The 188,819-nt window shown below is 61.4% G+C and carries 145 protein-coding genes, 1 rRNA gene and 8 pseudogenes; 88 read left to right on the top strand and 66 right to left on the bottom strand.

Annotated elements, in window-relative coordinates; translation table 11 throughout:
• Together rrf and mrdA are read left to right on the top strand one after the other, a co-directional pair.
• Positions 1–87, top strand: a 5S ribosomal RNA gene (gene rrf / locus AC1D1M_RS25705); the annotation flags it as partial.
• 211 nt (positions 88–298) lie between these two features.
• Complete coding sequence (gene mrdA, locus AC1D1M_RS25700; protein WP_477777799.1) at positions 299–2,191, top strand: penicillin-binding protein 2; 1,893 nt, start codon at positions 299–301, stop codon at positions 2,189–2,191.
• 12 nt (positions 2,192–2,203) lie between these two features.
• Here the strand turns inward: mrdA and AC1D1M_RS25695 are convergent, their stop codons facing one another.
• Entirely contained in the window at positions 2,204–3,163 is a 960-nt protein-coding gene (locus AC1D1M_RS25695) for a LysR family transcriptional regulator (RefSeq protein ID WP_477777798.1), read from the bottom strand.
• Positions 3,164–3,317: 154 nt separating this feature from the next.
• Between AC1D1M_RS25695 and AC1D1M_RS25690 the strand changes: the two genes are divergently transcribed.
• The 3 genes from AC1D1M_RS25690 to AC1D1M_RS25680 are packed head-to-tail and all read left to right on the top strand — an operon-like array spanning position 3,318 to position 6,297.
• Positions 3,318–4,619 carry an MFS transporter gene (locus AC1D1M_RS25690; RefSeq protein WP_477777797.1) on the top strand — a complete coding sequence of 434 codons (1,302 nt, stop codon included), beginning with the start codon at positions 3,318–3,320 and terminating at the stop codon, positions 4,617–4,619.
• Positions 4,616–5,371 (top strand): class II aldolase/adducin family protein, encoded by a 756-nt coding sequence (locus AC1D1M_RS25685; RefSeq protein WP_477777796.1) that lies wholly within the window; start codon positions 4,616–4,618, stop codon positions 5,369–5,371. Before AC1D1M_RS25690 ends, AC1D1M_RS25685 begins: the two co-directional genes overlap by 4 nt.
• A complete protein-coding gene (locus tag AC1D1M_RS25680; RefSeq protein WP_477777795.1) occupies positions 5,368–6,297 on the top strand; it encodes a 2-hydroxyacid dehydrogenase in 930 nt (309 codons plus the stop codon). Before AC1D1M_RS25685 ends, AC1D1M_RS25680 begins: the two co-directional genes overlap by 4 nt.
• 178 nt (positions 6,298–6,475) lie before the next feature.
• On the opposite strand, the gene AC1D1M_RS25675 is transcribed toward AC1D1M_RS25680, so the two are convergent.
• The 8 genes from AC1D1M_RS25675 to AC1D1M_RS25640 are packed head-to-tail and all read right to left on the bottom strand — an operon-like array spanning position 6,476 to position 15,464.
• Entirely contained in the window at positions 6,476–7,606 is a 1,131-nt protein-coding gene (locus AC1D1M_RS25675) for a glycosyltransferase family 4 protein (RefSeq protein WP_477777794.1), read from the bottom strand.
• Positions 7,607–8,737 carry a glycosyltransferase family 4 protein gene (locus AC1D1M_RS25670; RefSeq protein WP_477777793.1) on the bottom strand — a complete coding sequence of 377 codons (1,131 nt, stop codon included), beginning with the start codon at positions 8,735–8,737 and terminating at the stop codon, positions 7,607–7,609.
• Positions 8,721–10,088: a glycosyltransferase family 4 protein gene (locus AC1D1M_RS25665; RefSeq protein WP_477777792.1), complete on the bottom strand. Its 1,368-nt coding sequence runs from the start codon at positions 10,086–10,088 to the stop codon at positions 8,721–8,723. The genes AC1D1M_RS25670 and AC1D1M_RS25665 overlap by 17 nt, the downstream gene beginning before the upstream one ends.
• Complete coding sequence (locus tag AC1D1M_RS25660) at positions 10,085–11,338, bottom strand: ABC transporter ATP-binding protein (protein ID WP_477777791.1); 1,254 nt, start codon at positions 11,336–11,338, stop codon at positions 10,085–10,087. The genes AC1D1M_RS25665 and AC1D1M_RS25660 overlap by 4 nt, the downstream gene beginning before the upstream one ends.
• Entirely contained in the window at positions 11,338–12,135 is a 798-nt protein-coding gene (locus AC1D1M_RS25655; protein WP_477777790.1) for an ABC transporter permease, read from the bottom strand. Before AC1D1M_RS25655 ends, AC1D1M_RS25660 begins: the two co-directional genes overlap by 1 nt.
• The gene (locus AC1D1M_RS25650; RefSeq protein ID WP_477777789.1) at positions 12,136–13,578 is read right to left on the bottom strand and encodes a mannose-1-phosphate guanylyltransferase/mannose-6-phosphate isomerase; all 1,443 of its coding nucleotides are present in this window, start codon (positions 13,576–13,578) and stop codon (positions 12,136–12,138) included.
• A gap of 3 nt (positions 13,579–13,581) precedes the next feature.
• Positions 13,582–14,553, bottom strand: a complete 972-nt coding sequence (gene gmd / locus AC1D1M_RS25645; RefSeq protein WP_007988274.1) for a GDP-mannose 4,6-dehydratase — start codon at positions 14,551–14,553, stop codon at positions 13,582–13,584.
• A complete protein-coding gene (locus tag AC1D1M_RS25640; protein ID WP_477777788.1) occupies positions 14,550–15,464 on the bottom strand; it encodes a GDP-mannose 4,6-dehydratase in 915 nt (304 codons plus the stop codon). The genes gmd and AC1D1M_RS25640 overlap by 4 nt, the downstream gene beginning before the upstream one ends.
• A gap of 422 nt (positions 15,465–15,886) precedes the next feature.
• Here AC1D1M_RS25640 and AC1D1M_RS25635 point away from each other — a divergent pair, with 422 nt between their 5' ends.
• The 5 genes from AC1D1M_RS25635 to AC1D1M_RS25615 are packed head-to-tail and all read left to right on the top strand — an operon-like array spanning position 15,887 to position 21,621.
• Positions 15,887–17,464, top strand: a complete 1,578-nt coding sequence (locus AC1D1M_RS25635) for a glycosyltransferase (protein ID WP_477777787.1) — start codon at positions 15,887–15,889, stop codon at positions 17,462–17,464.
• Positions 17,458–18,753, top strand: coding sequence for a glycosyltransferase (locus AC1D1M_RS25630; protein ID WP_477777786.1), 1,296 nt, complete (start codon positions 17,458–17,460; stop codon positions 18,751–18,753). The genes AC1D1M_RS25635 and AC1D1M_RS25630 overlap by 7 nt, the downstream gene beginning before the upstream one ends.
• Positions 18,750–19,640 carry a class I SAM-dependent methyltransferase gene (locus AC1D1M_RS25625; RefSeq protein WP_477777785.1) on the top strand — a complete coding sequence of 297 codons (891 nt, stop codon included), beginning with the start codon at positions 18,750–18,752 and terminating at the stop codon, positions 19,638–19,640. The genes AC1D1M_RS25630 and AC1D1M_RS25625 overlap by 4 nt, the downstream gene beginning before the upstream one ends.
• Positions 19,637–20,794 (top strand): acyltransferase family protein, encoded by a 1,158-nt coding sequence (locus AC1D1M_RS25620; RefSeq protein ID WP_477777784.1) that lies wholly within the window; start codon positions 19,637–19,639, stop codon positions 20,792–20,794. The genes AC1D1M_RS25625 and AC1D1M_RS25620 overlap by 4 nt, the downstream gene beginning before the upstream one ends.
• Positions 20,788–21,621: a class I SAM-dependent methyltransferase gene (locus AC1D1M_RS25615; protein WP_477777783.1), complete on the top strand. Its 834-nt coding sequence runs from the start codon at positions 20,788–20,790 to the stop codon at positions 21,619–21,621. Before AC1D1M_RS25620 ends, AC1D1M_RS25615 begins: the two co-directional genes overlap by 7 nt.
• A 74-nt stretch (positions 21,622–21,695) precedes the next feature.
• On the opposite strand, the gene AC1D1M_RS25610 is transcribed toward AC1D1M_RS25615, so the two are convergent.
• The 5 genes from AC1D1M_RS25610 to AC1D1M_RS25590 all read right to left on the bottom strand — a co-directional run bounded on the left by AC1D1M_RS25610 (position 21,696) and on the right by AC1D1M_RS25590 (position 26,920).
• Positions 21,696–22,484 (bottom strand): SDR family oxidoreductase, encoded by a 789-nt coding sequence (locus tag AC1D1M_RS25610; protein ID WP_477777802.1) that lies wholly within the window; start codon positions 22,482–22,484, stop codon positions 21,696–21,698.
• A gap of 46 nt (positions 22,485–22,530) precedes the next feature.
• Entirely contained in the window at positions 22,531–24,078 is a 1,548-nt protein-coding gene (locus AC1D1M_RS25605) for an amino acid ABC transporter permease/ATP-binding protein (RefSeq protein ID WP_477777782.1), read from the bottom strand.
• Positions 24,079–24,142: 64 nt separating this feature from the next.
• Positions 24,143–24,937 (bottom strand): ABC transporter substrate-binding protein, encoded by a 795-nt coding sequence (locus tag AC1D1M_RS25600; protein WP_477777781.1) that lies wholly within the window; start codon positions 24,935–24,937, stop codon positions 24,143–24,145.
• Between the two features lie 46 nt (positions 24,938–24,983).
• The gene (locus AC1D1M_RS25595; protein ID WP_477777780.1) at positions 24,984–26,054 is read right to left on the bottom strand and encodes an isopenicillin N synthase family dioxygenase; all 1,071 of its coding nucleotides are present in this window, start codon (positions 26,052–26,054) and stop codon (positions 24,984–24,986) included.
• Positions 26,055–26,068: 14 nt separating this feature from the next.
• Positions 26,069–26,920: a sugar phosphate isomerase/epimerase family protein gene (locus tag AC1D1M_RS25590; protein ID WP_477777779.1), complete on the bottom strand. Its 852-nt coding sequence runs from the start codon at positions 26,918–26,920 to the stop codon at positions 26,069–26,071.
• 370 nt (positions 26,921–27,290) lie between these two features.
• Here AC1D1M_RS25590 and fos point away from each other — a divergent pair, with 370 nt between their 5' ends.
• Positions 27,291–27,701, top strand: a complete 411-nt coding sequence (fos, locus tag AC1D1M_RS25585; RefSeq protein WP_477777778.1) for a fosfomycin resistance glutathione transferase — start codon at positions 27,291–27,293, stop codon at positions 27,699–27,701.
• Between the two features lie 18 nt (positions 27,702–27,719).
• Positions 27,720–28,020, top strand: a pseudogene (locus tag AC1D1M_RS25580) (tetratricopeptide repeat protein); the annotation flags it as partial.
• Positions 28,021–28,177: 157 nt separating this feature from the next.
• On the opposite strand, the gene AC1D1M_RS25575 reads toward AC1D1M_RS25580, so the two are convergent.
• Both AC1D1M_RS25575 and AC1D1M_RS25570 read right to left on the bottom strand, forming a co-directional pair.
• Complete coding sequence (locus tag AC1D1M_RS25575; RefSeq protein WP_477777777.1) at positions 28,178–31,177, bottom strand: multicopper oxidase domain-containing protein; 3,000 nt, start codon at positions 31,175–31,177, stop codon at positions 28,178–28,180.
• A 509-nt stretch (positions 31,178–31,686) separates the two neighbouring features.
• Positions 31,687–32,034 (bottom strand): hypothetical protein, encoded by a 348-nt coding sequence (locus tag AC1D1M_RS25570; RefSeq protein WP_477777776.1) that lies wholly within the window; start codon positions 32,032–32,034, stop codon positions 31,687–31,689.
• 184 nt (positions 32,035–32,218) lie between these two features.
• Here AC1D1M_RS25570 and AC1D1M_RS25565 point away from each other — a divergent pair, with 184 nt between their 5' ends.
• The 3 genes from AC1D1M_RS25565 to AC1D1M_RS25555 are packed head-to-tail and all read left to right on the top strand — an operon-like array spanning position 32,219 to position 36,381.
• Entirely contained in the window at positions 32,219–33,127 is a 909-nt protein-coding gene (locus tag AC1D1M_RS25565) for a peptidyl-prolyl cis-trans isomerase (RefSeq protein ID WP_477777775.1), read from the top strand.
• Positions 33,127–34,125: a HupE/UreJ family protein gene (locus AC1D1M_RS25560; protein ID WP_477777774.1), complete on the top strand. Its 999-nt coding sequence runs from the start codon at positions 33,127–33,129 to the stop codon at positions 34,123–34,125. Before AC1D1M_RS25565 ends, AC1D1M_RS25560 begins: the two co-directional genes overlap by 1 nt.
• A gap of 39 nt (positions 34,126–34,164) precedes the next feature.
• On the top strand, positions 34,165–36,381 hold the full coding sequence (locus tag AC1D1M_RS25555; RefSeq protein ID WP_477777773.1) for a DUF3604 domain-containing protein: 2,217 nt from the start codon (positions 34,165–34,167) through the stop codon (positions 36,379–36,381).
• A 361-nt stretch (positions 36,382–36,742) separates the two neighbouring features.
• Here the strand turns inward: AC1D1M_RS25555 and AC1D1M_RS25550 are convergent, their stop codons facing one another.
• Positions 36,743–37,687, bottom strand: a complete 945-nt coding sequence (locus AC1D1M_RS25550; protein ID WP_477777772.1) for a DMT family transporter — start codon at positions 37,685–37,687, stop codon at positions 36,743–36,745.
• A 90-nt stretch (positions 37,688–37,777) separates the two neighbouring features.
• On the opposite strand from AC1D1M_RS25550, the gene AC1D1M_RS25545 reads away from it, so the two are divergent.
• Positions 37,778–38,713: a LysR substrate-binding domain-containing protein gene (locus AC1D1M_RS25545; protein WP_477777771.1), complete on the top strand. Its 936-nt coding sequence runs from the start codon at positions 37,778–37,780 to the stop codon at positions 38,711–38,713.
• Positions 38,714–38,780: 67 nt separating this feature from the next.
• Here the strand turns inward: AC1D1M_RS25545 and AC1D1M_RS25540 are convergent, their stop codons facing one another.
• On the bottom strand, positions 38,781–39,482 hold the full coding sequence (locus AC1D1M_RS25540; protein WP_477777770.1) for an alpha/beta fold hydrolase: 702 nt from the start codon (positions 39,480–39,482) through the stop codon (positions 38,781–38,783).
• Between the two features lie 311 nt (positions 39,483–39,793).
• Here AC1D1M_RS25540 and AC1D1M_RS25535 point away from each other — a divergent pair, with 311 nt between their 5' ends.
• The 8 genes from AC1D1M_RS25535 (at position 39,794) to qhpG (ending at position 47,954) form a co-directional block, all read left to right on the top strand.
• The gene (locus AC1D1M_RS25535) at positions 39,794–40,015 is read left to right on the top strand and encodes an AzlD family protein (RefSeq protein WP_477777769.1); all 222 of its coding nucleotides are present in this window, start codon (positions 39,794–39,796) and stop codon (positions 40,013–40,015) included.
• Positions 40,016–40,089: 74 nt separating this feature from the next.
• Positions 40,090–40,728, top strand: coding sequence for a LysE family translocator (locus AC1D1M_RS25530; protein ID WP_477777768.1), 639 nt, complete (start codon positions 40,090–40,092; stop codon positions 40,726–40,728).
• A 93-nt stretch (positions 40,729–40,821) separates the two neighbouring features.
• Positions 40,822–41,091 carry a hypothetical protein gene (locus AC1D1M_RS25525; protein WP_477777767.1) on the top strand — a complete coding sequence of 90 codons (270 nt, stop codon included), beginning with the start codon at positions 40,822–40,824 and terminating at the stop codon, positions 41,089–41,091.
• Positions 41,092–41,109: 18 nt separating this feature from the next.
• Positions 41,110–42,135 carry a histone deacetylase family protein gene (locus tag AC1D1M_RS25520; protein WP_477777766.1) on the top strand — a complete coding sequence of 342 codons (1,026 nt, stop codon included), beginning with the start codon at positions 41,110–41,112 and terminating at the stop codon, positions 42,133–42,135.
• A 234-nt stretch (positions 42,136–42,369) separates the two neighbouring features.
• A complete protein-coding gene (locus tag AC1D1M_RS25515) occupies positions 42,370–44,274 on the top strand; it encodes a sigma-54-dependent Fis family transcriptional regulator (RefSeq protein WP_477777765.1) in 1,905 nt (634 codons plus the stop codon).
• Complete coding sequence (locus AC1D1M_RS25510) at positions 44,274–45,992, top strand: ABC transporter ATP-binding protein (protein WP_477777764.1); 1,719 nt, start codon at positions 44,274–44,276, stop codon at positions 45,990–45,992. Before AC1D1M_RS25515 ends, AC1D1M_RS25510 begins: the two co-directional genes overlap by 1 nt.
• The gene (qhpE, locus tag AC1D1M_RS25505; protein ID WP_477777763.1) at positions 45,982–46,659 is read left to right on the top strand and encodes a subtilisin-like serine protease QhpE; all 678 of its coding nucleotides are present in this window, start codon (positions 45,982–45,984) and stop codon (positions 46,657–46,659) included. The genes AC1D1M_RS25510 and qhpE overlap by 11 nt, the downstream gene beginning before the upstream one ends.
• On the top strand, positions 46,656–47,954 hold the full coding sequence (qhpG, locus tag AC1D1M_RS25500) for a flavin-dependent monooxygenase QhpG (protein WP_477777762.1): 1,299 nt from the start codon (positions 46,656–46,658) through the stop codon (positions 47,952–47,954). Before qhpE ends, qhpG begins: the two co-directional genes overlap by 4 nt.
• Before the next feature lie 139 nt (positions 47,955–48,093).
• Here the strand turns inward: qhpG and AC1D1M_RS25495 are convergent, their stop codons facing one another.
• Entirely contained in the window at positions 48,094–49,584 is a 1,491-nt protein-coding gene (locus AC1D1M_RS25495; RefSeq protein WP_477777761.1) for an aldehyde dehydrogenase family protein, read from the bottom strand.
• Positions 49,585–49,996: 412 nt separating this feature from the next.
• On the opposite strand from AC1D1M_RS25495, the gene peaA reads away from it, so the two are divergent.
• The 4 genes from peaA to peaD all read left to right on the top strand — a co-directional run bounded on the left by peaA (position 49,997) and on the right by peaD (position 54,568).
• A complete protein-coding gene (gene peaA / locus AC1D1M_RS25490) occupies positions 49,997–51,577 on the top strand; it encodes a quinohemoprotein amine dehydrogenase subunit alpha (protein ID WP_477777760.1) in 1,581 nt (526 codons plus the stop codon).
• Between the two features lie 95 nt (positions 51,578–51,672).
• The gene (gene peaB, locus AC1D1M_RS25485; protein WP_008056152.1) at positions 51,673–53,103 is read left to right on the top strand and encodes a quinohemoprotein amine dehydrogenase maturation protein; all 1,431 of its coding nucleotides are present in this window, start codon (positions 51,673–51,675) and stop codon (positions 53,101–53,103) included.
• A gap of 1 nt (position 53,104) precedes the next feature.
• The gene (gene qhpC, locus AC1D1M_RS25480; RefSeq protein ID WP_008016081.1) at positions 53,105–53,428 is read left to right on the top strand and encodes a quinohemoprotein amine dehydrogenase subunit gamma; all 324 of its coding nucleotides are present in this window, start codon (positions 53,105–53,107) and stop codon (positions 53,426–53,428) included.
• Positions 53,429–53,449: 21 nt separating this feature from the next.
• On the top strand, positions 53,450–54,568 hold the full coding sequence (gene peaD / locus AC1D1M_RS25475) for a quinohemoprotein amine dehydrogenase subunit beta (protein ID WP_477777759.1): 1,119 nt from the start codon (positions 53,450–53,452) through the stop codon (positions 54,566–54,568).
• A 140-nt stretch (positions 54,569–54,708) separates the two neighbouring features.
• Here the strand turns inward: peaD and AC1D1M_RS25470 are convergent, their stop codons facing one another.
• Positions 54,709–55,110, bottom strand: a complete 402-nt coding sequence (locus AC1D1M_RS25470) for a lysozyme inhibitor LprI family protein (protein ID WP_477777758.1) — start codon at positions 55,108–55,110, stop codon at positions 54,709–54,711.
• Between the two features lie 62 nt (positions 55,111–55,172).
• Positions 55,173–55,571, bottom strand: a complete 399-nt coding sequence (locus AC1D1M_RS25465) for a GFA family protein (RefSeq protein ID WP_477777757.1) — start codon at positions 55,569–55,571, stop codon at positions 55,173–55,175.
• Positions 55,572–55,769: 198 nt separating this feature from the next.
• On the opposite strand from AC1D1M_RS25465, the gene AC1D1M_RS25460 reads away from it, so the two are divergent.
• The gene (locus tag AC1D1M_RS25460) at positions 55,770–56,258 is read left to right on the top strand and encodes an SRPBCC family protein (protein ID WP_477777756.1); all 489 of its coding nucleotides are present in this window, start codon (positions 55,770–55,772) and stop codon (positions 56,256–56,258) included.
• 286 nt (positions 56,259–56,544) lie between these two features.
• Here AC1D1M_RS25460 and inhA read toward each other — a convergent pair whose 3' ends face one another.
• Complete coding sequence (gene inhA / locus AC1D1M_RS25455) at positions 56,545–57,231, bottom strand: isonitrile hydratase (protein WP_477777755.1); 687 nt, start codon at positions 57,229–57,231, stop codon at positions 56,545–56,547.
• An 89-nt stretch (positions 57,232–57,320) separates the two neighbouring features.
• On the opposite strand from inhA, the gene AC1D1M_RS25450 reads away from it, so the two are divergent.
• The 8 genes from AC1D1M_RS25450 to AC1D1M_RS25415 all read left to right on the top strand — a co-directional run bounded on the left by AC1D1M_RS25450 (position 57,321) and on the right by AC1D1M_RS25415 (position 87,081).
• Positions 57,321–58,331, top strand: a complete 1,011-nt coding sequence (locus AC1D1M_RS25450) for a GlxA family transcriptional regulator (protein ID WP_477777754.1) — start codon at positions 57,321–57,323, stop codon at positions 58,329–58,331.
• 261 nt (positions 58,332–58,592) lie between these two features.
• The gene (locus tag AC1D1M_RS25445; RefSeq protein WP_477777753.1) at positions 58,593–59,765 is read left to right on the top strand and encodes an MFS transporter; all 1,173 of its coding nucleotides are present in this window, start codon (positions 58,593–58,595) and stop codon (positions 59,763–59,765) included.
• Between the two features lie 82 nt (positions 59,766–59,847).
• Complete coding sequence (locus tag AC1D1M_RS25440) at positions 59,848–60,582, top strand: thioesterase II family protein (RefSeq protein WP_477777752.1); 735 nt, start codon at positions 59,848–59,850, stop codon at positions 60,580–60,582.
• A 181-nt stretch (positions 60,583–60,763) separates the two neighbouring features.
• Positions 60,764–70,000, top strand: coding sequence for an amino acid adenylation domain-containing protein (locus tag AC1D1M_RS25435; protein ID WP_477777751.1), 9,237 nt, complete (start codon positions 60,764–60,766; stop codon positions 69,998–70,000).
• 52 nt (positions 70,001–70,052) lie between these two features.
• Positions 70,053–71,111, top strand: coding sequence for a TauD/TfdA family dioxygenase (locus tag AC1D1M_RS25430; protein WP_477777750.1), 1,059 nt, complete (start codon positions 70,053–70,055; stop codon positions 71,109–71,111).
• An 11-nt stretch (positions 71,112–71,122) separates the two neighbouring features.
• Positions 71,123–74,221 (top strand): non-ribosomal peptide synthetase, encoded by a 3,099-nt coding sequence (locus AC1D1M_RS25425; RefSeq protein WP_477777749.1) that lies wholly within the window; start codon positions 71,123–71,125, stop codon positions 74,219–74,221.
• Positions 74,218–86,055, top strand: a complete 11,838-nt coding sequence (locus tag AC1D1M_RS25420; protein WP_477777748.1) for an amino acid adenylation domain-containing protein — start codon at positions 74,218–74,220, stop codon at positions 86,053–86,055. The genes AC1D1M_RS25425 and AC1D1M_RS25420 overlap by 4 nt, the downstream gene beginning before the upstream one ends.
• A 60-nt stretch (positions 86,056–86,115) precedes the next feature.
• A complete protein-coding gene (locus tag AC1D1M_RS25415; protein ID WP_477777747.1) occupies positions 86,116–87,081 on the top strand; it encodes an alpha/beta hydrolase in 966 nt (321 codons plus the stop codon).
• Positions 87,082–87,228: 147 nt separating this feature from the next.
• Here AC1D1M_RS25415 and AC1D1M_RS25410 read toward each other — a convergent pair whose 3' ends face one another.
• Positions 87,229–87,588, bottom strand: a complete 360-nt coding sequence (locus AC1D1M_RS25410; protein ID WP_477777746.1) for a DUF6124 family protein — start codon at positions 87,586–87,588, stop codon at positions 87,229–87,231.
• Positions 87,589–88,156: 568 nt separating this feature from the next.
• Here AC1D1M_RS25410 and relB point away from each other — a divergent pair.
• The 4 genes from relB (at position 88,157) to AC1D1M_RS25390 (ending at position 90,055) form a co-directional block, all read left to right on the top strand.
• On the top strand, positions 88,157–88,348 hold the full coding sequence (relB, locus tag AC1D1M_RS25405; RefSeq protein ID WP_477777745.1) for a type II toxin-antitoxin system RelB family antitoxin: 192 nt from the start codon (positions 88,157–88,159) through the stop codon (positions 88,346–88,348).
• Complete coding sequence (locus tag AC1D1M_RS25400; protein WP_477777744.1) at positions 88,338–88,607, top strand: type II toxin-antitoxin system RelE/ParE family toxin; 270 nt, start codon at positions 88,338–88,340, stop codon at positions 88,605–88,607. Before relB ends, AC1D1M_RS25400 begins: the two co-directional genes overlap by 11 nt.
• 326 nt (positions 88,608–88,933) lie before the next feature.
• On the top strand, positions 88,934–89,470 hold the full coding sequence (locus AC1D1M_RS25395) for a glyoxalase superfamily protein (RefSeq protein WP_477777743.1): 537 nt from the start codon (positions 88,934–88,936) through the stop codon (positions 89,468–89,470).
• A gap of 78 nt (positions 89,471–89,548) precedes the next feature.
• Positions 89,549–90,055 (top strand): PaaI family thioesterase, encoded by a 507-nt coding sequence (locus AC1D1M_RS25390; RefSeq protein WP_477777742.1) that lies wholly within the window; start codon positions 89,549–89,551, stop codon positions 90,053–90,055.
• Between the two features lie 100 nt (positions 90,056–90,155).
• On the opposite strand, the gene AC1D1M_RS25385 is transcribed toward AC1D1M_RS25390, so the two are convergent.
• From AC1D1M_RS25385 to pvdM, 5 genes are all read right to left on the bottom strand, one after another.
• On the bottom strand, positions 90,156–92,573 hold the full coding sequence (locus tag AC1D1M_RS25385; RefSeq protein ID WP_477777741.1) for a TonB-dependent siderophore receptor: 2,418 nt from the start codon (positions 92,571–92,573) through the stop codon (positions 90,156–90,158).
• Between the two features lie 126 nt (positions 92,574–92,699).
• Positions 92,700–94,349: a cyclic peptide export ABC transporter gene (locus AC1D1M_RS25380; protein WP_477777740.1), complete on the bottom strand. Its 1,650-nt coding sequence runs from the start codon at positions 94,347–94,349 to the stop codon at positions 92,700–92,702.
• Positions 94,350–94,465: 116 nt separating this feature from the next.
• Entirely contained in the window at positions 94,466–95,332 is an 867-nt protein-coding gene (pvdO, locus tag AC1D1M_RS25375; protein WP_477777739.1) for a dihydropyoverdine dehydrogenase, read from the bottom strand.
• Positions 95,333–95,361: 29 nt separating this feature from the next.
• The gene (gene pvdN / locus AC1D1M_RS25370; RefSeq protein ID WP_477777738.1) at positions 95,362–96,642 is read right to left on the bottom strand and encodes a pyoverdine-tailoring periplasmic protein PvdN; all 1,281 of its coding nucleotides are present in this window, start codon (positions 96,640–96,642) and stop codon (positions 95,362–95,364) included.
• A 31-nt stretch (positions 96,643–96,673) separates the two neighbouring features.
• Positions 96,674–98,023, bottom strand: a complete 1,350-nt coding sequence (gene pvdM, locus AC1D1M_RS25365) for a pyoverdine-tailoring dipeptidase-like protein PvdM (RefSeq protein WP_477777737.1) — start codon at positions 98,021–98,023, stop codon at positions 96,674–96,676.
• A 251-nt stretch (positions 98,024–98,274) separates the two neighbouring features.
• Here pvdM and pvdP point away from each other — a divergent pair, with 251 nt between their 5' ends.
• On the top strand, positions 98,275–99,894 hold the full coding sequence (gene pvdP, locus AC1D1M_RS25360; RefSeq protein ID WP_477777736.1) for a pyoverdine maturation tyrosinase PvdP: 1,620 nt from the start codon (positions 98,275–98,277) through the stop codon (positions 99,892–99,894).
• A 129-nt stretch (positions 99,895–100,023) separates the two neighbouring features.
• Here pvdP and AC1D1M_RS25355 read toward each other — a convergent pair whose 3' ends face one another.
• Genes AC1D1M_RS25355 through AC1D1M_RS25345 form a run of 3 tightly spaced genes read right to left on the bottom strand, consistent with a single transcriptional unit; the run spans position 100,024 to position 104,572 of the window.
• A complete protein-coding gene (locus tag AC1D1M_RS25355) occupies positions 100,024–101,418 on the bottom strand; it encodes an efflux transporter outer membrane subunit (RefSeq protein WP_477777735.1) in 1,395 nt (464 codons plus the stop codon).
• Between the two features lie 7 nt (positions 101,419–101,425).
• Positions 101,426–103,399, bottom strand: a complete 1,974-nt coding sequence (locus AC1D1M_RS25350; RefSeq protein WP_477777734.1) for a MacB family efflux pump subunit — start codon at positions 103,397–103,399, stop codon at positions 101,426–101,428.
• Complete coding sequence (locus AC1D1M_RS25345) at positions 103,400–104,572, bottom strand: efflux RND transporter periplasmic adaptor subunit (protein ID WP_477777733.1); 1,173 nt, start codon at positions 104,570–104,572, stop codon at positions 103,400–103,402. It lies immediately after the preceding gene.
• A 373-nt stretch (positions 104,573–104,945) separates the two neighbouring features.
• Here AC1D1M_RS25345 and AC1D1M_RS25340 point away from each other — a divergent pair, with 373 nt between their 5' ends.
• From AC1D1M_RS25340 to AC1D1M_RS25310, 7 genes and pseudogenes are all read left to right on the top strand, one after another.
• Complete coding sequence (locus tag AC1D1M_RS25340; RefSeq protein WP_477777732.1) at positions 104,946–105,428, top strand: sigma-70 family RNA polymerase sigma factor; 483 nt, start codon at positions 104,946–104,948, stop codon at positions 105,426–105,428.
• Positions 105,429–105,561: 133 nt separating this feature from the next.
• Positions 105,562–106,818 (top strand): annotated as a pseudogene (locus AC1D1M_RS25335) (lysine N(6)-hydroxylase/L-ornithine N(5)-oxygenase family protein); the annotation flags it as partial.
• A gap of 517 nt (positions 106,819–107,335) precedes the next feature.
• A complete protein-coding gene (mgtA, locus tag AC1D1M_RS25330) occupies positions 107,336–110,050 on the top strand; it encodes a magnesium-translocating P-type ATPase (protein ID WP_477777731.1) in 2,715 nt (904 codons plus the stop codon).
• A gap of 151 nt (positions 110,051–110,201) precedes the next feature.
• Positions 110,202–110,918: an MgtC/SapB family protein gene (locus AC1D1M_RS25325; protein ID WP_477777730.1), complete on the top strand. Its 717-nt coding sequence runs from the start codon at positions 110,202–110,204 to the stop codon at positions 110,916–110,918.
• Positions 110,919–111,045: 127 nt separating this feature from the next.
• A complete protein-coding gene (locus AC1D1M_RS25320; RefSeq protein WP_477777729.1) occupies positions 111,046–111,447 on the top strand; it encodes a chemotaxis protein CheY in 402 nt (133 codons plus the stop codon).
• A 109-nt stretch (positions 111,448–111,556) separates the two neighbouring features.
• Positions 111,557–112,183: a response regulator gene (locus tag AC1D1M_RS25315; protein ID WP_477777728.1), complete on the top strand. Its 627-nt coding sequence runs from the start codon at positions 111,557–111,559 to the stop codon at positions 112,181–112,183.
• Positions 112,184–115,411 (top strand): transporter substrate-binding domain-containing protein, encoded by a 3,228-nt coding sequence (locus AC1D1M_RS25310; protein WP_477777727.1) that lies wholly within the window; start codon positions 112,184–112,186, stop codon positions 115,409–115,411. It abuts the gene before it with no gap.
• A gap of 3 nt (positions 115,412–115,414) precedes the next feature.
• Here AC1D1M_RS25310 and dkgB read toward each other — a convergent pair whose 3' ends face one another.
• The gene (dkgB, locus tag AC1D1M_RS25305) at positions 115,415–116,218 is read right to left on the bottom strand and encodes a 2,5-didehydrogluconate reductase DkgB (RefSeq protein WP_477777726.1); all 804 of its coding nucleotides are present in this window, start codon (positions 116,216–116,218) and stop codon (positions 115,415–115,417) included.
• Between the two features lie 255 nt (positions 116,219–116,473).
• Positions 116,474–117,382, bottom strand: coding sequence for a LysR family transcriptional regulator (locus AC1D1M_RS25300; protein WP_477777725.1), 909 nt, complete (start codon positions 117,380–117,382; stop codon positions 116,474–116,476).
• A gap of 104 nt (positions 117,383–117,486) precedes the next feature.
• On the opposite strand from AC1D1M_RS25300, the gene AC1D1M_RS25295 reads away from it, so the two are divergent.
• From AC1D1M_RS25295 to AC1D1M_RS25275, 5 genes are all read left to right on the top strand, one after another.
• The gene (locus AC1D1M_RS25295; RefSeq protein WP_477777724.1) at positions 117,487–118,353 is read left to right on the top strand and encodes a pirin family protein; all 867 of its coding nucleotides are present in this window, start codon (positions 117,487–117,489) and stop codon (positions 118,351–118,353) included.
• Positions 118,354–118,446: 93 nt separating this feature from the next.
• A complete protein-coding gene (locus AC1D1M_RS25290) occupies positions 118,447–119,130 on the top strand; it encodes an isochorismatase family protein (RefSeq protein WP_477777723.1) in 684 nt (227 codons plus the stop codon).
• Between the two features lie 55 nt (positions 119,131–119,185).
• Positions 119,186–119,812 carry an isochorismate family cysteine hydrolase YcaC gene (gene ycaC, locus AC1D1M_RS25285; RefSeq protein WP_477777722.1) on the top strand — a complete coding sequence of 209 codons (627 nt, stop codon included), beginning with the start codon at positions 119,186–119,188 and terminating at the stop codon, positions 119,810–119,812.
• 213 nt (positions 119,813–120,025) lie between these two features.
• Entirely contained in the window at positions 120,026–121,468 is a 1,443-nt protein-coding gene (locus AC1D1M_RS25280) for a mechanosensitive ion channel domain-containing protein (protein ID WP_477777721.1), read from the top strand.
• Positions 121,469–121,705: 237 nt separating this feature from the next.
• Complete coding sequence (locus AC1D1M_RS25275) at positions 121,706–122,146, top strand: carboxymuconolactone decarboxylase family protein (RefSeq protein WP_477777720.1); 441 nt, start codon at positions 121,706–121,708, stop codon at positions 122,144–122,146.
• A 12-nt stretch (positions 122,147–122,158) separates the two neighbouring features.
• On the opposite strand, the gene AC1D1M_RS25270 is transcribed toward AC1D1M_RS25275, so the two are convergent.
• Positions 122,159–123,751, bottom strand: a complete 1,593-nt coding sequence (locus tag AC1D1M_RS25270) for a DHA2 family efflux MFS transporter permease subunit (protein WP_477777719.1) — start codon at positions 123,749–123,751, stop codon at positions 122,159–122,161.
• Positions 123,748–124,869: an HlyD family secretion protein gene (locus AC1D1M_RS25265; protein WP_477777718.1), complete on the bottom strand. Its 1,122-nt coding sequence runs from the start codon at positions 124,867–124,869 to the stop codon at positions 123,748–123,750. Before AC1D1M_RS25265 ends, AC1D1M_RS25270 begins: the two co-directional genes overlap by 4 nt.
• Positions 124,870–125,251: 382 nt before the next feature.
• On the opposite strand from AC1D1M_RS25265, the gene AC1D1M_RS25260 reads away from it, so the two are divergent.
• Positions 125,252–125,980 carry a class II aldolase and adducin N-terminal domain-containing protein gene (locus tag AC1D1M_RS25260; RefSeq protein WP_477777717.1) on the top strand — a complete coding sequence of 243 codons (729 nt, stop codon included), beginning with the start codon at positions 125,252–125,254 and terminating at the stop codon, positions 125,978–125,980.
• 1 nt (position 125,981) lies between these two features.
• Here AC1D1M_RS25260 and AC1D1M_RS25255 read toward each other — a convergent pair whose 3' ends face one another.
• The 5 genes from AC1D1M_RS25255 to AC1D1M_RS25235 form a co-directional block, all read right to left on the bottom strand.
• A complete protein-coding gene (locus AC1D1M_RS25255) occupies positions 125,982–127,046 on the bottom strand; it encodes a GlxA family transcriptional regulator (protein ID WP_477777716.1) in 1,065 nt (354 codons plus the stop codon).
• A 9-nt stretch (positions 127,047–127,055) separates the two neighbouring features.
• Positions 127,056–128,717: a choline dehydrogenase gene (locus AC1D1M_RS25250; RefSeq protein ID WP_477777715.1), complete on the bottom strand. Its 1,662-nt coding sequence runs from the start codon at positions 128,715–128,717 to the stop codon at positions 127,056–127,058.
• 157 nt (positions 128,718–128,874) lie between these two features.
• Positions 128,875–130,044 (bottom strand): aromatic ring-hydroxylating oxygenase subunit alpha, encoded by a 1,170-nt coding sequence (locus AC1D1M_RS25245; protein WP_477777714.1) that lies wholly within the window; start codon positions 130,042–130,044, stop codon positions 128,875–128,877.
• Positions 130,045–130,238: 194 nt separating this feature from the next.
• Positions 130,239–131,420, bottom strand: coding sequence for an acetyl-CoA C-acyltransferase family protein (locus AC1D1M_RS25240; RefSeq protein ID WP_477777713.1), 1,182 nt, complete (start codon positions 131,418–131,420; stop codon positions 130,239–130,241).
• Positions 131,417–132,199, bottom strand: coding sequence for an enoyl-CoA hydratase-related protein (locus AC1D1M_RS25235; RefSeq protein WP_477777712.1), 783 nt, complete (start codon positions 132,197–132,199; stop codon positions 131,417–131,419). The genes AC1D1M_RS25240 and AC1D1M_RS25235 overlap by 4 nt, the downstream gene beginning before the upstream one ends.
• A 217-nt stretch (positions 132,200–132,416) precedes the next feature.
• Between AC1D1M_RS25235 and AC1D1M_RS25230 the strand changes: the two genes are divergently transcribed.
• From AC1D1M_RS25230 to AC1D1M_RS25205, 6 genes and pseudogenes are all read left to right on the top strand, one after another.
• Entirely contained in the window at positions 132,417–133,523 is a 1,107-nt protein-coding gene (locus AC1D1M_RS25230) for a polyamine ABC transporter substrate-binding protein (protein ID WP_477777711.1), read from the top strand.
• A 39-nt stretch (positions 133,524–133,562) separates the two neighbouring features.
• Complete coding sequence (locus AC1D1M_RS25225; RefSeq protein ID WP_477777710.1) at positions 133,563–134,981, top strand: aminotransferase; 1,419 nt, start codon at positions 133,563–133,565, stop codon at positions 134,979–134,981.
• A 53-nt stretch (positions 134,982–135,034) separates the two neighbouring features.
• Positions 135,035–135,886 carry a helix-turn-helix domain-containing protein gene (locus tag AC1D1M_RS25220; RefSeq protein ID WP_477777709.1) on the top strand — a complete coding sequence of 284 codons (852 nt, stop codon included), beginning with the start codon at positions 135,035–135,037 and terminating at the stop codon, positions 135,884–135,886.
• Positions 135,887–135,977: 91 nt separating this feature from the next.
• A complete protein-coding gene (locus AC1D1M_RS25215) occupies positions 135,978–136,478 on the top strand; it encodes a sigma-70 family RNA polymerase sigma factor (protein WP_477777708.1) in 501 nt (166 codons plus the stop codon).
• A gap of 40 nt (positions 136,479–136,518) precedes the next feature.
• On the top strand, positions 136,519–137,502 hold the full coding sequence (locus AC1D1M_RS25210) for a FecR family protein (protein WP_477777707.1): 984 nt from the start codon (positions 136,519–136,521) through the stop codon (positions 137,500–137,502).
• A gap of 98 nt (positions 137,503–137,600) precedes the next feature.
• A pseudogene (locus tag AC1D1M_RS25205) lies at positions 137,601–139,964 on the top strand (TonB-dependent siderophore receptor); the annotation flags it as partial.
• Positions 139,965–140,034: 70 nt separating this feature from the next.
• Here AC1D1M_RS25205 and AC1D1M_RS25200 read toward each other — a convergent pair.
• On the bottom strand, positions 140,035–141,186 hold the full coding sequence (locus AC1D1M_RS25200; protein WP_477777706.1) for an MFS transporter: 1,152 nt from the start codon (positions 141,184–141,186) through the stop codon (positions 140,035–140,037).
• A gap of 165 nt (positions 141,187–141,351) precedes the next feature.
• On the opposite strand from AC1D1M_RS25200, the gene AC1D1M_RS25195 reads away from it, so the two are divergent.
• Positions 141,352–142,344 carry a diaminopimelate epimerase gene (locus tag AC1D1M_RS25195; protein ID WP_477777705.1) on the top strand — a complete coding sequence of 331 codons (993 nt, stop codon included), beginning with the start codon at positions 141,352–141,354 and terminating at the stop codon, positions 142,342–142,344.
• 131 nt (positions 142,345–142,475) lie between these two features.
• Here AC1D1M_RS25195 and codA read toward each other — a convergent pair whose 3' ends face one another.
• The 4 genes from codA to AC1D1M_RS25175 form a co-directional block, all read right to left on the bottom strand.
• Positions 142,476–143,720, bottom strand: coding sequence for a cytosine deaminase (gene codA / locus AC1D1M_RS25190; protein WP_477777704.1), 1,245 nt, complete (start codon positions 143,718–143,720; stop codon positions 142,476–142,478).
• A 72-nt stretch (positions 143,721–143,792) separates the two neighbouring features.
• Complete coding sequence (locus AC1D1M_RS25185) at positions 143,793–144,650, bottom strand: alpha/beta fold hydrolase (protein ID WP_477777703.1); 858 nt, start codon at positions 144,648–144,650, stop codon at positions 143,793–143,795.
• 209 nt (positions 144,651–144,859) lie between these two features.
• A complete protein-coding gene (queD, locus tag AC1D1M_RS25180) occupies positions 144,860–145,216 on the bottom strand; it encodes a 6-carboxytetrahydropterin synthase QueD (RefSeq protein ID WP_008049817.1) in 357 nt (118 codons plus the stop codon).
• Positions 145,217–145,290: 74 nt separating this feature from the next.
• Positions 145,291–146,370, bottom strand: coding sequence for a patatin-like phospholipase family protein (locus tag AC1D1M_RS25175; RefSeq protein ID WP_477777702.1), 1,080 nt, complete (start codon positions 146,368–146,370; stop codon positions 145,291–145,293).
• A 244-nt stretch (positions 146,371–146,614) separates the two neighbouring features.
• Between AC1D1M_RS25175 and AC1D1M_RS25170 the strand changes: the two are divergent.
• The 4 genes and pseudogenes from AC1D1M_RS25170 to AC1D1M_RS25155 all read left to right on the top strand — a co-directional run.
• Positions 146,615–146,761 (top strand): annotated as a pseudogene (locus AC1D1M_RS25170) (PepSY domain-containing protein); the annotation flags it as partial.
• Positions 146,761–147,081 carry a PepSY domain-containing protein gene (locus AC1D1M_RS25165; RefSeq protein ID WP_477777701.1) on the top strand — a complete coding sequence of 107 codons (321 nt, stop codon included), beginning with the start codon at positions 146,761–146,763 and terminating at the stop codon, positions 147,079–147,081. The pseudogene AC1D1M_RS25170 and the gene AC1D1M_RS25165, both read left to right, overlap by 1 nt.
• Before the next feature lie 3 nt (positions 147,082–147,084).
• Positions 147,085–147,753, top strand: coding sequence for a response regulator transcription factor (locus AC1D1M_RS25160; protein ID WP_477777700.1), 669 nt, complete (start codon positions 147,085–147,087; stop codon positions 147,751–147,753).
• On the top strand, positions 147,750–149,066 hold the full coding sequence (locus AC1D1M_RS25155) for a sensor histidine kinase (RefSeq protein ID WP_477777699.1): 1,317 nt from the start codon (positions 147,750–147,752) through the stop codon (positions 149,064–149,066). Before AC1D1M_RS25160 ends, AC1D1M_RS25155 begins: the two co-directional genes overlap by 4 nt.
• Positions 149,067–149,232: 166 nt before the next feature.
• Here the strand turns inward: AC1D1M_RS25155 and AC1D1M_RS25150 are convergent, their stop codons facing one another.
• The 3 genes and pseudogenes from AC1D1M_RS25150 to AC1D1M_RS25140 form a co-directional block, all read right to left on the bottom strand.
• A complete protein-coding gene (locus tag AC1D1M_RS25150) occupies positions 149,233–150,909 on the bottom strand; it encodes an MFS transporter (protein ID WP_477777698.1) in 1,677 nt (558 codons plus the stop codon).
• Between the two features lie 247 nt (positions 150,910–151,156).
• Positions 151,157–151,750, bottom strand: a pseudogene (locus AC1D1M_RS25145) (methyl-accepting chemotaxis protein); the annotation flags it as partial.
• A gap of 264 nt (positions 151,751–152,014) precedes the next feature.
• A pseudogene (locus AC1D1M_RS25140) lies at positions 152,015–153,085 on the bottom strand (methyl-accepting chemotaxis protein); the annotation flags it as partial.
• Between the two features lie 459 nt (positions 153,086–153,544).
• Here AC1D1M_RS25140 and AC1D1M_RS25135 point away from each other — a divergent pair.
• The 4 genes and pseudogenes from AC1D1M_RS25135 (at position 153,545) to AC1D1M_RS25120 (ending at position 157,042) form a co-directional block, all read left to right on the top strand.
• The gene (locus tag AC1D1M_RS25135; RefSeq protein ID WP_477777697.1) at positions 153,545–154,861 is read left to right on the top strand and encodes a Na+/H+ antiporter family protein; all 1,317 of its coding nucleotides are present in this window, start codon (positions 153,545–153,547) and stop codon (positions 154,859–154,861) included.
• A 76-nt stretch (positions 154,862–154,937) separates the two neighbouring features.
• Positions 154,938–155,903: pseudogene (locus tag AC1D1M_RS25130) on the top strand (cache domain-containing protein); the annotation flags it as partial.
• 36 nt (positions 155,904–155,939) lie between these two features.
• Positions 155,940–156,761, top strand: a complete 822-nt coding sequence (locus tag AC1D1M_RS25125; RefSeq protein ID WP_414928548.1) for a methyl-accepting chemotaxis protein — start codon at positions 155,940–155,942, stop codon at positions 156,759–156,761.
• 119 nt (positions 156,762–156,880) lie between these two features.
• Positions 156,881–157,042, top strand: a complete 162-nt coding sequence (locus AC1D1M_RS25120; protein ID WP_007982401.1) for a metallothionein — start codon at positions 156,881–156,883, stop codon at positions 157,040–157,042.
• A 27-nt stretch (positions 157,043–157,069) separates the two neighbouring features.
• Here AC1D1M_RS25120 and AC1D1M_RS25115 read toward each other — a convergent pair whose 3' ends face one another.
• Positions 157,070–157,348: a hypothetical protein gene (locus AC1D1M_RS25115; RefSeq protein ID WP_477777696.1), complete on the bottom strand. Its 279-nt coding sequence runs from the start codon at positions 157,346–157,348 to the stop codon at positions 157,070–157,072.
• A gap of 34 nt (positions 157,349–157,382) precedes the next feature.
• Positions 157,383–157,610, bottom strand: a complete 228-nt coding sequence (locus AC1D1M_RS25110; protein WP_057714008.1) for a DUF6555 family protein — start codon at positions 157,608–157,610, stop codon at positions 157,383–157,385.
• A 146-nt stretch (positions 157,611–157,756) separates the two neighbouring features.
• On the opposite strand from AC1D1M_RS25110, the gene AC1D1M_RS25105 reads away from it, so the two are divergent.
• The 5 genes from AC1D1M_RS25105 (at position 157,757) to mnmH (ending at position 162,034) form a co-directional block, all read left to right on the top strand.
• Positions 157,757–158,536: an AraC family transcriptional regulator gene (locus AC1D1M_RS25105; RefSeq protein ID WP_477777695.1), complete on the top strand. Its 780-nt coding sequence runs from the start codon at positions 157,757–157,759 to the stop codon at positions 158,534–158,536.
• Positions 158,537–158,641: 105 nt separating this feature from the next.
• Positions 158,642–158,815, top strand: coding sequence for a DUF1427 family protein (locus tag AC1D1M_RS25100; protein WP_477777694.1), 174 nt, complete (start codon positions 158,642–158,644; stop codon positions 158,813–158,815).
• Between the two features lie 28 nt (positions 158,816–158,843).
• Positions 158,844–159,800 carry a quinone oxidoreductase family protein gene (locus AC1D1M_RS25095; RefSeq protein ID WP_477777693.1) on the top strand — a complete coding sequence of 319 codons (957 nt, stop codon included), beginning with the start codon at positions 158,844–158,846 and terminating at the stop codon, positions 159,798–159,800.
• 96 nt (positions 159,801–159,896) lie between these two features.
• The gene (gene selD / locus AC1D1M_RS25090; protein WP_477777692.1) at positions 159,897–160,931 is read left to right on the top strand and encodes a selenide, water dikinase SelD; all 1,035 of its coding nucleotides are present in this window, start codon (positions 159,897–159,899) and stop codon (positions 160,929–160,931) included.
• A complete protein-coding gene (mnmH, locus tag AC1D1M_RS25085; RefSeq protein ID WP_477777691.1) occupies positions 160,931–162,034 on the top strand; it encodes a tRNA 2-selenouridine(34) synthase MnmH in 1,104 nt (367 codons plus the stop codon). Before selD ends, mnmH begins: the two co-directional genes overlap by 1 nt.
• A 137-nt stretch (positions 162,035–162,171) precedes the next feature.
• On the opposite strand, the gene AC1D1M_RS25080 is transcribed toward mnmH, so the two are convergent.
• Positions 162,172–162,843, bottom strand: a complete 672-nt coding sequence (locus AC1D1M_RS25080) for a histidine phosphatase family protein (protein ID WP_477777690.1) — start codon at positions 162,841–162,843, stop codon at positions 162,172–162,174.
• Between the two features lie 368 nt (positions 162,844–163,211).
• Here AC1D1M_RS25080 and AC1D1M_RS25075 point away from each other — a divergent pair, with 368 nt between their 5' ends.
• Positions 163,212–163,922 (top strand): glutathione S-transferase family protein, encoded by a 711-nt coding sequence (locus AC1D1M_RS25075; RefSeq protein ID WP_477777689.1) that lies wholly within the window; start codon positions 163,212–163,214, stop codon positions 163,920–163,922.
• Positions 163,923–163,956: 34 nt separating this feature from the next.
• On the opposite strand, the gene AC1D1M_RS25070 is transcribed toward AC1D1M_RS25075, so the two are convergent.
• Entirely contained in the window at positions 163,957–165,492 is a 1,536-nt protein-coding gene (locus tag AC1D1M_RS25070; RefSeq protein WP_477777688.1) for an FAD-dependent oxidoreductase, read from the bottom strand.
• Positions 165,493–165,629: 137 nt separating this feature from the next.
• Between AC1D1M_RS25070 and AC1D1M_RS25065 the strand changes: the two genes are divergently transcribed.
• Positions 165,630–166,721 carry a DUF1615 domain-containing protein gene (locus tag AC1D1M_RS25065; protein ID WP_477777687.1) on the top strand — a complete coding sequence of 364 codons (1,092 nt, stop codon included), beginning with the start codon at positions 165,630–165,632 and terminating at the stop codon, positions 166,719–166,721.
• A 77-nt stretch (positions 166,722–166,798) separates the two neighbouring features.
• On the opposite strand, the gene AC1D1M_RS25060 is transcribed toward AC1D1M_RS25065, so the two are convergent.
• Positions 166,799–167,161 (bottom strand): hypothetical protein, encoded by a 363-nt coding sequence (locus AC1D1M_RS25060; RefSeq protein WP_108230278.1) that lies wholly within the window; start codon positions 167,159–167,161, stop codon positions 166,799–166,801.
• A 262-nt stretch (positions 167,162–167,423) separates the two neighbouring features.
• Here AC1D1M_RS25060 and AC1D1M_RS25055 point away from each other — a divergent pair, with 262 nt between their 5' ends.
• On the top strand, positions 167,424–168,047 hold the full coding sequence (locus AC1D1M_RS25055) for a glutathione S-transferase family protein (protein ID WP_477777686.1): 624 nt from the start codon (positions 167,424–167,426) through the stop codon (positions 168,045–168,047).
• A 64-nt stretch (positions 168,048–168,111) separates the two neighbouring features.
• Here the strand turns inward: AC1D1M_RS25055 and AC1D1M_RS25050 are convergent, their stop codons facing one another.
• Complete coding sequence (locus AC1D1M_RS25050) at positions 168,112–168,552, bottom strand: CBS domain-containing protein (RefSeq protein ID WP_007987990.1); 441 nt, start codon at positions 168,550–168,552, stop codon at positions 168,112–168,114.
• Positions 168,553–168,884: 332 nt separating this feature from the next.
• On the opposite strand from AC1D1M_RS25050, the gene AC1D1M_RS25045 reads away from it, so the two are divergent.
• Complete coding sequence (locus AC1D1M_RS25045) at positions 168,885–171,245, top strand: DNA polymerase II (protein ID WP_477777685.1); 2,361 nt, start codon at positions 168,885–168,887, stop codon at positions 171,243–171,245.
• Here AC1D1M_RS25045 and AC1D1M_RS25040 read toward each other — a convergent pair.
• Together AC1D1M_RS25040 and AC1D1M_RS25035 are read right to left on the bottom strand one after the other, a co-directional pair.
• On the bottom strand, positions 171,210–171,680 hold the full coding sequence (locus AC1D1M_RS25040) for a DUF1810 domain-containing protein (RefSeq protein WP_477777684.1): 471 nt from the start codon (positions 171,678–171,680) through the stop codon (positions 171,210–171,212). The two genes, AC1D1M_RS25045 and AC1D1M_RS25040, sit on opposite strands and share 36 nt — an antisense overlap.
• Positions 171,681–171,709: 29 nt before the next feature.
• On the bottom strand, positions 171,710–172,531 hold the full coding sequence (locus AC1D1M_RS25035) for an aldo/keto reductase (RefSeq protein ID WP_477777683.1): 822 nt from the start codon (positions 172,529–172,531) through the stop codon (positions 171,710–171,712).
• Positions 172,532–172,738: 207 nt separating this feature from the next.
• Between AC1D1M_RS25035 and AC1D1M_RS25030 the strand changes: the two genes are divergently transcribed.
• Together AC1D1M_RS25030 and AC1D1M_RS25025 are read left to right on the top strand one after the other, a co-directional pair.
• The gene (locus tag AC1D1M_RS25030; RefSeq protein ID WP_477777682.1) at positions 172,739–173,488 is read left to right on the top strand and encodes a hypothetical protein; all 750 of its coding nucleotides are present in this window, start codon (positions 172,739–172,741) and stop codon (positions 173,486–173,488) included.
• Positions 173,489–173,687: 199 nt separating this feature from the next.
• The gene (locus AC1D1M_RS25025; RefSeq protein WP_007988000.1) at positions 173,688–174,473 is read left to right on the top strand and encodes a sulfite exporter TauE/SafE family protein; all 786 of its coding nucleotides are present in this window, start codon (positions 173,688–173,690) and stop codon (positions 174,471–174,473) included.
• A 20-nt stretch (positions 174,474–174,493) separates the two neighbouring features.
• On the opposite strand, the gene AC1D1M_RS25020 is transcribed toward AC1D1M_RS25025, so the two are convergent.
• A complete protein-coding gene (locus tag AC1D1M_RS25020) occupies positions 174,494–174,862 on the bottom strand; it encodes a VOC family protein (protein WP_477777681.1) in 369 nt (122 codons plus the stop codon).
• 179 nt (positions 174,863–175,041) lie between these two features.
• Between AC1D1M_RS25020 and AC1D1M_RS25015 the strand changes: the two genes are divergently transcribed.
• Entirely contained in the window at positions 175,042–175,593 is a 552-nt protein-coding gene (locus AC1D1M_RS25015; RefSeq protein WP_477777680.1) for a DUF4174 domain-containing protein, read from the top strand.
• Positions 175,594–175,633: 40 nt separating this feature from the next.
• On the opposite strand, the gene ampC is transcribed toward AC1D1M_RS25015, so the two are convergent.
• The 3 genes from ampC to AC1D1M_RS25000 form a co-directional block, all read right to left on the bottom strand.
• Positions 175,634–176,743, bottom strand: coding sequence for a class C beta-lactamase (gene ampC, locus AC1D1M_RS25010; RefSeq protein ID WP_477777801.1), 1,110 nt, complete (start codon positions 176,741–176,743; stop codon positions 175,634–175,636).
• A 142-nt stretch (positions 176,744–176,885) separates the two neighbouring features.
• Positions 176,886–178,229 (bottom strand): glucarate dehydratase, encoded by a 1,344-nt coding sequence (gudD, locus tag AC1D1M_RS25005; RefSeq protein ID WP_477777679.1) that lies wholly within the window; start codon positions 178,227–178,229, stop codon positions 176,886–176,888.
• A gap of 24 nt (positions 178,230–178,253) precedes the next feature.
• Positions 178,254–179,600, bottom strand: coding sequence for an MFS transporter (locus tag AC1D1M_RS25000; RefSeq protein WP_477777678.1), 1,347 nt, complete (start codon positions 179,598–179,600; stop codon positions 178,254–178,256).
• 280 nt (positions 179,601–179,880) lie between these two features.
• Between AC1D1M_RS25000 and AC1D1M_RS24995 the strand changes: the two genes are divergently transcribed.
• Positions 179,881–180,591: a FadR/GntR family transcriptional regulator gene (locus AC1D1M_RS24995; protein ID WP_477777677.1), complete on the top strand. Its 711-nt coding sequence runs from the start codon at positions 179,881–179,883 to the stop codon at positions 180,589–180,591.
• Between the two features lie 147 nt (positions 180,592–180,738).
• On the opposite strand, the gene AC1D1M_RS24990 is transcribed toward AC1D1M_RS24995, so the two are convergent.
• The gene (locus AC1D1M_RS24990) at positions 180,739–181,650 is read right to left on the bottom strand and encodes a DMT family transporter (protein ID WP_477777676.1); all 912 of its coding nucleotides are present in this window, start codon (positions 181,648–181,650) and stop codon (positions 180,739–180,741) included.
• Between the two features lie 96 nt (positions 181,651–181,746).
• Here AC1D1M_RS24990 and AC1D1M_RS24985 point away from each other — a divergent pair, with 96 nt between their 5' ends.
• The gene (locus tag AC1D1M_RS24985; protein ID WP_477777675.1) at positions 181,747–182,610 is read left to right on the top strand and encodes a LysR family transcriptional regulator; all 864 of its coding nucleotides are present in this window, start codon (positions 181,747–181,749) and stop codon (positions 182,608–182,610) included.
• 120 nt (positions 182,611–182,730) lie between these two features.
• On the opposite strand, the gene trhP is transcribed toward AC1D1M_RS24985, so the two are convergent.
• Positions 182,731–184,056 carry a prephenate-dependent tRNA uridine(34) hydroxylase TrhP gene (trhP, locus tag AC1D1M_RS24980; protein ID WP_477777674.1) on the bottom strand — a complete coding sequence of 442 codons (1,326 nt, stop codon included), beginning with the start codon at positions 184,054–184,056 and terminating at the stop codon, positions 182,731–182,733.
• 160 nt (positions 184,057–184,216) lie between these two features.
• On the opposite strand from trhP, the gene AC1D1M_RS24975 reads away from it, so the two are divergent.
• Positions 184,217–185,278: an AI-2E family transporter gene (locus tag AC1D1M_RS24975; protein WP_477777673.1), complete on the top strand. Its 1,062-nt coding sequence runs from the start codon at positions 184,217–184,219 to the stop codon at positions 185,276–185,278.
• Here AC1D1M_RS24975 and AC1D1M_RS24970 read toward each other — a convergent pair.
• The 3 genes from AC1D1M_RS24970 to AC1D1M_RS24960 form a co-directional block, all read right to left on the bottom strand.
• A complete protein-coding gene (locus AC1D1M_RS24970) occupies positions 185,275–185,466 on the bottom strand; it encodes a hypothetical protein (protein ID WP_477777672.1) in 192 nt (63 codons plus the stop codon). The genes AC1D1M_RS24975 and AC1D1M_RS24970 overlap by 4 nt on opposite strands.
• Before the next feature lie 115 nt (positions 185,467–185,581).
• Positions 185,582–185,776: a hypothetical protein gene (locus AC1D1M_RS24965; protein WP_008052996.1), complete on the bottom strand. Its 195-nt coding sequence runs from the start codon at positions 185,774–185,776 to the stop codon at positions 185,582–185,584.
• Between the two features lie 234 nt (positions 185,777–186,010).
• On the bottom strand, positions 186,011–186,370 hold the full coding sequence (locus AC1D1M_RS24960; protein ID WP_477777671.1) for a hypothetical protein: 360 nt from the start codon (positions 186,368–186,370) through the stop codon (positions 186,011–186,013).
• Positions 186,371–186,616: 246 nt separating this feature from the next.
• Between AC1D1M_RS24960 and AC1D1M_RS24955 the strand changes: the two genes are divergently transcribed.
• Positions 186,617–187,435: a shikimate 5-dehydrogenase gene (locus tag AC1D1M_RS24955; protein ID WP_477777670.1), complete on the top strand. Its 819-nt coding sequence runs from the start codon at positions 186,617–186,619 to the stop codon at positions 187,433–187,435.
• A gap of 59 nt (positions 187,436–187,494) precedes the next feature.
• Positions 187,495–187,566 (top strand): annotated as a pseudogene (locus AC1D1M_RS24950) (cupin domain-containing protein); the annotation flags it as partial.
• A gap of 154 nt (positions 187,567–187,720) precedes the next feature.
• Here AC1D1M_RS24950 and AC1D1M_RS24945 read toward each other — a convergent pair.
• Positions 187,721–188,365 carry a YceH family protein gene (locus AC1D1M_RS24945; RefSeq protein WP_477777669.1) on the bottom strand — a complete coding sequence of 215 codons (645 nt, stop codon included), beginning with the start codon at positions 188,363–188,365 and terminating at the stop codon, positions 187,721–187,723.
• 305 nt (positions 188,366–188,670) lie between these two features.
• Here AC1D1M_RS24945 and AC1D1M_RS24940 point away from each other — a divergent pair.
• Positions 188,671–188,819 (top strand): glycosyltransferase family 2 protein (locus AC1D1M_RS24940; protein WP_477777800.1); only part of this gene is annotated, 149 nt, incomplete at its 3' end.

The following is a 188,819-nucleotide window of genomic DNA, read 5'->3' as shown; positions in this document are numbered from 1 at the left end:
TGATCCCATCCCGAACTCAGCAGTGAAACGATGCATCGCCGATGGTAGTGTGGGGTTTCCCCATGTGAGAGTAGGTCATCGTCAAGATTAAATTCCGAAACCCCTATCTGCGTACGCAGGTAGGGGTTTTGTTTTTGTCCGCAGGAAAGCAGGGGGCGAGCTGGCTCGTCCACTCAAGGTCAATTGTAAAAAAAATCACATAAACCTGACTCCGCGCTTTTGGTAAGGTGCAGCTCATTTTTAATGGACTGAGTTTGCGCCCACGGATCGGCATTCTTTTCAAAGAGTTGCTGCACAAGTGCCTGAACCGATACCGATCAAGGACCACGAAAAAGAAACACACCTGGTCAACAAGAGACTCATGGCCTGCGCCTTGTTCGTTGCCGCCATTACCTGTGCTCTGGTGGTACGTCTGTACGTCCTGCAGGTAGTCGAGTTCGACTATCACTCAACCATCTCCGAAAACAACCGCGTCCACGTCCTGCCAATTACGCCTACCCGCGGGTTGATCTATGACCGCAACGGCGTGCTCCTCGCAGACAACCGTCCCAGCTACAACCTGACCATCACCCGCGAACGTGCTTCCGATGTAAACGAAGAGCTGGACGAGGTAGTCAATCTCCTGCACTTGCCCGCTGAAGATCGCACGCTGTTTGACAAGGCGATGAAGCAGGCACATCACCCCTTCGTACCCGTGACGTTGTTCTATGAACTGAGCGAAGAGCAGATTGCCGTACTCGCTGTGAATGAGTTCCGCCTGCCGGGCCTCGATGTCGAGCCGCAGTTCGTTCGACACTATCCGTTGGGCGCGCACTTCGCTCATTCGGTCGGCTACGTCGGACGTATCAATGAGAAAGAGTCAAAGGCTTTGGATACGGTCGAGTACCGAGGCACCCAATCCATCGGCAAGACCGGGATCGAAAAATTCTACGAGACACAACTGCACGGCCATGTCGGTTATGAGGAAGTCGAAACCAATGCTCAGGGCCGCGTGCTGCGAGTGCTCAAGCACACTGACCCGGTGCCAGGCGAAAACATTGTCCTGAGCCTCGACGTCAAGCTTCAGGAAGCCGCCGAGCAAGCCCTGGGCGATCGTCGTGGTTCCGTGGTCGCGCTCGATCCGTCGACCGGTGAAGTGTTGGCCATGGTCAGCAACCCGAGTTTCGATCCGAATCTGTTCGTCACCGGTATCAGCTCCAAGGAATACTCCACGCTGCGCGACTCCATCGACCGCCCGCTGTTCAACCGTGTGTTGCGCGGTCTGTACGCGCCGGGTTCGACCATCAAGCCGGAAGTCGCGATTGCCGGCCTCGATGCGGGTGTCGTCACGCCACAGACCCGTGTGTTCGACCCCGGTTATTACCAACTGCCGGATTTCGATCACAAGTACCGCAACTGGAACCACAGTGGCGATGGGTGGGTGGATATGGATGCGGCGATCATGCGTTCCAACGACACCTATTTCTATGACCTGGCACACAAGCTCGGTATCGATCGCCTGCACGACTACATGGCCATGTTCGGACTGGGTGAGAAAGTCTCCCTGGACATGAATGAAGAATCCCCCGGCCTGATGCCATCCCAAGCCTGGAAGCGCGCCACGCGTCGTCAGGCCTGGTTTCCTGGTGAGACGGTGATTCTCGGTATCGGCCAGGGCTACATGCAAGTCACGCCGCTGCAATTGGCCCAGGCTACGGCCCTGATTGCCAACAAAGGTGTGTGGAATCGCCCGCACCTGGCCAAAACCGTGGACGGCGTCGCGCCGGTGGATGAGCGTCCGATGCCGAACATTCTGCTCAAGGACCCTCGCGACTGGGAGCAGGTCAACCACGGCATGCAGATGGTGATGCACGATGCCCGCGGGATTGCCCGGGCCGCAGCGTCAGGGGCGCAGTACCGTATCGCCGGCAAGAGTGGAACCGCGCAAGTGGTGGCGATCAAGCAGGGCGAACGTTACAACCGGGAGAAAACCCGCGAGCGTAACCGCGACAATGCCCTGTTCGTCGGTTTTGCCCCGGCCGAGCACCCGAAGATCGTGATTTCGGTGATGATCGAAAACGGCGAAGCGGGTGGTCGCGTCGCCGGACCGGTCGTGCGTGAGATCATGGACGCCTGGCTACTCGATCAGGACGGCCACCTCAAGCCGCAGTACGCCGCGCCGAGCAAGGCGCCGGGCGATCCTCACGTCTGAACCCCCATGGCTTCACAGCACAGGCTCACGGATGCTGAGCATGTGCTGGAAGCTCTCGAGGAACACGGTTTCGGCCTGGCTCATCTTCTGTTCGCGATTCCACAACAGCTGGATGTCGAAATCCACCACCCCGTCTTCCGGCGGCAAGCGCCAGAGCAGACCTTGTTCGACATCCCGGCGCACCAGATGCGTGGGCAAGGCGCCGATGCCGTAACCTGCGCAGATAAAACGATAAATTTCTTCGAAACTGGTGGAAGAGGCGACGATCTTGCCGGTGAAACCCTGTTGGTCACGGAACAGCGTCAGGGGTGAAAGATTGCCGCCTAATTGATCGCTGGTGAAGCTGACAAAGTTTTCCGCAGCGAGCTGTTCCAGGGTCAGATTCTCTTGCCCGAACAGCCTGTGTCGCTGGCCACAAAAGTAAGCATAGGTCTCTCGAAACAGCACCCGTTGCTCCAGTCGCGGCTGTGGCAAGCGGCACAGGCCGACGCCGATGGTCGCAGTCTTTTGCAGCAGCGAACTGATGATGTTCGAACTGCCCATCACCTCGACTTCCAGCTCGATTTTCGGATGGGTTTCATGGAAATCCGCGAGGAAATCATCGTAATGCCGCGCCTGCACACCGCTGACGGTGAGGATGCGGATCTTGCCCACCACGTCGTCGTGACGGCTCTCCACCACCGTCCCCAGGCGTGAAATGTCCCCATAGATATCCGCTGCTATGCGCAGGACTTCTTCCCCGGTTTCCGTCAGGTCAAAGCGTCGCCCGCTGCGGGCAATCAACACGCATTCCAGTTGTTCTTCCAGTCGTTTCAGCGCCTGGCTGACCGCCGACTGGGTGATGTGCAGGCGCGCGGCAGCGCGGCTCATGCTGCCTTCCTGGCCGATGACCAGATAGGTGCGCAGCAGGTTCCAGTCGAGGCGGTCATTGAGAAAGCGCCGGCCGACCCATGGGTTGGAAGTGGAGGGCATAAAACCTCATGCAGTAGCAGTGCTAATAGTAAAGATAAGAATTTGAAAATTGACTAATCCTTGCACGGAAGCGATAAAGCCCACAAGCGCCACAGAGCGCAACCGTTACCAGCCTCAACACCTGCCCAAAACTATAAGTACACAGGGTCCTTGCATGCACACTACCGCCCAACCGCGCCGAGCCGCGGCCGCTGCCTTCATTGGCACGACCATCGAGTTCTACGACTTCTACATCTACGCCACCGCGGCGGCGCTGGTCCTCGGGCAAGTATTCTTCCCCAGCAGCGACCCGGTGATGAGTACCCTCGCGGCGTTCGGCAGTTTCGCTGTCGGCTTCATTGCCCGGCCCATGGCCGGTATGGTGTTCGGTCATCTGGGCGATCGTCTTGGGCGCAAGAAAATGCTGTTGGTGACCATGGCCCTGATGGGGGTCGCCACCGCGGGTATTGGCTTGCTGCCGAGCTACGCCAGCGCCGGCATCTGGGCGCCGATCGGCTTGATCGTGTTGCGCTTGATCCAGGGCATTTCGGTCGGTGGCGAGTGGGGCGGCGCGGTGCTGATGGCCAGCGAGCATGCACCGGCCGAGCGCAAGACGTTCTACGCCTCGTTCGCCCAACTCGGCAGCCCGGCCGGCTTGTTGCTGGCACTGATCGCTTTTCGTCTGGTGACGTCCCTTGAGCCAGAGGAGTTCCTCGCCTGGGGTTGGCGCCTGCCGTTCCTCGCCAGCGGCGTGCTGATGATGGTCGGCCTGCTGATCCGTTCCGGCGTTCACGAGTCGCCGGAATTTGCCAAGGCCAGGGACAACAACGAGACCGCCAGGTACCCGGTGATGGACGTGATCCGCACCTGCTGGCGGCAGATCCTGTTCGCCGCCGCTGCCGTGACCATCGGCTCGGCCGGGTTCTTCTTCACCAACACCTTCATGATCACCTACGTCACCCAATATCAGGGCATTGCCCGTTCGACGATTCTCGATTGCCTGTTTCTGGTGACTGTCATCCAGTTGCTCTCGCAACCGCTTTCGGCGCTGATCGCCGAACGTATCGGCGAAGGTCGTTTTCTCAAATGGGTCGCGCTGTTGTGCATGGTCACGCCGTACCCGATGTTCCTGCTGGTAGGCACGCAGAACATTGTGTTCATGACTGCGGGCATTGCCCTGGCGGTGGTGATTCTCTCGGCGCTATACGCGGTGATCGCCGGCTACATGACCCAGGCCTTCCCGGTGCACCTGCGCTACTCGGGCATTTCCATCGCCTACCAATTGGCTTGCGCCGTGGCCGGCGGCACCACGCCGCTGATCGGCACCCTGCTGGCCAGCAAGTTTTCCGGACAATGGTTGCCGCTGGCGGTGTTCTTCACCTTGCTCTCGGCCCTGTCCCTGATCGGTGTTTGCGGCCTGGCCCGCCTGCGCGCCAACCCGGTCATCACCCACGCTGCCAAAGAGGTGTATTCGTGAGTAAACCTGCACACATCGACCCGGTTGAATGGCAAGCCCGTTGCGAACTGGCTGCGCTGTATCGACTGGTCGCGCACTTTCGCATGACCGACCTGATCGACACCCACATCACCCTGCGGATTCCGGGGCCCGAGCACCACTTTCTGATCAACCGTTACGGGGTGATCTTCGACCGCATGCGCGCCTCGGACCTGGTGCGCATCGATCAGGACGGGCGGGTGGTCGATCCAGAGTACGCAGGCCATCGGGTCAACGCCGCCGGCTTCGTGATTCACTCGGCGATCCACATGGCGCGTCCGGACCTGAACTGTGTGATCCACACCCACACAGCGGCCGGTATGGCGGTCGCGGCGCAGAAGCAGGGCTTGCTGCCGATCAGTCAGCACGCGCTGAAGTTCTACGGCAAGCTGGCCTATCACACCTATGAGGGCATCGCGCTGTCGCTGGATGAGCGCGAACGCTTGATTGCCGACCTCGGTCCGCACCGGGCGATGATCCTGCGCAACCACGGTTTGCTGGTGGGTGGTTCGGGCGTGGCCCAGGCGTTCCAGGAGATCCATTTTCTGGAGCGGGCCTGTCAGGCCCAGGTGCAGGCGCTGGCCGGTGGTTCGGCACTGCATTACCCGTCGCCGGAAGTTTGTGCGCACACCGCCGAGCAGTTTGACCGTGATGAGCAGGACAACATCATCGACCTGGCCTGGGAGGCCGCTCTGACCCTGATCGAATCCCAGCGCGAGTCCTATTTGTCATGAATACCGTGGTTCTGCTGTCCCGCGACACCTTGCTGCTCAAGCAATTGCAAGCGGCGTTTGCCCGCAGTGCGCCGCAGCTCACCGTGGTGCTGGCCGATGATTCCCGGGCCGCCAATGCGCAGATGGCGGCGTGCTGGTTTCCCTTGCCGGGCAGTCTCGGCGCATTGCCGAACCTGCAGGTGATTCACTCGGTGGCCGCCGGTATCGATCACCTCGATCACGATCCGTCATGCCCGGATCTGCCGATTTGCCGTGTGGTCGACCCGGGCCATCGCCAGGGCATGACCGAGTACGTGCGCTGGGCGGTGATTCACTATCACCGTGGTTTCGATCAGGTGTTGTCGCAACAGCGGGAGCAACGCTGGGAGCGGCCGCTGCAACGGGCGGCGGGGCAGTTCAAGGTCGGTGTGATGGGGCTCGGATCGCTGGGCAGCGCGATTGCTCTGGATCTGGCCGCAGCCGGTTATGACGTGCGCGGTTGGGCACGGCGCAGCAAGGACTTGCCGGGTGTGCGCACGTTCGCCGGGGCGGATGCGTTGCATCCGTTTCTCGATGGCGTCGAATTGCTGATCAACCTGTTGCCACTCACCGGCGAAACCCGCGGGATTCTCGGACGAGCCACTTTCGAGCAGCTCGCCAGGGCGGCGGCACTGGTCAACTGTGGCCGGGGCGGTCATTTGGACATCGACGATCTCGAACAGGCACTGGCGAGCGGGCACTTGCGTGGCGCCTTGCTGGATGTCTTCGAACAGGAACCGCTGCCGGTCGACCATCGGCTATGGAATATGCCCGGCGTAACGATCACCCCGCACATGGCTTCGGCGGCTTCCCATGACTGTATTGCCGAACAAGTGGCGGAAAACCTCCGTCGATTGAATATCGGCGAACCGTTATTGAACTGTGCGGACCGATTGCTGGGTTATTAAACGCAAGTTCGATCCACCTATTAAGGCGTGCCTTGCAAAATCGCGCGCCTGGTTGGGCGAGCGATAATAAAATTTCGCCTCAACCGTTTTCCTGCCAGTCAAAACAAGCGAGCCGTCGCGCTCCAACCGTCGAATCCAAAGCCGGCAACCACAAGACGCTTGAAGAATGGATGAAGCGTCAGGCGTAGGCGAGGGCTTTCTCTTCCAGCAGTTCCTCATACAATGCCGCCCATTTGCGACCCATTTCTTCCGCCGTAAACAGAGTTTGATAACGGGCCTGCGCCTTCTCGCCCATTTGCGCCGCCAGCACCGGGTTTTCCCAAAGCGTGCGCATCGCCTCACGAAACGCCGATGGATTACTCGGCGGCACCACCAGCCCGGTTTCGTTATGGATGTTGATGTAACTGGTCCCCGTGCCAATCTCACTGGAGATCATCGGTTTGCCGTACATCGCACCTTCCAGCAGCGAAATGCCAAAGGCTTCGGAGCGCAGGTGCGATGGGAACACGATGGCGTAGCTCAGTTGCAGCAGCGCTACTTTGTCCTCCTCCCCCAAACGCCCGAGGAAGTGGACATTGCGTAAACCCAAGGCGCTCGCCTGGGCATGCAGCTCTGCTTCAAGCGGGCCGGCACCGACAATCACTGTCGGGTAATCCAGGTCCTTCAGGGCGTCGAGCAGGATGTGCAAGCCTTTGTAGTAGCGCATCACACCTACAAACAGAAAGAACTTGTCGCCCAGCTTTTGCCGCCAGTGAGCCGTTCGATTGCTGTCCGGCTGTGGGTAACCTGCCTTGTTCAATCCATAGGGGATCACTCGGGTCTTGTGTTGAAACTGTTGCAACACATCACTGGTGTGCAGGTAATTGGGCGATGCAGCGACGATCCGGTCGGCGCTGTGCAGAAAGCGATTCATCAGCGGCCGGTAAAGTTTGAACAGGTGTTTCTGGCGGATGATGTCCGAGTGGTACGTCACCACGCTGGGTTTGTTCAGGCCGCTGGCGAAATGCACCAGGTCCATGAACGGCCATGGAAAGTGGTAATTGACCACATCGGCCTCGGCCGCCAGCTCGCGAAACTGTTTGAAGACGCTCCAGGAAAACCCTGTGGAGGCGAACTGAATGTCGAGCCTGGCTCGATGGACTTCATGTTGAGCGATCTGCATCACCGGCGGTGTCGGATCGGCACTGAGTGTCAGCACCTTGCCTTCAACGCCGTGCAGGGCACCGCTTTCGCACAACTGGAAAATCACTTGTTCGATCCCGCCGACCGAGTCAGGCAGGTACGTCTTGAAAAAATGAAGAACTCGCATTCAACCTCCCATTGCCTGGCGGTAAGCGCTGGCCGTGACTTGCGCGCAGCGTTCCCAGGTAAAAAGCCTTGCCTGTAGCAATCCGGCTTCTCGGCATGCCTGCCAATGCGCTAGATCCTCGATCAGACGACTCATTGCATCGCGCAAGCCGTCGGTTTCATCCGGTTCAACATAGTTACCCGCAGAGCCTGCCACTTCGGGCATGGCCGAACGTCTGGTCAGAATGACCGGCGTGCCGCAGGCCATGGCCTCCAGCACCGGCAGGCCAAAACCTTCGTAAAGCGACGGAAAAATCAATGCCCGGGCACCGGCCAGCAGCTGCGCAACGTGCTCGTCAGGCAGATAGCCCAGCAAACAGACATGACCGCAGGCCAGGGCCTGGTGCAATTCTCCGCTGAACTGCTCGCGCTGCCAGCCGGCCATGCCGACGATCAGCAATGGAAAACGCTGACGGACCGATTCCGGCAATCGGGCGTGGGCGCGCAGGGCTAGGGACAGATTCTTGCGCGGCTCCAGGGTACCGACACAAAGGAAGTATTCCCGCGCTTCAACGCCATGGTTCTTGAGTACGGCGTCGATAGCCTTGGGGGACCGCGGGTGAAAACGCGCGGCTACACCCAGCGGTGCGACGACAAATCGCTCGGCTGGTAACCCGAAATGCGCCTGGGCTTCGTCAGCAATGAACTGCGAGTCGGTAAGAATCAGGCTTGCCTGTCGCACGCCGTCGGCCACGCGCCGTTCGATTTCTCGCAAGCGCGCCGGTGGCTGCGTTTCGGGATAGTGCAGGTGAGTCAGGTCATGCAGGGTGATGACGGTCGGGCCGTCGAACGACAGCGGCCACAAACTTGGTTCGTGGTAGAGGTCGATGGCTTGCGCGCGGCCTTGATCGAAGCGTTTCTGCTCCAGCCACCGTCGGGCCTGATAGGCCCCTGGAATCTGCCGCAGCAATGGTGTCAGTCGGGAGTAACCGGGCATGGCCGCTTCAGGTAGAACAGCACTCCAGCCCCAGCCATGAAACAGCGCCAGTTCAATATCCGGTTCACCCGCCAGGGCGTTCGCCAGTTCGGCAACGTAGTGGCCGATGCCGGTGCGCGGCGCCTGGAGAATCCGGGCGTTAAGGGCAATGCGCATGTTGCCTCTCTTGTACGAGCGGCACGTCCGAGAGATTGCGCAGGGTGCGTTCGGCCAATTGCGCACTGGCTTCACGCCAGCCGATCCAGCGCCAGTCCGCGACGTCGCGCGTGGCCGGGAATTGACCGCTGCTCTCGAAACGAATGACCAGATCAGCCAGGCTTTGTGGCTCGGCCAGATCGAAGTACGCCATGAACTCGCCGCCGATTTCGCGAAAGACCGCAATGTCGCTGCCCATGGCCGGCAGTCCACGCTGCATGGCTTCTACCAGCGGCAGGCCGAAGCCTTCCACAAAAGACGGAAACACCAGTGAGCTGGCGTGGGTGTAGGCATGCTCGAGGCTGGTGTCGCTCAGGTCATTGAACATGAACAGTCGTTGGTTCAGCTGCGGGTGATTACGGACCCGAGCCAGCAGTGCATCGCATTTCCAGCCGACTCGCCCGGCAATGCACAGCCGGGCCTTGGAGCCTGTCGCCCAGGCCCGTTCGAAGGCGTCCAGCAGGTAGTCGTGGTTCTTGCGCGGCTCGATGGTACTGACCATCAAAAACACCGGCTCCGGCGTCGCGAACAGTCGGGCAAGACGCGGTTCCACGGCGGCGTTGACTTCGCGCAGATCGAGTTCGGAGCCCAGGTGGAAATAATCGAACCACAACTCGGTGGCCTTGGCAGAGCCCAGACGGCGCTCAACCTCCTCACGCACCTGATCGCGCACCGTGGCGGAAATGGCCACGTAGCCATCGGCGGTTTGAGTGATCCAGTCGAACCACTCATTGAAAACCTGCACCAGCCGCGTGTCGTAAAACTGCGGATGCGTCAGGGGAATCAAATCGTAGATCACTGAAACTATGCCCACGCCTTCACGTTTGAGCTGTTCGGCAAACGGGAAAAAGTCGGTGTGCCAGGACGAATCCAGCAGCACCAGTTGATCCCCTGGTTGGTGCTGCAACGGCGCGCAACGTTTGGGCAGTTGATACTGATTGAGCTGGTCGATCAGACGCAGCGGCACGCTGAAGCAGGTCAGCGCTGTCAGTCGATAAGTCACGTACACCACGCGTCGGGCGAGTCGCGACGTCAAGCGTTGGTCGAGCCGCTGGTGCCATTGCCAGAAACGATGTGCCAGCCGGCCAAGTCGCCCGCCGAACATCATCAACTGATCGAAAAACGGAATGTTCAGCGCACCGAGTTTCAGTACCCGATAGAGTTTGCCCTTCAGCATCACAACCGGGATGCATTCAACACCGTCGACCGATTCCGGTAGCTGGTTGACGACGTTGCGCACCACCCGCTGAATGCCCGAATTTACCTTGGGGTGCTGGAATACGTGCGTGCACTCCACCAAAAGACGCGTCATGGCGTGCTCTCCGAAGTGACCGGCGCGCTTGAGCGTGTGACAGTGGTCTTCGCGGCCAGCCACGAGCAGCCGACAAAATCTTCCTGGCGGTTGTTGATCACATGGAACACCAACCCGTAATCGCGCCACTCGAAGTTGCGGTCCAGGTGCGAATCCAGGCGAGACAAGCTCAACGCCACGGAATAGTTACCCTTGCCCAGCCCCATGACGAAAGCAAAGCGATAGGTCACGCGCTCGCCAGCCTGCAGATCGGTCAGCGCCTGATCCTGGCGATGGGTGTTGATGCCGTACATGGCCTGGCCCAGGCGATCCTTGATCATGAAGCCCAGTACCAGCCGTTCGATGTCCTGGCGAACCTCGACATTCACCTCCAGCACGACCGGCTGGCCGACTTCGGCGGCGTCGATGGAGCGTTCATGTTTGTCGAGCAAGCGCACGGTCAGAATCCTGGCTTCACCCGTTCCCGAAATGGTACTGACCTGACCACCAGCGAGGGCTTCCTGGCGCACGGTCTGTCCTTCACGCTTGGCGAGCAGGGCGTTGTAGTAATCCATGACGGTTTCGGGTGTGTCGTGCATGGCCATGTGGCCGTTTTCCAGGAGGATCGCCGAGTCGCAGATCGACTGAATCGCCCCACGGTCATGGGAGACGATCAACAACGTGGTACCGGCTTTGCGAAAGCTGCGGATGCGGTCGAAGCTTTTGTGCTGGAAGTAGGCATCGCCCACCGACAGTGCTTCATCGACGATCAAAATGTCCGGGCGCCGCGCGGTGGCCACGCTGAACGCCAGACGCATTTGCATGCCGCTGGAATAGGTGCGCACCGGGTGGTCGATGGCGTCGCCTATTTCCGCGAAACGTTCGATTTCCGGCATCAACGCTTCTATTTCTTCGACCTGCATGCCCAGCAATTGCCCGGCCATGACCGCATTCTGCCGGCCCGTAAAGTCCGCATGAAAACCCATGCCCAACTCCAGCAGGGCGGCGACGTGGCCTTCGAGCTCAATGGTGCCGCAGGTGGGTTGGGTGGTGCCGGTGATCATCTTCAACAAGGTGCTTTTGCCGGCGCCGTTGACCCCGACGATACCCACCGATTCTCCGGGGGCAATCTGGAAGGTCACGTCCTGTAGCACCCAGTGCTGGTGATGGCGGATCGGCGAGAACGGGACCAGCCATTCAACCAGTCGACTCCAGCGGGTAGGGTATTGTTTATAGGCCTTGCCCAGGCCGGTGACGCGAATGTGCCCCATCAGAGTTCATCCACCATTTCACCGACCCTCTGCCGAAACAGCCGCAGTCCGATGACGAAGAGCAATACGCTGGCGACCATGATCGGCAGCAGCGAACTCCAGACGGGCCATTGGCCGTACAGGAAGATGTTCTGGTAGCTGGTGATCAGGTTGGTCAGGGGGTTGAATTGCAGCAAGCGCTGCACCCAGTCGGGCAGGATGCTCATCGGGTAAACGATTGGCGTCAACCAGAACCAGAATTGCAGACAGATGGCGAAAAATTGCCCGACATCGCGAAAAAACACATTCAATACACCAAGAATAATCCCCAACCCGGCACAGAACATCACCTGTAATGCCAGCAGAGGAATGAGCGCCAACAGCGCCAGGCCCGGTAGTCGACCGGTGATCAACAGAAAACCGAGGAACAGGCCGATGATGATTGCGAAGTTGATACCGGCATTCAACAGCACGATCACCGGCAGGCAGATCCGTGGAAAGCTGATTTTTTTCAGCAGGTTGGCGTTATCCAGAAACATGTTCTGGCTGCGCACGGTGATTTCTGCGAACAAGCCCCAGGTCAGCAACCCGGCGCAGAGGTAGATGCTGTAGGCCATGCCGTCATCTACCCCTGGCAAACGCGCGCGCATGATGTGGGAAAAAATCACGGTGTAAACAATGATCATCGACAGTGGATTGAGCACAGTCCACAAGGCACCGAACAACGAATTGCGATAACGCGCCTGAAACTCTCGCTGGACGCTACCGAGGATGAACCCTCGATAGCTGCTCAGCGTGCGGTAAAGGGAAAGCAGCATTCAAACCGTCCTGCCGTATTGATCTTCGAAGCGGACGATGTCGTCCTCTCCCAGGTATTCGCCGCTTTGCACTTCGATGATCACCAGGTCGATCACGCCGGGATTCTCCAGGCGATGCTTGTGACCGGCAGCAATGAAGGTCGATTCGTTCTTGGCCACCAGGTGAGTGCCGGTGCCATTGTTGGTGACCTTGGCCATGCCCTCGACCACCACCCAGTGTTCATTGCGATGGTGGTGCATCTGCAACGACAACTTGGCGCCGGGCTTGACCACGATGCGTTTGATCTTGAAGCGTGGACCTTCCTCGAGCACGGTGTAGGTGCCCCATGGACGACTGACCGTACGGTGCAGGCGATAGGCTTCGTGCTCTTTATCCTTGAGTTGCCTGGCCACCCGGCGCACATCCTGGGCGCGGTCGGCGTGGGCCACCAGCACCGCGTCGGCGGTGTCGACGATGATCAGGTTATCCACACCCACGGTCGCGACCAGACGGTTATCGCTCTGGACGAAGTTGTTGTGGCTGTCGATGAAAATAGACTCGCCGACGGCGCGGTTGTTCTGTGCATCCGCCGGTACCAGCGCGGCCACCGCACCCCAGGAGCCGATGTCGCTCCAGTCGAAACGGGCCGGCACGACGACCACCTTGTCGGAGCGCTCCATCAACGCGTAGTCGATGGAAATGTCCATGATTTCGCCAAACAGGGCCGGCGACAGTTCCTGTTGCAGGCTCCCCGCGTTTTCCACCGCAGCGCTGGCGGCCATGCAGGTCTGCGTCTGCTCCAGCAAGGCGGGAGCATGGGTTTGCAGCTCGGCCAGCACGCTGGCGACCGAGAAGCAGAACATCCCGGAGTTCCACAGGAAGTTGCCGCTTTCCAGGTAATGAGTCGCGGTTTGCAGGTCGGGTTTTTCGACGAAGCGCCGCACGCTGGCAGCGCCTTTGTCGTCCAGCAATGTGCCGGCTTCAATGTAGCCAAAACCGGTTTCCGCAGCGGTCGGCACCACACCGAAGGTCACCAGGTGACCGCGCCTGGCCAATGTCACTGCATGCTCGACTGCGTCCTTCAGCGCGTCGACATTGACGATCAGGTGGTCGGCGGGCATGACCAGCATGATCGCGTCGTCACCATGCAGGGCCTGCAGGGAGAGGGCGGCGGCGGCAATGGCCGGCGCCGTATTGCGACCTGTCGGCTCCAGCAGGAAGTGCCCGCGATGACGACCCAGGTGCGCGTCCCGAAAGTGATCCTTGCTCTGGAAGTAGTACTCGCGGTTGGTCACCGTGACGATATCGCCCCAGCCGTCGAGCAGGTCCGCGGCCCGCCGATAGGTCTTGCCCAGTAGCGACTGGCCGTCAGGCAAGGCCATGAACGGCTTGGGATGGCCTTCACGCGACACCGGCCACAACCTTGTCCCGGCACCGCCGGAAAGAATCACGGGAATCAGCATGGCCTACTCCTTGGCGACGCGTTTCATGTCCGCATCCATCATCATGCGGATCAAGGTATCCAGATCGGTTTTGGGTTTCCAGCCCAGCACACGCTGGGCCTTGGCCGGGTTGCCGAGCAGCACTTCGACTTCGGCCGGGCGGAAGAACGCCGGGTCGATCTTCACGTAATCGCGGTAGTTCAGGCCCACATGATCGAAGGCGATCCGGCACATCTCGCGCACGGTGGTGGTCACGCCGGTGGCCACCACGAAGTCGTCGGGTTTGTCCTGTTGCAGCATCAGCCACATGGCTTCGACGTAATCCCCGGCAAAGCCCCAGTCGCGTTTGGCGTCGATGTTACCCAGGCGCAGTTCCTGCTGCTTGCCCTGCTTGATGCGGGCGGCGGCGTCGGTGACTTTGCGCGTCACGAACTCGATGCCGCGCAGCGGTGATTCATGGTTGAACAGAATGCCGCTGCTGGCGTGCAGGTTGAAACTTTCGCGGTAGTTCACGGTGATCCAGTGGCCGTACAGCTTGGCCACGCCATAAGGGCTGCGTGGATAGAACGGCGTGTTCTCGTCCTGCTGTTCGGCCTGGATCAGGCCGAACATTTCGCTGGTGGACGCCTGGTAGAAACGCGTATGCGGACTGAACTGACGGATAGCTTCGAGCAGGTGGGTAACGCCCAGACCGTCGACGATGCCGGTGGTCACCGGTTGATCCCAGGAGGCCGCGACAAAGCTTTGCGCGGCGAGGTTGTAGACCTCGTCCGGCGCCGACTTGATCACCGCGCGCTGCACTGAACAGGCATCGGCCATGTCGCCGTCCAGGTAGACGATGTCCGCCTCGACCCCCATCTCACGCAGGCGCCAGCGCGAGTCGCTGCTGCGACGCGCGACCAGGCCGTGGACTTTGTAGCCCTTGTCGAGCAGCAGTTTGGCCAGATACGCGCCATCCTGGCCGGTGATACCTGTGATCAATGCACTTTTAGTCATTCTTGTCGTACTCGCTTCTCCCAGTCGGACAGGATCGCCCGCAGGGATTGTTGTGTTGTGATTTCAGACTTCCATCCGGTGGTCTGGACCAGCCTGGCAGGGCTGCCACACACCCGACGCTGATCCGCGCGGCGAAGTCGCGCAGGGTCCTGGACCAATTGCAGGTTGACCTGGGCAAGATCTGCCAGCTGTTCGATCAAACTGCGAATGCTCTGCTCGCGTCCCGAGCAAATGTTGTAGACCTGCCCCGGCGTACCTTTCTCCAGCAATGCCAGGTAGGCCGAGACCACGTCCCCGACATCGAGGAAATCGCGGGTGACTTCGATGTCCCCGACCTCCAGTTGCGGCGCTTGCAGGCCTTGTTTGATCCGGCAGATCTGACGGGCGGCGCTGGCAATGACGAAGCTGTCTTTCTGCCCGGTTCCGATGTGGTTGAACGGGCGGGCGACCAGTACGGGCCAGCCCTCGCTCAGGCCCCATTGCAAGCTCAGGAACTCTGCCGACAGTTTGCTCACGGCATATGGATTGCGCGGGCAAGGTGGCTGCAATTCAGTGATGGGCAGATGCTCTTCAGTGACCTGGCCATAGACATCACCGGAGCTGACGTACAGAAACGTGCCGGTGAAGCCGCGCGCCTTGAGGGCTTGCAACAGGTTCAGGGTGCCCAGCAGATTGATGTTCAGGGTGCGCGCCGGATCACGAAAGGCGTCCGGGACGAAAGTCTGGCCGGCCAGGTGAATCACCGCATCGGGCATTTCCGGCCACAAGCCTTCGAGGCTGTCCGGCGCGGCGAGATCGTAGCGGCAAGGAACAGGCAGAAGCTCCCATCCCGAGGCATCAGCCTGCAAACGCGATTGGATGTGTTGTCCGACGAATCCAGTCAGACCCGTGACAAACAGACGTTTTTTCAACAGCGACCCCCCGGTCATTCATTTCATCCAATTCCCACAGACTTATGGAAAACTCTCAGGAACCAATAGGGTGGCTCAAAAGACAGGTGAAATGTTTGTTGTAGTTGTTTGGTAGCCAATCTGTGCCATTTGCTCGGCAATTTCAACAAGTCCAGTCGTGACTGGTCAGTTCTCGTCAGCGTAGCCTGATTTATTCTCGTCGGGCGGTTCACGAACCCTCAATGGATGTGTTTAGAATGCCCCTCGTCACGATTACCCGGGGTTCGGCAGCGTCGCTTCGAAACTGCGAGAAACTGACTACTAAAACAAGAACGAAGACGGGCAGGAAGACGATGGACGAGCGCCAGTAAACACTGACTCGAACCGTGTTCTCCCCGTCATAGCGTGAGGCTGCCGGGATGGCGGCGTCACCGTGGGATGCCATGAATTTCATTCTTTACTCCGACGTCAACGACAGCTCCATCAGCCAGAGTCTCGGCCGTCCCGAGTACAGTTACTACTTCGTGCTCAAGGCGTATCGCCCTGTGCTCGAAAGCCTTGGGCGAGTGCATGTGGTGTCCTCCACCGCCGAGGTCGATCCGCTCTACAAACAATTATTGGCCGCCGGCGAAGACAGTCTGTTCCTGTCGTTTACGCCGCCGCAGAAAACCCCGAACGACCTTGAGTGCCCGACGATCTGCGTGGTGGCCTGGGAGTTTGATTCGATTCCCGATGAACAATGGGATAACGACCCGCGCCAGGACTGGACGCAAATGCTGGCGCGGCAGGGCCGGGTGGTCACACTCTCCAGCCATACCGCCCGGGCGATTCGTCGGGCCATGGGCGAAGACTTTCCGGTGCTGGTGTTGCCGACGCCGTTGTGGGAAAACTTCGCCGACATTCGTAGTCGCCACACCAGCGTCCCGATCAACGCCGGCTCGATCCTGGACATCAAGGGTTGCATCTTCGATACACGCACACTCGGGCTGAGCGCCGATGCACTGATTCCCGTCGTGCCGACCGCCGAGGAACTGGCGGCGCTCGAGGCCGAGCTGGAGGCATTGAAGCCACCGCCGCTGACGCTCAAGCGTCGCTTGGTGATTGCTCGCCATTACCTGCACATGTGGCGCCTGGACAAAGGTAAATCGCTGCCGATCCCGGTGCATCGCACGCATTTTCTAAGCCAGTGGTATTGGGAAGGGATTCGCGACTTGTTGTCGCAAGCCGCCCATAAGCGTCTCGCTGACTGGCTGCCGGCCATCGCCGGCCCACAGACGATTGCAGTACCCGAGCCAGAACCGCGACAGTGGCCGGACACCACCGCCCAGGTCGAAACACAGGTTGACGGTGTGGTGTACGTCACCGTGTTCAACCCGCGTGACGGTCGCAAGAACTGGCATCAACTGATCACCGCATTCTGCTGGGCGTTCCGCGAAACGCCTGATGCGACGCTGGTGCTGAAGATTACCCAAAGCGATCTGTCGTCCTACCACGACGAACTGATGACGTTGCTCGCGCAGCTTTCACCGTTCGACTGTCGGGTGGTGGTCATGCACGGCTACCTGGACGACCCGCAATACGCCCGGCTGTACGAAGCCGCCAGTTACTACGTCAATGCCTCGCGCTGCGAAGGGCTATGCCTGCCGCTGATGGAGTTCATGGCCAGCGGTAAACCGGTGATTGCCCCGAATCACACGGCCATGGAGGACTACATCGATGAGCGTGTGGCGTTTGTGGTCAAATCCAGCGAAGAGCTGACCATCTGGCCGCAGGACACTCGCATCATCTACCGCACCCTGCGTTACCGGCCGGATTGGGGCTCGCTGAAAGCCGCTTATGAAAACAGCTATCGTCTGGCCAAGGAGCAACCGCTGGAGTATCAGCGCATGTCCCTCGCCGCCGTCGAGCGCATGCACGATTACTGCGCTTTCGCCCCGGTGCAAAAACGCATGGCGGATTTTTTCGGGCTGACGCCACAGGCTTTGCCGACAGCAAACGTGACGGATACCGCCTCATGCTGATCATCATTCATTCGGAAACCAACCAGCACACCATTGCCCAGAACCTTGGCCGCTCGGAGTACAGCTATTACTTCGTGCTCAAGGAGTACCGACCCGTGCTGGAGCGACTGGGGCGAGTGGTAGAAGTCAGCGACCCGCAGACCGAAGTCGATGCCTTGTACATGGACTGTTTGTCCCGTGGTGAAGCGTGCGTGTTCCTGTCGTTCTCACCGCCTCATCGCACGCCGGTCAATTTCACCTGCCCGACGCTGCCGGTGTTCGCGTGGGAATTCAGCACCATCCCCAACGAACCCTTTGCCGGTGACCCGCTCAATGACTGGCGCACGGTGTTGCATGCAGCGGGTGCGGCGATTACCCATTCCAGCTACACCGTGAATGCGGTGCGCGAGGCGATGGGTGCCGACTATCCGGTCGTCGCGGTACCGGCCCCGGTATGGGACCGGTTTTCCGAGCGTGGCGCCCACTTGCAATGTCAGCCCTTGGCCAGTCAGGTGCGGTTGACGCTCAAGGGGTTGCTGGCCGACAGCCGCGAACTCGACTTGCGAGCCTTCGGACCCATGGCCACTCGCGAAGGTGTGGGTATTGATTTCAAGGCCCCGGCGAGTGAACACGAGTTGGTCCTCGACGGCGTGATCTACACCTCTGTGTTCAACCCCGGTGACGGGCGCAAGAATTGGGAAGACATGCTCAGTGCCTTTTGCGTGACGTTTCGCGAGGTGGACGACGCAACGCTGGTGCTCAAACTGACGCACCACGATGCCGAGGAAGCGCTGACTGACATCCTTCACCACTTGTACAAAAACCAGTCTTACCGCTGCCGGGTCGTGCTGATTTACGGCTATCTGGCTGACGCGGACTATGAGCAACTGGTGCAAGCCACCAGTTACGTGGTTAACACGTCCTACGGCGAAGGCCAGTGTCTTCCGCTGATGGAGTTCATGTCCTGTGGCAAACCGGCGGTGGCGCCACGGACCACGGCGATGATCGATTATCTGGATGCCGATAATGCATTCCTGATTGACTCCACCGATGAGCTGACGGCCTGGCCACATGACCCGCGCAGGGCGTTTCGTACCTTGCGCTACGTCACCAATTGGGCATCGTTGTGCAGGGCTTACCAATCAAGCTATGACGTGGCCAAGGGTGATCCCGGGCGTTATGCACAGATGTCCGTGCACGCAGTGGCCAGTCTCAAGAAATTCTGCAGCCAGGCCTCTGCCGAGCAGCGGCTTGAGCTGTTTTTTGAGCACCTGTTCGAGAACCGTGCCGTGGAAACCCCTGAGGCATGATTCGCGCATTGGTCAGACGTTTCTTTGCAGAGACGAAACCCGAGCCCCGGCCCGCGCCTTCGCCTTCGCCGGTCGAGCAATCTCGTGTGTCGCCAAGGGATGTGGGCTTGCATGACGCCATGCATGACGGCTGGTTTTGCGGTGACAGCGGCGAATTGCTCAAAGGGTTTGCCATTACCGCCGACGACACCTTGCTGGATGTCGGCTGTGGCGAAGGGGTCGCGACCTTGTTTGCGGTGCGTCAAGGCGCGTCGGTGATCTTCACCGACAGTGAGCACGACAAGGTCCGCGACCTGGCGCGGCAAGTGCAAGCGCAGTCGGATAAAGCGAACCTCGGTCTGGTCAGCAACAGCCTGCCGCTGCCTCTGGCCGATGGTTGCGCGAGCAAAGTCGTGTGCATGGAAGTGCTGGAGCATATCGAGCAACCGGAGCCGTTCATGGCCGAACTGGTGCGCATGGGCCGCCCCGGCGCGCTGTACCTGCTGAGCGTACCGTCCCCGGTGGGCGAGCATTTGCAGAAAGGCATCGCCCCGGCCAGCTATTTTCAATCGCCCAATCACGTGCAGATTTTCAGCCCCGAGCGATTCGCCGCGCTGGTGGAAGACGCGGGCCTGGTCATCGAGCATCGCCAGGCCACCGGGTTTTTCTGGGTCATGGGCATGATTTTTTTCTGGGCCAGTGAACGTGCCGCCGGGCGCGATCTGGGTGGTGCAGTTCGCGACCGGATTCAGGCGCCGTATCCGCCACTGATGGAGAGCTGGGCGAAAACCTGGCAGGACTTGCTGGCCCAGCCCGACGGGTTGGCGATCAAGCAGATGCTGGATCAGTTCATGCCCAAAAGCCAGGTGATCATTGCTCGCAAACCCCATGTCCAGGAGGGCGCATGAGCAACGAAAAACGGATCATGGACATCGAGTTGTTGCGCGGTATTGCTGTGCTTGGCGTGCTGTTTCATCACCTGCAGGACAGCCTGTTCGCGGCGGCTGTGCCATTGCTGCAGAGCATCACGCTGTACAGCCAGCCGTGGTGGGGCGTGGATCTGTTTTTTGCGATCTCGGGTTTCGTCATTGCCCGCAGCCTGATCCCGGCCTTGCGCCGCTGCACCACGCGTCGGGAGTGTTGGCAACAGACTCGCAATTTCTGGTTGCGGCGGGCCTTTCGTTTGCTGCCGTCGGCCTGGTTATGGCTGGCGCTGATGTTGCTGGCGTGTCTTTTTCTCAACCGTTCCGGCGCGTTCGGCACGCTGCACGCGAACCTTCAGGCGACCCTGGCCGGCGTCGCGCAGTATGCCAATTTCCGCTTTGCCGACAGTTTTTATCACTACGAGTACGGCACCAGTTTCGTGTACTGGAGCCTGTCGCTGGAAGAGCAGTTCTACCTGCTGTTTCCGCTGTTGATCGTGCTGTTGCGCAAACACCTGGTGTGGGCGTTGCTGGCGCTGGTTGCGCTGCAATTGTTTACCTTGCGCACGCCGATCCTGATGGTGGTGCGCACCGATGCACTGGCCCTAGGCGTGCTGTTGGCGATGTGGAGTACGCAACCGTCGTACCTGCGCTGGGAGCCAAAATTCTTGCGTCGTCCATGGGCGGGTGTTGCCGCACTGATCGCGGTGTCGCTGCTGCTCAGCTTCATGGCAACGGATCGTTTCACCTTCACTTCTTACCGGATCGGCGTGATTGCGCTGTTGTGTGCGCTGCTGGTGTGGATCGCTTCTTACAACCGCGATTACCTGTTGCCGCGAGGCGTGTTCAAAAACCTGATGACGTGGGTCGGCAGCCGTTCCTACGGGATTTACTTGATCCATATCCCGGCCTACTTACTGGTTCGTGAATTCATTTTCCGTTTACAGGCTGCCGGGCTGCCCAGTCCGGCTGGCCATCCGATTCTGATGTTGCTGATGGCTGGCGGCCTGATCGTGCTGCTGAGCGAACTCAACTATCGCTACATCGAAATGCCCATGCGCAACCGCGGCGCCTCGCTGGTCAAACGCCTGGGCACCCCCCGAACAGCCGTCCCATCCTCTGGAGCCACCTCATGCTGAGCCTTTTGAAGAAACTCACGGCGGGCACGCCCGCGCCTGTGCAGCCAGAGACACCGCCCGCGGCGCCAGTGGCGGAGAAAGTCGACCCCTACATGCTCGGCCTGCACGACGCGATGCTCAGCGGCTGGTTCAATCAGCAAACCGGCGAACTGTTCAGCGGATTCCCGGTAACCCCCGAGGACACGCTGCTGGATGTGGGCTGTGGAGACGGCGGCAACGTACATTTCTGCGGGATGCGCGGGGCAAAGATCATCATCGCCGATATCGACGCGGCCAAGGTCGAGGCGACTCGCCAGCGCCTGAGCGATACACCGGCCCGCGAAGTCGAATGCCATGTCACCGACTGCAACCCGCTGCCGATTGCCGATGCGACCGCCACGCGGGTGGTTTCGACCGAGGTCATCGAGCACGTGGACGATCCTGCGCAGTTCCTCGCTGAACTGGTGCGCGTCGGTAAACCGGGCGCGCTGTACCTGCTGAGCGTCCCGCATCCCAGCTCCGAAGACCTGCAGAAAGATATCGCGGCGGCCGAGTATTTCCAGAAGCCCAACCACATTCGCATCATCAGCGAAGAGCAGTTCAAGGCCATGGTCAGCGATGCCGGCCTGGAAGTGATCAGCCACAGCCAGTACGGATTCTACTGGTCGATGTGGATGCTGTTGTTCTGGGAAGCCAAGGTCGATTTCAGCAACCCGGACCATCCGTTGCTCAACCACTGGGCGGATACCTGGCAGGCGATTCTGGCCTCGCCACGGGGCGCACAGATCAAGCAGGCGCTGGATGCGGTGGTGGCGAAAAGTCAGGTGATCATTGCGCGTAAACCCTGATCAGCAAAGCTCGCCCGGGCGGGGCCGCGAATTCAAGCCTGATTGCCCGGGTACACCTGCATAGCCCGTGCCCATTACTGGCTGGAGCGAACGGCCCCTCCATCAATCAACAGGTTCTGCCCGGTCAGGTAGCCCGCATGGCTGCTGCAAACGAAGGCGCAAAGAGCACCGAACTCCTCGGGTGAGCCGAAGCGTTTGGCAGGAATCTCGCTACGGCATTGGTCAAGGAATTCCTCGCTGTCTTGCCCCGACTCCTGGGCCGCAGCGACCAGGTTGTCACGCAGTCGATCGGTGTCGAATGAGCCCGGTTGCAGGTTGTTGATCGTCACATTGCGACTGGCAATGTTTTCTTGACGGGCAAGCCCTGCGATAAACCCCGTCAGACCACTGCGCGCGCCATTGGACAGGCCCAGGCTTTCGATAGGGGACTTCACGGCACTCGACGTGATGTTGATGATTCGGCCAAATCCGCGTGCCGCCATACCGTCTACTGTTGCCTTGATCAATTCGATTGGGGTCAGCATGTTGGCGTCCAGCGCCTTGAGCCAGGCGTCGCGATTCCATTCGCGGAAATCCCCGGGGGGAGGGCCTCCAGCGTTATTGATCAAAATATCGAAATGCTCATGGGCCATTAGCGCTGCCGCCCGACCCTCGGGCGTCGAAATATCTCCGGCTACGGCGATAACAGTCACTTCAGGATTCATCGCTCTGAGCTGACGGGCTGTTTCATTCAGCGTCTGTTCGCCCCGTGCGGTGATCACCACGTTCACGCCTTCGTGGACGAGAGCCTGTGCGCAGGCTTTGCCCAGACCTTTGCTGGCGGCGCACACCAGCGCCCAGCGTCCTGCTATTCCAAGATTCATACGGGTTTTCCTGAAAGAAGGAAGCTCAAAGAAAGTGGTTGCCTGTTCATGCATGATCCAGAGTTGCAGACAGGTTTGGTGATCGAGTACTGATGCCCATGAAGCGCCGCACGCGTTCTCCTTCAGCATCGCATCGTATGGTTTGCGGTGCGGCATCCAGTTGGATATTACCGTTCTCCATGAATACGACCCGGTCGGATATCGACATGGCAAAGTCCATTTCGTGGGTCACGATCAGCATAGTCATGCCTTCCTTGGCCAGGTCGCGGATCACGTTCAGCACGTCGTTGACCAGTTCCGGGTCGAGGGCCGAGGTCGGTTCGTCGAACAGCATGATCTGCGGCTCCATCGCCAGGGCTCGAGCGATCGCCACGCGCTGTTGCTGCCCGCCGGAGAGCTGGTGCGGGTACTTGTGGGCATGGGCCAGCAGGCCGACCTTGTCCAGTAGCGCATAGGCACGATGTTCACTCAGCTCGCCCGGCTGGCCGTGGTAACGCGGTGCCAGCGTGACGTTGTCGAGAATGGTGCGGTGCGGGAACAGGTTGAAGTTCTGGAACACCATGCCGATGTGCCGCACGCCTTTGCGCAGGCGTGAGCTGTTGGGTTTGTCCGACGCTTCGATGAATTTTTCGCCGAACAACAGGATGTCGCCGGTATCGATGGTTTCCAGGCCGTTGACGGTGCGGATCAGCGAAGTCTTGCCGGAGCCGGATGGCCCGATGATCGAGACCACCTGGCCGTATTCGATATTCAGGTCGATACCCATCAGCACCTGGTGGGTGCCATAGCTCTTCTGGATGTTCTTCAGTTGCAGGATGGGCGTCGCGTTGTTGCCGGCGGCTTTGCGCGCAGTGTCGGGCAAGGCTTCGGCGCTGGCCTTGAACCTGGCGATGGTGGCCGCGTCGAGTGTGTGCGGCTTGCGGAAGTTCAGGTCCAGGTAGCGCTCCAGGCGCTGCAGGAAATAACCGAACACGGTGACGATCAACACGTAGTAGACGCCTACCGCCGCCAGGGTTTCCATGACCAGGAAGTTGGTGGCATAGAGGCGTTGGCCGACCGTGAGGATTTCGGTCAGGGAGATGACCGAGACCAGCGAGGTCAGCTTGACAACCGTGATGTATTCATTGATCAAAGTGGGCAGCGAAATACGGAAAGCCTGGGGGATCACGATCAGGCGTTGCATGCCGAACAGGCCGACACCCAGCGCGCGCCCGGCTTCCTTTTGGCCCTTGGCCACGGAGATCAGGCCACCACGATGGATTTCCGCCATGTACGCAGCTTCCGTAACCACCAGGGCCAGCAAGCCGGAGTAGAAGGGGTTGGACAGAATCGGTCCGCTACCGGGAAACAATTGCGGCAGGTTGTAGACGAAGACCACCAGCACCAGCAACGGGATGCTGCGGAAGAACCAGATGTAGACCGCTGCGGGAATGCGCAGCAAGGGTGTCTGGGACAGCTTGGCCGTGGCCAGGACAAAACCCAGCAGCATGCCGATGAACCAGGCCAGGGCACTGAGCTGGACCACCGTGACGCAGGCCTTCCAGAAGTCCGGCAGGGAGAACAGGGATAAGAAATACGACCAATCGAATTGCATGGGGCACCTCGATCTGCCGCCCCGGTGCAGGGCAGGCAGATGACCAGACTACAAGGACAGGTTCTTAGTTGGCAGTCGGTTCTTCCAAACCATATTTCTTAAGGATAGCGGCGTATTCACCGCTCTTTTTGCTCTCCTCGAAGGCCTTTTGCACGGCCTGGTAGGTTTCGTCGTTACCTTTCTTGACGAAGATGCCCAGGGTTTGCTGATAGATCGGATGCTCGGTGGTGATCACGACCCGGCCATTGGTCTTTTCCGCGATCATTTTTGCCGCGCCGGCGATTTCGACCTGGGCCTGGATGTTTTTGGACAGCAGGGCCTGGGTCACTTCGGGTGCCGAAGGGTACTCGCTGACGGTGATGGCGCCTTTGTTGTTCGGCACACAGTATTCGTCGGACAGCTTGCGGAATTCCTTGACCCAGGTCGTGCCCTGTTCCAGGCCCAGTTTCAAGCCGCACAGGTCTTCAGGTTTTTTCGCATTGATCTCGCTGCCCTTGGGCACCATGACCGCGGCACCAGTGTTGGCATAAGCGATGGTCTGGGCCTGGGTCTGGCGCTCCGGAGTGATGTACATGCCGGAGATGACTGCGTCGTACTTGCCGGAGTTCAAGCCGAGGATCAGGCTCGGGAACTTGGTGTCGACGAACTCCACCTTGGCGTTCATGTGCTTGGCCAGAGCCGTTGCCAGCTCGGGGTCCGAACCCACCACGTTTTTGTCCTTGTCATAGGACTCGAAAGGAGGGTAGGTGATTTCCATGCCGACCTTGAACGTGTCTGCCGCGGCCATGCTCACCGAGGCACCGAACATACCGGCTGCCAATACAGCCAGGCTCAAAAGGTTCTTCTTATTGTTTTTCATTTTTTACTGACTCCGGCGTAGGTAGGGGGTTAGCTGAAAACTTCAATCAGGACGGTTGCGCCTGATTTTTCAAATGTCCGAAACTGGCGGGCTTGCGTGCCTTGCCTGGCAGTTGAACTTCCCCGTTGGCCACCCTCTGGCGCAGATACTGATAGGTCTGCAGCGCCTGGCCATACATGTGTTCGCCGATCGTGATCTCTTCATAGTCGTTGCCTGCCTGGGCGAACCCGGGCAGCGGCTTGATCTGGGTGTGGTAGTCACAGGCATAAAACAGTGGAAAGGAATAACGCTCCTCTTTCACGCTGCGCACCCGGTGCGCGGTGGCAACGAAAGCGCCTGCCGTCATCACTTCCAGCATGTCGCCGATGTTGACCACAAAGGCATCGGCCATCGGTGGTGCATCGATCCATTGGCCAAGATTGTTCATCACCTCAAGGCCTGGTTTGTCGGCCAGGAGGATGGTGAAGCACTCGTAATCAGTATGGGCGCCAAGACCCGGTGCGTCATGGGCGGCACCGTCGAAGGGGTAGTGGATCAGGCGCAGCTTGGACGGCGGACGGGTGACCAGGCTTTCGAAATAGTTTTCCTCCAGGCCCAGGGTCAGGGCGAAGCCGCCGAACAGGCGCCGGCCCAAGGCGAAGATCGCTTCGTAGTAGGCCTGCACCGACGCCTTGAAACCTTGCAGTTGCGGCCAGTCGTTGGGCCCCAGCAACGGGGTGTTGGCCAGCACCAGCGGGTCATCGGCCGGGACTTCGAAGCCAACGTCGAAGGCTTCCTTGTGGTCCGGTTTGCCTTTGGAATAGACCTCTTCGCCTTCGGGCACAAAGCCCTTGTGGGTTTGCGAGGTGCCGATGTAGTGGCGCATCTTGGTGTCGATGGGCTGGTCGAAAAAGTCTTTGGCAGCCTGGCGCAGGTTGGCGATCAGTTGCGGGTCGATGCCGTGATCGGTGATATAGAGGAACCCGACCTCGCTGGCGGCGCGCCCCAATTGTTCGGCCACGGCCAGGCGGTGTTCCAGTTCAAAACTGAACAGGCCGGCGATGTCGACCACCGGAATGCTATTGAAGTTGGCTTTGTGTGTGTCAGTGCAGGCGCTGTTGTTTTTATTGTCAGGCATGACGCATCGGCTCCCTAAGGATGGCTTGAGTGGCTGAAACGCTCGAAGTGTTCGCGCTCGGTCTGGCCCATCCACACGTTCAATGACCACAGGTCGGCGACCGGGACATTGGTGAAGGGCAAATGATGCAGGTAGCCGTCGGCGCCGAATTCCGGGGTCAGGGTGCTGACCTGGTAACTGCGGGCTTGCTGCGAGCGCCAGATGCTTTCCCAGTGCTGCTGATGGAAAGCCAGTTCTTTTGCATATTCAGGCGCCGCCGGGTGCGGAACCTGCGGGCCCTGGTCATAGCCAACCCGGGCCTGGACATGGTGAACCCGCTCGATGAAAGCGCTCAGGTCATCGGCCGGGTCATTCAACAGGCGTTCGCAGGTCACGACCCAGTGGCTGATGTCACTGGTGAACAACAAGTCGGGTAGTTGGCGGATCAACTCCAGGGTCACCCAAGGATTGAACAGCGAACGCGAGCGGTGAGTTTCGAAACTGCAGACCTGGCCGTGCTTGCGCGCCAGATCCAGCGCCTGGCCAAAAAATTCCACTTGTTGTGGCAAGGACCAGCGGTCATTGCCCGCCAGCACATTGACGAAGCGTGGGCCGAGCTCGGCGGCCCAGGCGAGTTTCTGGTCGAGGTCATTGAGGTGGACGGCAGGCGTTGCCGACTGGTCCGGCATCACGTCGTACGCGGTGAAGACGGTGCTGATGTAGCCCAGGCGATTGGCCTGGATAAAGGCGCCAAACTCGGCCCGTTCACGGGCGTCCAGTGGCAGGCGTGCTTCCATGCCATCGAAGCCCGCGTGCAGCAACTCCTCGAGCGCCTGAGCCTTGCTGGCGGTGTAGCCCCACAGCGTGCGAAAAATTTCCAGCTTCATCGGTGATCCTCAAAAATCCCAGGGCCTACTGCAAAAGCACTTCGACGGAGCCAGGCTGCCAAGAGCCTGGTTCGCTGTGGAGTCGATGTTAGGCACAGGCCGCGCACTGAAAGAATCTGAAAGTTCAAATGAATACTTCAGACTTTCATTAACAAATAGCTAGCTACTTATCGTGCTTGCCAGGAGGGATTTTATGGGCGAGAACGTGTCTACGTTGGCTATTAGCGAGAGATGCCATTGTTACGGCATCATTTTGAAGACTCCCAAGCGACACCGGGCTGCTGAGGGGCCGTTTTTGGCCGATTGTGTTGAAAAAAGTCGATATTGATATCCTCAACCTTTCTCGTGCACTGGTTCTGGATAGATGCTCATGTTGACTGGCTTGAATCATTTTACGTTAGCGGTTGTGAACCTCTCTCGCAGTATCGAATTTTATGTGGCTCTACCCGGCTTTAGATTGGCTGCCCGCTGGGAAACGGGGGCTTATCTTTCCCTCGGTGATCTCTGGCTTTGTCTGTCTCTCGATGAGAGCCGTGTGGCGGAAAAACAGCCTGATTACACCCACTATGCGTTTTCGGTGGGGCAGGACGATTTTGAAGAAGTCACTGCTTGCTTGCGGCTTCGTAACGTTATTGAGTGGAAATCCAATTCGAGCGAAGGTAATTCGTTTTATTTTTCGGATCCCGATGGGCATCGCCTGGAAGTGCATGTAGGCAGCCTGGCTTCACGGCTTGAGCAATGCCGGCGCCAGCCGTATGCAGGTATGGAGTTCTTTGACTGACCGTTTTCTTCTGATTTTGCCCAGTCTTCGAGTACCCCACCCAACGCCAAAGAGGACCTGGTCGCAGTACAGAAGGGGCGGGATGAGGAGGCCCAAAGACGCCAGGAAGCAGAGATGGCCCGAAGGCGAAGTGCAAGTGGCCGCCATCGAGCCAGAGCCCGCGTACGATGGGGCTGAGATTCCCCGTGGCCATTTGCCGCCTCCGGGTAAATGCCGAATCTGGTTCCCTGATCGCCCGCCGGGGAATCAGCCTGCACCCGGCAAATGCAAGAAGCTGCGATATCGGGTTCCGTCAGGGGCCTATCTGGTGCACGGTTGAGTCTCCGAGTGTCCACTTCTGGTGGATTTTTGCCGATCACAACGGGCTTCTATCAACCCAAAGCCGACTGTGATGACAGGCGGCTTTGGGATTGAAACGATCATGTAAGCGGTTTTTGCGTTTGCTGACGACATAACCAACCGTTTGATAGACGACGCTAGCCTTTTCCTTTGCCGCTGCCGCTGCCGCTGCCGCTGCCGCTGCCGCTGCCACTGCCGCTGCCGCTGCCGCTGCCACTGCCGCTGCCGCCGCCACTGCCGYCGCCACTGCCGCTGCCACTGCCGCTGCCGCTGCCGCCGCCACTGCCGCTGCCGCTGCCACTGCTATTTTCTGGGTCATTGTTGACCCCGACCTGTGGCCCGACGCCATCTCCCGTACGGAATGTCGGTAACGCAACCGAGGCCACGAATTTCACGCCGTCCCAGCTAGGCAAGGGTGTGGGCATCAATTGGAACTGGCCCGGATGCTCAGAGTCCCAGCGCAGCAGCATCGACGTGTCCTCATGCTGTGTGTTGTGGCAGTGCTCCATGTAGGTACCGGCAAACTCACGGATGTGTATGGCCATTTCGACATCGTCGAGGCTGTCGGAATCGCGGCCTACACGGTAGATATCCTTGCGCGCGCCTTTTTCCCATTCTGGCGGCGGTTTGCCACCTCGAGTGAGAATGACCCCTTCCTCGAAGTGCACATGCACCGGGTGAGTCCAGCCATTGCCGCCGTTCTGGATCTTCCAGATTTCCAGCGTGCCTTCACCCTTGAACCCTGCCGGTGTCGGGCCAGTGGCCAGTTGTGGCGCGGCTGAAATCCGCCGCGGGTCCATGGGGAAGCCTCTGCCGCCATCGGTCTTGATCGTCCAGGGCGTAAAATCTGTGCCGTTGGAGCGGCCAAAGATAAAGGTGCGGTGCCGCGCCTGGGCAAGCCGGGCGATATCGGCAGGGTCATCACGATGCAAGGGCAAGGGGATCATGAACCTGCCCTCGGGCTTGCCAGGCTTGGCGGGCTCGAAGTCGACCGGATTCATGCTGACATCCTGGCCGGTGTAAGGCTGGACGTTGAGTTGCAGGAACAGGCCCACGCCTGGGTCACCGTTGACCCACTGTGGCCCGTTGCTGGTTTGCCTGACAACGGGCAGGTACTTCTCGGAGAGTACATCCGCCAATGGAATGTCACGTTTTGGACGCTTGCCGTCTTCATGCTCCTCAATGTTGACGAAGAAAATCTTGTCGCCCGGGTTGATGCCGTTTTTCGCGAAGTCGACGACGATGTCATAGCGTTCGGCAACGCCCAGCATGGGCAGAATGGCATTGTTGTCCTGTGTGTCGCCGTCGCCATCGAGGTCCAGGCTGCCATCGAACGGCACGGCGTGCTCCATGATATTGCCGTCGTTGGCAATCATGTGGAACGGCACCCGGTTATAGGAAACTCCGGAGTTGTTCGGGCCAGGAAACTCGCCACCATTACCATTGACCTGACGTACCACCGCCAGCTTGAAGTAGCGAGAAACCGATCCGTCGAGAATGCGGAAACGGTAGCGGCGGGCACGTACGTCCAGGAAGGGTTTGTACTCCCAGTTGGTCAGCACCTGGTCACCGAGAAAACCGTCGGTGTTGAACGGGTTGAACCACAACTGGCCGGTCTGGTCCCAGGCCTTGTCGGCGATCGTCAGGTTGACGTCATAGTCGCGGTTACCCCACCCCAGCGCCGAACCGCTGGCCAAGCGCAGGTTGACCCCGTCGTCGACCGTCTCGTTGCCACGGTCCACGGCGCTGTAGTAGTTCATCATCGTCGCGTTGCCCTTGTAGACATTCTGCGCGGTGAAATCGAGCATGTGGTCGTGGAACCAGTGGGTGCTCATGGTTTCGCGCCAGTCGCCACGGATCTTGATGGTGCCGTTGTTGCAGGTCTTGAAGCCGGGGCTGGCGTCATTGACGAACAGGATTTCACCGGGGTCGCAGGGGAATGCCGCACGCGGATCCTCAGCGCTGGTATTGATAGTGTCGTAACCGGCCAACTGGATCGGCCAGCGATAGTCGTAGTACTGGCCCGGGAAGAAGAACGCGTTGGTAAAGCCGTCGCTTTCGGCGGGCGAGTGGCCGTTATGTTCATGGGTGGTGAGGGTGTGCAGGCCAAAGCCCCGGTTGGCCGATGGGTCAATGGGCAAGGCATCGTAATGACGCATCAGCATCGCTTGGCCATAGCGTACTAGAAGCAGTTTGGGCGGAAAGGTGCCGTCGAATGTCCACACCGCATTATGGTCCTGGACAGGGAAGTTGGGGTGAAACTGCACTTGAATGCCCTTGGTGGTGCCCTCGTTGGCCGGGTCGCCGCTGGTGTTGTGATAGAGCCCGCCGGGCGCGAATTCCCCCACGGCGTAGTTATGCCGTTGCATACGATCACGCAAGCCGCTGTTGACGTGCGCGCCTGCTTGCACCGTCTTGAAGGCGTCGCGCGGGAAAAACTCATTGAAACGCTGGTGCGACCAGCCTTTTCCTGGTGGCCGGCCTTCTGCGGGCGAATCGACTCGGCGATTGAGGAAAAGCTCGATCTGCGCCTTCCAGGGGTTGCGGTCCAGTACATTGGAGAACTCTGTCGGGAAGGGCGTCAATGCTGGCTGCCTGAGAAAGGCTTCCAGCGCATCCGGAGACGGGCCGCTACGCGCCACGTTCAATGGATCTTGCGCCGGTGCGGGGCCCACCGTCGGAACCGGAAACGGAACAGGTGATGGCGGGTCGGTCGCATCCAGTTTGTTCGAGCCGAATTCCTCGAAAAGTTCAAGCTTCTGCGTGAACGGTTGAGCCCCGAACACCGGGCTGGGATTACCGTTAGTGGGGATATTGAAGCTGGTTTGCAGATCGGGTGGCAGCACATTGTCGACCAAGGGGGTCCTGCGGTTACCGGTCACACCATTGGGTAAGTCGAAGGCGCCGACGTTTGCGGGAGGCAGCTTGAGCAAGTCCCGCGATGCGGCATCGAGGTCGGCGGGCGGATTGGTGAACGCCGATGGGTCGGTAGGAGGCGGTGGATCGGTGTTGTCGAGGGGGACTGCCTGGGTCTGGGACAAGCCCAGCCCCAACATGATCACGGCAGCAGAGATGCTCAGCGCCAGCCTGGTTTTGGACAATGCACTAGGTTTCGACCTTCCGGTATCTAGTTTCATCGCAAACACCTCTGACGGGTTCCTCGGAGCGCGTGGCAATAGAGGGGCAACGAGCCACTGCTCCTGGCCGGGCTGGCGAAACGTTTGATTTCGAGCCGGGATGGGAACGATGCAAATTTCCCGCCGAAAGTGACAGGAGGTGACTAATGGCTCTACGCCACGCTCAACTTGTCTGCTGGCTTTAAGCAGGCGTATGAGAAGCCAGGATGAAAGCCCCGATGATGGGGGATATTCCCCAATACAGGGTGCGATTGTGTGGGGTGTTTGGGCTAAGAGAAGTGGCCACTTTCTGAATGCATCGATGGCCGCTTGTGGTTGATTGTTGACTGACTTCCTCAGGGCGTGAAGCTGACGGTCGCGACAGGCAAAAATCGGCCAGAAGCAGTTGTTGAACTGTTGCCCTGGCTTCGAATCATCAGGAGTACTGCAACCGACAAAGAGTAGATGACCGTGCCCCCTAAAACCGCAGGATTTGCCGGCGTCTGAAAACGCATATGGCCAGGCGTTGACTATGTCTGTGAGTTCCTTCCCTGGCTTGTCATTGCTCGAATCAAAAGTACCGTCATGATCCCGTGCAATACGACCACTGGCCACAATAAAACCCCACTCGATTCCCCCGAGATACCAACGTAGGCGAGATAAAGCGTAGCGGCTGCGTTATAGATCAACATCCCGAGCATTGCTGGTCCGGGCCAGCAGGCGATGGCCAATGCGATGAGGGCGATGCCGGCCAGGGGGACGATGACGCCCGTGAGTTCGATGCCAAGCAGAAGTTGCCCGACCAGCGACGGGACAAGTATCAGCGCCACGCCAGTGGCGGCCTCGAGGATCGCGGCGAAAACAAGCAGTCCTTTCATCACATGGGCGCTCCGTCCCGGGCTGTATAGGTGCAAGACTGGACGGCCCTGGAGAATTGGTTAATCCGATTGCTACTAAGCCTTAGTGCTTATCGTGATTAGCCTTGGTGGAAAGTTCCGGCACAGCAGCAATACTCCACTCGGCCGCGAAAACTATTCGCAGTATAGCGTGGGGCAATAAGTCATGAACTTAAGCGTCTGTGAAGCGAAAGAATCTCGACTTTCGTTAATCAAACGATGCCTTCGCCAGCCGTTATTGCACTTTCTAATCGCCGGTTTTGCACTCTTTGTGCTGTACGGAGGTTTACACCGCTCAACCCTTGATCAAGATCCGCAACGCATCGAAATCACCCCTGAAGTTGTTCAGCGGATCGCGATTTCCTGGCTGGCACGATGGCAACGACCCGCATCGGAGCAACAGTTACAGGGCCTGATTGAGGAATATGTGAAAGAGGAGATCCTCTATCGCGAAGCACTGAAACTTGGCCTGGATAAAGACGACACTATTATTCGCCGCCGACTGGCGCAAAAAATGGATTTCCTCGCCGAGGATGTCGCGTCACTTCGCGAACCGGCACCCGGTGTACTTGAGGCCTGGTACAACCAGCATCAGGACCAATATGCCCCGCTGCCACTTTTGACCTTCCATCATTTGTTTTTCGCTTTGGACAAACGTGGTGCGGATGCGCAAGCGCAGGCTCAGTCCGCACTCAGTGGGCTGTCTGACAAGAACAGTGGTGAAGGCGATGCCTTTATGTTTAAAAACGCCTACTCAGAACAATCCCAGGATCAGGTGGCGCGGATCTTTGGTTCATCGTTCGCCATTTCATTGTTCAAGCAAACGCCAGGTAGCTGGGTGGGGCCTGTGGAGTCGGGTTTTGGCTGGCACCTGGTGTGGATTGATGCGCTGGCCAAATTACCTCCTCCGCCCTTCGAAGCCGTGGCCCCGCAGGTCAAGTCCGATTGGTTGTCCGAACAACGCAGCGCATCGAAACGCGCGAATTTCGATGCACTGAAAGCACGCTATGAAGTCGTGGTGATGATACCTGCTTCCGCCGGTGCGATTGCCGCCACACACACGGAGCGGCCGTGATGGGGCGCACGGTATGGCTGCTGTTGGTGCTCTGGTTCATGGGGCTAACGGCCATGGCCCATGAATCGCGCCCCGCTTACCTGGAACTCAACGAAACGGCCGCCGGGCGCTATGACGTACTGTGGCGCACGCCTGTGCTTTCAGGCATGCGATTGCCGATTGCGCTCCGGTTTGCCGAAGGTGTTCGCAATGTCGTTGAGCCCGTGGAAAGCGAACTGAACGACTCACTGATCGAGCGTCGGGTCATTGAAGCCGGTCCCGCAGGACTGGTCGGGCAACGTATTGAATTCATCGGCCTGCAAGCGAGCATCACCGATGTGCTGGTGCGTGTCTCGCGCCTGGACGGCAGCCTGACGACCACCCTCGTCCATCCTGCGCAACCCTGGATTGAGATCGCTGCCACGCCGGGAGCGTTCTCGGTGGCCGGTGCATTTCTGGTTCATGGCATCCAACACATCCTGGGGGGCTTCGATCACCTGCTGTTTGTCTTCGGTCTCCTGCTGCTGGTGGGTAATGGCTGGATGCTGGTGAAGACCATCACCGCATTCACCGTCGCCCATTCCGTCACTCTGGCACTCGCTACACTGGGTGTGGTGCGGCTGTCCGGCCCTCCTGTGGAAGCGACGATTGCGCTGAGCATTCTGTTGCTGGCAGTGGAAATCGCCCGCAAGAACCGTGACGAAACCAGTTTCACCCTCCAGTGGCCATGGGTGGTGGCGTTCTGTTTTGGCTTGTTGCATGGCTTCGGTTTTGCCGGTGCGCTGGCGGAAATCGGTTTGCCGCAGCGCGATCTGCCGCTGGCGCTGCTCACCTTCAATGTTGGCGTCGAGATCGGCCAGCTGATGTTCGTCGCCGTCGTGTTGAGCCTGCGCGCACTGTTGCTGCGTTGTCGACTGCCACGGCCCGCAGTCCTGTATGCCCGACCGATTGCTTCTTACGGGGTGGGTACGCTGGCTGCCTTCTGGTTTTTCCAAAGAGTCTCGAGTTTCCTGTCCTGAGTTGCACCCTGTCATTGCCGTATTCCGGAGACGTGGAATATGAAGAACCCTACACATTTCACCGCGCCAACACTGCTCGGTTGCGCCGTGTTAACTGCCAGCACGCTGGCATTGGCAGAGGGCAACCCGGATCGCGAGGTTTATTTTGGCCAGACGCACTCGCACAGCTCCTGGTCGATTGATGCCTACCTGATCGGCAACCACCAGGTCGATCCCGAGCAGACGTACCAATACTCACTTGGGATGCCGGTCAAGCATCCAATGGGGTTTGAAGTGCAACTCAAGGGTCGCCCGCTGGATTTCCATGGCGTGACCGACCACTCGGAATATGTGGGCGTGATCGCCCTGGCCAACGATCCAAAGTCAGACTTCAGCAAGCTGCCCATCGCGCAAAAGCTGATTGTCAAAACCCCGGAAGATTTCAACCGGGTGTTCAAATGGATCGCCGGCAGCTTGAGCCACCCGATCAAAGAGCTGATTGATCCGAAGGTTGCCGGCAATATCTGGCAGCAGAACATCGCCATCGCCGACAAGTACTACAAGCCCGGCAAGTTCACCACGTTTGTCGCCTATGAATGGACCTCAGCCCCCAACAATCAAAACATGCACCGCAATGTGTTTTTCCGCGACTCGAAGAAGGTGCCGGACATGCCCTTCACGGCCCTCGATTCGGACAAACCGGAGGATTTGTGGGGCTGGATGGACGATCAACGCAAAAAAGGCAACGAGGTGCTGGCGATCTCCCACAATGCCAACCTCAGCAATGGCCTGATGTTTCCAGTGGACGTAGATGACCGTGGCCGGCCCATTGATGCCGCCTGGGCCGAGACGCGGATGCGCAATGAATCGCTCACCGAAATTCACCAGGTAAAGGGCACCTCGGAAACCCACCCCGAACTATCGCCGACAGACGAATTTGCCAATTATGAAATCATGAATTTCCTGCTTGGCATCGACAACAGCACATCGAAACTCAATGGCAGTTACGTAAGGCAAGCCTGGCAAAACGGCATGGCTTTGCAGCAAGCTCGTGGATACAACCCTTACAAAATGGGCGTGGTCGGCGCCAGCGACTCGCACAATGGGGTGATTCCTTATTCCCAGAGCTACAACTTCGGCTCCCACGGCTTTACCGACAGCACCCCGGCGGCGCGTCTTTCCGGCAAACAGAACTCGGGGTTGATTGCCTTGCAAACCAGCACCTCCGGTCTGGCCGGTGTCTGGGCCGAAGAAAACACCCGTGAATCGATCTTCGATGCCATGAAGCGCAAAGAAGTCTATGGCACCAGCGGCGTGCGCATCCCCGTGCGCATGTTTGGTGGCTGGGGCTTCGATAGCGGTTTGTGGAGTGAAAAAGACTGGGTGCATGCTGCCTACGCCAAGGGCGTTCCCATGGGCGGCGACTTGCCGGTAAAACAGGGCAAACAGACGCCGTCCTTCGTGGTGTGGGCGGTCAAGGATGTCGACGATGGCAACCTCGACCGAATCCAGATCATCAAGGGCTGGACCAAAAACGGCCAGACCTTCGAGAAGGTCTACGACGTCGCCTGGTCCGGTGATCGCCAACTGGACCAGGCCACCGGCAAAATCCCACCGGTGGGCTCCACAGTCGATGTTTCCAAGGCGACCTACACCAATACCATTGGTGCCACCGAGCTGAAAAAAGTCTGGGTCGATCCGGATTTCGATTCGGCCCTGCACGCGTTCTACTACGCCCGCGTGCTACAGATTCCGACCCCGCGCTGGAGCACCTATGACGCGGCCAAGCTGCAAGTACCACCGCCGGCGGACGCCTCGGCCACCGTCCAGGAACGTGCGTGGACCTCGCCGATCTGGTACACGCCGACAGTTGAGGACAGCAAGCTTGTCGCTGCTGGCAAAACCATCGATCAGCTGAAAACCGAAGGCGCCAAAGCGCTCACTAACGAGCAGTTGCAAGCCTACGTGGTGGGCAAAACCATCAAGGTGCGCAATACCGTCACCGGCCAGACGTTCGAGATCGTCTATGGCACCGAAGGCCAACGCCTGGTCACCAGCGTCGATGGCAAGCCGCCTACGCAAGGGGAATACCTGAACATGCTGCATGACGGCCAGTTTGGCGTGCCGGCCAAATATGAAATCAAGGACGGGCATCTAGTGACAACACTCGGCGGCACCCCCTTCGAGGCCACGGTATTCGAGCAAAACGGCAAATACATGGCGGCTCGCAGCAATGAGTTCGGCTATGTGAATTATGAGGTTGAGGAGGTCAAGTAGCGCCGAAGCCAGTACCGATGTTCTGCAGACATCGGTACTGGCAATGTCCAACGTTTGTTCGTCAGACCTTCGTGGAATGGGTGGGTCAGACCATCAATAAATCCTTTTGGGCTGGAGCTTGCTACCGGCAGCAACGCGCTAAAGGGAGTACCTGCCAGGCTGTCGTACGCGCACTGGCGTTTAAGTGGATTCGGATTCTGTATCGGGTCTGGCAGACCAGGACGCTCTACGATGAAACCACCTGTTTGAATGCCTTGAGGAAGCGTGGTTCATCGCTCCTCAAGAACCTCGATTTTGGTTGACTGACTTCCTCAGGGCGTGAAGCTGCCGGTCAGCACCGGCAGAAATCGGCCAACAGCGGCTACGGTTCAGCATGTTTCACCGGCAGCACCCTATGACGTTTCGCCGCCCAGACGACCCCGCCCACCAACAACACGATTGACATCACTTCCATCAAGCCAGGCACCCGCTGGCTGAACAGAAAACCGTATACACAGGCAAACAGCGTTTCAAACACGATCATCTGGCCACTCAACGACGTGGCCATTCGACGCGAGCAGGCATTCCACAGCCCATTGGCAACCCAAGAACCACAAAGTGCAAGGAACAGGCAGACCCACAGCAAAGTCATCCAGCGGCTGCTTTCTACCTGAGCGGGTACCAGATTCGGGAACAACATCAAGGCAGCGATGCCAAACACAACCGCCACGATGCCCGTCACGATACCCAGCAGCGTCGACCATTCGCCGCTGTTGAAATGGCTTTGTTTGAGATAACGGGCATTGTGGGTGGCGTACCACGACCAGCAGACAACACCGCTGAATCCGCAGGCAAGGCCCAGCAACTGGGAAGACAGTGAGGTACTCACCGCCCGCGCGCCTGAATGTTCCAGACTGACCGATACGATGCCCAGGAATACCAGCAACAAGGGCAGCTTGAGCTTTGTCAGGGGCAGGGACCCTGTATCGCCACGCCCCAGAAAGGTAATGGCAACCGGCATCATGCCGTTGATGAGGGCGGCCGCAGTCACCCCGCTCAGTTGTACGGAGGCGCCCAACAGCGCGTAGTTCAGGACATTTCCGGTCAATGACAGACGCAACAGCATCAAGGCATCGCTGCGCGTCAATCGTGAGAGCAGGCGGGATGCAATCGGTAAGGCCACGAGGAGCGAGAACAGCCCGTACAAGGCAAACCGCACACTGCTGATTAGCACGGCATTGAATTCCGGCAGCAGCGAAGGGGCGATAATCACCCCACCCCAGATGGCACCCGCCAATATCGCAAATAAAATCCCGCTGTTCATCATCTCGGCTCTGGCAGGCTATTTAGCGGCATTCTAGCCATGGTATATAAGCGCCACCTGCGATAAAAAGTTGGTCACCCATTCCTGTGCGGAATGTCGTGTCATAGCCACCCGCCTGGGAGAATCCTGATCAACCGTTACCTGCGCACCTTGCCCCCATTGGAGACTCTGATCACGTTTGAGGCCGTGGGACGACACGCCAGCTTCACGGGTGCCGCTGGCGAACTGTTTCTTACCCAGAGCGCCGTGAGCAAACAGATGCGCCAGCTTGAGGACTGCATGGGCGTTCCGCTTTTCGAGCGAAAACCACGGGGTGTCAAGTTGACCAGCGCAGGAGATGAGTTGCTGATGACAGTCAACGTGCTCCTCGCCACGATGTACCAAAGCGTCACGCGAATTCGCAATGTCCATCAGTCCAACGCCGTCTCGGTGCTGGCGACCCATGCCCTGGCCCAGTTCTGGCTGTTCCCGAAGCTGATCGAATTCAACAAGGCGTACCCCGACATCGCCGTGCATGTTCACGCGATCAACGAGTTCGATGAGGCTAGCCTCAATGATTTCGACGTGGGCATTCTCTATGGTTCTGGCGAATGGCCCTCGCTGGATAGCGATTTCCTGCTGCCGGAAATCGTCTATGCGGTGGCTCATCCTTCTCTGGATGTCTCGGGGATCAAGACGCTGGAACAATTGGCGCAGGCCAACCTGGTGCAGATCGACACTTGCGCCTGGCAGTGTCTGGACTGGCATCAATGGTTTGGCCACTTTGGCATCGACTACGTACCGCGGGACAAAGCCCCGGTCTTCAACCAGCTGACGTTGGCGTATCGTGCCGTGCAGCAAGGTATGGGCATCGGCCTGGCCTGGACGTTCATGGCTGATGAAGCGCTGGCCAAGGGAGAATTGCAGCGGGTTACGCCTTTGGAATGCGTGACGGGCAATGGCGAATTCCTGGTGTCGCTCAAGCATCGCAAGCGTTCTGCCTCTGCCGAGATATTTCGGCAGTGGCTCCTGGGATCAATGGGCGACTGACCAGCCAAAGCGAGCGGTCACAGGTGTCACTCAGCGGAGGTTAATCATGCGTAGGCTTCGCACGCCTTCAGCCCATCGTATCCAACCAATGCGACATCAACAGGGCGAGCTTTTCAGGCTGCTCCAAGGGAATCATGTGGCCTGATTCTTCCACCACTTCCACGCTGGCTCCCGGGATTGCGTCACGCAGCTCCTGTGCCTCTTCAGGCAATCTCAGTTTGTCCTGTGCACCGGCAATGATCAGGGTCGGGCAATGGATATTGCAGGACGAGATGTCGTCCCTGATCAACAGGGATTGTCTGGCAAATACTTCGTGGCCCATTCGTTCACCCATGTCACGAATACGGCCGATCAACGCTTTGTCGTTTGCCCGTTGTGGGTGCACCGATTGGGTAATCGAGACCGAACTCAAGCCACGAAACTGCCCTTGAGCAGATGCCTTCACTGCGGCTTGCTTGAGTTGCTGCTGCATAGGCGTGTCCGGGCGTAGTGATGTCGCAATCAACACCAGGCCCGCCACACGGTCAGGAAACTGTTGTACGAGTGACCTTGCGACGTAGCCGCCCAATGAAAAGCCGACCAGGAAAAACCTTGAAGGTGCGCCGGCAGCAATGTTCTGAGCAATCTCAGCGATAGTTTGTCCATGGAGCAGGTTCGCTCGATGAACCTTTCGATTCGATGGCAGATGCTCAACTACCTCGTCCCAGAGCGATTCGTCGAGCATGACGCCGGGAATCAGTACCAATGGCAGAGCATTTTCAGAGGACATGTTTGTCACCCCCAGGGACGTGGGCTGGTCCATCGCAGAGTGGGTCTCGTAATGCCCCTGCAACATGTGCGTACAGCGCATCTACAGCGCGTGAGCCTGTCGAGTCTCGGCTTCGGGTCAACACGACTTCCGCCACCGGCAATTCTGGCAGACCGTGCCGAGTATCCAGCACCTTGAGATGCGCCGGCAGGCTGCAACGAGTTACCACGGCCACCGCCAGGCCACTTTCCATCGCCGCCAATTGGCCGCTGACATTGGGGCTGTTGTAGACCACTCGGTACTCACGGCCCAGCCCAGAGATAGCGGCAAGTATGGCCGTGCGCAAACGCAAGCTCGGGCCACGTGCCCGCGCGCTAATGGAGGCCGAACCGGGGTGCGTGCTGATCTCGGTGATCGCTCCACACTTCGTCTCGCCTCATCCTGAAGAGTTGCTCGCATTGGGCATCACGCTGGTTGCCGCGTGGCGCTTGCCGATGCTGTTCACCGTCGCGATTGCTGTGGGGTCGCTGGCGGGGCTCCGATTGCTCCTGTAGGTGATGAGTAATTTGCATCATCAGGCAACGAAGCCTTCGGTAGTATGCCCTCAATTTTCTACGAGCCTGGAACCATGGACCCGAACACTCTGCTGGCTTTTACCCTGGTCGCTGCGATTGCCATCGCCAGCCCGGGGCCTGCGACATTAATGGCGATCAACAACAGCCTCGCCCATGGTCAACGCAGCGCGATATGGTCCTCGCTGGGCAATGCCAGTGGCCTGTTTTGCCTGTCGGCGGCAGCGATGCTGGGGTTGGGGGCGCTGCTTGCCAGCTCCGAATGGTTGTTCAATATGGTAAAGATCGTCGGCGCCGGGTATCTGTTCTATCTCGGGGTGAGGCAGTTGCTCAACAAGACGCCACTGCTGGCGGATGGCATTCAAGAGGGGCTGAGTCGCAAACCCACACGCCTGAAACTGTACAGGTCGGCGTTTTTTACCGCGCTGTCCAACCCCAAGGCGACTCTGTTTTTTACGGCGTTATTCCCGCAGTTCATCGATCAAGACGCAGCCCTGTTTCCACAATTTCTGATCCTGACCGCGATTTTCATGGCGCTCTCGGTGTCGTCGTTGAGCCTGTATGCCGCGCTGGCCTCGCGCGCCAAGGGCGTGCTGGTACGACCCGAGCTGTCCCGCTGGGTTAGCCGGGTGGTGGGGGTAACGTTCATTGGGTTTGGTGCTGCGATTCTCGCTATACGTAAGCAGACGGCCTAAGACATGAATGTTGATGAATGACCGTATATGGATTCAACCGGTCGATGCCACACAACTAAACTCGGTGTAAACCAGAAGTTTATAGTGATGCCTATGGAAACCTTCAACAGTATCGAATGCTTAGTGCAAAGCGCCAAAGTGGGCAGCTTCGCCGAAGCCGCGCAGGTGTTGTCCATTAAACAACAGTGCTGTGAATACAAAACCTGTGGCGAGGGAGCTTGCTCCCGCTTGAGTGCGCAGCACTCACAAAACCAGCAAGTCCTGCCAGAGTTTTGGGGCCGCTACGCAGCCCATCGTCGGAACACCGCCCGGAGCAAGCTCGCTCGCCTCAAAGTGCCCGCTCGGCCAAAAGATCTTCGTTAACTGACAGGTATTCATTCCATGCGCAGTTTTTTCCATCCCGAACAATTGCTCCACCATCCACGCAGCTATTACTCCCGTGGCCAGATGCGCACGCCGCAGGAAGTGCCGGAGCGTGCGCAGCGTCTGGTACAGGCGTCTCACGCATTGGGTTTCAAGGTCGAGCAACCGGCCGATGCCGGGCTCGAGCCGCTGCTGGCGGTGCACGGTGCGCCGTACCTCACGTTTTTGCAGGAAGCCCATCAGCGCTGGAAAGAGATTCCCGAGGATTGGGGCGACGAGGTGATGTCGAACATCTTCGTGCGCGAACCCAACGCCCTGCGCGGGATTCTCGCGCAAGCCGCGCGCTATCTGGCCGATGGCAGTTGCCCGGTGGGCGAGCAAACCTGGCGTTCGGCCTACTGGTCGGCGCAAAGCGCCATCGCCGGTGCCCAGGCGTTGCTTGATGGCGAGCCGGCAGCCTATGCCTTGTGCCGTCCACCGGGTCACCACGCCCGGGCGGAAGCGGCGGGTGGTTTCTGTTATGTGAACAACGCGGCGGTGGCGGCGCAGGTATTGCGCGCCGGTTTTTCGCGGGTAGCGGTGCTGGATACCGATATGCACCACGGTCAGGGGATTCAGGAGATCTTCTACGACCGTGATGACGTGCTCTACGTTTCGGTGCACGGCGATCCGACCAACTTCTATCCGGGTGTCGCTGGTTTTGCCGAAGAACGCGGTGCCGGGGCGGGCGAGGGATTCAACCTCAACCTGCCGATGGCCCATGGCGCCAGCGAAGCGGATTTCCTCGAGCAATTGGATGTAGCGCTGAAGGCGGTGACGGAGTTCGGTGCCGAGGTGCTGGTGCTGTCTCTGGGCTTCGACATTTTCGAGCTGGACCCGCAAAGCAAAGTGGCGGTGACCCGCGAGGGTTTTGCCGTGCTCGGCGAGCGGATTCGCAGCCTTGGGTTGCCGTGCCTGATCGTGCAGGAGGGCGGGTATCACCTGGAGAGTCTGGAGGACAATGCCAAGGCGTTTTTTGTCGGGCCTGAGGTTTGGCAGCTCTGAGTTTGACAGCGTCTGGAAGATTGCTATCGCGAGCAAGCTCGCTCCCACACTGGTCGGTGTTGAACGCAAATATGCGGTTCACCTCGGTCAACTGTGGGAGCGAGCTTGCTCGCGATGAACGATAACGCGGTCCATAAGCGCCCTACGGCACTTGCCATAGCCCTGACGTTAACGTAAAGATTGCTCCAGGGCGCCGACGCATGAAGGCGCAGGGTGGATGACCCGGAGCGCTTGATGACGCCAATAAAAACAAACTCCCCCAAACTGCATCGCGAAGCCCGGCTGGCCCGGGAAAAGCTGCACCTGGAAGGCGAAGTGCCGGATGGCGTCCTGCGTGCGGAAATCGATGCCTCGTGGCGACGCAGCCTGAGCCATGGCGTGCATTTCAATGCCAAGCACGAGCTGGCGCTGGAATCGAGTGCCAGCCTCGACGTGTTGCTGGCGAGCAACCGCTTGCTGATCGACGCCGCACTGCCGGCCATCGATTACCTGGCCGAGCGTCAGGGCAAGGAAGGGCTGATCATCCTCGCCAACTCCGACGCCACCATCCTCGCCGTCGAAGGTCGCGCCGACCGTCTCAAGGGCAGTGGCCTGCAGGACATCACCCTCGGCGCCTGCTGGAGCGAAGCGGTTCGCGGCACCAACGCCCTCGGCACGGCACTGGTGGAAGCCCGGCCGACCCTGATCGATTGCGGCGAACATTATCTGGATCGCCTCAGTGATTTTTCCTGCACCTCGGTGCCGATCCATTGCCCTCAGGGCGACATTCTTGGCGTTCTCGACCTGACCCGCGAAGGCCCCCTCGGCCGCGCCCACGACAGCACTGCGCTGCTGGCCATGGCCGTCAGCCAGATCGAAAGCCGGGTGTTCAACGCCAGTTATCCGGACGAAATCGTCCTCGCTTTCCACAGCCGCAGGCAGTATCTGGAATCTCCGTGGCAAGGCTTGCTGGCCGTGAGCCTCGGCGGGCAGATCCTGGCGGTCAGCGCCCAGGCTTGCCAGTTGCTCCACGCCGAGCGCTCGGCCCTGGTCGGCCGGCGCTGCGAGGAGTTTCTCGGAGTCGACGGCCTGCAGTTGCTGGCGCGCCTGCATCAAGGTGGGGCCGGCAGCCTGCAAACCGCCAAAGGTGAGTTCTTCTACAAAACCCTGCGTGCGCCGCAACGCACGATCAACGTCAGCAGCCCGTCGCGCACTACGGCGAAAACTGCCAAGGCACAACCGGATCTGGAAACGCTGGCCGGCAGCAATACCCGCTACGCCCGTGCCTTGCGCATGGCCCGCCAAGGCCTGGCCAATGAACTGCCGGTCCTGTTACTGGGCGAAACCGGCACCGGTAAAGAGGTCATCGCCCGTGCCCTGCACATGGCCGGAGCGCGCTGCGACAAACCCTTCGTGGCGGTGAACTGCGCGGCGATTCCCGAAGGCCTGATCGAGTCCGAACTGTTCGGCTATCGCGAAGGCGCGTTCACCGGTTCACGCCGGGGCGGAATGGTCGGGCGCCTGCAACAGGCCCACGGCGGCACCTTATTCCTCGATGAAATCGGCGACATGCCATTGGCCTTGCAGGCCCGGCTGTTGCGGGTGTTGCAGGATCGCAAGGTCGCGCCCCTGGGCGCTGGCGAAGAGCAGGACATCGACGTCGCGCTGATCTGCGCCACCCACCGCGACCTCAAGCGTCTGGTGGAAGAAAAACACTTTCGCGAGGACCTGTTCTACCGGGTCAACGGCATCAGCGTGATGCTCCCGGCCCTGCGCGAGCGCGAAGATTTCGCCGCGCTGGTCAGCCGCATGCTGACGACACTGGGCGCACCCACCGTGGTCCTGCACGACGATCTCGATCGCTTGCTCAGCGGCTATCACTGGCCGGGCAACATCCGCCAACTGGAGATGGTCCTGCGCACCGCGCTGGCCATGCGCGAACCGGGTGAAACCGCGCTGACCCTCGACCACTTGCCCGACAGCATGCTCGACGAGTTGACCGCCAGCGAACGGCCCCAGGCCGGCAGCATCCGGGAAAACGAACTGGAGCTGATTCGTCAGTCCCTGGACACGCACCAGGGCAACGTCTCGGCCGCCGCCGACGCCTTGGGCATCAGCCGCGCGACGCTTTATCGCAAGCTCAAACAGTTGCGTTCGTGATGCAGCGCTTGATCGTTCGGCTGATCGACAGCCAGAACCCCGAGGCCCTGCAAGCATCGCTGCGCTGGCTGTACAGCTTCGTGCGACCGCATCGCCTGGCGATTGCCGGGCTGCTGGGTTTGTCGGTCTGCGCCTCGGCGCTGGTGCTGGTGCAGCCGTGGCTGACCAAACTGCTGATCGACGATGGCCTGTTGGCGCGCAACTTCCCGATGCTGGTGTTGATTGCCGGGCTGATGATCGTTGCCGGGTTGTTGGGCACGGCGCTTTCGGGCATCAACCGCTACCTGCACACGCGACTGTCCGGGCGCATGCTGTTTGCCCTGCGCGATGACCTGTACCGGCATTTGCAAACCCTGTCGCCGGGCTTTTACGGCCAGCGGCGCATCGGCGACCTGATGTCGCGCCTCGATGGCGACGTCGCGGAAATCCAGCGTTTCGCAGTGGACTCGCTGTTCTCGGCCGTGTCGAGTGTGATCGGTCTGGTGGTTGCCATCGCGATGCTGTTGACGTTGTCCTGGAAACTCTCGCTGCTGGCCCTGGTGCTGATTCCCCTTGATGTCCTTTGGCTGCGCTGGATGCGGCGCAAGGTCGAGCGCGATGTGCGGCAGTTGCGCGAGCGTTCGGCGGACATGTCGTCGTTCATGGTCGAGACATTGCCGGTGATGAAGTTCATCCAGTCCGCCGGCCAGCAACAGCGCGAGGCGCGGCGCCTCGAGACGCTGGGCCAGGGCTACATGAGCCAGTTGCTGCGCCTGCAAGTCACCGAGTTCTTCACCCAGGCCGTGCCCGGCACGCTGACCTCGCTGTCCCGGGCCTGCGCATTTCTGATCGGCGGTTACTGGGTGGTGCAGGGCACCTGGCAACTTGGCGCGCTGATTGCGTTTTCCACTTACCTGGGCATGGCCGTGGGGCCGGTGCAGAGCTTGCTCGGGCTCTACGTTGCCATTCAGCGGATGACCGTCAGCCTCGGCCGGGTCATGGAGTTGCGCGGCGAACAACCGACCGTGTTGACACCTGCCACGCCACGGGCAATGCCCAACGGCGGCGACCTGTGGTTCGACAACGTGCACTTCGCCCATCCCGGCCGCCAGTCGACCCTGCGCGGCATCGAAGCGCGAATTCCCTACGGTATGAAAGTGGCCCTCAGCGGCGGCTCCGGCGTGGGCAAATCCACCCTGATCGACCTGCTGCAACGTCATCACGATCCGCAATCGGGCCGGGTACTGCTGGGTGACGTCGATCTGCGCGAACTGGACCTGTTCCAGTTGCGTCGGCGCATCGCCATTGTCAGCCAGGACATCGTGCTGTTTCGCGGCAGCCTCGCCGACAACCTGGCCTATGCGGTGCCGGACGCCAGCCGTGAGGCGATTGCCGAAGTGGCTCGACTGGCGCAACTCGACAGCCTGATCGAGTTGTTGCCCGAAGGCCTCGACAGCCCGTTGGGCGAGCGGGGCCAGCAGTTATCCGGTGGGCAGAAGCAACGCATCGCGATTGCCCGGGCGCTGTTGCAGGACCCTTTGATCCTGGTACTCGATGAAGCCACTTCCGCGGTGGATGAAGCCACCGAGCGCGAGGTCATCGACGCCATCGACCGCTTGTTTGCCGGGCGTACGCGCATCCTGATCAGCCATCGCCCCTCAACCCTGGCCGATGCCGATCTGCGTTTCGAGTTGCTCGACGGCGTGCTGACTTCGAAAACGGTGCTGCATGAAACCTGAGCTGCGCATTGGTGTGGTGGACAGCGGCCACTCGGCGGCACAACGGGTGCAAGTGATCGCCGGTCGGCGCTTTTCATTGCTTGAAGACGGCCTGGCCGAGGGCGACTTGCGCGAAGACCCGCTGGGGCATGGCAGTGCGGTGATCGAGGCGATCGGCCGGCGTGCACCCTCGGCGCTGTTTTGCGTGGCTCAGGTGTTCGACCAGCGGGGTGTCACCAGCGCCTTGCAGATCGCCACGGCGATTGACTGGCTGCTGACGCAGGACGTGCGACTGATCAATCTGAGCCTTGGCCTGCGCCAGGATCGCAGCCTGCTACGCGCGGCCTGCGCGGCGGCGGTGGCAAGGGGCGTGTTGCTGTGTGCGTCGAGCCCGGCCCAGGGCGAAGGGGTGTTTCCGGCGAACTATCCGCAGGTGTTGCGGGTGACCGGCGATGCGCGGTGCGCCGAGCAGGAATGGTCGTGGCTCAACAGCGCCCAGGCGGATTTCGCCGCGTGTGTGCATGGCACCTACCCGGGGCAATCCGGGGCGAGCCTCGGTTGTGCCGCCTTGAGCGGGCACATCGCCGGGTTCCTTGCCGAACAGCCTGACGCCAGCAATGCGCAAGTCATCGGGTGGTTGCGCGAGCATGCCCGTTACCGTGGCCCTGAACGGCGTTTCGGGCCATGACCGACATCGTCATTCTTGGCGCCGGGCCGGCCGGCGCCGCCGTCGCACTGGGACTGCGGCGGCTGGGCCATGGCGTCACGCTGATCAGCGAATGGCGCCGGTTTGCCGCGCTCGAAGGCGTGTCGGTGCGGGTGCTGGAGGCTTTGCGCAGTGCGGGCCTGCAACAGGCGCTGGCGCAGGCGACACTGCCTTCTCAACGCCAGGTGAGCTGGAATGGCCAACACCATGCGCAGAACATCGAATACTTGCTCGACCGTCCGGTGTTTGACCGAGGCCTGCGCGAGGATTTGCGCCTGGCGGGGGTCGAGCTGATCGAAGGCCGGGTGCTGACGGTTCAGTCATCGGCCAATGGCCATCGAATCGAAATCGACGGACGAGAACCGCTGCTCGCACCGTTTCTCGTGGAAGCCCGCGGACGTCAGGCCCCCGCTATAGGCAAGGGGATGCGTGGCCCCGAGACCGTCAGTTTGCTCAATCGCTGGCAGGGTTCGCCAGGCAGCACCGCCAGCGCCGTGGAGAGCCTTGAGGACGGCTGGGCGTGGATGGCGCGGCGCGCCGACGGCCAGTGTTACTGGCAATGGACGGTGGACGTGGCCAGCGCCGGGTTGCCGGGTAAGGCTATGTTGCTCGAGTACTGCCGGCAGCGGCGCCAGGGTTCGAAGCTGGCCGCCGCATTTTTTGCTGGCGAAGCGGAGTGTGATCTACAACTGCACGCCCGCAGCAGCACGGCGATTCTGAGCCCGCAGGTGTGTGGCGAAAACTGGATTAGGGTCGGTGATGCGGCAATGGCCGTCGACCCGTTGTCGGGCAACGGGATCTTTCAGTCGTTGTCTTCGGCGTTGCAGGCGCCAGCGGTGATCAACACGCTGCTGTGCAAACCCGAACGGGCGGCTCTGGCCCAGCGTTTCCACCAGCAGCGGGTGGAGCAGTTGTTTTTGCGATTTGCGCGGATCGGCCGGGATTTTTATGCCGATGAGCAACGCTGGCTGGATCGGTCGTTCTGGCAGGCACGACGGAACTGGCCGGACGCCGAGGTGGCCCATGCCGAGGCGGATTTCAATGCGCTGAGGATCGAGCGGGCGCCGGTGTTGCGTGATGGGCTGGTCGATGAAGCCGAGGTGGTGATCACGGCGGACCAGCCGTTGGGGATCTGGCATGTGCATGGGGTTGAGGTGGCGGCGTTGGTGTGGCGGTTTAAGCACGGCGAGCCTGCGGACCAGGTGTTGGCCGGGTTGACGGTCGAGCAGGGAAGGATGGTCAGGAGTTGGTTGTTGGCTCAGGGTTTCAAACCCTGAGATTTGAGCTGTCTGGACCGGCCTCATCGCGAGCAAGCTCGCTCCCACAGTGGATTTGTGTTGAGCCATGATCCTGAGATCGACGCAAAACCCTGTGGGAGCGAGCTTGCTCGCGATGGCGGCCTGAAGAACGCCGCTATTACAACTTGATCAACACCGACTTCAACTCGGTGTAATGCTCGATCGCCGCATACCCCATCTCACGTCCGACTCCGGACATCTTGTAGCCGCCGAACGGCAACGCCGGGTCCAGGGCGCTGTGGCAGTTGACCCACACCGAGCCGGACTTGATCCGCGGAATCATCCGGTGCACCGCCGCCAGGTCATTGGACCAGATGCTCGCGCCCAATCCATACGGACTGTCATTGGCCATGCGCAATGCATCGGCCTCATCATCGAACGGGATGGCCACCAGCACCGGCCCGAAGATTTCTTCCTGCACCAGTGAGTGCTTCTGATCGACGTCGACAATCACCGTCGGCTTGACGAAGAATCCCGGGCCGAATTGCTCACCGCCGCAGGCGATGGTCGCGCCGCTTTCCCGGCCCTTTTCGATGTACCCGTAGACGCGCTCCTGCTGGCGCGCCGAGATCAACGGCCCCATGTCGACACTCGGATCCAGGCCGTTGCCGAGTTTCATGGCGTTGGCGATATCGCTGATGTCCGCCACCACATTGTCGAAGTGCTTGCGCTGCACATACAACCTGGAGCCGGCGCAGCAAACCTGGCCCTGGTTGAAAAAGATCGCGCTGGCAGCCCCGGCCGCGGCGGTTTTCAGATCGGCGTCGGCCATGACGATGGTCGGCGATTTGCCGCCCAGCTCCAAGGTGACCCGGGTCATGGAGTCCATGGCGATCTTGCCGATCTGCTTGCCCACGGCGGTGGAGCCGGTGAAGGTCAGCTTGTCCACCAGCGGGTTATGGGTCAGGGCCGAACCTGCGGTGATGCCGGTGCCGGTGACCACGTTGAACACACCTTCGGGATAACCGGCTTCCAGCACCAGCTCGGCGAGTTTCAGCGCGGTCAGCGGGGTTTCGTCGGCGGGCTTGAGCACCACGGTACAACCGGTGGCCAGGGCCGGACCGAGTTTCCAGCAGGCCAGCAACAGCGGGAAGTTCCAGGCGACGATGGCGCCGACCACACCCACCGCTTCGCGTCGGATAAAACTGTGGAACTGGTCGTTGGGCATCAGCAGTGCCGACACGTCAACCGTAGAACCTTCGATCTTGGTCGCCCAACCGGCCATGTAGCGCAGGAAGTCGATGGCCAGTTGCACGTCCATCACCTGGGCCACCGCCGCGCTTTTACCGTTGTTCAGGCATTCCAGTTGCGCCAGCAGCTCGGCGTCGCGCTGCATCAGGTCGGCGAGTTTCCATAACAGATTCTGCCGCTCCCGGGGGCGGGTGCGGGTCCAGGCCGAATCGTCGAACGCCTGGCGGGCGGCGAGGACCGCACGGTCGACATCTTCCGGCGTTGCCCGTGGCACCACGCACAACACCTCACCGGTGGCCGGGTTGTGCAGGGGCATGGTCTGGCCATCGGCGGCCTCGACCCAGTCACCGCCGATGAGCATGCGCGGGGCACGCTGGATGAATGCCGAAGTGGCGGGAAGCACATTTGGAAGCGACATGTTGAAACCTCGTCTTGTTCGTGTGGCGAGGTCTTCGCAATGGCTGTGCCAGTTGTGTTTATTTGGGTGAAAGGCCTGATTTGGCGGGGGTTGTTGGTTATTTACCAATTCCAGGGAGGAGAGTGCGCGTCGCAAATTGCGACGCGGTGAGACAAACGAAGATCCTATGCTTGTCTCAGAGTGCAACAGATGTCGCGATATTAGACGCAAGCCCCCACCTGCGACCGGGGCAAAACACCCGATATTTTTTCCAAATGACTGATAAATATCACTATTCATAAGCTGGCACGCTCCGTGTATTGCTCACCGCAGACGTTTCTCTTGCCTCCGTCAGCGGATCAACGCCGGCGGCAGAAACCATAAAAACGATAAGCCACAACAATAAGAACGCACCGTGCGAGGTTCGACGTTGATGAAGAGAAAACTCCGATCAGGCATGAGCGCCAGCCTGCTGGCCGTAGCCGCTTGTGTAGCGCTGCATTCGCCTCATAGCCTGGCAGCCCGCGACGCCCAGACCATCCTCAAGGAAACCTGTCAGGGCTGTCACACCCCCGAAGCCGATAACGCCCTCAGCCGCATCAGCCACCAGCGCAAAACGCCGGAAGGCTGGCTGATGAGCATTGCCCGGATGCAGACCATGCACGGTTTGCAGATCAGCGATGACGACCGCCGGACGCTGGTCAAGTACCTGGCCGACACCCAGGGTCTGGCGCCGAGCGAAACCGATGGCGTGCGTTATGCGCTGGAGCGTCGACTCAACACCGTCGAGCATTTCGACGACCAGACCAGCCAGATGTGCGGTCGCTGCCACTCCGGTGCACGGGTGGCCCTGCAACGGCGTCCGGCGCAGGAATGGGAACGCCTGGTGAACTTCCACCTCGGTCAGTGGCCGTCCCTGGAGTATCAGGCGCTGGCCCGTGACCGTGACTGGTTCGACATCGCCCGCAAAGACATGGTGCCGCTGCTGGCCAAGCGTTATCCGCTGGACAACCCGGCCTGGAAAAAATGGCAGAGCGCGGCGCCGAAAGCCGATGCCCTGGTGGGCGACTGGAGCTTCAGCGGCCACTTGCCGGGCAAGGGTGAGCTGGCCGGTGTCATGAGCGTAACCGCCGATGGCAGCGACACCTTCAAGGTCAGCGTCAAAGGCCAGTACGCCGATGGCAGCCCGTTCAATGGTGACGGCAGTGCGATTCTCTACACCGGCTACGAATGGCGCGGCAACGTGACGATCGATGGCGTGACCATGCGCCAAGTGTTCGCCGCCCAGGGCAATGCGATGCAGGGCCGGATGTTCGAGGCCGAGCACGACGAGCGTGGTCTGGACTTCGTCGCCGCCAAACAGGGTTCCAACCGTTTGCTGGCGGTACAGCCGGGCTATCTGAAGGCCGGCAGCGAAACCGAAGTGACCCTGATCGGTAGCGGCCTGAGCGGCAAGCCGGACTTCGGCAAAGGTGTGGAAGTGGTCGAAGTGGTCGAGCAGAGCCCTGAGCGGATCAAGGTCAAGCTCAAGGCGGCGGCCAATGCCCAACCGGGTGCGCGCGCGGTCACCGTCGGCACGCTGAAAGGCCCGAGTCTGTCGGTGTACAGCAAAATTGATGCAGTCAAAGTGGTGCCGGAATTCTCGGTTGCGCGGATTGGCGAGGGCGGTGGTTCGACGCCGAAAGTCCAGGGCCGTTTCGACGCGGAAGCCTGGGGCAAGGGCGCTGACGGCAAGCCGTACCGCATCGGTGTGTTCCCGGCGCAGTGGAAGGTCGAGGCCTTCGACGACCGCGCCAAGGAAGACGAAGACGTCAAGTTCGCCGGCACCATGCAGGCCGACACCGGCGTGTTCACCCCGGGCGATGCCGGGCCGAACCCGGCACGCAAGATGTCCACCAACAATGCCGGCAACCTCAAGGTGATCGCCGCCGTCGACGACGCAGGGAAATCCCTGACCGGCGAAGGCCACATGATCGTGACCGTGCAACGCTGGAACAATCCACCCATTCCGTGATGTTGAAACGTGAGCTGCGCTGAAAGCAAAGGCTTCAGACACTTTTTCGGAATGACCGCAGGCCCTCAAAGCAGGGCCTGCACAGGAGGTTTGCCATGGGCGCTATCTTGAATCTGGTCGAACGCAACCTGCACGAAGTGCAGGTCGATGCCGACCGCATGCTGTTTCACATCCCCAGCAGTTCGCTGTTCGCCAGCGATGAACTGACGGGCACCATCATCGATACCTTGCGCGGGCCAGGTTGCTCCTCGGACGACTTGATCCAGCGCCTGGCCGCGCGTTTCAACGGCGAAGAAATCACCGAGACCCTGCGCGAGCTGATGGCCCTGGAACTGGTCAGCGACGGTTCGCCGCTGACCCCGGACATCGCCACCAAGCGTGTCGAGCGCACGGCAATCAATACCGTGGTGCTCAACGTCAACACCGGCTGCAACCTGAGCTGCACGTATTGCTACAAGGAAGACCTCGACAAGCCGTCGGCGGGCAAGAAGATGGACGTCGAAACGGCGATCGCCTCGGTGGAAATGCTGCTGCGCGAATCCCCGGACGAAGAGCGTTTCACCGTGGTGTTCTTTGGTGGCGAACCGCTGAGCAACCGCAAGCTGATCGAGTACATGGTCGACTACTGTGAGAAGCGTTTTCGCGAGGCGGGCAAGTTCGTCGAATTCGTCATGACCACCAACGCCACGCTGCTCACCGAAGAAACCGTGGACTACCTCAACGCCCACCGTTTCGGGCTGTCGGTCAGCATCGACGGGCCGAAGACCGTGCACGACCGCAACCGCATCACCGTGGGCGGGCAGGGTACGTACGACGTGGTGCGGCGCAAGGCCGAGATGCTGCTGTCGCGCTACAACAGCCGTCCGGTCGGCGCCCGGGTGACCCTGACCACCGGCGTGACCGACGTCGAAACCATCTGGGATCACCTGTTCAACGAACTGGGTTTTGCCGAAGTCGGCTTTGCCCCGGTGACCTCCGGCGACATCAGCAGCTTCAACCTCACCAGCGATGAACTGGTGCAGGTGTTCGCCAACATGAAGGCCCTTGGTCGTCGCTATCTGGAAGCAGCGCTGGAGCACCGCAACATCGGTTTCTCCAACCTGCACCAACTCATCACCGACATCCACGAAGGCCACAAGAAAGCCCTGCCATGCGGCGCGGGCCTGAAGATGCTGGCGGTGGATCACAAAGGCGAGCTGAACCTGTGCCACCGCTTTACCGGTTCGAGCCTGCCGACCTTCGGCAACGTCCATAGCGGCGTGAAACAGGTGGAGTTGAACGACTTCCTGTCCCAGCGCCTGGACCGCACCAACACCGGCTGCGAGGACTGCCAGATCCGCAACCTGTGTTCCGGCGGCTGCTACCACGAGAGCTACGCCCGCTACGGTGACCCGACGCACCCGACCTATCACTACTGCGAACTGATGCGTGACTGGGTCGACTTCGGCATCGAGGTCTACACCCGGATCATGGCCAATAACCCTGCGTTCATCAGCAGTTACATCACTCCGCGCAAGGCTCACTGATATGAAACATCTCAAGGCAATCAATAACAAAGCGTTGAAGCTGGATCAGGCCGCGGATGAAAACCGCATTGAAGAAGTGGTGGCCATGAGTTCCGTGGCGGGCTGTGCCTCGACCACCGACCCGGGCTGGGAAATCGATGCGTTTGGCGGTGTGTCGTCGCTGTGCCAGCCGATGGAGGCCGACCTCTACGGTTGCTCCGACCCGTGCTGGTGGCCGGCCCAGGTGCCCGACATGATGAGCACCTACCCGGACTGGAACAAGGATGCCCAGGCGTCCAACGACAACTGGCGCAACCTCGGCACTGTCTTCCCCAAAGACAAGTGATCACAGAAGAAGGATTCCAGCATGCGTAACATCAAAGCCTGCGGCCTGGCCGCGTTCGCCGTCCTGAGCAGCTGTTCGGTCAGTGTTCTGGCCGATGAAAACACCGCGTTGCAAGCCGGTCACGAATACATGTTGACCACCAATTACCCCAACAACCTGCACGTGATCGACCTGGCCACCGACACCCTGTTCAAAACCTGCAAGATGCCCGACGCCTTCGGCCCCGGTACGGTGCAGTTGTCGCCGGATCGCAAGACCGCCTACGTGCTGAACAATCACTATGCGGATGTCTACGGCGTTGAACTGGACAGTTGCAAACAGGTGTTCCACGCCAGCATCACCCAGAAGCCGGGGGAGAAAGCGCGCTCGATGTTTGCTTTCACCCTCAGCCACGATGGCAAGGAACTGTTCACTGTCGCCAATCCGACCTTGATGCTCAACGACCGCTATGAAGTGCAGCAGCCTCGGCTAGACGTATTTGCCACCAACGCTGGCATGGACGCCAAGCCGGTGCGCAGTTTCCCGGCACCGCGGCAGCTGACAATCATGCAGAGCGGTGACGACGGCACCTTGTATGTAGCCGGGGCGGACGTCTACAAGGTCAATGTACAAACCGGCAAGTTCGACGTGCTGATCCCCAGCCGTCACTGGAAACGCCCGAACTACAGCGCGCCGGACGTGCTCTACGTGTGGAACCAGCAAACGTATCGGCATGACTTCTCGCTGCTCTACACCGCGGCGAAATTCAAGGACAAGAAACAGGACCCGGCCACCGCCGAATACCTGTACGGCCTGTTCAGCGTCGACCTGAAGACCGGCAAGACCGAAACCACCGACTTCGGCCCTCTGACCGAAATCTACTTCAGCGGCATGCGCTCGCCCAAGGACCCGAACCTGATGTTCGGCGTGCTCAACCGCCTGGCCAAGTACGACATCAAGCAGAAGAAAATGCTCCAGTCCGCCACGCTCGATCATTCCTACTACTGCATTTCCTTCAACAAGGAGGGCAGCAAGATCTACCTGGCGGGGACCTTCAACGATGTGGCGATCTTTGATGCCGACAGCCTCAAGCAAACGGGTAGCATCAAGTTGCCGGGTGGAGACATGGCGATTACCACGGCGCAGATTTTTGTCCGGTAAATTGCGGCGCCTGAACTGACGCCAATCGCGAGCAAGCTCGCTCCCACAGGGTTTTCGATCGTTCACAAAATTTGTGATCACCGAAAATCCACTGTGGGAGCGAGCTTGCTCGCGATGAGGCCCTTACAGGCGCTAGAGATTCAAACCCCCGGCACCGGACACCCCAAATCCCCCTCCTGGCACTTCAGGTAAGTCTTGAACGTCTCCACCCGCGCCTTGGTCAATTCAGTCACGCAATTGCTGTAGATCAGCGGATACACACTTCCGCCTTCCACCCCGGACGCCGAGAACCTGCACTCGGCATCGCGGAACGCAACCCACGCCCGCTGCGCACCCACCAGCAACTTCTTGCTGTCCGGGTTGCTCTTGAGGCGCGAAGTGATTTGCTGGTAAAGCGCATTCAACTCCTTATCCGCCGCCGCATGCTGCTGCGCCGCGCACTGGTTCATCGCCGCCTGGTCGCTGGCATTGTCGCAGTCCACGGCGAACGACATGGAGGTAAACATCAGGGGCGTCAGCGCCATTAGTAAGCGTGGGTTCATGCTCGAGTGCTCGCTGTGACCGAATGAGAGATGCAGTGTAGCGCCGAGGGGCATTCAGCCCGCTACGCTTGCCATTGCGCGTGTTTTTCCACCGAATCGTATTCCAGCCATGGCACGTCATGGGCCGTCCAGATATGTGCCTGGGGCGTCATCTGCGGATCGGTATCCAGTGTCGCTACCCGAACGATCACGTGCGGCTGGGTGGGCCGTTCGGCTATCAGGTGTGAACCGCAGGCCGAACAGAAATACCGAAACTTGCCCGGCGACGATTCATGGCGGCTCAGGCGATCCTGGCCCTTGGTCCAGCGAAAATGCTCGCGCATGACCCCGGCGGTGGATGCAAAAGCCGCCGCGTGAGCCTTGCGACAGGTTTGGCAATGGCAATGGCTGATGGGCATGTCGAGGCTGTCGAGTTGGTATTCGATAGCCTTGCACAGGCAACTGCCGCGCAGTTTTTTCATGTCGCTATCCTTTTCGATGCTATTTCGAGGGAGAACATTAGCAGTTTCGATTCTCTGACTATTTTCCCGCTCCAGAACTTATTGTCGTAAATGCAACCGAATATCTCAGGCATGGTTGATTGCACATCCCGATTGGTACAACTTTAGAGTTGGTCTTATGGTCTTACTGACCTACTGTTCAAGTACAGGAGGTGACTTATGAACCCAGCATCTGATCGCATCGAAAGGAAAATCCTGCTCAAGGCCAAGCGTTCTCAGGTCTGGCGCGTGCTGGCCAATGCCGAATTGTTCGGACAGTGGTTTGGCGTGGCGCTGGAAGGCAAGCGTTTTGTGGCAGGCGAGTGGACCCAGGGGCAGGTTACCTATCCCGGTTATGAGCATTTGCGCTGGAACGTACTGGTAGAGCGGGTCGAGCCGGAAAGGCTGTTTTCGTTTCGCTGGCACCCTTATGCCGTGAATCCGGAAGTCGATTACTCCCAGGAACCCACCACATTGGTGAAGTTCGAGCTCGAAGACATGGACAACGGCACGTTGCTCAAGGTCTCCGAATCCGGTTTCGATCACGTTCCCCAGGCCCGTCGCGAAAGGGCTTTCCGCATGGACAGTCGTGGCTGGGAAGAGCAAATGAACAATATCGAGCAGTTTTTGATCGACAGTGCCAAAGCCCACGAGCAACAGAGTGGCTGAAGTCGGCTCGAAACCTGAGGCGTCTAAGGGTTTTCGGAAGGTGGTTTATAGCGAATGTCTTACACGCGATGGTAGCGATGTCGCCTGTTGCAGATTGGATCCGATGCGTAATCTGGCCTTACCCACTGAAGCACAGGATGTGCTCAGGATCATGGATGATCGACCATATGCAAGGAACGCTACGACAAGGAGTCGTCATGGTCTTGGAAAAACCCGCTTCGGCGGGTTTTTTTGTGGGCGCATGAAAAGTCGTGGCGGCAGGAACCGGGTTCCCGCCGCCGTTTTTTCACTGTCGGTCGAGTTTCGCCGCTGCACGCTCGGTGATTTGCGCCCGCAGCTTCAACGAACCGGCAGCCCGCTGGCGAGCTTCTTCCAGCACACTGGCCGGGGCCGTCTCGGGGCTGCCCGCGGTAAACGGCGGGGCCGGGGCATATTCCAGTTGCAACTGCACCAGCTCGGCGGTGGCCTGGTCGAACAGCTCGGCGGCCAGGGTCAGGGCGAAGTCGATACCGGCTGTAATTCCGCCACCGGTCAGCAGATTGCCGTCGCGAACCACCCGATCTTTCACCGCGATTGCGCCCAGCGGCTTGAGCAGTTCGTGATACGCCCAGTGGGTGGTGGCGCGTTTGCCCTTGAGCAATCCCGCCGCGCCCAGCACCAGCGCGCCGGTGCACACCGACGTGATGTAGCGAGCGTTGGCGGCCTGAGCCTTGAGAAAGTCCAGGGTCTGGTCATCTTCCATCAAGGGGCCGACGCCACTGCCACCGGGCACGCAGATCACGTCCAGTGCCGGGCAATCGTCGAAGGTGGTGGTCGGTTTCAACAGCAGGCCGGTGCTGGCGGTGACCGGCATCAGGTCTTTCCAGATCAGATGCACTTTCACATCCGGCAGCGAGGCCAGCACGTCATAAGGGCCGGTCAGGTCCAGTTGCTGAACCTGTGGAAACAACAGAAAACCGATCTGCAACGTCATGGTGTTTTTTCTCGTGAAGTGGGTGGACGGTTTGACTCTAGGCTCGTAGGCTTTGGCGTATACGCCAATATCCCCACGAATTACGCCAAATGTCGAAAACCATCCATGTGCTCGCTTTCGCCAACGTGCAATTGCTCGACGTCACCGGGCCGTTGCAGGTATTCGCTTCGGCCAATGACATTGCCCGCCAGCAAGGCCTGCCGCCACCCTATGCGCCGACAGTGATTGCCAGCGGCGGCGGAGCGGTGATGTCGTCGGCGGGCTTGGCGTTGTTGGCCGAGCCGTTACCGGATAAGGGCACTGATACCCTGATCATCGCCGGTGGCTGGGGTGTCTACGCAGCGGCGGAAGATGCGCCGTTGGTCGCCTGGGTGCGCGAACATGCCCGTGGCTGCCGGCGGGTTTCCTCGGTGTGTACCGGTGCGTTTCTACTGGCCGCCAGCGGCTGGCTCGATGGCCGGCGCGTGGTCACCCACTGGACCCGTTGTGAGCAACTGGCGCAGCAGCATCCGCAACTGCACGTTGAGCCCAACCCGATCTTCATCAACGACGGCCCGGTCTGGACCTCGGCCGGAGTGACTGCCGGCATTGACCTGGCGCTGGCCATGGTCGAACAAGATCTGGGGCGCAACATGGCCCTGGAAGTCGCCCGGCAACTGGTGGTGTTTCTCAAGCGTCCGGGCGGTCAGTCGCAATTCAGCGTGACCCTGTCACTGCAACAGGAAGGCAACCGTTTCGACGAACTTCATGCCTGGATCAGCGAAAACCTCACCCACGACCTTGGCATCCCGACCCTGGCCTTGCAGGCCAGCATGAGCGAACGCAGCTTCGTGCGTCACTACCGCGCCGACACCGGCCAGACCCCGGCCCGGGCCATCGAACTGATCCGCGTCGAAACCGCGCGGCGTTTGCTCAGCGATACCGGCGTGCCGATCAAACGGGTGGCGGTGCAATGCGGCTTCGGCAGCGAAGAAACCCTGCGCCGCAGCTTCCTGCGGGCCATGGGCGTGACGCCACAGGCTTATCGGGAGCGGTTTTCGGTCAGTGTTGCAGCAGATCCGGTGTCCAGTTCACCTCAGGCTTCCGCTTCCGCCAGCTGATTGAAATATTGTCGCGAAACTCCGGGAACCAGGGGCCTAAGTAGCTGACTGGTTTGGGTGGCCGAGAGTTCACTTGGCGGGCGAGGAGAGGTGTCTGTGAGGGCCCCTTCGCGAGCAAGCCTGCACATTTGAGCGGTGTACGCCGGCCATTGTGGGAGCGAGCTTGCTCGCGATGGGGCCTTCACATTCAACCAACAAATTGCTGCTTTCCCGGCAATCAGCCGTTATGGCAACGTGCAGTCCCCTGATGAGACCCGTCCCATGGCAAACCCCTATCGCGAGTTGTTCAACGCCCCCGGCAGTGGCGCCTTCGTGCTGGCCGGGATGATCGCGCGCATGCCGATTTCCATGACCGGCATCGGCCTGATCACCATGCTTTCGCAGGTGCAGGGTGGTTACGCAATGGCCGGCGCGGTGGCGGCGACGTTCGCCCTGGCCACGGCGTTCTGTGCGCCGCAGGTCTCGCGGTTGGTGGATCGCTATGGCCAGGGGCGGATTCTGCCGGTGGCGGCGTTGCTGGGCGGTGGGGCACTGTTGCTGCTGTTGCTGTGCACGCGGTTGCAGGCGCCGCACTGGACGCTGTTTTTCTTCGCCGCGCTGGCCGGTTGCATGCCGAGCATGTCGGCGATGGTGCGGGCGCGCTGGACCGAGGTGTATCGCGGCCGCCCCGAGTTGCAGACCGCCTACGCCCTGGAGTCGGTGCTGGACGAAGTCTGCTTCATCGTCGGGCCGCCACTGTCGGTGGGGTTGTGCGTGGTGGCATTCCCCGAGGCCGGGCCGCTGGCGGCCTTGCTGGCGCTGGCCATCGGCGTCACCGCGTTCGTGTTGCAGCGCAGCACGGAGCCACCGGTGCATCCCCATGAAGAACATCATCAGGGCTCGATCATCCGCTCTCGCGACATTCAGTTGCTGATGCTGTTGATGGTGGGCATGGGCACCATCGTCGGCGTAGTCGACGTGGTCAGCGTCGCCTTCGCCCAGCACCAGGGCCAACCGGCGGCGGCGAGCATCGTGCTGTCGGTGTACGCCATCGGCTCGTGCCTGGCCGGGTTGGCGTTCGGCGCACTGCGCTCGAAAGTGCCGCTGGCGCGCCTGTTCCTGTACGGCGGGGTAGCGACGGCGGTGACCACCTTGCCGTTGCTGCTGGCGGTGAACATTTTCGGCTTGTCCCTGGCGGTGTTTGTCGCCGGCCTGTTTTTTGCCCCGACACTGATTGTCGCCATGGCCCTGGTGGAGCAGATCGTGCCACCGGCCAAACTCACCGAAGGCCTGACCTGGCTGGTCACCGGCCTGAGCATCGGCGTGGCGATCGGCGCCGCCGGTTCCGGCTGGCTGGTGGATGCCTTCGGTGCGCGTAGCGGGTTCTGGCTGGCGATTGCGGCGGGGGCGGTGGTGCTTGGTTCCGCGATCCCGAGCTATCGCCATCTGAAATGAAGATTTACCACAATTGGATCTGCGACTAATTCCGGCTACACCCCATCCGTTCTCTTGGCAGACAACTGTTGAGGAAAGCCCGGTGACCCCGCTGACATTGCTGTGCCTGCCCTATTCGGGCGCGAGTGCCATGGTCTATAGCCGCTGGCGGCGAAAACTGCCGGATTGGCTCACGCTGCAACCGGTGGAACTGCCGGGGCGTGGCGCGCGGTACGGCGAGCCCTTGCACACCGACATGCGCCGCCTGGCGCTGCAATTGGCCCAGGAACAAAAAGCCACGCTGAAGGCGCCGTACGCGTTGTTCGGGCACAGCATGGGCGCGTTGCTGGCCTGCGAGATGGCCCACGCGTTTCGCATCCTGAGTTGCCCGGAACCGGTGGCGCTGTTCGCCTCGGGCACCGCCGCGCCGAGTATGCGCGCCGACTACGACCGAGGCTTTGCCCAGCCTAAAAGCGACGCCGAACTGATCGAACAACTGCGCACCCTCAACGGCACCAGCGAAGAGATCCTGGCCAATGAAGAGTTGATGAGCCTGACCCTGCCGGTGCTGCGCGCGGACTTCCTGCTGTGCGGGCGTTTCGAGCCGGTGCAGCGCCCGTTGCTCAAGTGTCCGGTGCACGTGCTCGGTGGCAAGAGCGATCGCGCCACCACCGAACAGTTGATTGGCTGGAGCCAGGAAACCCGTGGCAGCTTTTCGGTGGATATGCTGGCGGGCGGGCACTTTTTCATCCATGAGCAGGAAGCCAAGGTGCTGCGGGTGATCAAGGATCAGCTTGAGGTGCATCATCGGCGGCTTTCCATGGCTGCCGTGGGTTAACGCCACTCTCAAATTTCACCCGATCCCTGTGGGAGCGAGCAAGCTCGCTCCCACAGGTTTTTCATTGTTCTGTATTGCGCGTTTCACCTTCCGCCTGATCCGCTAATTTTTCCCGCCTGCATTCGTTTTATAGGCACGACGCGCCCTTGCGCCTGCTGCCTACTGATGCGGATGCCGATAGATGAATGCTGAAGACTCCTTGAAACTTGCTCGCCGGTTTATCGGGTTGCCCCTGGAAAAGCGTCAGATGTTCCTTGCGGCCTTGCACAAGGAGGGCGTGGATTTCGCCCGGTTTCCGATTCCCGCCGGCATCGAGGCCGAGGATCGCCAGGCACTGTCGTACGCCCAGCAACGCATGTGGTTTCTCTGGCAACTGGACCCGCACAGCGGCGCCTACAACCTGCCGGGCGCGGTGCGGCTGAGCGGTCGCCTGAACCTGTCGGCGCTGGAACAGGCGTTCGCCAGTCTGGTGGCGCGGCATGAAACCCTGCGTACGGTGTTCGCCCGTCAGGCCGATGACAGCCTGCAGCAAGTGCCGGCCGCTGCGCCGCTGCGGATCGAACACGTGGATTTCAGCGCATTGCCTGCCAATGAGCGCGAACGTGCGGTGGCTGAAACCGCCGAGCAGCAATCGGTGCTGCCGTTCGATCTGTCGACGGGTCCGCTGCTGCGAGTCACCTTGCTCAAGCTCGCCGAACACGAGCACGTGCTGCTGCTGACCCTGCACCACATCGTCTCCGACGGCTGGTCGATGAACGTGTTGATCGACGAATTCATCCGCTGTTACGACGCCTTCGATGCGGGTGCACAACCGCAGCTGGCAGCGTTGCCGATCCAGTACAGCGACTACGCCCTGTGGCAGCGTCGCTGGCTGGAGGCGGGCGAGCAGGCGCGGCAACTGGCGTACTGGCAGGCGCAGTTGGGCGACGAACACCCGGTGCTGGAATTGCCGCTGGACCATTCGCGCCCGGCGATGCCGAGCTATCGCGGCACCCGCTGCGAATTCACGGTCCAAGCGCAACTGGCCGAGCAGCTGCGCAGCACCGCGCAGAAACACAACATCACCCTGTTCATGCTGTTGCTTGGCGCCTTCAACGCTTTGCTGCATCGCTACACCGGGCAAACCGACATCTGCGTCGGCGTGCCCATCGCCAACCGCAATCGAGCGGAAATCGAAGGCCTGATCGGCTTCTTCGTCAACACCCAGGTGCTGCGCACGAAACTGGATGGCCAGATCCGGGTCGACGACCTGCTGCGCGCCATCAAGGACACCGCCCTCGGCGCCCAGGCCCATCAGGACCTGCCGTTCGAGCGCCTGGTCGAGGCGCTGAAACTGGAGCGCAGCCTCAGCCACACGCCGCTGTTCCAGGTGATGTACAACCACCAGCCGCACGTGGCCGACATGGCCTCGGTCAGCACCGCGTCCGGCCTGGAGCTGGGCAGCATCGACTGGCAAAGCCGCACCACCCAGTTCGACCTGACCCTCGACACCTGGGAGAAGGGCGGCAAGCTGCACGCCGCGCTGACCTACGCCAGCGACCTGATCGAGGCCGATACCATTGCGCGCATGGCCGGGCACTGGACGCGCCTCTTGCAGGCGATAGTCGACGACTCGACGCAAAAAATCGGCGAGTTGCCGATGCTGACGATGGATGAGCAACAGGTGCTGGTGCACGAATGGAACCACACTGCCGAGGTGTATCCGGTCGAGCAGTGCATGCACCAGTTGATCCAGGCCCAGGCCCGACAAACCCCCGACGCGCCGGCACTGGTATTTGGCGAATGTCAGCTCAGCTACAGGCAACTCGATGCCCGCAGCAATCAACTGGCGCACTGCTTGCGCGAGCAGGGTGTCGGCCCGGATGTGCTGGTGGGGATCTGCGTCGAGCGCTCAATGGAAATGGTCATTGGCCTGCTGGCGATTCACAAGGCCGGTGGCGCCTACGTACCGCTCGACCCGGAGTACCCGGCCGAACGCCTGGCCTACATGATCGAAGACAGCGCGATTGGCTTGCTGCTCAGCCAAAGCACCTTGAAAGGCGCACTGCCCACCGAGGGTGTCAAGACCATCGCCCTGGATCAGGAGCAGGACTGGCTCGACGGCTACAGCGAGTCTTGCCCACAGGTTGAAGTGCATCCGCTGAACCTGGCCTACGTGATTTACACCTCCGGCTCCACCGGCAAGCCCAAGGGCGCCGGCAACAGTCACGCGGCGCTGGTCAACCGCTTGTGCTGGATGCAGCAGGCTTACGGGCTGGATGGCAGCGACTCGGTGTTGCAGAAAACCCCGTTCAGTTTCGACGTGTCGGTGTGGGAGTTCTTCTGGCCGCTGATGACCGGTGCACGGCTGGTGGTGGCGCCGCCGGGGGCGCATCGTGAACCGGCGCTGTTGATCCGCCTGATTGATGACTATGGCATCAGTACGCTGCACTTTGTGCCATCGATGCTCCAGGCATTCATCCACGAACCGGGTGTCGAGGCTTGTACCCGCCTCAAGCGCATCGTCTGCAGCGGTGAAGCCTTGCCGCTGGATGCGCAATTGCAGGTGTTCAAAAAGCTGCCGGGCGCCGGGTTGTACAACCTGTACGGCCCGACCGAAGCGGCCATCGACGTTACCCACTGGACCTGCATCGACGAAGGCGCCGACTGCGTGCCCATCGGCCGGCCCATCGCCAACCTGCGCACCCATGTGCTGGATGCGCAATTGCTGCCGGTTCCGGCCGGCGTGGCGGGGGAGTTGTACCTCGGTGGCGCCGGGCTGGCGCGCAGTTATCACCGGCGTCCGGCGCTCAGCGCCGAGCGTTTCGTGCCGTGCCCCTTCCATGACGGCGCGCGCTTGTACCGCACCGGCGACCGCGTGCGCCAGCGTGCCGATGGCGTGATCGAATACCTCGGGCGCCTCGACCATCAAGTCAAATTACGCGGCCTGCGCATCGAGTTGGGGGAAATCGAAACCCGCCTGATGCAGCATGCGTTGGTGCGCGAGGCCGTGGTGCTGGTGCAGGGCGGCAAGCATCTGGTGGCGTATCTGGTGCTGGAAAATACCGACACCGACACGCAGTGGCCGCAAACCCTCAAGGCCTGGCTGCTCGGCAGCCTGCCGGAATACATGGTGCCCACCTACCTGATGCCGCTGGACGCCTTGCCGGTGACCGCCAACGGCAAGCTCGACCGCAAGGCCTTGCCGCCACCCGACGCCGTGCCGCAACAGGCATTCGTCGCGCCGCAGGATGCAATGCAGACCGCGCTGGCGCAGATCTGGCAGGACGTATTGGGCACGGACCCCGTGGGCCTCGAGGACAATTTCTTCGAGCTTGGCGGCGACTCGATCATTTCCATCCAGGTGGTCAGCCGTGCCCGCCAGGCGGGTATCCGCCTCAGCCCGCGCGACCTGTTCCAGTACCAGACTGTGCGCAGCCTGGCGTTGGTCGCGGGGTTCGACAGCCGCAGCACTGTCGATCAAGGCCCGGTCAGTGGCGAGGTGATCCTGACCCCGGCGCAGCATTACTTCTTCGAACAGGCCATCGCCCAGCGCCGGCACTGGAACCAGTCGCTGCTGCTGACGCCCCGGGAAGCGTTGAATCCTGAGGCGTTGGAGCGGGCGTTGGTTACCGTCATCAACCACCACGACGCCTTGCGCCTGCGCTTTATCGAGGGTGCCGAAGGCTGGCAGCAGCGCCATGCGCCGCAAGTCGAAAGTGCTGGATTGTGGCAGCGTCAGGCGTCTTCGGCCGAAGCCTTGACCGCCCTGTGCGATGAAGCGCAACGCAGCCTCGATCTGGCAGACGGGCCGCTGCTGCGAGCCTTGCTGGTCAGCCTCGACGATGGCAGCCAGCGCCTGCTGCTGGTGGTTCATCACTTGGCCGTGGACGGGGTGTCGTGGCGGGTGTTGCTCGAAGACTTGCAGCAGGCTTACCGGCAAGTGGCGCTGCCCGAGAAAACCAGCGCCTACCAAGCCTGGGCCGCGCACCTGCAACAGCATGCCGCCGCCGTGCCTGGGCAAATACCGTACTGGCAGGCGCAACTGGCGGATGCCAAGGACCTGCCATGCGACAACCCGCAAGGCAGCTTGCAGCAGCGCCACGGGCACAAGATCGAGTCGACACTGGACGCCGAACTGACCCGCCTGTTGCTGCAACAGGCCCCGGCGGCCTATCGCACTCAGGTCAATGATCTGTTGCTCACGGCGCTGGCGCGGGTCATCTGCCGCTGGAGCGGGCAGGGCTCGACGCTGATCCAGCTGGAAGGCCACGGCCGCGAAGACTTGGCCGACGACCTCGACCTGAGCCGCACCGTCGGCTGGTTCACCAGCCTGTTTCCAGTGCGCCTGCAACCCGAGGCCGAGGTGGCAAACTCGATCAAGTCGATCAAGGAACAACTGCGCGCCATTCCCGACAAAGGTTTGGGTTACGGCTTGCTGCGCTACCTCGGCGAACCGGCGCAGCGTCAGGCCCTGCAAGACCTGCCGGCGCCTCGGATCACCTTTAACTACCTGGGGCAGTTCGACCGTCAGTTCGACGACGCCGCGCTGTTCGTCCCGGCCCCGGAAAGCGGCGGTCAGGCCCAGGGCGACGATGCGCCGTTGGCCAACTGGCTGACCGTGGAAGGCCAGGTCTATGGCGCGCAGCTCTCGCTGCAATGGGGCTTCAGCCGTGACCTGTTTGCCGAGTCCACCGTGCAACGACTTGCCGCTGCCTACGCCGAAGAACTCAAGACGCTGATCGAACATTGCTGCGCGACAGCGCCAGGCCAGGTCACGCCGTCGGACTTCCCGCTGGCGCGCATCACCCAGGCACAACTCGATGCCTTGCCTGTTGCGGCGCCGGCCATCGAGGACGTTTACCCGCTGACGCCGATGCAGCAGGGCATGCTGTTCCACACCCTGTACGAACCCCAGGCCGAGGCTTACATCAATCAATTGCGCCTGGACATCCAGGGCCTGGAACTGGCGGCGTTCGGCCGGGCCTGGCAGGCGGCGATCAATCGTCACGACATCCTGCGCAGCAGCTTCCACTGGCTGGGGCTTGAGTGCGCGCATCAGGTGATTCATCGCCAGATCGACCTGCAACTGCAAGTGATCGAAGCAGCCGACATCGACCTCGATGCACTGGCCGCCGAGGAGCGCGGCCGTGGCTTCGAACTCAGCGCCGCGCCGTTGTTCCGCCTGCTGCTGGTGCGTCGGGGCAGTGAAGACTGGCACCTGATCCATACCAGCCATCACATCCTCATGGACGGCTGGAGCAACGCCCAGTTGCTCGGCGAAGTGATCCAGCACTATGCCGGCCAGACGTTGGCCAGGCCGTTGGGGCAATACCGCGACTATCTAGGCTGGATTCAACAGCAGCCGCTGCTGGCCGGCGAGCAGTTCTGGAAACAGGCGCTGGCGCCGCTGGAAACGCCGACGCTGCTGGCGCAAGCCTTGCCGACGCCCGCCGAAGGGCAGGGCATGGGCGAACATCAAGTGAACCTTGAGAGCGCCGCGCTACAGCGCCTGAGCGATTTCGCCCGCCAGCAGAAAATCACCCTCAATACCTTGCTGCAAGGCGCCTGGGGCCTGTTGTTGCAACGCTATACCGGCCAGTCCTGCGTGGCCTTCGGCGCAACGATTGCCGGACGCTCCGCGCCGTTGCCGGGCATCGAGCAGCAGTTGGGGCTGTTCATCAACACCTTGCCGATCATCGCCGCGCCGCAGGCAGGGCAGTCGGTGGCCCGGTGGCTCAACGACCTGCAAGCCCTGAACCTGAGCCTGCGCGAGTTCGAACACGTGCCGCTGTACGATATTCAGGGCTGGGCCGGGCAGCAGGGGGCGCTGTTCGACAGCCTGTTGGTGTTCGAAAACTTCCCGGTGGCCGAAGCCCTCAAGCAAGGGGCGCCGGCGGGCCTGACCTTCGGCGCGCTGCACAACCACGAAATCACCAGTTACCCGCTGACCCTCGGTATCGAAGTCGGCGCCACGTTGCGACTGGATTTCAGTTTCGACCGCACCCGGTTCAGCGCCGCGCAGATCAGCCAGTTGGGCGCCAGCCTGTTGCAGGTGCTGGCGCAATTTGTTGCCCAGCCACAACAGGCGCTCGGTGCCGTCAGCCTGCTGGACGCTCAGGCCCAAGCCCAGGTAATACGCGGCTCACGTCCACCGGTACCACAACTGGACAGTCCGTTGCTGGCCCATCAGCGCTTCGAGCAACAAGCGGCACGCACCCCCGATGCGTTGGCGGTGATGGTCGGTGACGAGCGCCTGACGTACGCCCAGCTCAATGCGCAAGCCAACCGGCTCGCCCATCGCCTGCGCGCCCAGGGTGTGGCGCCGGGGCAGCGGGTGGGCCTGTCGGTGCGGCGCAATGCGCAGATGATCGTCAGCCTGATGGCGATCCTCAAGTCCGGCGCTGGTTATGTGCCGCTGGACCCGGATTACCCGGCCGAGCGCCTGGCCTGGATGATCGAAGACAGCTGCATGGACCTGCTGCTGGCGCAACCGGGCCTGCTGGCTGATGTCGCGCTACCGCAAGGGTTGCCACGCCTGGCGCTGGAGCCAGACGCAGGCACCGGGTATTCCACCGACAACCTGGTCAACCTCGCCACCGCCGAAGACCTCGCGTACCTGATCTACACCTCCGGCTCCACCGGGCGGCCGAAAGGCGTGTGCCTGGCCCACGCCGCGCTGCGCGAGTTTTGCGTGATCGCGGCGGACTACTCACAGCTCACCCCGCAAGACCGCGTGCTGCAATTCGCCACGTTCAGCTTCGACGGCTTTGTCGAACAGTGCTACCCGCCATTGTGCGTGGGCGCGGCGCTGGTGATGCGCGGCGATGAACTGTGGGACACCGACACCCTCTATCGCCAGATCATCGAACAGGGCGTGACCCTGGCGGATTTGCCGGCGGCCTACTGGTTCCTGCTGGCTCAGGAGTGGGCCGCGCAACCGCAGCGGGACAAGGGGCGTTTGCGTCAAGTCCACGTCGGCGGCGAAGCCATGTCGCTGGAAGGCCTGAAACTGTGGCACGCCGCCGGTTTGGGCGATGTGCGCCTGCTCAACACCTACGGACCGACCGAAGCCACGGTGGTGTCCAGCACACACGAATGCACACTGGCCGATACCCGCAATCACCTTGGCGTGCCCATCGGCAAAGCACTGCCGGGTCGCGCACTGTATGTGCTGGACAGCGAAGGGCATCTGCTGCCGACCGGTTGCGTCGGCGAATTGTGCATTGGCGGCGACGCCGGCCTTGCCCAGCGTTATCACCAGCGGCCGGGCTTGAGCGCCGAGCGCTTCATCGCCGATCCGTTTTCCAGCACCCGGGGTGCGCGGCTGTACCGCAGCGGCGACCTGGCGCGTTATCGCGAGGACGGTGCGCTGGAGTATTTGGGGCGGATCGATCATCAAGTGAAAATCCGTGGTTTCCGGGTCGAACTCGGAGAGCTCGAAGCGCACCTGCAAGGCCTGCCGATGATCAGCGAAGCCGCGGTGCTGGTGCACGAAGGCGTTGGCGGCAAGCAATTGATCGGCTATGTGGTGCCGGCCTCGGATGAATTGCTGGACGCTGATGCGCGTCAGCTCACCGACACCGTGCGCCGCGCCCTGGGCGAGCGCCTGCCGGACTACATGCTGCCGACGCAACTGGTGTTACTGGCCGCGTTGCCGCTCAACCGCAACGGCAAGCTAGACCGCGCAGCCTTGCCGGCGCCTGAAGTCTGGGAAGTGGCAACGGGTACTGCACCCCAAGGCGAACTGGAAATCGAACTGGCGCAGATCTGGCAGCAGGTGTTGCAGGTCAGTCGCGTCGACCGCGAAAACAGCTTCTTCGAACTGGGCGGGCACTCGTTGCTGGCGACGCAAATCGTCTCGCAGATCCGCCAGCGCCTGGGCCTGTCGGTGAGCCTGCGCAGCCTGTTCGAACATCCGCGCCTCGAGGATTTCGCTGCTCAGGTGCAGGCGCTGCAACACAGCTGTGAACGACCGGCGTTGGTGGCCGACACATCTGGCGAGCGTCAGCCGTTGTCCTTTGCCCAGCAGCGTCTGTGGTTCCTCTGGAACCTGGAGCCAAACAGTTCGATGTACAACATGCCGGGTGCCCTGCGCCTGCGCGGCGAACTGAACCTCGACGCCCTGCGCCAGACCTTCGAAACCCTGGCGCAGCGTCACGCCGTATTGCGCACCACGTTCTATGAAGAAGACGGCCAGACCTGGCAACGGGTGCATGCGCAACTGCCGTTGAGTTTTGTCGACAGCGACCTGCGACAGCGGCCGGCGCCGGACGCCGAAGCGCAACAGCTGGCCCGCGAAGAAGTCGCCCGGCCATTCGACCTGCGCCACGGTCCGTTGCTGCGGGTGCGGGTGCTACGGATCGCGGATGACGAGCATGTGCTGTTGCTGACGGTGCATCACATCGTCGCCGATGACTGGTCGTTCCGCGTCCTGATCAATGAATTCGTCACGCTCTATCCAACCCTCAACCGTGGCCAGACCCCGCAACTGCCGGCGCACAGCGTGCAGTACGCCGACTTCGCCAAATGGCAGCGCCAGTGGCTGGAGCAGGGCGGCGAGTTGCAGCGCCAGCTCGACTACTGGCAGCAGCGCCTTGCCGAGCCACAGACGGTACTGGAGTTGCCCGCCGATGGCGACCGGCGCACGGCGCAAGAGGGTGCGAGCGCCCATTTCACTTTCAGCGGCGAACTCAGCCAGCAGTTGCGCGACTTTGCCCAACAGCGCGATCTGTCGCTGTTCATGCTGCTGCTGGCCGGTTTCACCCTGGTCCTGCGCCAGCGTACCGAGGTCAGTCGGGTGCGTATCGGCACCGATATCGCCAACCGAAATCAAGCCGAGCTTGAAGAAATGGTCGGCTTCTTCGTTAACCAATTAGTACTGCAAGTGGAGGTCGATGCCGAGCAGTCGGCGGCGCAGTTGCTGGACGCCTGTCGTCGGGCGGTGCTGGAGGCTTCGGACCATCAGGACCTGCCGTTCGAGCGTCTGGTGGAGGCCTTGCGCTTGCCGCGCCGGGCCGGCCGTTCGCCGCTGTTCGACATCAAGCTGATCTACCAGGAAGGCGTCGGGCGCTTGCCGTCGATGGGGGGGCTGCATGTCGAGGACTTCCCGTCCGGGCGTCAGGCCGCCGAGATCGGCATGGTCGCTGCGTTCTACAACGATGCCGAGCACATCCACCTGAGTTTCGAGACACCGGCTGGTCAGTACCTGCCGAGCACGCTGGAAAGTCTGTTCGAGCAGATTCAGGCGGTGCTGGAGGCGCTGTTGCGCAGTGATCAGTTGCAGGTGGGTGAATTGCTGAACCTGGCCAGCGACGTGCAACGCCGTGCCGAGGCGCGCTTGAACGAGCAACGCAAGGCCTTGCTCGGCGGCGCCATGGCGATCAAGCGTCGCTCGGCGAACCGTGGCGCGCCGGCACCACAAATCGCAGCGGACTGATTCAGTCGGAGGCGCCCTTGAGCGCCGCCGTCAACATTTTCTGGAGGGGTTTATGACCGTTTCAACGACTAAGTCCATGCCCAGGATGGGCCGTGGTACCCGCAAAAGCCTGTCCACCGATCCGACGCGGCTGGTGAGTTTTGCGCCGATGTTCGAAGGCCACAGCATGCCGCTGGTGTGCCGTCCGGCGGTGTCCGGCGTGAGCCTGGCGGAATGGGCGGCCCAGAATCGCGCGCTGATCGAAAGCAAGCTGCTGGAACACGCGGTGATCCTGTTCCGTGGCTTCCAGGTGGCCGATATCGGCGAGTTCAACCGCTGCGTCGACGGGATTTCCGGCGGTGCCCTGGAGTACCTGTTCCGCGCCTCGCCACGGACCCAGATCAGCGGCCAGTTCAAGATCTACAGCTCCACCGATTACCCGGCGCCGGAGAAAATCTTCCCGCACAACGAACACTCGTATTCGCCGGTGTTCCCGCGTCACCTGTATTTCTACTGCGACACGCCGTCGACCACCGGCGGTGAAACCCCCTTTGGCGATACCCGCCGGATCCTCGCGCGGATCGACCCGGCGGTGCGCGAAGAATTTGCCCGCAAACGCATCATGTACGTGCGCAACTACGGCGACGGCATGGGCCTGCCATGGCAGACCGTGTTCCAGAGCGAGGATCGCGCCGAGGTAGAAGCCTACTGCGCCAAAATCGGCATCCAGGCCGAGTGGAAACCGGGCAACCGCCTGCGCACCCGGCAGAACGGCCCGGCCATCGTGCGCCACCCACTGACCGGCGAGCGCATCTGGTTCAACCACGGCACCTTCTTCAACGCACTGACCCTGCCTGACAGCATCCGCGACAACCTGCTGCGTGAATTCGGCCCGCAAGACCTGCCGCAAAACACCTTCTTCGGCGACGGCTCGCCGATTCCCGACGATGTGATTCGCCACCTGCAAGGCATCTACCGCGAGGTGATGGTCGAGTTCGCCTGGGAGAAGGGCGACGTGGTCCTGCTCGACAACATCCTCAGCGTACATGCGCGCAACGAATTCACCGGCTACAGAAAAATCCTCACGGCCATGGCCATCGCGCAGAAAAGCGCCGACCTGGATCAGGAATAAGGACACCCGACATGAACACCACCGCCCTCGAACCTTCGGTAGACGTATTCCAGACTTCGGCCCAGCAGGCCTTTTATTTGCGTGCCCAGGAGCTGGGCGCACGGCTGCTGTTCGCCACCTTGACGCTGCCGGTCACCAGGCCAGTGGACGCCCAGGCGTTGCGCAGGGCACTGGAAACCCTCGGTCAGCGCCATGAAATCCTGCGCACGCTGTACCGCCGCCTGCCGGGCATGAAGTGGCCGGTGCAAAGCCTGTGCGATGGCTTGCCGCTCACACTGCTGGGCAACCAGCCTTCGGTGACCGAGGCCTTGAGCCGCAGCCGTGAAGTCATGGTTGAAGATTCGAATCAGGCGCTGGTGGTGGCGCAAGTTGAAGGTGGAGCAGGGCAGCCGTTCATCACTCTGCTGGCCCCGGCATGCAGCTTCGACGAGGCATCGCTGCGGGTACTGGCGAGTGAACTTGGCAGCCTGTTGCGCGGTGAAACCCTGGGTGACGACGAGGATGCGCTGCAATACCTGGACTACAGCGCATGGCAGGAAGAACTGCGCGAAGAAGACATCGGCCACCAGGGCGCGGCGTTCTGGCGCAACCTGCAACAGCAGTTCGCCGTGACCCATCGCTTGCCGTTCGAAAGAGCCGTTGAGGTCACGCCGACTCGTCATCAGGCAACGTTGATTGACGCCCCATGGCTGGCTGGCGTGCAGCGGGTCGCTGCCGAAACGGGCGTAGGGGCAGAGCAATTGGCGCTATTGCTGTGGACCGCATTCGTTGCGCGCATCGGCCATCAGGAAAAGCTGCTGATGGGCTGGCAGGTGGAGGGGCGCAACGAGCAAACCATCGCCACCCTCGGACGCTTCGCCCGGCGTTTGCCGCTGGCTTTCGAGCACCGTAGCCAGCAGACCCTGGCGCAAGCGCTGACGGCGTTTGCGGCCAGCGTCGAACAGTCGCTGTCGTGGCTCGATTGCCTCAATGAATTTGAACTGAGCGCCGAAGGCACCGCGCCGCTGCGTTATGGCTTCGTCTATCAGGCCGCCCTTGAAAGCGCTATCGAGGTGGACGACGGCAACCCCGAAGTCCTGCGCCTGCGTGTGCAGGGCGATCAGTTGCAGTTGTCGTGTCTTGACGGTGCGCTGCCCGAATCGATGCTGGTTGAATGGCTGGAGCAGTTTGTCGAGTTCAGCCGCCAATTGCTGGCATCGCCCGAACTGACCCTGGGTCAGGCTGATCTGCTGAACGCTGCGCAACGGACTCGCCTGATCGAAGGCTTCAACCCGAACGCCTCCGAACAGGCATTGCCGTGTCGCTTCCTGCAAGAACTGTTCAGCGAACAAGCGCGCCTGCATCCGCAACGCATCGCCGTGAGCGTCAACGGTCAGCGCCTGACTTATGCCGAGCTGGATGCGCGCTCCAACCAGGTGGCCAACACCCTGCGTGTCCAAGGCGTGGCGCCGGACCAGATCGTGGCGGTCTACGGCCAACGCTCCCTGGAAATGGTCATCGCCCTGTTGGGCACGCTCAAGGCCGGCGCTGCGTACTTGACACTGGACCCGAACTACCCGATCGAGCGTCTGGCGTTCATGCTCGCCGATACCGGCGCGCGCCATGTGCTGGCCTGCCAAGGGCTGCCGGATGCATTACGCAGTGAGCGGACGCTTTCCCTGATGCCGGGGGCCGAAGTCTGGTCCGCTGCACCAACCCGGCCTGAGCCACAGGGCGACAGCGCCAATCTGGCCTACGTCATCTACACCTCCGGTTCCACCGGCAAACCCAAGGGCGTGATGATCAGCCATGCCAACGCCGTGGCCTCGACCCTGGCGCGTAATGCTTTCTACCGCCAGCCGCTGCGGGCATTCCTGATGCTCTCGTCGTTCTCTTTCGACAGCTCGGTGGCCGGGGTTTTCTGGGCGCTGGGGCAGGGCGCGACCCTGTGCCTGCCGGACGAAGACAGCTACAAGGATCCGGCCCGACTGGCGGCGTTGATCCAGCAGGAAGAGATTTCCCACTACCTGACCCTGCCGTCCTACCACGCACAGATTCTCGAACACCTCGACCGCCAGGCGCTGGCCTGTGTGATCGTCGCCGGCGAAGCCTGCGGCAACGCACTGGTGCAGCGACATCGCGAGGCATTGCCGAGGGTGACGCTGGTCAACGAATACGGCCCGACCGAAGGCACCGTATGGTGTTCGGCCTGGGAGCTGCCCCTCGGTCAAGAGGATGAAAGCGTGCCGATCGGCCAGCCGATTGCCGGCATGCGCCTCCACGTGCTCAGTCCGGACCTGCAACCGGTGGCCGTGGGCGTCGAAGGCGAGTTGTATGTCGGCGGGGCCGGCATTGCCCGGGGTTATCTGCAACGGGCCACGCTGACGGCCGAGCGCTTTGTCCCCGACCTGTTCGCGAAGGCGGCGGGCCAGCGCCTGTACCGTACCGGCGACCTGGCGCGCTATCGCGCCGATGGCTTGCTGGAGTATCTGGGCCGGGTCGATCACCAAGTGAAAATCCGCGGCTTCCGCATTGAGCTGGGTGAAATCGAGTCGGCCATGCGCAACGCGCCGGGCATCGAAGACGCCGCCGTGATTGCCCGGGAAACCCCGACCGGCCCGCAACTGCTGGGCTTCGTGGTGTCCCCGGCCGACACCGCCGACATCCGCCTCAACGAATTGCGCAGCCATCTGGCCGAAGCGCTGCCCGAGCACCTGCAACCGGCGCGCTTGCAGGTGCTGGAGCGTTTCCCGCTGATGCCCAACGGCAAACTCAATCGCCAGGCCTTGCTCGATCTCGATGTGCGCCGCAGCGTCTTTGTCGCGCCGCGCAACGACTTGGAGAAAACCCTGGCGGCGATCTGGGCCGAAGCGCTGCACGTTGAACGCGTCGGCGTGCACGACAACTTCTTCGAGCTCGGCGGGCACTCGCTGCTGGCCACGCGCATTCGTGCGCGGATTCAGGAAGAACTGAACCTGGCGATCCCGCTCAAGCTGTTTTTCGACGGTGACACCCTGGAACGGTTGGCGGCGCAGATCGAGCAGTTCCGTGAGCACAGTGAACATAAAGAAAACGATGTAGACGCCCTTGAAGCGTTGTTCGACGAAGTGGATGAGGAACACGCGCGATGAGTGCTGCACCGGACAGAATGATGACCCTGGCCCAGCGTTTCTGCGGCTTGAGCGCGGACGCCCGGCGTGCGTTGCAACAAAAGATGCACGCCCAGGGGCTGACCCTGGAACGGCTGCCGATCCCGCCACGGGACCGCGGCGTCGACACGTTGCCGGCGTCCTACGCGCAACAGCGCTTGTGGTTCCTCTGGCAGATGCAGCCCCAGGCCACGGCCTACAACCTGACCGGTGCCTTCCGCCTGAGCGGCGAGCTCAACCCTGAGGCGCTGGCACAGACCCTGAGCGCGCTGGTGCAACGTCACGAAGTGCTGCGCACCACCTTCCTCTTCGACGATCAGCAAGTACTGCAAAAGATTCACCCACGGATGGATGCGCCGCTGGTCGAAGTCAGCGCTGGCGACGAGGTCGAGTTGCAACGGCAGATCGCCCTGAACGCCGAGCAGCCGTTCGACCTGCAGCACGGCCCATTGATGCGCTGCCGCTTGATCCGCCTCGATGCGCAGCAACATGTGCTGGTGCTGACCTTCCACCATATCGTCACCGACGGCGGCTCGCTGCCGATCCTGTTGCAGGAGTTCACCCGGCTCTATGCGCAGTTCAGTGCCGGGCAGGTTGCGCAGTTGCCGGAACTGGGCATCCAGTACGCCGACTTTGCCCGCTGGCAGCGCCTGTGGCTGGAGGCCGGCGAGGCTGAGCGCCAGCTTGATTACTGGAGCGAGCAGTTGGGCCGCGAACATCCGCCACTGAACCTGCCGACCGACCGTCGTCGCCCGGCGATCCCGAGCCAGCAGGGGGCCAGCGTCGAGCTGGACATCTCCACTGCGTTGACCGCTCGACTGCGCGACCTTGCCCGCCGCGAAGGTTGCACCCTGTTCATGCTGCTGATGGCTGCATTGCAGACGTTGTTGCATCGCTACAACGGCGAACGGGACATCCGCGTTGGCGTGCCGATTGCCAACCGCACCCGCCAGGACGTGGAAAACCTGATGGGCTTTTTCGTCAACACTCAGGTGCTGCGCAGCCAGCCACGGGCCGACCAGACGTTTGGGCAATTGTTGGCCGAGATAAAAGCCGCGGCACTCGGCGCGCAAGCCCATCAGGATTTGCCCTTCGAGCAACTGGTCGATGGTCTGGGCGTGGAACGCAGCCTGAGCCATACCCCGCTGTTTCAGGTGATGTTCAACCACCAGCGCGACAGTGGCGGCCCGCAACGCTGGGACCTGCCGGGGCTGAGCGTCGAACCGCTGATCTGGGATGAGAAAACCACCAAGTTCGATTTGATGCTCGACACCGTCGAGGGCGACGAGGGTATCCATGCGTCGTTCGTCTACGCCACCGAACTGTTCGACGCCTCGACCATCGAGCGTCTCGGCCGGCACTGGCTGAACCTGTTGCAGGCGATTTGCACTGACAGCACGGTTGCCCTGGCGGACCTGTGCATGCTCGATGCCGCCGAGCAGCAGGCCACCTTGCTCGACTGGAATCGCACTGCCGGGTTGAACAGCGATCAACCGAACCAGTTGTGCGCCCATCAACTGATCGAAGCCCAGGCCGCCGCGCACCCGAGCAACATCGCCGTGACCTGCGAAGGCGTCACCCTCACTTACGCCGAACTGAACCGCCGCGCCAACCGCATCGCCCATCGCCTGCGCGAGCGCGGCGTCGGCCCGGACGTGTTGGTGGGTATCGCCCTGGAGCGTTCGCTGGAGATGATTGTCAGCCTGCTGGCGATCCTCAAGGCCGGTGGCGCCTACGTGCCGCTGGACCCGCAATACCCGCAGGATCGCCTGGCCTACATGCTCGCCGACAGCGGCACGCGCCTGTTGCTGACCGATTCCGCACTGTTGCCGCGCCTGCCGTTGAACCAAGGCATTGAAGTGATCTGCCTCGATCACGGCAGCGACTGGCTGTCCGAGGCCAGTGCCGACAACCTGCCGAACCTTACCGCTCCAGAAAACCTGGCCTACGTCATCTACACCTCCGGATCCACCGGAAAACCGAAAGGCACGCTGCTGCCCCACAGCAACCTGACACGGCTGTTCAGTGCCACCGAACATTGGTTCGGTTTCAACGCCGACGATGTCTGGAGCCTGTTCCACTCCTATGCCTTCGACTTTTCCGTGTGGGAAATCTTTGGCGCGTTGTTCTACGGCGGCAAGCTGGTGGTGGTGCCCCACGCGGTCAGCCGCTCCCCGGAGGATTTCGCCCGCTTGCTCCGTGACGAGCGCGTCACCGTGCTCAACCAGACGCCCTCGGCCTTCCGCCAGTTGATGCCGTTCGCCTGCGCCGATGCGCCAGACATGGCCCTGCGCTGCGTGGTGTTCGGCGGCGAGGCGCTGGACGTGGCCAGCCTGCGTCCGTGGTATGACGCCTTCGATGACCGGCAACCGTTGTTGATCAACATGTACGGCATCACCGAAACCACCGTGCACGTGACCTATCGACCACTGTCCCGCGCCGACCTCGACGGCGCCAACAACTCGCCGCTGGGCGAGCCGATCGGCGATCTGCGCTGGTACGTGCTCGACCCGCGCCTGAACCCGGTGGCCAAGGGCTGCGTCGGTGAGCTGTACGTCGGCGGTGCCGGCCTTGCTCGCGGCTACCACCAGCGTGCCGATCTGACCGCCACGCGGTTTGTGCCGGACCTGTTCGCCGCCGAGTCGGGCGCGCGCCTGTACCGCACCGGCGATCTGGCGCGGTATTGCGCCGATGGCAGCATCGAGTACGCCGGGCGTATCGACCATCAAGTGAAGATTCGCGGTTTCCGCATCGAACTGGGGGAAATCCAGGATCGCCTGCAAAGCCATCCGGCCATCGAGCAGGCGCTGGTGCTGGCACCCGAGGTCAATGGCAGCCCGCAACTGGTCGCGTGGTTCACCGCGTCCGGTGACGACAGCGATTTGCGCCAGTCCCTGCGCGAACATTTGCAGGCCGGTTTGCCGGATTACATGGTGCCGGCGCACCTGATCAAACTCGATCATTGGCCGCTGACAGGCAACGGCAAACTGGATCGTGGTGCGCTGCCCAAGCCCGATGCGGCACTGGCGCAGCAGGCGTACACGGCACCGATGGATGAGCTGCAAATCGAGTTGGCGGCGATCTGGCAAGACGTGCTCAAGCTCGAGCGCGTAGGCATCGACGATAACTTCTTCGAACTGGGCGGCGACTCGATCATCTCGATTCAAGTCGTCAGCCGCGCTCGTCAGGCCGGTATTCGCATCACCCCGCGGGACCTGTTCCAGCACCAGACCGTGCAGAGCCTGGCGAAGGTCGCGGTACGTAGCGCCGGGCTGGTCATCGATCAGGGGCCGGTGCGTGGCGAGGTGCAGCTGACGCCGATCCAGCACTGGTTCTTCGAACAGCCCGTTGAAGCCCGTCATCACTGGAACCAGTCGGTGTTGCTGGAACTGCGCGAGCCACTGCACAGCGATTGCCTGCAACAAGCACTGGCAGCGTTGCTGGAACATCACGATGCCCTGCGTTTGCGCTGGCGTCAGGTGGGCGGCGCGTGGCAGCAGGCGCAAGCCGAACAGTGGAGCAGCGCCGATGTGCTGTGGCAGCGTCAGGCGGCAAACGCCGATGAACTGCTGGAACTGTGCAACGCCGCGCAAGCCAGCCTGAATCTGCAGGACGGCCCGCTGTTGCGCGCGTTGCTGGTGGACATGGGCGCGGCGGGTCAGCGCCTGTTGCTGGTGGTGCATCACCTGGCGGTGGACGGCGTGTCCTGGCGATTGCTGCTGGAAGATTTGCAAACCGCGTATCAACAAGCGCAGCAAGCTCAACCCTTGCGCCTGCCAGCGAAAACCAGCGCCTATCAGGCCTGGGCCGCTCGCCTGCAATCCCATGCGCAAAGTGCTGAATTGGCTAGCCAGGCCGGTTACTGGCAAGACCAGTACCGCGACGTTCAGGTGCAACTGCCCGCCGACAACCCCCAAGGCAGCCTGGCCAGCCAGCATGCCGTGAGCGTGGAAACGCTGCTCGACAACACCTTGACCCGGCAACTGCTGCAAGACGCTCCGGCGGCGTACCGCACTCAGGTCAACGATCTGTTGCTGACGGCGCTGGCGCGGGTGCTGGGCCAATGGACCGGTCAAACGTCGACCCTGGTGAAACTGGAAGGCCACGGCCGTGAAGACCTGTTCGACGACATCGACCTGACCCGCACCCTGGGCTGGTTCACCTCGATTTTCCCGGTGAAACTCACCCCGGCCACTGATCTGGCCGGCAGCATCAAAGCGGTCAAGGAACAACTGCGCGCCGTGCCCGACAAAGGCATCGGCTTCGGCATCCTGCGTTATCTGGCCGACGCCGGCCTTGAAGGTCTGCCGACGCCGCAGGTCACCTTCAATTACATGGGCCAGTTCGACGCCAGCTTCGACGAGCAGGCGCCGTGGCGCCCGGCCCGGGAAAGCGATGGTGCCGAGCAGGGCGCATCGGCCGAACTGGACCGGGGCCTGAGCATCAGCGGTCAGGTGTATGCCGGGCAACTGCGCCTGAGCTGGACCTTCAGCGGTGAAGTGTTCATGCCGCAGACGGTGCAGCGTCTGGCCGATGCCTATGCCTTGGAACTGCAACAGCTGATCGAACATTGTCTGAACGGTGCCGGCGGGTTGACCCCGAGCGACGTGCCGCTGGTGCATGTCGATCAGGCGCAACTGGATGCCTTGCCGCTGGCGGCCAGCCGGATCGAAGACATCCTGCCGCTGTCGCCGATGCAGCAAGGCATGTTGTTCCACAGCCTGTTCGCCCCGGATGCCGGGGCCTACGTGCCGCAGATGCGCGCGGATGTGCAGGGGCTCGACGTCGAGGCGTTCCGCGATGCCTGGCAGCAGACGCTGCGGCGCCATGAAGTGCTGCGCGCGGCGTTCTTCAGCGAAAGCAACGGCTCGCGGCCGCTGCAAGTGATCCTGGCCGATGCCACGCTGCCGCTGACCGTGCTCGACTGGCGCGATCAAACGGGCCTGTCCCACGCCCTGGATCAATTGGCGGATGAAGATCGCCAGCGCGGTTTCGACTTGACGGCGGCACCCTTGCTGCGCCTGACTCTGGTGCAGACCGCCGATGACAGCCATCACCTGATCTTCACCAACCACCACATCCTGCTGGACGGCTGGAGCACTTCGCAGTTGTTCGGCGAAGTGCTGCAGCGGTATTGCGGAATCATGCCCGCGCCAAGCGTCGGTCGTTATCGCGATTACATGACCTGGCTGGGCAGCCGTGATCGCGCCGGGTGTGAAGCATTCTGGTTGGGGCAATTGCAGTCGTTCACCGAGCCGACGCGTCTGGCCGGCGCCTTGCCGGGGCCAGTCGCAGGGCAGGGCGATGCTCATCGCACCCTGCACCTGAGCCTGGACCGCGCCGCCACCGAGCGCCTGAGCGGGTTCGCCCGTCAGGCCCGCGTCACGCCCAACACCCTGCTGCAAGCGGCGTGGCTGTTGCTGTTGCAACGCTACACCGGGCAGCAAACGGTGGCGTTCGGCGCCACGGTGTCGGGGCGTCCGAGTGAGTTGCAGGGGATCGAGCAGCAGATCGGTCTGTTCATCAACACCTTGCCGGTGATCGCCACGCCTCACCCCGGGCGCACGGTCAGCCAATGGATCGATGAGGTCCAGGCGCTCAACCTCAAGTTGCGCGACGTCGAATACACACCGCTGGCGGACGTGCAGCGCTGGGCCGGTCACTCCGGCGAGGCGCTTTTCGACACGCTGCTGGTGTTCGAAAACTACCCGGTGGCGCAAGCGCTGGAGGAGGGCAACAGCAGTGCGTTGAAATTCTCCGGCATCAGTCACCACGACCAGACCAGCTTCCCCTTGGCCATCGCCGCCGAGCTGGGCGAATGCCTGGACTTGCGTTTCAACTACGACACGGCGCTGTTCAGCGCCGAGGCCATCGAAGGCATTAGTACACGTCTGCTGGCGTTGCTCGATGCCATGGTCCGTGCGCAGCAACAGCCATTGGGGCGCTTGAGCTTGCTCGATGCCACACAAACGGCGCAGCAGGTCGAAGGCTTCAACCGCACCGCGCAGGCCTGGCCGGATGTGTGCCCGGTCTACCAGTGCTTCGAAGCCCAGGTACTGCAAACCCCGCAGGCCCCGGCCCTGGTGTTTGCCGGCCAGACTCTCAGCTATCGCGAACTCAACCAACAGGCCAACCGACTGGCGCACTACCTGCGTAGCCAGGGCGTCGGTGACGAAGTGTTGGTGGGCATTGCCGCCGAGCGTTCGCTGGAACTGGTGATCGGCCTGCTGGCGATCATGAAGGCCGGCGGCGCCTACGTGCCGCTGGACCCGGACTACCCGCGCGAACGTCTGGAGCATATGTTCGACGACAGTGGCGTGCACTTGCTGCTGACCCAGCGTCATTTGCTTGAGCAGTTGCCGATTCCGCCCGCCACCACGGCGATTTGTCTCGATGACATGGCCGGTTTGCTGGACGGCCTGAGCGACGAAAACCTGCCCTGTGTGGTCGAGCTTCAATCGCTGGCCTACATGATCTACACCTCCGGCTCCACGGGCAAACCCAAGGGCGCGGCCAACCGTCACGATGCCTTGTACAACCGCCTGGCGTGGATGCAGGGCGCGTACCCGCTGGACGGGCGCGACACCGTCTTGCAGAAAACCCCATTCAGTTTCGACGTGTCGGTCTGGGAGTTCTTCTGGCCGCTGATGACCGGCGCACGCCTGGCCGTGGCCGAACCGGGTGCCCATCGCGATCCGGCGCAACTGGTCAGCCTGATCGAGCAGTACCGGGTCAGCACCCTGCATTTCGTACCGTCGATGTTGCAGGCGTTCGTCCAGGGCGAAGGCTTCGAGCGTTGCGCCAGCCTGCGGCAGATCCTGTGCAGCGGCGAAGCCTTGTCGGCGGACTTGCAGCACAGCCTGTTCCGCGTGCTGCCCAACGTTGACCTGTACAACCTGTACGGCCCGACCGAAGCGGCCATCGACGTGACCCACTGGACCTGTGTCGACGACGGCGGCTTCAGCGTGCCGATCGGTTATCCGATTGCCAACCTGGTGACCTACATCCTCGACGACAGTCTGCAACCGCAAGTGCAAGGTTGCGTGGGTGAGCTGTACCTGGGCGGCATCGGCCTGGCCCGTGGTTATCACAACCGTCCGGACCTGACCGCCGAGCGCTTTGTCGCCAGCCCGTTCGGTGAGCAGGGCGAGCGCCTGTACCGCACCGGCGACCTGGCGCGTTATCGCGAGGACGGCGTGATCGAATACGTCGGGCGCATCGACCATCAAGTGAAGATCCGTGGCTTGCGCATCGAGCTGGGTGAGATCGAAGCCTGCCTGCTGGAGCATCCGTCGGTGCGCGAAGCGGTGGTGATCGCCGTCGATATTGGCAAATCCAAACAACTGGTGGCTTACGTCGTGGGTGATGCCGCCCTCGATCCCCTCAAGCAACACCTGCGCAACGCGCTGCCCGAGCATATGCAGCCGAGCCACGTGCTGCTGCTCGACCAGTTGCCGGTGACGCCCAACGGCAAGCTCGACCGCCGGGCGCTGCCGCAGCCGGACCTGCAAGTGCGCGAGTACGTGGCGCCGCGCGATGCCGTGGAGGCCAAGCTGCAATCGGTGTGGCAGGCGTTGTTCGAAGTGCCGCAGGTGGGCGTTTTCGACAACTTCTTCGAACTGGGCGGCGATTCCATCGTCTCGATCCAGGCCGTCAGCCGCGCGCGCAAGGCCGGGTTGAGCATCTCCCCCAAGGACGTGTTCAGCCATCCGACCATCGCCGAACTGGCCTCGGTCGCTCAACCGCTCATGGCGGATCAAACCGTACCGACTGTGGTTGTACCGGCAGCAAAAATCGAACTGAGTGACGCGCAATATCAGGCGCTGGAACTGACAGCGGATGAAGTCGAGGACGTCTATCCGCTGTCACCGATGCAGCAGGGCATGCTGTTCCACTCGGTGCAGGACGGCGACTCGGGGCTGTACGTCAACCAGATCGAAGTGGGCGTGCGCGGGGTTGATGGCGCGCGTTTCCGCGAGGCCTGGGCCGATGCCGCCCAACGTCACGGGATTCTGCGCACCGCATTCCTCTGGGAAGGCGACAAGGAGCCGCTGCAAGTGGTGCTGCGTGACGCGCCGTCACTGCTCACCGAACTGGACTGGCGCGGGGTGGGCGATCAGCCCGCGCGTGTGCGCCAGTTGGCTGCCGAGGAACGCGAACGCGGCTTCTCGTTGAACCGCGCACCCTTGTTGCGCCTGTTGCTGGTACGTCTGGAAGACGACCGCTATCGCCTGATCTGGACCTACCACCACATCCTCATGGATGGCTGGAGCGTGTCGCGCCTGATCGGTGAAGTGCTGCGCCATTACAGCGGTGAGGAGCATGAGCCGGTAGCGGCGTATCGCGACTACATCGACTGGCTTGGCCAGCAAGTCGCCGAGGCCAGCGAGGCCTTCTGGAAAGGCAAACTGAGCAATCTGGAAGGCGCCACGCACCTGGCCCGCGCCTTGCCGGTCAAGGCGCCGCAAGCCGGTTATCACGCGATCTACACGCACCTGAGCGCCGGGAAAACCGCGGGTTTGCAGGCCTTTGCCCAGCAACAGCAAGTGACCCTCAACACCCTGGTGCAAGCCGCGTGGTTGCTGCTGTTGCAGCGCTACACCGGCCAGCGCACGGTGACCTTCGGCGCCACGGTGTCCGGGCGCCCGGAAACCCTCAATGGCTCGGAGAACATGCTCGGGCTGTTCATCAACACCTTGCCGGTGGTCAACACGGTGCCGACCGAAACCAGCGTCGGCGACTGGCTGCGGGAGATTCAGGCTTATAACCTCGACATCCGCGACTTCCAGCAAACCCCGCTCAGCGATATCCAGCGCTGGGCCGGGCAGGGCGGGCAGTCGTTGTTCGACAGCATCATCGTGTTCGAAAACCAGCCGGTGGACCGCACCCTGCGCGAGTGGAACGGTGATTCCCTGCGCTTTGAAGACGTCTCCGATTTCGGCCTGACCAGCTTCGCCATGGACCTGATGGTCAGCCTCGATGAAGGGCTGCGCATCGAGTACATGCATCAGCGCGATCAGTTCGATCTGACGACCGTCGAAGTTTTGCGTGGCCACATGGAAAGCCTGATGCAGCGCCTGTGCGACGACGCCGGGCGCGCCGTCGGTGAGCTGGGCCTGCTGACCCTGGACGAAGGCCGGGCGCTGGACGGCGAGCTGCCGGTGGTGGCCGAGGGGGACGAGACGCCGGTGCATGAACTGATCCGTCAGCGTGCACGACTGCAACCGGAGCACACGGCGCTGGTGCTCAGTCATGCCGATTGTGACGCCGAGCACTTGAGCTACGCCGAACTGGACCGACGCTCCGATGCCCTGGCAATACATCTGCTGGAACAAGGCGTGCAGGCCGAAGACGTGATCGGCGTGTTCATGGAGCGCTCGCTGGAGCTGCTGGTGTCGCTGCTGGCGGTGATGAAGTGCGGGGCCGCCTACGTGCCGCTGGACCCGCAATACCCGCAGGAACGCCTGCGCTACATGATGGCCGACAGCGACATGCGCCTGTTGCTGACCCAGGAGCGACTGCGCGATAGCGCGCAACTCAATCCGGGCACGGCGATGGTCGCGGTGGATCGCTTGAACCTCGACGTCGAGGTGCCGGCGCCGCAACGCGCGGTGCACACCGAGCAACTGGCCTACCTGATCTACACCTCGGGCTCCACCGGCAAGCCGAAAAGCGTCGCCGTCGCCCACGGGCCGCTGAGCATGCACGTGCAAGCCATCGCCGAGCTGTACGAGATGGACCCGGGCAATCGCGAACTGCATTTCATGTCGTTCGCCTTCGATGGCGCCCATGAGCGCTGGATCACCGCGCTGATCAGCGGCTCGACCCTGGTGATCCGCGACAACACCTTGTGGACCGCCGAGCAGACCCTGGCAGTGTTGCACCGCCAGCGCATCAGCGTCGCCTGCTTCCCGCCGGCGTACCTGCTGCAACTGGCCGAGCACGCCGAGTTGCAGGGCGGCGATCCGCCGCCGGTGCGCATCTATTGCTTCGGCGGCGATGCGGTGCCGGACGCCACCTTCGAACGGGTCAAGCACACACTCAAGCCGCAATATTTGGTGAACGGCTACGGCCCGACGGAAACCGTGGTCACGCCGCTGCTGTGGAAAATCGCCGCCGACGGCCACTGCCAGGCGATGTATGCGCCGATTGGCCAACGCGTCGGCGCCCGCAGCCTGCACGTGCTGGACATGGACCTCAACCCGTTGCCGGTGGGCATGGTCGGCGAGTTGTACATCGGCGGACGGGGTGTCGCGCGGGGCTACCATCGCCATCCGTGGCAGTCTGCCGAGCGCTTCGTCGCCGACCCGTTCAGCGCCGAGGGCGGGCGCTTGTACCGCACCGGCGACCTGGTGCGCCGTCGCGAAGATGGCGTGTTCGATTACGTCGGGCGTATCGATCATCAGGTCAAGGTGCGCGGCTTCCGCATCGAACTGGGCGAAATCGAAGCGCGCTTGCGCGAGCAGGTCGGGGTCAACGATGCGCTGGTGGTGGTGCGTGACAGCGGGCAGGGGCCGCAATTGATCGGTTATGTGGTGGCGGTTGAAGACGATGGCTTCGGCCCGCGTTGCCAGGCGGCATTGCGCGAAAGCCTGCCCGACTACATGGTGCCGACCCAGGTCGTGGTGCTGCCGCGCTTCCCGCTGACCCCCAACGGCAAGCTCGACCGCAAGGCCTTGCCGGACCCGGCCTTCACCGGTCGCGACTACGTGGCGCCGCGCACGCCGCTGGAATGGGCGTTGGCGGACATCTGGCAGCAGGTGCTGGGCATCGAGAAGGTCGGCATTACCGACAACTTCTTCGAATTGGGCGGTGATTCGCTGCGCACCCTCAAGGTGATCTCGAAAGTCCGTGCCCTGAATGAGCCAGGCTTCCAGCTCAAGCTGCGGGACATGATGGCCAAGCCGACGATTGCCGGGTTGTCCGGTGTCGATGAACAGCCGCTGCGACAGAGTCCGCAACCGCTGTTGCTACTCAACCAGGTGGTAGGCGATCAGCCGCCGCTGTTCTGCCTGCACGCCGGTTTTGGCACAGTGTTCGATTACGAGCCATTGGCCCGGTGCCTGGAGGGCGAGCGCACGGTGTACGGCGTGCAATGCCGGATGCTGCTCGACCGGCAGTGGCACGACACCTCGCTTGCGCAGATGGCCGCCGACTACGTCGAGGCGATCCGCGCCCGGCAACCCCAAGGGCCGTACCACGTGCTGGGCTGGTCGCTGGGCGGGGCGTTGGCGTTGCTGGTGAGTGACCTGTTCGAACGACAGGGCCAGCGTGTGGCATTCGTCGGTCTGGTGGACAGCTTTGTGCCGACCCAGGCCAATGCCGTTGCCAGCCCGGATGAGTGGCGCACGGATCTGGCCGAGTTCCTCGGTGCAACCTTGGGCATGGATGGCGAGGTGATTGCCCGGGTGTTGGGTACCGAGTCGGCAGGGGGGCACGACGCCGTGGCGCGGATCATTCGCGCGGTGATCGACAGCGAAAGCGATCAGGCCAGCGGTTACGCATTGATCGGTGCCGATGAGTTGGCCCAGACGTTCATGGTCAGCACGCGCTTGAAGGCGCTGTCGCGCCAGGTCGAAACCCTGCCGATTGCGCAAGCCGAACTGCATTGCTGGTGGGCCGATGGCAACCCGACGGCCGAACGCGCGACCCTGGAGCGTCAGCAACCACGGCTGCGCAAGGTGCAAACGGTAACGGCCGGCCACTTCGATATCCTGCAGCAGGATGAGTGCCTGGACGCCGTGGTGGCGGCGCTGGGTCGGGAGGTGGTGCCGCAGCTCCAGGGCTTGCCCGCGACAAAAACAGGCTCGCCCTAATGAACGGTCCTCACGGTTCGTTTATTGGGCGAGCCTGTTTATTTTTGGAGACTACCGCCCATGGCACTGCACCCGGACATCGAAGGATTTCTAGAGCTGGCCGAGTTCGGCCGCCTCAGCGGCAAAAGCCAACCCATGCATGAGCTGAGCCCCGGCGAAGCGCGACAGCAGTTCGAACAGACTTCACAGTTGCTCGATGCGGCGCCGACTGGCGCGTTGACGTTGAAGGCGGTCAACATTCCTGCGCGGGACGGGCATGTGCTGAACGCGCGGCTGTACGCCAAACCGCAACCGGACAGCGAACCGCGCCCGGTGTTGCTGTACTTGCATGGCGGCGGTTACGTGGTGGGCAGCCTCGATTCCCACGACACCCTGTGCCGGCGCCTGGCGCTGGCGGGGGAGTTTGCCGTGTTGTCGGCGGATTATCGCCTGGCGCCGGAACACCGTTTTCCCACCGCTTACCAAGATGCCGAGGACGTGACGCGCTGGCTCGCCATCACCGGAGCCAAGGCACTGGGCCTGGACGCGAGTCGTATAGCGCTGGCCGGGGACAGCGTCGGCGGCAGCCTGGTGGCATCGCTGTGCATCGCCATTGCCCAGGACCCATTGGGCTGGCCGCTGGTGCCGCGCCTGCAAGTGTTGCTGTACCCGGTGATTGACGCGGTAAAAAAGCGTCCGTCCGTTGAGCGATTCGCAGAAGGCTATCTGCTGGAAGCCACCACGCTGGAATGGTTTTACCAGCAGTACCAACGCAGCGAGGCCGACCGTGCCGACTGGCGTTTTTCGCCGCTGTACGCCGAGTGCGTGCAACGGCTGACGCCCACCATCCTGTGGCTGGCCGAGTACGATCCATTGCTCGATGAAGGTCTGGCCTGGGCCGAGAAACTGCGGACCGGGGGCCAACCCGTTGTGCTGGAGGTGAAGGCCGGCATGACCCACGACTTTGCGCGCATGGGCGAGATGGTTCAGGAAGTGCCGGGGATGCTGGTGCAACTGGCTGCGCAGATCGGTGAGAGTCTGTCCTGATGTATGGCGTAGTGATCAACTACGCCGTCCCCCTGTGGGAGCGAGCTTGCTCGCGATAGCGGCAGCACATTCAACATTGATGTGTCTGACACACCGCCATCGCGAGCAAGCTCGCTCCCACAGGTTGTTTTGCGCTGACTCGGATAACTAAGGCGGATCAAGCCGATCCAGCGCCCGATTCACCGCCAGTTCCCCCAGCATGATCACCTGCGCAATCCCCAGCAGCGCATTGCGACTCGTCCCCTCCAGATGATCCACCAGATCGTTGGCCATGACATTGGCCGACGCCAGCGATTCGCAGGCGTGCACCAGCAGGGTTTCGGTACTGAGTTCGGGGTTGACGATGAACATGGTGCTGGGTGTGCGCGGTGTGGCCATGATGTTGGCGCCCGGGTTGAGGTAGTGATTGAGCGCGCGTTCGGCGGCTTCGTGGAATTGTTTGGAGTCGGGACTTTCGTTCGGGGAAGCGGGGTCGGTGCCCGGCGGATTTGGAGTCACTTTGAACATGATTTGGGTCCTGTAAGTATGAGCTACCACCGCTTCTCTACTAATAAGAAGGGTGGTAGCTGTGCGCAGGTTAGTAGACCGGGGACCCAAGGAGCCGGCGCGCCCAAGGGCGCCCTGCACACAGCCACCATAAAGTGCAGGGATGGGATACCTGACTGTTTGATGGGCTATGCACCTTGAGTAACCACGGGCTACTAAACCCGATCACTGACAATCAGTGACGGGCTCAAGTTACCGACGACCCCCAAGGCGCACAAGCCGGCGGATTCTGGCGTACCTGTAGGCAACGACGCAAGGCGTTGTGGCTTTCACGAAGTAACCTGTAGGCCGCTTAAACAGGCGCTATCGAGTGGTTTTTAACCTGTTGTCATGCCTTGTCAGAGAGCGTTGGAATCCTCGGAGTCGGCAGGAAGAATCCTACGAGAGTTTGCGGTTGGCCGTCGGAAGTACAGCCCTTACTATCTGACGTTACGCATTGGTCGGTTTGGCAAATGACACTTCATCTTGCGATCGACGACAGCGCCCCCGATACCGATTAGACTGCTACCCATTGACCCCGGAGGCCATTATGAGCGCCGAACTTTCCCCCATCGTTTCAGAGTTTGAGACCAAAGAGCAGGCCGCCAGCTATGACCGTTGGTTCCGCGCCAAGGTGCAAGCTTCGATTGACGACCCGCGCCAGAATGTCCCGCACGATCAGGTGATGGCCGATATGCGAGCCCTCATCGAATCAAAGCGCAACAAGCACGATGCTGGTTGAGTGGCGGCCCGAAGCACGGGCCGAACTCTGGCAAATCCTGAACTACATTGGCGACCGAAACTTCGTAGCGGCCAGCGAGCTATTTCAAGTCATTGAGGCTGCTACATCGGCCCTTCCCGAACATCCCTACCTTTATCGATTCGGTCGAGTACCCGGCACTCGGGAGATTGTCGTGCACCCCAACTACCTGGTGGTTTACCAAGTGATGGATCGAATCGAGATATTGAGCGTGTTGCATGCTCGGCAGGAATATCCCTGATCCATGGACGACGTGTTCGGTCCGTTCACGCATCGGCAGGTGGCTTGCGAGTGGCTCGCCTGTGCAGCGAGCGTGGGCGCATTTGTGTTTCAGCAATGCTCACGGCTGAAGGCATAAACCACAGGCCTCGGGCGCGGGCGGCAGCGGGGCACATCTTCCGCATCCCGCATCGGCTATGTATGATCGGCTTCGGCCCGATGCTGCCCGCCGCTCGCTCCCGTTGGGAAAGGTGAAAACATCTCCTCCTTCTACAAACCTTTTCACCTCTCTTGACGGTCGAGGTTTGGCAATGCGAGCACCAAGGCATCTCGGCTACAGGAGCAGCCATGTTTTCAATCGAGCAAGCCAAGCAAATGGCCAAGCAGTTGCGCGCCTCGCTGGAGGAACGCAATCAAGTGGTGACCCATTCCACCGCGCTGGAGCTGGTCGCGCAGCAACTGGGCTACAAGGACTGGAACACCGCGTCGGCGATGCTTGCCCAGGCTAGTACCCCGTCCACGCCTGCTGCGACTTTCGACAAACCCATTCCAATCCTGCGGATGTTCGACGAAGCCAAGGCGCGCGAGTTCTATCTGGATTTCCTGGGGTTCAGCGTCGAATTCGAGCACCGCTTCGAGGCTGATCTGCCGCTGTACCTGGGCATCAGTCGCGACGGTCTGCAGCTGCACCTTTCCGAACATCATGGCGACGCCAGCCCAGGCTCGACGGTATTCGTGCCGATGAAAAATATCGAACTGCTGCGGGACGAGTTGCTCGGCAAGCGCTATGGCTACGGACGCCCGGATATTGTTCAGCAGGGCTGGGGCAAGGAGTTGCAAGTCTACGACCCGTTCGGTAATCGGATTCGCTTTTGCCAATATTGATCAGACGGTGCGAACCGGGGCGACCCGGTTCGCTTTCAACCACGACGATTTGCCACCAGTATTAAGGATGAACACGGTATGACCACGCAGGACACTTCGCTTCAAGACATCGCCGCGCCTGAAGGCGTTTGTTATGGCTGCGGCAGCCAGAACCCGCACGGGCTGCACATCAAGAGCTTCTGGCATGAAGACGGAGTGCATGTCATGGCGCAGCATATGCCGGATGAAAAGTACTGCGGTTGGCCGGGACTGGTTTACGGCGGTTTGATCGCGATGCTGGTCGATTGCCACTCAAACTGGGCGGCGATGGCTTATCACTACCGGGCAGAACAGCGCGAGGTGGGCAGCCTGCCCCACGTTACATGCGTCACCGGTAACCTGGGCATCAAGTACATCAAGCCCACCCCGATGGGTGTCCCCCTGACACTGCGTGCAAGAGTCGAGGGCGAGGTCGGGCGCAAAAGCCGGGTCATCTGTGAGGTCTTCGCCGGGGATGTCCTGACCGCTGTCGGGGATTCCACGTTTGTCCGCGTCGATACCGAGCAGCTCAGGGCCGACGCGCACGATTGCAAGGTCGACTCCTGAACCCGGCGCAACAAACGCGCATTACCTTTGCGGTTCGTCAGCGAGTCAGCACCGGGCCGCAAGCGGCCCGGTGGGGTATGGCTGTTGATGCAGCCGGCAATCAATACTGCGCGCGCAGGCTCAGGGTCAGGGTGCGCGGGTCGCCGTAGAAGTTGGTGCCCCAGGAGGCATCGACGCGGTCGTAGTACTTGCGGTCGAACAGGTTGTTGGCGGTCAGTGTCGACGACAGGTTTTCGTTGAACTTGTAGCCGACCTGCGCCGTGGCGATGGCAAAGCCACCTTGCTGGAACTTCACGTCACGCTGGTAGTAGGTGTCGCTGACCACACGCACGCCACCGCCGACGCTGAAGTCCTTGAGCGGACCGTCGGTGAACTCGTACTTGTTCCACAGGTTGAAGTTGTGCCTGGGCGTGATGGTGCTGAAGGTCTTGCCTTTGTTGGCCTGATCGCCGTCCAGGAACTTGGTGGAGGTGTAGGCGTAACCGGTGACGATGCTCCAGTTCTCGGTCAGGTTGCCGCTCAACTCGGTTTCCCAACCCTGGCTGCGGGCCTTGCCTTCGGTCATGTAGGCGCCAGAGGTATTGTCGTATTCGGCGCGGTTTTCATCGTAGATGCGAAAGGCGGCGATGCTGGCGTTCAGGCGTCCGTCGTAGAATTCGCGCTTGAGGCCGATCTCGTACTGCTTGCCTTCGCGCGGGCCGACCGGCTGGCCGTCCGTGCCGATTTCGCTCTGGGGTTTGAACACGCCGGTGTAGCTGAAGTAGGTCGACAGTTCCGGGGTGATCTTGCCTATGATGGCGCCGTACGGTACGACTTTGCGGTTGATGCTGGTGTGGGCTTCGCCGAAGTTGTTGAAGAAGGCGTTGGCGTTCTTCGCGTCGCTTTCGTACCAGGTCACACGGCTGCCGCCGATGACGTCGAGCCAGTCGGTGACGTTGAACTTGGCACGGGTGTAGACACCGTACTGGTCGGACTTGGACCAGTTGCCGTTGACGTGCGCATAGTCGTTGTGGGGAATGTCGATGCTGCCCGGATCGAACACGTTGATCGGGAAGTACTCGCCGCCGCCGTAGGTGAAGTCCCTGTCCAGGTGCTGGTACTCGGCGCCCACGGTGAACTCGTGCCGGCGATTGGCGAACTCGAACGGCGTGGTGACGAAGCTGTCGACGCCGATGGTCTTGATGTGGGTGTAGTAGTCGTAGGCCACGGCCCAGCTGTCACCGGTGGCCGGGTCGACCGCGCCGTCGGCCCAGGTAAAGTTACGCTCCGGGGTTTCGGCGTCGCGGTAGGTCAGGGTGGTCTTGAACTGACCGCCGTTGTCCAGTTCGTGGTCGAGTTCAGCGAAGGTTTCCCAGACTTTTTCGTCTAGGGTGTTCCACTTGGCATCGACGAAGGTCGAGCGCGGCACGTTGAGCAATCTGCCGTCGGCGTAGGCCGGCAAGCCGAAGGCCGGGGTAGAGTGGTTCTGCTGGTAAGCGCCGCCGACCGACAGGGTGGTGGTCGGGTCGAGGTCGAACTCCAGGCGGCCGTAGACCATCGGGCGTTCGTTCTGCGCGTAGTTGACGAACGACTTGTTGTTCTCGTAGGCGGTGATGAAGCGACCGCGCACGGTACCCTGGTCGTTCAACGGGCCGGTGACGTCCACCGAAGAGCGGTAGCGATCGTAAGAGCCAGCGGCCAGTTCGCCACCGAGGGCGAATTTGCTCAGGGCACGCTTGCGCACCACGTTGACCGTACCGCCGGGTTCGCCAGCGCCCTGGTACAGGCCCGACGGGCCGCGCAGCACTTCGATGCGGTCATACATCGCGAGGTCGAAACTGGTGGCCATGTCGCCCTGGCCAGTGGGCTGCGAGACGCCGTCGACCTGCACCTGATCGACGAGGAAACCACGCATGTAGATGTCATTGAGGCTGGAGCCGGAGTTGTAGGTCTTGATGGTCACGCCGGTGACCTGACGCAGGGCGTCCTGCAGGCTGTTCAGGTTCTGGTCGTCCATGCGCTGGCGCGTGACGACGGACACCGACTGCGGGATGTCCTTGACCTTGATGTTGCCTTTGCCGATGGTCACTTCATCGCTGGTGTAGGAGTGCGTACCTTCGGTGGTCGGCCCCAACGCCACGCCGGTGATGGACGTCGCACCCAGCTGCAATGTACTGGAGTCACCGACCGCTGGCACCAGCGACACGGTGTTGCCATTCAACTGAAAATTGATGCCGCTCCCCAGCAGCAAGGTTTTCAGTGCCTGTTCCGGTTCCATGTTGCCGGACACCGCCGTGGACTTGATGCCGTTGACCATGTCCTGGCTGTAGAGAATCTGCAGATTGGTTTGCTGGCCCAGTTGGCGCAAAGCACTGGCCAGCGATTGAACCGGCACATTGACGTTCACCGGGGCTGCCTCGACCTGGGACGTACCCAGCAGCAACAGGGTCAGCAGCGCGCCCGGCACGACCGTTCGGAATTTCTTTTGCCGTTCGATGGCTAACGCCAAGGGTGCGCGGGACAGAGTAAGGCTTTGCATTGCTCGAATCGCTCCAGAATGGTGTGTGCAGTTTTTAGTTAATGATAATTATTATTAGACGTACCACTTTGGCTAAACCGGAAAACAAACTTCAAAAAAACAATGATTTGCGCGCGGCAACGACGGTCAGGCGGTTGCGCGCTCGGTGACAACCCGGCCCGATTCCATGCGCACCAGTTGATCGGCCATGTCGAAATAGCGGTCGTCGTGGGAGATGACGATGATGGTTTTGCCCAGGCGTTTGAGGTCCGGTAGCAGCTCGGTGTAGAAGATGCGGCGGAAGGTCGGGTCCTGGTCGGCGGCCCATTCGTCGAACACCAGCACCGGGCGTTCTTCCAGCCAGGCATTGACCAGCGCCAGGCGCTTGCGCTGGCCGGTGGACAGGTCGGTGGTGGTGAAACTGCCGTCCCTGACGCTGACCTTGTGCGCGATCTCCAGCCGTTGCAGGTAGGCGTTGGCATCTTCGGGGATGTGCTGGTCGCCCTGCACCACGTCATCGAACAGGTAGTAGTCGGCAAAAATCGTGGTGAACAACTGGCGGTAGTCGTCGCGATTGTGCGCATCGATGCCTTGGCCGTTGAGCCGGATTTCACCCTGTTGTGGCGCGTAGAGGCCCAGCAGCAACTTGATCAGGGTGGTCTTGCCGCAGCCGTTTTCGCCGACGATGAAAATGATGTCGCCTTGCTCGATGGTCAGGTTCACCGGGCCCAGGCGAAACGCATCGCTGCCCGGTGCGGCGGGGAAGGCGTAGCTGACGTTGTCCAGTTGCAGACGGTTGACCACGGTCGGCGAGGTGCCTTTGTCATTGAGTAGCAGGTGCGGCTCGGGCGAGGAGAACTGGCTCGACAGTTCGGCGATGCGGCGGAAAGCGATGCGCGCCCGGCTTACGATCGGCAAGGTGCTGACCAAGTGCTCGATCGGGCCTTTCATGTACAGCAGCACCAGCACGAAACCGCTCATCACTGCCTGGTCGGCACTGGGCCAGAACGATTGCAGGGCCAGCGCCAGGCCGATGACCACGAAGAACAGCATCGAGCCCAGGGTCTTGGCGATCACGAAGGTGTTGATCGAGCGCACCTGGGTGTTACAGATGAAATCGGCGGTGCCCTGGATGCCCTTGACGAACATGCGCTGGCGGCGCGGGCGGTGGATGCGCAACTCCTTGGCGCCGCCGGCAATAGCGTTGTAGTGCTTTTGCAGTTCGTCTTCGGCGTCGCGGGCGGCCATGAAGCCCCGGATGCCCTTGCCCTGCGCGTAGAACTGGATGCCGGTGCCGATGGCAATCGCCAGCACCATCATCAGGAACATCGGCCACGACAACATCGCCAGGTAGCCCATGCAGCCGAGGGTCACGGTCAGGGAAATCGCCAGCGGCGCGAAGGCGAAGGCGAAGTCGCTGATGGTGTCGACGTCGTGGGTCAGCACCGGGATCAGCCGGTGGCTGCGGTAGCGCTCGATCTGCTCGATGGGCGCCGAGAGTACTTTTTCCCCCAGCGTTTTGCGCAGCCTGGCAATGATGTGCTGGCCGACGTAGTTGGTGCCGATGTCCGAGCAGATCGAACTGCCCAGGGCCAGCAGGCACAGGCCGCCGAACAGCGCGACCACGCCTTGGGTCAGGCCATCCGGCGAGTGCAGCGCGTTGTTGATCGTGGCCAGCAACACCGTCACGCTCAGGCCACCCACCATACCCAGGAGGATCGACAGACTGACGACGAGCCGGAACGGTTTTAGGAGGGTGAACAATTCATGAATTGCACCGCGCGTTGGCTGGGTCATGAGCAGAGGGTTCCTTGGGGCTTGAGGCAGATACCCAGTAGAACGTGCGGTCAGGCGTTTAATTTAGACGGCCACCGACTGGCGGTGGCCGCTGGGGATGCCTTTGATAATGGCAGTCAGAGGTTGGGTGTCAGGTCGCGTACTACACGGAAACCGATCCAGTCACCACGGGTTTGCGGGTCGATGTCATTGCGGTTGCCCGAACGGGAAAACACTGGCGCTTCGCCCCAGTCGTTGCCACGGATGCGCAGGGTGTCGCAGTTCGGTTCGGTCCAGGCGCTGCCGTCGGTGGGCGCGCCGACGTAGTCCGGGTGGTAGCAGTCGGCGATCCATTCGTAGACGTTGCCGTGCATGTCGTACATGCCGAAGGCATTCGCCGGATAGCTGCCCACCGGTGAGGAATAGCTGTAGCCATCGGTAGGGCCATAGGTGTTGGCATGGGTGGCGATGCTGTACTCGGTGCCCGGGTCGAACGGGAAGGGGAACGCTCCCGTTGACCCGGCACGGGCCGCGTACTCGCGCTGGGCCTCGCTGACGATGTGGTAGTGCTGGCCGGTCTTCATCGACAGCCAGGCGACGTAGGCACTGACCTCGGCGAAGTTCATGCACACCGCCGGCTGACGCGGGCCCTGTGGATAACGCGGCTTGCTGTTGATGCACTCGCGGCCGGGGCGGGTGTCGCCATCGGGCAGGGTGATCCTGGTTTCCTTCATGTATTGGGCCCATTCGCCGGCGGTGATCTGGTAGCGGCTCATGGCGAAGGGTTTGTCGAACGTCACCTCATGCATCGGGCCTTCATCAGGCTCGCGGCCGACCTCGTCGTCCGGTGTGCCCATGGTGAAGGTGCCGGCGGGCAGCACGACCATTTCCGGGCAGTTACGGCAATCCTTGAAGACCTTGCCGGGCAATGGCGCGGTGTAGGCCTGGGCGAGGCCGGGCACGGTACTACCGAGCAGTGCCAGCATTATCAGGATGTTTTTCATGCGGGTTCTCACTCAAAGGGGTCGACAGTTCAGAATTTGCTGGCCATTAGCTCCATCAACTTGTCGATGTGCGCTTCGGTATTGAGCAGCCCCGGCGACACACGAATGATCGGCCCGACATCGCGGTCGACGGCATCGCACACCACGCGCTGATCCATCAGGTAGTTGGCGACTTCCTCGCAGTCCCGGTTCTTGATGCGGAAGAAGGTGAAACCGGCGGAATACTCCGGTGATAGCGGTGTGACCAGCTCCACCGACGGGTGTGCCTGCAAGCGTTTCTTCAGGTAGCTGTTGATGGCGTGAATGCGCGTTGCGACCTCGGCCTTGCCCAGCTCCAGGTGCAATTTGAAGGCTTCGGTCAGTGCCCAGCGGTGTTCGAACGAGTGGTAGCCGCCGTAGGTCATCACCGTGGAGAACTGGGTGGCTTCGGAGAAGGTCGGGATGGTCGGGGTCACGTCCTTGAGCTCGTCGGAGCGGGCGCAGATGATCCCGGTGCCCCGTGGGCCGAACATCCATTTGTGGGTGCCGGCAATGAAGAAGTCGCAGTGCATGTCCGGGAAATCGACGTTCTCCACGCCGAAGCCGTGGACGCCATCGATCACGTAAAGGATGCGGTCCTTGTCGGCGCGGCCTCGGTTTTTCTCCTCCACCAGTTTGCCGATTTCGCCGATGGGCAATTTCACGCCGCTGCCGGAGTGCACCCAGGTCATGCCCAGCACCCGGGTTTCAGGGCGGATGTTGCGTTCAATCGCGGCCAGCACTTCGGCGGTCGAGACCTTGTACGGGTCTTCGAACAACTTGATCTTGCGAACCTGGGTGCCGTCCTTCCGGGTGCGGTATTCGAACACGCTGTTGGCGGCGTAGTGCTCGTGTTCGCTGGTGAGGATCTCCTGGTCCGGGCGCACGTGGATGCCGGCGTAGATCATCGCCAGGCCTTCGGTGGTGCTGCCGGTCAGGGCGATCTGCGACGGCTTGGCCTTCAGGTAACGACCGGCCCACACGCGCACCTCTTCCTCGCGGCGTTCGGTTTCGCCGCGATGCCAGTCCATGGCCAGGCCCGGGTTGCGGTCGAGATTGGCGCGGTGCATCTCGATGGCTTCACGCACGGGAAGCGGGTGCGAGGTCACCAGGAAGTTGGCGAAGTGCAGGTAGTTCGGGTCTTGGGTGAACAACTGGCGCAACTGGTCCCATTTGTCCTTGGGCAGTGGCGCGGGGCTGGCGGCCCGTGCCGGCAGGCTCACGGCGGAGGCCAGGGGGATGCCGGCCGCGAGGATGCCGGCCTGCTTGAGGAATGAACGACGGTTGGTCATGGATTCGGTTCGCTTTGGCAATAGATGAAAATCAGTTCTGGACCACAGGCCGGGAGGACTTCTGCACCTGGTCCCAGACCCGCATGAAGTTGCCGCCCCAGAGCTTGGCGATGTCGGCGTCGCTGTAGCCGCGGCTGATCAGTTCGGCGGTCACGTTGCGGGCCTCGCTGACGTCTTTCCAGCCGTCGAGGCCGCCGCCGTCGTTGAAGTCGGAACTGATGCCGACGTGGTCGATGCCGATTTTTTTCACTGTGTAGTCGATTGCATCGCCGTAGTCCTTGAGGGTGGCCTTGGGTTCTTCGTCGAGGATCGAATAGAGCTGGCTGGCGTACTCGCCGAAGCGCTGCTCGGGCCAGACGGTGATCACCGGGTCGCCGGGCATCAGGGCCATCTCCAGACCTTGCAGCGGTTGCAGGTCGAAACGGGCGCGCAGGGCGTTGAGCTTGTCCTGGGTGGCCTGGCTCAGCGGGCGGATGTAGGTCGGGAAGCCGACAATCTGCACCACGCCGCCGCTGTTCTTGATCAGTTGCATTTCCGGGTCGCTGAGGTTGCGCGGGATGTCCACCAGGGCGCGCGGCGCCGAGTGGGAGGCGACCATCGGCGTGCGGCTCAGTTGCGCCACTTGCTCCAGGGCCTTGGTCGACATCTGCGACACATCGATGATCACGCCCAGGTCGTTGAGGCGATGCACCGCTTGCTTGCCGATGTCCGACAGCCCGCCCAAGGCATCCCGCGAATCGTTGAAGAACGGCAGCGGCCGCGACGAATCGGCCCAGGCGTTGTTGCCCACGTAGCTGAAGCCGAACATGCGCATGCCGCGCGCGGCCCACTTGTCCAGGGCGTTGAGATCACTGCCCAGCGGGTAGGCGTTGAGCATGCTGATGAACACCGCGAACTTGCCCTCGCCGTGCAGGCGGCGGAAGTCGTCGGGGGTGTAGGCGATGGCCACTTGATTGGGGAAGTCACGCACCATCGCGCTGATGATCTTGTAGCGGGTTTCCTGCTCAAAGCGGGCTTCGTCGACGAAGCCGGCGGTTGGGCGATGAGGGGCGTTGGGACCGTTCCAGATTTCCGGCCAGCCGAAAATCGTCAGCGCAGCACCGGACAAGCGCCCGCGACCAGTCTTGACCAGGTCGAACTGGCCTTCGCCGTCCTTGTCGACTTCGTTGCCGGCGGTGCCGAAGTCCATGGGCACGGTGATGTGGCTGTCGAACGAGAGGATGCGTTCCTGCAACTGATCGGCCTGTTTCATCACCTTGACCGGGTAGCCGGGGTTATCCCTGAACCCGTAATCCCAGGCCGCGAAGCCTGCCCCCGCGCTGATCGCCAGGGCCAGCGGCAGGCCGATGAAAAGAGCCTTTTTCGAACGTGGTTTTGTCATTGCCGTCTCAGTCAGGTTCGCCGCCCCGGATCAGGCGCAGGGGCCTTTGCTATCTGGGGGGAACGAGTGGCTGGCCATGGAATTTAGGTTGATCCCAAAAGATCGCAGCCTGCGGCAGCTCCTACATTGGATCGGCATAAACCTGTAGGAGCTGCCGAAGGCTGCGATCTTTCAAAGCACCGTAAATTTGTCGGTGCAACAAACGTTCTAGCTTGGATAAAGCCTGCTCCATGGCTGACACAGGTAGGGCAATGACGATTTCTCGACGATGGTTCCTCGCGGGTCTGGCGCTGACCGGTGCCGCCGTGCCGGCGGCGTATTACGGGCATCGCGAATTGACCAGGCCGGACCCGACGATCACCCCCGGCGAAGCCTCGTTCGACGTGGCGGATGTTGCCGGCCAACGCATGGCGGATACCTTGCGCGGGGTCTGGCAGATTCGTTTCGAAGGTCGTGACGCCGGTATCGAAGGTTTGCCGCTCGAAGGCCTCGAAGTGTTTATCGACATCGGCCACAAAGGCCGCGGGGTCGTGGGTTTTCTCGACACCGCCGAGCGTTTGCGCTCCACCGAGGAGCCCCGTTACCGGGTGCTCGGCGATCTGTCCGGGGCTAACCCTAAGCAGCTGGCCTGGCGATTGTTGGGCGCCAGCGGCTGCTGCGATTACGAATTCGACATGACTCTGGACGAGGTCTGGGCCGGTTTCGGTAACGCCGGCAGCGGCAGTCTCAGTGGGCGTGTGCTGGACCTGAACCGGCCGCTGATGCTGACGGCCCAGGACAATCGATTCATTGCAGTCAAACGGGTATTCCCTGAAGCCCGCGAGCGCGCCGGCCTCAATCCGACCTTGCTCGCCTGGCTGGTGTCCCCGGAACATCGGCTGTTTCACCAGCTCTGGCATGCCTCCCGGGACAAGTGGCACAAGCTGTCCGAGGACCAGCGCGGCGCCTTGCGCGGGCTCGGCTGGCAACCCGGGCCCCGGGACCAGGAGCGCGATGCTCGTGGCGAGCGCAAGGATCGCAACGGCTCGGGCGTGGACTTTTTCTTCATGCATCGGCACATGCTCGGCACGGCGCGCTCGATGCAGGACCTGCCGTCCTGGACGCACTTCCCGTTGCCGCAACCGGAGCTGGCGCGGGACCGGCTCGGCTTTGCGCGTTACTTCGACAACCATGACGGCACCGCTTTGCCGCCGACCTGGCTGGCCGAGGACGATGACGAGTACACGCAATGGGTTAGTGACATCAAGACCGGCGAGACGTATCACAGCAATTTCCAGGTCTGGGAATCCCGCTACCGCGACCCCCGTTACCTGTCGACGCTGACCCTCGGCCAGTTCGGCTCGGAGGTCGAACTGGGCCTGCACGACTGGCTGCACATGCGCTGGGCTTCGGTGCCCCGTGATCCGTCGAACGGTCAGCCGGTGCCGTTCGCCCGGGATCCTTCGGACTTTTCCGCACGCTGGTTTGCACCGGAAAACGATTTTCTCGGCGACCCGTTTTCTTCTCATGTCAGCCCGGTGTTCTGGCATTTTCACGGCTGGATCGATGATCGCCTGGAAGACTGGTTCCGCGCCCACGAGCGTTTTCATCCGGGGCAGGTCAGTCGGCTGCAGGTCAACGGCGTGCAATGGTTCGCGCCGGGGCGCTGGGTCGAGATCGATGACCCCTGGCTAGGCCCGAGTACCCACGGTTGCAGCGCCACGCCGGGGTTGCAGGCGGGCAAGTCAGTGGAAATGGACCCGGAAACCATGAAGCTGGCGCTGCGTATCACCTTTGGCGAGGACGAGAAGAAGCTGAAGGACTTGTTCCGCAAGGTGCCGCAGCGGCCGTGGTATGCGCGCAATTTGAAGGCTAGACAGAGCCAGGCTTGATACCGCGTTATCGTTCAATCGCGAGCAAGCTCGCTCCCACAGGTTTTGTGTCATGTTCAAGTCATGCGTCATGCCCCAATCCCTGTGGGAGCGAGCTTGCTCGCGATGGCGTCCTGACAGGCACCACAACTAACGAACCTGCCACCCCCCACCCAACGCCTTGTACAGGGCAATACTCGCCTGCATCCGCGACAGGCGCAGTTGCACGTTCAAATCCTGCGCCGCATACAGCGTGCGCTGGGTTTCCAGCACCGTCAGCAAATCCTCGGCCCCGGCCTGATAACGGCTTTGCGCGATGTTGAACGCGGTCTGCGCCTGGCTCAGTTCTTCACTCTGCCAGCCGCGCTGTGCATCCAGTCCGCGAATGCTGTTGAGGGCTTTTTCGACGTCGGCGAAGCCGTTGATGATCGCGCCGCGATAGGTCTCCAGCAGTTCTTCCTGGCGCGCCGTGGCCTTGTCGCGCTGGGCAGCGAGGCGGCCGTTGTTGAACACCGGCGCGAGCAGCCCGGCGGTGAGGTTGTAGAAGGGGCTGCGCAGAATGTCGTCGGCCCGGTTGGCGCCGGAGCCGATTTCGGCGGTGAGGGTTACGGTCGGCAGCATCGCGGCCCGGGCGACGGTGACGTCGGCCTGGGCGGCGGCCAGTTGCGCCTCGGCCCGGGCAATGTCCGGACGGCGGCTGAGCAACTGACTGGGCACCCCGGCATCAATCGCCGGCCAGGTCAGTTGATCGAAGCGTTCCTGACCCAACGACAGCGCCTGAACCGGGCGGCCGAGCAGGGCGGCGAGGCTGATCCGCGCCTCCTCGGCCTGTTGCCGCACCAGCGGCAGCTGGCGTTGTTGCGCCGCCACCAGGCTTTTTTGCTGCGCCAGTTCCAGGGCCGTGGCCGAACCCGAATCGAAACGGGTTTGCACCAGTTTCAACACGCTTTGGGCATTGGCCAGATTCAATTCGGCGATGCGGCTCTGCTCCTGCAACGACAAGGCTTGCGCGTAGCCGTTGGCCACGCCGCTGAGCAACGTCAGCTCCACCGTGGCCTGATCGAACTCGCTGGCTTGCAGACTGAATTGCGCATTGTCGCGAGTGGCACGCTGGCCACCCCAGAAATCGATTTCGTAGCTGGCAACCAGGTTCGCCGTGAAGTAGTCGACGGCGTCGTTATCGCTGTCGGCATCGAGTTGACTGTAGCCGCTGCCGCGCAGCAGTTTCTGGCGGTTGGCGTTGACCCCGGCCTTGACCTCGGGCAGTTGAGAGCCGCCGGCAATCACCGTGTCGGCCTGGGCCTGGCGCACTCTTGCGATGGCGGCGGCCAGGTCGTAGCTGCCGAGCCGCGCCTGTTCGATCAGGCGACCCAGTTGCGGGCTGCCGAAGCGGTTCCACCATTGCTGGTTATCATGGACAGCGCCTGCGGTGTGCGGCGATTGCCAGGCGGCCGGCGGCTGGATGCCGCTGTCGGGGCGCTGGGCCGGGGTGCCGCAGGCGCCGAGCAACAGGCACAGGGTTAACACGCTGAGTGGCGGCTTCATCAATCGATCATTCACTGGTAAGGGCCGTGACCGGGTCGAGTCGGGCAGCCTTGCGGGCCGGCATGTAGCCGAAAACGACACCGGTGACCAGGGCGCAGCCGAAGGCGCCCAGTACCGCTATCAGGGAGAACGCGACAGCGACTTCGCTGAAAATCAGCACGCCACCGACGATCAGCGCCAGGGCAATCCCGGTGAGGCCACCCACCACCGAGAGCATCACCGCTTCGGTGAGGAACTGGCGCAGGATGTCGCGCTGGCGGGCACCGGTGGCCATGCGGATACCGATCTCGCGGGTGCGTTCGCGCACGGTCATGAGCATGATGTTCATCACGCCGATCCCGCCCACCAGCAGCGAAATCGCCGCAATCGAGCCGAGCATCAGCGACAGGGTGTTTTGCGTGCGCGCCTCGGCCTGGATCATCGCCGCGTTGTTGGTCAGTTCGAAATCGTGCTTGCCGTCGTGCAGGCGCAACATCAGTTGCTCGATGGCTTTTTCGGTTTCCTTGACCTTGCGCGCGTCGGCGGCGGCGATGGCGATGTACTCGGGATTGTGGCTGCCGAACAGGCGCACGCTGGCGGCGGAGTAGGGGATGGCGATGCGGTCGTCGCTGTCGGAGTCGCCGGAGCTGGCGCCTTTTTCCGCGAGTACGCCGACCACCTGAAAAGGGACGTTTTCGATGAGGATGTACTGGCCGATCGGGTTGGCCACGTCCTTGAGCAATTTGCTCCGCACCTTGTGCCCGATCACTGCGACCGCCGCGGCGTTCTGTTCATCGGCGTGGGTGAAGTAGCTGCCTTCGACCACCGGCCAGTTGAAAATGTCCGGGAAGTTGGTGTCGTTGCCACCGACGTAGCTCAAGTGATCAAGGTTGCCAAAGCGCACCCCGGCCTCCTGGCCATTGACCGGCATGATCCGCATCACCTGGGGCAAACTGGCAATCGCCGCGACCTCATCGAGGGTGACGATGCCCATCGGCGTGCGCGGGTTGGGCGCCGAGCCGCTGAGGTAAATGATGTTGGAACCGAATGCGCCCATCTGCGCCATCACCTGGCGCTTGCTGCCTTCGCCGACGGCGAGCATCACCACCACCGAGGCGACGCCGATGATGATCCCGAGCAAGGTCAGCGCGGTGCGGAACTTGTTGATCCACATCACTCGCCACGCCGCGTGCACGGCATCGACCAATTCGCCTTTCCAGGCGCCGGTGGCTTCGGCGCCTTCGCTCAGGCGCTTGCGCAAATCGACGGCTTGCAGGGCGCCTGGGTTGGCCGAGTTTTGCGCGGAGGGATTGTCCAGGGCGCTGTCGCTGATGATCTCGCCGTCGCGAATTTCGATGATGCGTTTGGCCCGGGCTGCCACTTCGCGGTCGTGGGTGATGAGGATCACCACGTGGCCCTGGCTCGCCAGTTCGTCGAGCAGGGCCATGACCTCGGCGCCGCTGTGGCTGTCGAGGGCACCGGTGGGTTCGTCGGCAAGGATGATGTGGCCGCCATTCATCAACGCGCGGGCAATCGACACACGCTGCTGTTGCCCGCCAGAGAGTTGGTGGGGGCGGTTGCCGGTGCGCGAAGCCAGGCCGAGGCGCTCGAGCAGGGCGGCGGCGCGGGCGTGGCGTTCGGCGGCCGGGGTGCCTGCGTAGATCGCCGGCATCTCGACGTTTTCCTGGGCCGAACCGGATGGAATCAGGTGGTAGCCCTGGAACACAAAACCGAAGGCTTCACGGCGCAGCCAGGCCAGTTCGTCACTGTCCAGGGCCGCGACGTTTTCCCCGGCGAAACGGTATTCGCCCGAGGTCGGGCGGTCGAGGCAGCCGAGGATGTTCATCAGCGTCGACTTGCCGGAGCCGGATGCACCGACAATCGCCACGAACTCCCCGGCATGGATCGACAGGTCGATGCCACGCAATACGTGAACTTCAGGCGCGTCGCCACCGCCGTAGGCTTTGCGGATGTCCGAAAGGTCGATCAGGGGCGTGTGCATTCAGCCGCCACTCCCGTCGACCGGGCCGATCAACAGGTGATCGCCTTCCTGCAGGCCGTCGAGGATCTGCACCCGCAGGCGGTCGCTGATGCCGGTGCGCACGTTGCGCTGCTCGATGCTGCCGTTGCTGGCGACCACTTGCGCGGTCTGCCGGTCTGTCTGAGTGCCGGCCTGCAGGGCAGCGATGGGCGCGGTGAGTACGTTCTGCGCCTGATTGGCGACGAAAAATACCTGGGTGGTCATTTCCGCCATCAAGGCGTTGTCGGCGTTGTCGACGTCCAGCAACACGGTGTACAGCACCACGCGGGCACTCCCGCTTTTGCTGGTGCTGGCGGGGCTGCCACCGCCCTGGCTGGTCTGGTCCAGCGGCTTGGGCGGGACGGGCAGGATTTGCCGCACGGTGCTGGTCCAGCGCCGGGTGCCGCCGCTCAGGGTGGTGAACCAGGCGTGCATGCCGGGTTTGACGTGGCCGATGTCCGCCTCCGAGACCTCGGCCCACACGGTCATCGGCGACAGCTTGGCGATGCGCAGGATCAGCGGCGTCTGCTGCTGGGCGTTGAGGGTCTGGCCGACCCGGGCATCCAGCGCCACCACGGTGCCGGTCATTGGTGCATATATGCGCGTGTAGCCGAGCTCCGCCTGATCGCTGCGCAGGCTGGCTTCGGCCTGGCGGATCTGCGCCTGGAACATGTCGACCCGTGCCTGGGTGGCGCGCAGTTCGGCCTGGGCGGTCTGCACGTCTTCTTCACGGGTGGCGCCGCCGGCGGCGAGGTTCTGTTGACGCTGGTACTTCTGCCGGGCCAGGTCGTGTTGCGCCCGCTGTTCCTGCAGTTGCGCCTTGAGATTTTCGACGGAGAAGCGCCCGGCATCGAGTTTGGCCTGTTGCGTGGACGGGTCGATTTCCACCAGCAACTGGCCTTCCTTGACCACATCGCCGACTTCCACGTGGATCTTCTGGATCTGCCCGGAGGCCTGGGCGCCGACGTCGACATAGCGCCGCGGTTGCAGGGTGCCCAATGCGGTGACGCTGCTTTCAATGTCGGCGCGGCTGACCTGGACGGTGACGAGCCCGTCGCGGCCCGGCGGGATGAACTGCCAGGCGGCGACGGCGATGACGGGGATCAGGCAGAGTGCTGCAAACACGACGCGTCGGGTTTGTCGGGAGCGTTTCATTCGGGGTTCCGGCCAAAGGAAATCGGCCCGTCGTTCAGCGGCGCAGAGACGGGAAGCTGTCCTGTAAACGATGAACCGGCCGCAGAATTTAGCCGACAACACAAACCCCTGTAGGAGCGAGCCTGCTCGCGATGGCCGCAAGGACAACGCGTTAAATCAGAAAGTACGCATCATCGTTCACGACCTTCGCGAGCAAGCTCGCTCCTACAGGGATCGAGACAATTTGCCGGGCAAGGCGACGCAGTACTTTAAATCTATATGAGAATTACTATAAATTACGCGACTCGAACTGCCACTATCGTGCCACTGTGTGATTCAGCAGTCGCCGAAACGGCTCAAGGACAGAAACCGCACCCCCGTGCGGACGGGAGTCATGTTGGAAAACTACTATCGCGAACTGGTGTGTTTCCTCAACGCCAGGCTGGGCAACCGTCAGGTGGCCGAAGATGTGGTGCATGACGCTTACCTGCGGGTCCTGGAGCGTTCCAGTGATACGCCGATCGAGCAGCCCCGGGCATTCCTTTATCGCACTGCCCTCAACCTGGTTATCGACGACCATCGACGCAACACCCTGCGTCAGGCCGAACCCCTGGACGTGCTCGATAATGAGGAGCGCTATTTCACCCCTTCGCCGCAAAACGTGCTCGATCATGGCCAGCGTCTGGAAATGCTCCAGAGTGCCCTGGCGGAGTTGCCGAGGCTGTGTCGCGAGAGTTTCCTGCTGCGCAAGATCGAAGGCCTGTCCCATCCGCAGATTGCCGAGCAACTGGGCATTTCCCGGGCAATGGTCGAGAAGCACATTGTCAATGCCATGAAGCATTGCCGTATACGCATGCGACAGTGGGACGCCCAGTGATCCTGCGCGGTTAAATTTTTTTTCACGGTCCTCGTTCCTACTCAACAGACGACCTGTTGTGCGGCCCTTGGCGGGTCAGGTCACTTAGGTTCAATGCCCCGCGTTTGAGGGGAATATCCAGAGGACACTGGAAATGACACAGGCAATTGCTTCGCCCCTCGTTCACGACCTGATCGGTGTCGGTTTCGGCCCGTCGAACCTGGCACTGGCCATCGCGCTGCAAGAGCGCGGGGCGAGCCAGGGCAATCTGGATGTGCTGTTCCTCGACAAGCAGGCCGACTACCGCTGGCACGGCAACACACTGGTGACCCAGAGTGAGTTGCAGATTTCCTTCCTCAAGGACCTGGTGACCTTGCGCAATCCGACCAGCCCTTACTCGTTCGTCAATTACCTCAAGGTCCACGGGCGCCTGGTGGATTTCATCAACCTGGGCACCTTCTATCCGTGCCGCATGGAGTACAACGACTACCTGCGCTGGGTCGCCGGGCAGTTCACCGCGCAAAGCCGCTACGGCGAAGAAGTGCTGACCATCGAGCCGGTGCTGCACAACCATCAGGTCGAGGCGCTGCGGGTGATTTCCCGCGACGCGACAGGGCATCAACAGGTGCGCACCACCCGTTCGGTGGTGGTCAGCGCCGGTGGCACGCCACGCATTCCCGAGGTGTTCAAGGCGTTCAAGGATGATGACCGGGTGTTCCATCACTCCCAGTACCTGGCGCAGATGGCCAAGCAGCCGTGCGTGGACAACCGGCCGATGAGCATCGCGATCATCGGGGGCGGGCAGAGTGCGGCTGAAGCCTTCATCGATTTGAACGACAGCTTCCCGTCGGTGCAGGTGGACATGATCCTGCGCGGCTCGGCACTGAAGCCCGCCGACGACAGTCCCTTCGTCAACGAAGTGTTCTCGCCGGAGTTCACCGACCTGGTGTTCCAGCAGCCAAACAGCGAGCGCGAGCGCCTGGTCAACGAGTACCACAACACCAACTACTCGGTGGTGGACATCGATCTGATCGAGCGCATCTACGGCATCTTCTATCGGCAGAAAGTCTCGGGCATCGCCCGTCATGCGTTCCACACCCTGACCACCCTCTCAAAGGCCACCGCTAACGAACGGGGCATCGAACTGGTGTTGCGCAACAACGCCAGCGGCGAAGTCTCGGTGCGTCACTACGACGCCGTGGTGCTGGCCACCGGTTACGAGCGGCAGATGCACCGCAAGTTGCTGGCGCCACTGGAAGAGTACCTGGGGGATTTCGAGGTTGATCGCAATTACAAACTGATCACCGATGAACGCTGCAAGGCCGGCCTCTATATGCAGGGCTTTTGCCAGGCCAGCCATGGGCTGAGCGACACCTTGCTGTCGATCCTGCCGATCCGTGCCGATGAAATGGACCTGTGTTCACAGGACTACTGTGGGAGCGAGCTTGCTCGCGATGGGGCCATTGAAATCACCAAAATCACTCAATCCTGAACCCTTCCTGAAGAACCCCGCGATTCCCCCTGCAAGGTTTTGTAACGGGTTTACTCTCCAGACATCGGGGCGTAAGCTTCGCGCGTTTTCATCCATTACGGAGACCCACAGTGGGTACTTGTTCGAGTGACAGTTGTCGGCCGGTCTCGGTAACCGGCATTTTCTCGGCAAGATAACGCGCAGTCTCCTGTGCCGTTGTCTCGCCGACAAGCGAGCAGCGGCATCCCGATCATGGCCAGTCCTGGCCGTGTCCCGACGTCCCTCTCATCGACGCTGAACAGTGCGTGGTTTCGACTTTTTTGTCGTGCCGCCGCTCTATCGACACGCCTGTCATTCGTGACCGGCGTGCCAGGCCTTGCTTTGCCGGTTGTTCCGGCGGAAGAGGCGTGGACCTGCCTGCTCGACGGTTTCCCGGCTGACCAAAGGGGCACCAGCCATGAAACTTACCCTCAAGGAACTCTTCGCAGGCTTCCTGCGTAACCGCCACATCGCCCGGCACTTTCGTCGCCTGGCGTTGCTGGAAACCTTCACCGACACCACGGTCAGCCGTGAAGTCCCGCCCACCCTGGCGCAAACCCTGGTGGCCGCTGCCGGCAGCGATACGGGCCAATTGCTCAACACCCTGGGCAGTCACACCGACGGCTTGAGCGAGCTCGAAGCCGATGCCCTGCGCGAGCAGTTCGGCCTCAATGAAGTCGAGCACGAACAGCCGCTGCCGTGGTGGACGCACCTGTGGCACTGCTACAAGAATCCGTTCAACCTGCTGCTGACATTGCTGGCGGTCATCTCCTGGCTGACCGAAGACATGAAAGCCGCCATCGTGATTTTCTCCATGGTGGTGCTCTCGACCTTGCTGCGCTTCTGGCAGGAAACCAAATCCAACCAGGCCGCCGACGCCCTCAAGGCCATGGTCAGCAACACCGCCACGGTGATGCGCCGGGACCTTGAGGACCACAGCGCGCAGCGTATCGAATTGCCGATCAGGCAACTGGTGCCGGGCGATCTGATCGTGCTGTCTGCCGGTGACATGATTCCCGCCGATTGCCGGGTACTCAGCGCCAAGGACCTGTTCGTCAGCCAGGCAGCCATGACCGGTGAATCGATGCCGGTGGAAAAATTTCCCCGTCAGCAGGACCGCGACACACGCAATCCGCTGGACCTGGACAACATCCTGTTCATGGGTACCAACGTGGTGTCCGGCACGGCCATGGCGGTGATTCTCACCACCGGCAACAGCACCTATTTCGGTGCCCTGGCCCAGCGCGTGGGTGCAACCGACCGGGCGCCGACTTCGTTCCAGACCGGGGTCAACAAAGTCAGCTGGCTGCTGATCCGCTTCATGTTCGTGATGGCGCCGCTGGTGTTGTTCATCAACGGTTTCACCAAGGGCGACTGGACCGAAGCGCTGCTGTTCGCGCTGTCGATTGCCGTGGGCCTGACCCCGGAAATGCTGCCGATGATCGTCACCTCGACCCTGGCCAAGGGCGCGGTGTTCCTGTCGCGCAAGAAAGTCATCGTCAAACGCCTCGATGCGATCCAGAACTTCGGTGCCATGGACGTGCTGTGCACCGACAAGACCGGCACCCTGACCCAGGACAAGATCTTCCTGGCGCGTAACGTCGATGTCTGGGGCAACGACTCGGATGACGTGCTGGAAATGGCCTACCTCAACAGCTACTACCAGACCGGCCTGAAAAACCTGCTGGATGTGGCGGTACTCGAACATGTCGAGATCCATCGTGAGTTGAAAGTCGGCACGGCGTTTCGCAAGGTCGACGAAATTCCGTTCGACTTCACCCGCCGGCGTATGTCGGTGGTGGTCGCCGAGCGCGATCAACCGCACCTGCTGATCTGCAAGGGCGCGGTGGAAGAGGTGCTGGCGGTCTGCTCGCGGGTGCGCCATGGCGAAGTCGATGAAGTATTGACTGAAGAGTTGCTGGCGCGAATCCGTCAGGTCACGGCCGCATTCAACGCCGAAGGCTTGCGGGTGGTTGCGGTAGCGGCACGGCAGATGATCGAAGGGCGCGACACCTACAGCCTGGCCGATGAACAGGCACTGACGCTGATCGGTTACGTGGCGTTTCTCGATCCGCCGAAAGAAAGCACTGCCCCGGCCATCAAGGCCCTGGCCGCCCATGGCGTGGCGGTGAAAGTGCTGACCGGCGACAACGAACTGGTGACGGCGAAGATCTGCCGCGAAGTCGGCCTGGAACAGCAAGGCCTGCTGATGGGCAACGACATCGAGCGCATGAGCGATGCCGAACTGGCGAAAGCCGTGGAGACCACCAACGTCTTCGCCAAACTGACCCCGTCGCACAAGGAACGCATCGTCCGTCTGCTCAAAGGCAACGGCCATGTGGTCGGTTTCATGGGCGACGGTATCAACGACGCCCCGGCCCTGCGCACCGCCGACATCGGTATTTCCGTGGACAGTGCCGTGGACATTGCCAAGGAAGCGGCCGACATCATCCTCCTGGAAAAGAGCCTGATGGTGCTGGAGGAGGGCGTGCTGGAAGGCCGCCGCACCTTCGCCAACATGCTCAAGTACATCAAGATGACCGCCAGTTCGAACTTCGGCAACGTGTTCTCGGTGCTGGTGGCCAGTGCGTTCATCCCGTTCCTGCCGATGCTGCCGATGCATCTGCTGGTGCAGAACCTGCTCTATGACATTTCGCAGATCGCCATCCCGTTCGATAACGTCGATGACGAAATGCTCAAGCAACCGCAGCGCTGGCAGCCGGGCGACGTCGGACGCTTCATGCTGTTTTTCGGGCCGATCAGTTCGATCTTCGACATCACCACGTTCGCCTTGATGTGGTACGTGTTCGATGCCAACACCCCGGATCACCAGACCCTGTTCCAGTCCGGCTGGTTCGTGGTCGGGCTGCTGACCCAGACACTGATCGTGCACATGATCCGCACGCCGAAGATCCCGTTTCTGCAAAGCCGCGCGGCCATGCCGTTGCTGGTGATGACCGGGCTGATCATGGCCGTGGGGATTTTCCTGCCGATGGGACCGCTGGCGCATTACTTCAAATTGCAGGCGTTGCCGTCGCTGTACTTCGTGTTCCTGCCGGTGATCCTGCTGGCGTACATGGCGCTGACCCAGGCGGTGAAGGGGTTCTACATTCGCCGGTTTGGCTGGCAATAAAGCCGCGAGGCTGGCCAATCAACGCAACCCCTGTGGGAGCGAGCTTGCTCGCGATGACTGAGTGTCAGTCGATATCCATGTCAACTGATACACCGCTATCGCGAGCAAGCTCGCTCCCACAGGGGATCGTGTGTTTTTCAAAGGATTCATCATGCAAGCCATCAACAACCTCAACCTGGCCTCCCTGCTCGACACCCTGGTCAGCCTCAGCGCGGCGTTCATCCTCGGTGGCCTGATCGGTTTCGAGCGCCAGTACCGGCAACGCACCGCCGGCCTGCGCACCAACGTACTGGTGGCGGTGGGCGCGGCGATTTTCGTCGACATGGCCAACCGTCTCGCCGGTGCCGAAGGCGCCGTGCGGGTCGTAGCCTACGTGGTTTCCGGCATCGGCTTTCTCGGCGCCGGGGTGATCATGCGCGAAGAGGGCAACGTGCGCGGCCTTAATACTGCCGCCACGCTCTGGACCTCGGCGGCAGTCGGTGCCTGCGCCGGTGCCGACCTGCTGGCCGAAGCGTTGCTCGGCACTTTGTTTGTGCTCGCGGCCAACACCTTGCTGCGGCCGATCGTCAACAACATCAACCGTCAGCCGCTGGATGTGATTTCGGCGGAAGTCACCAATATCGTCTATGTCATTGCCCGGCGTACGCAGCAGAAAACCGTGCTGGCCTTGCTCGAAGCTGAGCTTGCGCGCTGCAACTATCCGGCCAGCGATGTCGATGTGCATGCCTTCGGCACGGATGAAATTGAAATCGAAGCCACTCTGGCCACCACCTCGGTCGATGGTGATGAACTGGATGCGCTGGTGGCACGGATTTCGACGTCGAGCCTGGTGGTGCAGGCGTTCTGGAGTCCGAGTACCACGGAGTAAAGGCCAAGGTTTCCCGGGCAAGAGTCAGATTAACCGGCATTTATTTAGGAATATTCCTACATAAACCCAGGAAGGTCTTCCGTAGGCTTTGCGACCTCTTGAAACCGACATCCTTTTGGAGGTCACCTTGCCGAACAAATCCTTGCGCATCCTGATCGCCGATGCGCAGCACTTCAACCGACTGAGGATCGAGCGGCTGTTCAACCAGCTCGGCTACTTTCGGGTGGCACCGGTGCAGAGCCTCGACGAGCTCCTTCCACTGGTGGAGTACGGTTGCGAGCCTCTGGATCTGGTGCTCGTCAATGGGGCGATGGCCAGCGGAGCGCTGGACCTGGTCAATTTCTTTGCCGACAACCCGCAGGTTCATCACGCCTTTATCTTCAATGAACAGCAGGTGCCGTTGCCGCCAGTCGCGGGCAATGTCCAGGTCAGCCAGGCCGCTCTGCCGGACCTGGCGTCCATTACGCAGTTGATGAGCGCCGTCGATCGTCGGCTACCGTTCGTCGGAACTGTCATTTCTGTCAGGTAGTTCTTTTCAGCCTTCCATGCAAAAGTCTATGCGCAGCGTTGTGCCCAACCGCTGCGGTGCCTGGAGGGCATTTTTTTGCCCGATCGTGTTGTTTTGCACGGGAGTTGTCATGAAGTCAGCACTGATTGTGGAAGATCATCCGGTGGTTCGCTCCATGATCAAACTCGTACTCAAGGGCGAAGGATTCAAGCGGATTTACGAGGCCTCCCGAGGCGATGAGGTCTTGTCGTTGATCCGGGAGCATCAACCGGATGTCGTGCTGCTTGATCTGGGCCTTCCGGGTGTGGCGGGGCTTGAGGTGATGGACCGTATCAAGGCCGAAAACACGCGATGTCGCGTGGTGGTGTTCACCTCGCTGGAGGCCCAGTTCTATCAGGACCGCTGCATGCGTGCCGGGGCTGTTGCTTACGTGTCCAAGAGCAAGGACCTGGATGACTTGAAGGCGGCGGTGAATTCCGTGATGGCCGGCTACACCTATTTCGCCCAGATCCCCTCGAGTTCCGTGTCGATGGGGGAGTTGCAACGCAGTGAAAAGCAGTTGATCGACAGGCTCTCCAATCGTGAGTTGACCATTCTGCAGTACCTGGCCCGGGGTTCGAAAAACCTGGAAATTGCCGAGATCATGCACCTGAGCTACAAGACCGTCAGCACCTACAAGACCCGACTCACCCTCAAGCTCAACGTGAGCTCGTCGGTGCACTTGAGGGATTTCGCCCTGCGCAATCATCTGATCTGAATGAACGCACTCCGACGACTGGCAGGCGGGGTGCTGATTGGCCTTCTTCTCTGGGCATCGACGGTCTGTGCCCAGCAGTCGTTGACCCTGTTGGGACGCTCGAGTGCCGAAGGCCTGAGCGTCAGGTGGACGGAAACCGAGTTGCGCTGGCTGCAGCAAAAGGGCCGATTGGTACTGGCTGTCTCGGCGCCGGACTATCCCCCCTTCGAGTTCAACACGGCGGGCAGGGTGTTCGAAGGCGTGACCGCCGATTACGCCGGATTGCTCGAACAATTGTTGAACGTCGTCATCGAGGTTCAACGTTATCCGTCGCGGGCCGCCGCGGTGCAGGCCATCAAGGAAGGGCAGGCAGACCTGCTGGGGACGGCCAATCGATTTGAAGCCGAAGATCCACAGCTACAGATGTCCAGCGCCTACGCGGTCGATCAACCGGTGCTGGTCACCCGCACCGATTTCCCTCCGGTGCTCGACCCGACACTGGCCGGCAAGCGGCTGGTGATGCTGTATCACTACTTGCCCGAATACAGCGTGCAACAGTTCTATTCCAAAGCGCAGGTCCAACTGTTTCCCTCGACACTGGCGGCGATGGGCGCCGTGGCGTTCGGCCAGGCCGATGTCTATCTGGGCGATGCGATCAATGCCCATTATCTGATCAGCAAGAATTACCTGAACAACGTGCAACTGACGGACTTCTCGCCCATGGAGTCCGGGCGTTTTGCCTTTGCGATGGCCCGCGACAACGTTTCGCTATTGCGTGTCGTCAACAAGGCGCTGGCGGTCATCACCACCAATAAACAAATGAACATCCTGCGTCGTTGGGGAGCAAACGGGGTGTCTATCCCCGGCACCCAGTCATTGCAATTGAGCGTGGCCGAACAGCACTGGCTTGAACGCCACCCGCGGGTAAGGGTCGCGATCAACGAAAATATCCCGCCGATTTCATTTATCGACAGCGAAGGCAAGTTTCGCGGTATCGGCGTCGATGTGCTGGCGAAAATCAGTTTGCGCACCGGACTGCAATTTGACATCCGGGGCATGAAGTCGGTGGCCGAGATGATGACCGGCATCACCAGCGGGCAGATCGATGTGCTGGCCGGTATCGGCCTCAGTTCCCAGCGTGAAGATCAACTGCTGTTCACCCGGTCGTTCCTGAGCAGCCCTTCGGTACTGGTGACCCATGTGGACACGGACAGCCCCAGGACGCTGGATGACATGGCGGGAAAAACCTTGGCGCTGACCCAAGGCAACATTGCCGGCGAGTACATTCGCCAGCATTACCCGTTGATCCAGCTGGTGGATGCGCCACTGTCGACGGACGCCATGGAAATGGTCGCCCAGGGCGAGGTCCAGGGTGGCATCAACTCGTTGATCAGCGCCCGTTACCTGATTTCCCGGCAGTATCGCGATCGTCTGCAAGTGACCAGCACCGTGGGCACCGACCCCGCCCGAAGCACACTGGCAACCAGTCGCGAGGCCACCGAGCTGCATTCGATTCTGGATAAGGCGCTACTGAGTATCCCCCCCGAAGAAATTGACGAGCTGACCCAACCCTGGCGCTATGACTCGATGGTCGAGCAGAGTTACTGGCTGCGACACCGGCAGGCGATCGTGCAGGCGTTTGCGGTGGCGGGTGTCTTGCTGTTGCTCGCGTTGGCCGGGATCGTCTGGCAGCGGCGGCAGATTCGCCAGCGTCAGCAATTGCTCGGGCAATTGCAGGAAGCCAAGGACGCGGCGGACGACGCCAACCGGGCCAAGACCACGTTCCTGGCCACCATGAGCCATGAAATCCGCACGCCGATGAACGCATTGATCGGCATGCTCGAACTGGCGCTGAAACGGGCCGACGAAGGGGTGACCGACCGCGCCGCCATCGAGGTGGCGTCCAACGCCGGGCAGCAGTTGCTGGATTTGATCGGCGACATTCTGGATGTCGCCCGGATCGAATCCGGGCATTTGTCGCTGGCGCCGGAGCGGGTCAATCTGCACGCGCTGGTGACGTCGGTCTGCCGGGTTTTCGAAGGGTTGGCGATACAGAAGAATCTGCAGTGGCGGGTCGAACTCGACGAACACAGTGACTGTGACGTGATGCTCGACCCCACGCGCTTCAAACAGGTGCTGTCCAATCTGCTGAGTAACGCGATCAAGTTCACCCGGGAAGGCCAGGTGAGCCTGACGCTGCGGGTGCAGCCTCAAGCCTCGGCGCACCTTGCCGTCAGCGTACGTATCGAAGACAGCGGCATCGGCATCAGCGCATTCGACCAGCAACGCCTGTTCAGCCCGTTCGTGCAGGCGGACAACAGCCAGCAGAGCGCCCGGCAAGGTTCCGGCCTGGGCCTGGTGATCAGTCGTACCTTGTGCGAAACGATGGGCGGCCAGTTGCAGCTCGACAGTGAGCTGGGGCGCGGGACGCAGGTGGACATCAGTCTGGTGCTGCCCGCCCTGCAAGCGTTGCCCGCGGGGGAGATGCCCCAGGATCCGGCGCAGCTCACCACCCGGGCATTGTCGATTCTGGTGGTCGACGATTATCCGGCCAATCGCCTGTTGCTCTCGCGGCAGTTGAGCTACCTCGGCCACCGTGTGGTGCTGGCTGAAGATGGGGCACAGGGGCTTGAGCAGTGGCACGGACATGGGTTCGATCTGGTCATCACTGACTGCAACATGCCGGTGCTCAGCGGTTATGAATTGGCGGGCGCGATACGTGAGCAAGAGCGGGTGCAGGGGTTGTCGCCGACGCTGATTCTGGGTTTTACCGCCAATGCGCAGGCCGAGGAGAAGGCCAGATGTCAGGCGGCGGGCATGGACGATTGCCTGTTCAAGCCCATTCGCCTGGTGGATTTGCAGGCGTGGCTCGCCCAGCGGTTTTCCAGCGCACCCTCAACGGTAATCGACGATCCAGGCGTCGCCGAATTCGATTTGAGCGGGCTGGAGCGCTTTGCGGATGCGGACCGTGAGCTGATCGATCAACTGTTGCTCGATCTGGCGCTGAGCAACCGCGAGGATCGCGTGCATTTACTGGCCTTGCATGCCGGAGGCAATCGCCCGGGCTTGCAGGAACTGGCACACCGGATCAAGGGCGGGGCGCTGATGGTGCGAGCGCTCGCCCTGGTCGAGTGTTGCGAACAACTGGAGCAGGCGTGCAATGACGGCCGCGCAGCAATGATCGACGACGCCGTCGACCGGTTGCAGCAGGCCATGGCCCGCCTGGACCGGCGTCTGGAGCAGGATTGAGGCTCAATCCCAGTTCGGTGCTATGCCTTTCGGGCTGGTCAAGCGGTGGCCGCGATCCAGCGTTGCGATCAACGCCATGTCGGCTTCGCTCAAGGCCAGTTCGCGAGCCTTCAAATTGCTTTCAAGGTTGGCCCGGCGCGTGGAAGACGGGATCACCGCGTAACCCGATTGCATGGCCCAGGCCAGGGTGACCTGAGCCGGTGTCGCTTGCAGTCGTTCGGCGATCTGCTGGATGAGCGGGTCCTTGAGGACTTCACCGTATGCCAGGGTCATGTACGAGGTGATGCCGATGCCCTGGCTCTGCGCAAACGCGACGACGTTACGGTTTTGCAGGTACGGGTGCAGTTCGATCTGCTGGGTGGCGATGTGCTCGGCACCGATGGCCGCAATCGCTTGCTGCATCAGGTCGATGGTGAAGTTGGACACGCCGATCTGCCGGGTCAGGCCCAGGCGCTTGGCTTCAAGCAGGGTGCCCATGAATTCTTCGACCGGCACTTGATCGTCCGGTGACGGCCAGTGGATCAGGGTCAGGTCCAGGTAATCGGTCTGCAGTTTGCGCAGACTCTCCTTCAGGCTGTCGATCAGACGATCACCGGCCAGGTTGGCGACCCAGATCTTGCTGGTGATGAACAGTTCTTCCCGGGCGATGCCGCTGGCAGCGATGGCTTCGCCGACGTCGGCTTCGTTCTCGTAGATTTGTGCGGTATCGATCACCCGGTAGCCGAGCGCCAGGGCGGTGCTCACCGAATCGATGACCACCTGGCCTTGCAAGCGAAACGTACCCAGGCCGAAGGCGGGAATAGACATTGAGGACTCCAGAGGTTGCAGTGGGAATGGGCGGCAGTATCCGCGCCTGCATCCGTGAGAAAAACCGCTGGAGCGGCAAAGCAATGTTTACCGCAAGTCATGAATTGGGGGCAGGAAGATGTGTTGATGGTGTCTGGTCCGACGCCATCGCGAGCAAGCTCGCTCCCACATTGGATCTATTTGCACCACAAATCCCCTGTGGGAGCGAGCTTGCTCGCGATAGCCATCACTCGGTCCAAAGCCTTACCCCCGACCCTAAGCAATATCACTACGACTGAACTCCTCCCCGAGAAAATCGATCAACGTGCGCACCGAGGGCAGCAAACCCCGGCGTGAGGGGAAGATCGCATGGATGACACCGCTTTTCGGTGTCCAGCCCGGCACCAGTTCCACCAGTTGCCCGGCAGCGATTTCATCGCGCACCACCACGCTGGGCAGGTGCACGATGCCAATCCCGGCAACCGCCGCATGGCGCAAGGCCAACAGGTCATCGGTGACCATCCGCGGTGCATGCCGGATCACCGCGGTGCTGCCGTCGGCACCGAACAGTTCCCACTGATATTCGCGCTGCGCCGCGCCCCAGTGCAGGCTCGGCAAACCGCTGAGGTCGGCCGGGGAGGCCGGAGTCGACAGGCGCGATAAAAAGGCCGGGCTGCCGACCACGCTCTGGGTGCTGTTGCCCAGCACTTTCATCACCATGTCGGTGTTCTCCAGCGGCGGAAAGCGTACCCGCAGGGCAATGTCGAAGCCTTCGTGAATCAGGTCGACCCGGCGGTTAGTGCTCTCGATGAACAACTCCACCAACGGGTACTTGAGCATGTAGCGGGTCAGCATCGGCCCGACCCAGGAATTGAGCAGCGCCGTCGGGCAACTGACGCGCACCAGGCCCTGGGGCTCGGAGCGGTTGCGCTCGATCAGTTCGGCGGCACTTTCCGCTTCCACGCGCATGGCCAGGCAGCGCTGGTAATAGGCCTGGCCGATTTCCGTCAATGAACAATGCCGACTGGTGCGGTGCAGCAGGCGTACACCAAGGCGCTCTTCAAGCTCGGCGATGCGTCGGCTGAGCTTGGACTTGGGCATGTCCAGTGCCCGGCCGGCCGCGGCAAAACCGTGATGCTCCACCACCTGGGTGAAGTAGTAGAGGGTGTTGAGGTCTTCCACCATCGTTCTCCAAATAGAACGCTAAAGCTGATTTTTGCAGTCTAGCGCAGCAAAGGTCACGGTTTTAAGCTTTGTCCATGGCTTCACTCACCTCATCAGGAGACTCCATGAAAAACATCATCGGTATCTACACCAGTCCACGGACCCATTGGGTTGGCGACGGTTTTCCGGTTCGCACGCTGTTTTCCTACGACAACCTGGGCAAGCACATCAGCCCGTTCCTGATGCTGGATCACGCCGGCCCCGCTGAATTCACCCCGACCAGCGAGCGACGTGGTGTTGGTCAGCATCCTCATCGTGGCTTCGAAACCGTGACTATCGTTTACAAGGGCGAACTGGAGCACCGGGACTCCACCGGCAGCGGCGGCAAGATCGGCCCCGGCGATGTGCAATGGATGACCGCGGCCTCGGGGATCCTGCATGAAGAGTTTCACTCCGAAGGTTTCGCCAAAAGCGGTGGCACCCTGGAGATGGTGCAACTGTGGGTCAACCTGCCGGCCAGGGACAAAATGGCCGACCCCGGCTACCAGACGATTCTCGACGGCGACATCCCGAGCATCGCCCTGAAGGACAGCGCCGGCAGCCTGCGCCTGATCGCCGGTGAGTTCGACGGTCACAAGGGGCCGGCGCGCACCTTCACCCCGGTCGACGTGTGGGACATTCGTTTGAATGCCGGCAAGTTGCTCACCCTGGATCTGCATGAAGGGCGCAACACCGCACTGGTGGTTTTGCGTGGCACGGTTCAGGTCAATGGCCTGGAGTCGGTGCGCCAGGGGCAACTGGCCCTGTTCGATCGCAAGGGCGATCAGATGAGCCTCCAAGCCAGCGAAAATGCGGTGGTGCTGTTGCTCAGCGGCGAGCCGATCGACGAGCCGATCGTCGGTCACGGGCCGTTCGTGATGAACACCGAGCAAGAAATCCACCAGGCCTTCGCCGACTTCCAGTCCGGTCGCTTCGGCCGGATGCACGCTTAATTCGCAGCGCTTCAACACCCGACTCTACACAGGATGAGTAGGCCGGTTTTCAGGCCAGGGATGGCTGTTGCCCAAAAGAAAGAGGAAACGCACATGAACACTGTCTACGCGGCCAACTTCAACGGCCAGAAACCGACCATCGACCCCAACGACAGCGCGATGCTGTTGATCGACCATCAGAGCGGACTGTTCCAGATCGTCAAGGACATGGACGTGCCCCAACTGCGCGCCAACGCCATTGCCCTGGCCAAGGCTGCAACGTTGCTGAAAATGCCGGTGATCACCACTGCCTCGGTTCCGCAAGGACCGAACGGGCCGTTGATCCCGGAAATCCACGAGGCCGCACCCCATGCGCAATACGTGGCGCGCAAAGGTGAAATCAATGCCTGGGACAACCCGGAGTTTCACGCGGCGGTCGAAGCCACCGGCAAGAAAACCCTGGTGATCGCCGGCACCTTGACCAGCGTGTGCCTGGCGTTCCCGTCCATCGCCGCCGTGCATGAAGGCTACAAGGTGTTCGCGGTAGTCGACGCCTCCGGCAACCACTCGAAACTGGCCACTGATCTGACTGTTGCCCGTTTGGCCCAGGCCGGGGTGGTGCCGATCGACATCATGGCTACGCTCTCTGAGCTGCAAGGCTCGTGGAACCGCCCGGATGCCGAGCAGTGGGCCGCTGTCTACGCCCAGGCCATGCCGCATTATCAATTGCTGATCGAGAGTTACCTCAAGGCCCAGCAAGTGGCGAACGAACACGAGGTGCTGGACTCCCGGCGCTGACCGGTTACCCCACGCCGATACCACTCGGCATCGATAACATGCGAGGACTACTGCAATGACCACTTCCTACAAGCGTCTCGACAAGGACAACGCCGCGGTTTTGATGGTTGACCATCAAGCGGGACTGTTGTCACTGGTGCGCGACATCGATCCGGATCGTTTCAAGAACAACGTACTGGCCCTGGCCGACCTAGCCAAGTACTTCAAGCTGCCGACCATCCTCACCACCAGTTTCGAAACCGGTCCCAACGGCCCGCTGGTGCCCGAGCTCAAGGCACTCTTTCCGGACGCGCCGTACATCGCTCGCCCGGGCCAGATCAACGCCTGGGACAACGAGGATTTCGTCAAGGCAATCAAGGCCACCGGCAAGAAACAGCTGATCATCGCCGGTGTGGTGACCGAGGTGTGCGTGGCATTTCCGGCACTGTCGGCCCTGGCCGAAGGCTTTGATGTGTTCGTGGTCACCGACGCGTCCGGCACCTTCAACGAACTGACCCGCGAATCGGCGTGGAGCCGTATGACCGCCCAGGGCGCGCAATTGATGACCTGGTTCGGCCTGGCCTGTGAACTGCACCGCGACTGGCGCAACGATATCGAAGGGCTGGCCACGCTGTTCTCCAACCATATTCCGGATTACCGCAATTTGATGACCAGTTACAGCGCGCTGACCAACAGCAAATAACTTCGGCATCACTCATCCCACCCTGTGGGAGCGAGCTTGCTCGCGATGGCGGTAAAACAGTCACTGATGTTCTGACTGTCCGCCGCTATCGCGAGCAAGCTCGCTCCCACATTTGTTTTTATGGCGATTGCAGAATCCAGCCAAATCAATTGCTCCTACACTATGGCCAATCCATGCGATCTTCGCGTTATTGGCCCTGGCTGGAGTTGCTTGATGCTGTCTTTCCTCACCGAACACCCATTGATCTGCGCCATGGTGCTGATCCTGATCGACCTCGGGTTGTGGCGTTTGATCGGTGACAACCGCAACCCTTGGAAGCTGCTGTTGCGGGTCACGATTTTCGCGCTATACAGCCTCCTGCTGTTCAACGAAGGCCTGAACCCGATGGAGCCGCCGCCCTGGGCCGACAACGTACCGTTGCATCTGGCGGCCACCGGGTTGCAGATCGGCTGGTGGCTGTTTGGTGCGCGGATGCTGACGGTGCTGATCGGCGCAGCGATGATGCAACGAGTCGGGCATACCGGGCGGTTGCTCCAGGATTTGCTCGGTGCGGTGATTTTCCTGATCGCGATCATTGCCGCCCTGGCCTATGTACTCGATCTGCCGGTCAAGGGCGTGCTGGCGACGTCCGGTGCGTTGGCGATCATTGTCGGTCTGGCCTTGCAAAGTACTCTCAGTGACGTGTTTTCCGGGATCGTCCTGAACACCACCAAGCCCTATCAACTGGATGACTACATCTCCATCGATGGCATGGAAGGCCGGGTCACCGACATCGACTGGCGTGCCACACGCCTGCAGACCTCCCAGGGTTGCATGGCGGTGATTCCCAACTCCCTGGCAGCCAAGGCCAAGATCATCAACTTCAGTCGGCCGAACGACATGTTCGGTATTTCGGTATCCCTGGAAGTGAGCCCCCACGCGAGGCCGAACACGGTAATCGACGCGTTGGAGCGGGCCATGCAAGGTTGCCGTGCGCTGCTGGATACACCGTCGCCAAGCGTTGGCCTGAAAAATGCCAGCAACACCGGAGCGGTCTACGAAATCAGCGGCTTTGTTGCGTCGATGGATGAGAAACGCTCAGTGCGCAATCAGCTGTACGACCTGGCCTATCGGCACTTGCAGGCATCCGGGGTCAATTTGTTGTCGAGCGTGGAACCCAACCCGCCGATCAACTTGACACGGCAACGGGCATTACTGGATAGCTCGCCGATTTTCTCCACCTTGCGTCAGGAAGAGAAAGACACGTTCAGCCATAACATGACCCTGCAAACCTTCCGCGCCGGGGAGTCGATCCTGGAAGCGGGGGAGGTCAGCGATCACTTGTTCATCATTGAGTCCGGCGTGGTCTCGGTGACGTTGTTGCGCCACGGAGCGCCATTCGAATCCGGCCGCATGGGGCCAGGGGAGGTGATCGGCGAAGCGGGTGTTCTGACTGACAGCGCGCTGCCTGCGCGGTTTATCGCCAAGACATTCTGTGGCCTGTACCGCATCGAAAAGTCATACCTCAAGCCGTGCCTGGATGCCCGTCACGACATCAACGATGCGATGAAAGCCTTGCTCGATTACCGGCTGCACAAGGCGAAAACCCTGACCCAGGAGCTGCCGGTGGCGGTGGAGAAAAAGGGCTTTTTGCGGTGGTTGCGCAATCGGGTTTGAATGGCCGCTGCGCGGATCGTCGGATCGCCGCCCGGAGCAAGCTCGTTCCCACAGGGAAATGCGGTCAAATGTGGGAGCGAGCTTGCTCGCGATGACGGCAGTGAACTCACCAAAAGTGAAGAGCGAAACCCATCACACCCACGCCAATGGCCTCCTCGACTTCTGAAAAATTGGCTATTTGTGTAGACCGGTCGTGGGACTAACGTAGTGACACACCCACTTGCCCTGGAGCACGCCATGCAATCCCGTATCGATTTCTACACTGCCTCCCCTGATGCCCTCAAAGCGATGATCGCCCTGGAAACAGCGGTATCGAAGCTGCCGCTGGAAAAAAACCTGATCGAACTGGTCAAGCTGCGCACCTCGCAAATCAACGGCTGCGCCTTCTGCCTGGACATGCACAGCGCCGATGCACGCAAGGGTGGTGAGTCCGAACGTCGCCTGGCGACACTGTCGGCCTGGCGGGAAACGCCATTCTTCACCGAGCGTGAACGCGCCGCACTGGCCTGGACCGAATCCCTGACCCTGATCAGCCAGACCCATGCCCCGGACGAAGACTATGAACTGGCTACCGCGCAGTTCGATGCCAAGGAAATGGTCGACCTGACTGTCGCCATCACCACCATCAACGCCTGGAATCGCCTGGCCATCGGCTTCCGCAAAATGCCTCAGGCCTGACCTGCACAAGCATCAATGCGCATCGGCACTCGGCGCGGCCGGTGGTTGCACCTTGCGCATCAAGGGCACCATCGCCGTGGCGATGACGAAGCACACCCCAATCATCAAGAACGCGTCGCCATAGGTTTGCGTCTGGGCTTCGCGGTAGGTCAGCAACCATAGTTGATGCAGACTGGCGGTGACCCCGGCGTCACCGCTCTGGCCGAGGGCGGCGAAGTTGTTGCCGACCTGGGACAGCCATTGGTTGAGGGCCTCGTTGGTGCTGTTGAGGTTCTCCGCCAGCCGGGTGAAGTGCAGGTTGGTGCGGTCGTTGAGGATGGTCGCGCACGCGGCGATGCCGATAGCCCCGCCCAGGTTGCGCATCAGGTTGAACAAGCCTGACGCATGTTTGAGCCTTGCCGGCGCCAGGCCGCCAAGTGTCAAAGTCACGGTCGGCGGCACCGCCAATTGCTGGGCAATCCCGCGCAAGGCTTGCGGCAGCATCAATTCCTTGGCCCCCCAGTCATGGGTGATCGGGCTGAAATCCCACATCGATAATGCGAACAGCCCGAGGCCGGTCATCATGATCCAGCGCAGATCGATGCGGTTGGCCAGAAAGGCGTACAGCGGAATCGCCATGATCTGGAACACCCCAGTGGAGAAAACCGCCAGACCAATGTCCAGCGCACCGTAGCCGCGCACCCGGCCGAGGAACAGCGGCGTCAGGTAAATGGTGGCGAACAGGCCGATGCCGGTGACGAACGAGAAGAAACAGCCGAGGGCAAAGTTGCGATCCTTCAAGGCGCGCAGATCGACAATCGGATTGGCCGCGTGCAAGGTCCGGCCGATGAATGCCAGCCCGGCCAGGCCGCTGATCCACGCGGTGGTCAGGATCGTGCGGTCGCTGAACCAGTTCCAGCGCGGGCCTTCTTCGAGGGTGTATTCCAGGCAGCCGAGGAACAGCGCCAGAAACACCATGCTCAAGTAGTCCGCGCCTTTGAGCAGCGACAGTTCCGGCTGGTCGATTTTCACCAGCATCGGCACGGCCACGGCGACAAAGATGCCGGGGACCAGGTTGATGTAGAACAGCCAGTGCCAGGACGATATGTCGGTGATCCAGCCACCGATCACCGGCCCCAGGGTCGGTGCCAATGAGGCTACCGCGCCGATGGTCGCCGCAGCGATCACCCGTTGCTTGCCGGTGAAGAACACGAAGGCCGTGGTGAACACCATCGGGATCATCGAGCCGCCCAGAAACCCTTGCAGGGCGCGGAAGGCGATCATGCTCTGGATGTTCCAGGCCACACCGCACAGCAGGCTGGTCAGGGTGAAGCCCACCGCCGATGCGCAAAACAGCCAGCGTGTGGAAAACACCCGCGACAGCCAACCCGACAGCGGGATCACGATGATTTCGGCGATCAGGTAACTGGTTTGCACCCACGCGGTTTCGTCGGTGCCAGCGGAGAGGCCGCCGCCGATGTCACGCAACGACGCCGAGACAATCTGGATATCCAGCAGCGCAATGAACATGCCGATGCACATGCTGGCGAAGGCGAAAACCTTGGTCGCCGTCGCCATGCTCGCGGCATTGAACGGTTGCGCCGGGGCGGCGAGGGCGCGGCTCATGGCGCTCTGGCCACGGCTGGCGCTTCAGGCGCCTTGCGCGTGTCCACTTCAGCGGTCACCGACAACCCCGGACGCAGGTGGCCGAGCACACTGTCGGCCGGATCGAGGTGAATCCGCACCGGCACCCGCTGCACGATCTTGGTGAAGTTGCCGGTGGCGTTTTCCGGCGGCAACACACTGAATTGCGAACCGCTGGCGGGAGCGAGGCTGTCCAGGTAACCGTGGAATTCCTGCCCCGACAGCACGTCGGCATGAATCACCACCCGTTGCCCCGGCAGCATGTGTGCCAGTTGGTCTTCCTTGAAGTTGGCATCGACCCACAGACCGCTGGTCGGCACCACCGAGAGCAATTGCGAGCCAGCCTGGGCATAAGCGCCGACCCGTGCCCGGCGATTGCCGATCACACCGTCAACCGGTGCCTTCAGTTCGGTGTAGCCGACATTCAATTGCGCCAGATCGCGCTCGGCCTTGGCCTGGATCAAGGCGGCGCGGGCTTGTTGTTTCTGGGTGTCGATCACATTCAACTGGCGTTGCGCGGCCAGCAGTTCGGCCTGGGCGCGGTTGCTTTGGGCCTGGGCCGTCTTGAACGTGGTGTTGGCCCGCTGGGCGCTTTCCACCGAGACGGCGTTGGTGATCACCAGTTTCTTGTAGCGGGCATCGTCATCCCGCGAACGGGCGGTTTCGGCACCAGCGGCGTCGATGCCGGCACGGGCCTGGCCGATGACGGCCTGTTGCAGTTGTTCGGTGGCGTCGAGGTTGGCCAGCAAGGCCTCCTGGGCGGCCACTGCGCCTTCGGCCTTGGCCAGGTTGGCGCGGTAGTCGCGCGAATCGAGACGGATCAGCACGTCGCCGGCCTTGACCTTCTGGTTATCGGTCACCAGCACTTCGTCGATGTAGCCCGCCACTTTCGGCCCGATCACCGTAACGTCGCCGCCGATGTAGGCATCGTCGGTTTCTTCGATGAAACGCCCGGCGCTCCACCAATGTGCGCCGTACACACCGGCCAATACCAACGCTGCGATCCCCACGGTGGGCAAAAGCAGGCGTTTGAGCAGGGGACGTTTTGCTGGTTGCACCGGGGCGTCCAGGTCGGGTTCTACGGTGGACATGCTGGTCATGGAGGGGTACCTGTCGGGGCGGCGTTTAATTATGATGGATGTAATATGACGTATGTAATATTTTGTGGCAAATGGTTTTTGCTGCCGATCGTCAGGTGGTTTTTCCGGGAAGATGAGATTCTGTGTGCGCTGGAGAACCACTGTGGGAGCGAGCTTGCTCGCGATAGCGGTGCATCAGGCGACATTATCGTCGACTGAATGGCCGTCATCGTCGGATCGCCGCCCGGAGCAAGCTCGCTCCCACAGGGGATCTCGGCGCCACCGCCAACCCGTCCTTGCCTTCCAGGTGCGGATAACGGCAATCCGTGTCGTTTCCCGTCAAGTCCGCGCAAGGCGTCGCTCTACACTGCCAGGCAACCGATCAACATCCGGGGAGCACGGGATGAATCAACCTGTCGAGCAACTGCGAATCCGCCTGGCCTGTGCGTTCCGCTGGGCGGCGCGGCTGAACCTGCACGAGTCCATCGCCAATCACTTCAGCGTCGCCGTGTCGGGGGACGGCCGGGAGTTCCTGATCAACCCTTACGGCAGGCACTTCTCGCGGATCAAGGCCAGCGACTTGCTGCTGGTCAACGCCGATGACCCCGCCAGCCTCGACCGCCCGGACGCGCCGGACATCACCGCATGGGCCTTGCACCGTGCCTTGCACCGTAACCACCACCATGCCCGCTGCATCCTGCATACCCACTCGAAATACGCGACGGCCCTGGCCTGCCTGGCGGATTCGCGCCTGCCGCCGATCGAGCAGAATGGCATGCGTTTTTTCGAGCGGGTGGTGATCGACGACGGTTTCGACGGCATGGGCCTGGGCGCCGAGGCGGAGCGGGTCAGCCACTTGTTGGGGGACAAGCCGATTCTGTTGATGGGCAACCATGGCGTGCTGGTGGCGGCGCCGAGCATCGCCCAGGCATTCGATGACCTGTACTACTTCGAGCGTGCCTGCGAGACCTACATCACCGCGCTTGCCACCGGCCGTGAGCTGCGCGTCGCCAGCGATGAAATAGCGCGCAAGACCTGTCGGCAATGGCTCGACTATCCGGGCTTTGCCGACAAGCATTTCAATGCGCTGATGGGGATTCTCGACGAAGAAGAACCGGGTTATCGCCTGTGAGTCAGTCCGCCTCGACCGGCCGATGCTCCTTGCGCAGCGGCTGGCGCATCACCGGGGCAGTCCAGACCTGGCTGCGGTCTTCGCTGGGCGGGCAGCCGAAGCGGGCGCGATAGGTGCGGGAAAAGTGCTCCAGCGAGCCGAAGCCCGAGCAGGCCGCCACCTGGGCGACGCTCAGGCGTGTCTGTTGCAGCAAACTGTGGGCCTTGGCCAGGCGCAGGGTGATGTAGTACTTGAGCGGCGACAGGCCGGTCTGATGCTTGAATTGCCGCTCCAGTTGCCGCCGTGACAGGCCGACTTGAGCGGCTATCGCTTCGCAATCCAGCGGTTCTTCCAGCGCCTGCTCCATCAAGCCGATGGCGCGGCGGATCTTGCTGCCGTACAGCCCGGTGTTGGTCAGGCCGCCGTCCAGTTGGTTGTCGGCCGGTGCGCGTACCTGGCCCATCAACAGGTGCATGCCGATTTCCCGGGCCAGTTCGCTGTCGAGGCTTTGGCCGATCCAGCCCAGCAGCATGTCCAGGGTCGTGGTGGCGCCGGCGCAGGTCATGCGCTGGCGCTCCAGGGTGTAGAGCTGCGGCTTGGCGTGGACCCGTGGATAGCTTTCCTGAAACCCTTGCAGATTGTCCCAATGCACGGCGGCTTCGTAGCCGTCGAGCACGCCGGCGGCGGCGAGCAGTTCGGTGCCGGTTTCCACGCCCATCAACACCGCGCCGAACAACGCCTGCTTGCGCAACCAGCTTTTGAGCGCGAGGTTGCGGCTGTGTTTGTGCACATCGAAACTGGCGAGCACCACGCACACATCGAAACCCTGATCGGCCTTCAAACCGTCATTGGCGACCGTGGTCAGGCCATTGCTGGCCTGCACCGGCTGACCATCGAGGGATAGCAGCGACCACTCGAACAAGGGTCGCTGAGTCAGCCAGTTGGCGATGGCCAGCGGTTCCAGCACGGCCGCCAGACCGAAGTTGGAAAACGACGGCAGCATCAGCACCGCGACCCGCAGTGGCGCGACCTCGCCGCGCCGCCAGGTGAAACGTGCATCGGTGCTGCTGGACGACTGATTACTCATGAGTGATCTCTAGCGTTGCTGCGTTTGCCATTGTGGGTGAATCCACACCGGGGCATCGACGGGCGGCAGTGGCGGCAAGCCGCGAATCAGGTCGCTGGCCTTTTCTGCGATCATCACCGTCGGCGCATTGGTGTTGCCGCTGACGATTATGGGCATGATCGAGGCGTCCACTACCCGTAGTCCGTCGATGCCATGCACCCGCAGATGCGGATCGACCACGGCCTCGGCGTCGTCCGCCAGTCCCATCTTGCAGGTGCCGCTGGCATGGTAGCCGGTTTCCGTGACCTGCCTGGCCCAGGCGTCCAACGCTTCATCACTTTGCGCCTGCGGGCCGGGCACCAGCTCTTCACCCCGGTAAGCGGCCATGGCCGGTTGCGCAATGATCTCGCGCACCAGCCGCGCACCGGCGCGCATGTCGGCTCGATCCTGCTCGGTTTTCAGGTAATTGAACAGGATGCGCGGCGGCTGCCTGGGGTCGGCGCTGTTGAGCGTGACGCTGCCCAGGCTGGTGGGGCGCATCAGGTCGATGTGGATCTGGAACGCGTGGCCCGGCACCAGGTCGACGCTGCCTGGTTTGACTGCCAAGGGCATGAAGGTCAGTTGCAGGTCGGGAAATTCGACCCCGGCCCGTGAGCGGATGAACGCCCCGGCCTCGAAATGGTTGCTCGCCGCCAGCCCGTCGTGGGTGGCAAACCAGCGTGCGCCGATCCACCACTTGCCCGGCGCGGTGGTCCAGGGGTAGAGCGACACCTGCTGCTTGCATAGGAATTGCACCACCGTGTCCGGGTGATCATTGAGCCGGCGACCGACGCCGGGCAGGTCGTGTCTGACCTCGATCCCCAGGTCCCGCAGTTCCGCTGCCGGACCAATGCCGGACAGCAGCAGTAATTGTGGCGAGTTGATCGCCCCGGCGGTCAGCAGCACTTCACATCGGGCGCGGGCCTGGTGGACCTCGCCGTTGTGCTCGTACTCAATGCCGACGGCGCGTTTGCCGTCGAACAGAATGCGCAGCACCAGCGCGTCAGTGCGCACCTGCACATTGCCGCGAGCCAGCGCTTCACGCAGATAGCCGCGGGAGGTGCTCCAGCGTCGACCGGCGCGGGTGGTGCGATCCACCGGGCCGAAGGCTTCCTGGCGATAACCGTTCAAATCATCGCTCAGGCCATACCCGGCCTGGGCGCCGGCCGCCAGAAACGCGGCGCACAACGGCGTCGTCGTATCGCCGGGGGTGACGTGCAGATGCCCGGTCGCCCCGCGGTAATCGTCCGCGCCATCGGCATGGGTCTGGGCGCGTTTGAAATATGGCAGCACGTCCTGATATCCCCAACCGTCGCAGCCCTGTGCGGCCCAGCCGTCGTAGTCCCGGGCATGGCCACGGATATAGACCATGCCATTGATCGACGACGAACCGCCCAGCGTACGGCCGCGCGGCGTGCCGATCCGGCGGCCGTCCAGAAAGGGTTCCGGTTCGGAGCTGTAGCTCCAGTTGTAGCGCGTGCCGCCGACCACCAGGCCCACGGCGGAGGGCATGTCGATGGTCCAGCTCCGGTCCGCCGGCCCGGCCTCCAGCAGCAGGATCCGCACCGCCGGGTCTGCGCCCAAACGGTTGGCCAGCACACAGCCGGCGGACCCGGCGCCCACGATCAGGTAATCAAATGCATGCTCGGTCATGGTTGGGGGCTCCTTGAAAAAACAGATCTGTCAGGTGCGACGCGAACCCTGTGGGAGCGAGCTTGCTCGCGATGGCGGACTGACATTCAGCATCTCTGTCGACTGGAACACCGCTATCGCGAGCAAGCTCGCTCCCACAGGGACTGCGTTCGTCCGATCAACTCGCGGTCGATCCATGAATCCCGTTAAACACCAACCGATGAAAGTGGTGCACCAAATGCTCGCTTTCATTGCTGCGCTGGGCATCGATCATGTAGCGCCCCTGGTCGTAACCGAGCGAGCGCAGGCCTTTCTGCACCGAGATGTTCAGGGCGATGTCTTCCGGCCCCAGATCCTCGTTCATCCACTTCATGCAGGACTTGCTCACCTCGGCCGTCTCGGCATTGCTGGAGTAGTAGCCGAAGCGCAGCAGCGAGCGCTCGGCGTCCAGCGGAATCATGATGAACGAGCCCAAAAACTCCGAGAACGGGAAGGTGTAGAAGGTGTTGTTCGGCCACATGCCGATGTTGAAGAAGCACTCGTCCGGGTTGAGGTCCTTGCGCAGGGGCACGCCGTAGGCTTCGGTCACCGAGAGGTTGGCCGGGGCGATGTAGGTCCACCAGTTGTCGCGTTTGGTCAACTGATAGCCTTTGAAATCGATCAACTTCGCCAGGTCGATGTGGCACGGCCCCGACAGCTTGAAGTGATAACCCTCGATGGAGTTGTCCATGATCACCTTCCAGTTGGCCGGCACGATCACGTCCTGTTCCTCGATCAGGCGCATGTCGGCCAGGTCCGGAAACACCCGGCGCATTTCCTCGTCGGCACCGGGGAATAAGTCCCGCAGGGACGGCGCGTTCGGGTCGAGGTTGAAGTAAATGAAACCGCCCATTTCTTCAGCGCGCACCTGCGGGATGTTGAACTGCTGCAACTCGAAGTTCTTCATCTTCTCGCAGCGGGGTGCACTGCGCAGGCTGCCGTCCATTTCGTAGCACCACGAGTGATAGGCGCAACGCACCACGCCGCCCGTGGTGCCGCGCCGTTCTTCGAGCAGGCGATTGCCGCGATGCTGGCAAACGTTGTGGAAAGCATGGATCCGGCCCTCTCGGTTTTTCGCCACCACCACGCTCTGGTCGAACAGATCCGTCACCACGTACTGACCCGGCTCGGCGAACTCACTGACGTGCCCGGCGACGTGCCAGGCGCGCATGAAAATGTTGTCGCGCTCGGCCTTGAACAGGGTGTCGTCGTAGAAGTAACGCGAGGGCAGGGTGAAGGCCTCTTCCGGGTCCTGATGGTCCCAGCCATCGATCGGGCTCTGCTGTTTGCGGTTCTGGAAACTGTGCATGGGGCGATCTCCTCAGTGACTGGCCGTGCGCAACGGCTTCGTGTTCTGAGGGGTAATCTAGGGTGCGGGGCGGGGGCGGTATTGATCGATTGCGACCAGTTGCAGGGGGAAACCATCAAACGGTTATAGCGAGATCTGAAAAAAACAAAGGCCGATGATCTGCGCGATCACCGGCCTTTTTTTATAGCTGTTGCTTAGACGCGTTCGAAAATCGCCGCAATCCCCTGACCACCACCGATGCACATGGTCACCAGCGCGTAACGGCCGCCGGTGCGGTGCAGTTCGTGGATGGCCTTGGTGGCGATGATCGCGCCGGTCGCGCCCACCGGGTGGCCCAGGGCGATGCCCGAACCGTTCGGGTTGACCTTGGCCGGGTCGAGGTCCAGTTCCTGGCTGACGGCGCAGGCCTGGGCAGCGAAGGCGATGTTGGCTTCGATCACGTCCAGGTCGGCGACGGTCAGGCCGGCGCGCTTGAGCGCCAGGCGTGTGGCCGGGATCGGGCCCAGGCCCATGAACTCAGGTTCGACGCCGGCGTGGGCGTAGCTGACCAGGCGGGCGAGGGGTTTCAGGTTATTGGCCTGGACCGCGTTGCCGCTGGCCATGAGCAGTGCGGCGGCGCCGTCGTTGAGGCCCGAGGCGTTGCCGGCGGTGACCGAGCCGTCCTTCTTGAACGCAGGCTTCATCGCAGCCAGCTGTTCCAGGGACGTGGCGCGCGGATGTTCGTCGACGCTGAACAGTTTGACGCCTTTGCGATCCTGGATTTCCACGGTCGCGATCTGTTCGCTGAAGTAGCCGTTGGCAATCGCGTGAGCCGCGCGTTTCTGGTCTTCGAAAGCCAGGGCGTCCTGCATTTCGCGGGTGATGCCGTTGCGCGCAGCGACGTTCTCGGCGGTGATGCCCATGTGGATGCCATGGAACGGGTCATGCAGGATGCCGAGCATGTAGTCGATGACCTGGGCGTTGCCCATGCGCGAACCCCAGCGGGCGGCCGGCATCAGGTACGGACCACGGCTCATGGATTCGGCACCGGCACCGACGACGATGTCGGCATCGCCGAGCATCAGGGTCTGGGCAGCGTTGATGATGGCTTGCAGGCCCGAACCGCACAGGCGGTTGACGTTGTAGGCCGGGGTTTCCTTCGGGATGCCGGCGTTCATCGCTGCGACGCGGGAGATGTAGGCGTCGCGGGTTTCGGTCGGGATCACGTTGCCCATCACCAGATGGCCAACGAGCGCCGGGTCCACGGCGGCTCGCTCCAGGGCGGCTTTCACGGCCGTGGTCGCGAGGTCGGCCAGTGGCACGTCCTTGAGCGAACCGCCGAATGTACCGATGGCGGTACGGGCGGCGCTGACGACGTAGATTTCTGGAGTGTTCATGGCTGGTTTCCTTTCGGTGGATTCTTATCTGTACTGCGATTGAGCAGGGCGTTCAAGGCGGTTTTCGCCTCGTCGGTATTCAGGCGCTGAATGAACAGCGTGTTTTCTTCGCGCAGGGTGGCTTCCAGTTCGGCCAGGGAAGCCTGTTTCATCAGCTGCCGGGACTGGCGCAAGGCTTGCTGGGGCATGGCCAGGAAGCGCTGGGCGATTTTTGTCGCCGCCGCCAGGCATTGTTCGCCGTCATCGAAGGCTTCGTTGGCCAGACCCCAGGCCACCGCTTCGTTACCGTCCAGGCCGTTGCCCAACAGCAGCAGGCTCGCGGCGCGGGCATGGCCGAGGCGGCGTGGCAGCAACAGGCTGGCGCCGAATTCGGGGCACAGGCCGATGTTGACGAACGGCATGCGCAACTTGGCGCTGCGGGTCACCAGTACCTGGTCGCAATGCAGCAGCAAGGTGGTGCCGATGCCGATGGCCGCCCCGCAGACTGCCGCGACCAGCGGTTTTTGCAGGCGCGTGACGACCTTCATCAGGTGGAATGCCGGGGCGTCCAGATGAGTGGGCGGGTGCTGGAGGAAATCCACCAGATCATTGCCGCTGGTAAAGCAGGTCGGGCCGCCAGTGATGATGATCACGCCGGTTTGCTCGTCTTCGTCGGCGGCCTGCAGCAGGTCGGCCAACTGCGTGTACATGGCGTTATTCAGTGCGTTGAGCTTGTCCGGGCGGTCGATGGTCAGCGTCAACACGCCGTCGCGTTGCTCGTGTTTGATCAGGTCGGTCATCGCAGGCTCTGCAGGGTCGGTTCAGGGCTGCCACTTTAAGCGCCGGACAAACTCCGGATCTATGGCAAAACGGGTCAACTGCACTGCCGCTTTTTGCCATGCCGGTGTGCCAAAAAGCGACACACACCCTTTCGGGGTATGGCCGCGCCCGGCGAATCGACCAATAGTGGGGGCATCCGCTCATCCAGAGCCGAACTCGCTATAAGGTGCATTTGCTATGGGCAAGACGCTGCTTAAGGTGATTTCCAGTCTGTTTGTTGTACCGCTGACCTTTCATGCCTACGCCGCTCAAGTGGACGACAGCAATACGCTGCGGCTGTACAACTGGGCGGACTACATCGGTGAGAAAACCATCGCCGATTTCGAAAAGGCCACCGGTATCAAGGTGGTCTACGACACCTTCGATTCTTATGAGACGGTGCAGGCCAAGCTGCTCACCGGTCATTCCGGTTATGACCTGATCGTGTTGAATGCCTCCCTCGCGCCACCGCTGATCAAGGCCAAGGTGTTCCAGCCGCTGGATAAAAAGCAGTTACCGGGGTGGACCAACCTGGATCCGCAGATCCTCGAAGACCTGCAGGGCTATGACCCCGGCACCCAGTACTCTGCGCCCTACACCTGGGGCAGCAACGGCGTCACCTACAACGTCGACAAGATCAAGGAACGCATGCCGGACGCGCCGATCGGCTCGCTGGCGATGATCTTCGATCCGAAGATCGTCTCGCGCTTCGCCGACTGCGGCGTGACCCTGCTCGATGCCCCGACTGAAGTCATTCCCATGGCCCTCAAGTACCTGGGGCGTGATCCGCGTAGCGCCGCACCCGAGGATCTGAAAGCCGCCCAGGACTTGCTGCTGTCCGTGCGGCCGTACATCCGCAAGTTCGACTCGGTCAATTACCTGACCAGCCTGCCCAACGGCGACGTGTGCATGGCCATGACCTGGTCCGGCGACTACGCCACCGCCATGGCCCGCGCCGCAGAAGCCAAGAAGAAGATCGACCTGGCCTACTTCATCCCCAAGGAAGGCTCGCTGATCTGGTTCGACAACATGTACATCCCGGCCGACGCGCCCCACGTCGCCAATGCTCACAAGTTTCTCGAGTACCTGATGCAACCGCAGGTGATGGCGGACGTGAGCGACTTCATCAATTACGCCAACAGCAACGCCGCGGCCACGCCGTTGTTGAACGCCGCTGTGCGCGACAACCCGGCCATCTACCCCGACGCGCAAACCCGCGAGCGGCTGTTCCCGCAGAAGACCCAGGACGCCAAGGACATGCGGGCGATTACCCGGGTTTGGAGCACCGTGAAAAGCGGCATCTGATTTGTTCGATCGTTAGTCATTTCGGTTAGAGGTTTATTTATGGCGACGCCAACACGCAGCGTTTTTTCCCCAGCGGACGAGTCCCGGCTGGTCAAGGCCGACAAGGCTCACCATATGCACGGCTATCACGTGTTCGACGAACACGCCGAGCAGGGCTCTTTGAACATCGTCGCAGGCGATGGCGCCTATATCTACGACACCCAGGGCAATCGCTTTCTCGATGCCGTGGGCGGCATGTGGTGCACCAACATCGGTTTGGGCCGTGAAGAAATGGCCGAGGCCATCGCTGACCAGGTCCGTCAGTTGGCCTATTCGAATCCGTTTTCCGACATGTCGAACAACGTGGCGATTCAGCTGTGCGAGAAACTCGCCAGCCTCGCTCCCGGCGACCTCGACCATGTGTTCCTCACTACCGGTGGCTCCACCGCCGTGGACACCGCGTACCGGCTGATCCAGTACTACCAGAACTGCCGTGGCAAACCCGAGAAGAAGCACGTCATTGCGCGGTTCAACGCCTATCACGGCTCCACCACCCTGACCATGTCGATCGGCAACAAGGCCGCCGACCGGGTGCCGGAGTTCGATTACGCCAACCCGCTGATCCACCACGTCTCCAACCCCAACCCGTACCGTGCGCCGGACGGCATGGGCGAGGCGCAGTTCCTCGAGTTCCTGGTCAAGGAGTTCGAAGACAAGATCCTCTCGATTGGCGCGGACAAGGTCGCCGGTTTTTTCGCCGAGCCGATCATGGGCTCGGGCGGGGTGATCATTCCGCCCCGGGGTTATCTCAAGCGCATGTGGGACGTCTGCCAGCGCTACGACATCCTGTTCGTCGCCGACGAAGTGGTGACTTCGTTCGGTCGCCTGGGCAAGTTCTTTGCCTCCTATGATGTGTTCGACGTGCAGCCCGACATCATCACCACCGCCAAGGGCCTGACCTCGGCTTACCTGCCGCTGGGCGCGTGCATCTTTTCCGACCGTATCTGGAAAGTCATCGCCGAGCCGGGCAAGGGCCGCTGCTTCACCCACGGCTTCACCTACAGCGGCCATCCGGTGTGCTGCACGGCGGCGCTGAAGAACATCGAAATCATCGAGCGGGAAAACCTGCTGGCCCATGTCGACACGGTGGGGGCTTATCTGGAAGAGCGCCTGGCGACCCTGCGGGAGTTGCCGCTGGTGGGGGATGTGCGCTGCCAGAAACTCATGGCCTGCGTGGAGTTCGTCGCCGATAAACGCACCAAGGCGTTGTTCCCCGACGAGATCAACATCGGCGAGAAAATCCACGTGCGGGCCCAGGCCCGGGGGTTGCTGGTGCGGCCGATCATGCACCTCAACGTGATGTCGCCACCGCTGATCCTGACGTTTGCCCAGGTCGATGAAATCGTCGAGACCTTGCGCGAGTGCATTCTGGAAGTGGCGGCCGAACTTCAGGCCAGCGGCCAGTATGGCGGCCAATGAGTTTGCCCGGCGCACGGTTACCAAGGGCCGGCTCACCCGCTAGACTGCGGGGCATGAGCAAAGCACAAGACGATACGTTAATTGCCCTGACCTTTGGCGCCCTGCACCGCTGGCATGGCGACATGCGCGAAGCCTTCGCCCACATCGATGAGCCCGACGCCCTGCGCCATTTGGCGTCGGCTTTCGGGCACCTGGTGGGAATCGAGTCGGTGATGATCAGCCTGGAACACAAGGACCGCCCGCCGCAGTTGCTGTATCAGCGCGGGATTGCCGAGCAGTACCGCGACTCGATCATCGACCGCTATTTTTCCGGGGGTTATTTGCTCGATCCGTTCTGTCTGGCGGTCGAGCAGGGTCTGGCGCAGGGTTTCTACCACCTGGAGGAAATCGCTCCGGACAACTTCTTCGACAGTGAGTACTACAAGACTTACTACCTCAAGGCCGGCAGTTCCGAAGACAGCTTCTATCTGGTCGATACCGGCCATGACACACAGGTGTCGGTGAGCCTGTTCCAGGGCTTTGGCGGGGAAATCCTGCGCGCCGAACAATTGAACCTGCTGCGAGCGGTCGAGCCGCTGGTGCGGGAGTTCATTTGCGAATTCGGGCGTCGTGGCCTGCAACGCAGCGTGGCCTTGCAAGGCCAGCCGGCAGTCGGGGAGGGCGATGATCTCAAGCACCGCGTACAGGCGGCATTCGAGAACTTCGGTTGCGAACTGTTGACCGAACGCGAACGGGAAGTGGCGCACATGGTCCTGCGCGGGCATTCGGTGAAGTCCACGGCCAGCCAGATGAGCATCTCGCCGGAAACCGTGCGCATGCACCGCAAGAACCTGTACCTGAAACTGGAAGTGGGGTCGCAGTCGGAACTGTTTGCGCTGTTTATCGAGTGGTTGCGCAAGCATTGAGCCTTGCAAGATCGACCAGGCGGCCGCAAACCATTGCTTCAAGTTAATAGGAAGCATTACTATTCGCACCCCGTCTCCACAGCACACCGCAATGACCCTCAAGCTGCCCCGCAGACACGGCTTTTTCGAGCATTACGAAGAGTTGGTTGGCACCTGGACCCGTCGCCTGAGAAACCGTCAGCAGGCCGAGGACCTGGCCCACGATACTTTCGTGCGGGTGCTTGAGTCCGATTCGGCGGTGGTGCAACAGCCTCGGGCGTATTTGCACCAGACCGCGCGCAACATCGCCGTGGATGGGTATCGGCGTGAGGACCGGCGGGGCGCCATGGAGTCAGAGGCGATCGATCTCAGTGAGTCGCCGACCGGCGACCCGGAGCATTTCATGCACGCGATCCAGCTGGCGGATTGCATCGAACGGGCGCTTACCGAGCTGCCGGTCAACTGCCGCAAGGTGTTTGTCTGGCAGAAAATCGAAGGCCTGACCCAGGCCGAAATCGCCGAGCGCCTGGGGCTGTCCAGGAACATGGTGGAAAAGTATATGATCCGCACGCTTCGGCACCTGCGCGATCGCCTGGACGGGTTGCAGTCATGATCGACAGCGCCTTCTCCTCCCCAGCCAAACAGGAACTTCCATGATGGATACTCGTGATTGTGCGTGCGGGCAAACAGCGGTTCGCGATGACGCGGCGCAGTGGTTTGTGCGTTTGCAGGAGCCTGTCGCCGATATCGAAGTGCGTCGCCAGTTTCAGGCCTGGCTGGACGAACACCCCCAACACCGAAACGAATTCGAAGTACTCCAGGGCTTGTGGAGCGCCGCCGACCTGGTGCCGGCGGCGCGCTTGCGTGCCTTGTGCGAAACCCCGCCAGCCCTGAAAAAACGTCGTCCCGTACTGCGTTACGCGGTGGCCGCCAGCGTGCTGGCCGTGGCGCTCGGCCTGGGCTTGTTCAGCGGCCTGAATCATCCGGCGCCTTACACCGCCGAGTTTTCAACAGCCCTGAATGAGCGACGCCATGTGGCGTTGCCCGATGGCTCGGTGGTGGATCTGGACAGCCGCAGCCGGATTCAGGTGCGCTTTGAAAAGGGGCAACGCAACGTTGAGTTGAGCGAAGGCGAAGCGATGTTCAGCGTCGAGCACGACACCAGTCGGCCATTCGTGGTCAAGGCGGGCAGCGGCAAGGTCACGGTCACCGGCACCCGATTCGACGTACGCCATGGCACCCGCGAAACCCGGGTGGTGGTGGAGCAGGGCACAGTCAAGGTTCAGGGGCGCGAAGCCGCCGACAATGATTTTGTCAGCCTGACTGCCGGCCTCGGTACCCACGTCGATGCCTTGGGCAAGGTCGCTGCTGCCTACGCCGTCAACCCGGCGGAAATGACCGCCTGGCACAGCGGCAAACTGGTGTTCAACAACGCCAGCCTGGCCGATGTCGCCGAGCAGGTCTCGCGCTATCGCGAGAAGCCGCTCAAGGTCGCCAGTGCAGCGGTGGGCGATCTGCGCCTGACCAGCGTGTTCAAATCCGACAACACCGACGCGCTGCTCAAAGCCTTGCCGAACATCCTGCCGGTGGCCGTGCGCACCCTTGGCGATGGCAGCCAGGAAATAATTTCAAAATAAAATTCAGGTTTTTTTCGAGTTCATCGTCTTCCTGTTCAACTGCAACTGGTTTGCATTAACAAACGCACACTTTTGCGATCCACAGGATTACGTTCGACGTGAAAAACACCACCGCTAAAAACAACAAACTCCCCTGGTTGCCGCTGGCCCTCGCGCTGGCGGTCAATATTGCGCTGCCCCAGGCCTTTGCCGCCGACGGCATCCGCATCCCGGCGCAACCTTTGGGGCAAGCCCTGAGTCAATTGGGCCAGCAAACCTCGCTTCAGGTGTTCTTCAGCCCTGAACTGGTTGCCGGCAAGCAGGCCCCGGCGGTGGATGGCAACCTTTCTCCGGAAGACGCGCTGCGCCAGTTGCTGCAAGGCAGCGGCCTGCAATACCAGATCGATGAAGGTTCGGTGACGTTGATGCCGGCGCCTGCTTCGGCGGCCAACGGCCCACTGGAACTGGGCGTGACTGACATCAAGGTGGTCGGCGACTGGCTCGGCGATGCCGATGCCGCTGTGGTGCAGAACCACCCGGGCGCACGAACGGTGGTCCGCCGTGAAGCCATGATCGAGCAGGGTGCAATGAACGTTGGCGACGTGTTGAAACGCGTTCCTGGCGTGCAGGTGCAGGACGCCAACGGCACCGGTGGCAGCGACATTTCCCTCAACGTCGGCGTGCGCGGCCTGACTTCGCGCCTGTCGCCTCGCTCTACCGTGCTGATCGACGGCATCCCGGCAGCGTTCGCGCCTTACGGTCAGCCGCAACTGTCCATGGCGCCGATTTCCTCCGGCAACCTCGACAGCATCGACGTGGTACGCGGTGCCGGCTCCGTGCGTTACGGACCACAAAACGTCGGCGGCGTGATCAACTTCGTGACCCGCGCGATTCCGGAAAAAGCCTCCGCGGAAATCGGCACCACCGTGGAAACCTCCCAGCACGGTGGCTGGAAGCACATCGACACCGCGCTCATGGGCGGCACCGCCGACAACGGCATGGGCGTGGCGCTGTTGTATTCCGGCGTGAACGGCAACGGTTACCGTGAAAGCAACAACGGCAACGACATCGACGACGTGATCCTCAAGACCCATTGGGCGCCGACCGATGTCGACGATTTCAGCCTCAACTTCCACTACTACGACGCCAAGGCCGACATGCCCGGCGGCCTGACCCAGGCACAGTACGACGCCGATCCGTTCCAGTCCGTGCGCGATCACGACAACTTCAGCGGCCGCCGCAAGGATGTGTCGTTCAAGTGGGCACGGCAGATCGACGATCGCACCCAGGCCGAAGTGCTGACCTACTACACCGACAGCTTTCGTGGCAGCACAATCGCCTCGCGGGACCTGAACACACTCAACTCCTATCCGCGCAGCTACTACACCTACGGTATCGAACCACGGGTGTCCCATGTGTTTGATGTGGGCCCGACCACCCAGGAAGTCAGCGTCGGTTATCGCTACCTCAAGGAAGCCATGCACGAAGAAGCCAGCCGTGTGGCGCTGGTCAACAACGAGCCCGTTGTGCGTCCGGGGGCGGACGGCCATGTCTATCAAGACCGCACCGGTGGAACCGAGGCCAATTCGGTCTACGTCGATAACAAGATCGACGTTGGCAACTGGACCGTCACTCCGGGTATTCGCTTCGAGCACATCAGCACCGACTGGCACGACCGCCCTGTGCTCGATAACGCCGGTAAACGGGTGCCGGAGAAAAACCGCAGCATTGAAAGCAACGAGCCGCTGCCGGCCCTGAGCGTGATGTATCACATGTCCGATGCCTGGAAACTGTTCGCCAACTACGAAACCTCGTTCGGCGCGCTGCAGTATTTCCAGCTGGGGCAGGGCGGTATCGGTAATGAGCCCGCCAACGGGCTGGAACCGGAAAAGGCCAAGACCTACGAGATCGGTACGCGCTACAACGATGACGTGTGGGGCGGTGAGGTGACGCTGTTCTACATCGACTTCGACGACGAACTGCAATACATCAGCAACGATGTGGGCTGGACCAACCTCGGCGCGACCAAACACCAGGGCATCGAAACGTCGGTGCATTACGATCTGGCCGCGCTGGACCCACGCCTTGACGGCCTGACCGCCAACGCCGGCTTTACCTACACCCGTGCCACCAACGAAGGTGAGATCCCGGGCTTCAAGGGCCGTGACCTGCCGTTCTACTCCCGTCAGGTGGCCACCGCCGGCCTGCGTTACGACATCAACCGCTGGACTTACAACGTCGATGCGTTCGCCCAGTCCAGGCAGCGCTCGCCGGGCACCGGTGTGAACGCCGATGGCAGCTTCAACGGCAACTACATCACCGAAGGCACCGCCGACGGCCAGTTCGGCGACATTCCGGGCTACGTGACCTGGAACGTGCGTGGCGGCTATGACTTCGGTCCGCAGGTGTCGAACCTGAAACTGGGGGCGGGGGTGAAAAACATCTTCGACAAGCAGTACTTCACCCGCTCCAGCGACAACAACCATCGCGAGCAAGCTCGCTCCCACAGGGATCACACGGAACCTGTGGGAGCGAGCTTGCTCGCGATGCTTTTCAGACCTTCAACACTTTCCCGCCAATGGCCACTGCCACCAGCAACAGCGCCATCAAGGCAAAGGCAAAACTCAAGCTGCTGCCATGGGCGATAAAGCCGATCACCGCCGGCCCCGCCAGGATGCCCGCATAACCCAGGGTGGTAATGGCCGGCACGGCGATGCTTTCTGGCATGACCGTCTGTTTGCCGACCGCGGTGTACAGGACCGGCACGATGTTCGAGCAGCCGGCACCCAGCAGCGCATAACCCACCAGCGCCGCCTCCCAGTTCGGTGCGAACGTCGCCAGAAACAAGCCTGCAGCGGCTGTCAGCCCGCCGAACACAATCACCCGTGTCGCGCCCAGTCGTCGCACGATTTTGTCACCGGTCAAACGCCCGGCCGTCATGGTCAAGGCAAACGCCGCATAACCGAGCCCCGCATACGCCGTGTCGATGCCACGTTCCTGCGCCAGGAACACCGCGCTCCAGTCCAGCGCCGCGCCTTCGGCGAGGAACACGATGAAGCACATACCGCCGATAAACAGGACGATGCCATGGGGCACCGCAAATGCCGGCCCCGAACTCTCGCTGCCGTAGGGCAACAGATGCGGCACAGCCTTCGCCAGCGCAATAAGCAGCATCACGATCACCACCAGCGTGGCCCCCAGCGGGGAAATCCCCAGGCCAAGCAACCCGCTGACACCCGCCGCACCGACAATCCCGCCCAGGCTGAACAGGCCATGGAAACCCGACATCATGTTTTTGCCGCTGGCGCGCTCGACGATCACCGCTTGCAGGTTGACCGTCGAATCCACGGTGCCGAGCCCCGCGCCGAACATGAACAACGCGGCGATCAGCGCCGGAATCGACGACACCGTCGCCAGCAGCGGCAGGGCGGCACAGATCGGCAGGGTCCCGCCGGCCGTCACCCGGCGGCAGCCGAAACGTGTGGACAGGATCCCGGCCAACGGCATCGCCAGGATCGAGCCCACCCCCAGGCACAGCAGCAGCAATCCCAGGGTGCCTTCATCCAGTCCGGCCCGGGCCTTGGCATAGGGCACCAGCGGTGCCCACGCGGCGATGCCGAACCCGGCGATGAAAAAGGCGATGCGCGTGGACATCTGTTCCAGGCGACCGGGAACGAAAGTGGTTTGGCTGTTGAGGCTGGTCATAACAATCCTTGGCAATAAACGTCACGTCCTCAACGGACAGTGATCGGCCTGTGAGGGTTCGATCAGTGCCCGGAAAGTTTTACGGTCAAACAGGGCGACATCCTTGCACAGTGCCGCTGTTTTTCGCGATATGTTGAGCCATTCCAATGACACGCGGAGGGCGCCATGGCGCAGCGGTACGATGCACGGGGCAATATTTACATCGTGGTAGCGCCAGAAGAACTGCGCTGCCAGGGCATCGACCTGTCCGATCAGGCCAGCCAGGCAGCGCAAACCCTCGAAGCCTGGGCGGTGGCCGCCATCGAGGCTTGCTGCAGTTGGGCTCCAGGCACTCAACCGTCCGGCAGCAAGGATCATCGCAGCGACGGTTTGCTGGTCGGGCCGTTTCAGTCGTCACCACCCTTTGATCTGTTGATCGTCAACACCGACGGCACCCTGGCCGAACGCAGTGGCAACGGGCTGACGATTTTTTCCCAGGCCCTCAGCGATCAAGGGCTGTTGCCGCAGAACGAAGCCTGTCTGCTCAGGGTTCATCACGACAAGGCTGATACGCCTTCGCCGGGGCAGACGTCGGTGAAGTCCGCAGAGGTCGATGGCGTGAAGGGTTTCTGGCTCGATCTGGGGCAGCCCGGGTTCGGGCCGGCGGCAGTCAGCGCTCACGGGGTTGAAGCAGCGGTGTTCAACGGTCGTGAACTCAGCCACGTTGAACAATTGGCGGCACTCAATGGCGCATGGTCGCGCAGCCAATTCGCGCGGGTTGGTAATCCCCATTGCGTGACGCTGGTGGACAGTGCCGGGGACCTGCCGAGCAACGAGCAGATGCGTGAGCCGGCGCTGGGTGAGGGGCTGACGCGAATCGCCTACGCCATGCCGGTTGGTGAAGGCAAACCTTGTCCGGCGGGGATCAATCTGCAATGGGCAATGCGTTTGTCCGAAGGGCACATCGCCGCGCGGGTATTCGAGCGGGGCGAGGGGCCGACGGCGTCGTCGGGGACCAGTGCCAGTGCGGTGGCCTGTGCGGCTTGGCGGGTAGGTTGGGTGACTGCTGGTGAAGTGAAGGTGACGATGCCGGGCGGCACGGCGCCGATCTTGCTGGAAGAGGAGCAGGGGGAATTGAGTCGGGTCAGTCTGTTTGGTACGGCTCGAATGATCGATTGATTTTTAGATTGCCATCGCGAGCAAGCTCGCTCCCACACTGGATCTTTGTCGTACACAGACTCTGTATTCACTGAAGATCAACTGTGGGAGCGAGCTTGCTCGCGATGGGGCCAATCCGGTCAACGCAAATTTCAGCTCATCCCACTGAACTCCACCACCGGCATCGTCCGCTTCATCAACACCTTGCCATCGCGCACCGAGTACAGCGGCAACCCCTGGCTGCGGATCACCTCGTAGTCACTCTCCGCCGACAGAATCAACAGGTTCGCCGGCCGCCCGCGCTCCAGGCCATAGCGATCGCCGAGGTTCATGGCTTTGGCGCTATTGTCCGTCACCAGATCCAGCGCACTTTGCAGGTTGCGATAACCGAGCATGTGGCAGATGTGCAGTCCGGCTTCGAGCACCCGCAAAATGTTGCCATTACCCAGCGGATACCACGGATCGACGATGGAGTCCTGGCCGAAGCACACGTTCATGCCCGCTTCCAGCAGCTCGTTGACCCGGGTCACGCCCCGGCGTTTCGGGAAACTGTCGAAGCGACCTTGCAGGTGGATGCTTTCAGTGGGGCAGGAGACAAAGCTGATCCCCGAATGCCCGAGCAAGCGAAACAGTTTGGCGCAGTAGGCGTTGTCGTAGGAGCCCATGGCCGTGGTGTGGCTGGCCGTGACCCGCGAACCCATGTCGCGGCTGCGGGCCTCTTCGGCGAGCACTTCGAGAAAGCGTGAATGCGGGTCGTCGGTTTCGTCGCAATGCACGTCCACCAGGCAGCCGCTGCGTTCGGCCAGGTCCATCAGGAACTTCACCGAGCTGACGCCCTGGTCGCGGGTGTACTCGAAATGCGGAATGCCACCCACCACGTCCGCGCCCATGCGGATGGCTTCTTCCATCAACTCGCGTCCATTGCGGTAGGACTCGATGCCTTCCTGGGGGAACGCGACGATTTGCATATCGACCAGGTGCCGGCTTTCCTCGCGCACTTCGAGCATGGCCTTGAGCGCGGTCAGTTGCGGGTCGGTGACGTCGACGTGGGTGCGCACATGCTGGATGCCATGGGCGGCGAGGGTCTGGATGGTTTTCTTCGCCCGGGCCTTGGTGTCTTCGTGGGTGATGGTCGCCTTGCGTTCGCCCCAGCACTCGATGCCTTCGAACAGCGTACCGCTCATGTTCCAGCGTGGATCACCAGCGGTCAGGGTCGCGTCGAGGTGGATGTGCGGCTCGACAAAGGGCGGCACCACCAGATTGCCGCCGGCGTCCAGATCGTCGGGGCCCAGGGTCGGGGCTTCGATCTGGCGGGTGATGCTGCTGATCAGGCCGTTTTCCAGGTACAACTCATGCAGGCCTTCCTGGTTGCGCAGACGGGCGTTGATGATGTGCATCGGGCGAGTCCTTTTAGCGAATCGTGTAGGCAATACCTCTACGTTAGCTCGGTGGTGGCAATCCCCGCCAGTTCAAAATGTGGAAGGGGGCTGGATATGCTCAGGTGATTGTTGCAGGGGCAAAAACCGCATCAACGCGGCAATGACCGCTTCGGGTGCATCTTCCTGAACCAGATGACCGGCATTGGCGACGGGATAAAATTGCGACCCTGGAATCATCCGATACAGCGCCTGCCCGCGTTCGATGGGAATCCACTGATCGTCTTCACCCCAGAGAATCTGCACCGGGCAGCGAATCGTCGGGTATAAGCCTTCTGCCTCGCGGGTATAACGCTCGTCCATCTGCGCGATCTGCCGGTAGAACGCCGCTTGCCCCGGCTCCCCCAGCCACGGCTGAACGTAGGGGGCGAGTTCGGCGTCGGGAATTTCGCGCTGGATGGCCCCGCGAATATAGGCCGGCACGATGGCGCGCTGGATGTAATCGGGCAGTCCGCTGAACGCCGCTTCATGCTGACGCACATGCTGCACGAACGGCGAACCCCAGGGCGTCAGCGCCACCGGGTCGATCAGCGTCAGGCTGCGGTAATCCTTGCCATTGAGCAGATGCGTGCGCAGGGCGGTGGCGCCGCCGAAGTCATGGGCCACCACGTCGGGGCGATCCAGGCGCCAATGCTCCAGCAGCTGCGCCAACAACTGGTTTTGCACACCGAGTGAGACATCGTCGTCGGGTTGCGCCGACTGTCCGTAGCCCAGCAGATCGAAGTAGTGCACACGGTGGGTCGCCGTGAAATACGGCGCGATCCGGTGCCACACGTAAGAAGAAAAGGGTGTGCCATGCACGAACACCAGCGGCGGGCCGTTGCCGACTACTGCGTAGCGCACCTGGTGTCCGTTGAAGTCAACGACCTGATCCAGCGGCCAGTCAGTCATGGGCTTGTCCTCTTGGCGGGGGAAGAGGCAAAAAGCATAGGCATAAAAAAACAGCCGATGAAGGCTGTTTTCTTGATTTCAGACTAAGTGCATTTCCTGTGGGAGCGAGCTTGCTCGCGATAGCGGTGGGTCAGGCGCATCGATGTTGGATGTGCTGCCGTCATCGCGAGCAAGCTCGCTCCCACAGGGTTTTGCATTTGTCTGCCGGTTTACTCGCCGCGATAGATGCAACCGCTGGTGCAGGTCTCGTGGATCCGAATCGCACTGAGCTCCGGCAGCAGGGGCTTCATTTCCTGCCAGATAAACTTGGCCAGCACTTCGCTGGTCGGGTTTTCCAGGCCAGGAATGTCGTTCAGGTAGTTGTGGTCCAGACGCTCGTACAGCGGCTTGAAGATCGCCTTGATTTCCGAGAAGTCGCGGATCCAGCCGGTATGCGGGTCGAGGTCGCCGCTCAGGTGGATTGCCACTTTGAACGAGTGACCGTGCAGGCGCCCGCACTTGTGGCCGTCCGGTACGTGGGGCAGGCGGTGGGCGGATTCGAAAGTAAATTCTTTGAAGATTTCCACAGTTTTTCAGCTCTGTTCAGGTGGCGTTCGCCGCAGCGATTCGGGCAGGCGGCGAGTTTACCAGTTTGTCCTGACTAAAGGGTCAGCAAGCGCTCGCCGAGGCGACCGTTGGCGGCCAGTTCGAGGAATTCGTCGCCCAGGCGGCGGCTTTCATCCATGGTTGTGCGCCAGTATTTCTGCCGGCTCGGGGCGTCGCCCATGAAGCGCTTGAAGTCGTTACGGTCCGGCAGTTTGCCGTAGGGCAGGCGCGCCAGGTATTCCTTTGACGGCGCCAGCAACAGCACGTTTTGCAAGCGAGCCGGGCAGGCACGGCGCCACGGCAGGGTCTTGTCGAACCAGCCGGGAATCACCCGGTCGGTGAAATGCGGGTAAAGCACGATGTCGTTGCCGCTGTAAGGCAGGTCCAGGTGATAGTCCAGCAAGCCGCCGTCGCGGAAGGTGCCGGCACCGGCCCCCGGCAGGTCGCGCACGCCTTCCATCACCATCGGGATCGAGCCCGAAGCCAGCAGGGCCTGGCGCAAATTGCCGGCATTGAGGGCGACGAAGCGCGACGGGAAGTCAGTCAAGGCATTGACCGGCGGCGCCAGGCGCGGGTCGTGGATGATCAGACGCTCGAAGTGTCGTGCCAGCCGCGCCCGGCCGCGCAGGTTGTCGGCGATGACCGATGACAGGCCGAGCCCGAGGCGACCGCGATGATCGTCGGCCAGCAGGCCGTGGCTTTTGACCACCATGATGTTCAGGCGGTAATCGTTGTTGCCGAGGATCGCGGCATCGCGACCGTCGAGCAGGTCATTGAGCATGCGCTGTGAGCTCTGGCTGATCTGCGCCATGGTCACGCCCTTGGCAAAATGTTGTTCGGTGTACAACTGCCCGAGACGCCGGATGCCCTCGGCGGCGTCCGGCAGGCAGGCGCTGGCGAAGCGCCAGGAACCCACCGATGCGCCAATCAGCGAGCGTTCCCGCGGTGCCGCCGGCAGCCACTCGCCGAACAGCGCCAGGTCCAGACCCTGAATCCCCAGCGCCTTCGGACCGCCGGCCGCACCGGGCAAGGTGCCGACCTCGGCGGCGTTCAGGCCGTTGGCGCGGATGTGCGCAAAGGCTCGCGGACCGGCCTTGAGGGTCAGGGAAGGGAACTTGATGTGGATGGCGGTCATTAGGGGCTCGATTTGTGGCAAGCGGGAAATTATAAACGCGATCATTGTGGGAGCGAGCTTGCTCCGGGCGTCGATCCGACGATAGCGGTGTTTCAGTCACATCATTGTTGGATTTGCCGCCGCCATCGCGAGCAAGCTCGCTCCCACAGGGGCTGGGGGTGTCAGCAATGATGGCAATTCAGTTTCAATTAAGTTCAGCTGGTTAAGGTGGCTCGCCTGGACCCCCGACGCAACGCTGAGGTAGCGCGACGCTGGTACCATTGTGGCTTTCGAGAAGCTCACACCACTGGCACCGGCCAGGTATCCCGGTGATCGGCAGCAGGGCATCGACCAGGATCTGGAATTAGACGCTGTCAGCGGGCAGGTTCTCAAGGATCATCAGGATTCGTAATGAAGGTTTTTTTGTTCAATCGATGCACCGCCGGCCGGATGGCGCTGGTGCTTCTGGCTTTTTGCTCGGCAGTGATGGCCCGCGATCTGGACCAGGATGAAGCCCTGCGCCTGCGTCAACAGGGCGTGATCCTGCCGCTGGAGCAACTGCTGCAGCAGGCAATGGATCGCTACCCCGGCGCGAAACTGCTGGAAGCCGGGCTCGAAGAAAAACACGACGTCTACATTTATGAAGTCGAGCTGCTGACCCCTGAAGGCGTGGTTCGCGAACTGGACATTGAAGCCACCACCGGCCGTTTACTCAAAGACAAGGAAGACTGATCCATGCGTTTGCTGCTGGTGGAAGACCATGTGCCCCTGGCCGACGAACTGCTGGCCGGCCTCAACCGCCAGGGCTATGCGGTGGACTGGCTGGCCGATGGTCGCGATGCGGTGTATCAGGGCAGTACTGAACCTTACGACCTGATCATCCTCGACCTCGGTTTGCCGGGCGTGCCGGGGCTTGAGGTGCTGGCGCAATGGCGCGCGGCGGGTCTGGCCACGCCGGTGCTGATCCTGACGGCCCGAGATTCCTGGGCCGAGCGCATCGAAGGCCTCAAGGCCGGCGCCGACGATTACCTGACCAAACCGTTTCATCCCGAAGAGCTGTTTTTGCGCATCCAGGCGTTGCTGCGTCGTTCCCATGGCCAGGTCAACCAGCCAACGCTCAAGGCCGCCGGGCTGCATCTGGACGAAGGTCGGCAGTGCGTTGTCCGCGACGGTGCGGACATTCAGCTGACCGCCGCGGAGTTTCGCCTGCTGCGTTATTTCATGCTGCACCCCGAGCGGATCCTCTCCAAAAGCCACCTCGCCGAGCACCTCTACGACGGTGAAACCGAGCGCGATTCCAATGTGCTGGAGGTCCACGTCAACCATTTGCGCCGCAAGCTCGGGAAAAGTGTGATTGAAACCCGACGTGGCCAGGGTTACCTGTTCGGCGGGCAAGCCCGGTGAAATCTATCCAGCGCCGCTTGAGCCTGGGCCTGATCAGCGTGATGGTGGTCGTTGGCCTGGTGCTGGCGCAAACCAGCCTGTGGCTGTTCGAAATGGGGTTGCAGCGCTACCTCGAAGCCGGGTTGCGCAATGACAGCGAGAACCTGCTGGCGGCACTGGTGCGCGGGCCGCAAGGCTTGCAACTGGATGAACGACGCCTGTCGCCGGCCTATCAGCGGCCGTTTTCCGGGCATTACTTCCGCATCGATTTCACCGACGGCCATTGGCGTTCCCGGTCGTTATGGGATCAGGAACTGCCGGTGCTCGATCACCCCGGTCTGCATGGCAACCTGCAACTGGGGCCGGAAGGGCAACAGCTGCTGGTACTGCGTACGGACTATCGACGTTCGGGTGTGCCGATCTCCATCAGCGTCGCCGAGGATTACACGCCGATACGCGAAAGCTTCCGGCGCATGCAACAGCTCGGGTTGGGCCTCGGATTGACCGGGCTGCTGCTGATTCTGCTGCTGCAACGGATCACCGTGCGCCGCGCCTTGCGTCCGCTGGAACAGGCCCGCGAGCAGATCGCGCAGTTGCAACAGGGCCAGCGCTCGCAACTCGACGATCAGGTGCCGGTGGAACTGGAGCCACTGGTGGCGCAGATCAACCACCTGCTGGCCCACACCGAAGACAGCCTCAAGCGCTCACGCAATGCCCTGGGTAACCTCGGTCACGCGTTGAAAACGCCGCTGGCGGTGCTGTTGAGCCTGGCTTCAAGCGAGCAGCTTGAGGCGCACCCGCAATTGCGCAAGACCTTCAAGGAACAACTGCAACAGGTCGAGCAACGGCTCAATCGAGAACTCAATCGTGCGCGGTTGTCCGGTGATGCGTTGCCGGGCGCCCTGTTCGATTGCGATGGCGAACTCCCCGGATTGCTGGCAACCCTGAACATGATCCATGGCGAACACCTGGCGCTGAGCTACCGCGCAGCCACCGGCCTGCAATTGCCATGGGATCGTGAAGACCTGCTGGAACTGCTGGGCAACCTGCTGGATAACGCCTGTAAATGGGCGGATGCAGAGGTTTGCGTGAGTGTCGCCGAAACGGCGGACGGGTTTGAACTCAGTGTCGAAGATGACGGTCCGGGCATTCCCGAAGAGCGTCGCGATCAGGTGTTTGGCCGAGGTACGCGGCTGGATGAACAAACAGAGGGGCATGGCCTGGGGCTGGGCATCGTGCGCGACATCGTCGATAGCTGGGGCGGGAAACTGTCGTTGCTGGAAAGCGAGTGGGGCGGGCTGAAGGTCGTGATCGAGTTGCCTAAACACACTTGAAGCCACACCAGGAACCCTGTGGGAGCGAGCTTGCTCGCGATGGCAATCTGTCTGACACATTGATGTCGAATGTGCTGACGCTATCGCGAGCAAGCTCGCTCCCACAGTGGTTTTTCATGGCCGCCGATTGTGAGTACACCCTATTCCACCGGGTGAGGTGTCAGGTTTATGTGTGATGAATCTCCCGATCCTTGGTTTCCGGCATGAAGAAAATACCCAGCACAGCCGTCATCACCGCGATGACGATCGGATACCACAGCCCGTAGTAGATATCCCCCGTGGCCGCCACCATGGCGAACGCCACCGTCGGCAGGAAGCCACCGAACCAGCCATTGCCGATGTGATAGGGCAGCGACATCGAGGTGTAGCGGATGCGCGCCGGGAACAGTTCCACCAGCCAGGCGGCAATCGGCCCGTAGACCATGGTCACGTAGATCACCAGGATGGTCAGGAGCAGCAGCACCATCGGGTAGTTGGTCTTGGCCGGGTCGGCCTTCTCGGGGTAGCCGGCGTCCTTGAGGGCCGTGGCCAGCGTGGCGGTGAACGCGTCGTTCTGGGTCTTGAAATCAGCGGCCGGCATGCCGGTGCCCTCGAAGCTCTGGAGCACTTTTTCGCCGATGCGTACCTGCGCCACGGTGCCCGGCTCTGCCTTCACGTTCTCATAGGGGATAGCCCGTTTTGCCAGCACGGTCTTGGCCAGGTCGCAGGAGCTGGTGAATTTGGCCTTGCCCACCGGGTCGAACTGGAACGAGCACTGGCCGGGATTGGCGATCACCGTGACCGGATTCTTCTCCTGCGCAACGAACACGTCGGGGTTACCGTACTGGGTCAACGCATGGAAGATCGGGAAGTAAGTCAGTGCAGCGATAATGCAGCCGGCCATGATGATGCCCTTGCGACCGATGCGGTCGGACAGGCTGCCGAATATGACGAAGAACGGTGTGCCGATCAGCAGCGAGCCGGCAATCAGCAAGTTGGCGGTCTGCGGGTCGATCTTCAGCGTCTGCAGCAGGAAGAACAGCGCATAGAATTGCCCGGTGTACCAGACCACCGCCTGGCCGGCGGTGCCACCGAGCAGGGCCATGATCACGATCTTGAGGTTTTCCCAGCGGGCGAAGGATTCGGTCAGCGGTGCCTTGGACGCCTTGCCTTCAGCCTTCATTTTCATGAACACCGGTGACTCGCTCAGTTGCAGGCGGATGTAGACCGAGACGATCAGCAACAGGATCGACAGCAGGAACGGAATCCGCCAGCCCCAGGCTTCGAAGGCTTCAGTGCCCAGCGCAGTGCGGCAGGCGAGGATCACCAGCAGTGAAAGAAACAGGCCGAGGGTCGCGGTCGTCTGAATCCACGAGGTGAAGTAGCCGCGTTTGCCCTTGGGTGCGTGTTCGGCCACGTAGGTCGCTGCGCCGCCGTACTCACCGCCCAGCGCCAGGCCTTGCAGCAGGCGCAGGCTGATCAGAATGATCGGCGCGGCTACGCCGATGGTTGCGTAGCCCGGCAGCAAACCCACCACGGCCGTGGAAATACCCATGATCACGATGGTGATGAGGAACGTGTGTTTGCGCCCGATCATGTCGCCCAGCCGACCGAACACAATGGCGCCGAAGGGCCGAACGGCGAAGCCGGCGGCGAAGGCGAGCAGGGCGAAGATGAAGGAAGTCGTTTCGTTGACACCGGCAAAGAAGTGCTTGGCAATGATCGCCGCGAGGGAGCCGTACAGGTAGAAGTCATACCATTCGAACACGGTGCCCAGGGACGAGGCGAAGATGACCTTGCGCTCCTCCCTGGTGATTCCGCGGTTGGGCGTGCTGCCCGTGGTTGTACTGTCGATTGCCACCATGATTTTTCTCCGTTGTTCTTGTTTTAAGGCCGGAGCACCTCTCAATTGTTGCCGCACCCTGGCCCGGGGGCTGATGTCTCGGATTACGTGGCTTGCATTGAGGTTGACGCTAGAAAACGCTGCAAGGTTCCTGAAGCATAATCGGCTTGCGGCAGATATCCACTTGCCACCATTTCATTGAGCGGGGCGCAGAAACAAATGTGGGAGCAAGCTCGCTCCCACAGGTATTTTGTTCGACTTGCCGGGCTCAGACGCGGAACTGATCCATCAAACTCTGCTGCTGGTTCGCCAGGCTGTTGAGCGACCGGCTGACCCGCGCCGATTCATTGGCCTGGCCAGACAGCGACTCGGTCACGTCGCGGATGGTCTCCACGTTGTTGTTGATCTCCTCGGCCACCGCGCTTTGCTCTTCGGCGGCACTGGCGATCTGCATGTTCATGTCGTTGATCACGGTCACCGCGTCGCCGATCTGGCGCAGCGCCGTTACGGCCTGGCCAACCTGCTCGACACTGCCCTGGGCCTGACGATGGCTGTTGTTCATCGAACCCACCACCTCCTGGGTGCCGTTTTGCAGTTGTTCGATCACCAGACGGGTTTCTTCGACAGACTCCTGGGTACGCCGCGCCAGGTTGCGCACTTCATCGGCGACCACGGCAAACCCGCGCCCGGCTTCACCGGCACGGGCCGCTTCAATCGCGGCGTTGAGGGCCAGCAGGTTGGTCTGCTCGGCAATCGCACGGATCACTTCCAGTACCGTACCGATCTTCTCGCTGTTGGCGGCCAGGCCTTCGACCTGAACCATGGCCGCGCTCATGTCGGCGGCGAGGTTGTCGATGCTGGCGGTGGTGCGGTCGATCACGGTCAAGCCCTGACGGGTCGCCTGATCGGCATCGCGAGCGGCGTGGGCCGCTTGCGCGGCGCTGCGGGCGACGTCCTGGGCGGTGGCACTCATTTCGTGGGAGGCGGTCGCGACCTGGTCCACCTGGCGGTACTGCTGCTCCATGCCCGCGCTGGTCTGGGTGGCGATGGCGGATGACTGGTCCGCCGTACTGCGGGCGTCCTGCACCGAGCGTTTCACTTCGGCAATGATCGGTTGCAGCTTGTCGAGGAAACGGTTGAACCAGCCGGCCAACTGGCCCAGTTCATCCTTCTTGTCGTAGGCCAGTCGGCGGGTCAGGTCACCTTCGCCGCTGGCGATGTCTTCGAGCATGTGCGCTACGCCGAGGATCGGTCTGGTGACGCTGCGGGCCATCAGCCACACCAGCACCAGGCCCAGTAGCGCGGCGAGTCCCCCCAGGCCGAGCTCGACCAGCGTACCGGCGGTGTTGCTGTCATCGAGTTGCTTTTTCAGGGCTTCGGCGGGGCCGACCAGGACTTTCTCCGGCACGTCGAGCAATACGCCCCAGGACTTGCCGCCGGGAATCGGCTGGAACGGTGCCAGCACTTTCAGTTGCTGATTGCTGTGCAGGCTGCCGGTTTTGCTGCTGGCGCCGAGCATGCGCAGCAGTTCGGCACCGCTGGCCTTGTCCACGGCATCCAGGCGCTGGCTGAGTTTGCTTGCGTCCGGGCTGTAGCCGGCGAGCAGGCCGGCCGGGCTGATGATGCTGACGCTGGTCTGGCCGTCGTAGAGCTTCTTGCTTGCGCCCAGGCTGACCGCTTGCAGGCTGTTGAGGTTGATGTCCACCGACAGCGAGGCGATGACCTTGCCGTTGACCATCAGCGGGAAAACGATGCTGGTCATCAGCACGTTCTGACCGTCGATCTCATAGAAGTAGGGCTCGATCACGCACGGCATGAGCGTGGTGCGCGGGCAGGTGAACCAGGCATTGGCCGCTTCGCCGCTGGGGCCGGTGCTGGTGTCGGCCATGTCCTTTTCCGGTAGCGCCATGGACGTTACCTTGCCCGGCGTCGGCTGCGACCAGTACAGGGCGAAACGGCCCTTGTCGTTACTGCCCAGTTCGGCCTGGCCGGCGAACAGTTCATCCTTGCCGTCCAGCCCATTGGGTTCGAACACCAGGGACAGACCGAGCAGGTCCGGGTTGGCTTGCAGGGCCGACTTGACTTGGCGGGTCAGGTCTTCGCGCAGGTCGAAGGCATCGAGAAAGCGCTTCTCGGCCTGGTCACGCAAGAACAGCACCTGCCGGGAGAAGCCGTGGCCGTACTGATAGGCGTCCATGAACTGCTGGCGAATCCCCAGTGCCTGGTTTTCGCCCTGGGACTCGATCCGCGCCTGGGCCGCTTCGGTCAGCATCTCCATGCTCGAGGCTTTCACCAGCCCGGAGCTGTGCTCCATGCGGTACAGCGAAAGACCCACCAGCAGGGTCACTATGCCCGCCAGGCACAGCCCGGCCAGCAGGGTGATTTTCCATTGAATGGAAAGTTGTCTGAGCGACATGGAGACGTCCTTATTCGATAAATATCTGAGACTTTGCACTGTAGCGGCCAAAAGGCAGCCTTCTTGAGCCACAAGCGGCAAGCTTCAAGTGAAAAACGCAAAAGCCTGGCGCTTGAGGCTTGCAGCTTGAAGCGGCTTCATTCAAAGTGCGCGCCCTCTAATAAAACCCATTCCTTTTATCCGCTGGCGGCTCTCGCAGACTGCCGGCCGGACTCTTTTCGCTTGCCCAGAGGTATGACAATGAATGCAGTAATTGCCGCGGTCGGCATCATGCTGGTACTCAGCCTGTCCCGCGTGCATGTGGTGATCGCCCTGATCGTCGGTGCGCTGGTCGGTGGTTTGACCGGTGGCCTGGGGATCGAGGCGACGCTCAAGGCTTTCAACAGCGGCCTCGGTGGCGGGGCGACGGTGGCGTTGTCCTACGCCTTGCTCGGTGCTTTCGCCGTGGCCATTGCCAAGTCCGGCATGGCCCATGCGCTGGCCGACAAGGCCCTGGCGATGGTCGATCGCCAGCATGCCAGCGGCGGTGGCCAGGTCAAATGGCTGCTGATCGGCCTGCTCTGGGTCGTGGCCATCGCCTCGCAGAACGTCCTGCCGATCCATATCGCGTTCATTCCGTTGCTGGTGCCGCCGCTTCTATATGTGCTGACCAAGCTGCAACTGGACCGTCGACTGATCGCCTGCGTAATGACCTTCGGCTTGATCACGCCCTACATGTTCCTGCCGGTGGGCTTCGGCAACATCTTCCTGAATGAGATCCTGCTGGCCAACGTCGCCCGCAGCGGTGTGGACATCAGCGGCATCAACGTGACCCACGCCATGGGCATCCCGGCCCTGGGCATGGTGGCGGGCCTGCTGATCGCGTTTGTCAGCTACCGCAAGAAGCGTGTCTACGATCTGGCGAAGATCGAACAGGTTGAGCAAGTGGCGGTGCAATACAACCCGCTGAGCCTGATGGTGGCCGGTGTGGCCATCGCGGCGGCGTTCATCATTCAGTTGTTGCTGGATTCGATGATTATCGGTGCACTGGTTGGCTTCCTGATTTTCTCGGTGTCGGGCATCGTCAAATGGCGCGACACCGATGACCTGTTCACCGAAGGCATGAAAATGATGGCGATGATCGGTTTCATCATGATCGCAGCCTCCGGGTTTGCCGAAGTGATGAAGGCCACCGGTGAGGTGCAGACGCTGGTCGAGTCGTCGGCGTCCTACATCGATCACAGCAAAGGCATTGGCGCCTTGCTGATGTTGCTGGTGGGGTTGCTGGTGACCATGGGCATCGGCTCGTCGTTCTCCACCGTGCCGATCCTGGCGGCGATCTTCGTGCCGCTGTGCGTGCAACTGGGCTTCAGCCCGTTGGCCATCGTGTGCATCGTCGGCACGGCCGGTGCCCTGGGCGACGCCGGCTCGCCCGCCTCGGACTCGACCCTGGGCCCGACCTCCGGCCTGAACATCGACGGCCAGCACCATCACATCTGGGACACCGTGGTCCCGACCTTCCTGCACTACAACCTGCCGTTGCTGGCGTTTGGCTGGGTTGCGGCGATGGTTCTGTAAGCAATTCCCTTCTGATCACCCTGGATCAAAATGTGGGAGCGAGCTTGCTCGCGATGGCGGTCTGTCAGGCAACTTGATGCTGAATGTGCCGCCGTCATCGCGAGCAAGCTCGTTTCCACAGGGGATCTTCAACGGTCTGACTGACCGCGTTCAACTTTTGGCCCGGCGTGCCGTTAAAGCTTTTAACCACGCCAACAAAATCAAAAGAGTGAACGTCATGCGCATGAGCCTCAAGGCCAAAGTCCTGTCCCTTGCCGTCCTCCCGGTGTTGCTGTTTGCGCTGGTCATTAGCCTGACCACGCTGTTCATTCTTCAGGATCAGGCGCGCAAGGAAGTCGAGCAGACCCGCGAACGCCTGCTCAGCGATGCCAAGGCGACCCTGCAAAGCTACGTGGCCGTGGCCATGACCACGATCAAACCGCTCTACGACGCGGCCGCCCCCGGCGATGAGGCGGCGCGGGCCCAGGTGATCAAGCTGCTGTCGAGCATCAGCTATGGCAAGGACGGCTACTTCTTCGGCTACGACTCCAACACCGTGCGCCTGTTCAAGGCCAACAGCCCCGAAGGCGTGGGCCAGAGCTTCAAGGACAACCGCGACCCGAACGGTGTCTACGTCAACCGCGACCTGGTGAAAGTCGCCAGGGACGGCACGCACTACCTGCAATACAGCTCGCCCTTGCCCGGCAACACCCAGGTGCTGGTGCCCAAGCTCGGTTACACCGAATACCTACCGAAGTGGGACATGGCGGTCGGCACCTCGGTCAACCTCGACGGCATCGAAGCACAAGTGGCCGTGGTCGAAGCCAAGGTCCAGGAGCGCATGCAAGGCATGGTGCTGAGCATCGTCGGCGTGGCGGTCGTGGTGCTGCTGGTGATTGCCGCTGCCGGGATGTTGCTGGCCAATACCATTCTGCGTCCGCTGCATTTGATGAAAGCCAACCTCGACGACATCGCCGCGGGCGAGGGCGACCTGACCCGCCGCCTGACCATCACCAGCCAGGACGAACTCGGCGAACTGGCCGGCTCGTTCAACCGTTTCGTCGACAAGATCCACGGCCTGGTACGGCAGATCACCGAAATGACCTCGCAACTGACCGGGCTGGTGAATCAGGTGTCCGACCAGGCCAACCGTTCGGACCAGGCCATGGAACGCCAGCGTCACGAAACCGATCAGGTGGCCACGGCGATCAACGAAATGTCGGCGGCGGCCCAGGAAGTGGCCAAAAGCGCGCAGAACGCCGCGGTGGCGGCCCAGCAGACCGACGAAGAAGGTCAGGCTGCCAAGCGCGTGGTGGCCGGCAGCATCGAGAAAATCCATGCCCTGGTGGACGACATCCGCAGCAGCGGCGTGTCCCTCGACAGCCTGCAAAAAGACGTGTCGTCGATTGTCAGCGTGCTCGGGGTGATCCGCTCGATTGCCGAGCAGACCAACCTGCTGGCGCTCAACGCCGCCATTGAAGCGGCCCGCGCCGGTGAGGCAGGGCGCGGCTTTGCGGTGGTGGCCGATGAAGTGCGGGCACTGGCCAGCCGCACGCAAATCAGCACCCAGGAAATCCAGGGCATGATCGACCGCTTGCAGGCCGGCACTCAGTCGGCGGTGGAGGCGATGCGTCGCTCCAGCGAGGCCGGCGACGGCACCTCGGCCCAGGCCAACGAGGCGGGGGCTTCGCTGGACACCATGGCCCAGCTGATCGCGACAATCAATTCGATGAACGCACAGATCGCCAGTGCCGCCGAAGAGCAGACCGCCGTGGCCGAAGAGATCAATCGCAGCGTGCATCAGATTGCCGTGGCGGTAGACAACGTCGCCGACGAAACCCAACTTGGCGCTCAGACTTCGCGCAGCCTGGCCGACCTCGGTCAGCGCCTGGGCGGTCTGGTGGGGCAGTTCCGGATCTGATTAAAACATTTGTGGCGAGCGAGCAAGCTCGCKCGCCACAAAAGATCGCAGCCTGCGGCAGCTCCTACACTTACGGTGTGCATCTGAGCACTGGCGACCACACAAGAGGAGTCAGACCCATGATTGATCGTGAAAGTATCTGCGATTGTCCGAAATGTTCCTGCAAACTCGGTGAGCATCCGATTGCCCGTCACGGCAAGCATTACTGCTGTGAAGCCTGCGCCAAACACCATGAGCACGGCGAGGAGTGCGCTTCCCAAGGCTGCAAGTGTGCCCACTGAAAACCACGGCACACGCAAAAGTGGAGCCTAGTCCGGCTCCACTTCCAGCCTGAGGCTGTCATCCTCCAGTCGTTCGCTGTGGCGGACGGTGCCCTGCAAGCGCCGCCCTTCGACCCGCAGCACCAAGGTCTTCGCTTGCTCCAGATCTTCCGGCAGTGGTGCCAGGACGCGTATGGCGAAGCAGAATGGGTCATTTTCGACCTGTTCCAGTCCGATCAGGCACTCGGCGCTTTTGCTGATGCGCCCCACTAGCGTGTCCAGACCGTAGTCCAGCTGCGCAGGGCTGCTGACGGGTGTCGCGGTCATTTTCCTTCTCCCCGATCCTGATGGTTGCCAGAGATTAGTTCGCCGGCCGCCACTTGACGTTTTCCACGCCGAATTTTTCAGCCATCGGCTTGCTGGTCTTTTGCACCTTCTCGCGTCCAAATCGGGGGATTCGCCCCACCCCCGCATCACAGCTCGCCCAATGCCAGGCTTCTGCGTTATCCATTTTTTCCAGTCGGATGATGAATGACTTCGGAGCGCCATGGAGGGTGTACTCAATGACGAATAATTTTGCACTGTTCATAAAGCTCCGGTTCCTCCCTGTTGTACATAGAAGGATCGCGCGCCATCAGGAAAATTCACTCGGTTTGTCGGAAGGCGGCGGTTGCTGGCGACAAGTTCGGTGTCTCGTTACCATGGGGCCTTCCCAAACCCCAATGAACATAGACCATGGCCCTCGCCGCCCCGCCTGACCTGAGTGACACCGATGTGCCCGTGCAACCGCTGGCTCGCACCTATCCGCGCGGGTTGTACATCGAGCCTCACGAGCACGTCTGGGGCCAATTGCTGTATGCGATGAGCGGGGTGATGTGGGTCGAGACGCCGTATGAGGCGCTGGTGGTGCCACCGCAACGGGCGGTGTGGTTGCCGCCCGGCGTGCCCCACGGGATTCGCGTGGTGTCCGACCTGCAAATGCGCAATATCTACTTGCGCCCGTCCCTGGCGGCGACCCTGGATGACAGCGTGCAAGTCATTGAGGTCGGCGGCTTGCTGCGCGAGCTGATCGTCGGTCTGGTGGAGCAGGGCAACGACGGGGCGCCCGAGTATTACGACGCGCTGGTGGGCCTGGCGCTGCTGGAACTCAAGCGGGCCAGGCGTTCGCTGCTGAAAATCCCGCTGCCGGACGATTCCGATCGACGGCTGATGAACCTGTGCCAGGCGGTCATGTCTGCGCCCTCGCTGGAGATTCCGTTCGAACAGCACGCGCAATCGGCCGGTGCCAGCGTGCGGACCCTGGCGCGGCTGTTCAAGGACGGTCTGGGCATGGGCTTCGCCGAGTGGCGGCGTCAGGTGCAACTGGCGACGGCGGTGGCCGGGTTGATCCAGGGCGTACCGGTCAGCGCGATTGCCCGGGAGCTGGGGTATTCGCCGAGCAGCTTCAGTGACATGTTTCGGCGTGAACTGGGCGTTGCCCCTTCGCAGTTTCCTGCGGCGCAACGCCAGGACTGAATTCGTCGAGGCCAGGCTTTGGCCGAAATTCAGAAGCACTTGGCCGATGCTCGCAGGCTACGCCCTCTAGACTCAGCGCATACCTCAATTGCCCCGGAGTCTGCCATGAACTACCTCATGTCACTGGCCATCGGTCTGGGCGTCGGTCTGCTCTACGGCGCCCTGGATTTTCGTTCCCCCGCACCCCCGGCCATCGCGCTGGTGGGCCTGCTCGGTATGCTCGCCGGTGAAAAGCTCTGGCCGATGGGGCGGGGGCTGGTGGCTGGCTGGATCTCCTGAACCCTTCCTTTATTCAATGGACACGCCCATGAAAGCTCTGCAATTCGCCAACACCGGTGATCTCTCGGCCTTGCGCTACGTCGAGGTACCGACCCCCGTGCCCGGCGCCGATGAAGTGCTGGTCGAGATCAAGGCCGCTGGTCTCAACCCCAGCGATGTGAAGAACGTGCTGGGACGTTTTCCCTACACCACCTTGCCGCGGATTCCCGGTCGCGATTTTGCCGGTGTCGTCGTGGCCGGCCCGCAGGCGCTGATCGGCCAGGAAGTCTGGGGCACGGGCAAGGAACTGGGCTTTTTCGCCGACGGTTCCCACGCGCAATTCGTCAAGCTGCCGGCCAACGGCGTGGCGCTCAAACCCACGCATTTGAGCTTCGCCCAGGCCGCCAGCCTTGGCGTGCCGTACACCACGGCGTGGGATGCGCTGGAGCGCAGCCTGGTGACCGCCGAAACACGATTGCTGGTCATCGGTGGCGGGGCGGTCGGCAGTGCCGCGCTGGCCTTGGCCAAGGTGCGCGGTGCCCGGGTGCTGGCGGCCGCGCGGCGTGCAGAGCAGGTCAAGGACTTGCAGGATCAGGGCTATCAGACCCTGCAACTGGATAAACCCGAAGATTTGGGCGCACAGGTCAACGCGGTGTATGCCGGCGGCGCCGACGTGATTTTCGACACCACCGGTTTCTGGCTGCCGGCCTCGGTGCCAGCCCTGGCCGCGTTCGGCCGCATCGCGATCATCGCGGCACCCGTGGACGGTCACGTGCAGTTGCCGGCCCTGGCGTTGTATCGCAAGGGTGGCTCGGTGGTGGGAATCAACTCGCTGCTGTACGGGGTACAGGCCTGTGCGGCGATGCTCGACCAGTTTGGCCGGTTCTTCGATCAGGACCTGTTGCCGTTGCCGCAGGGCTTGTTCGAGTCGCCATTGGCCGAAGGCCTGGAGCGTTATGCCGAAGTGAATCAGGGCAGTGGTGAGAAAGTGATTCTGTTGCCTTGATTCCGCCCCCCGGGAGATGCCGCCCGCGGCATCTCCTGCAAAGAAAAAGGCGCGTTTGCTGTAGGATTAGTTACCTAGACTTTAAGAGGTACCCCTATGAGCGAGCCGATTCGCCTGACCCAATACAGCCACGGCGCCGGTTGCGGTTGCAAGATTTCCCCCCAGGTGCTGGAAGTGATCCTGGCCGGCAGCGGGGCGCAGAACCTCGACCCGAAGCTTTGGGTCGGCAACGCCTCGCGAGATGACGCAGCGGTGTATGCCATCGATGAAGAGCGCGGCGTGGTCTCGACCACCGACTTTTTCATGCCGATCGTCGACGATCCCTTCGATTTCGGCCGAATTGCTGCGACAAATGCCATCAGCGACATCTATGCGATGGGCGGCGATCCGTTGATGGCGATTGCGATTCTGGGCTGGCCGGTGAACGTGCTGGCGCCGGAAATTGCCCGGGAAGTGATACGTGGCGGCCGCTCGGTGTGTGACGCGGCGGGCATTCCGTTGGCAGGCGGGCACTCCATCGACGCGCCAGAACCGATCTTCGGCCTGGCCGTCACCGGTCTGGTGGAAAAACGCCACATGAAGCGCAACGACACCGCCACGGCCGGTTGCCTGCTTTATCTGACCAAACCCCTCGGCATCGGCATCCTTACGACTGCCGAGAAAAAGGGCAAGTTGCGTCATGCCGACATCGGCCTGGCCCGGGACTGGATGTGCACCCTGAACAAACCCGGCAGCCGTTTCGGCAAGCTCGACGGCGTGACCGCGATGACCGATGTCACCGGTTTCGGCCTGCTCGGGCACCTGGTGGAAATGGCCGACGGCAGCCAGCTCACGGCGCGCATTGAATATGACCGCGTACCGCGCCTGCCGGGGGTCGAGTATTACCTGGAACAGGGCTGTGTACCGGGCGGGACTCTGCGCAATTTCGACAGCTACGCCAGCAAGCTCGGACGCCTTCAGGAACTGCACAAACGCGTACTCTGCGACCCGCAGACCAGCGGCGGCCTGCTGATTGCCGTGACGCCTGAAGGCAACGAGCAATTCCTCTCGGTGGCCGCCGAACTGGGCCTGAGCCTGGAACCGATCGGTGAACTGGTCGAGCGACAGAGCAACGCGGTCGAGGTGTTTTGATGTTCGCCGACTGCACTGATTACCGCGACATCTTCCTCAACGACCGGCCCATGATGGACGCCCGCGCGCCGGTCGAATTCAACAAGGGCGCGTTTCCCGGTGTGATCAACCTGCCGTTGATGAATGACCATGAACGCCAGCGGGTCGGCACCTGCTACAAGCAGCAAGGCCAGCAAGCGGCCATCGTGCTGGGGCATCAACTGGTGTCGGGCGCGGTCAAGGCCGAACGCATCCAGGCCTGGGCTGATTTTGCCCGGGCGCATCCGGATGGCTTGCTGTATTGCTTCCGCGGCGGCCTGCGCTCGCAGATTGTCCAGCAATGGCTCAAGGACGAGGCCGGCATCGACTACCCACGGGTGGGCGGCGGCTACAAGGCCATGCGCACCTTCCTGCTGGACACCCTCGATCAAGCCGTGACCCAGTGCGATTTCGTCCTGCTGGGCGGGATGACCGGCACCGGCAAAACCGAGGTGCTCACGCAACTGGGCAACAGCGTGGACCTTGAAGGTCATGCCAACCACCGCGGTTCCAGTTTCGGCAAGCGTGCCACCGGACAGCCTTCCAACATCGACTTCGAAAACCGCCTGGCGGTGGACGTACTGAAGAAGCGTGCCCGGGGCATCGAGCAGTTCGTATTGGAAGACGAAAGCCGCGCGGTGGGCAGTTGTGCGCTGCCGTTGCCGCTGTATCAGGGCATGCAGCAGTTTCCGATGGTCTGGCTGGAAGACAGCCTGGAAGGGCGGGTCGAGCGGATCCTGCGCGATTACGTGGTGGATCTGTGCGCCGAATTCATCGACGTGCATGGCGATGACGGCTTTGCATTGTTTTGCGAACGCTTGCTGGCAAGCCTGAACAATGTGCAGAAACGCCTGGGTGGCGAGCGTCATCGGCGCATGCTGGTTTTGATGGAGGATGCGTTGGCCGAGCAGGCCCGCAGTGGCGCGGTGGATCTGCACCGGGGCTGGATCGAAGGGTTGCTGTGCGAGTATTACGATCCGATGTACGCGTTCCAGCGCGAGAAGAAAGACGCACGGATTGAGTTTGCCGGGGAGCGGGGAGCGGTTCTCGAGTATCTGCGCGAGCGGGTGAATCAGAAGGGTTGAGGGTGCTTTTGCCGGCCTCATCGCGAGCAAGCTCGCTCCCACAGTAGATCTTCAGTGAACACAGATATTGTGTACGACGCAGATCCAATGTGGGAGCGAGCTTGCTCGCGATGGGGCCGGATCAGGCATGACAGGTATCAGGTCGGGCAGGTTTCAGCACCGTTATCCAGGCCTTGCTTGTACACATGGCTCTGCAAGCTGGCCTTGCCGTTATGCCAGGTCAGGGTGAGCACATACAGCGAGTCATAATCGCTGGATTCCCAATCTTCTGTGATGGTCATTTTCTTGCCGGTGGCGTCGCCGGCCACCGTGTTGATCAGCTCCGGCAGGTAGCCGTGTGACCAGGCGGTGTAGATGACCGAGTTGTGATACTTGCCCTGGAGCAGTTCTTCGGCCAGGTCACTGGTGTCATTGGCGGAAAAATTGATGTTCACCGGCAGGCCCAGCTTGATGGCGCTGGGGCTGATGGTCATCAGTGGGCGGATGTAGCTGTAGGAGTTGTCGAGCTCGCCTTCCTCGACGTTACGGGTCGGGTTCGCCGCAAACACATAGTTGGCCTTGCCGAACTTTTCCGGCAGCAGCGTGGCCAGGTCGATGGCGCGGTTCAGTCCCTGGCAATTGAGCTGGCCCAGGCCGCCGGCGGGTTTTTCCCCGTGGCGCAGGAAGACCAGCGTCTGGGTGCCATCCATCGGTTGGGCGCGACTCAGGCCGGGCTCCAGCGACAGGAACAACGCGCTGACCACCAAGAGGGCGGGTAACAAAAGGTAGGCGCGATGTTTAAAGCGTTTGGCAAAATTGAACAGATTCATGAATAAAAGGTTCTTCAGCGCAATTCGGTTAAGGCTGACAAACCTTTACACCTCGATTGTCCTGCGTCGGGTGTTTTCCATGTCGTTGAAGCCGGTCCGTTTTCAAAGGAGTGGTGCTCAGAGTCCCCTGAACCCGTTTGGTTCGATTCCGGCCGAATGCGCGGCAATGTACCGGTAACCTTCACGGGTTTGCAGCGAAGGTTATCGACAGGATGTTGCACAATTGTGGACACACTACACCCAATGGCATTGAAACGGTCGTGAACTCTATTGATCTCGCCTATCAGTGAGATCAATGGCTTCAAGGGATCGCTGAGCCGATATCTGCATTATGATCGTCACTCTCAATGTCTTCGTGGATCCCGCCCATGACCGATTTGTCCGCATTCCCCATCACCCGCAAATGGCCTGCCCAATACCCGGAGTGGATTCAGCTGTACTCCTTGCCGACCCCCAACGGCGTCAAGGTCTCGATCATGCTCGAAGAGATCGGCCTGCCGTATGAGCCTCACCGGGTAGGCTTCGACACCAACGACCAGATGTCCCCGGAATTTCTCTCCCTCAATCCCAACAACAAGATTCCGGCGATCCTCGACCCCCACGGTCCGGACGACCGGCCGCTGGCGCTGTTCGAGTCGGGGGCGATCCTGATCTACCTGGCCGACAAGAGCGGGCAACTGCTGGCCCAGGAGTCGGCAGCGCGCTACGAAACCATTCAGTGGCTGATGTTCCAGATGGGCGGCATTGGTCCGATGTTCGGCCAGCTCGGGTTTTTCAACAAGTTCGCCGGCAAGGACTACGAAGACAAGCGTCCCCGTGACCGCTACGTCGAGGAGAGCAGACGCCTGCTCAAGGTGCTCGACGGCCGGCTGCAAGGGCGCGACTGGATCATGGGCGAGCGCTACACCATCGCCGACATCGCCACCTTCCCGTGGGTGCGTAACCTGATCGGTTTCTACGAGGCTGGCGATCTGGTGGGCATTCAGAACTTCCCTAACGTCACGCGGGTGCTGGAACGATTCCTGGCGCGGCCGGCGGTGGTGCGCGGGTTGCAGATTCCGAGCCCGGTCGCGAGCTGATATACCGCCGCTCCCACAGGGGGATGTGGTGTTCTCAGGTCGCGCCAAAAAACGGCCGGATCCCGTGATCGCGGAAATACCGTTCGATCACTTTCGGGTCCGCACACGTTTCGGCAATCGCCACATAGGTATCGGGCCGCAACAGATAAAAGCCGTTGCGCCCCAGGCCCGCGGCTTCGAACGCCGGTCGCCAGTCGAACACATGCAGTGGTAGATGGTGCTCATTGCACCAGGCGATCATCTCGTCGCTGGTATCGCCATAGACATGCACCTGCCAGGTCAGGCACTTGAGCGACTCGAAATTATCCCCCTCACCGTCATGGGCCCAGGGCAGGCGATCGCCGCCATGCACGTGCCCGGCAACGCCCGTGCTCAGCGGCATGCCCCGATAATTCAGGGTGATCTGCGACACCGTGCGAAACATGAACTCGCGGGAGGTTTCGAACGAGGTTATTTTCGGTATCAAGAACGGTGCCAGGCGTGTACGCAGCAAATCCGCCATCCGTCCTTCGGCGGTGACGAAGTTGAAGACCCGGTCGGTGGTGGCCACCAGTTTGCGGGCAAACGCGATGCGCTCGGTTTCATAGGTGTCGAGCAGTCTGGCCTCGGCACCGCCGCTCAACACGGCCGCCAGTTTCCAGGCCAGGTTGATGGCATCGCCAATCCCGGTGTTCATGCCCTGGCCGCCCGCCGGGCTGTGGACGTGGGCGGCATCGCCCAATAAAAACGCCCGGCCGTTGCGGAAGTTATCCGCCACCCGGTGATGCACGCGGTAGGTCGAGAACCAGTTCAGTTGCTCGATCTTCACCTTCATATGCTCGATGGCTCGGCTGCTGACGTCCTCGAAGCGCAGGGTCTCGGCGTGTTCGGCGCGCTCGTCGCGCACCGTGCCGATCAGACGGGCACGACCACCGCCTCCCAGCGGGAACACGGCGAGGAAGTCTGCCTCGTCGAGATCCACATGCAGTTCGCCGTTGAATGTCGGGCCGCTGCCCTGCACGTCGGCGACGTAGAAAATCTGTTGGTAAGTCCCGCCGGGAAACCCGGTATCCAGGGTCTTGCGCACAATCGACCGGGCACCGTCGCACCCGGCCAGGTAACAGGCCTGGCAGGTTTCCTGTTGACCGTCGGGCAGGTGCAGCGTGGCCGTGATGCCGTCTGCGGTTTGCTCGAAGCCAGCCAGTTCGGTGTTGCGTTCCACCGAGATACCGAAGGCTTCCAGGCGCTCGATCAGCAGCCGTTCGTGTTCGTCCTGCGGGAAAATTTCAAGAAACGAGTAGGGGGTCAGGCCTTCACCGATCTGAGACAGGGGCAGGCGCGCCACGGGCTCACCCTTGACCCAGAAGTTGCCGGCCACTACTTGATGGCCGTTTTGCACCACGGCGTCGTCCAGTCCGAGTTGGCGATACAACTCCAGCGTCCGTGCCTGGACGGCCAGCGCCCGGGACGTGGTGCCGGGGGCCGAGGTTTTGTCGACGATCCGCACGCGCACGCCCAGTTTGCTCAGCCACAACGCCAGGACCAGCCCGGTCGGGCCGGCACCGATGATCAACACGTCGCTACGGTGCATGAACCTGTCCTCCTCGCTGCGTGAATCAAGTATGGTCCAGTCGGGGAGGGCGGCAACCGTCGGACTGCCATGGACGTAGCCGCTGACCTGCCATTGGTCGTATGGTTGGCCCGGACCAACGGATTAGATGGAACGACATGCAAATCAGATTGATCACAAGCGTCGCCGTGTTGCTGGTATTGGCCGGTTGCGGCAGCCAACGGACCCAGGAACCGGCGGCGCGCAGCCCGGCCGAAGTGAAGGCCGAGATTGTGCGTTTGCTGCCGGCCAAGGCCGCCGATCCCCAGGGTTGGGCCACGGATATCCAGGTGGCGTTTACCGCGCAAGACATCTCGCCGACCACGCAAAACCTGTGCTCGGTGCTGGCGGTGACCGAGCAGGAGTCGACCTTTCAGGTCGATCCGAGCGTACCGGGGCTGGGCAAGATCGCCCGCGACGAGATCGACCGCCGCGCCACCAAGGCGCACATTCCCGGCCTGTTGGTGAGCGGTGCGTTAATGCTCGATTCGCCCAACGGCAAAAGCTACAGCAACCGCCTGAATGCCGCGCGCAGTGAAAAGGAACTGAGTGCGATTTTCGACGATTTCATCGACATGGTACCGATGGGCAAAAAACTGTTCGGCGGCTTCAACCCGGTGCATACCGGCGGGCCGATGCAGGTCGGCATTGATTTTGCCGAACAGCAGGCCAAGGGCTATCCGTACCCGGTGAAGGGCTCGATTCGCCATGAAGTGTTCACTCGGCGCGGTGGCATGTATTTCGGCATCGCGCATCTGCTTGGGTACCCGGTGAGCTACCCGCAGCCGCTGTACCGCTTTGCGGACTTCAACGCGGGTTGGTACGCCAGCCGCAACGCCGCGTTTCAGAACGCGGTAAGTCGGGCTTCCGGTATCCCGTTGGCGCTGGATGGCGATCTGGTGAACTACGGTTCGATCATGCCCGGCACCACGGAACTGGCCGTGCGCACCCTCGGTAAGCAACTGGACATGCGCAATCCGACGATCCGTGAGCAACTGGAGGAGGGGAAAACCCTGGCGTTCGAAGACGGCAAACTCTATCGGCGGGTTTTCGAGCTGGCCGAACGGGCTGAGGGCCGGCCGTTGCCCCGTGAAGTGTTGCCGGGGATCGTGCTGCAAAGCCCGAAAATCACCCGCAAACTCACCACCGCGTGGTTCGCCAAACGGGTCGATGAGCGTTACCAGCGCTGCATGGTGCGGGCAGGAAAGTAATCGCGGCGCAAAAAAAGCATAAAAAACCCGGCGGGTGAGGCCGGGTTTTCGTCGGGGCTTGCGGTAAAGCACTGCATTCAGACAGCGCGGCTTTCGATCAGACGGTCCGAGCCACCTTCAGCAACGCGGTTTTGCAGGAGCTTGTCGGAACCGCCTTCGGCAACGCGGTTTTGCAGCAGTTTGTCGGAACCGCCTTCAGCAACGCGGTTTTGCAGGAGCTTGTCGGAACCGCCTTCGGCCACACGTTTTTCCAGCAGACGATCCGAACCACCTTCGGCCACACGGTTCTCGATCAGGCGATCGGAACCACCCTCGGCCACACGGCTTTCAATCAGTCGATCCGAGCCGCCTTCAGCGACCACAGGTTGAGCAGAGGTAGCAGCAAAAGCGTTAACTGCGAAAACCGAGAAAGCGATGCTGAGGAGGGTCTGGCGTTTCATGATGGTGTGCTCCGGGGGTGCTTATGGGTTGGTATGGAGCAGATGTTACGCCGGGGATTTTTTATGAGAACTTCATTGCGGTGATGGTGAACATCGACGGCAATGATAGGACCGACGCCATATCCCTTGTGAGCGTGATGGTGCGATCGTCGGATGGCCGCTGTATGGCGGGTGGCGGCTTCTACACTGGATAGCTGGCGCGTTCCTCTGCCGGGACGATTGATGAGGCACTGCAGAGATCGCGGTGTGAAAGGAGACGTTTATGTACCAGCTCTACGGTTATCAGAACTCCGGGGCGGCGGCCATCGAAGCCGCCCTTGAACTCTGTGATATTCCTTATCGCTTCATCGATGTCGAGGCATCCGCGGAGGCGGCCCAGGCGCTGGAGAAACTCAATCCGCTCAAACAGATCCCGACCTTGCAGCTACCCGATGGCAGTGTCCTGACCGAGAGCGCGGCAATCCTGATTCACCTCGGTCTGTCCTTTCCCGCGTCGGGGTTGTTGCCGCCAGACCCGGCCGAGCGGGCCCAGGCCATTCGCGGCATGGCGTACATCGTCAGCAATTGCTATGCGGCCATTGGCATCATTGATTACCCCGAGCGCTGGCTGGCCGAGGCGGATGAGTCGTCCAGGCAGAACCTCATGGAGGGCGCCCGCCGGCGCCTGCACTGGAGTTGGGAGGTGTTTGCCGATCAGTTCTCGGGCGAGTTGTATCTGGGCAGCGAGAAGCCAGGGGCCCTGGATGTGCTGGCGGCGGTGATCTCGCGATGGGCGGGCAGTCGGGAACATTTGCGCAGTGCCCGGCCGGGTTTTTTCGCCTGGCTGGAACGCATCGACCGCCACCCGGCGCTGGCGCCGGTGTTCGCCCGGCATTGGCCAGCCTGAACACACCACTCACCCTGTGGGAGCGAGCAAGCTCGCTCCCACAGGGGATCTTCGGCGTGTCGTCTCACTCCCCGCGAATATACTGTTCCAGCTGCTTGATCAGTTCCGCCTGTTCGGCAATCGCTTCCTTGACCAGGTCACCAATCGACAGCAGGCCAATCAATTTGCCGCCTTCCACCACCGGCAAGTGGCGCAGGCGTCTATCGGACATGATGCCCAGGCAGGTCTCCACGGTTTGATGGGTGTCGACGGTAATCACCGGTGACACCATGATGTCGCGCACCGGCGTGCCCACCGAGGAGCGGCCATGCAGCACCAGTTTGCGTGCATAGTCCCGTTCACTGATGATGCCCAGCACTTCATCATTCTCCACCACCAACAAGGCACCGACGTTTTTCTCGGCCATCTTCATCAGCGCTTCGAGCACCATGTGATCGGGTTTGATCTGGTGCACTTCCTGATTCTTCTGATCTTTGAGCTTGAGCAGTTGGGCGACGGTTTTCATGGTGGTTACTCGGGGGTTGTCGTTGTTCTTGAAGAATCGTAGACGCGAGCGTTCAGGGCAAGGGCGAAAGCGGCAGATAACACGCAAAAAACGCCATTCGGCGGTTTTTCTTCGGCAAACCTCACATTTTCGGCCCGGCACACCTCCTGTGGGAGCGAGCTTGCTCGCGATGACGGTATGTCAGTCAACGTAGATGTTGAATGATAAGCCGCCATCGCGAGCAAGCTCGCTCCCACAGGGGCTGCGTCTGCCTGACAGGTCTGCGGCAATCGCGCTATTGCGACTGATGACGGGTAGAATCACCCTCTGAATCAGTTTCGAGGTTTGCAGTGGTGGATCTACAGCAGGGCTTCGTCCTGACCCGGCATTGGCGCGACACCCCGGCCGGTACGGAAGTCGAGTTCTGGCTGGCGACCGACAGCGGTCCCCGGCGCATCCGCTTGCCTCACCAACCGTCGGTGGCGTTCATCCCTGCTGCGCAGCGTCAGGCGGCCGAAAGCGTTTTGCATGACGAGAAGAACGTCGAGCTCAGGCCCCTGGCCCTGCAGGATTTCGAACATCGTCCGGTCCTCGGTCTTTACTGCCAGCAACACGGCCAGTTGATGCGCCTGGAAACCGCGCTGCGCCGGGCCGGTGTCGAGGTGTTCGAAGCCGATGTGCGCCCGCCGGAACGCTACATGATGGAACGCTTCATCACCGCGCCGGTGCGCTTCAGTGGCACGCCGAATGCCGAGGGTCTGCTGCTCGACGCGCAGATGAAACCCGATCCGGACTACCGGCCGAGCCTGAAGCTGGTGTCCCTGGACATCGAGACCACGGCCCAGGGCGAGTTGTATTCGATTGCCCTGGAAGGTTGCGGCGAGCGTCAGGTGTACATGCTCGGTCCGCCCAACGGCGACGCCAGTCAGGTGGACTTCCAGCTCGAATACTGCGATTCGCGGACCCTGCTGCTGAAGAAACTCAACGACTGGTTTGCCCGGTTCGACCCCGACGCGATCATCGGCTGGAACGTCGTGCAGTTCGACTTGCGGGTGCTTCACGAACATGCCCGGCGCCTGGCGGTGCCGTTGAAACTGGGGCGTGGCGGCGAGGAAATGCAGTGGCGCGAACACGGCAGCGGCAACCATTACTTCGCTTCAGCCGCTGGCCGCCTGATCATCGATGGTATTGAGGCCCTGCGTTCGGCGACCTGGAGTTTCCCTTCGTTCAGCCTAGAAAACGTCGCGCAAACCCTGCTCGGCGAGGGCAAGTCCATCGACAACCCGTACCAGCGCATGGACGAAATCAATCGCATGTTCGCCGAGGACAAACCGGCGCTGGCCAAATACAACCTCAAGGACTGCGAACTGGTCACGCGGATTTTCGCCAAAACCGAGTTGCTCACCTTCCTGCTGGAGCGGGCCAGCGTCACCGGTTTGCCGGCCGATCGCATGGGTGGTTCGGTGGCGGCGTTCACGCACCTGTACATGCCGTTGATGCACCGTCAGGGTTTCGTTGCGCCAAATCTCGGTGGCAAGCCACCCGAAGCCAGCCCCGGTGGTTTTGTCATGGATTCGCAACCGGGACTGTACGAATCGGTGCTGGTGCTCGACTACAAAAGCCTCTACCCGTCGATCATCCGCACCTTCCTGATTGACCCCGTGGGGCTAATTGAAGGGCTCAGGCACCCGGACGACAGCGAGTCGGTGCCGGGTTTTCGTGGCGCGCGCTTTTCGCGCACCCGGCATTGCCTGCCGTCCATCGTCGCCCGGGTGGCCGAAGGCCGGGAAACCGCCAAGCGCGAACACAACGCACCGCTTTCCCAGGCGCTGAAAATCATCATGAACGCCTTCTACGGTGTGCTCGGCTCCAGCGGTTGTCGCTTCTTCGACACGCGCCTGGCTTCGTCCATCACCTTGCGCGGGCACGAGATCATGCTGCGCACCCGCCAGTTGATCGAGGCCCAGGGCCATGCAGTGATTTATGGCGACACCGATTCGACCTTCGTCTGGCTGCGTCGCGCCCATGGCCAGCAGGAGGCGGCGCAGATCGGCCACGCGCTGGTGGCGCACGTCAATCAGTGGTGGCGCGAGCACGTACAGCAGGAATACGGCTTGCAAAGCGTTCTCGAATTGCAGTTCGAAACCCACTACAAGCGCTTTTTGATGCCGACCATTCGCGGCGCCGAAGAAGGCAGTAAAAAGCGCTACGCGGGGCTGGTGACCCGTGCCGACGGCAGCGACGAAATGGTCTACAAAGGCCTGGAAACCGTGCGCACCGACTGGTCGCTGCTGGCCCGGCAATTCCAGCAGGAGTTGTATTCGCGGATCTTCCTGCGCAAGCCCTATCAGGACTATGTGCGCGACTACGTGCGCAAGACCCTGGCCGGTGAATTCGATGACCGGCTGATCTACCGCAAACGCCTGCGCCGCACCCTCGATGACTATCAGCGCAACGTACCGCCCCATGTGCGCGCGGCGCGCCTGGCCGACGAGTACAACGACCGCCAGGGGCGCCCGCGGCAGTACCAGAACGGCGGCTGGATCAGCTACGTGATTACCGTCGCCGGCCCCGAGCCGCTGGAGGTGCGCAGCGCGCCCATTGATTACGACCACTACATCACCCGGCAGCTGCAACCGGTGGCGGACGCGATACTGCCGTTTGTCGACGACGACTTCTCAACCCTGATTGGGGGGCAACTGGGCCTGTTTTGAGTCCATCAGCGACAGGGTCCAGTCATCCAGGATGCCATGGAAGTATTGGTTCAGGGCTTGCTGGAAAAGGCTGTCGGCGTCGGCGACCTGGGCAAACAGGGTCATCGAGGAATGAAACTTCAGGTCGTCGGGGTGGCCGAAAATCCCGGCCACCGAGCGCTCCTGGATGTTCAGCACTTCCTGGGTGCAGGTGCGTAGCCGGGCGCCCAGCAACGGGTGCTCAAGGTAGGCCAGGGCTTCCTCCCGCGAGCGGATGGCAAAGCGGCGCGACATCTCGCTGTCGCCCAGCCCGGAAAACTGCGGAAAAATGAACCACATCCAGTGACTGCGCTTGTGTCCGTTGTTCAGCTCGGTTTGAACCCGGTCGAACACCGGGTCCTGAGCCTCGAGAAAACGTTGCAGATTGAACGGGTCCAAGTGGTCGGTGCTTCTCATGGCGAAGCTCTCTGACTGACTGCGGTGGTTCAGACCATGGCCAGCCGCTGTTTGCGTTGTGGCGCGTGAAACGCTTGGTCCAGCGCCTCCAGATCCCCGGCTTCAAGCTGCAATCGGGCGGCTTGGGCGTTGAGGCGTACGTGCTCGGGACGGACCGCTTTGGGGATGGCGATCACGTCGTCCTGACGCAGAATCCATGCCAGCGCGACTTGTGCCGGCGTCACGTCGTGTCGGACAGCCACCTGTTTGAGGGTGGTGTTGGCGAGCATTTTTCCACCCTGACCGATCGGGCAGTAAGCCATGACCGGCAGCCGTTGCTGTTGGCACCAGGGTAACAAGTCAAATTCTATGCCGCGCTGTTCCAGATTGTAGAGTACCTGATTGGTGGCACAGGCCGGGGCGTCCAGTTCCAGCAAGTCATCGAGGTCGAAATTGGACACGCCCCAACGACCGATCTTGCCGTCTTCGCGCAGGCGTTCGAAGGCGTCGACGGTTTCGGCCAAGGGATACTGGCCGCGCCAATGCAGCAGATACAGATCGATGTAATCGGTGCCAAGCCTGCGCAGGCTTCGTTCGCAAGCCTGGGGAATGCCCTGGCGGCTGGCATTGTGCGGGTACACCTTGCTGACCAGAAAGATGCTGTCACGCTGGCCGGCGATGGCATCGCGGACCACTTCCTCGGCGCCGCCTTCGGCATACATTTCAGCGGTGTCGATCAGGGTCATGCCCAGTTCGATACCCAGACGCAATGCCGCGACTTCTTCCGTGTGCCGTGAGCGGTCTTCGCCCATCTGCCAGGTCCCCTGGCCGATAACCGGGACCCTGGCGCCAGCCAATTCAAGCGTGCGCATGCAAACCTCCTTTATGAATGCCGATGGTTATTGCAGTGGGCAGCAGAATAGTCCATCGGTTCCGCCGCAGGCGGTGATCTCTTGAGCTGCAGCCTGCCGGTGATCGATTGCTCTGTGCCGATACTGCACTTTTTCGAAATGTCCGGCTCTATCCATGGCAGCCTGCGGCGATCCCCACCGTCGGCCCATGCCCAAGTTCAAGAACCCATGGCTCGAGTTTCACCCGCAATCACTTCAAAAATCCGCCGTCATCGCCTGCTGCTGGCAGGTTTGTCGATGTTCTTCGTCACCGGTTGCAGCCAGCAACAGGGCGGCGACATCATCACCCAGATGCGCGAAGGCCAACGCCAGGAGTTCCTGCAAACCAGCGTCGACCGCATGGCCACCCTGACCATGCGCGACAACCTCAACAGCCTTTATCTGCTGATGAGCAAGCTCTACCTGCGCAACCCCGACGAGCTGAAGAAATCCGGTTTCCTCGATGCCCGTACGGCCGGCAAGCAAGTGCGCATGGCCATCGAGCAACAGCAGCCGCTACCCACCCTGGGTGGCAAAAAGGATCTGGCAGCCCTGCGCTTTGCCATGAGCCCGGAGTTTCTCGGCGATAGGGTCGGGGCGTTCATCTATGCCATCGGCAGCATGCTGGTGACCGCTCATGGCAATCGCCTCGAGTTCTACATGACCGATACGATCAACCCGGTATTCGTCAGCAATGCCGCGCGCAACATCGAGATCGCCACCTGGATCCTCAGCCAGCGACAGAACAAAGACGGCCAGCCCTTGCTGTTCTCCAACGAAATCTCGGAGGAGGGAAGCAACCTGAGCTTTGCCGTCGAGTTCGGCAAGATCGTCGCCCGCCTGGACCTGCTGACCCAGATGCTCGACGAACGCTACCGGCGCATCGGCCTGAACTATGCCCAGAGCCTGGTGTTCCTGAATTTCCTGCCGGTCCAGTGAATCCGGCACGGAACCCTGTAGGAGCGAGCTTGCTCGCGATAGCGGTGTATCAGCTAACATGGAGGTCGACTGACACTCAGTCATCGCGAGCAAGCTCGCTCCTACAGGAATAAAGATAGATCGCATCGATATAACTGGTTATAAGAAATATCGCTATGCTGCGGGCCAGATTTCCCTTGCGATCTTTGTGGACGTATTCATGGATTTAGTGAACATCGGGTTGGTCGTTGCCGGGCTGGTCGTCGGCTTTATCGTCGGCATGACTGGCGTGGGTGGCGGGTCGCTTATGACGCCGATCCTGCTAGGGTTCGGCATCAACCCGGCGACGGCGGTCGGTACCGATCTGCTGTACGCCGCCATCACCAAATCCAGCGGTGTACTGGTTCACCGCAAGAACAACAACATCGACTGGGCGATTACCGGCTGGCTGACCTTGGGCAGCGTGCCCGCGGTGGCGTTGACGCTGTGGTTCCTCAGCACCCTGCACAGCGCCCCCGAGGCGATGAACGCGATCATCAAGCAGGCCCTCGGTTTTGTGTTGTTTGCCACGGCACTGGCGATCCTGTTCAAGAAGCGCCTGCTCGACTTCGCCCACAAACGTGCGGGCGGCAACTACAACCCCAGCGGGTTGCGCTTGAATGTGATGACGGTGATCACCGGGCTGGTCCTTGGCACCATGGTCGCGCTGACCTCCATCGGCGCTGGTGCACTGGGCACCGTGGCACTGTTCATTCTCTATCCGATGCTGCCGACCCGCCGCCTGGTGGGGACTGAAATCGCCCACGCCGTGCCGCTGACCCTGGTCGCGGGCCTTGGCCATGCCAGCATGGGCAACATGGACTGGCACGTCCTGGGTTACTTGCTGGTGGGTTCGTTGCCGGGGATTTACCTGGGCAGCCACCTGACCGGGCGCATCTCCGACGAACTGCTGCGCCCTTGCCTGGCGACCATGCTGTTGTTGATCGGCTACAAACTGGCGTTCTGATTCAAGCCGCCACGCCGGCTTCATTCGCGGGTGAATATTTCCAGCAGATGCCCGTCCGGGTCATCGAAATACACCCGCCGTCCTCCCGCGTAGTCATTGATCTCCCCCAGACGCTGTTTGCCCGGGTCGGCCCACCACGGCTGACCGTTGGCTTGCAGGCGTGCGAAGGCCGCATCGAAATCCTCGTCGCCCATCAAGAATGCGTAGTGTTGAGACGCTATCGGCGGGTCGTTGTCGTAGAAATCCAGTGACACGCCGTTGTCCAGTTTGACGATCAGCATGGGCCCGAAGGGCTGCGGGGCGGGCAGGCCAAGGAGGCTGGCCAGGAAGTTCGCCGAAACCTGCTTGTCCCGGCACCAGACGATGGTGTGGTTCAACTGAGCGCTCATGTGCAAGTCCTCACGACGGATCAGGCGGGTTGTCATGAGTCTTCAGATTAGCCCAGCCTGTTGCGCAATGACCGCCCTGACCTAAGCTTGGGCAAGGCGAAAAACATTTGCGGTACGTCACCCGGAACGATCACCGCGATGCGCAATCATTAGAGCGTGGATATCAAAAGGAGATGCGCATGCTCATCAGGTCACTGACCCTGGCTACCTTGCTGGCGATTGCCGGCATCTCGTTCGCCGCCGATGGCGACTCACCGCTGGACATGGACAAGGGCAGGGCCCGGCCACTGATTGTCATCGCTCCGAGCACGGTTGATCCGATTTGGGTCAGCCTGAAAAAGTCCCTGGATGAGCCGGCCAATCGCAAGGGGTTCACCGACCGCAACATGGTGCTCTACACCGTACTCAACCTGATGGGCCAGCGCGACGGCAAGGACCTGGGGCCACAGGACACGGCGGCGCTGATCCGCTCGCTCAAGCTGGGGGCCGGCGCCAAGACCAAGGTGATTCTGGTCGGCAAGGACGGCGAAAAGAAACTTGAACAATCGGACGCCATCAAGCTGGAAGAGATTTTCAGCGCTGTCGATCAGTTGCCGGCGGCCGAGAAAGAATTCACGGCGACAGTGACTGCTCCTGTCGCTGAAGCCGAGCCGGCGGCCAAAGGCACCAAAGGTACAAAACCTGGCAAACCGGCCAAGCCCGCCAAGCCGCCTGAAATGCCGGATGATTGATCCGGCACTGATTTCTGGTGGGGAGCAGACGAATCAGGTGCTATTGGGCAAGGGCACTTAGTATCCGATGAGCAATCCTGACCCGCTGCGCATTGGGATAATTCTTGTTGGCCAGAATCACAATGCCAATGTCCTTCGATGGCACGAACGCCACATAAGCCCCGAAGCCACCGGTTGAACCGGTCTTGTTGATCAGCACGTTCTGCGGCTGCGCCTGCGGCGGGTTCAGCCATTGGACCTTGTGCGCCTCCATGGCCATCGGCGTGGAGTTGCCGTCCAGCAAGCGATCCAGTGTGATCGGGTAGTGATACATCTCCCAGCCCAGGCCCTGGGTCATATTGCCTACGGTGTAGTAACCGCTATGGGTCAAGGCGATGGCTTGCTGCAATGGCTTTTCCAGAGACGCCGGTTTCATGTTCGCGCCGACATAGCCCAGCAAGTCTGCGGCGCTGGTTTTCACCCCGTACGCCTCGGAATCCAGCGCACCTGGAGTGACCCGTACCGGTTTGCCGTCCTTGTTGTAGCCCTGGGCGTACAGCGCCATCTGATCCTGTGGCACATGCACATAGGTGTGCTTGAGGCCCAGTTTCGGCAGCAGGGTTTTCTCCATCAGGTCATCGAACGGCTGGCCCATGCTTTGCGCAGCGAGGTAGCCGAGCAGGCCGAGGCTGGGGTTCGAATACAGTCGGTGGCTGCCGGGGGCGTAGAGCGGTTTCCATTGTTTGTAGTAGCCGAGCATTTTGTCGGCCGAATCAGATTCAGCAGGGAATTGCAGCGGCAAGCCGCCGGCGCTGTAGGTGCCCAGTTGCAATACGCTGATGTTGTCGAATGCGCTGCCGCGCAACGCCGGCAGGACCTGGCTGGCCTTGTCCGACAGCGACAGCTTGCCCGTGGCTTGGGCGTAGGCGGCGAGGGTGGCGGTGAAGGTTTTGCTGACGGAGCCGATCTCGAACAGGGTGTCTTGCGTGACGGGGTTGCCGGTTTCTTTCGAGGCGACGCCATAGTTGAAGTAATGCGCTTGGCCGTTGACGGTGACTGCCACGGCCATGCCGTGAATAGCCTCGGCTTGCATCACCGGTTGTACAGCGGCGTTCACCACCGTCTCGATTTGATCCTGCGCCAAGCAGTGGCCCGCGGCGAGCATCGCCATGCAAGCGGCGATGGTTTTCAGTCTGTCCATGTTGGTTTCATCCGTCGTTGATTCAGTTGCGCGTCATTTTAGGGGCTTAAGCGCCATGCTCCGAGCGCTTTTTAAACCGGCCGCCAACAGGCGGCCACGCGCAACCGTCAACTCAACGCACCAGGCACGGCCGCTTGTTATCGAACTTCCAGCCCGGAATCAAAAACTGCATCGCCACGCTGTCATCCCGGGCACCCAGGCCCATGCCTTTGTATAGCTCGTGAGCTTTGGCGACCTGATCCATGTCCAGTTCGACCCCCAGCCCCGGTTTCTGCGGCACCTGCACGCAGCCGTCGACGATTTGCAGTGGGGTCTTGGTCAGGCGCTGGCCGTCCTGCCAGATCCAGTGGGTGTCGATGGCGGTGATCTCGCCCGGCGCGGCCGCCGCGACATGGGTGAACATCGCCAGGGAAATATCGAAGTGGTTGTTGGAGTGCGAGCCCCAGGTCAGGCCCCATTCGTGGCACATCTGCGCCACGCGCACCGAGCCCTGCATGGTCCAGAAGTGCGGGTCGGCCAGGGGAATGTCGACCGACTGTAACTGGATCGCGTGGCCCATCTCCCGCCAGTCGGTGGCGATCATGTTGGTCGCGGTTTTCAGGCCTGTGGCCCGGCGGAATTCAGCCATGACTTCCCGTCCCGAGTAACCGTTTTCCGCCCCGCACGGGTCTTCGGCATAAGCCAGGACGCGGTGCTGATCGCGGCACAGGCGGATGGCTTCTTTCAGTGACCAGGCACCATTCGGGTCGAGGGTGATGCGCGCATCGGGGAAGCGTTCGGCGAGGGCTGTGACCGCTTCGATCTCGGCGTCGCCGCTGAGCACGCCGCCCTTGAGCTTGAAGTCCTTGAAGCCATAACGCGCATGGGCCGCCTCGGCCAGACGGACCACCGCGTCGGCGGTCATGGCTTTCTCATGCCGCACGCGGAACCAGTCGTTGTCGGCGTCGGGCTCGCTGCGGTAGGCGAGGTCGGTTTCGTTGCGATCACCGACATAAAACAGATAGCCAAGCATCTTCACTTCATCGCGCTGCTGACCTTCGCCGAGCAGGGCGGCCACCGGCACGTCCAGGTGCTGGCCGAGCAAGTCGAGCAGGGCTGCTTCCAGGCCGGTGACGGCGTGAATGGTGATGCGCAGATCGAAGGTCTGCAAACCGCGGCCACCGGCATCGCGGTCGGCGAAGGTCTGGCGTACCTGATTGAGAATCTTCTGATAAGTGCCAATCGGGCTGCCGACCACCAGGCTGCGTGCGTCTTCGAGGGTCTGGCGGATGTGCTCGCCCCCTGGCACTTCGCCGACACCGGTGTGGCCGGCGTTGTCCTTGAGGATCACGATATTGCGGGTGAAAAACGGGCCGTGGGCGCCGCTCAGGTTGAGCAGCATGCCATCGTGGCCGGCGACCGGAACTACTTGCATGCTGGTGATGACCGGGGCTTTTGCGGTGTCTTGTGGGTTCATTTTCCAATCCTTAAAAAGCAGCATTCAGGTGTGGTCGGGCGCGGGTTTGCCCAGCGCGCCGGCGGGTGCGGGTTTCGGTGTGTTGCGGGCGGCAAACACGATGATGGCGGCGATGATCGAGGTCGCGGCCAGGCCGTACAGCCCGCCCTGAATCGAACCGGTGCGTTCTTCGAGCAGGCCGAAGGTGGTCGGCGCAACGAAGCCACCGAGGTTGCCCACCGAGTTGATCAACGCGATGACGCCGGCAGCAATGCGCGCATCCAGGTAGGCCTGGGGAATCGGCCAGAACAGTGACGAGGCCGATTTGAAGCCCAGTGCGGCAAAGCAGATCGCAACGAAAGCGAAGACCGGCCCGCCGGTGGTGGACATGAACATCCCGGCCGCGGCGATCAGCAGGGCGGTGGCGACCCAGGCTTGCTGGTGTTTCCATTTGGCCGACAGGGACGCGAAGGCGTACATGCCGACAATCGACAGTAACCACGGAATCGAGTTGAACAGCCCGACCTGGACATCGCTCAGGTCGCCCATTTTCTTGATGATGCTCGGCAGCCAGAAGGTTGCGGCGTAGATGGTCAGCTGGATAAAGAAGTAGATCAGGCAAAACAGAATGATCTGGCGATCCTTGAGCAATTTGCCCAGCGACGGCTTGATCGGCGTCGCCGCTTCCCGGGCCAGCTGTTCGTCGTCGATGGCCTTGACCAGCGCGTCCTGCTCCTCGCGGCTCAGCCATTTGGCGTCGTGGGGTCTGGAGTCCAGCCAGAACCAGACGAACACGCACAACCCCACCGAAAACATGCCCTCGATGAAGTACATCCATTGCCAGCCGTGCAGGCCCAGCCCTTCGATTTGCAGGAGCAAACCGGACAGGGGGCCTGAGATCAGCGACGCGATCGCCGAGCCACTGAGGAAGATGGCAATCGCCTTGCCACGCTCCACGCCGGGCAACCAGCGGGTGAAGTAGTAAATCACCCCGGGAAAGAACCCGGCTTCGGCCACACCCAGCAGAAAACGCAGGATGTAGAAGTGGGTTTCGTTCTGGATGAACGCCATGCCCGCGGCGACCAGGCCCCAGGTCAGCATGATCCGCGTCAGCCAGATGCGTGCGCCGACTTTTTGCAGAAGGATGTTGGAGGGCACCTCGAACAGCGCATAGCCGATGAAGAACAGACCGGCACCGAGGCCATAGGCGGCCGCGCCAATGCCCAGATCGTGTTCCATGTGGGCACGGACGAAGCCGATGTTCACGCGATCAATGTAATTGACGATGAACATGATGACGAACAGCGGTAAGACGTGACGTTTGACTTTGGCGATGGCGGACTTCAGCGCTGAATTGGCGTCGTCGTGCATCCCGGAGATGGATGTATTCACTGCGTTTTCTCCCACTCGTTATTTTTATGCGGGGTAGGGCTGAGTGTTGCGTTGTTGATAGACATCATACAACTAGATTTTTTGATCTTGCAACCACGTTTATCCAATGAAATGGCGTATTGCCAGAGGTTTTTTATTCTATTGGTGGCACTGAATGACCTTTTAATCGATTAAAAATAGGCTTGCTGTTGAGTGTTGTCATACAAGCTGGGCGAGATTTTTCAGGATTCCCGCCAGGCGCGGTGCTACGATTCGATAGCCCAGATTTCCGGACACCCCCATGCAAGAAGACCTCGAAGTACCCGCCCGCAAGCGCAGCCACAACCTGGCCCATGACCTGGTGGAGAAACTGACCCAGCGCATCCTGCTCGGCCAGATGTTGCCCGGCGACAAGCTGCCGTCGGAGAACACCATCGTTCAGGAGCACGGGGTCAGTCGCACGGTGGTGCGCGAGGCGATCTCGAAGCTGCAGGCCTCGGGGCTGGTGGAAACCCGGCATGGTATTGGCACGTTTGTGATCGAGCGCGCACCGGAGCAGGGGCTGCGGCTGAATGTCGATACGGCGTTGGGGGTGCGCAGCATTCTCGAGTTGCGCATGGGCCTGGAAACCCAGGCGGCGGCGCTGGCGGCAACTCGCCGCACAGACCTGCAACTGGCGCAGATGCGTGAAGCGCTGGATGACTATCAAAGCCTGCTGGCCAACAACGACAGCTGTGTCGAAGCGGACCGACGTTTTCATCTGCTGATCGCCGAAGCCACAGGCAACCTATGCTTCACCGAGATCATGCAGCACCTGGGCAGTGCCATGATTCCGCGCACCCGGGTCAATGCCGCCGAGCGTGGCGCGGTGGACTTGAGCAAGCTTGGTCAGTTGGCCAACCTTGAGCACGAGGCGATCCTCAATGCCATCAAGCGCCAGGATCCGGACGCGGCGCGGGCGGCCATGTGGCTGCACTTGACCAACAGTCGCGACCGGTTTTCGCCCAGTTGATGGTCAGTGACACCGCGTCATCGTTCATCGCGGGCAAGCCTCGCTCCCACAGGTTCTGGGGTGTACTCAAGAACTGCGGCAACCATAAAACCCTGTGGGAGCGAGCTTGCTCGCGATAGCGCCAGACCTGACAGCGAAAAACCTGAATCAGACCCTGACAGCCTGAACAACCACTGCCCGCCGCTCCAGATTCAACGCCAGCACACTCGCCAACACCACCAGCCCGCCGACCACGATCATCAACGTCGGCCGTTCGCCAAGCGCATAGGACGCAATGACCATCGCCGTCGGTGGCGTCAAATACAGGGTCATCGTCGCCCGGCTCAAATCGACATGCGCCAGCACATAGGCCCAGGCCAGGTACGCCAGGGCACTCGGGAAAATCCCCAGGGTGAACACGGCGAGCTGCACGTGCAGCGGCGCCAGGGTGATCTGATCCATAAGGCCGGGCAGATAAATCAACAACAGCGCCGTCCCTGACCACACCGTGTAGCAGACCAGCGTCAGCCCGTCGTAACGCCCGGTGTGATGCTTTTGCAGGGCAAAGTAGAGGCTCCAGGACACCGCCGCCAGCAGGATCAGCAAGCCGTGGGCATCAATGCTGCCCAGGCCATGATCGCCCGCTACCACAATCAGCACGCCAAACAACCCGAGCAGCACACAACCCCAGCGCCACAGGCTCACCTGATCCTTGAACACGAAGCGCGCGATCAGCGTACTGAACAGCGGCGTGGTCTGGGCCAGAACGCTCGAAGCGCCAGCGCTGACACCTTGCTGCCCGAAGTTGATCGCCACGTGGTGCAGGCTCACGGCAAAGAAACCCAGGCCGAACATCAGCGGCAGATCTCGCAGGCTCGGCAGGCGAATGCCCTTGAATATCGCGACCGCGGCCATGAACACGGAGGCTAGCAAGAAGCGCAGGAGCGCCAGATGCACGGGGTCGTAGGCTTGCAGGCCTATATGGATGCCGGTCGGGGAGTATCCCCAGCACGCCACGACAAACGCCATGGCCAGGATGATTTTCCAGGGTGAAACGGGGGAGGGCGTGAGCGGCGTCATGGTCGTGCACCTGTGGGCGGATGCACCGAGTATCAGAAAGCGGATCGTTCGCCACAACTGACTTATACTGCGTTAATCGTTCACTCTTGGTGATGTATGGAGCTGGCACAGATTCGCATGTTCAAGACCGTGGCCGATGTCGGCAGCATCGCCCGCGCGGCCGAGCTGTTGCATTGCGTGCCGTCGAACATCACGGCACGCATCAAGGCCCTGGAGGCCGAACTGGGTGTCGCGCTGTTTCTGCGAGAGGGGCGAGGGCTGCGCATCAGCCCGTCGGGGCAAACCTTCCTGGCCTACGCCTCGAAAATTCTTGCCCTCACCGCCGAGGCCAAGCGCGCGGTCGACCCTTCGGCCGAACCCTCCGGACCCTTGCGCATCGGGGCCATCGAGTCGTCGGCCACCGGGCGTTTGCCGCGCCTGCTGGCGAAATTCCACAAGCGTTTTCCGCAGGTGGCGCTGGAGCTGACCACCGGTTCCTGGGGGCAGTTGCTCGATGACACGCTCAATCACAAGCTCGACGGCGCCATCGTGGCGGTGGATGTCGAGCGTTCGCACCTCAAGCGCACGCCGATGTACCGCGAAGATCTGCTGCTGATCGCCTCGACCTCCCTGGGGCCGCTACGGGACATCAGCGACTTGAAGGACCAGACCGTGTTCATGTGGCCCCAGGGCTGTCCATACCGGGCGGCGCTGGAGCATTGGTTGCTGCGACAGGGTCAGGCACTGCCGATTGTCAGCCTGGCCAGTTATGGCGCGATTGTCGGTTGCGTCAGCGCCGGGGCTGGCGTGGCACTGGTGCCCAAAGGCGTGTTCGACCAATACGCCAAAGGCGCGGGGTGCGCGGGGTTTGAGTTCCCCGAACTGACCGCCGTCGACAACCTGTTTTACTGGCACGAAAACGCCGGGGTGCACCCGGCGCGCGAGGCGTTTGTGGCGATGCTTCGCGAGGAGTTTGCCTGACGCAGTACCTGTGGGAGCGAGCTTGCCCGCGATAGCGATCGATCAGTCACTGCAATGTTGACTGGCAAACCGCAATCGCGAGCAAGCTCGCTCCCACAGGGTTTTGTGTGTATTTGAAGATCAGTTCACACCCACATCCCGCATCAACAACCCAAACTCCAGATCCACCGCATCCGGTATCGGCAAATACACCGTATGCCCGTCGCCTGGCGCTACGTCGATCGCTTCGCCTTTAGCGTTTTGCAACTGATGCAGATCGAAGTGGAAGTTGCCCTTGGGCGTCATCAGCTCCATGTGGTCGCCCAGGCCGAAGCGGTTCTTCACTTTGATCTCGGCCAGTCGATCCCGCCGCTGCCCGGTCAACTCACCGACAAACTGTTGTCGTTCCGACACCGAGCTGCCGTTCTGGTAGTTCTGGTACTCGTCATGCACATGCCGGCGCAGAAAGCCTTCGGTGTAGCCGCGCTGGGCAAGGGATTCCAGGTCGGTCATCAGGCCGCGGTCGAAGGCCCGGCCCGCCACCGCGTCGTCGATGGCCCGGCGATACACCTGGGTGGTGCGCGCGCAATAAAAGTGCGATTTGGTCCGGCCTTCGATTTTCAGGGAGTGCACCCCCATGTGCGTCAGGCGATCGACGTGCTGCACGGCGCGCAGGTCCTTGGCGTTCATGATGTAAGTGCCGTGTTCGTCTTCGAAGGCCGGCATCTGTTCGCCGGGACGATTGGCTTCCTGCAACAGGAACACCTGATCGGTGGGCGCGCCGATGCCCAGGGTCGGTTCGGGATCGAATGTCTGGACGATCTCGCCGAGCTGGTTTTCCGTGGCCGGTTGCGCGGAGTATTTCCAGCGACAGGCATTGGTGCAACTGCCCTGATTGGCATCGCGCCTGTTCATGTAGCCCGACAGCAGGCAGCGCCCGGAATAGGCCATGCATAACGCGCCGTGCACGAACACTTCCAGCTCCATGGCAGGCACCTGTTCGCGGATCTCGGCGATTTCTTCCAGCGACAGCTCCCGGGACAGGATGATCCGGCTCAGGCCTTGCTGCTGCCAGAACTCGACGCTCGCCCAGTTCACTGTATTGGCCTGTACCGAAAGGTGGATCGGCATCTGCGGGTAGTGCCGGCGCACCAGCATGATCAGGCCGGGGTCGGACATGATCAGTGCATCCGGGGCCATGGCGATCACCGGTTCAAGGTCCTTGAGGAAGGTCTTGAGCTTGGCGTTGTGCGGCGCGATGTTCACCACCACGTAGAAGCGCTTGCCCTGAGCCTGGGCCTCGCGAATGCCGAGGGCCAGGTTGGCGTGGTCGAATTCATTGTTGCGCACCCGCAGGCTGTAGCGCGGCTGGCCGGCGTACACGGCATCGGCGCCGTAGGCGAAGGCGTAACGCATGTTTTTCAGGGTGCCGGCGGGGGCGAGCAGTTCTGGTGCGGTGAGGTTCATGGCGGTGTCGGTCGCAAAAGCCGCGCAGGGTAAACGTTCGGTGGCGAGGGTTTATTGACCTGGATCTATGCTTGTTCAACAAACCGATGGCACTCGCGCGAGCCGTAGTGGACTAAACATCAGGGCGGAAGTTTTTCGTCCTCTCTGGCACGGATCGGACATGAACGAAACGCCCCTACAAGACAAATCACTGACGGTTTTGCTGGTGCTGGTGAGCGCTGCGTTCATCTGGATCCTGCTGCCGTTTTACGGCGCGGTGTTCTGGGCGGTGATCCTCGGCATCGTCTTTGCGCCACTGCAGCGCCGTCTGCAAGAGAAGTTCGGCTGGCAACGCAACCTCACGTCGCTGTGCACATTGAGCATTTGCCTGGTGATTGCGATTCTGCCGGTGATCATCATCAGCGCCTTGCTGGTTCAAGAGGGTGCGTCGCTCTACAAAAGCGTCGAGAGCGGCGAGCTCGATATTGCCGGGTACGTGTCGCAGTTCAAGCACAGCCTGCCGCCGTATTTCCAGCATCTGCTGGATCGCTTCGGCATGGGCGAGTTGAACGGGCTGCGAGAGAAAATCGTCAAAAGCGCGATGACCGGCGGTCAGGAGCTGGCGGCGCAGGCCTTCATTTTTGGTCAGGGCACCTTCGAGTTCGTCGTCAGTTTTTTCATCATGCTGTACCTGCTGTTTTTCTTCCTGCGCGACGGTGCGGAACTGGCGCGCAATGTGCGTGCGGCGGTGCCGTTGCAGGAACAGCAGAAACGCCGTTTGCAGCTCAAGTTCAATCGTGTGGTGCGGGCCACGGTGAAGGGCAACCTGCTGGTGGCCATCACGCAAGGCGCACTGGGCGGTCTGATTTTCTGGTTTCTGGACATCCCCAGCGTATTGCTCTGGGCGGTGTTGATGGCGTTTCTGTCACTGCTGCCGGCGGTGGGGGCGGGAATAGTCTGGGCGCCGGTGGCGGTGTTTTTCCTGCTCACCGGGGCGATCTGGCAGGGCGTGGTGCTGGGATTGTTCGGGGTCTTCGTGATCGGCCTGGTGGATAACGTGCTTCGACCGATTCTGGTGGGCAAGGACACCAGGATGCCGGACTACATGATCCTGATCTCGACCCTCGGCGGCCTGGCGATTTTCGGGCTGAACGGCTTTGTCATCGGCCCGTTGATCGCGGCCCTGTTCATGTCGAGCTGGGCCATTTTCATTGACACCAAACCGCGGGTGCAGTTGCCTTAGGCGTTGAGCCTGCCGGACTGGCCGGTGCCGATGCGTTGCGACAGTTCCTGGGCGGCGGGCAGCGAAGTGAGCGGGCCGCTGATCTGCACACCGTCCTGCACCAGATACCAGCAGGCGAGCATGCCCAGCTCTCTGAGCTGTGGGGGGACGGCGCTGCCGATAACGGACATGATCTGAACCTTGGACATGACAAGTACCTCCATCAATCTGTGGAGTTACTTTAAGGTCCGGGTGCCATGAGGGGTAATCAACGCTTTCGATAGTGGTCATTGATGCCAGCGGGGGCAAACGACCGTTGGTCGGTCAGCTGACCACCTGATCGAGCATATGAACCACCTCCTGCTCGTTGAGCAGGCCCTTGCGCACCAGGCTTTGGGTCAGCAGCGAGAGAAACTTGGCGCTGCGATGACCTTCCAGGTGCTTGAGTTCGGTCAGTGCGTTGTAGACCTTGCTGGAGGTGCACAGACCGACGATGCGGTGCGGGTTTTGCGTTGGCATGTGGTCGTCCTTGTTGTTTTCAACTGTTATCGACGGACAGCACCGAGCTTGCGGAGCTGTCATGACAAAAATATGACCGTTATTTGCCGCACGGCAGAAAACGGGTCGAGTCCATCTTGCCCGTTTCCACCACGCGCACTGTCCCGATAGCGACCTTGGCGAGATTTTTCCAGACCAGCACCGACAAACGGGCATAAAAAAGCCCCGCTGTTTCAGCGGGGCTGGATGAATTCGTTACCAGCGACCGTGGCCGTAGTAGCCGCGTGGCGGGCCGTAGTAACCGCGGGGTGGTCCGTAGTACATCGGGGCCGGGCGGTAGTAGATCGGTTGTTGCACGTAGACCGGGGCCGGCTGGTAGTAAACCGGAGGCGGTGGTGCGTAATAAACCGGCGCGGGCTGGTAGTAGACCGGTTGCGGTGAGACATAAACCGGTCGGTTGGCGTTGATCAGGGCCGAGCCGACAATGGCAGTACCGACGATTGCGCCAAACACCGCCGGGCCTTGCCAGTAATTACCACCACCGTGGGCTTGCGCCTGTCCTGCAATAGCGAGGGCGCCGATCAGCAAGGCAACTGTGGGGACTTTACGGATCATGATAGTTCCTCGGTTCTTCAGCCCGGCGCCTGTGTTTGCAATAGACCCAGGGATTGTCGCGGGGATACTTCTAAGACAGCTTTTTTTCGAAAATCAGCACGGCCGTTAGGTAAATTTTGTGTAAGGTCTGTACCGACTTTCTTACCGACCTGTGTAAGCCCCTGTAATCAGGCTTAAATGATCGATCAGAACCCGATGGAGGGCTAATCCCGTCCATCCGAAAAGTGCATTTGAAGGAGCTTCCCCATGCAGATGAACCCCAACAAAGACACCCAGCTGTGCATGTCCCTTTCAGGGCGCCCCGGGAACTTTGGTCTGCGTTTTCACAATCATCTGTATGAACAGCTGGGCCTGAACTTTTACTACAAGGCCTTTGCCAGCCAGGACCTGCCGGGTGCCGTTGCCGGCATTCGCGCCCTGCGGATTCGTGGCTGTGGCGTGTCGATGCCGTTCAAGGAAGCCTGCATCGCCCTGGTGGATGAACTCGACGCCTCTGCCGCCGCCATTCAATCGATCAACACCATCGTCAACACCGACGGTCATCTCAAGGCCTACAACACCGACTACATCGCCGTTGCCCAGTTGCTGGAAAAACACCAGGTGCCCAGGGACTCGACCTTTGCCTTGCGCGGCAGCGGCGGCATGGCCAAGGCCGTGGCGAGCGCCTTGCGCGATGGCGGCTATGAAAACGGCCTGATCGTGGCCCGCAACGAGCGCGCCGGGCAGGCGCTGGCGCAGTCGCTGGGGTATGAGTGGCAGGCAGAGCTGGGGAATCGTTGCCCGCAGATGCTGGTCAACGTCACCCCGATCGGCATGACGGGAGGACCGGAGGCCGATCAACTGGCCTTTGAGGCGGACGTGATCGAAAAAGCGGAAACTGTCTTCGATGTGGTGGCGATTCCCTCGGAAACGCCGCTGATCGTGCGTGCTCGTGCCGAAGGCAAACGGGTCATCACCGGGCTGGAAGTGATCGCGATCCAGGCACTGGAGCAGTTTGTGCTCTATACCGGTGTGCGGCCAACGGATGAGCAATTCCACAAGGCCGTGGCGTTTGCCCGCAGCTAGGAGGTGTCCATGCATCCCCCCATTCTCAATCTGGATTCGGTCGAACTTGAACCGCTGCCCGAAGCCTGGCCGTCAGTACACAGCAATCGCCGGAGATCTGTGAGCCCCCGGATTCCGGCAAATACGCCGTAAGCGCAGCCCCCTCAAACCACTGTGGGAGCGAGCTTGCTCGCGATAGCGTCGGCACATCCAGCATTGATGTGACTGAAAGTCCGCCATCGCGAGCAAGCTCGCTCCCACAGGTTTTGAATCAGCCAAAAATCCAGGAACATCTGGATTGGATGGCTATTCGAGCCGAGCCAGTCTTTCTTCCAGCGCCGCAATCCGCGCTTCCAGCTCTTCGATGCGTTCAATCGAAACCCCGCTGCCGCCACGCTCGGCCGGGTTTTGCCGTGCCGCCATGATTGCCTCGATATCCGCCGGGTCGCCCAGGGCGTGGGTATAGCGGTCTTCACGCTGGCCGGCCTGACGCGGAATGAGCACCGCCAAGCCCCGGGCAATCAGGCGTTCGAGTTGATGCACCACCTGTTCGGCGTCCTCGAATTCATGCATGCGGCCGCTGCGGGTCAGCAGTTCATTGACGGTCTGCGGGCCGCGCAGGAACATCAGCCCGGTCAGGATGACCTGCGCCGGCACCAGTTCCAGGGCCTTGTCGACCTTGTGTTCCCAGCGGTCGGCGCGGCTGCCCATCACCAGTCTGGCGAAACCGCGTCCTTCGAGGACGCGCAGGCTATGGCCGACCTGGCCCGGCGTCAGGTTCATTACCGGCTCGCGGCTGGTTTTCTGGTTGCAGGCAATCACCAGGGCATTGAGGGTCAGGGGATAGGTTTCCGGGCTGGTGGCCTGTTTCTCGATCAACGAGCCCAGAATGCGGATTTCCGTGCTGTTGAGCCGGGGCTCATCGAAAGTCGTCTCTTGCTCAGCGCTCATGGTTCTGCGTCCTTACCCGATTCATGTTTTTCACTTGCGTGAGTGCACTTTAGATGGGCAAGCGCCAATGGCAACCGAATTCGTTGCGTCATCAAGGGAATGATGACAAAAAGTGTATGAAATATTAACGCCATTTTTACAATTGGCCGGGCACCGTATGCGGGGTCGCGCGCGAGTGCGTCCATAGGGCGGGATATTGTTGGCGTTATCGCCCGCAATTGCTGAACCCTGCATCGAGTCGGCCGGTGTACGACACCTTCATTCGCCTCTGATAAAAGAAATCCAATAAAGGCGAGAGTGACTCTATGAGCCAAGACATTTTTGTATCCGTACTGATCCCCGCCAAGAACGAAGCGAACAACCTCAAGCCACTGCTTGAGGAAATCCGCGTCGCATTGGCCGCTGAATCGTACGAAATCATCGTCGTCGACGATGGCAGCACCGACGCGACCCT

It is taken from the genome of Pseudomonas sp. P1_F7 (assembly GCF_056405655.1).
The sequence above is the reverse complement of the archived record's forward strand: the minus strand, read 5'-3'. Positions and strand labels throughout refer to the sequence as shown.

What these genes read in the sequence shown, in the direction of transcription:
- AC1D1M_RS25695 (WP_477777798.1), bottom strand. Translation starts at nt 3,163, where the DNA reads ATGCCCTCCACTTCCAACCCATGGGTCGGCCGGCGCTTTCTCAATGAC.
- AC1D1M_RS25690 (WP_477777797.1), top strand. Translation starts at nt 3,318, where the DNA reads ATGCACACTACCGCCCAACCGCGCCGAGCCGCGGCCGCTGCCTTCATT.
- AC1D1M_RS25680 (WP_477777795.1), top strand. Translation starts at nt 5,368, where the DNA reads ATGAATACCGTGGTTCTGCTGTCCCGCGACACCTTGCTGCTCAAGCAA.
- AC1D1M_RS25675 (WP_477777794.1), bottom strand. Translation starts at nt 7,606, where the DNA reads ATGCGAGTTCTTCATTTTTTCAAGACGTACCTGCCTGACTCGGTCGGC.
- AC1D1M_RS25670 (WP_477777793.1), bottom strand. Translation starts at nt 8,737, where the DNA reads ATGCGCATTGCCCTTAACGCCCGGATTCTCCAGGCGCCGCGCACCGGC.
- AC1D1M_RS25665 (WP_477777792.1), bottom strand. Translation starts at nt 10,088, where the DNA reads ATGACGCGTCTTTTGGTGGAGTGCACGCACGTATTCCAGCACCCCAAG.
- AC1D1M_RS25660 (WP_477777791.1), bottom strand. Translation starts at nt 11,338, where the DNA reads ATGGGGCACATTCGCGTCACCGGCCTGGGCAAGGCCTATAAACAATAC.
- AC1D1M_RS25655 (WP_477777790.1), bottom strand. Translation starts at nt 12,135, where the DNA reads ATGCTGCTTTCCCTTTACCGCACGCTGAGCAGCTATCGAGGGTTCATC.
- AC1D1M_RS25650 (WP_477777789.1), bottom strand. Translation starts at nt 13,578, where the DNA reads ATGCTGATTCCCGTGATTCTTTCCGGCGGTGCCGGGACAAGGTTGTGG.
- gmd (WP_007988274.1), bottom strand. Translation starts at nt 14,553, where the DNA reads ATGACTAAAAGTGCATTGATCACAGGTATCACCGGCCAGGATGGCGCG.
- AC1D1M_RS25635 (WP_477777787.1), top strand. Translation starts at nt 15,887, where the DNA reads ATGAATTTCATTCTTTACTCCGACGTCAACGACAGCTCCATCAGCCAG.
- AC1D1M_RS25630 (WP_477777786.1), top strand. Translation starts at nt 17,458, where the DNA reads ATGCTGATCATCATTCATTCGGAAACCAACCAGCACACCATTGCCCAG.
- AC1D1M_RS25625 (WP_477777785.1), top strand. Translation starts at nt 18,750, where the DNA reads ATGATTCGCGCATTGGTCAGACGTTTCTTTGCAGAGACGAAACCCGAG.
- AC1D1M_RS25620 (WP_477777784.1), top strand. Translation starts at nt 19,637, where the DNA reads ATGAGCAACGAAAAACGGATCATGGACATCGAGTTGTTGCGCGGTATT.
- AC1D1M_RS25615 (WP_477777783.1), top strand. Translation starts at nt 20,788, where the DNA reads ATGCTGAGCCTTTTGAAGAAACTCACGGCGGGCACGCCCGCGCCTGTG.
- AC1D1M_RS25610 (WP_477777802.1), bottom strand. Translation starts at nt 22,484, where the DNA reads ATGAATCTTGGAATAGCAGGACGCTGGGCGCTGGTGTGCGCCGCCAGC.
- AC1D1M_RS25605 (WP_477777782.1), bottom strand. Translation starts at nt 24,078, where the DNA reads ATGCAATTCGATTGGTCGTATTTCTTATCCCTGTTCTCCCTGCCGGAC.
- AC1D1M_RS25600 (WP_477777781.1), bottom strand. Translation starts at nt 24,937, where the DNA reads ATGAAAAACAATAAGAAGAACCTTTTGAGCCTGGCTGTATTGGCAGCC.
- AC1D1M_RS25595 (WP_477777780.1), bottom strand. Translation starts at nt 26,054, where the DNA reads ATGCCTGACAATAAAAACAACAGCGCCTGCACTGACACACACAAAGCC.
- AC1D1M_RS25590 (WP_477777779.1), bottom strand. Translation starts at nt 26,920, where the DNA reads ATGAAGCTGGAAATTTTTCGCACGCTGTGGGGCTACACCGCCAGCAAG.
- fos (WP_477777778.1), top strand. Translation starts at nt 27,291, where the DNA reads ATGTTGACTGGCTTGAATCATTTTACGTTAGCGGTTGTGAACCTCTCT.
- AC1D1M_RS25570 (WP_477777776.1), bottom strand. Translation starts at nt 32,034, where the DNA reads ATGAAAGGACTGCTTGTTTTCGCCGCGATCCTCGAGGCCGCCACTGGC.
- AC1D1M_RS25565 (WP_477777775.1), top strand. Translation starts at nt 32,219, where the DNA reads ATGAACTTAAGCGTCTGTGAAGCGAAAGAATCTCGACTTTCGTTAATC.
- AC1D1M_RS25560 (WP_477777774.1), top strand. Translation starts at nt 33,127, where the DNA reads ATGGGGCGCACGGTATGGCTGCTGTTGGTGCTCTGGTTCATGGGGCTA.
- AC1D1M_RS25555 (WP_477777773.1), top strand. Translation starts at nt 34,165, where the DNA reads ATGAAGAACCCTACACATTTCACCGCGCCAACACTGCTCGGTTGCGCC.
- AC1D1M_RS25550 (WP_477777772.1), bottom strand. Translation starts at nt 37,687, where the DNA reads ATGATGAACAGCGGGATTTTATTTGCGATATTGGCGGGTGCCATCTGG.
- AC1D1M_RS25545 (WP_477777771.1), top strand. Translation starts at nt 37,778, where the DNA reads ATGTCGTGTCATAGCCACCCGCCTGGGAGAATCCTGATCAACCGTTAC.
- AC1D1M_RS25540 (WP_477777770.1), bottom strand. Translation starts at nt 39,482, where the DNA reads ATGTCCTCTGAAAATGCTCTGCCATTGGTACTGATTCCCGGCGTCATG.
- AC1D1M_RS25535 (WP_477777769.1), top strand. Translation starts at nt 39,794, where the DNA reads ATGGCCGTGCGCAAACGCAAGCTCGGGCCACGTGCCCGCGCGCTAATG.
- AC1D1M_RS25530 (WP_477777768.1), top strand. Translation starts at nt 40,090, where the DNA reads ATGGACCCGAACACTCTGCTGGCTTTTACCCTGGTCGCTGCGATTGCC.
- AC1D1M_RS25525 (WP_477777767.1), top strand. Translation starts at nt 40,822, where the DNA reads ATGGAAACCTTCAACAGTATCGAATGCTTAGTGCAAAGCGCCAAAGTG.
- AC1D1M_RS25520 (WP_477777766.1), top strand. Translation starts at nt 41,110, where the DNA reads ATGCGCAGTTTTTTCCATCCCGAACAATTGCTCCACCATCCACGCAGC.
- AC1D1M_RS25515 (WP_477777765.1), top strand. Translation starts at nt 42,370, where the DNA reads ATGACGCCAATAAAAACAAACTCCCCCAAACTGCATCGCGAAGCCCGG.
- AC1D1M_RS25510 (WP_477777764.1), top strand. Translation starts at nt 44,274, where the DNA reads ATGCAGCGCTTGATCGTTCGGCTGATCGACAGCCAGAACCCCGAGGCC.
- qhpE (WP_477777763.1), top strand. Translation starts at nt 45,982, where the DNA reads ATGAAACCTGAGCTGCGCATTGGTGTGGTGGACAGCGGCCACTCGGCG.
- qhpG (WP_477777762.1), top strand. Translation starts at nt 46,656, where the DNA reads ATGACCGACATCGTCATTCTTGGCGCCGGGCCGGCCGGCGCCGCCGTC.
- AC1D1M_RS25495 (WP_477777761.1), bottom strand. Translation starts at nt 49,584, where the DNA reads ATGTCGCTTCCAAATGTGCTTCCCGCCACTTCGGCATTCATCCAGCGT.
- peaA (WP_477777760.1), top strand. Translation starts at nt 49,997, where the DNA reads ATGAAGAGAAAACTCCGATCAGGCATGAGCGCCAGCCTGCTGGCCGTA.
- peaB (WP_008056152.1), top strand. Translation starts at nt 51,673, where the DNA reads ATGGGCGCTATCTTGAATCTGGTCGAACGCAACCTGCACGAAGTGCAG.
- qhpC (WP_008016081.1), top strand. Translation starts at nt 53,105, where the DNA reads ATGAAACATCTCAAGGCAATCAATAACAAAGCGTTGAAGCTGGATCAG.
- peaD (WP_477777759.1), top strand. Translation starts at nt 53,450, where the DNA reads ATGCGTAACATCAAAGCCTGCGGCCTGGCCGCGTTCGCCGTCCTGAGC.
- AC1D1M_RS25470 (WP_477777758.1), bottom strand. Translation starts at nt 55,110, where the DNA reads ATGAACCCACGCTTACTAATGGCGCTGACGCCCCTGATGTTTACCTCC.
- AC1D1M_RS25465 (WP_477777757.1), bottom strand. Translation starts at nt 55,571, where the DNA reads ATGAAAAAACTGCGCGGCAGTTGCCTGTGCAAGGCTATCGAATACCAA.
- AC1D1M_RS25460 (WP_477777756.1), top strand. Translation starts at nt 55,770, where the DNA reads ATGAACCCAGCATCTGATCGCATCGAAAGGAAAATCCTGCTCAAGGCC.
- inhA (WP_477777755.1), bottom strand. Translation starts at nt 57,231, where the DNA reads ATGACGTTGCAGATCGGTTTTCTGTTGTTTCCACAGGTTCAGCAACTG.
- AC1D1M_RS25450 (WP_477777754.1), top strand. Translation starts at nt 57,321, where the DNA reads ATGTCGAAAACCATCCATGTGCTCGCTTTCGCCAACGTGCAATTGCTC.
- AC1D1M_RS25445 (WP_477777753.1), top strand. Translation starts at nt 58,593, where the DNA reads ATGGCAAACCCCTATCGCGAGTTGTTCAACGCCCCCGGCAGTGGCGCC.
- AC1D1M_RS25435 (WP_477777751.1), top strand. Translation starts at nt 60,764, where the DNA reads ATGAATGCTGAAGACTCCTTGAAACTTGCTCGCCGGTTTATCGGGTTG.
- AC1D1M_RS25430 (WP_477777750.1), top strand. Translation starts at nt 70,053, where the DNA reads ATGACCGTTTCAACGACTAAGTCCATGCCCAGGATGGGCCGTGGTACC.
- AC1D1M_RS25425 (WP_477777749.1), top strand. Translation starts at nt 71,123, where the DNA reads ATGAACACCACCGCCCTCGAACCTTCGGTAGACGTATTCCAGACTTCG.
- AC1D1M_RS25420 (WP_477777748.1), top strand. Translation starts at nt 74,218, where the DNA reads ATGAGTGCTGCACCGGACAGAATGATGACCCTGGCCCAGCGTTTCTGC.
- AC1D1M_RS25415 (WP_477777747.1), top strand. Translation starts at nt 86,116, where the DNA reads ATGGCACTGCACCCGGACATCGAAGGATTTCTAGAGCTGGCCGAGTTC.
- AC1D1M_RS25410 (WP_477777746.1), bottom strand. Translation starts at nt 87,588, where the DNA reads ATGTTCAAAGTGACTCCAAATCCGCCGGGCACCGACCCCGCTTCCCCG.
- relB (WP_477777745.1), top strand. Translation starts at nt 88,157, where the DNA reads ATGAGCGCCGAACTTTCCCCCATCGTTTCAGAGTTTGAGACCAAAGAG.
- AC1D1M_RS25400 (WP_477777744.1), top strand. Translation starts at nt 88,338, where the DNA reads ATGCTGGTTGAGTGGCGGCCCGAAGCACGGGCCGAACTCTGGCAAATC.
- AC1D1M_RS25395 (WP_477777743.1), top strand. Translation starts at nt 88,934, where the DNA reads ATGTTTTCAATCGAGCAAGCCAAGCAAATGGCCAAGCAGTTGCGCGCC.
- AC1D1M_RS25390 (WP_477777742.1), top strand. Translation starts at nt 89,549, where the DNA reads ATGACCACGCAGGACACTTCGCTTCAAGACATCGCCGCGCCTGAAGGC.
- AC1D1M_RS25385 (WP_477777741.1), bottom strand. Translation starts at nt 92,573, where the DNA reads ATGCAAAGCCTTACTCTGTCCCGCGCACCCTTGGCGTTAGCCATCGAA.
- AC1D1M_RS25380 (WP_477777740.1), bottom strand. Translation starts at nt 94,349, where the DNA reads ATGACCCAGCCAACGCGCGGTGCAATTCATGAATTGTTCACCCTCCTA.
- pvdO (WP_477777739.1), bottom strand. Translation starts at nt 95,332, where the DNA reads ATGAAAAACATCCTGATAATGCTGGCACTGCTCGGTAGTACCGTGCCC.
- pvdN (WP_477777738.1), bottom strand. Translation starts at nt 96,642, where the DNA reads ATGACCAACCGTCGTTCATTCCTCAAGCAGGCCGGCATCCTCGCGGCC.
- pvdM (WP_477777737.1), bottom strand. Translation starts at nt 98,023, where the DNA reads ATGACAAAACCACGTTCGAAAAAGGCTCTTTTCATCGGCCTGCCGCTG.
- pvdP (WP_477777736.1), top strand. Translation starts at nt 98,275, where the DNA reads ATGACGATTTCTCGACGATGGTTCCTCGCGGGTCTGGCGCTGACCGGT.
- AC1D1M_RS25355 (WP_477777735.1), bottom strand. Translation starts at nt 101,418, where the DNA reads ATGAAGCCGCCACTCAGCGTGTTAACCCTGTGCCTGTTGCTCGGCGCC.
- AC1D1M_RS25350 (WP_477777734.1), bottom strand. Translation starts at nt 103,399, where the DNA reads ATGCACACGCCCCTGATCGACCTTTCGGACATCCGCAAAGCCTACGGC.
- AC1D1M_RS25345 (WP_477777733.1), bottom strand. Translation starts at nt 104,572, where the DNA reads ATGAAACGCTCCCGACAAACCCGACGCGTCGTGTTTGCAGCACTCTGC.
- AC1D1M_RS25340 (WP_477777732.1), top strand. Translation starts at nt 104,946, where the DNA reads ATGTTGGAAAACTACTATCGCGAACTGGTGTGTTTCCTCAACGCCAGG.
- mgtA (WP_477777731.1), top strand. Translation starts at nt 107,336, where the DNA reads ATGAAACTTACCCTCAAGGAACTCTTCGCAGGCTTCCTGCGTAACCGC.
- AC1D1M_RS25325 (WP_477777730.1), top strand. Translation starts at nt 110,202, where the DNA reads ATGCAAGCCATCAACAACCTCAACCTGGCCTCCCTGCTCGACACCCTG.
- AC1D1M_RS25315 (WP_477777728.1), top strand. Translation starts at nt 111,557, where the DNA reads ATGAAGTCAGCACTGATTGTGGAAGATCATCCGGTGGTTCGCTCCATG.
- AC1D1M_RS25310 (WP_477777727.1), top strand. Translation starts at nt 112,184, where the DNA reads ATGAACGCACTCCGACGACTGGCAGGCGGGGTGCTGATTGGCCTTCTT.
- dkgB (WP_477777726.1), bottom strand. Translation starts at nt 116,218, where the DNA reads ATGTCTATTCCCGCCTTCGGCCTGGGTACGTTTCGCTTGCAAGGCCAG.
- AC1D1M_RS25300 (WP_477777725.1), bottom strand. Translation starts at nt 117,382, where the DNA reads ATGGTGGAAGACCTCAACACCCTCTACTACTTCACCCAGGTGGTGGAG.
- AC1D1M_RS25295 (WP_477777724.1), top strand. Translation starts at nt 117,487, where the DNA reads ATGAAAAACATCATCGGTATCTACACCAGTCCACGGACCCATTGGGTT.
- AC1D1M_RS25290 (WP_477777723.1), top strand. Translation starts at nt 118,447, where the DNA reads ATGAACACTGTCTACGCGGCCAACTTCAACGGCCAGAAACCGACCATC.
- ycaC (WP_477777722.1), top strand. Translation starts at nt 119,186, where the DNA reads ATGACCACTTCCTACAAGCGTCTCGACAAGGACAACGCCGCGGTTTTG.
- AC1D1M_RS25280 (WP_477777721.1), top strand. Translation starts at nt 120,026, where the DNA reads ATGCTGTCTTTCCTCACCGAACACCCATTGATCTGCGCCATGGTGCTG.
- AC1D1M_RS25275 (WP_477777720.1), top strand. Translation starts at nt 121,706, where the DNA reads ATGCAATCCCGTATCGATTTCTACACTGCCTCCCCTGATGCCCTCAAA.
- AC1D1M_RS25270 (WP_477777719.1), bottom strand. Translation starts at nt 123,751, where the DNA reads ATGAGCCGCGCCCTCGCCGCCCCGGCGCAACCGTTCAATGCCGCGAGC.
- AC1D1M_RS25265 (WP_477777718.1), bottom strand. Translation starts at nt 124,869, where the DNA reads ATGACCAGCATGTCCACCGTAGAACCCGACCTGGACGCCCCGGTGCAA.
- AC1D1M_RS25260 (WP_477777717.1), top strand. Translation starts at nt 125,252, where the DNA reads ATGAATCAACCTGTCGAGCAACTGCGAATCCGCCTGGCCTGTGCGTTC.
- AC1D1M_RS25255 (WP_477777716.1), bottom strand. Translation starts at nt 127,046, where the DNA reads ATGAGTAATCAGTCGTCCAGCAGCACCGATGCACGTTTCACCTGGCGG.
- AC1D1M_RS25250 (WP_477777715.1), bottom strand. Translation starts at nt 128,717, where the DNA reads ATGACCGAGCATGCATTTGATTACCTGATCGTGGGCGCCGGGTCCGCC.
- AC1D1M_RS25245 (WP_477777714.1), bottom strand. Translation starts at nt 130,044, where the DNA reads ATGCACAGTTTCCAGAACCGCAAACAGCAGAGCCCGATCGATGGCTGG.
- AC1D1M_RS25240 (WP_477777713.1), bottom strand. Translation starts at nt 131,420, where the DNA reads ATGAACACTCCAGAAATCTACGTCGTCAGCGCCGCCCGTACCGCCATC.
- AC1D1M_RS25235 (WP_477777712.1), bottom strand. Translation starts at nt 132,199, where the DNA reads ATGACCGACCTGATCAAACACGAGCAACGCGACGGCGTGTTGACGCTG.
- AC1D1M_RS25230 (WP_477777711.1), top strand. Translation starts at nt 132,417, where the DNA reads ATGGGCAAGACGCTGCTTAAGGTGATTTCCAGTCTGTTTGTTGTACCG.
- AC1D1M_RS25225 (WP_477777710.1), top strand. Translation starts at nt 133,563, where the DNA reads ATGGCGACGCCAACACGCAGCGTTTTTTCCCCAGCGGACGAGTCCCGG.
- AC1D1M_RS25220 (WP_477777709.1), top strand. Translation starts at nt 135,035, where the DNA reads ATGAGCAAAGCACAAGACGATACGTTAATTGCCCTGACCTTTGGCGCC.
- AC1D1M_RS25215 (WP_477777708.1), top strand. Translation starts at nt 135,978, where the DNA reads ATGACCCTCAAGCTGCCCCGCAGACACGGCTTTTTCGAGCATTACGAA.
- AC1D1M_RS25210 (WP_477777707.1), top strand. Translation starts at nt 136,519, where the DNA reads ATGATGGATACTCGTGATTGTGCGTGCGGGCAAACAGCGGTTCGCGAT.
- AC1D1M_RS25200 (WP_477777706.1), bottom strand. Translation starts at nt 141,186, where the DNA reads ATGACCAGCCTCAACAGCCAAACCACTTTCGTTCCCGGTCGCCTGGAA.
- AC1D1M_RS25195 (WP_477777705.1), top strand. Translation starts at nt 141,352, where the DNA reads ATGGCGCAGCGGTACGATGCACGGGGCAATATTTACATCGTGGTAGCG.
- codA (WP_477777704.1), bottom strand. Translation starts at nt 143,720, where the DNA reads ATGCACATCATCAACGCCCGTCTGCGCAACCAGGAAGGCCTGCATGAG.
- AC1D1M_RS25185 (WP_477777703.1), bottom strand. Translation starts at nt 144,650, where the DNA reads ATGACTGACTGGCCGCTGGATCAGGTCGTTGACTTCAACGGACACCAG.
- AC1D1M_RS25175 (WP_477777702.1), bottom strand. Translation starts at nt 146,370, where the DNA reads ATGACCGCCATCCACATCAAGTTCCCTTCCCTGACCCTCAAGGCCGGT.
- AC1D1M_RS25165 (WP_477777701.1), top strand. Translation starts at nt 146,761, where the DNA reads ATGAAGGTTTTTTTGTTCAATCGATGCACCGCCGGCCGGATGGCGCTG.
- AC1D1M_RS25160 (WP_477777700.1), top strand. Translation starts at nt 147,085, where the DNA reads ATGCGTTTGCTGCTGGTGGAAGACCATGTGCCCCTGGCCGACGAACTG.
- AC1D1M_RS25150 (WP_477777698.1), bottom strand. Translation starts at nt 150,909, where the DNA reads ATGGTGGCAATCGACAGTACAACCACGGGCAGCACGCCCAACCGCGGA.
- AC1D1M_RS25135 (WP_477777697.1), top strand. Translation starts at nt 153,545, where the DNA reads ATGAATGCAGTAATTGCCGCGGTCGGCATCATGCTGGTACTCAGCCTG.
- AC1D1M_RS25125 (WP_414928548.1), top strand. Translation starts at nt 155,940, where the DNA reads ATGACCTCGCAACTGACCGGGCTGGTGAATCAGGTGTCCGACCAGGCC.
- AC1D1M_RS25120 (WP_007982401.1), top strand. Translation starts at nt 156,881, where the DNA reads ATGATTGATCGTGAAAGTATCTGCGATTGTCCGAAATGTTCCTGCAAA.
- AC1D1M_RS25115 (WP_477777696.1), bottom strand. Translation starts at nt 157,348, where the DNA reads ATGACCGCGACACCCGTCAGCAGCCCTGCGCAGCTGGACTACGGTCTG.
- AC1D1M_RS25110 (WP_057714008.1), bottom strand. Translation starts at nt 157,610, where the DNA reads ATGAACAGTGCAAAATTATTCGTCATTGAGTACACCCTCCATGGCGCT.
- AC1D1M_RS25105 (WP_477777695.1), top strand. Translation starts at nt 157,757, where the DNA reads ATGGCCCTCGCCGCCCCGCCTGACCTGAGTGACACCGATGTGCCCGTG.
- AC1D1M_RS25100 (WP_477777694.1), top strand. Translation starts at nt 158,642, where the DNA reads ATGAACTACCTCATGTCACTGGCCATCGGTCTGGGCGTCGGTCTGCTC.
- AC1D1M_RS25095 (WP_477777693.1), top strand. Translation starts at nt 158,844, where the DNA reads ATGAAAGCTCTGCAATTCGCCAACACCGGTGATCTCTCGGCCTTGCGC.
- selD (WP_477777692.1), top strand. Translation starts at nt 159,897, where the DNA reads ATGAGCGAGCCGATTCGCCTGACCCAATACAGCCACGGCGCCGGTTGC.
- mnmH (WP_477777691.1), top strand. Translation starts at nt 160,931, where the DNA reads ATGTTCGCCGACTGCACTGATTACCGCGACATCTTCCTCAACGACCGG.
- AC1D1M_RS25080 (WP_477777690.1), bottom strand. Translation starts at nt 162,843, where the DNA reads ATGAATCTGTTCAATTTTGCCAAACGCTTTAAACATCGCGCCTACCTT.
- AC1D1M_RS25075 (WP_477777689.1), top strand. Translation starts at nt 163,212, where the DNA reads ATGACCGATTTGTCCGCATTCCCCATCACCCGCAAATGGCCTGCCCAA.
- AC1D1M_RS25070 (WP_477777688.1), bottom strand. Translation starts at nt 165,492, where the DNA reads ATGCACCGTAGCGACGTGTTGATCATCGGTGCCGGCCCGACCGGGCTG.
- AC1D1M_RS25065 (WP_477777687.1), top strand. Translation starts at nt 165,630, where the DNA reads ATGCAAATCAGATTGATCACAAGCGTCGCCGTGTTGCTGGTATTGGCC.
- AC1D1M_RS25060 (WP_108230278.1), bottom strand. Translation starts at nt 167,161, where the DNA reads ATGAAACGCCAGACCCTCCTCAGCATCGCTTTCTCGGTTTTCGCAGTT.
- AC1D1M_RS25055 (WP_477777686.1), top strand. Translation starts at nt 167,424, where the DNA reads ATGTACCAGCTCTACGGTTATCAGAACTCCGGGGCGGCGGCCATCGAA.
- AC1D1M_RS25050 (WP_007987990.1), bottom strand. Translation starts at nt 168,552, where the DNA reads ATGAAAACCGTCGCCCAACTGCTCAAGCTCAAAGATCAGAAGAATCAG.
- AC1D1M_RS25040 (WP_477777684.1), bottom strand. Translation starts at nt 171,680, where the DNA reads ATGAGAAGCACCGACCACTTGGACCCGTTCAATCTGCAACGTTTTCTC.
- AC1D1M_RS25035 (WP_477777683.1), bottom strand. Translation starts at nt 172,531, where the DNA reads ATGCGCACGCTTGAATTGGCTGGCGCCAGGGTCCCGGTTATCGGCCAG.
- AC1D1M_RS25030 (WP_477777682.1), top strand. Translation starts at nt 172,739, where the DNA reads ATGGCTCGAGTTTCACCCGCAATCACTTCAAAAATCCGCCGTCATCGC.
- AC1D1M_RS25025 (WP_007988000.1), top strand. Translation starts at nt 173,688, where the DNA reads ATGGATTTAGTGAACATCGGGTTGGTCGTTGCCGGGCTGGTCGTCGGC.
- AC1D1M_RS25020 (WP_477777681.1), bottom strand. Translation starts at nt 174,862, where the DNA reads ATGAGCGCTCAGTTGAACCACACCATCGTCTGGTGCCGGGACAAGCAG.
- AC1D1M_RS25015 (WP_477777680.1), top strand. Translation starts at nt 175,042, where the DNA reads ATGCTCATCAGGTCACTGACCCTGGCTACCTTGCTGGCGATTGCCGGC.
- ampC (WP_477777801.1), bottom strand. Translation starts at nt 176,743, where the DNA reads ATGGCGATGCTCGCCGCGGGCCACTGCTTGGCGCAGGATCAAATCGAG.
- gudD (WP_477777679.1), bottom strand. Translation starts at nt 178,229, where the DNA reads ATGAACCCACAAGACACCGCAAAAGCCCCGGTCATCACCAGCATGCAA.
- AC1D1M_RS24995 (WP_477777677.1), top strand. Translation starts at nt 179,881, where the DNA reads ATGCAAGAAGACCTCGAAGTACCCGCCCGCAAGCGCAGCCACAACCTG.
- AC1D1M_RS24990 (WP_477777676.1), bottom strand. Translation starts at nt 181,650, where the DNA reads ATGACGCCGCTCACGCCCTCCCCCGTTTCACCCTGGAAAATCATCCTG.
- AC1D1M_RS24985 (WP_477777675.1), top strand. Translation starts at nt 181,747, where the DNA reads ATGGAGCTGGCACAGATTCGCATGTTCAAGACCGTGGCCGATGTCGGC.
- trhP (WP_477777674.1), bottom strand. Translation starts at nt 184,056, where the DNA reads ATGAACCTCACCGCACCAGAACTGCTCGCCCCCGCCGGCACCCTGAAA.
- AC1D1M_RS24975 (WP_477777673.1), top strand. Translation starts at nt 184,217, where the DNA reads ATGAACGAAACGCCCCTACAAGACAAATCACTGACGGTTTTGCTGGTG.
- AC1D1M_RS24970 (WP_477777672.1), bottom strand. Translation starts at nt 185,466, where the DNA reads ATGTCCAAGGTTCAGATCATGTCCGTTATCGGCAGCGCCGTCCCCCCA.
- AC1D1M_RS24965 (WP_008052996.1), bottom strand. Translation starts at nt 185,776, where the DNA reads ATGCCAACGCAAAACCCGCACCGCATCGTCGGTCTGTGCACCTCCAGC.
- AC1D1M_RS24960 (WP_477777671.1), bottom strand. Translation starts at nt 186,370, where the DNA reads ATGATCCGTAAAGTCCCCACAGTTGCCTTGCTGATCGGCGCCCTCGCT.
- AC1D1M_RS24955 (WP_477777670.1), top strand. Translation starts at nt 186,617, where the DNA reads ATGCAGATGAACCCCAACAAAGACACCCAGCTGTGCATGTCCCTTTCA.
- AC1D1M_RS24945 (WP_477777669.1), bottom strand. Translation starts at nt 188,365, where the DNA reads ATGAGCGCTGAGCAAGAGACGACTTTCGATGAGCCCCGGCTCAACAGC.